At 61.7% G+C, this 222,859-nt stretch carries 216 protein-coding genes, 5 tRNA genes and 7 pseudogenes (1 of these 228 cut by a window edge); 122 read left to right on the forward strand and 106 right to left on the reverse strand.

What is annotated here, in order from left to right; all coding sequences use genetic code 11:
- Positions 1-22 precede the first annotated feature (22 nt).
- From infA to aat, 3 genes are all read right to left on the reverse strand, one after another.
- Complete coding sequence (infA, locus tag ACQ4N9_RS00005) at positions 23-241, reverse strand: translation initiation factor IF-1 (RefSeq protein ID WP_002553999.1); 219 nt, start codon at positions 239-241, stop codon at positions 23-25.
- A 103-nt stretch (positions 242-344) separates the two neighbouring features.
- Positions 345-1,052 carry an arginyltransferase gene (locus tag ACQ4N9_RS00010; protein ID WP_390967558.1) on the reverse strand — a complete coding sequence of 236 codons (708 nt, stop codon included), beginning with the start codon at positions 1,050-1,052 and terminating at the stop codon, positions 345-347.
- A gap of 57 nt (positions 1,053-1,109) precedes the next feature.
- Positions 1,110-1,790: a leucyl/phenylalanyl-tRNA--protein transferase gene (gene aat, locus ACQ4N9_RS00015; protein ID WP_390967559.1), complete on the reverse strand. Its 681-nt coding sequence runs from the start codon at positions 1,788-1,790 to the stop codon at positions 1,110-1,112.
- Between the two features lie 395 nt (positions 1,791-2,185).
- Here aat and ftsK point away from each other — a divergent pair, with 395 nt between their 5' ends.
- Genes ftsK through cysG form a run of 6 tightly spaced genes read left to right on the forward strand, consistent with a single transcriptional unit; the run spans position 2,186 to position 9,699 of the window.
- On the forward strand, positions 2,186-4,603 hold the full coding sequence (ftsK, locus tag ACQ4N9_RS00020; RefSeq protein WP_390967560.1) for a DNA translocase FtsK: 2,418 nt from the start codon (positions 2,186-2,188) through the stop codon (positions 4,601-4,603).
- A 59-nt stretch (positions 4,604-4,662) separates the two neighbouring features.
- Positions 4,663-5,286 carry an outer membrane lipoprotein chaperone LolA gene (gene lolA / locus ACQ4N9_RS00025; protein ID WP_110993203.1) on the forward strand — a complete coding sequence of 208 codons (624 nt, stop codon included), beginning with the start codon at positions 4,663-4,665 and terminating at the stop codon, positions 5,284-5,286.
- A 12-nt stretch (positions 5,287-5,298) separates the two neighbouring features.
- Positions 5,299-6,624, forward strand: coding sequence for a replication-associated recombination protein A (locus tag ACQ4N9_RS00030; RefSeq protein ID WP_110993204.1), 1,326 nt, complete (start codon positions 5,299-5,301; stop codon positions 6,622-6,624).
- Entirely contained in the window at positions 6,621-6,995 is a 375-nt protein-coding gene (gene crcB / locus ACQ4N9_RS00035) for a fluoride efflux transporter CrcB (RefSeq protein ID WP_110993205.1), read from the forward strand. The genes ACQ4N9_RS00030 and crcB overlap by 4 nt, the downstream gene beginning before the upstream one ends.
- A 30-nt stretch (positions 6,996-7,025) precedes the next feature.
- Positions 7,026-8,306, forward strand: a complete 1,281-nt coding sequence (serS, locus tag ACQ4N9_RS00040; protein ID WP_390967561.1) for a serine--tRNA ligase — start codon at positions 7,026-7,028, stop codon at positions 8,304-8,306.
- 1 nt (position 8,307) lies between these two features.
- Complete coding sequence (gene cysG, locus ACQ4N9_RS00045; RefSeq protein ID WP_390967562.1) at positions 8,308-9,699, forward strand: siroheme synthase CysG; 1,392 nt, start codon at positions 8,308-8,310, stop codon at positions 9,697-9,699.
- Positions 9,700-9,732: 33 nt separating this feature from the next.
- Here the strand turns inward: cysG and ACQ4N9_RS00050 are convergent, their stop codons facing one another.
- The 8 genes from ACQ4N9_RS00050 to ACQ4N9_RS00085 all read right to left on the reverse strand — a co-directional run bounded on the left by ACQ4N9_RS00050 (position 9,733) and on the right by ACQ4N9_RS00085 (position 15,495).
- Positions 9,733-10,692, reverse strand: a complete 960-nt coding sequence (locus ACQ4N9_RS00050) for a glutathione S-transferase family protein (RefSeq protein ID WP_390967563.1) — start codon at positions 10,690-10,692, stop codon at positions 9,733-9,735.
- Positions 10,693-10,788: 96 nt separating this feature from the next.
- Positions 10,789-11,790, reverse strand: a complete 1,002-nt coding sequence (locus tag ACQ4N9_RS00055) for a glycosyl transferase family protein (protein WP_390967564.1) — start codon at positions 11,788-11,790, stop codon at positions 10,789-10,791.
- On the reverse strand, positions 11,787-12,122 hold the full coding sequence (locus tag ACQ4N9_RS00060; RefSeq protein WP_125464648.1) for a TusE/DsrC/DsvC family sulfur relay protein: 336 nt from the start codon (positions 12,120-12,122) through the stop codon (positions 11,787-11,789). Before ACQ4N9_RS00060 ends, ACQ4N9_RS00055 begins: the two co-directional genes overlap by 4 nt.
- Complete coding sequence (gene tusB / locus ACQ4N9_RS00065) at positions 12,119-12,415, reverse strand: sulfurtransferase complex subunit TusB (protein WP_390967565.1); 297 nt, start codon at positions 12,413-12,415, stop codon at positions 12,119-12,121. Before tusB ends, ACQ4N9_RS00060 begins: the two co-directional genes overlap by 4 nt.
- Positions 12,415-12,774, reverse strand: a complete 360-nt coding sequence (tusC, locus tag ACQ4N9_RS00070) for a sulfurtransferase complex subunit TusC (RefSeq protein WP_110993212.1) — start codon at positions 12,772-12,774, stop codon at positions 12,415-12,417. The genes tusB and tusC overlap by 1 nt, the downstream gene beginning before the upstream one ends.
- A 1-nt stretch (position 12,775) precedes the next feature.
- Positions 12,776-13,168 (reverse strand): sulfurtransferase complex subunit TusD, encoded by a 393-nt coding sequence (tusD, locus tag ACQ4N9_RS00075; RefSeq protein WP_390967566.1) that lies wholly within the window; start codon positions 13,166-13,168, stop codon positions 12,776-12,778.
- A gap of 87 nt (positions 13,169-13,255) precedes the next feature.
- Positions 13,256-14,635, reverse strand: a complete 1,380-nt coding sequence (locus tag ACQ4N9_RS00080; protein WP_430931846.1) for a nucleobase:cation symporter-2 family protein — start codon at positions 14,633-14,635, stop codon at positions 13,256-13,258.
- 188 nt (positions 14,636-14,823) lie between these two features.
- A complete protein-coding gene (locus ACQ4N9_RS00085; RefSeq protein WP_390967568.1) occupies positions 14,824-15,495 on the reverse strand; it encodes a Bax inhibitor-1/YccA family protein in 672 nt (223 codons plus the stop codon).
- Between the two features lie 291 nt (positions 15,496-15,786).
- Here ACQ4N9_RS00085 and ACQ4N9_RS00090 point away from each other — a divergent pair.
- From ACQ4N9_RS00090 to ACQ4N9_RS00105, 4 genes are all read left to right on the forward strand, one after another.
- Positions 15,787-15,876, forward strand: a tRNA-Ser gene (locus ACQ4N9_RS00090).
- Between the two features lie 212 nt (positions 15,877-16,088).
- A complete protein-coding gene (locus ACQ4N9_RS00095; protein WP_430931848.1) occupies positions 16,089-17,510 on the forward strand; it encodes a site-specific integrase in 1,422 nt (473 codons plus the stop codon).
- Positions 17,507-20,905, forward strand: coding sequence for a hypothetical protein (locus ACQ4N9_RS00100; RefSeq protein ID WP_430931850.1), 3,399 nt, complete (start codon positions 17,507-17,509; stop codon positions 20,903-20,905). Before ACQ4N9_RS00095 ends, ACQ4N9_RS00100 begins: the two co-directional genes overlap by 4 nt.
- Before the next feature lie 17 nt (positions 20,906-20,922).
- Entirely contained in the window at positions 20,923-21,597 is a 675-nt protein-coding gene (locus ACQ4N9_RS00105; RefSeq protein WP_430931852.1) for a hypothetical protein, read from the forward strand.
- An 86-nt stretch (positions 21,598-21,683) separates the two neighbouring features.
- On the opposite strand, the gene ACQ4N9_RS00110 is transcribed toward ACQ4N9_RS00105, so the two are convergent.
- Positions 21,684-22,145, reverse strand: coding sequence for a helix-turn-helix domain-containing protein (locus ACQ4N9_RS00110; protein WP_430931854.1), 462 nt, complete (start codon positions 22,143-22,145; stop codon positions 21,684-21,686).
- 161 nt (positions 22,146-22,306) lie between these two features.
- Between ACQ4N9_RS00110 and ACQ4N9_RS00115 the strand changes: the two genes are divergently transcribed.
- The 5 genes from ACQ4N9_RS00115 (at position 22,307) to ACQ4N9_RS00135 (ending at position 24,966) form a co-directional block, all read left to right on the forward strand.
- Complete coding sequence (locus ACQ4N9_RS00115) at positions 22,307-22,702, forward strand: DUF6957 family protein (protein WP_430931856.1); 396 nt, start codon at positions 22,307-22,309, stop codon at positions 22,700-22,702.
- A gap of 40 nt (positions 22,703-22,742) precedes the next feature.
- Positions 22,743-23,213, forward strand: a complete 471-nt coding sequence (locus ACQ4N9_RS00120; RefSeq protein ID WP_430931858.1) for a hypothetical protein — start codon at positions 22,743-22,745, stop codon at positions 23,211-23,213.
- A 2-nt stretch (positions 23,214-23,215) separates the two neighbouring features.
- Positions 23,216-23,599 (forward strand): hypothetical protein, encoded by a 384-nt coding sequence (locus ACQ4N9_RS00125; protein WP_430931860.1) that lies wholly within the window; start codon positions 23,216-23,218, stop codon positions 23,597-23,599.
- Between the two features lie 81 nt (positions 23,600-23,680).
- On the forward strand, positions 23,681-24,247 hold the full coding sequence (locus tag ACQ4N9_RS00130) for a hypothetical protein (RefSeq protein WP_318866055.1): 567 nt from the start codon (positions 23,681-23,683) through the stop codon (positions 24,245-24,247).
- A 362-nt stretch (positions 24,248-24,609) separates the two neighbouring features.
- Positions 24,610-24,966 carry a histone-like nucleoid-structuring protein, MvaT/MvaU family gene (locus ACQ4N9_RS00135; protein WP_430931863.1) on the forward strand — a complete coding sequence of 119 codons (357 nt, stop codon included), beginning with the start codon at positions 24,610-24,612 and terminating at the stop codon, positions 24,964-24,966.
- Between the two features lie 275 nt (positions 24,967-25,241).
- Here the strand turns inward: ACQ4N9_RS00135 and ACQ4N9_RS00140 are convergent.
- A pseudogene (locus ACQ4N9_RS00140) lies at positions 25,242-25,517 on the reverse strand (VOC family protein); the annotation flags it as partial.
- Between the two features lie 137 nt (positions 25,518-25,654).
- Here ACQ4N9_RS00140 and ACQ4N9_RS00145 point away from each other — a divergent pair.
- Positions 25,655-26,581, forward strand: coding sequence for a DUF4238 domain-containing protein (locus ACQ4N9_RS00145; protein WP_430931865.1), 927 nt, complete (start codon positions 25,655-25,657; stop codon positions 26,579-26,581).
- Between the two features lie 265 nt (positions 26,582-26,846).
- Here ACQ4N9_RS00145 and ACQ4N9_RS00150 read toward each other — a convergent pair whose 3' ends face one another.
- Positions 26,847-27,665: a hypothetical protein gene (locus ACQ4N9_RS00150; RefSeq protein WP_430931867.1), complete on the reverse strand. Its 819-nt coding sequence runs from the start codon at positions 27,663-27,665 to the stop codon at positions 26,847-26,849.
- A gap of 439 nt (positions 27,666-28,104) precedes the next feature.
- Positions 28,105-28,878 carry a hypothetical protein gene (locus ACQ4N9_RS00155; protein WP_430931869.1) on the reverse strand — a complete coding sequence of 258 codons (774 nt, stop codon included), beginning with the start codon at positions 28,876-28,878 and terminating at the stop codon, positions 28,105-28,107.
- Between the two features lie 232 nt (positions 28,879-29,110).
- Here ACQ4N9_RS00155 and ACQ4N9_RS00160 point away from each other — a divergent pair, with 232 nt between their 5' ends.
- Positions 29,111-29,320 (forward strand): hypothetical protein, encoded by a 210-nt coding sequence (locus tag ACQ4N9_RS00160; protein WP_430931871.1) that lies wholly within the window; start codon positions 29,111-29,113, stop codon positions 29,318-29,320.
- A 26-nt stretch (positions 29,321-29,346) separates the two neighbouring features.
- Here ACQ4N9_RS00160 and ACQ4N9_RS00165 read toward each other — a convergent pair whose 3' ends face one another.
- Positions 29,347-29,652, reverse strand: coding sequence for a GNAT family N-acetyltransferase (locus ACQ4N9_RS00165; protein ID WP_430931873.1), 306 nt, complete (start codon positions 29,650-29,652; stop codon positions 29,347-29,349).
- 458 nt (positions 29,653-30,110) lie between these two features.
- Here ACQ4N9_RS00165 and ACQ4N9_RS00170 point away from each other — a divergent pair, with 458 nt between their 5' ends.
- Positions 30,111-30,365 carry a hypothetical protein gene (locus ACQ4N9_RS00170; protein ID WP_023128610.1) on the forward strand — a complete coding sequence of 85 codons (255 nt, stop codon included), beginning with the start codon at positions 30,111-30,113 and terminating at the stop codon, positions 30,363-30,365.
- A gap of 296 nt (positions 30,366-30,661) precedes the next feature.
- The gene (locus ACQ4N9_RS00175) at positions 30,662-30,958 is read left to right on the forward strand and encodes a hypothetical protein (RefSeq protein WP_319903169.1); all 297 of its coding nucleotides are present in this window, start codon (positions 30,662-30,664) and stop codon (positions 30,956-30,958) included.
- A gap of 129 nt (positions 30,959-31,087) precedes the next feature.
- Here the strand turns inward: ACQ4N9_RS00175 and ACQ4N9_RS00180 are convergent.
- A pseudogene (locus tag ACQ4N9_RS00180) lies at positions 31,088-31,177 on the reverse strand (histidine phosphatase family protein); the annotation flags it as partial.
- 502 nt (positions 31,178-31,679) lie between these two features.
- Between ACQ4N9_RS00180 and ACQ4N9_RS00185 the strand changes: the two are divergent.
- The 3 genes from ACQ4N9_RS00185 to ACQ4N9_RS00195 all read left to right on the forward strand — a co-directional run bounded on the left by ACQ4N9_RS00185 (position 31,680) and on the right by ACQ4N9_RS00195 (position 34,082).
- Entirely contained in the window at positions 31,680-32,405 is a 726-nt protein-coding gene (locus ACQ4N9_RS00185) for a caspase family protein (protein WP_430931876.1), read from the forward strand.
- Between the two features lies 1 nt (position 32,406).
- Entirely contained in the window at positions 32,407-33,171 is a 765-nt protein-coding gene (locus ACQ4N9_RS00190) for a hypothetical protein (protein ID WP_430931878.1), read from the forward strand.
- A gap of 683 nt (positions 33,172-33,854) precedes the next feature.
- Entirely contained in the window at positions 33,855-34,082 is a 228-nt protein-coding gene (locus ACQ4N9_RS00195) for a hypothetical protein (RefSeq protein ID WP_430931998.1), read from the forward strand.
- A 14-nt stretch (positions 34,083-34,096) separates the two neighbouring features.
- On the opposite strand, the gene ACQ4N9_RS00200 is transcribed toward ACQ4N9_RS00195, so the two are convergent.
- From ACQ4N9_RS00200 to ACQ4N9_RS00210, 3 genes are all read right to left on the reverse strand, one after another.
- Entirely contained in the window at positions 34,097-34,945 is an 849-nt protein-coding gene (locus ACQ4N9_RS00200) for a hypothetical protein (protein WP_430931880.1), read from the reverse strand.
- 1,385 nt (positions 34,946-36,330) lie between these two features.
- Positions 36,331-36,465 carry a type II toxin-antitoxin system Phd/YefM family antitoxin gene (locus ACQ4N9_RS00205; protein ID WP_430931882.1) on the reverse strand — a complete coding sequence of 45 codons (135 nt, stop codon included), beginning with the start codon at positions 36,463-36,465 and terminating at the stop codon, positions 36,331-36,333.
- Between the two features lie 70 nt (positions 36,466-36,535).
- Entirely contained in the window at positions 36,536-37,366 is an 831-nt protein-coding gene (locus ACQ4N9_RS00210; RefSeq protein WP_430931884.1) for a hypothetical protein, read from the reverse strand.
- A gap of 478 nt (positions 37,367-37,844) precedes the next feature.
- On the opposite strand from ACQ4N9_RS00210, the gene ACQ4N9_RS00215 reads away from it, so the two are divergent.
- A complete protein-coding gene (locus tag ACQ4N9_RS00215; protein ID WP_430931886.1) occupies positions 37,845-38,039 on the forward strand; it encodes a hypothetical protein in 195 nt (64 codons plus the stop codon).
- 265 nt (positions 38,040-38,304) lie between these two features.
- Here the strand turns inward: ACQ4N9_RS00215 and ACQ4N9_RS00220 are convergent, their stop codons facing one another.
- Both ACQ4N9_RS00220 and ACQ4N9_RS00225 read right to left on the reverse strand, forming a co-directional pair.
- A complete protein-coding gene (locus tag ACQ4N9_RS00220; RefSeq protein ID WP_430931888.1) occupies positions 38,305-38,997 on the reverse strand; it encodes an HNH endonuclease in 693 nt (230 codons plus the stop codon).
- Positions 38,981-39,895, reverse strand: a complete 915-nt coding sequence (locus ACQ4N9_RS00225) for an AAA family ATPase (RefSeq protein WP_430931890.1) — start codon at positions 39,893-39,895, stop codon at positions 38,981-38,983. Before ACQ4N9_RS00225 ends, ACQ4N9_RS00220 begins: the two co-directional genes overlap by 17 nt.
- Positions 39,896-40,648: 753 nt before the next feature.
- On the opposite strand from ACQ4N9_RS00225, the pseudogene ACQ4N9_RS00230 reads away from it, so the two are divergent.
- A pseudogene (locus tag ACQ4N9_RS00230) lies at positions 40,649-41,065 on the forward strand (DUF4113 domain-containing protein); the annotation flags it as partial.
- A gap of 28 nt (positions 41,066-41,093) precedes the next feature.
- Positions 41,094-41,582 carry a GIY-YIG nuclease family protein gene (locus ACQ4N9_RS00235; protein WP_430932000.1) on the forward strand — a complete coding sequence of 163 codons (489 nt, stop codon included), beginning with the start codon at positions 41,094-41,096 and terminating at the stop codon, positions 41,580-41,582.
- Positions 41,583-41,723: 141 nt separating this feature from the next.
- Here the strand turns inward: ACQ4N9_RS00235 and ACQ4N9_RS00240 are convergent, their stop codons facing one another.
- On the reverse strand, positions 41,724-42,341 hold the full coding sequence (locus ACQ4N9_RS00240; RefSeq protein WP_430931892.1) for a histidine phosphatase family protein: 618 nt from the start codon (positions 42,339-42,341) through the stop codon (positions 41,724-41,726).
- A gap of 87 nt (positions 42,342-42,428) precedes the next feature.
- Between ACQ4N9_RS00240 and ACQ4N9_RS00245 the strand changes: the two genes are divergently transcribed.
- Positions 42,429-42,638, forward strand: coding sequence for a hypothetical protein (locus tag ACQ4N9_RS00245; RefSeq protein WP_430931894.1), 210 nt, complete (start codon positions 42,429-42,431; stop codon positions 42,636-42,638).
- Between the two features lie 26 nt (positions 42,639-42,664).
- Here the strand turns inward: ACQ4N9_RS00245 and ACQ4N9_RS00250 are convergent, their stop codons facing one another.
- The gene (locus tag ACQ4N9_RS00250) at positions 42,665-43,120 is read right to left on the reverse strand and encodes a hypothetical protein (protein ID WP_430931896.1); all 456 of its coding nucleotides are present in this window, start codon (positions 43,118-43,120) and stop codon (positions 42,665-42,667) included.
- Positions 43,121-43,260: 140 nt separating this feature from the next.
- On the opposite strand from ACQ4N9_RS00250, the gene ACQ4N9_RS00255 reads away from it, so the two are divergent.
- Entirely contained in the window at positions 43,261-43,563 is a 303-nt protein-coding gene (locus ACQ4N9_RS00255; protein WP_430931898.1) for a nucleotidyltransferase family protein, read from the forward strand.
- Here the strand turns inward: ACQ4N9_RS00255 and ACQ4N9_RS00260 are convergent.
- Positions 43,553-44,002, reverse strand: a complete 450-nt coding sequence (locus ACQ4N9_RS00260) for a hypothetical protein (protein WP_430931900.1) — start codon at positions 44,000-44,002, stop codon at positions 43,553-43,555. The two genes, ACQ4N9_RS00255 and ACQ4N9_RS00260, sit on opposite strands and share 11 nt — an antisense overlap.
- Positions 44,003-44,017: 15 nt before the next feature.
- On the opposite strand from ACQ4N9_RS00260, the gene ACQ4N9_RS00265 reads away from it, so the two are divergent.
- The 3 genes from ACQ4N9_RS00265 to ACQ4N9_RS00275 are packed head-to-tail and all read left to right on the forward strand — an operon-like array spanning position 44,018 to position 45,021.
- On the forward strand, positions 44,018-44,383 hold the full coding sequence (locus ACQ4N9_RS00265) for a hypothetical protein (RefSeq protein ID WP_280060720.1): 366 nt from the start codon (positions 44,018-44,020) through the stop codon (positions 44,381-44,383).
- A gap of 33 nt (positions 44,384-44,416) precedes the next feature.
- Positions 44,417-44,815 carry a hypothetical protein gene (locus tag ACQ4N9_RS00270; RefSeq protein WP_430931902.1) on the forward strand — a complete coding sequence of 133 codons (399 nt, stop codon included), beginning with the start codon at positions 44,417-44,419 and terminating at the stop codon, positions 44,813-44,815.
- Positions 44,812-45,021, forward strand: a complete 210-nt coding sequence (locus ACQ4N9_RS00275; RefSeq protein ID WP_430932002.1) for a hypothetical protein — start codon at positions 44,812-44,814, stop codon at positions 45,019-45,021. The genes ACQ4N9_RS00270 and ACQ4N9_RS00275 overlap by 4 nt, the downstream gene beginning before the upstream one ends.
- 32 nt (positions 45,022-45,053) lie before the next feature.
- Here ACQ4N9_RS00275 and ACQ4N9_RS00280 read toward each other — a convergent pair whose 3' ends face one another.
- The 3 genes from ACQ4N9_RS00280 to ACQ4N9_RS00290 form a co-directional block, all read right to left on the reverse strand.
- Positions 45,054-45,920 carry a tyrosine-type recombinase/integrase gene (locus ACQ4N9_RS00280; protein ID WP_430931904.1) on the reverse strand — a complete coding sequence of 289 codons (867 nt, stop codon included), beginning with the start codon at positions 45,918-45,920 and terminating at the stop codon, positions 45,054-45,056.
- 455 nt (positions 45,921-46,375) lie between these two features.
- A complete protein-coding gene (locus ACQ4N9_RS00285; RefSeq protein ID WP_430931906.1) occupies positions 46,376-46,510 on the reverse strand; it encodes a type II toxin-antitoxin system Phd/YefM family antitoxin in 135 nt (44 codons plus the stop codon).
- Between the two features lie 746 nt (positions 46,511-47,256).
- Positions 47,257-49,671, reverse strand: coding sequence for a hypothetical protein (locus ACQ4N9_RS00290; protein WP_430931908.1), 2,415 nt, complete (start codon positions 49,669-49,671; stop codon positions 47,257-47,259).
- A 252-nt stretch (positions 49,672-49,923) separates the two neighbouring features.
- Between ACQ4N9_RS00290 and ACQ4N9_RS00295 the strand changes: the two genes are divergently transcribed.
- Entirely contained in the window at positions 49,924-50,082 is a 159-nt protein-coding gene (locus ACQ4N9_RS00295) for an LrgB family protein (RefSeq protein WP_430931910.1), read from the forward strand.
- Positions 50,083-50,302: 220 nt separating this feature from the next.
- Here ACQ4N9_RS00295 and ACQ4N9_RS00300 read toward each other — a convergent pair whose 3' ends face one another.
- From ACQ4N9_RS00300 to ACQ4N9_RS00310, 3 genes are all read right to left on the reverse strand, one after another.
- Complete coding sequence (locus tag ACQ4N9_RS00300) at positions 50,303-52,477, reverse strand: DEAD/DEAH box helicase (protein WP_430931912.1); 2,175 nt, start codon at positions 52,475-52,477, stop codon at positions 50,303-50,305.
- Complete coding sequence (locus ACQ4N9_RS00305; RefSeq protein ID WP_430931914.1) at positions 52,470-54,134, reverse strand: dsDNA nuclease domain-containing protein; 1,665 nt, start codon at positions 54,132-54,134, stop codon at positions 52,470-52,472. The genes ACQ4N9_RS00300 and ACQ4N9_RS00305 overlap by 8 nt, the downstream gene beginning before the upstream one ends.
- A 670-nt stretch (positions 54,135-54,804) precedes the next feature.
- Complete coding sequence (locus tag ACQ4N9_RS00310; RefSeq protein WP_430931916.1) at positions 54,805-55,173, reverse strand: hypothetical protein; 369 nt, start codon at positions 55,171-55,173, stop codon at positions 54,805-54,807.
- A 410-nt stretch (positions 55,174-55,583) separates the two neighbouring features.
- Here ACQ4N9_RS00310 and ACQ4N9_RS00315 point away from each other — a divergent pair, with 410 nt between their 5' ends.
- Both ACQ4N9_RS00315 and ACQ4N9_RS00320 read left to right on the forward strand, forming a co-directional pair.
- Positions 55,584-58,139, forward strand: a complete 2,556-nt coding sequence (locus tag ACQ4N9_RS00315; protein WP_430931918.1) for a UvrD-helicase domain-containing protein — start codon at positions 55,584-55,586, stop codon at positions 58,137-58,139.
- Between the two features lie 132 nt (positions 58,140-58,271).
- Positions 58,272-58,637, forward strand: a complete 366-nt coding sequence (locus ACQ4N9_RS00320; RefSeq protein ID WP_430931920.1) for a histone-like nucleoid-structuring protein, MvaT/MvaU family — start codon at positions 58,272-58,274, stop codon at positions 58,635-58,637.
- 433 nt (positions 58,638-59,070) lie between these two features.
- On the opposite strand, the gene ACQ4N9_RS00325 is transcribed toward ACQ4N9_RS00320, so the two are convergent.
- From ACQ4N9_RS00325 to ACQ4N9_RS00350, 6 genes are all read right to left on the reverse strand, one after another.
- The gene (locus tag ACQ4N9_RS00325; RefSeq protein ID WP_430931922.1) at positions 59,071-59,553 is read right to left on the reverse strand and encodes a GNAT family N-acetyltransferase; all 483 of its coding nucleotides are present in this window, start codon (positions 59,551-59,553) and stop codon (positions 59,071-59,073) included.
- 2,061 nt (positions 59,554-61,614) lie between these two features.
- Positions 61,615-62,436 (reverse strand): inositol monophosphatase family protein, encoded by an 822-nt coding sequence (locus ACQ4N9_RS00330; protein WP_430931924.1) that lies wholly within the window; start codon positions 62,434-62,436, stop codon positions 61,615-61,617.
- Between the two features lie 17 nt (positions 62,437-62,453).
- Positions 62,454-62,678, reverse strand: coding sequence for a hypothetical protein (locus ACQ4N9_RS00335; RefSeq protein ID WP_430931926.1), 225 nt, complete (start codon positions 62,676-62,678; stop codon positions 62,454-62,456).
- A gap of 92 nt (positions 62,679-62,770) precedes the next feature.
- Positions 62,771-63,388, reverse strand: a complete 618-nt coding sequence (locus tag ACQ4N9_RS00340; protein WP_430931928.1) for a hypothetical protein — start codon at positions 63,386-63,388, stop codon at positions 62,771-62,773.
- A gap of 1,132 nt (positions 63,389-64,520) precedes the next feature.
- Positions 64,521-64,721, reverse strand: coding sequence for a hypothetical protein (locus ACQ4N9_RS00345; RefSeq protein WP_390967569.1), 201 nt, complete (start codon positions 64,719-64,721; stop codon positions 64,521-64,523).
- Between the two features lie 94 nt (positions 64,722-64,815).
- Positions 64,816-65,001: a hypothetical protein gene (locus ACQ4N9_RS00350; RefSeq protein ID WP_110995562.1), complete on the reverse strand. Its 186-nt coding sequence runs from the start codon at positions 64,999-65,001 to the stop codon at positions 64,816-64,818.
- Between the two features lie 376 nt (positions 65,002-65,377).
- Here ACQ4N9_RS00350 and ACQ4N9_RS00355 point away from each other — a divergent pair, with 376 nt between their 5' ends.
- Complete coding sequence (locus ACQ4N9_RS00355; protein ID WP_390967570.1) at positions 65,378-65,734, forward strand: SH3 domain-containing protein; 357 nt, start codon at positions 65,378-65,380, stop codon at positions 65,732-65,734.
- Between the two features lie 464 nt (positions 65,735-66,198).
- A complete protein-coding gene (locus ACQ4N9_RS00360) occupies positions 66,199-66,393 on the forward strand; it encodes a hypothetical protein (protein ID WP_125464640.1) in 195 nt (64 codons plus the stop codon).
- Positions 66,394-66,529: 136 nt separating this feature from the next.
- Here ACQ4N9_RS00360 and ACQ4N9_RS00365 read toward each other — a convergent pair whose 3' ends face one another.
- The gene (locus tag ACQ4N9_RS00365; RefSeq protein ID WP_390967571.1) at positions 66,530-67,429 is read right to left on the reverse strand and encodes a LysR family transcriptional regulator; all 900 of its coding nucleotides are present in this window, start codon (positions 67,427-67,429) and stop codon (positions 66,530-66,532) included.
- Between the two features lie 100 nt (positions 67,430-67,529).
- On the opposite strand from ACQ4N9_RS00365, the gene ACQ4N9_RS00370 reads away from it, so the two are divergent.
- Positions 67,530-68,291 carry a sulfite exporter TauE/SafE family protein gene (locus ACQ4N9_RS00370; RefSeq protein ID WP_125464638.1) on the forward strand — a complete coding sequence of 254 codons (762 nt, stop codon included), beginning with the start codon at positions 67,530-67,532 and terminating at the stop codon, positions 68,289-68,291.
- A gap of 1 nt (position 68,292) precedes the next feature.
- On the opposite strand, the gene ACQ4N9_RS00375 is transcribed toward ACQ4N9_RS00370, so the two are convergent.
- The 4 genes from ACQ4N9_RS00375 to ACQ4N9_RS00390 form a co-directional block, all read right to left on the reverse strand.
- Positions 68,293-69,720: a GGDEF domain-containing protein gene (locus ACQ4N9_RS00375; RefSeq protein ID WP_390967572.1), complete on the reverse strand. Its 1,428-nt coding sequence runs from the start codon at positions 69,718-69,720 to the stop codon at positions 68,293-68,295.
- Positions 69,721-69,835: 115 nt separating this feature from the next.
- Positions 69,836-71,665: an SLC13 family permease gene (locus tag ACQ4N9_RS00380; RefSeq protein WP_390967573.1), complete on the reverse strand. Its 1,830-nt coding sequence runs from the start codon at positions 71,663-71,665 to the stop codon at positions 69,836-69,838.
- A gap of 167 nt (positions 71,666-71,832) precedes the next feature.
- The gene (locus tag ACQ4N9_RS00385) at positions 71,833-72,213 is read right to left on the reverse strand and encodes a glycine zipper domain-containing protein (RefSeq protein WP_110995555.1); all 381 of its coding nucleotides are present in this window, start codon (positions 72,211-72,213) and stop codon (positions 71,833-71,835) included.
- A 72-nt stretch (positions 72,214-72,285) separates the two neighbouring features.
- Positions 72,286-72,471, reverse strand: a complete 186-nt coding sequence (locus ACQ4N9_RS00390; protein WP_110995554.1) for a hypothetical protein — start codon at positions 72,469-72,471, stop codon at positions 72,286-72,288.
- A gap of 232 nt (positions 72,472-72,703) precedes the next feature.
- On the opposite strand from ACQ4N9_RS00390, the gene ACQ4N9_RS00395 reads away from it, so the two are divergent.
- The gene (locus ACQ4N9_RS00395) at positions 72,704-73,054 is read left to right on the forward strand and encodes a hypothetical protein (protein ID WP_110995553.1); all 351 of its coding nucleotides are present in this window, start codon (positions 72,704-72,706) and stop codon (positions 73,052-73,054) included.
- Between the two features lie 8 nt (positions 73,055-73,062).
- Here ACQ4N9_RS00395 and ACQ4N9_RS00400 read toward each other — a convergent pair whose 3' ends face one another.
- Positions 73,063-74,136 carry a PAS domain-containing protein gene (locus ACQ4N9_RS00400; RefSeq protein WP_390967574.1) on the reverse strand — a complete coding sequence of 358 codons (1,074 nt, stop codon included), beginning with the start codon at positions 74,134-74,136 and terminating at the stop codon, positions 73,063-73,065.
- A 137-nt stretch (positions 74,137-74,273) separates the two neighbouring features.
- Between ACQ4N9_RS00400 and ACQ4N9_RS00405 the strand changes: the two genes are divergently transcribed.
- A complete protein-coding gene (locus ACQ4N9_RS00405) occupies positions 74,274-75,095 on the forward strand; it encodes a class I SAM-dependent methyltransferase (RefSeq protein WP_390967575.1) in 822 nt (273 codons plus the stop codon).
- Positions 75,096-75,098: 3 nt separating this feature from the next.
- Here ACQ4N9_RS00405 and ACQ4N9_RS00410 read toward each other — a convergent pair whose 3' ends face one another.
- From ACQ4N9_RS00410 to ACQ4N9_RS00425, 4 genes are all read right to left on the reverse strand, one after another.
- Positions 75,099-75,866: an SDR family oxidoreductase gene (locus tag ACQ4N9_RS00410; protein WP_125859149.1), complete on the reverse strand. Its 768-nt coding sequence runs from the start codon at positions 75,864-75,866 to the stop codon at positions 75,099-75,101.
- A gap of 33 nt (positions 75,867-75,899) precedes the next feature.
- Positions 75,900-76,967, reverse strand: coding sequence for a phosphotransferase family protein (locus tag ACQ4N9_RS00415; RefSeq protein ID WP_390967576.1), 1,068 nt, complete (start codon positions 76,965-76,967; stop codon positions 75,900-75,902).
- Between the two features lie 188 nt (positions 76,968-77,155).
- Positions 77,156-77,473 carry an SCP2 sterol-binding domain-containing protein gene (locus ACQ4N9_RS00420; protein ID WP_390967577.1) on the reverse strand — a complete coding sequence of 106 codons (318 nt, stop codon included), beginning with the start codon at positions 77,471-77,473 and terminating at the stop codon, positions 77,156-77,158.
- A 54-nt stretch (positions 77,474-77,527) separates the two neighbouring features.
- The gene (locus tag ACQ4N9_RS00425) at positions 77,528-78,241 is read right to left on the reverse strand and encodes a histidine phosphatase family protein (RefSeq protein ID WP_390967578.1); all 714 of its coding nucleotides are present in this window, start codon (positions 78,239-78,241) and stop codon (positions 77,528-77,530) included.
- A gap of 198 nt (positions 78,242-78,439) precedes the next feature.
- Between ACQ4N9_RS00425 and sohB the strand changes: the two genes are divergently transcribed.
- Positions 78,440-79,459 (forward strand): protease SohB, encoded by a 1,020-nt coding sequence (sohB, locus tag ACQ4N9_RS00430; protein ID WP_390967626.1) that lies wholly within the window; start codon positions 78,440-78,442, stop codon positions 79,457-79,459.
- Between the two features lie 145 nt (positions 79,460-79,604).
- A tRNA-Cys gene (locus ACQ4N9_RS00435) sits at positions 79,605-79,678 on the forward strand.
- Positions 79,679-79,891: 213 nt separating this feature from the next.
- On the opposite strand, the gene ACQ4N9_RS00440 is transcribed toward ACQ4N9_RS00435, so the two are convergent.
- The gene (locus tag ACQ4N9_RS00440; protein WP_125464569.1) at positions 79,892-80,086 is read right to left on the reverse strand and encodes a hypothetical protein; all 195 of its coding nucleotides are present in this window, start codon (positions 80,084-80,086) and stop codon (positions 79,892-79,894) included.
- Positions 80,087-80,215: 129 nt separating this feature from the next.
- Entirely contained in the window at positions 80,216-80,617 is a 402-nt protein-coding gene (locus ACQ4N9_RS00445) for an RDD family protein (RefSeq protein WP_390967579.1), read from the reverse strand.
- A 741-nt stretch (positions 80,618-81,358) separates the two neighbouring features.
- Here ACQ4N9_RS00445 and ACQ4N9_RS00450 point away from each other — a divergent pair.
- Complete coding sequence (locus tag ACQ4N9_RS00450) at positions 81,359-81,715, forward strand: VOC family protein (protein WP_390967580.1); 357 nt, start codon at positions 81,359-81,361, stop codon at positions 81,713-81,715.
- Between the two features lie 127 nt (positions 81,716-81,842).
- On the opposite strand, the gene ACQ4N9_RS00455 is transcribed toward ACQ4N9_RS00450, so the two are convergent.
- Positions 81,843-81,968 (reverse strand): hypothetical protein, encoded by a 126-nt coding sequence (locus tag ACQ4N9_RS00455; RefSeq protein ID WP_390967581.1) that lies wholly within the window; start codon positions 81,966-81,968, stop codon positions 81,843-81,845.
- Between the two features lie 226 nt (positions 81,969-82,194).
- On the opposite strand from ACQ4N9_RS00455, the gene ACQ4N9_RS00460 reads away from it, so the two are divergent.
- Entirely contained in the window at positions 82,195-82,383 is a 189-nt protein-coding gene (locus ACQ4N9_RS00460) for a hypothetical protein (RefSeq protein ID WP_110995372.1), read from the forward strand.
- Between the two features lie 30 nt (positions 82,384-82,413).
- Here the strand turns inward: ACQ4N9_RS00460 and ACQ4N9_RS00465 are convergent, their stop codons facing one another.
- From ACQ4N9_RS00465 to ACQ4N9_RS00475, 3 genes are all read right to left on the reverse strand, one after another.
- Positions 82,414-82,827: a DoxX family protein gene (locus ACQ4N9_RS00465; RefSeq protein WP_390967582.1), complete on the reverse strand. Its 414-nt coding sequence runs from the start codon at positions 82,825-82,827 to the stop codon at positions 82,414-82,416.
- 105 nt (positions 82,828-82,932) lie between these two features.
- Positions 82,933-83,017 (reverse strand) — tRNA-Leu (locus tag ACQ4N9_RS00470).
- Between the two features lie 92 nt (positions 83,018-83,109).
- Positions 83,110-83,322: a hypothetical protein gene (locus ACQ4N9_RS00475; protein ID WP_390967583.1), complete on the reverse strand. Its 213-nt coding sequence runs from the start codon at positions 83,320-83,322 to the stop codon at positions 83,110-83,112.
- Between the two features lie 103 nt (positions 83,323-83,425).
- On the opposite strand from ACQ4N9_RS00475, the gene ACQ4N9_RS00480 reads away from it, so the two are divergent.
- From ACQ4N9_RS00480 to ACQ4N9_RS00495, 4 genes are all read left to right on the forward strand, one after another.
- The gene (locus ACQ4N9_RS00480; RefSeq protein ID WP_390967584.1) at positions 83,426-83,734 is read left to right on the forward strand and encodes a hypothetical protein; all 309 of its coding nucleotides are present in this window, start codon (positions 83,426-83,428) and stop codon (positions 83,732-83,734) included.
- Positions 83,735-83,796: 62 nt separating this feature from the next.
- Entirely contained in the window at positions 83,797-84,954 is a 1,158-nt protein-coding gene (locus ACQ4N9_RS00485; RefSeq protein WP_390967585.1) for a two-component system sensor histidine kinase NtrB, read from the forward strand.
- A 6-nt stretch (positions 84,955-84,960) separates the two neighbouring features.
- Entirely contained in the window at positions 84,961-86,406 is a 1,446-nt protein-coding gene (locus ACQ4N9_RS00490) for an ATPase domain-containing protein (protein ID WP_390967586.1), read from the forward strand.
- A 12-nt stretch (positions 86,407-86,418) separates the two neighbouring features.
- Positions 86,419-86,790 (forward strand): response regulator, encoded by a 372-nt coding sequence (locus ACQ4N9_RS00495; protein WP_390967587.1) that lies wholly within the window; start codon positions 86,419-86,421, stop codon positions 86,788-86,790.
- 71 nt (positions 86,791-86,861) lie between these two features.
- Here the strand turns inward: ACQ4N9_RS00495 and csrA are convergent, their stop codons facing one another.
- From csrA to ACQ4N9_RS00535, 8 genes are all read right to left on the reverse strand, one after another.
- Positions 86,862-87,059 (reverse strand): carbon storage regulator CsrA, encoded by a 198-nt coding sequence (gene csrA, locus ACQ4N9_RS00500; protein ID WP_110995367.1) that lies wholly within the window; start codon positions 87,057-87,059, stop codon positions 86,862-86,864.
- Positions 87,060-87,310: 251 nt separating this feature from the next.
- Positions 87,311-88,330: a DNA topoisomerase IB gene (locus ACQ4N9_RS00505; protein ID WP_390967588.1), complete on the reverse strand. Its 1,020-nt coding sequence runs from the start codon at positions 88,328-88,330 to the stop codon at positions 87,311-87,313.
- A gap of 56 nt (positions 88,331-88,386) precedes the next feature.
- Entirely contained in the window at positions 88,387-89,478 is a 1,092-nt protein-coding gene (modC, locus tag ACQ4N9_RS00510) for a molybdenum ABC transporter ATP-binding protein (protein WP_390967589.1), read from the reverse strand.
- A gap of 1 nt (position 89,479) precedes the next feature.
- Positions 89,480-90,160 carry a molybdate ABC transporter permease subunit gene (gene modB / locus ACQ4N9_RS00515; protein WP_125859135.1) on the reverse strand — a complete coding sequence of 227 codons (681 nt, stop codon included), beginning with the start codon at positions 90,158-90,160 and terminating at the stop codon, positions 89,480-89,482.
- Positions 90,160-90,918, reverse strand: a complete 759-nt coding sequence (modA, locus tag ACQ4N9_RS00520; RefSeq protein WP_347149636.1) for a molybdate ABC transporter substrate-binding protein — start codon at positions 90,916-90,918, stop codon at positions 90,160-90,162. The genes modB and modA overlap by 1 nt, the downstream gene beginning before the upstream one ends.
- Before the next feature lie 83 nt (positions 90,919-91,001).
- On the reverse strand, positions 91,002-92,087 hold the full coding sequence (locus ACQ4N9_RS00525) for an NAD(P)H-dependent flavin oxidoreductase (protein WP_390967590.1): 1,086 nt from the start codon (positions 92,085-92,087) through the stop codon (positions 91,002-91,004).
- A gap of 36 nt (positions 92,088-92,123) precedes the next feature.
- Positions 92,124-92,294 carry a hypothetical protein gene (locus tag ACQ4N9_RS00530; RefSeq protein WP_167409850.1) on the reverse strand — a complete coding sequence of 57 codons (171 nt, stop codon included), beginning with the start codon at positions 92,292-92,294 and terminating at the stop codon, positions 92,124-92,126.
- A gap of 7 nt (positions 92,295-92,301) precedes the next feature.
- Entirely contained in the window at positions 92,302-92,604 is a 303-nt protein-coding gene (locus ACQ4N9_RS00535; protein WP_046855131.1) for a DUF1883 domain-containing protein, read from the reverse strand.
- Between the two features lie 160 nt (positions 92,605-92,764).
- On the opposite strand from ACQ4N9_RS00535, the gene ACQ4N9_RS00540 reads away from it, so the two are divergent.
- The 3 genes from ACQ4N9_RS00540 to ACQ4N9_RS00550 all read left to right on the forward strand — a co-directional run bounded on the left by ACQ4N9_RS00540 (position 92,765) and on the right by ACQ4N9_RS00550 (position 94,844).
- Positions 92,765-93,124, forward strand: a complete 360-nt coding sequence (locus ACQ4N9_RS00540) for a hypothetical protein (protein ID WP_125464556.1) — start codon at positions 92,765-92,767, stop codon at positions 93,122-93,124.
- Between the two features lie 146 nt (positions 93,125-93,270).
- Entirely contained in the window at positions 93,271-93,933 is a 663-nt protein-coding gene (locus tag ACQ4N9_RS00545; RefSeq protein ID WP_390967591.1) for a c-type cytochrome, read from the forward strand.
- Positions 93,934-93,995: 62 nt separating this feature from the next.
- Positions 93,996-94,844, forward strand: a complete 849-nt coding sequence (locus tag ACQ4N9_RS00550) for a c-type cytochrome (RefSeq protein WP_371923709.1) — start codon at positions 93,996-93,998, stop codon at positions 94,842-94,844.
- A 76-nt stretch (positions 94,845-94,920) separates the two neighbouring features.
- Here the strand turns inward: ACQ4N9_RS00550 and ACQ4N9_RS00555 are convergent, their stop codons facing one another.
- The 3 genes from ACQ4N9_RS00555 to ACQ4N9_RS00565 form a co-directional block, all read right to left on the reverse strand.
- The gene (locus ACQ4N9_RS00555; RefSeq protein WP_430931945.1) at positions 94,921-96,477 is read right to left on the reverse strand and encodes a hypothetical protein; all 1,557 of its coding nucleotides are present in this window, start codon (positions 96,475-96,477) and stop codon (positions 94,921-94,923) included.
- A 124-nt stretch (positions 96,478-96,601) separates the two neighbouring features.
- Positions 96,602-97,096 carry a DUF934 domain-containing protein gene (locus tag ACQ4N9_RS00560; RefSeq protein WP_153787237.1) on the reverse strand — a complete coding sequence of 165 codons (495 nt, stop codon included), beginning with the start codon at positions 97,094-97,096 and terminating at the stop codon, positions 96,602-96,604.
- Positions 97,080-98,732, reverse strand: a complete 1,653-nt coding sequence (locus ACQ4N9_RS00565) for a nitrite/sulfite reductase (RefSeq protein WP_390967593.1) — start codon at positions 98,730-98,732, stop codon at positions 97,080-97,082. Before ACQ4N9_RS00565 ends, ACQ4N9_RS00560 begins: the two co-directional genes overlap by 17 nt.
- Before the next feature lie 216 nt (positions 98,733-98,948).
- Between ACQ4N9_RS00565 and ACQ4N9_RS00570 the strand changes: the two genes are divergently transcribed.
- Positions 98,949-100,025, forward strand: a complete 1,077-nt coding sequence (locus ACQ4N9_RS00570) for an ABC transporter substrate-binding protein (protein ID WP_390967594.1) — start codon at positions 98,949-98,951, stop codon at positions 100,023-100,025.
- A 331-nt stretch (positions 100,026-100,356) separates the two neighbouring features.
- Here ACQ4N9_RS00570 and ACQ4N9_RS00575 read toward each other — a convergent pair whose 3' ends face one another.
- Positions 100,357-100,575, reverse strand: coding sequence for a DUF2970 domain-containing protein (locus ACQ4N9_RS00575; protein ID WP_347149631.1), 219 nt, complete (start codon positions 100,573-100,575; stop codon positions 100,357-100,359).
- A 154-nt stretch (positions 100,576-100,729) separates the two neighbouring features.
- Positions 100,730-104,437: a methionine synthase gene (gene metH, locus ACQ4N9_RS00580; protein ID WP_390967595.1), complete on the reverse strand. Its 3,708-nt coding sequence runs from the start codon at positions 104,435-104,437 to the stop codon at positions 100,730-100,732.
- A gap of 175 nt (positions 104,438-104,612) precedes the next feature.
- Here metH and ACQ4N9_RS00585 point away from each other — a divergent pair, with 175 nt between their 5' ends.
- The 5 genes from ACQ4N9_RS00585 (at position 104,613) to ACQ4N9_RS00605 (ending at position 110,172) form a co-directional block, all read left to right on the forward strand.
- Positions 104,613-106,913, forward strand: coding sequence for a fatty acid cis/trans isomerase (locus ACQ4N9_RS00585; RefSeq protein WP_323828955.1), 2,301 nt, complete (start codon positions 104,613-104,615; stop codon positions 106,911-106,913).
- Positions 106,914-107,121: 208 nt separating this feature from the next.
- Entirely contained in the window at positions 107,122-108,156 is a 1,035-nt protein-coding gene (locus ACQ4N9_RS00590) for an acyltransferase family protein (RefSeq protein ID WP_258704586.1), read from the forward strand.
- A 57-nt stretch (positions 108,157-108,213) separates the two neighbouring features.
- Positions 108,214-108,798 carry a Fe-S biogenesis protein NfuA gene (gene nfuA, locus ACQ4N9_RS00595; protein WP_110996563.1) on the forward strand — a complete coding sequence of 195 codons (585 nt, stop codon included), beginning with the start codon at positions 108,214-108,216 and terminating at the stop codon, positions 108,796-108,798.
- Positions 108,799-109,080: 282 nt separating this feature from the next.
- Positions 109,081-109,689, forward strand: a complete 609-nt coding sequence (locus ACQ4N9_RS00600; RefSeq protein WP_390967596.1) for an SCO family protein — start codon at positions 109,081-109,083, stop codon at positions 109,687-109,689.
- A complete protein-coding gene (locus ACQ4N9_RS00605; RefSeq protein WP_110996176.1) occupies positions 109,690-110,172 on the forward strand; it encodes a copper chaperone PCu(A)C in 483 nt (160 codons plus the stop codon). It begins immediately after the preceding gene.
- A 67-nt stretch (positions 110,173-110,239) separates the two neighbouring features.
- Here the strand turns inward: ACQ4N9_RS00605 and ACQ4N9_RS00610 are convergent, their stop codons facing one another.
- From ACQ4N9_RS00610 to ACQ4N9_RS00645, 8 genes are all read right to left on the reverse strand, one after another.
- Positions 110,240-110,467, reverse strand: coding sequence for a hypothetical protein (locus ACQ4N9_RS00610; RefSeq protein WP_110996175.1), 228 nt, complete (start codon positions 110,465-110,467; stop codon positions 110,240-110,242).
- Positions 110,468-110,542: 75 nt separating this feature from the next.
- Positions 110,543-111,376, reverse strand: a complete 834-nt coding sequence (locus tag ACQ4N9_RS00615) for an AraC family transcriptional regulator (RefSeq protein WP_390967597.1) — start codon at positions 111,374-111,376, stop codon at positions 110,543-110,545.
- The gene (locus tag ACQ4N9_RS00620) at positions 111,373-111,687 is read right to left on the reverse strand and encodes an AzlD domain-containing protein (protein WP_125464545.1); all 315 of its coding nucleotides are present in this window, start codon (positions 111,685-111,687) and stop codon (positions 111,373-111,375) included. The genes ACQ4N9_RS00615 and ACQ4N9_RS00620 overlap by 4 nt, the downstream gene beginning before the upstream one ends.
- A complete protein-coding gene (locus ACQ4N9_RS00625) occupies positions 111,684-112,382 on the reverse strand; it encodes an AzlC family ABC transporter permease (RefSeq protein WP_125859123.1) in 699 nt (232 codons plus the stop codon). Before ACQ4N9_RS00625 ends, ACQ4N9_RS00620 begins: the two co-directional genes overlap by 4 nt.
- Before the next feature lie 90 nt (positions 112,383-112,472).
- A complete protein-coding gene (locus ACQ4N9_RS00630) occupies positions 112,473-113,192 on the reverse strand; it encodes a sel1 repeat family protein (protein WP_390967598.1) in 720 nt (239 codons plus the stop codon).
- Positions 113,193-113,284: 92 nt separating this feature from the next.
- Positions 113,285-114,376 (reverse strand): hypothetical protein, encoded by a 1,092-nt coding sequence (locus tag ACQ4N9_RS00635; RefSeq protein WP_390967599.1) that lies wholly within the window; start codon positions 114,374-114,376, stop codon positions 113,285-113,287.
- A 34-nt stretch (positions 114,377-114,410) separates the two neighbouring features.
- A complete protein-coding gene (locus tag ACQ4N9_RS00640) occupies positions 114,411-115,040 on the reverse strand; it encodes a LysE family translocator (protein ID WP_125464542.1) in 630 nt (209 codons plus the stop codon).
- 2 nt (positions 115,041-115,042) lie between these two features.
- Positions 115,043-115,819 (reverse strand): YqcI/YcgG family protein, encoded by a 777-nt coding sequence (locus tag ACQ4N9_RS00645; RefSeq protein WP_390967600.1) that lies wholly within the window; start codon positions 115,817-115,819, stop codon positions 115,043-115,045.
- A 170-nt stretch (positions 115,820-115,989) separates the two neighbouring features.
- Here ACQ4N9_RS00645 and ACQ4N9_RS00650 point away from each other — a divergent pair, with 170 nt between their 5' ends.
- Positions 115,990-116,910 carry a LysR substrate-binding domain-containing protein gene (locus ACQ4N9_RS00650; protein ID WP_390967601.1) on the forward strand — a complete coding sequence of 307 codons (921 nt, stop codon included), beginning with the start codon at positions 115,990-115,992 and terminating at the stop codon, positions 116,908-116,910.
- Here the strand turns inward: ACQ4N9_RS00650 and ACQ4N9_RS00655 are convergent.
- Positions 116,891-117,802: a LysR family transcriptional regulator gene (locus tag ACQ4N9_RS00655; protein ID WP_390967602.1), complete on the reverse strand. Its 912-nt coding sequence runs from the start codon at positions 117,800-117,802 to the stop codon at positions 116,891-116,893. The genes ACQ4N9_RS00650 and ACQ4N9_RS00655 overlap by 20 nt on opposite strands.
- A gap of 118 nt (positions 117,803-117,920) precedes the next feature.
- Here ACQ4N9_RS00655 and ACQ4N9_RS00660 point away from each other — a divergent pair, with 118 nt between their 5' ends.
- From ACQ4N9_RS00660 to ACQ4N9_RS00670, 3 genes are all read left to right on the forward strand, one after another.
- On the forward strand, positions 117,921-119,117 hold the full coding sequence (locus ACQ4N9_RS00660) for an MFS transporter (protein ID WP_390967628.1): 1,197 nt from the start codon (positions 117,921-117,923) through the stop codon (positions 119,115-119,117).
- A 55-nt stretch (positions 119,118-119,172) separates the two neighbouring features.
- Positions 119,173-121,533, forward strand: coding sequence for a DNA polymerase II (locus tag ACQ4N9_RS00665; protein ID WP_390967603.1), 2,361 nt, complete (start codon positions 119,173-119,175; stop codon positions 121,531-121,533).
- 76 nt (positions 121,534-121,609) lie between these two features.
- Positions 121,610-126,088: an NEL-type E3 ubiquitin ligase domain-containing protein gene (locus ACQ4N9_RS00670; protein WP_390967604.1), complete on the forward strand. Its 4,479-nt coding sequence runs from the start codon at positions 121,610-121,612 to the stop codon at positions 126,086-126,088.
- Positions 126,089-126,112: 24 nt separating this feature from the next.
- Here the strand turns inward: ACQ4N9_RS00670 and ACQ4N9_RS00675 are convergent, their stop codons facing one another.
- Positions 126,113-126,346, reverse strand: a complete 234-nt coding sequence (locus ACQ4N9_RS00675) for a hypothetical protein (RefSeq protein WP_390967605.1) — start codon at positions 126,344-126,346, stop codon at positions 126,113-126,115.
- Positions 126,347-126,510: 164 nt separating this feature from the next.
- Here ACQ4N9_RS00675 and ACQ4N9_RS00680 point away from each other — a divergent pair, with 164 nt between their 5' ends.
- The 4 genes and pseudogenes from ACQ4N9_RS00680 to ACQ4N9_RS00695 all read left to right on the forward strand — a co-directional run bounded on the left by ACQ4N9_RS00680 (position 126,511) and on the right by ACQ4N9_RS00695 (position 129,105).
- The gene (locus tag ACQ4N9_RS00680) at positions 126,511-127,074 is read left to right on the forward strand and encodes a DUF4174 domain-containing protein (RefSeq protein ID WP_390967606.1); all 564 of its coding nucleotides are present in this window, start codon (positions 126,511-126,513) and stop codon (positions 127,072-127,074) included.
- A 168-nt stretch (positions 127,075-127,242) separates the two neighbouring features.
- Positions 127,243-127,497 (forward strand): annotated as a pseudogene (locus ACQ4N9_RS00685) (HvfA family oxazolone/thioamide-modified RiPP metallophore); the annotation flags it as partial.
- Positions 127,498-127,577: 80 nt separating this feature from the next.
- The gene (locus tag ACQ4N9_RS00690; RefSeq protein WP_390967607.1) at positions 127,578-128,411 is read left to right on the forward strand and encodes an HvfB family MNIO-type RiPP peptide maturase; all 834 of its coding nucleotides are present in this window, start codon (positions 127,578-127,580) and stop codon (positions 128,409-128,411) included.
- Positions 128,404-129,105: an HvfC family RiPP maturation protein gene (locus tag ACQ4N9_RS00695; protein WP_390967608.1), complete on the forward strand. Its 702-nt coding sequence runs from the start codon at positions 128,404-128,406 to the stop codon at positions 129,103-129,105. Before ACQ4N9_RS00690 ends, ACQ4N9_RS00695 begins: the two co-directional genes overlap by 8 nt.
- 13 nt (positions 129,106-129,118) lie before the next feature.
- Here the strand turns inward: ACQ4N9_RS00695 and ACQ4N9_RS00700 are convergent, their stop codons facing one another.
- Positions 129,119-130,075, reverse strand: a complete 957-nt coding sequence (locus ACQ4N9_RS00700) for a DMT family transporter (protein ID WP_390967609.1) — start codon at positions 130,073-130,075, stop codon at positions 129,119-129,121.
- Positions 130,076-130,322: 247 nt separating this feature from the next.
- Here ACQ4N9_RS00700 and ACQ4N9_RS00705 point away from each other — a divergent pair, with 247 nt between their 5' ends.
- Positions 130,323-131,483 carry a GGDEF domain-containing protein gene (locus ACQ4N9_RS00705; RefSeq protein WP_390967610.1) on the forward strand — a complete coding sequence of 387 codons (1,161 nt, stop codon included), beginning with the start codon at positions 130,323-130,325 and terminating at the stop codon, positions 131,481-131,483.
- Between the two features lie 6 nt (positions 131,484-131,489).
- Here ACQ4N9_RS00705 and ACQ4N9_RS00710 read toward each other — a convergent pair whose 3' ends face one another.
- The gene (locus ACQ4N9_RS00710; protein WP_390967611.1) at positions 131,490-132,398 is read right to left on the reverse strand and encodes a LysR family transcriptional regulator; all 909 of its coding nucleotides are present in this window, start codon (positions 132,396-132,398) and stop codon (positions 131,490-131,492) included.
- Between the two features lie 285 nt (positions 132,399-132,683).
- On the opposite strand from ACQ4N9_RS00710, the pseudogene ACQ4N9_RS00715 reads away from it, so the two are divergent.
- The 5 genes and pseudogenes from ACQ4N9_RS00715 to ACQ4N9_RS00735 all read left to right on the forward strand — a co-directional run bounded on the left by ACQ4N9_RS00715 (position 132,684) and on the right by ACQ4N9_RS00735 (position 137,569).
- Positions 132,684-133,988, forward strand: a pseudogene (locus ACQ4N9_RS00715) (MFS transporter).
- Positions 133,989-134,015: 27 nt separating this feature from the next.
- Complete coding sequence (locus ACQ4N9_RS00720; protein ID WP_390967612.1) at positions 134,016-135,257, forward strand: Zn-dependent hydrolase; 1,242 nt, start codon at positions 134,016-134,018, stop codon at positions 135,255-135,257.
- On the forward strand, positions 135,257-136,279 hold the full coding sequence (locus ACQ4N9_RS00725; RefSeq protein ID WP_390967614.1) for a histone deacetylase family protein: 1,023 nt from the start codon (positions 135,257-135,259) through the stop codon (positions 136,277-136,279). The genes ACQ4N9_RS00720 and ACQ4N9_RS00725 overlap by 1 nt, the downstream gene beginning before the upstream one ends.
- Before the next feature lie 713 nt (positions 136,280-136,992).
- Positions 136,993-137,235 (forward strand): hypothetical protein, encoded by a 243-nt coding sequence (locus ACQ4N9_RS00730; RefSeq protein WP_390967616.1) that lies wholly within the window; start codon positions 136,993-136,995, stop codon positions 137,233-137,235.
- Between the two features lie 64 nt (positions 137,236-137,299).
- Positions 137,300-137,569, forward strand: a complete 270-nt coding sequence (locus ACQ4N9_RS00735; protein ID WP_125464527.1) for a DUF3077 domain-containing protein — start codon at positions 137,300-137,302, stop codon at positions 137,567-137,569.
- Positions 137,570-137,795: 226 nt separating this feature from the next.
- Here the strand turns inward: ACQ4N9_RS00735 and ACQ4N9_RS00740 are convergent, their stop codons facing one another.
- The gene (locus ACQ4N9_RS00740; RefSeq protein WP_110996152.1) at positions 137,796-139,220 is read right to left on the reverse strand and encodes a PLP-dependent aminotransferase family protein; all 1,425 of its coding nucleotides are present in this window, start codon (positions 139,218-139,220) and stop codon (positions 137,796-137,798) included.
- Positions 139,221-139,659: 439 nt separating this feature from the next.
- Here ACQ4N9_RS00740 and ACQ4N9_RS00745 point away from each other — a divergent pair, with 439 nt between their 5' ends.
- Entirely contained in the window at positions 139,660-141,069 is a 1,410-nt protein-coding gene (locus ACQ4N9_RS00745; protein WP_125464526.1) for an amino acid permease, read from the forward strand.
- A gap of 55 nt (positions 141,070-141,124) precedes the next feature.
- Here ACQ4N9_RS00745 and ACQ4N9_RS00750 read toward each other — a convergent pair whose 3' ends face one another.
- A complete protein-coding gene (locus ACQ4N9_RS00750; protein WP_323828997.1) occupies positions 141,125-141,574 on the reverse strand; it encodes a FecR domain-containing protein in 450 nt (149 codons plus the stop codon).
- A gap of 106 nt (positions 141,575-141,680) precedes the next feature.
- Here ACQ4N9_RS00750 and tam point away from each other — a divergent pair, with 106 nt between their 5' ends.
- Positions 141,681-142,457: a trans-aconitate 2-methyltransferase gene (gene tam, locus ACQ4N9_RS00755; protein WP_390967617.1), complete on the forward strand. Its 777-nt coding sequence runs from the start codon at positions 141,681-141,683 to the stop codon at positions 142,455-142,457.
- Here the strand turns inward: tam and ACQ4N9_RS00760 are convergent.
- The 3 genes from ACQ4N9_RS00760 to ACQ4N9_RS00770 form a co-directional block, all read right to left on the reverse strand.
- Positions 142,434-142,808 carry a DUF2784 domain-containing protein gene (locus ACQ4N9_RS00760; RefSeq protein WP_390967618.1) on the reverse strand — a complete coding sequence of 125 codons (375 nt, stop codon included), beginning with the start codon at positions 142,806-142,808 and terminating at the stop codon, positions 142,434-142,436. The genes tam and ACQ4N9_RS00760 overlap by 24 nt on opposite strands.
- 1,122 nt (positions 142,809-143,930) lie before the next feature.
- Positions 143,931-145,217, reverse strand: coding sequence for a Zn-dependent hydrolase (locus ACQ4N9_RS00765; RefSeq protein WP_390970709.1), 1,287 nt, complete (start codon positions 145,215-145,217; stop codon positions 143,931-143,933).
- A gap of 61 nt (positions 145,218-145,278) precedes the next feature.
- Positions 145,279-146,769 carry an NCS1 family nucleobase:cation symporter-1 gene (locus tag ACQ4N9_RS00770; RefSeq protein ID WP_125464521.1) on the reverse strand — a complete coding sequence of 497 codons (1,491 nt, stop codon included), beginning with the start codon at positions 146,767-146,769 and terminating at the stop codon, positions 145,279-145,281.
- A gap of 604 nt (positions 146,770-147,373) precedes the next feature.
- On the opposite strand from ACQ4N9_RS00770, the gene hydA reads away from it, so the two are divergent.
- From hydA to preA, 3 genes are all read left to right on the forward strand, one after another.
- Positions 147,374-148,813 carry a dihydropyrimidinase gene (gene hydA / locus ACQ4N9_RS00775; RefSeq protein WP_390970707.1) on the forward strand — a complete coding sequence of 480 codons (1,440 nt, stop codon included), beginning with the start codon at positions 147,374-147,376 and terminating at the stop codon, positions 148,811-148,813.
- 206 nt (positions 148,814-149,019) lie between these two features.
- Complete coding sequence (locus ACQ4N9_RS00780) at positions 149,020-150,387, forward strand: NAD(P)-dependent oxidoreductase (protein WP_390970705.1); 1,368 nt, start codon at positions 149,020-149,022, stop codon at positions 150,385-150,387.
- On the forward strand, positions 150,388-151,662 hold the full coding sequence (preA, locus tag ACQ4N9_RS00785; protein WP_390970702.1) for an NAD-dependent dihydropyrimidine dehydrogenase subunit PreA: 1,275 nt from the start codon (positions 150,388-150,390) through the stop codon (positions 151,660-151,662).
- A gap of 614 nt (positions 151,663-152,276) precedes the next feature.
- Here preA and ACQ4N9_RS00790 read toward each other — a convergent pair.
- Positions 152,277-152,861 carry a TetR/AcrR family transcriptional regulator gene (locus ACQ4N9_RS00790; RefSeq protein ID WP_390970700.1) on the reverse strand — a complete coding sequence of 195 codons (585 nt, stop codon included), beginning with the start codon at positions 152,859-152,861 and terminating at the stop codon, positions 152,277-152,279.
- A gap of 109 nt (positions 152,862-152,970) precedes the next feature.
- On the opposite strand from ACQ4N9_RS00790, the gene ACQ4N9_RS00795 reads away from it, so the two are divergent.
- Together ACQ4N9_RS00795 and ACQ4N9_RS00800 are read left to right on the forward strand one after the other, a co-directional pair.
- The gene (locus ACQ4N9_RS00795; RefSeq protein WP_390970699.1) at positions 152,971-154,056 is read left to right on the forward strand and encodes a sugar phosphate isomerase/epimerase family protein; all 1,086 of its coding nucleotides are present in this window, start codon (positions 152,971-152,973) and stop codon (positions 154,054-154,056) included.
- The gene (locus ACQ4N9_RS00800; protein ID WP_390970697.1) at positions 154,053-154,937 is read left to right on the forward strand and encodes an alpha/beta fold hydrolase; all 885 of its coding nucleotides are present in this window, start codon (positions 154,053-154,055) and stop codon (positions 154,935-154,937) included. Before ACQ4N9_RS00795 ends, ACQ4N9_RS00800 begins: the two co-directional genes overlap by 4 nt.
- Positions 154,938-154,958: 21 nt before the next feature.
- Here the strand turns inward: ACQ4N9_RS00800 and ACQ4N9_RS00805 are convergent, their stop codons facing one another.
- A complete protein-coding gene (locus ACQ4N9_RS00805) occupies positions 154,959-155,579 on the reverse strand; it encodes a TetR/AcrR family transcriptional regulator (protein ID WP_258704565.1) in 621 nt (206 codons plus the stop codon).
- Between the two features lie 113 nt (positions 155,580-155,692).
- Here ACQ4N9_RS00805 and ACQ4N9_RS00810 point away from each other — a divergent pair, with 113 nt between their 5' ends.
- Entirely contained in the window at positions 155,693-156,313 is a 621-nt protein-coding gene (locus ACQ4N9_RS00810; RefSeq protein ID WP_125859096.1) for a LysE family translocator, read from the forward strand.
- Positions 156,314-156,316: 3 nt separating this feature from the next.
- On the opposite strand, the gene ACQ4N9_RS00815 is transcribed toward ACQ4N9_RS00810, so the two are convergent.
- Positions 156,317-157,186 (reverse strand): AraC family transcriptional regulator, encoded by an 870-nt coding sequence (locus ACQ4N9_RS00815; protein ID WP_390970694.1) that lies wholly within the window; start codon positions 157,184-157,186, stop codon positions 156,317-156,319.
- Between the two features lie 396 nt (positions 157,187-157,582).
- Between ACQ4N9_RS00815 and ACQ4N9_RS00820 the strand changes: the two genes are divergently transcribed.
- From ACQ4N9_RS00820 to ACQ4N9_RS00850, 7 genes are all read left to right on the forward strand, one after another.
- Positions 157,583-158,965, forward strand: a complete 1,383-nt coding sequence (locus ACQ4N9_RS00820; RefSeq protein WP_390970692.1) for a DUF3300 domain-containing protein — start codon at positions 157,583-157,585, stop codon at positions 158,963-158,965.
- Positions 158,962-159,852: a DUF2950 domain-containing protein gene (locus ACQ4N9_RS00825; RefSeq protein ID WP_390970690.1), complete on the forward strand. Its 891-nt coding sequence runs from the start codon at positions 158,962-158,964 to the stop codon at positions 159,850-159,852. Before ACQ4N9_RS00820 ends, ACQ4N9_RS00825 begins: the two co-directional genes overlap by 4 nt.
- Positions 159,853-159,927: 75 nt before the next feature.
- A complete protein-coding gene (locus tag ACQ4N9_RS00830) occupies positions 159,928-161,715 on the forward strand; it encodes a monovalent cation:proton antiporter-2 (CPA2) family protein (RefSeq protein ID WP_390970688.1) in 1,788 nt (595 codons plus the stop codon).
- Positions 161,712-162,809: an AI-2E family transporter gene (locus ACQ4N9_RS00835; protein ID WP_390970686.1), complete on the forward strand. Its 1,098-nt coding sequence runs from the start codon at positions 161,712-161,714 to the stop codon at positions 162,807-162,809. Before ACQ4N9_RS00830 ends, ACQ4N9_RS00835 begins: the two co-directional genes overlap by 4 nt.
- 13 nt (positions 162,810-162,822) lie before the next feature.
- Complete coding sequence (locus tag ACQ4N9_RS00840) at positions 162,823-164,316, forward strand: efflux transporter outer membrane subunit (protein WP_390970684.1); 1,494 nt, start codon at positions 162,823-162,825, stop codon at positions 164,314-164,316.
- Positions 164,313-165,398, forward strand: coding sequence for an HlyD family secretion protein (locus ACQ4N9_RS00845; protein ID WP_390970682.1), 1,086 nt, complete (start codon positions 164,313-164,315; stop codon positions 165,396-165,398). The genes ACQ4N9_RS00840 and ACQ4N9_RS00845 overlap by 4 nt, the downstream gene beginning before the upstream one ends.
- Positions 165,388-166,395: a DUF2955 domain-containing protein gene (locus ACQ4N9_RS00850; RefSeq protein ID WP_390970680.1), complete on the forward strand. Its 1,008-nt coding sequence runs from the start codon at positions 165,388-165,390 to the stop codon at positions 166,393-166,395. The genes ACQ4N9_RS00845 and ACQ4N9_RS00850 overlap by 11 nt, the downstream gene beginning before the upstream one ends.
- A 26-nt stretch (positions 166,396-166,421) precedes the next feature.
- Here ACQ4N9_RS00850 and ACQ4N9_RS00855 read toward each other — a convergent pair whose 3' ends face one another.
- Entirely contained in the window at positions 166,422-166,661 is a 240-nt protein-coding gene (locus tag ACQ4N9_RS00855; protein ID WP_390970678.1) for a hypothetical protein, read from the reverse strand.
- 534 nt (positions 166,662-167,195) lie between these two features.
- A complete protein-coding gene (locus ACQ4N9_RS00860; RefSeq protein WP_110994725.1) occupies positions 167,196-167,897 on the reverse strand; it encodes a YoaK family protein in 702 nt (233 codons plus the stop codon).
- A 723-nt stretch (positions 167,898-168,620) separates the two neighbouring features.
- On the opposite strand from ACQ4N9_RS00860, the gene ACQ4N9_RS00865 reads away from it, so the two are divergent.
- A complete protein-coding gene (locus ACQ4N9_RS00865; protein ID WP_390970676.1) occupies positions 168,621-169,358 on the forward strand; it encodes an alpha/beta fold hydrolase in 738 nt (245 codons plus the stop codon).
- Positions 169,359-169,367: 9 nt separating this feature from the next.
- Here ACQ4N9_RS00865 and ACQ4N9_RS00870 read toward each other — a convergent pair whose 3' ends face one another.
- Positions 169,368-169,982, reverse strand: coding sequence for a dihydrofolate reductase family protein (locus ACQ4N9_RS00870; protein ID WP_390970674.1), 615 nt, complete (start codon positions 169,980-169,982; stop codon positions 169,368-169,370).
- 143 nt (positions 169,983-170,125) lie between these two features.
- Positions 170,126-171,628 (reverse strand): sodium/proton antiporter NhaB, encoded by a 1,503-nt coding sequence (gene nhaB / locus ACQ4N9_RS00875; protein WP_390970672.1) that lies wholly within the window; start codon positions 171,626-171,628, stop codon positions 170,126-170,128.
- A 150-nt stretch (positions 171,629-171,778) separates the two neighbouring features.
- On the opposite strand from nhaB, the gene ACQ4N9_RS00880 reads away from it, so the two are divergent.
- Entirely contained in the window at positions 171,779-172,591 is an 813-nt protein-coding gene (locus ACQ4N9_RS00880) for a crotonase/enoyl-CoA hydratase family protein (protein WP_390970670.1), read from the forward strand.
- A gap of 34 nt (positions 172,592-172,625) precedes the next feature.
- On the forward strand, positions 172,626-173,456 hold the full coding sequence (nudC, locus tag ACQ4N9_RS00885; RefSeq protein ID WP_390970668.1) for an NAD(+) diphosphatase: 831 nt from the start codon (positions 172,626-172,628) through the stop codon (positions 173,454-173,456).
- On the opposite strand, the gene ACQ4N9_RS00890 is transcribed toward nudC, so the two are convergent.
- The 4 genes from ACQ4N9_RS00890 to ACQ4N9_RS00905 all read right to left on the reverse strand — a co-directional run bounded on the left by ACQ4N9_RS00890 (position 173,424) and on the right by ACQ4N9_RS00905 (position 177,572).
- On the reverse strand, positions 173,424-174,203 hold the full coding sequence (locus tag ACQ4N9_RS00890; protein WP_110994729.1) for a TSUP family transporter: 780 nt from the start codon (positions 174,201-174,203) through the stop codon (positions 173,424-173,426). The genes nudC and ACQ4N9_RS00890 overlap by 33 nt on opposite strands.
- A gap of 163 nt (positions 174,204-174,366) precedes the next feature.
- Positions 174,367-175,719 (reverse strand): glutamine synthetase family protein, encoded by a 1,353-nt coding sequence (locus tag ACQ4N9_RS00895; RefSeq protein WP_390970666.1) that lies wholly within the window; start codon positions 175,717-175,719, stop codon positions 174,367-174,369.
- A gap of 10 nt (positions 175,720-175,729) precedes the next feature.
- A complete protein-coding gene (locus tag ACQ4N9_RS00900; protein WP_125859079.1) occupies positions 175,730-176,290 on the reverse strand; it encodes a helix-turn-helix domain-containing protein in 561 nt (186 codons plus the stop codon).
- The gene (locus ACQ4N9_RS00905; protein ID WP_390970664.1) at positions 176,283-177,572 is read right to left on the reverse strand and encodes an NAD(P)/FAD-dependent oxidoreductase; all 1,290 of its coding nucleotides are present in this window, start codon (positions 177,570-177,572) and stop codon (positions 176,283-176,285) included. The genes ACQ4N9_RS00900 and ACQ4N9_RS00905 overlap by 8 nt, the downstream gene beginning before the upstream one ends.
- 210 nt (positions 177,573-177,782) lie before the next feature.
- Between ACQ4N9_RS00905 and ACQ4N9_RS00910 the strand changes: the two genes are divergently transcribed.
- The 3 genes from ACQ4N9_RS00910 to ACQ4N9_RS00920 all read left to right on the forward strand — a co-directional run bounded on the left by ACQ4N9_RS00910 (position 177,783) and on the right by ACQ4N9_RS00920 (position 180,965).
- Positions 177,783-178,670: a LysR substrate-binding domain-containing protein gene (locus ACQ4N9_RS00910; protein WP_110994733.1), complete on the forward strand. Its 888-nt coding sequence runs from the start codon at positions 177,783-177,785 to the stop codon at positions 178,668-178,670.
- 94 nt (positions 178,671-178,764) lie between these two features.
- A complete protein-coding gene (gene aguA, locus ACQ4N9_RS00915) occupies positions 178,765-179,874 on the forward strand; it encodes an agmatine deiminase (protein WP_125464491.1) in 1,110 nt (369 codons plus the stop codon).
- A complete protein-coding gene (locus ACQ4N9_RS00920) occupies positions 179,874-180,965 on the forward strand; it encodes an extracellular solute-binding protein (RefSeq protein WP_125464490.1) in 1,092 nt (363 codons plus the stop codon). Before aguA ends, ACQ4N9_RS00920 begins: the two co-directional genes overlap by 1 nt.
- Positions 180,966-180,968: 3 nt before the next feature.
- Here the strand turns inward: ACQ4N9_RS00920 and ACQ4N9_RS00925 are convergent, their stop codons facing one another.
- Positions 180,969-181,148: a hypothetical protein gene (locus ACQ4N9_RS00925; protein WP_258642165.1), complete on the reverse strand. Its 180-nt coding sequence runs from the start codon at positions 181,146-181,148 to the stop codon at positions 180,969-180,971.
- Positions 181,149-181,302: 154 nt separating this feature from the next.
- Here ACQ4N9_RS00925 and ACQ4N9_RS00930 point away from each other — a divergent pair, with 154 nt between their 5' ends.
- Positions 181,303-182,046 (forward strand): peptidase C39 family protein, encoded by a 744-nt coding sequence (locus ACQ4N9_RS00930; protein WP_347150521.1) that lies wholly within the window; start codon positions 181,303-181,305, stop codon positions 182,044-182,046.
- A gap of 85 nt (positions 182,047-182,131) precedes the next feature.
- Here the strand turns inward: ACQ4N9_RS00930 and ACQ4N9_RS00935 are convergent, their stop codons facing one another.
- The gene (locus ACQ4N9_RS00935) at positions 182,132-183,415 is read right to left on the reverse strand and encodes an NAD(P)/FAD-dependent oxidoreductase (RefSeq protein ID WP_110994738.1); all 1,284 of its coding nucleotides are present in this window, start codon (positions 183,413-183,415) and stop codon (positions 182,132-182,134) included.
- Between the two features lie 202 nt (positions 183,416-183,617).
- On the opposite strand from ACQ4N9_RS00935, the gene ACQ4N9_RS00940 reads away from it, so the two are divergent.
- Positions 183,618-183,694 (forward strand) — tRNA-Val (locus tag ACQ4N9_RS00940).
- Positions 183,695-183,819: 125 nt separating this feature from the next.
- Here the strand turns inward: ACQ4N9_RS00940 and ACQ4N9_RS00945 are convergent.
- The 6 genes from ACQ4N9_RS00945 to ACQ4N9_RS00970 all read right to left on the reverse strand — a co-directional run bounded on the left by ACQ4N9_RS00945 (position 183,820) and on the right by ACQ4N9_RS00970 (position 188,916).
- The gene (locus ACQ4N9_RS00945) at positions 183,820-184,725 is read right to left on the reverse strand and encodes a MurR/RpiR family transcriptional regulator (protein WP_322360549.1); all 906 of its coding nucleotides are present in this window, start codon (positions 184,723-184,725) and stop codon (positions 183,820-183,822) included.
- 82 nt (positions 184,726-184,807) lie between these two features.
- Complete coding sequence (locus ACQ4N9_RS00950) at positions 184,808-185,572, reverse strand: ABC transporter ATP-binding protein (protein WP_390970660.1); 765 nt, start codon at positions 185,570-185,572, stop codon at positions 184,808-184,810.
- 19 nt (positions 185,573-185,591) lie between these two features.
- Positions 185,592-186,704: a succinylglutamate desuccinylase/aspartoacylase family protein gene (locus ACQ4N9_RS00955; RefSeq protein ID WP_390970658.1), complete on the reverse strand. Its 1,113-nt coding sequence runs from the start codon at positions 186,702-186,704 to the stop codon at positions 185,592-185,594.
- Positions 186,705-186,713: 9 nt separating this feature from the next.
- Positions 186,714-187,412 carry an ABC transporter permease gene (locus ACQ4N9_RS00960; RefSeq protein WP_110994742.1) on the reverse strand — a complete coding sequence of 233 codons (699 nt, stop codon included), beginning with the start codon at positions 187,410-187,412 and terminating at the stop codon, positions 186,714-186,716.
- A gap of 13 nt (positions 187,413-187,425) precedes the next feature.
- Entirely contained in the window at positions 187,426-188,115 is a 690-nt protein-coding gene (locus ACQ4N9_RS00965; RefSeq protein ID WP_390970655.1) for an ABC transporter permease, read from the reverse strand.
- A 24-nt stretch (positions 188,116-188,139) separates the two neighbouring features.
- Positions 188,140-188,916, reverse strand: a complete 777-nt coding sequence (locus tag ACQ4N9_RS00970) for an ABC transporter substrate-binding protein (RefSeq protein ID WP_390970653.1) — start codon at positions 188,914-188,916, stop codon at positions 188,140-188,142.
- Between the two features lie 350 nt (positions 188,917-189,266).
- On the opposite strand from ACQ4N9_RS00970, the gene ACQ4N9_RS00975 reads away from it, so the two are divergent.
- The 7 genes from ACQ4N9_RS00975 to ACQ4N9_RS01005 all read left to right on the forward strand — a co-directional run bounded on the left by ACQ4N9_RS00975 (position 189,267) and on the right by ACQ4N9_RS01005 (position 191,857).
- Complete coding sequence (locus tag ACQ4N9_RS00975) at positions 189,267-189,719, forward strand: HvfA family oxazolone/thioamide-modified RiPP metallophore (RefSeq protein WP_390970651.1); 453 nt, start codon at positions 189,267-189,269, stop codon at positions 189,717-189,719.
- A gap of 238 nt (positions 189,720-189,957) precedes the next feature.
- A tRNA-Val gene (locus ACQ4N9_RS00980) sits at positions 189,958-190,034 on the forward strand.
- A 246-nt stretch (positions 190,035-190,280) separates the two neighbouring features.
- Positions 190,281-190,484 (forward strand): hypothetical protein, encoded by a 204-nt coding sequence (locus ACQ4N9_RS00985; protein WP_390970649.1) that lies wholly within the window; start codon positions 190,281-190,283, stop codon positions 190,482-190,484.
- Between the two features lie 231 nt (positions 190,485-190,715).
- The gene (locus ACQ4N9_RS00990) at positions 190,716-191,117 is read left to right on the forward strand and encodes a PaaI family thioesterase (protein ID WP_390970647.1); all 402 of its coding nucleotides are present in this window, start codon (positions 190,716-190,718) and stop codon (positions 191,115-191,117) included.
- An 82-nt stretch (positions 191,118-191,199) separates the two neighbouring features.
- A complete protein-coding gene (locus tag ACQ4N9_RS00995; RefSeq protein WP_390970645.1) occupies positions 191,200-191,592 on the forward strand; it encodes a hypothetical protein in 393 nt (130 codons plus the stop codon).
- A complete protein-coding gene (locus ACQ4N9_RS01000; protein WP_390970643.1) occupies positions 191,568-191,693 on the forward strand; it encodes a hypothetical protein in 126 nt (41 codons plus the stop codon). Before ACQ4N9_RS00995 ends, ACQ4N9_RS01000 begins: the two co-directional genes overlap by 25 nt.
- Positions 191,690-191,857 carry a hypothetical protein gene (locus ACQ4N9_RS01005; protein WP_390970641.1) on the forward strand — a complete coding sequence of 56 codons (168 nt, stop codon included), beginning with the start codon at positions 191,690-191,692 and terminating at the stop codon, positions 191,855-191,857. The genes ACQ4N9_RS01000 and ACQ4N9_RS01005 overlap by 4 nt, the downstream gene beginning before the upstream one ends.
- Positions 191,858-191,937: 80 nt before the next feature.
- Here the strand turns inward: ACQ4N9_RS01005 and ACQ4N9_RS01010 are convergent, their stop codons facing one another.
- Positions 191,938-192,843, reverse strand: coding sequence for an AraC family transcriptional regulator (locus tag ACQ4N9_RS01010; protein ID WP_390970639.1), 906 nt, complete (start codon positions 192,841-192,843; stop codon positions 191,938-191,940).
- Positions 192,844-193,020: 177 nt separating this feature from the next.
- Between ACQ4N9_RS01010 and ACQ4N9_RS01015 the strand changes: the two genes are divergently transcribed.
- Together ACQ4N9_RS01015 and ACQ4N9_RS01020 are read left to right on the forward strand one after the other, a co-directional pair.
- Positions 193,021-194,073 carry an NAD(P)-dependent alcohol dehydrogenase gene (locus ACQ4N9_RS01015; RefSeq protein WP_390970637.1) on the forward strand — a complete coding sequence of 351 codons (1,053 nt, stop codon included), beginning with the start codon at positions 193,021-193,023 and terminating at the stop codon, positions 194,071-194,073.
- A 487-nt stretch (positions 194,074-194,560) separates the two neighbouring features.
- On the forward strand, positions 194,561-195,763 hold the full coding sequence (locus tag ACQ4N9_RS01020) for a sugar transporter (RefSeq protein WP_110994757.1): 1,203 nt from the start codon (positions 194,561-194,563) through the stop codon (positions 195,761-195,763).
- Here ACQ4N9_RS01020 and ACQ4N9_RS01025 read toward each other — a convergent pair.
- Complete coding sequence (locus ACQ4N9_RS01025) at positions 195,760-196,398, reverse strand: cupin domain-containing protein (protein ID WP_390970635.1); 639 nt, start codon at positions 196,396-196,398, stop codon at positions 195,760-195,762. The genes ACQ4N9_RS01020 and ACQ4N9_RS01025 overlap by 4 nt on opposite strands.
- A gap of 11 nt (positions 196,399-196,409) precedes the next feature.
- Positions 196,410-196,565: a hypothetical protein gene (locus ACQ4N9_RS01030; protein WP_153788526.1), complete on the reverse strand. Its 156-nt coding sequence runs from the start codon at positions 196,563-196,565 to the stop codon at positions 196,410-196,412.
- A gap of 157 nt (positions 196,566-196,722) precedes the next feature.
- On the opposite strand from ACQ4N9_RS01030, the gene ACQ4N9_RS01035 reads away from it, so the two are divergent.
- From ACQ4N9_RS01035 to ACQ4N9_RS01045, 3 genes are all read left to right on the forward strand, one after another.
- Positions 196,723-197,112, forward strand: coding sequence for a GFA family protein (locus ACQ4N9_RS01035; RefSeq protein WP_390970633.1), 390 nt, complete (start codon positions 196,723-196,725; stop codon positions 197,110-197,112).
- 36 nt (positions 197,113-197,148) lie between these two features.
- Complete coding sequence (locus ACQ4N9_RS01040) at positions 197,149-197,595, forward strand: bleomycin resistance protein (RefSeq protein ID WP_390970631.1); 447 nt, start codon at positions 197,149-197,151, stop codon at positions 197,593-197,595.
- A 201-nt stretch (positions 197,596-197,796) separates the two neighbouring features.
- Complete coding sequence (locus ACQ4N9_RS01045; RefSeq protein ID WP_125859008.1) at positions 197,797-198,198, forward strand: hypothetical protein; 402 nt, start codon at positions 197,797-197,799, stop codon at positions 198,196-198,198.
- Here the strand turns inward: ACQ4N9_RS01045 and ACQ4N9_RS01050 are convergent.
- Positions 198,195-198,812: a LysE family transporter gene (locus tag ACQ4N9_RS01050; RefSeq protein ID WP_390970715.1), complete on the reverse strand. Its 618-nt coding sequence runs from the start codon at positions 198,810-198,812 to the stop codon at positions 198,195-198,197. The genes ACQ4N9_RS01045 and ACQ4N9_RS01050 overlap by 4 nt on opposite strands.
- A 95-nt stretch (positions 198,813-198,907) precedes the next feature.
- Between ACQ4N9_RS01050 and ACQ4N9_RS01055 the strand changes: the two genes are divergently transcribed.
- The 18 genes and pseudogenes from ACQ4N9_RS01055 to ACQ4N9_RS01140 all read left to right on the forward strand — a co-directional run.
- Positions 198,908-199,156, forward strand: a complete 249-nt coding sequence (locus ACQ4N9_RS01055) for a helix-hairpin-helix domain-containing protein (protein ID WP_390970629.1) — start codon at positions 198,908-198,910, stop codon at positions 199,154-199,156.
- 81 nt (positions 199,157-199,237) lie between these two features.
- Positions 199,238-199,459: an MbtH family protein gene (locus ACQ4N9_RS01060; RefSeq protein ID WP_110994763.1), complete on the forward strand. Its 222-nt coding sequence runs from the start codon at positions 199,238-199,240 to the stop codon at positions 199,457-199,459.
- Positions 199,456-200,175, forward strand: coding sequence for a thioesterase II family protein (locus ACQ4N9_RS01065; RefSeq protein ID WP_125859007.1), 720 nt, complete (start codon positions 199,456-199,458; stop codon positions 200,173-200,175). Before ACQ4N9_RS01060 ends, ACQ4N9_RS01065 begins: the two co-directional genes overlap by 4 nt.
- Before the next feature lie 79 nt (positions 200,176-200,254).
- Positions 200,255-200,806, forward strand: coding sequence for a hydrolase (locus ACQ4N9_RS01070; RefSeq protein WP_323831720.1), 552 nt, complete (start codon positions 200,255-200,257; stop codon positions 200,804-200,806).
- Positions 200,807-201,154: 348 nt separating this feature from the next.
- Positions 201,155-205,447, forward strand: a pseudogene (locus ACQ4N9_RS01075) (RHS repeat-associated core domain-containing protein); the annotation flags it as partial.
- Positions 205,448-205,702: 255 nt separating this feature from the next.
- Positions 205,703-205,897: pseudogene (locus tag ACQ4N9_RS01080) on the forward strand (hypothetical protein); the annotation flags it as partial.
- On the forward strand, positions 205,876-206,391 hold the full coding sequence (locus ACQ4N9_RS01085; protein WP_390970626.1) for a DUF6714 family protein: 516 nt from the start codon (positions 205,876-205,878) through the stop codon (positions 206,389-206,391). The pseudogene ACQ4N9_RS01080 and the gene ACQ4N9_RS01085, both read left to right, overlap by 22 nt.
- 194 nt (positions 206,392-206,585) lie before the next feature.
- Positions 206,586-207,071 carry a DUF6714 family protein gene (locus tag ACQ4N9_RS01090; protein WP_390970624.1) on the forward strand — a complete coding sequence of 162 codons (486 nt, stop codon included), beginning with the start codon at positions 206,586-206,588 and terminating at the stop codon, positions 207,069-207,071.
- A 166-nt stretch (positions 207,072-207,237) separates the two neighbouring features.
- Positions 207,238-207,738: a DUF6714 family protein gene (locus tag ACQ4N9_RS01095; protein WP_390970622.1), complete on the forward strand. Its 501-nt coding sequence runs from the start codon at positions 207,238-207,240 to the stop codon at positions 207,736-207,738.
- Between the two features lie 412 nt (positions 207,739-208,150).
- Positions 208,151-208,660, forward strand: a complete 510-nt coding sequence (locus tag ACQ4N9_RS01100) for a DUF6714 family protein (protein WP_390970620.1) — start codon at positions 208,151-208,153, stop codon at positions 208,658-208,660.
- 225 nt (positions 208,661-208,885) lie between these two features.
- Positions 208,886-209,968 (forward strand): DUF1615 domain-containing protein, encoded by a 1,083-nt coding sequence (locus ACQ4N9_RS01105; RefSeq protein WP_390970618.1) that lies wholly within the window; start codon positions 208,886-208,888, stop codon positions 209,966-209,968.
- Between the two features lie 146 nt (positions 209,969-210,114).
- Entirely contained in the window at positions 210,115-215,964 is a 5,850-nt protein-coding gene (gene mnxG, locus ACQ4N9_RS01110; protein WP_430931987.1) for a manganese-oxidizing multicopper oxidase MnxG, read from the forward strand.
- Positions 215,965-216,643: 679 nt separating this feature from the next.
- On the forward strand, positions 216,644-218,623 hold the full coding sequence (locus ACQ4N9_RS01115; RefSeq protein WP_390970614.1) for a cytochrome D1 domain-containing protein: 1,980 nt from the start codon (positions 216,644-216,646) through the stop codon (positions 218,621-218,623).
- Positions 218,620-219,273 (forward strand): SCO family protein, encoded by a 654-nt coding sequence (locus ACQ4N9_RS01120; protein ID WP_390970612.1) that lies wholly within the window; start codon positions 218,620-218,622, stop codon positions 219,271-219,273. Before ACQ4N9_RS01115 ends, ACQ4N9_RS01120 begins: the two co-directional genes overlap by 4 nt.
- A complete protein-coding gene (locus ACQ4N9_RS01125; RefSeq protein WP_390970610.1) occupies positions 219,270-219,932 on the forward strand; it encodes an SCO family protein in 663 nt (220 codons plus the stop codon). Before ACQ4N9_RS01120 ends, ACQ4N9_RS01125 begins: the two co-directional genes overlap by 4 nt.
- Before the next feature lie 152 nt (positions 219,933-220,084).
- A complete protein-coding gene (locus tag ACQ4N9_RS01130; RefSeq protein ID WP_390970711.1) occupies positions 220,085-221,584 on the forward strand; it encodes an ABC transporter substrate-binding protein in 1,500 nt (499 codons plus the stop codon).
- A 12-nt stretch (positions 221,585-221,596) separates the two neighbouring features.
- Positions 221,597-222,238 carry a SurA N-terminal domain-containing protein gene (locus ACQ4N9_RS01135; protein WP_390970608.1) on the forward strand — a complete coding sequence of 214 codons (642 nt, stop codon included), beginning with the start codon at positions 221,597-221,599 and terminating at the stop codon, positions 222,236-222,238.
- A gap of 238 nt (positions 222,239-222,476) precedes the next feature.
- Positions 222,477-222,859 carry the 5' portion of a response regulator gene (locus ACQ4N9_RS01140; protein WP_390970606.1) on the forward strand. The gene runs 151 nt beyond the window's last position, so only the first 383 of its 534 coding nucleotides appear in the window; the start codon lies at positions 222,477-222,479; its stop codon lies beyond the right edge, outside the window.

Genomic DNA, 222,859 nt, shown 5'->3' on the forward strand with positions numbered 1-222,859 from the left:
CGGGCTTTTTTATGGCTGGAGCTTAGCGCGCACGGTAGGTGATGCGGCCCTTGCTCAGGTCGTACGGCGTCAGTTCGACGCGGACCTTGTCGCCAGTGAGAATACGGATGTAGTTCTTGCGCATCTTGCCAGAGATATGCGCGGTAACGACGTGCCCGTTTTCCAACTCCACGCGGAACATGGTGTTGGGCAGGGTGTCGACGACAGTGCCTTCCATTTCGAAGCTGTCTTCTTTCGACATGCAGTAAAGCCCTCGGTGTCCAGAGTTGGCCCGACGCGTAACTGCACCGGGCAAAAAAAGTGGCGTGGATTATGCCCGAAAATTGTATTTCAAGCCAATGCTTTCAGTTGAGGCTGACCCAGCGCTGGTTGATCAGCAGTTCGATGGGGCGGTACTGGGTCTTGTAGTTCATTTTCTTGCAGTTCTTGATCCAGTAGCCAAGGTAGACGGCATCGAGGTTTTGCCGCAGGGCTTCGCCGATCTGCCAGAGAATGGCATAGCGGCCGAGGCTGCGACGTTCTTGCTCGGGCTCGTAGAAGGTGTAGACCGCCGACAGGCCGTTGGGCAGCAGGTCGCAGACGGCGATGGCCAGCAGGCGGCCATCGAGGCGGAACTCGTAGAACCAGCAGAACGGCAGGTCGCGCACCAGGAAGGTGGCGAACTGGTCGCGACTTGGCGGGTACATGTCGCCATCGGCGTGGCGCTGCTCGATGTAGCGCCGGTAGAGGTCGAAATACTCTTCCTTGAACGCCGGGCGTGCGGCCGTGACGGTCAGGTCGGCGTTGCGCTTGAGGATGCGCCGTTGCTGGCGATTGGGGATGAAGCGTGCAGCGGGAATGCGCGCCGGCACGCAGGCATTGCAGTGCTGGCAATGCGGGCGATAGAGGTGGTCGCCGCTGCGGCGAAAGCCCATTTCCGACAGGTCGGCGTACACGTGCACGTCCATCGGCTGGCTCGGGTCGAGAAACAGCGTGGTGGCCTGTTCGTCCGGCAGGTAGCTGCAGGAGTGGGGTTGAGTGGCATAGAACTTCAACCGCGCCAGCTCTGTCATGATCAACCCCTTCGGTGAGACGTTGTTTCTAAGTGTAAGCCAGCTCCGGGAACTCGCCTAGCGAACCCAGGTGGCGTGATTGGGGGCATCGAGGTACCTGGCCAGGTGTTCGGCGAAGTTCGCCCGGCTGATGGCGCGGGCGCCCAGGCTATGCAGGTGGTTGGTCGGCATCTGGCAGTCGATCAGGGCGAAACCGGCCTCGCGCAAGTGCTCGACCAGGGCGACAAAGCCTACTTTCGAAGCGTTGTCGGCACGGCTGAACATCGATTCGCCGAAGAACAGCCGGCCCATGGCCAGCCCGTAGAGGCCGCCCACCAGCTCGCCATCCTGGCGCACTTCCACCGAGTGGGCGATGCCGCGCCGGTGCAGTTCGCAGTAGGCGGCACGCATGTTGTCGGTGATCCAGGTGCCGTCTGCGTAATCGCGTGGCGCGGCGCAGGCGGCAATTACGGCAGCGAAGTCAGTGTCGAAGCTGACCTGGTAGCGGCCCTGGCGGATCAGCTTGGCCAGCGAGCGCGAAACGTGCAGTTCGTCAGGGAACAGCACGGTGCGTGGATCGGGCGACCACCAGAGGATTGGCTGGCCATCCTGGTACCAGGGGAAGCAGCCGTGGCGATAGGCTGCGACCAGGCGCTCGGGGGTGAGGTCGCCGCCAGCGGCCAGCAGGCCGTTGGGCTCATGCAGGGCTTTTTGCAGGGGCGGGAAGGTCAGCGAGTCGCGGGTCAGCCAGGTGAGCATCGTCGTCCTGAACGGCGGGGGAGGGGAGGGTGACAAGCATGGCGTGTGAGCTTGGCAGGGTCAATTGGCGGGGACTGCTTCGCGGGTAAACCCGCTCCCACAGGCCATGGGTCGTCTGTGGGAGCGGGTTCACCCGCGAATGCGTCTGGTCAGATGGCCTATATTTCGGTTGCTTGGCACCATCCGGCGTCTTTGTTGTCATACCTGTGCAAAAACACAGCATAAGCCTTTGTCACAAAAGAAAATGCATGCTCAAATTGCAAGCAAATGAAAGTAGCCCCCGTTCACGCCCGAAACGGCGTGCCGCCATGGCGGCTGGCGGGCAGTAATGTTAAAAGTAGTGATTTGTTGGCCAGTCACCGGCCAAACACTATTCGCGCAGGAATAGACGCGTTTTGAAGAAATCCACCGCAACTCCAGCTCCCTTGCCTGTGCCCCTGTGGCGGCAACAGCTGCATTACCGCCTCAAGGAAGGTGCGTTGATCGCCGTCGGTGCCCTGTGCCTGTACCTGTGGATGGCGCTGCTCACCTACGACACCTCCGACCCAGGCTTCAGCCACACCAGCAACGCCGACCAGGTGGTGAACGCCGCTGGCCGTGCCGGTGCCTACTTCGCCGACATCCTGTTCATGGTGCTCGGCTACTTCGCCTACATTTTCCCGCTGCTGCTGGCGATCAAGACCTGGCAGATCTTCCGCGAGCGTCACCAGCCCTGGCAGTGGAGCGGCTGGCTGTTTTCCTGGCGGCTGATCGGCCTGGTGTTCCTGGTGCTGTCGGGCGCGGCGCTGGCGCATATCCATTTCCACCCCTCGGAGAGCCTGCCGTTCTCCGCCGGCGGGGCCCTGGGCGAAAGCCTTGGGGATCTGGCGCGCAACCTGCTCAACGTGCAGGGCAGCACGCTGATGTTCATTGCGCTGTTCCTGTTCGGCCTGACCGTGTTCACCGACTTGTCTTGGTTCAAGGTGATGGACGTCACCGGCAAGATCACCCTCGACCTGTTCGAGCTGGTGCAAGGTGCCGCCAACCGCTGGTGGGAGGCGCGCAACGAGCGCAAGCGCCTGGTGGCGCAGCTGCGTGAAGTGGACGAGCAGGTCGATGAAGTGGTTGCCCCGGTGGTGCCGGACAAACGCGAGCAGATCAAGGCCCGTGAGCGCATCATCGAGCGCGACGATGCCCTGACCAAGCATGTGGCCCAGCGCGAACAGCAGCCGGCCCCGGTGATCAACATGCCGCCACCGCAGGTCAAGGCGCCCGAGCCGAGCAAGCGGGTGATGAAGGAGAAACAGGCGCCGCTGTTCGTCGACAGCGCCGTGGAAGGCACGCTGCCTTCGATCTCCATCCTCGACCCGGCCGAGCAGAAGAAGATCGAGTACTCGCCGGAGTCCCTGGCTGGTGTCGGCCACTTGCTGGAAATCAAACTGAAAGAGTTCGGCGTCGAAGTCTCTGTCGATTCGATCCACCCGGGCCCGGTGATTACCCGTTACGAAATCCAGCCCGCCGCGGGCGTGAAAGTCAGCCGCATCGCCAACCTGGCCAAGGACCTGGCGCGTTCGCTGGCCGTGACCAGCGTGCGGGTGGTCGAAGTGATCCCCGGCAAGACCACCGTGGGTATCGAGATCCCCAACGAGAACCGCCAGATGGTGCGTTTCTCCGAAGTGCTGTCGTCGCCGCAGTTCGACGAGAACAAGTCGCCGGTCACCCTGGCCCTGGGCCACGATATTGGCGGCAAGCCGGTGATCACCGACCTGGCGAAGATGCCCCACCTGCTGGTGGCCGGTACCACCGGCTCCGGTAAGTCGGTGGGTGTGAACGCCATGATCCTGTCGATCCTGTTCAAGTCGGGCCCGGAAGACGCGCGATTGATCATGATCGACCCGAAAATGCTCGAACTGTCGATCTACGAAGGCATCCCGCATCTGCTGTGCCCGGTGGTCACCGACATGAAGGACGCCGCCAACGCCCTGCGCTGGAGCGTTGCCGAGATGGAGCGGCGCTACAAGCTGATGGCGGCCATGGGGGTGCGTAACCTGGCCGGCTTCAACCGCAAGATCAAGGACGCGCAAGAGGCCGGCGAGGTCATCCACGACCCGCTGTACCGTCGCGAGAGCATGGATGACGAACCGCCGACGCTGAAGACCCTGCCGACCATCGTGGTGGTGGTCGACGAATTCGCCGACATGATGATGATCGTCGGCAAGAAGGTTGAAGAACTGATCGCCCGTATCGCCCAGAAGGCCCGTGCCGCCGGTATCCACCTGATCCTGGCCACCCAGCGCCCCTCGGTGGACGTGATCACCGGCCTGATCAAGGCCAACATCCCGACCCGCATGGCGTTCCAGGTGTCGAGCAAGATCGACTCGCGGACCATCATCGACCAGGGTGGCGCCGAGCAGCTGCTGGGCCACGGTGACATGCTGTACATGCCGCCGGGCACCAGCCTGCCGATCCGTGTGCATGGCGCGTTCGTTTCCGACGACGAGGTGCATCGCACGGTCGAGGCGTGGAAGCTGCGCGGCGCGCCGGACTACAACGACGATATCCTCAATGGCGTCGAAGAGGCCGGCAGCGGCTTCGAAGGCGGGGGCGGTGGTGGCGACGGTGATGACCCGGAAGCCGACGCCCTCTACGACGAAGCCGTGCAGTTCGTGCTGGAAAGCCGCCGGGCATCGATTTCCGCGGTACAGCGCAAGCTGAAGATCGGTTACAACCGTGCCGCGCGAATGATCGAGTCGATGGAGATGGCCGGTGTGGTCACCCCCATGAACAGCAACGGCTCGCGGGAAGTGATTGCCCCGGGCGGCCCACGCGATTGAAGATCACCCTGCCGGGCACACGAAGTGCCCGGCCCACCCACTGTTCTACGAGGATTTCCATGCGCGCGATTCGCATGCTGTTGGTTTCTGCCCTGGCTGCGGGCACTCTGTCGGCCCATGCCGGCGAGCAGGATGTGCAGCGCCTGACCCAGTTGCTGGAGAAGTCGCAGACCATTGAAGCCAACTTTTCCCAGCTGACCCTTGCCGCCGATGGTGCCAACCTGCAGGAAACCTCCGGCAAGATGACCGTCAAGCGCCCGGGCCTGTTCTACTGGCACACCAATGCACCGCAGGAGCAGGTGGTGGTGTCCGACGGCAAGAACGTCACCCTGTGGGACCCGGACCTGGAGCAGGCCACCATCAAGAAGCTCGACGTGCGTCTGAACCAGACCCCGGCGCTGCTGCTGTCCGGTGACGTGTCGAAGATCAGCCAGAGCTTCGACATCACCTCCAAGGAGCAGGGCGAAGTCATGGACTTCACCCTCAAGCCCAAGACCAAGGACACTTTGTTCGATTCGCTGCGCGTGTCGTTCCGCAAGGGCCTGATCAATGACATGCAACTGATCGACAGTGTCGGCCAGCGCACCAATATCCTGTTCAATGGCGTCAAGGCCAACCAGGCGGTGCCGGACAGCACCTTCAAGTTCGACATCCCCAAAGGCGCGGACGTCATCAAGGAGTAAGCGGAGCCCGTGATGGACCTGTTTCGAAGCGAACCCGTCGCCCAGCCCCTGGCCGCCCGTCTGCGCCCGTCCAACCTGGACGAGTACGTTGGCCAGGAGCATCTGCTGGCGCGCGGCAAGCCGCTGCGCGAGGCGCTGGAGCAGGGTGCGCTGCATTCGATGATCTTCTGGGGGCCGCCCGGGGTGGGCAAGACCACCCTGGCGCGGCTGCTGGCGCAGTTCTGCGATGCGCACTTCGAAACGGTCTCGGCGGTGCTGGCCGGGGTGAAGGAGATTCGCCAGGCGGTCGAGGTGGCCAAGCAGCAGGCTGGCCAGTACGGCCGGCGCACCATCCTGTTCGTCGACGAGGTGCACCGCTTCAACAAGTCGCAACAGGACGCCTTCCTGCCCTATGTGGAGGACGGCACGCTGATCTTCATCGGCGCCACTACCGAGAACCCCTCGTTCGAACTGAACAACGCCTTGTTGTCGAGGGCGCGGGTGTATGTGCTCAAGAGCCTGGACGAAGCGGCGCTGCGCAAGCTGGTCGACCGTGCGCTGAGCGAAGAGCGCGGCCTGGGCAAGCGCAACCTGCGGGTAGGCGACGAAGCCTTCAAGATGCTCATGGCCGCCGCCGATGGTGATGGCCGGCGCATGCTCAACTTCCTCGAGAACGCCTCGGACCTGGCCGACGACGGCGGTGAAATTGGCGTCGAGCTGCTGCAAAGCCTGCTCGGTGACAGCCGTCGACGTTTCGACAAGGGCGGCGAGGCGTTCTACGACCAGATCTCGGCGCTGCACAAGTCGGTGCGTGGTTCCAACCCCGATGGCGCGCTGTACTGGTACGCGCGCATGCTCGACGGCGGCTGCGACCCGCTGTACATCGCCCGGCGCGTGGTGCGCATGGCCAGTGAAGACATCGGCAACGCCGACCCGCGTGCCCTGAGCCTGTGCCTGGCGGCCTGGGACGTGCAGGAGCGCCTGGGCAGCCCGGAAGGCGAGCTGGCGGTGGCCCAGGCCATCACCTACATCGCCTGCGCACCTAAGAGCAATGCGGTGTACATGGGCTTCAAGGCTGCCATGCGCGAAGCGGCCGAGCACGGTTCGCTGGAGGTGCCGCTGCACCTGCGCAATGCCCCGACCAAGCTGATGAAGCAGCTCGGCTACGGCGAGGAATACCGCTACGCCCACGACGAGCCGGATGCCTATGCCGCCGGTGAGGACTATTTCCCCGAGCAACTGGAACCGCGTCAGTACTACCAGCCGGTGCCACGTGGGCTGGAGCTGAAGATCGGCGAAAAGCTGCGTCACCTGGCCGAGCTCGACCGCACCAGCCCCCGGCAACGGAGAAAACCGTGATCGCACTTATCGCCGCCGTCAGTGCCGGCGGCATCGCTGGCACCCTGCTGCGTTTTGCCACCTCCAACTGGGTCGCTGCCAACTGGCCGAAGCATTTCTATCTCGGTACGCTGGCTGTCAACCTGGTAGGCTGCCTGCTGATCGGCCTGTTGTACGGCCTGTTCCTGCACAAACCCATGGTGCCGGTGGAACTGCGCGCTGGGCTGATCGTCGGCTTTCTCGGTGGCCTGACCACTTTTTCTTCTTTTTCCCTGGATACCGTGCGCCTGCTCGAAAGCGGGCAGGTTCCGCTGGCCTTGGGCTATACCGGTATTAGTGTGGTGGGCGGGCTGCTTGCGACCTGGGCCGGCCTTACCCTTACCCGATTCTGAACCAACACCTACCTATAACGAGAGAACGATATGCTCGATTCCAAACTGTTACGCGGCCAACTTCAGGAAGTGGCGGACCGCCTGGCCTCCCGTGGCTTCAGCCTGGATGTCGCGCGCATCGAATCACTGGAAGAGCGCCGCAAGGCGGTGCAGACCCGTACCGAGCAACTGCAGGCCGAGCGTAACGCCCGCTCCAAGTCCATCGGCCAGGCCAAGGCCAAGGGTGAGGACATCGCCCCGCTGATGGCAGACGTCGAGCGCATGGCCAACGAGCTGGCCGCCGGCAAGGTCGAGCTGGACGGCATCCAGGCGGAGCTCGACGGCATCCTGCTGACCATCCCCAACCTGCCGGACGCCAGCGTACCGGTCGGTGCCAGCGAAGACGACAACGTCGAAGTGCGCCGTTGGGGCACGCCGAAGGCGTTCGACTTCGAAATCAAGGACCACGTCGCCCTCGGCGAAGTCAGCGGTGGCCTGGACTTCGAGGCGGCGGCCAAGCTGTCCGGTGCCCGCTTCGCCGTGCTGCGTGGCCCGATTGCCCGCCTGCACCGCGCCCTGGCGCAGTTCATGATCAACCTGCACACCGGCGAGCATGGCTACCAAGAGCACTACACCCCGTACCTGGTCCAGGCCCCGGCCCTGCAGGGCACCGGCCAGCTGCCGAAGTTCGAGGAAGATCTGTTCAAGATCAGCCGCGAAGGCGAGGCCGATTTCTACCTGATCCCGACCGCCGAAGTGTCGCTGACCAACCTGGTGGCCGACCAGATCCTCGACGCCAAGCAACTGCCGCTCAAGCTGGTTGCCCACACCCCATGCTTCCGCAGCGAGGCCGGTGCGTCGGGCCGCGACACCCGCGGCATGATCCGTCAGCACCAGTTCGACAAGGTCGAGATGGTCCAGGTGGTCGAGCCGGCAAAATCCATGGAAGCCCTGGAAGGCCTGACCGCCAACGCCGAGCGTGTGCTGCAGCTGCTGGAGCTGCCGTATCGCGTGCTGGCGCTGTGCACCGGCGACATGGGCTTCGGCGCGGTGAAAACCTACGACCTGGAAGTGTGGGTCCCGAGCCAGGACAAGTACCGTGAAATCAGCTCCTGCTCCAACTGCGGTGACTTCCAGGCCCGCCGCATGCAGGCGCGCTGGCGCAACCCGGAAACCGGCAAGCCTGAGCTGGTGCACACCCTCAACGGTTCCGGCCTGGCAGTAGGCCGCACCCTGGTGGCCGTGCTGGAGAACTACCAGCAGGCCGACGGCTCGATCCGTGTGCCGGAAGTACTCAAGCCGTACATGGGCGGCGTCGAGGTCATTCGCTGAGATGGATTACCTGCCGCTGTTCCATAAGCTGCAGGGCGGCCAGGTACTGGTCGTCGGCGGTGGCGAGATCGCCCTGCGCAAGGCGCGCCTGCTGGCCGATGCCGGCGCCGCGCTGCGGGTGGTGGCGCCGGACGTAGACGGCCAGCTCGCCGCACTGGCCCGTGAGGGCGGTGGCGAGGTGCTGGTACGCGGCTATCAGCCGTCGGACCTGGACGGCTGCCGGCTGGTTATCGCGGCCACCGATGACCCCGGGCTCAATGCCCAGGTCTCGGCGGATGCGCAGGTGCGCAGCCTGCCGGTCAATGTGGTTGACGCGCCGGCCTTGTGCACGGTGATCTTCCCCGCCATCGTCGACCGCTCACCCCTGGTGGTGGCGGTCTCCAGCGGTGGTGACGCTCCGGTGCTGGCGCGGTTGATTCGCGCCAAGCTCGAGGCCTGGATCCCGTCCGCCTATGGCGAGCTGGCTGGCCTGGCCGCGCGTTTCCGGCACAAGGTCAAGGCCTTGTACCCTGATGTCAACCAGCGCCGCGGCTTTTGGGAGAACGTGTTCCAGGGGCCGATCGCCGAGCGCCAGCTGGCCGGGCAGGGTGCCGAGGCCGAACGCCTGTTGCAGGCGATGGTCGATGGCGCACCCGTGCAGCAGGGTGGCGAGGTGTATCTGGTCGGTGCCGGCCCGGGTGACCCGGACCTGCTGACCTTCCGCGCCTTGCGCCTGATGCAGCAGGCCGACGTGGTGCTGTACGACCGGCTGGTGGCTCCGGCCATCATCGAGATGTGCCGGCGCGATGCCGAGCGTATCTATGTCGGCAAGCGCCGCGCCGACCACAGTGTGCCGCAGGACCAGATCAACCGCCTGTTGGTCGACCTGGCCCGGCAGGGCAAGCGCGTGCTGCGGCTCAAGGGTGGTGATCCGTTCATCTTCGGCCGGGGTGGGGAAGAGATCGAGGAACTGGCTGAGCAGGGCATCCCGTTCCAGGTGGTGCCTGGCATCACCGCAGCCAGCGGTTGTTCCGCCTACGGCGGTATTCCGCTGACCCACCGCGACTATGCCCAGTCGGTGCGCTTCGTGACCGGCCACCTGAAAGATGGCACCAGCAACCTGCCCTGGCACGATCTGGTGGCGCCTGCGCAAACCCTGGTGTTCTACATGGGGCTGGTGGGGCTGCCGACCATCTGTGCCGAGTTGATTCGCCATGGCCGTGCGGCCAGTACCCCGGCAGCGCTGGTGCAGCAGGGGACCACACGCAACCAGCGGGTGTTCACCGGTACCTTAGCCGACTTGCCTGAACTGGTGGCCCGGCATGAAGTGCACGCGCCGACCCTGGTGATTGTCGGGGAGGTGGTGCAGTTGCGCGAGAAGCTGGCGTGGTTCGAAGGTTCGCAAAACAGCTGAAATCGTTGGGGCCGCTTTGCAGCCCCAGCTTTCTCAAGCCTGCCAGATCCCTTTGCCGATCAATCGCTCCCGGTCATGGGGCTGATTGAAGTCCTGCAGTGGCCCCTTGGGCACGATCCTGTTCGGGTTGATGGTCTTGTGGCTCATGTAGTAGTGCTTCTGGATATGTTCCATGTTCACCGTACCCGCCACCCCCGGCCACTGGTACAGCTCGCGCAGCCAGTTGGACAGGTTCGGGTAGTCGCTCAGGCGGCGCAGGTTGCACTTGAAATGGCCATGGTACACCGCATCGAAACGCACCAGCGTGGTGAACAGGCGTACGTCGGCTTCGGTCAGGTATTCACCGGCCAGGTAGCGCTGGCGAGCCAGTAGCCCTTCCAGATAGTCCAGCTCATTGAACACCTCGTCGAACGCCGTTTCGTAGGCCTCCTGCGTGGTGGCGAAACCTGCGCGGTAGACGCCGTTGTTCACTGCCGGGTAAATGCGCTCGTTGAGTGCATCGATAGTGCTGCGCAGCGGCGCTGGATAGAGGTCCAGAGTATTGCCGGTCAGCTCGTCGAATGCCGAGTTGAACAGGCGGATGATCTCGGCCGACTCATTGTTGACGATGCGTTTTTCCTGCTTGTCCCACAGCACAGGCACCGTCACGCGCCCGGTGTAGTGCGGGTCGTCTTGGGTGTAACGCTGGTGCAGGTACTGCAGGGCATCGAGGTGGTCGCCGCTGGAGCCTTCCTGCTGGTCGAAGGTCCAGCCATGCTCGCCCATCAGCCAACTGACCACCGACACGTCAATCAGCGGCTCCAGGCCTTTGATGGCGCGCACGATCAGGGTGCGGTGGGCCCAGGGGCAGGCGAGCGACACATACAGGTGGTAGCGGCCGGCTTCGGGGGCGGGCAGCGGGTTGCGTCGTTGCGAATTCTCGCGCTGGAAGGCGCCGTCCTTGCTGGTCTGGTACCACTGGTCATGCCAGCGACCATCGATCAAAAGGCCCATGCTGGAGCTCCTCGGAACAAAGTGTTTGTCGTTGGAGCTCAGTCTAGAGCAAAGCGTTCGAACGAATAGCGCAAAGAGTGGGGTTAACAGATCTGTTTATTTGATGTTTCCGCGGTCGGCCCAGTAGGCGCGGGCGGTACTGAACGCCAGCTCGCGGTGTTGGCCCAGGCCACGCAGGGCCAGGGCCATGGTCGCGACCACGGCCATTTCACCGTAGCTGTCTTCGGCTTCGCCGCGCCAGACGGCAAGCAGGTGCTCCGCTTGCAGGCTGGCGGGCTTCACGTGGCGCTGGGCGCTCAGGGCAGGCCACTCCTCGTCCCAGGCAGCGCCGGCCGAAGCGCCGTAGAGATGGCTGGTGACATCCGGGTTGATCTCGATCTCGCCACCGTCACCCTTGATCACCAGTACGTGGTCGCCCAGCAGTCGGCTGGCCTCGCGGTGCACGGCCTGGTAACCGGGGTGGAAGATGCTCTGCAGGCCGCAGCGCGCGGCGAGGGGGTTGAGTACCCGGGCCAGCGAGTGGATCGGTGAGCGCAGGCCGAGGGTGTTGCGCAGGTCGATCATGCGCTGCAACTGCGGCGCCCAGTCCTGCAGCGGGAAGAAGGCCAGCTGGCGATTGTCCAGCGTTTGCGCAACGCTTGCCCAGTCACGGCACAGCGGGATGTCCAGCAGGCCGAGCAGTTGTTCGGTGTACAGGCGCCCGGCGGTGTGGGCGCCGCCGCCATGCATCAGGATGCGTACGCCATTACCGGCCAGGCACTTGGCCGCCAGCAGGTACCAGGGCAGGTGGCGCTTCTTGCCGGCGTAGCTCGGCCAGTCCAGGTCGACGTTGATGCGTGGCGCCTGCAGGTGGGCGCGCAACGCCTCGGTGAAGCCCGCAAGCTCCTCGGCGCTTTCCTCCTTGTGCCGCAGCAGCATCAGGAAGGCGCCGAGCTGGGTGTCTTCGACCTTGCCCTCAAGCAGCAGGGTCATGGCTGCGCGGGCCTCCTCGCGGGTCAGGCCGCGGGCGCCGCGCTTGCCTTTGCCCAGGATGCGCACGAATTCGGCGAAAGGGTGTTCGGTCGGTGTTTCCAGGGTAAGCGGGCGAGGTGCGTTCATATGCAGTTGGTCGGCTTGGGCAGGCCCGCCAGCTTGGCGGCGAGTTTGGCGGGAGTGCCATTGAACAGGCGGTTGAGGTGCGGGCTGTTGCCCTTCTCCGTGCCCAGTTTGAGCGCGGTGTACTTGATCAGCGGGCGGGTGGCTGGCGACAGCTGGTACTCGGCGTAGAACTGGCGCAACAGCTCGAGGATTTCCCAGTGGTCGGTGGTCAGGGCGATGTCTTCACGGGCAGCCAGTGATTCGGCGACCTCGTGGGACCAGTCCTGCAGGTCGACCAGAAAGCCGTCTTTGTCCAGGGCGATGGCGCGATCGCCGACAGTCAGGGTGCTCATAGCCAGCTGTTGACCTTGTCGTAGTGCAGGGTGAGTTCGACGAAGGCCGGGTAGTCCACGGCCTTGGCCAGTGGGCTGGTGAGGGCGCGGGCTTGCAGGTCTTCGTCGAGGGCGTACAGGCGCTCTTCGAGGTTGGCGGCTTGCAGGGCGCGCAGGGGCTCGCTACCGGCTTTGAGCGCATAGGTGGCGTCGCCACACAGCAATATTGCGTCTTGTGGGCCGAGCAGGCGCAGGCAGCTGGCCAGGTGCTCGTCCGCGAAAGGCGAGTGGGCAATTACGTGCAGGGTCGTCATCAGAGGGTTACCACCTGGTCGAAACGGGCGATCAGCGCGGCCAGTGCGGCATCGTCGAGGACCTCGACGGGCAAGGCCAGCGTGGTGCTGTCCAGGCCGCGGCGGGCCAGGCTATGCGCACAGGCGAACAGCTCCTCGACGCCGAACATCGGCAGGGCCTGGAGGTTGGCGGCCAGGTTCTTCTGCTGCAGGGCGTCCGGGTGCTGATCTTGAGCCAGCTGGAACACCCCGTCGTCGAGGAACAGCATGCCCAGCGGCAGGTCGAAGGCACCGCCGGCCAGGGCGATATCCAGGGCTTCACGGGCGGACGGGCCACTCCACGGCGCCTGGCGGCTGATGATCAGAAGCGATTTGGCCATTTCAATCACCCCCAAAGCAGATCAGACGGTCGGCAACCTGCGCGGCCTCGTGCAATTGGCCCAGGCCGGACAGCTCCCAAGGTGCCGGCAGGTTCACGGCCGGGCGCTGGTAACGGTTGGCTTCTTCTTCATTGAGCACGCCCCTGCGCAGGGCTGCGGCAATGCAGACCACGGCGTCGAGCTGGTGCTCGCTGATGAACGTGCGCCATTGCTTGGCCACGTCGAGTTCATCCTGCGGCGCGACGATATTGGCCGAGGCGCTGTGCACGCCGTCCTGGTAGAAGAACAGCCGAGCAATTTCATGCCCGCCGGCCAGCGCCGCCTCGGCGAAGCGCAGGGCGCGACGCGAGGAGGGCGCATGCGCCGGGGAAAAGACCGCAATGGCGAATTTCATGGAAAACCCGTGTAAAGGAATGCGGCCATGATAAAGCAAAAAGCCCGCGCTGGTGGGCGCGGGCTCGGTCTGCAATGCCGTGATCGGTCAAGCCTGTTCCTTGCTCTCCGGCAGGAACCAGTTGAGCACCAAAGCGCAGATGCCCCCGGTGGCGACGCCTGACTCCAGCACGTTGCGCAGCGCCGCCGGCATGTGTGCGAGGAACTCCGGCACTTGAGCCACGCCAAGGCCCAGGGCCAGCGACACGGAAATGATCAGCAGCGCCCGGCGGTCGAGGCGGGTGCTGGCGAGGATGTTGATACCCGATGCGGCAACTGCACCGAACATCACCATGGCCGCGCCACCCAGGACCGGTTCCGGCACCGCCTGGATAACCCCGGCAACGCTGGGGAACAGGCCCAGCAGGACCAGCATGGCGGCGATCCAGATACCGATATGGCGGCTGGCGATGCCGGTCAGCTGGATGACGCCATTGTTCTGGGCGAAGATCGAGCTGGGGAAAGTGTTGAACACGCCGGCCAGCAGCGAGTTGGCGCCGTTGACCAACACCCCGCCCTTGATCCGCTGCATCCACACCGGGCCTTCGACCGGTTGGCGCGAGACCTTGCTGGTGGCGGTGACATCGCCGATGGCTTCCAGCGAGGTGACCAGGTAGATCACCAGCATCGGAATGAACAGCGCCCAGGAGAAGCTCACGCCAAAGTGCAGCGGCGTCGGCACCTGGAACACCGCGGCCTGGTGCATGCCGGTGAAGTCCAGGCGGCCCAGGTAGCCGGCCAGGGCATAGCCCACGGCCAGGGCGATGACGATGGCGCAGCTGCGCATCCACACCACCGGGATACGGTTGAGGATGACGATGATTGCCAGCACCACGCCCGACAGCAGCAGGTTTTCGCCGTTGGCGAAGGTGCCGTTGGCCATGGCGCCGAAACCGCCGCCCATGCTGATCAGGCCGACCTTGATCAGGGTCAGGCCGATCATCAGCACGACGATACCGGTGACCAGCGGGGTGATCAGGCGTTTGACGAAGGGCAGGATGCGCGAAACGCCCATCTCTACGAACGAACCGGCGATGACCACGCCAAAGATGGCCGCCATCACGCCTTCTACCGGCGTGCCCTGCTTGACCATCAGTGCGCCGCCCGCGATCAGCGGGCCAACGAAGTTGAAGCTGGTGCCCTGCACGATCAGCAAGCCGGCGCCGAACGGTCCAAAGCGCTTGCACTGCACAAAGGTGGCGATGCCGGAGATCACCAGCGACATGGACACGATCAGGTTGGTATCGCGAGGCGAGACCCCCAGCGCCTGGCAGATCAGCAGCCCTGGGGTAACGATCGGTACGATGATCGCCAGCAGGTGCTGCAGTGCCGCCAGCAGGCCGATCAACAGGCGAGGCTTGTCCTCAAGGCCCAGGACCAGTTCGTTGGCAGGCGCCGCCGCGCCTGGTCCGTGTTCGTGTGAACTCATGGGAAATGCTGCCCCGGAAGAAAAAAGGAGCGCATTCTACGGGCTGAATCCCGATAGGGGTAGAGGTTAGGAAGATAGCGTCACAATCGCGGATGAAGCTGACTTAAAGGTCAGTTTGTGCGGCCTTTTCATCGGTCACGAAAAAGCCCGCCGAAGCGGGCTTTTCCTGGCAACTCGACGGGTTTGAATCAGTCGTCGCGGCCCATGATGCCGAACAGCTGCAGCAGGCTGATGAACAGGTTGTAGATCGACACGTACAGGCTGATGGTCGCCATGATGTAGTTGCGCTCGCCGCCATGGATGATGGCGCTGGTCTGGAACAGGATGCAGACCGACGAGAACAGCACGAAGCCGGCGCTGATCGCCAGTTGCAGGCCGCTGATCTGGAAGAAGAAGCTGGCCAGTACGGCGCCCAGCAGGACGAAGAAGCCAGCGGTGATGAAACCACCGAGGAAGCTCATGTCCTTGCGGGTGATCAGTACGTAGGCAGACAGGCCACCGAAGACCAGTGCGGTCATGGCGAATGCCGAGCTGACGACTTCGGCGCCACCGCTCATGCCCAAGTAACGGTTGAGGATCGGGCCGAGGATGAAGCCCATGAAGCCGGTGAGGGCGAAGGTCGATACCAGGCCCCAGGCCGAATCACGCAGCTTGGCGGTGAGGAAGAACAGGCCGTAGAAGCCGATCAGCACGACGAACACGTTGGGATAGCGAAAGCCCATCTGCTGCGAGACGAAGGCCATGATGCCGCTGAAGGCGAGGGTAAGCGCCAGCAGGCTGTACGTGTTGCGCAGGACCTTGCTGATCTCCTGCTGCTCGACCTGCTGGCCGTGGTGGACGGCGTAATCCTGTTCGCGCATGGCGACACTCCTTTGGTGTGTACCCAGGCGTTGAAGCCTGGTGAATGAAACGTATGGTTGCTGGAGCATACCAGAGCTGCCGCAACCCGCGACACAGAGAGTTTGACAGCTTGTTACATTAAGGTATTATTGCCGCCGCAAAACCAGCTGGAAGCGTGGCCGAGTGGTTTAAGGCAACGGTCTTGAAAACCGTCGATGGGCAACTATCCTAGAGTTCTTATCTAAGGTTGCCGCCTGTTGCACCTTATGACCGATGCCCGCTTGTCAGTTCGCTCATCAGCAAGACGTTCAGGGAAATTGGCAGAGTGGTTGAATGCACCGGTCTTGAAAACCGGCGAACGTGAGAGCGTTCCCAGGGTTCGAATCCCTGGTTTCCCGCCATATATTCTTGAAAATCAAAGGCTTAGGTTTCGACCTAGGCCTTTTTTTTCGTCCCGATTTTTTACCCCTTCCTTCTACCAACCCCAGGATCCTTCAGCGTGCCAGATAGAATGCAACAAAATTGTTGTGTTTTAGTGCGTGCTGTTGCGCCTTTTGGTGATGTCGTGCATCATCCGCTCCCTTGATTGGGTGAGGTACAGGTGGGAGGGGGAATGGCACGCGGAACACGGATCAATCGTCACGTCCATGTGACTGAGTCGGTACGTAACGGAAAGTCGCATTTTGTGTTGCTTTCAGATGATGGGTTCCTGAGTAAGTTTTTTGATAACTGGTCATATCAGTTGTCTAGGTCTCACCCGTTCAATACAGTCAAAAGCTATGCACTCGATGTATGTATTCTCTTAAACTTCATTTTTGAATATTGCTCTCGATTACTTGGTATCACACCAGTGACTCTCTCGAACGCCCTTGAGTCGTTTGAGGAATATCTCGTGTTTGGAGTTAATAGCGATGAGCAAATTATTCGTGAGGTCGCTATTGCTTTAGGTGCGACGCCTGTTGGTGGCGCTACAGCCAGTAGATATATCGTTTCTGCTAATAAATTCATTGATGCAAGTGAAGAGTTTCGGCTTGGCATGCTTCAGTTGGAAAGCTTGGGTTATGTGCCTCATTCATATATTTCTGTCTTTCCGCAGGGCTTAACCTTTGAAGGGATGGCTCCAGGTAAAGTCAGGGCTGCCATCAGGCGTAACAGTTGGTTCGCCGGTTGTCTGGCAGGTGGCGCCAGAAGGTTGAAATGTAAGAATTTGAAGCCAAAGTCCAAGCCTAGTTTGGTTGCTGATACTGACGAGCACGGAGGCGATGGCGTTGCGTTTCCTCTCGATCTTGCGGTAAGTATGATCGAGGGCGCTTCCTGTACGCGTGATGCGCTTTTGTATAGTGGGGCAGCAGCATTTGGCCCTCGTATTGTGGAGTTGCTTACACTCACATTTGATGATGTGAAGTGTGCCCAGGGAAAAATTTATATTGTAGATCCGCAATCGAGACAGCGTGAATTGTCACAATGGTTGCCGGCTGACGAAGTGAAGAAGATTTCGCACAAGGCAAGAGCCACGCCTGAAACATATGGTATCGAGCCATTTGCATCTCATTTCTGGGTGCTGTACGCACAATATTATGAAGAAGTACAGGAATTTGAGCGTGCAAATCCATTTGCCCCACGTCATAAGTTTGTATTTCGCAAGCTTGAGGGAGGGGAACCTCTTGTTAATTCTTATCAATCTGTATATGAGCGATTTCGTGAGGAAGCCTATAAGGTAACTGGGCACTACTATACTCCCCATTCAATGCGTCATATGTACGGCTATTATCTAGTGAACTTTTGTCCTAATCCATCTGATCCTAAGAGGTTTGGGTTGCCTATTAGGACGGTGCAAAAGTTCATGGGGCATAGAGAGTTGAAGTCTACTATGAGGTATGCGCGGAAAGATGCGCGAATGCTTGAGGCAACTTTGAGCGCCCTTAATTCCCTGCGAATGGGGGCGGCGGGGTTTTCGGTGTCTGATGTGCGGTTCAAGCATGTCATGCAGTTGAAGAACGATATTAGTGAAATCTTGATGGTTGGTGATAAGTGATTAATACAACAGATGAACCAGTTTGGCTGATTCCGAGCAATCAAATTTGCTATGCGCTTAGAAGTGCGTGCTCTTTCGCTGCTGCTGCATACCGGCGGCACTATGTGCCAGGCGACAAAGAAACGATCTATTATAAAGTTGACAGGATCGTAAAGGAGGGAGATTTCAATTTCTCCCAGTGGGGTGTGAGGCGAGCCAACGCTCTTATTAAGTCGCTATTGAGTGGCCAGCGCGTGGACTGGACTGAGTTTGAAGAGTCCTGGCGTTATCCAAAGCTCTTCGATGCGGCGTTCGTGAACTATTGGCGCTTGGTGTGCTTGATACTCTGGGGTAGGGGGATTCTGCTGACCCCTGTATCACTGCAGATGCCAGTAAAAATCGATGCTGTGCTAGATAGTGTGTGTGAGCTTCTGAATGTCAAATCGCTTCTCATGATCAGGGGGCTTCACGCTGGATCCAAACTGAACTATGTGGAATATCCCTATAAGGATAATGGGCGCCGTGCATCATTCTGGTTACGTTTTTTACAGAATACGACTATTTATAATGATCAAGATTTTTCAGAGGCTGATATCAAATGCCTTTGCGATCATTCATATGGCCCGGGAATCCTGCCATTCAGATATCACGATACGCATGGGTTTCTAGAGCTAATCTACGGCAATAATGTTGAGGCTCTTGATTGCCTCAATAATATATATCCAAAAAATGTTCCAGAAGATCCTGTCAATGCTGAGGAAAAGAAAAGGCAGCGTAAGGAACGTGAACATATTCGAAATAAAGACAGGTACCGCAAAGCAGCAAGGGTCTCGGTTGCAGATGCTGTCCAGCAAGGGATATCAGATTGCGTAGATTATGCTTCCGGTAATAGTGATCGTAGTATCGAACATATTATTGAAAGTCATTTCGTTCCTATTCGCTACAAAAAGATTTTTGATGAAGGCTCATCTCTTTATCAAGGTTTGCCCACGGTTGTAGTTGATCTTTATAAGCTTTTCCTCAATCTATTTCGTAGTTATTTGATTTACAAAAACTATGAGGGGAAGGAAAGTAGTAGATATGCAGTTATGAATGTGGTGGCTAGTTATTTGCTGGTCTATCTGCCGGGTTTCTTTATGAGGAGAGATGGTGATCTTAAACACTATCCTCGCACGCTCAATGATTTCTCGTCGGTCTTGTTTGTTACCCGGGACAGCATTGCTGTGGAGGGCGTATTTAAATACGAGAAAGAACCTCCTATGACTTTGCTTTGGTATATGCAAAAGCATGCCGAGATCTGCCCGTATAAGCCCATGTCTCATTATGGGAAAGTAAAAATCTTGGAGTTGTGGCTGGAGTATATATCTTCCATTAGGATGCAGCTTCCATCCGCAGATCAGTTTACTGTCCATTTTGGCCCCGGTTGCTTCCCTAGAACTTCAAAATCCTATGGTACAGTAAAGAAGGCCTTGCCTAGGAAATACTTTGCAACTTTTGTGAGTATGCTCTATTCCATGGAGTATTTGGTGGCTCACTTGAATTATATGGCCGAGGGCAAGGTTCCTGGGCGGATTAATGGTGAGCTTGTTCAGCCCTCTCTTGATGATTTGAGGAGTGCCGAAGAATGGCAAGGGGTATGGGGTGTCAGAGGACGTCGGACGCGAGCGGTAAATTTAGAAGCGCTGAATTATACGCCGATATTTTATGATAATGGGGAGATTCGTAAGTTCGAATATATTCCTAGGTTTTACGATATTCGAGAGTATTGCATTTGGGAGATGGAGAATGGCAAGAGAACTGGAAAAACTATACTTGAAGAACGTGTTATCCCCAATGATGTGAGGCTTACTCAGGTCATGTGTGAAACTGGGTTTAGACAAAACCATACTATCTGGTTAGATGTCGAAAATTATGATCTAGGGGTTGATCGTAGCTGTACAAGCGCTCTTACATCTCTACAGGTGGCAACTGATAAGGCCCATGGTGCGTGGACTGCCATTGTGTCTCGGCATGTGGTAAGTGTTTTGGACAGGCAGCGCGATTGGTATCGTGAATGTGCTTCAGATTCTTATCAGAAGCCAGTTTGGTACAATCAAAAAACAAGGTCTAAATTTGGTGAGATCAAGCCGATTTTTCGGAGATTTAATGTCAAGGCGGGAAGTTGGAATAATTACAATAATTTCCCCGTCATGCTTTTGGCTCTGAAATATCATATCGAAAATACGATGCGTGATGCCGAGGATTATGAGCTTGTATCAATTGTCAGTGAGGATGGAGTTTTAGTAGACTTTGACGATTACAGCGACTATCCAGAGTCTGAGTTTCAGTGGAAAGATGTTTCTAGCACATTCACGCCACATGGGTTAAGGGCGGCATTTATTACTGATGCTCTGAATTTTCTGCCTCCGTCCATCGTTGGGCAATACATGACTGGGCAGACGGAAGAGCTAGTGCTTTACTATCAGATTGTTGATGGTGTTTACATGCCGAAGCATCAAAATATTCTGATAGATTATTTGAGTCGAAACCTTGATCAGTATTCGAAAGGGGATGCGCCTGAAATCGCCGAGAGGGTTTTCCAGCTAAGTGGTGAACTTGCCAAGCGAATTAAGCAGGATACTCCTGCCGCTGTTAAGCAGTTTGGTTTGATTAGTCTTCAGGGGACACGAGAGGGCAAGAATGGTTTGGATATCCTCTTGGCCAAGAATTTTACGGAACTTGCATACAATTCTACGCATATTTGCCCGTTTGGTAACAAGTGCCCTGTTGAGGTCGTGAAGGATTTCGGGTATCAGCAACCATGTGCCGTTTGCCCTTATGCTATCAGAGGGATAATGCACATACCTGCTATTAGTGCTGAGAAGGATAAATACAAAGAGCTGATTGTCTCAGTTGTCGAGAAAATTAAGCAGGTAGTCTCTCGGAACACAGGCTCCCAAGATGTGCAATTGATTGAAAATCTTAATGCTGAACACGATCATTATGCTCGTGAGGCATGCGCGCTCGAGGCAACTGAGCAGCAACTATATAAAATGCATCAGCGAGGGGATGTAGGCTCTTTTGTAGTTAAAGGCAAGGCTGAATTAGTCACGCACTTCGAGAAAGTAAAGGTTGCTGGCTCTGAAGGCATCATTAAGCGATTGGTAGATACTCTTGCTTGGCCCAATGTGACTAGCCCTACGCTTGATCTTGATTTTGCACATTTGCGCGCGAGGCTTTTGATGCATGATGGCAAGCTGGATGAATTGTTGAAAGTAACTGGAGGTACGCCCGCAAGCCAGCTTTCGGGGGTTGTGAAAAGCATGGTAGACTCTGGCGCTTTAGATGTGATGGATCTGGTGCGATTCGGGAGCGATCAAATAATCTTAAAACCACTCGAGAACGACCAGATGCTCATCTCCCGACCAGAGGGTTAACGTAGGTATGAGTATCCATGAGTAAGCGAAAAGATACCTTTAAAGATTACAGAGAGGGTATGGTTGAATCAAGATTGGCTTTAGTTAAAGCTGCCTTGGAACACCTTTCAAATGCTTACTACAATAATGTGACAAGACTTGCGAGGGATGTTGCGAGTTTTGTCACGGTTCTTGAGTCGACTGAAAATAACAACCTTCCTGATAAATATAAAAAAGCCGACCTGAAGCCAGTAAGTCATGTGACTATATTGCGTAATGATGAATATAGGCGGCTGCTGGATGAGTTTCTTCTTGGACTTAACCCTAAGGATGAAGGGGGGATTAAGCCATTTATCGATGTTGAGGCGTTGCTCATTAAGAATAAAGGGCTTGAAGCTCAAAACAGGTTGTTAAAGAATAAGCTTGTCAATGATCATGCTCAAGTTGAAAGGTTTGACGACGACATGGTGCGTCGAGGTCAGCAGCAGATAGATGACTTATTCTCTTCCCTGGAGCTTATGGTAACTGTTGTACAAAACATGCAGGCCGCGACCCAGGGTGTCTTCTATAGAGCTACCGCTGATAACGATCCGAAAGGTAAAGGGCCCGGTTTCTGGGGGCCTTACGGTTTGGTGGCCACAGCAGATGAGATGCTTGAGATAGAGAATATATCAAGGCGAATAGGAGAGTGGAGACAAAGCAAGGCTTTTTGACACTCAATCCTGGGCGCTAGTTAGTGGATATGCCTTGGCGCCCATTTCAATTCGAAGTAATTTCTCTGTAGGAGTCTGAGAGTTCGTTATTTGCTTAAAGATTGATTCCACAGCCGACGCAATGTCGCTTTGGGCAATCCGAGCTGTCGACCTGCTTCAGCTTGAGTAAGGCCTTGGGCCTTTAACTCGTGAACAGCCTTCCGTTTTCTTTCGGCTTCAATCATTGAGGTCGTCTTTCTAGGACGGAGCTCATCACTGAGTTCACTGTCCGCCAGATCAAGCTCCTCAAGTTCCGCCAAGCATTCTAAAAGGGCTTCACGTGCTGTGCACTTCTGATGGCAAGCAACCGCCAAAGTCAACAGGGACACCGGCTTCACGCCCAGTGCATTCGCTAACTCATAGCTCACGTCCACAGTGGCTGTGGTCTTAGCCGTCTCCAGCTGGCTCACGTGTGACTGGGCAACGTGTGTAGAGATATCGGCTTGGGTCAGGCCTTTCTGACTGCGAAGCAGCTGCAGCGCTGCCGCGAATGATGAACGCAGCGTCATCAACAATTTCCCAAAAAGTGATGGTATGCCGCGTTTGCGCAGGGTCGCACAAATCTATATATTGATATTGATGGCTCTGCTGGGCCTGATAGGTGATTTTTGGGTTGCAGCCGTGCCCGTCGCGCAGCCGGTGGCAACTGCTTAGCTAGAGCGAGAGGCGGATGGCGATTTCTGAAGCGGATGGGCTACTGGGGCAGGACGCGATCATTCTGCATGGCTCAGATTTGAGTCAGAAGGACGCCTTAGCTGCTGCACGTATTGGCTACGGCGGCAGGCCAGTGTGTGTGGTTGAGGACTGGGTCATCCTGAATGTGACCCTAACTGAGGCAGAGCAAGCCAGAGTCTACGAAGCGGGTTGTAAGCCGATGTTCCTGTTCGCTCACAAGGTCGTTTATGACGAGCGTCGTCGCTTCCAGCCAGGCAACTGGGTGAGGTCGTCCATGGGCACTTCCTTCGATGATGGATACGTGTTCGTAACCAGGAACACCGTGTACGTATTGCTCGGCCCTGGTTACCGCAGCACATCCTCTATCCAGGAAATTTTTTCTATTTATTGAGCAGTAGCCACGATTTCGCTCCGGCTGCTGAGGCAACTCTATGTTTCGTACACACGTAAATGAGATCGCAGGCGTCCCAGGGATGTTTGGAGATGGCCTGACGCACTGGCATGGTGTTTCTCGGGCACTGGCTAGTCACTGGTTTCACGTGAGCGTTAAGCGCTTTCACGATGGTCGCTTCGTCGCTTATGAAGAGATGGTTAACGACGAGCCTCGTCTGGTGGAACTGCTCGTGGCCCAGGACGAGGAGCTGGTGGTACAGGAAGTCCAGGTCGTCAGTCCTTCGTGGATGAACCAAGGTTCAGGCTGGAGGATGGAGAAGCTGACGTTGCTCTCTATGGGATACACCCAGGCTGGTGTGCCCACGTCTGTCCTTGAGGTCGAAGGTGGAGCGGTGTACGTCGATACACACGATCCCTGCTTCGATGTCGATTCTCTGACCGGATTGAAAGAGCTGTATAGGAGCCGTGTAGCAAGGGCGGATGCTGCAGAAGAGCCCCGGAGGGCGTAGGCATGACAGAGGACAACATGGTAGCGGTCGACTTTCACGTTAAGCGCTACTCGGACTTTGACCTACTACGGATCGCTCGAGCTGTAGGCCAAGGGTACGAAGGCGAGATCACCGCGTTTCTGGTGAACGTCCACATTCATCGGCTGAGCGCTGTTGGCGTCGTCTTCGGGCATGTGCGGCAAGGGCCTCATGGTCGTTTTGCCGATGGGCACCTGATCCAGACATCCGACATCATGAATGTCAGGAAGGAAGGCAAGTTCTGGGTGATCACGACCATGCACTCGCGGTACGTGGTGGCTACCTTCCGCCGTGATGGTGGGCGCCGGAGCTTGAGGGATTTTTGTCGCCTGGTTGGAGGCCACTTCCCCAATACACAGCTGCACTGATTTAGATCGAGCCTGCGCATGCCGAGGTGTGCTCAAGGCCTTCCCCTGCCTGTCATTCATGAATTGAGCAAGGAGCTGTAAGTGTTTATAAAGTTTGAATACCTGAAATTTGCTGGCTGCCTAGAGGATATTCGAGTTTTCGAGCATCTCTCGGGTTTCGTGCAAGTCATCATGAAAATCGACGGCGTGTTAATCCCCAACTGCAAGATCCCAATCCAGATCTATGAAGACCTGGAGCAAGGGTCTCATGTTGAGTTTTATGCTCTCGTGCAGAACTCAAAAAACAAGGTTAAAAATACCGCAATTGTCCTTGCAGCCAAGACTGCCAGCGGAAGGCTCCTGCGCGTGCCGAGTATGCGCTACAAAGTGCAGTTGCATTTTTGGGTGATTGCGGCGATGTGGGCTGCAATTGCATTTGTACTAAGCTGGATTGCCTTAGTCTTTGGGGCAGATTTCTTGATGGGTAGCCGCTCGATGTCGCTGCAGTGGGCTTTTATCAACTCGGGCGCCTCAGTCATAGGACTGCTGACAGGGGGATTCTTTGTGGGTTGCGGTATTTACCTATTTCACAAAACCTCAGTTCTCGATACGTGGAAGTCGATTGCACCCGCCCTATTAGTAGAGCGTTTCAGCAAGCTGCACCGCTGACTTCAGGGCGTGCCGCATTCGCGGACGGCTGTTGTGAACCAGGCCCCACATTCGTGTGGCCTTGCCCTGCGGGCTTCCATCCTCACGCCTTCAGCCATCCGTGGCCTGCGCGCTCCGCTTGCCGTTTGGTGTCAAACCCTTGTTTATAGGGGTTGTAACGTAGTTTTTGGAATGTAACATTGACGCTGTTACATTCCCGAAAATGCGTTACATCGCTAGTTTTTAGAGGGCGAGTCAGCTTCACTGAGCTACAGATTTTTGGACAAGCTCGACCTGAGATGACTAAGACTTTCCTCGGCAATTTCTGTAATCTGGCCCGATCATAGCTCCCCAAGGAACACCTCCCCAAGGAACACCTCCCCATGTCTCGTCTTGCCGAATTCCGCCGCCTTGAACTCCAGCTTGCTCAGCAGCTCGCAGAATTGGAAGCGATGAAAAATGAAGGTGCCATTCAGGCTGAAATGGAGTTTGAAAACAAACTCCGTGCCCTGCTTGGTGAGTACGGTTTCAGCCTTCGCGAGGTGATCAGCATTCTTGACCCTCAAGCTCGCGGTCGTGCTGCGGCTCCAGTTTCTCAGGCGAAAGCGACTCGTAAGCCACGTGAAGTGAAGACTTACAAGAACCCGCACAACGGCGAAGTGATCCAGACCAAGGGCGGCAACCATGCCATCCTCAAAACCTGGAAAGCCGAGCATGGCGCCGAGACCGTGGAGTCGTGACGTCAGTAATCTCCGCACCTTTAGCGGAATGGCTGCGATCCGCAGCCTAAGTGTCCGGCGACAAAACCTCTCTGAGGAAAAGACCTCTTTAACGACAACCTAAATCTCGTCGTGGAGAGCCGGAGACCCCGAGCAGTACCTTGTGAACCGCCCCTGTTGGCGGTTTTTTTTGACTGCCGATTCTGTTGTTGATACGGCGCTGTCCGCGCTGCCTATAGCTTGAAGGCGTGAAGAATACGAGGTGGCTCCTCCACGCCTGTCTGGCAGTTGTAAAATTAGCCAGCAACGGGTTCTGCAGGGCCTTTGAGCTCGATCTGATTGCCGTCAGGGTCGAAGCAATAGATCGATGGGCCATTGCCTTCCGCGCCGTAGCGAGTGACGGCATTTTCTGCGTGGATACCGTGGGCATGCATGTGGTCGAGGATCGCCTGTTCATTGAACGGCTCAACACGAAGGCAGAAGTGATCAACATTTCGTCCTTCCTTCCCCGCTGCGCCACCGCCGCTGGCGCTCAGTGGGCCCTTGATGTCCACCAGGTCAATCATCGAGCTATCGATGTCGCCTCCATGAATGGCTCCGGGCGATATAGATCAATCGTAAAGGGCACTATTCATCATGGCCAGTCGACTTTGTTGGGCGCGCGTGATATAGAGTTGGCTTTATTATTGATAATGTTGGGGGTGCAACTTTGAGTGGATCTAGACATCATCATTATCTTTCCCAATGTTACCTAAGGGGTTTCACTCAAGGCAGTGCCAAAAATTCTAAGCTCACAGTGCTGGACTTAAAAAGCAATACCAAGTTTGAAACAATTCCAAGAAACGTTGGCGGTATGCGCGATTTCAATCGTGTAGAAATTGCAGGCGTTGACCCTGAAATTGTTGAGAAAGCACAAGCCGATTTTGAGGGTGAAGTAGCAACGGCACTCAAGAAACTTGAGGCGACCTCTGATTTTTCTGGTGAGACGAAAAATGTCATTCTAGAGCTGATTGGCATGTTGGCAATTAAGTCTCCAGAGATGCGAAAGCATCTGGCCGAGCCGCAAGTGAAGATTGCAAAGCTAATGATGGCCATGAATTTGGAGTCGAAAGAAAGGTGGGAAGCTCAGGTTGCTGAATTTATAAAAAGCACAGGGGAGGATATTTCAGGTGGTGCAACTTACGAAGAGGTGAAAAGTGCATTCGAGCGGGGTGCACTTGAAGTGTCCGTGTCGAGAGAGCACCAGATACAGATGGAGCTGGCTGGGATGCGGGAAATAACAGAGCTTCTCCACCGGAGAAACTGGGTTTTATTAAAACCTGACGATGAGGCTGGTGAATTTATCACTACTGACAATCCTGTCAGTTTGACTTTCAATAAACCAGTGGCCTCTGCTTATGCCTCGCCCGGCTTTGGCTTGCCAGATACAATGGTTTATTTCCCGGTGTCAAAAAACTTGGCTCTAGTAGGTGAGTTTGGGGGGAGGGGTGGTGTGCAGGCAGCGAATAAATATTTGGTGGCAATGTTGAATAGCAAGGTGATTGCGAATAGCTATCAGCGAGTTATCGCGTCGAAATGTAATTTTAATTACATAGCAAAGGGCGGTGCGATGCAGCAGGGTAATGCGCTGTTATAAAATCCCCCCTAAGGTGTTGGCTACGGATGGTCTATTCTAAGCAATTCAGACAGTGGACAGTGTTGAGGTCATAGGCGTTTTGGACACCGTGAATGCACAGTGGAGATGCGGTGCCATGAAACTGGCCAGCATGCCTGTCGATCCATCTTGGGGTAGCCTTGCGGCTCGCGATCTGAGTCTCAATGAGCTCATTTGCGTGCGCTAGGGTTTTCAGTGGGTGAGCCTCTTCTCAAGCTCTTTGAATTGCTCACCGAGGCGCAGTCAGTTAATCAGGCGCTTTCAGGCTCGGCTCAGTGATCTCGTCAATATCTATCGACTCTGGCTGAGCTGTTTCAAAACTCCCAGGGGATATCCATTTATTTGCCTCTTCTAGGAACTCATAGAAGCAGTCTCGAAGGGAATCCCTATAATCAGTCATATTGCTGAAATAGCGTATAAAATTCTTGTGGCCTTGGTCTAGATTTGCTGTGTCGTCATAAAAAACTTGAGAAGGTCTGTAAACCTCACTTTCTGGATGTTTTTCGTACTCATCCACAAACAACCTGACCTTGTCGGTGATGACAAGCCATTGAAGTGCTTTATCGGGCCCAAGAGGAGCTGCGATAGCTAGGGTCTGCTGGAAGTCCGCGAATCGAGAGTGCGCGGTGAACAATGCACATTTCAATTTGGCGTAATCAGGCTGTTCCTTTACCTCCTCTAAGAATGCGTCGATCCTTTTCTTCGTCAGCACGTTCACATCTGCCTGCGTAATCGCCATTGTGTGAGCGAAAAAATGCCTTTTCTCGTAAGCCTGAATAACAGATGCGATCAATAAATTGAGTATACCTATAGCTTTTTGTTCGTTCTTATAGCGCGGCCAAAGGTCAATCAATAGGTAGAAAAAGTAGGCTGCTATGAGGCCTGTTAGTAAATCCCCAACAATGTCCTCAAAAGCGTCTGATCTGAGTGCAGCGATGAGGCGGGGCCAGTCTTTCATAGTCTCCGGTACGTCAAACTTGATTTTGACCACGAGCAACAGGGCAAAGGCAATCCAAGTACCACAAAACAACCAGAACTCCCTGCGATCCTTCAAGAAGCCGAACATTCTCATCTCCATCAAGAAGGGCGCCGCAGGGCCCATGTGCACTCAAAACCGACATCATACTGATGGTACAGCCTGATCAGCCAGCTCGCAGGATTACCAAGGCCGGCCAAGAAGGCGTAGAGCGCCTTTACCGTGAAGGCTTTCGATACAGCAGGCGGAGGTGATGCTTCTCGAACTGAGCCGGCGTGGGGAGATTACGGGAGATCTGTTCGCATCGGCTCAACCGATGGCCAGTGAGAAGCTCAGATTGTTTTAGACACTGTGAGCGTCCGCTGGGGACGAGGCACCATGCGCCTGGCGGTGTGCCGGTCGACCCTTCCTGGGCTTGCGGCGCGAGATGGTGAGCCAGAGCTAGACCACAAGAATGGAAGAGCTCTGCTGTCTACAGTAAATAGAGGGTGGGCACGCAGCGGCTCTAACGGAGCCGCAGTAGCTGTCACTATCCTCCCGTCACCCAAAGGTAGGTCTGCCAGAGACCAACCCCGATTCCCACAACGGTGGCGACAAGTGCAGCTCCTTTCGCGAACCGGGCTTCGAAGAGCCGGTCAAGGGCGACTCCGATGCCTTTGGACGCAGTTCGGAGCTTTCCTGTTACCATTTTTCGAACTGTGGAGTTCAGGAAGCCAATTTTCGACAAAGTCGAGTTATGCATCCGGATGAACTCTTTGTTCTCAAAGGCCTGAATCTCCTCTTTACCTTCTAGGAAATGTCGAGGAAGCCCACCATTCAGCTCCATCAGCGACTTCATTTTGGGGTGGCTGGCGTAGCCGGAACCATAACGGTCAGCTAGAAGGTCGTTCAGATTCAGCCGGCGCTCAACGGGGATCACTGGAGCGTCTCTGCCGCCCAAAGCTCGGTATCTGTGCTCTAGATGTTCGAAGCCGTAGGTCAGGTTTCGCATGTTCCAGTGGATCCAGATTTTGTCGCGACGGTCACGCACGAACCGGTAGAAGCCGGTCAGAAGCTCCAGCTCAATCGCATCAAAGCTAGCCATCACCTCGTCTCGCCCGATTCGCAGCTCCTCGGCTATAGAGTGCGTAGAGAAGCTGACTGCTTGACCGGTCGCATAGTGAGTGATGGCTATAGAAGTGATCCGAGGTGAGAGCCCCTCGTTGTCGTCGTATAGGCTTTGGCAAGAATAGTGAATGGTGAAAAAATTTTGAGGCGCATTTTTGACTTCCCGGATGAAGGCCCGGCTATCCGTAATGCTCATGTCTCTACCTACGCCAGTTCGGCACCGAAGTTCGCGACCGGTGATCATGAAGCTGTGCGGAGGTAACGGCAATAGCGTTGATGGCATGGCCGCAATTTTGGCAAGCGGGCTGTGCATATTCGCTTATCAGCCTAACGTTGTTGATGGACTATCCTTCCCTGGCTCACGTTGCTTGGATTGCGTAATGCTGGCATGGCATCGAGTGGGATAGCCATGGCAAAAGGGAGAGCTGGTGAAAAGAGATCTGAGCAAGATGCTGATGCCCGACCATCCGCTGTACACCGAGGCTGTGGAAGCGCTGAAGGTCTATCATCAGGCCGAGGCTGATGGAGTCGTGGGGATTGAGCTTGAGCGTCTGCGGTTGATGGCTGAGCATCGTTTTCAAGCCGTCACTGATTATCAGCTTCGAGCCCTTGGCGGGCCGGCAGAGAAAGGCCACTGAACCTCTGGCTGACCACATCTTACCTATCAGCTATTCAAGGCTTTCTGCACGTCGTCGACCGCACCGATCCAGTGACGGCCCTTGTCGCGTGGGCTGAATCCCAGCCTTTTGGCGAACGCTGATGCGTTGGTATTGGCGGACTCGATGGCCAGGTAGCGATAGCCGAATTGGGGAGCCAGTTCCACCAGACGCTGCACCAGCGCTCGACCATGCCCAACACGTTCCTTCGTGAAGCCGATCCGAGCCGGGACGAGGCACTCTCTTGGCCAGTAGTCATTTGGCTTCACAAACATGCGGATGTAAATGTCGAACTGCAGGCTCAGGGCCGACACGGTCGCGAAAGTTCGTCATATCGCGGGGCTCTGGTAGGGGACAAAACGGGAAAGTATTGCCAAATGTTACAGCCCGACGAGGCTGGAACCCGCATGTTTGAAGGGCTGTGCATCCATACAGCACGATTTTGGGATCCAACTAACAATTTGCGCACAAGTTATCCACAAGGGGGATACCTTGCATTGCCAAAATGACCCCATTATCTTGTATCTCGTTCCGCTAGAAACCCCACATCTTGTGTTTTTGGCGGGCACGCTGCGGATTCAGAAAGGCAGCGGGTATGCGTGCAAAGTTTGGTCGCCGAGCACGCATAACCGCCTTCCCTGAGCCAATGCGGACATTGGTGGGACGCGCATTAGAGAAAAACCGAGTCTGGCTGTCAACCATCCAGCCCGGTTTTCCGCTCAAGGGTTGCTCCTGCCTATTTGATCCAATATCGATACAGGAGCACATCATCGTGCCGAAAAATACGAAGCAAACCTCTTCCACTGTAGCCACCCTGGCTTCCGAAGTTCTTCGCAGCGGCAGCTCTTCTGCGATCCAGAAGGAGCTGGCCGGCTCGGCTATGTCGCAGGCATCCACTGGTAAGCAAACCAGTGCCGAAATGGAGACCAAAGCCAGCCGTGTTCTCGAAAGCGACAAATACAACGCCACGACTAAAGCGCTTGCAGGCTCGGTGCTTTCTCAATCGAACAAAGAGCGAGGCAACTGACATGGCCCAGTATTTCGTGAATCGGAACAAGCAAGCCAACGGCGACCATGAGGTGCATACCAGCTCTTGCATCTACCTGCCTGCTCCTCAAAACCGCCTCGACCTCGGTTACCACACAACCTGTGTGACCGCTGTGCGCCAGGCTCGGAACACTTACCCCCAGTCCAACGGCTGCAAAACCTGTTCTTCCGTGTGCCATACGCAGTAGTCGTGGCCTAGCTGAAGACCAAACCAGGTGCTGCCCGCTTCATGGCGGGCCCACCTACGACTGTCGAGCTCACCGGGGAGAAAATTCCATGAGCTATCTCGTTTACTGCACGTTTGATCTGAAGAATGCGTCCTCGAGAGATTATGAGAAGGCGTATGAGGATCTGAATGCGATTGGCCTAGCCAAGGTTGTTAAAGCAGATGCTGGCCAAAACGTGGTGATTCCAACGACTTCGACGATGGGCTTCTTCAACGGATCGGGAGCAGGTGCCGTGCGCGATTCGGTTTGCAGCTCTGTTCAAAAGGCGTTCGCCAATCGGGGGTTCACCTCCGAAATCTTCATTGTCGTGGGCGAGAATTGGGCCTGGGGTGGGGCCACTACTTAATGGTTCATGGCCCTACGGATGGGGCCGATGACCACAAAGAGGCATCCAATTTTCACAGAGCGTCAGACTCGACCCTGCTTTCTGTATCGGAGTGGGTCTTGGGGCTGGTTTTCTTTCGAGCAGCAACGGCAAGCGGGTGGTTATGCTCGCGTGATCCCGAGTGGGCTCGCCAGCGTTGGCGGCGCTCTCGCCGTGGCGTATCAACCTGACGTTCTTCATCGACTATCCTTCCCTGGCTCACGCTGCTTGGATTGCGCAATGCTGGCATGGCAGCAAGTGGGATAGATCAGTACAAATACTTGAGGAAGCCTGTCGTCTGGGCAGAACAGAGTTTGCTCCACGTTACTGTTAACGGCAGGCTAGAAGCCCTGCGGCTTCTCACCCGCGCTCCATCACACATCGCTTGGCTCAATAAAATGTGAGACCAGGTTCCGGACGTCCCTACTTCCTTGCCAACCCTGACCCCGTGGCAATCTTATGCTGGACGGAGATGCTCTGTGATTTCCCGAGCTCGCTCAGGTGAGACATGGGAAGTGGCAGTGCCTAGCTGACACCTATAGTCAGGTGATCCTATGGACAGAATGATGGCAGTTTAGTAGCTTTGGTCGCTTGATGATCCACCTCTCCGGCTGGTTTGGGTACACCCTCAGGGCATACCTTCTTCAACTCTTGTAGCGTTGAGGGCGCCCAATAGTATGAGATTTTTTTGATAGGTGATGGAATGCTGAGCAGGAAAGCTATTTTGATTGGGGCTCCTAGCGTAGAGACATATCTGCCAGGCGTTGTCCAAGATATTAAGGATATGAAGGCGTTTCTATGCTCTCCTATTGGTGGAGCTTGGCGAGAGGATGAAATAGTCACACTCGTCGACCAGTCCAAGGCCACGGTTACCAAATACCTCAACTCATGTGCGGATGTGGATTATGTCTTTATCCTCTGCGCAGGGCACGGAGAGCATCAGGTGCTCGGCACTAACGGTAGTACCGTAATTTATTTGACAGAAGAAGATACACTAAGCATCGACTCTATAAACTCTCGGGGCAAACGCCAGTTTGTGATTGCGGATGTATGTAGGCACGAACGAACGATAGCAATATCGGAGGTTCTTCTAAAGGCTGCCATGGAAAGTTACAGTGCGGAAGATAAATTTGATTATCGTGCTGCTTTCGACTCTGCGGTGATGAACTGCTCTGAAGGTAGGATTGTCGCTTATTCTTGTAGCGTGAATCAGTCCGCAGGTGAAGATGAAAAGGGTGGTGCATTTACTCAGGCTCTTATGGCTAGCCCAAATGCTTACCTACCTGAAGGAAGTCATGGTATTGTAAATGTTAAACAAGCATTCGATTGGGCTCACAGCCAACTTTCTAAGAAAAGCTCTGCTCAAACCCCCGTATTTAATGCCGGGCGCCGTCTGGACTATTATCCGTTCGCCGTGATAACAAAATAAAATGCCAGACTACGACGAAACCAAGTGGGGAGCAATGGATGTCAATTACTTAGTAGTCGAAACAGACGGCTACATTGTATTTGTTGATTCATCCAATACTCTGGACTGGAAGACTAGCGACGAGTACGACAAGGCTAACTCACATAGTCAGGCGGGGCGGCAAAAAACTCTATCTCAGATAGGAATATTAGAGTGTAAACCTAATGGCCACCTTCCGGATAAGTTCTCCTTGGATTTTAAAAGATTGCTAGGGGAAGCCCTTGCCTGTGCACTTGAGGGTGAGTTCGATACGGCTTCTGGAATACTCGCCAATGCAGAGGTTTATCTAAAAAATCGTAGTGAAGAGATAGCTCGCGAATGGTATTTGACAGAGGCAGGTAAGGCAGTCGCTGTCATTTTAACCATGGGCATCGCGATATGGATATTTAGAGATACGGCAAAATCTGTGATCGGTGCCATGCCTTTTCAGTTGATTTTGACAGCGGTTGCTGGGGCCATGGGTGCTTTACTGTCGATCATCATGCGCATGGGCGGCGAGAAGCTAGACTGTCATGTGGGAAAGAATATTCACGAACTTGAAAGCCGCTATCGGGTAGTAGCTGGCATGCTTTCAGCAGTATTTGTCTATCTTGCGGTTAAGTCTGGCCTAGCTTTCTCCTTCGCTGATAAAGGTGGTGCTGGCTTCTTGTTTATCGGTTTCTTATCAGGGCTCACCGAGCGTCTTGCACCAAGCATTTCCGCAAAAGTGACGGATACTGAAAAATAGTAAGTAATTGAATAGGCAATAGCCACCGGTTTTTCCCTCGACAACTCTAACCAGTGGGGATTTAGAGCTGCCTAACAGGAGCCGCCTTGGGCTCTGCACTATCTATCTATAAATATATCCGCGATCACGAACTCAAAGAGGCCCTCAGGATCTCTTCGACTCATTAGTCTTCGGTCTTCGGGCTTGCCCCGCTGGATAATTTTCAGGGGATGTTTTCTGTAGCAGGCCGGTATAGCAGACCAGCTTTTTGTCTTCAGCAGTCTCCCGCTGATGACGTTGCGACAGGGAGAAGTGATGTGACGATTGATCATCGACTGCAGAGCCTGGAGATCGCGAGGCGCAGTGCGCTGTGGGCACTTGCCGATCTAAAGCCTGGAGACGCTCGCGCTGAAAAGGTGCTGGCTGAACTCGACGAGGTTGAACAGGGCCTGCAGGGCGTCGTGAGCGTTGATCAACTCTCGGCCCAGGAACTCGTCGATGTTGTCACTACGAAGCTCCACAACGGCGTCCAGCTGATCGCTGAGGACAGCATCCCTGAACCGTGGCTGCAGCGCTTTCAAGCGGCGAGTGTTGGCTCTACCCGCCTGGCAGAGGGGCCCTATCTGCGCGACTTCGAGAAGTTCGTGGCCGTGTGGCATAAGGAGCTTGAGCACCTGAGTGCCCATCGCAGTAAGATGGTCGCGATGAAGAGAACGATCCTGGGCATGGCAGAGGCCGGCGAGCCGCTCTTGCAGCGGGCTCTCCAAGCCATCCGGGCCCATCAGCAGGCGGTGAATGAAGGGAGGTCAGCCGAGGAGATCGAAAGGCTCCGTCTCGAGGCTGATCACCTGTATCAAACCGTCATCGACTTCCAGTTGCACAAGGCTGGCACGCTTGGCGACCCACTCCACCAAAGAAAAGGACTGACCTAGGATCGAAGTAATCTTTATTGGCCTCGTGCTGTATTTACCGCAAGCTCGAGTTTTGCTGATGCAGCAATAGCTTGATCAACCATTGCTTTGCTCACCATCTCTTCTCCTCCATGCATAATTGCATGTCTTAAGGAGATAAGAGTTTTAATTTTTTTGGTAAGCTCTTGGTCTATAATTTTTTTGCGAGCTAAAGATTCTAAGATTTGAGAGTTTGGAGTTCTCTTGTCTTGTTGGTGGCGCCCTTGCTTGGTCGTCTTGTACGAGAGATCAATGCATTGGGATAGAGCATTCTCAATGCGAGAGTAGTTCTCAATAAATTTGTTGAAGTTACCCTGTTGGCCCTCACGAAAAGGGTCGATTTTCTTCTGGATTTTCTTGCTTGCTGACTTTATGTTTCCGGGTTGAACGATGTCAACGATAAAGAAAAATATGGCTAGGAAGGAAATTCCAAATAAACACTGTGCTGAGTTCATAAGTATAGTGAGGCGCTGGATGTCTTTGTCAGTCTCATAAGCTATAACCAATGAGGCGACACAGATTGTTGTCATTGCCAACGCTGTGATGAATGATAGCTGCTGAAAGTATCGGTTTTCTAGTTTTTCAATGGGTTCGGCGAGCGTTGGGTCATCTTTGGCCTCGCGAATGAACTCGCTGCGAAGGAATATATAGCCGGCGATTGTTAGGCCGTAGATTGCAGCAATTACTTGGGCGGAGGTCGAATACAAATACATGATTTGATTTTCGTTTAGCTGAACCCAGGCGTTGTCCAAGCCTTCAGTGCAAAAGTAGCGTAAGGATACTAGGAGAGTGAGTAGGAGTGTTCCGAAAATGACACGGTTCGGAATAGCGTGGGCCTTAAGCATTTCGCGTCCTTGAGCGTAGGCGTTTCATTTACGTATAAACATCTTGGGCTAGCCCAGGGGGGTAGCATCATGAGAGTAATGCCATTATGCCACTTTTGGCGGTGGAGGTATGCTGCCGCGCCCTGTGGCGTCGCAGCTGCATGATCATGAGCCGTGGGGTGGGCATCAGATGAAAAAGCACGCAGCTCAATTTCGTGTAGCTGCCGATCCACACCTCGATGAGAGGCTTTCTTGTGGCCTTTGCAGGCCTGGCTGCGGGGCTGAGTTACGTAGGCTCCTGATGTGCACCAAGGGGACTGGCGGGTAGGTGTGGTAGTCGGTTTCGGTTGAATGCCGAAGGCGAAGCAGCTACTCTCAGCCATTACGCCATCGAGGCTCGTTCGGGAGCCGGGCATGGCTGTAGAGGTGGCACTGGCAAATCCAATCGCACGCTCACTGGTCAGGAGTCAGGAGTGCTAAATGCTAAGCTGGGATGAGTTTGATAGAGAAGAAGGCGGAACTGTAGCCTCTACGATGAGGACTATGTCTTCGATAAGGCGTGGCGATCTTTACGCTAGCGCTATAAGGCGGACGCGGGATTCTATTTGGAGGAGATACAGGACTCAACACATACGTATTGGCGGTGATGACGTCGCTGTCGCGTACTGGGTCAGTAGAAGCATAGATCCATTTTCAGTACATGATATATTTGCGCTCCTGAAAGGTCAGGCTGATCGTTTCAAGTTTGAGTTGTGCATGGGCACACTCGATGCTTTCGCAAAAGTTGTAATTGCGCTATGGCTTCAATCCCTTCGTACAACCTTGACTACACCCTTCTCTGCTTATGATGCTGAACTGAGTGTTCGCAGGCATAGGCTTCGCATCTTCTCTTAATTAAGTTTTTTCACTCAAAAACTAAATTAAGAGGCTTTACATGCAAATCAATGTCCAAGGCCCGAGCGGCCCCGGTTCGGATAAATATCCGCCGCAGTCTATCCACATTACTGTCAATTTTGGGGCTCCCTGTCCCGCGCCGCCAGAAAAGTCAAAAGTCCAATGGCTTAAAGTTCTTGGAGTTGGCGCGACTGTTATTACAATCGCTACAAAGGTGTACGGGCTATTCGTTAAGTAAGTAGGTGGAACAGCATGCTCATTTGTGAAGCCTGGAGCAGTGCTGCTTAAGCTGATCTTCGGATACGAAAAACGTGCAAGCCTGGCCTCAAAGCTCAGCTTCTGAGGGCTCATCATTTATCAGGCCTTCGCTCAGGGTTCGGACAACGGAAAGTGTCTAGCCGAACCCTGACATTGCGCAATCCCTGGAGCCCTCGCCACGCCTGGCTCACAACGAGGAAGTCTCCTGGTTTTTTCGGATTTCTTAGCGGGTTTTTCCGCACACCGTGCGCATGTCACGGAACCTCAGGCGGCGCAAGCATGCAGGCGGGCTTACCATTCTTGGTGATCACGAACGAGTGCCCCTGCTGCAGGAGCTTCATAATCCTCTGGAAACGCCGTCTTGCCTGCGTTGCGCTAATCACCTGCATGCCGAAGCCCTCGCTCTCGCAGAACTGAGTTGAAAGTGGCCAACTCTTCAGCCGACCACCCCCAGTTCACTCACATTTCAGGATGGATGTCGTCGAAGAAGTTGACGTCCAGCTCGAACTCCAAGGTGCCGAAGCGGGCCAGCAGATCATCCCGCAAAGCTCCCTCGGCATACGACTCAACGTCCACAAAGTAGCTGTAGATCATCCCGTCATCAGAGGTGTTCGCGGTTACTTCGGCATCTGCCAGAAGCTCGGCATCCTCCTGGGATATCTGAAGCTCACTCGCCAGCGCTCGCGCCATGCTACTGCGGGGACGGTTCTCCTCTGCTTCAATGGCCTGCTGCTGCGCCATGTACTCCCATTCACCCCTGCGATCACGGTCTGCTTCCGTTTCGCTGCCGGTGATGGAAACACCATCTTCCCCGAGCGACCACTTGCCATCCCGCCGAATCAGATCAATTTCAGCTTGGAGGAAGAAAGCCGTGCCGTAGTAAACCCGATCAGGATCCTGCTTGCCTTGCCAGGTAATAGACATGTCCAACTTGAGTACGCCAGTCGCATCGTCATAGGCGGCTGACTCCACCTCGTATTCGCCGATAGCGAACTCGCTGGCGTTGGTCTCGGCCATGGGGTCGGAAAGCAGATCCTCCAGCTCTTGATCCAGCTCGGAGAACACATCGTTTTTGTGGAGGGCGTCCTTGAAGTCACGCACGCCAAAGGCGGCGAGCATCAGGCGAGGATCCGTGGGGTTTCGCCGGGCGACGACAACGAGCTCGTGGTACTCCTCGAACCCTGCCTGACGCGCAAGCGCTTCTTGGGCAGCAGAAAGCTTGATGTCGTATTCACGAGCAAGCTGCTTACATTGCGATTTGATGATGCTGAGAGGGGAAAAATCGGACATGGCAAAGTCTCCAAAATCAGTTGACGCTTTTGGTTACCGATTGCCTGTTCACCGGGCAGCGTCTGATTAGGGACATGCCGATGTAAAACGGAGGGTGAATCTACGATGGGCTATTGCTTCGCGAAACAGGCGCCAGGCGACCATCACCGCCTGGCCCGATCATAAATCAGCCAAACTGACTCCGCAACAGGCTGCAGAAAGGGCATCGCCAGGCTGGTTTGACGGGGAGTGCTATGAAGGATGTTTGGGTATCAGAAACGACCGCAAGCGGAGCGTGCCGGCTCACGATGGGCCAGAGGCGAGAAAATGGAAACCCAAAAGGGCCGGAACCTGGCAAAGCCAGGGTTCGGTAGTCGTGGACGGACGAGGCGGTGAGGGCGGGCTTCAACAAGAAGTATTTCCAGAACGTTTACTCCCTTTCTGCGGGTATGCCCATAGCTCGTACATCAGCTCTATGCAGATGGGGGAGGCGCAGTCGATGGATGATCAGCGGATGCTGGCCCTAGTAGCTTTGCAGACCTCCGTGCACGTTATGGCAAGAACGGTGCCGTTCTATGCGGAGCTGTTCCCAAGAGGCCGGGCTGTCTTGGAATCGGCGCCGGCAGAGGCTCAGAAGGTGGCCTACTTCTGGGGCTTCACGAGTGAAGATATGGATCACCTGTTTGACGAATGACAGGAGGTGAGGGCATGCCGCTTCGCGGCCAAGCTGTCGTAAACCGAGCCTCTGCGTTCCGCATCGTCTCGGCCCTTTCGGGCTGACATCCTTCATGCCTTCGGCATTCCTGGCGTGCGCGCTCCGCTTGTTATTTGTTTTTCTCTATGACGGCCTTAGCTCTATAATTTAAATCTACCCTAGGTGCGTTCATAATGGTATTCGTGTGGATTGATAAAAGCGAGCCACTGCTGGTTTTACACGCTGAACAATTACTATCTAAGCTCTAGGAAATAGAGTGCTTAATATTCATAAGAAAGTTTTTCAAAGCGGTATCGCTCTCATCAAGCTCGTCGATCCTTGAGTCGATTTGAATGGTTATGTCCTTGATGATTGGGTTGAGACTCGTAACAATTTCTATTAGCTCAAGGCGTTTAAATGCGAGTTTCTCATAGGTTGTTATTCCTTTGTCTGAGATTGGAGAGTAGCGTAGGTAGTGTAGTTTTTCTGTTGCAATATGGATAAATTTTATATGGGTGTCGTATTGGAAAGCATCGCTGTTGGGGTTTATTATAAGATGCGAAATGTTAGGAGTGTCTACGCTTGGGCTCTTCATGTAATTGCAGTCGATGCAGGCGTAGGTAAGGTTCTTCATGTTGAAGATGTATTTCGGGTTTTTGCTTTTCCCCCTAATGTGTTCAATGTGCCATGACATGCCATGCTGGCCCATTACTCGCTTGCAGTAGGCGCAGCGACCTGAGATTTTTTTCTTTAAAAGTTCTTTGACTTTGCTTTTTAAGGTGGTTAGTGAAGTGTGTTCGGAAGCTGTGATTTTGGTTTCTTTTTTCTTTGACTTTAAAGCGTCGTCTGGTCTGGAGAATACACTCCATGCCTGGCTCGCAGTTATGGTTTCATCGCTAATGCATTGTTCAAGTCTATTTAATACCCCCAGGGCTGTTGCATCAGCTAACTTTTTCATTTGCCTTCCTTGCATTTCGCAGTTGAATGAGCTCTAGGGCTTGATCTATCACATTCTGTTTGTCTGGCTGAAGGTTGTCGGTATCCCTTAGTTCTTTAAGTTCAACAACGCTGTTTTCGTTGGGTTTCGGTGAGGTTGCATCAAGTACGAGTTCCGCGATTCTGATATCAATTGCTTTTGAGTTGTATGTTGGGGTATGAAAATGCATCAGTGTTAGATCATCGCAGCTTCGAATTTGGTCGGCGTCAATGATCTCGAAATTCTTGTCAGCTGAGTCAATGTTTATTTTCTCATGTGCTCCTTTTAAAACAAATATCGTATCGGAGCGGCTGTTTCTCGCAGCCTCTGAAACCAGTACCGGTGAGTGAGTGGCTATAACTACATGGTAGTTTCTGTAAGCGGCAAGCATTTTTATAAGGTTTTTATGAAACTCCATTTGCCATTGCATGTGAAGGCTTATTTCCGGCTCGTCAATCAGGATCAGAGCGTGCCTAGAGGCTCGGCTAATGATTTTTAGTCCGAGCGATATAAGATTCCGCTCGCCAGAGCTTAGCTGTTCAAATTCGTGCTCGACTTCTTCATCTTTTAAATAAAGGGTGACGCTTGGACGGGTTTGCAAATAAGCTATCATTAGATTAGCTTCATCTGGGAGAAGTTTTCGAAAGTTTAGGCCGTTATTTAATATTTTAATTATTTTATTGCGATCTGATGTGTTGAATTTCTGGTTGAATTTATCTGGCTGGATTCTTCGACGGTCTATGGTGGATGCAAGGTTCTCTGAATTCAGATTCTCGGTGGCTCCAAGTTCGATATGGAATTTCTTTTCCAATGTTTTTTCGAGTTCAACGAGATGCTTGTAATGCCCCTGTGCTACTGACTCTAATACCAGAATTGCCATTTGCCTGCTTAAGGCAGATGAAAATATTGCGTTTCCCGAACTGCGCAGCCCTAGATATCGTCTAATTCGCCCATCTCCAAATGTGAATCTATCACTAGCGGCAGTTGTAATGCATAGTATTGATTTTATTATGCTGTTGGTGTTGTTTTCATAGTGATCGCAAATATCAGATAGTAGCCGGCTTTTGCCTGAGCCGTTATCTCCTATTATATACGATATCTTAGGATTCCGATTGTTTATTACGGATTTGTCTATGATGTTTGTCAGGTTTTTCAATAAGGTTGTCAATTGGGAGTTCCGGTGTTCTTTAGGGTTTTTTAGTTTGAAGTTTCAATGCCTTGCTGCGGTTTTTCGTGGCCAATTCCTACATTGCTGAATCAATGCGTTAGAGGGATAAAAATTAACCTATTATAGTTGCGCTCTCCTTAACGCGTAAGGTGAGGAGTCGCAGGTGACTAAGTGGCCGAAAGCGATCTCACTCTCACTGGTAGCCCGATAGTTGCTTTTCCTGATCCATTCCACGAGCTGATCCGAGAAGTTCTCTCTCTTAGAGGGATGAGCTTTTCCAATGCCTTCCAATGCAGAACCTTCCAAGTCAAGTCTCGTGGTGTGGCGAGATGCCATCGCTGGTAAAGGTATCTTGTCTCGCAAGATTGATCTACCGATGGGCGGGGACTGAAGTGATGTGTGCTCGCCGTTGAAAACGGCCAGGCTGGCGTGAACTGAGCCTGGCATCGGCTGAGTCTCGGCCCTAAGCGCGTTCGGGTCAGCATCCGTACCGGCATGTTCAATCCTGACGAGGCGAAGTATGTGAACGGCCTGCTCGTTGAACTGCCATACCCTACGGACGACACTCGTCTGCTCACCAAGGCTGCGCTGGAGGGGGGCGAGCGTGTTTATCGTGAAGGCTTCCGATACAGCAAGGCCGAAGTATTGCTGCTCGGCATGAGCCAGCGTGGGGAGATCACAGGTGACCTTTTTGCAGCGTCCCAGCCTGCGTCCAGCGAAAAACTCATGGGTGTCCTAGACACCGTGAATGCCCGGTGGGGACGCGGCACCATGAGGCTGGCCAGCGTGCCTGTCGATCCCTCTTGGGGCATGCGGCGGGAAATGATGAGCCAGAGCTTCACTACAAAGATGGACGAGCTTTGGACGGTCTACTGTAAGTAGCAGTACCGGTAGAGGGAGGGCGGGAACGATCTATTTCTTCATCGAGGACACGAACGAAAGCGTGAAAATTGGCCGAGCCAAGGACGTCGAGCAGCGGAGAAAAGCTCTTCAAACAGGCAATCCCAGAAAGCTCCATCTGCTGGGTTGGATTCACACAAAAAACGGCGCCGATGTATCTCTGGAGAAGTCCCTTCACAAGGAATATTCCCCTCATCGAGGCTCCGGTGAATGGTTCGACATAGACCCTGCGGACGTTTTGCCTATTTTAGCTCGGCACGGAATTGATGGCTTCGCAGGGCTCTCGGGCAAATCATTCGAGGTCATCGGCCATGACCAAGACGGTATCCCTGAGTATCACGGAGTGTGGGCGTGGGGAGATTTGGAGCATTACGAATGCTGCCCTTTCTGCGGAAGCTTTTGCGGCCTGCAGTATCAAGAGGCATCTTGCATGTACCACTGCCTGCAGTGCGATGCGTTTACGTCCCTCGAAGACCCTAACCATCAAGAAGAGGAGTGATGTAAATCGCCGGACAAAAGAAAGCCCGCTGCTAGGCGGGCAAGGTCTATCACACGTAGGGATAGCTGGAGTCTCGGGCATCGCATGTGAAAAGCGCGTAAAGATAAGGTCAGCAAAATACTGACGTTCGTAGTTGAGGTTTCAACGACCGAGAGCCCAGCCCCTTCCGTCCGTATGCCTGCTGAGCGAGAACCCCTGACAATTCGGGATATGATTCGCTACCTCGTACTGACGCCAGTCCTGCATTGCATCACCGTCGATCTCCTGCGGCTTTTTCTCGAGGAGCCAGCGCACGGTGTTGAGGTACTGGCCATGCGAAAACACCACGATCTCATTGGCCGAGTGTTCTGCGATTCGGTCAAGAAAATGCAGAGCTCTCGCCACAAGATCATGGAAGGACTCTGCTCCTACACCGTCCGAAAAGCCAGGATCTGATCTCTGCCAATAAGCATCGACCCAGCCTCGCCGCTGTGCGAGCGTCGTATCTACACAGCGTGCCGGCGCAAGGTAGGTGAATTCGTGAATCGGCCAAGTTTCGAAAGCAGCACCAGGATAGAGTGCCGTGGTAGCCAGTGCGGTTGCTTGGGCACGAAGGAACGGTGAGGCCAGAATGAGGCTTGGGGCGCTGGTGATCGACTGAGCGACGATACGGGCTTGCTCCAGGCCTTTTGCCGTCAGAGGAATGCTTGCGTGATCCCTAGTTGGCTCGCCAGCGTTGGCGGCGCTCTCACCATGACGTATCAGCCTGACGTTCTTCATGGACTATCCTTCCCTGGCTCACGTTGTTTGGATTGCGTAATGCTGGCATGGCATCGAGTGGGATAGCCATGGAGAAAGGGAAAGATCGTGAAACGAGATCTGAGCAAGGTGCTAATGCCCGACCATGCGATGTACACCGAGGCTGTGGAAGCGCTGAAGGTTTACCATCAGGCCCAGACTGATGGAGTGGTGGGAATTGAGCTGGAGCGCCTGCGGTTGATGGCCGAGCATCGTTTTCAAGCCGTCACTGATTATCAGCTTCGAGCCCTTGGTGGGCTGGCAGAGAAAGGTCATTGAGCCCCTGGCCGACCACGTTCTACCTATCAGCTGTTCAAGGCTTTCTGCACAGCATCAACCGCACCGATCCAGTGACGGCCATTGTCGCGTGGGCTGAAGCCCAGCCTTTCGGCGAACGCTGATGCATTGGCGTTGGCAGACTCGATGGCCAGGTAGCGATAGCCAAATTGGGGAGCCAGCTGCACCAGCGCTCGACCATGCCCAACGCGTTCCTTCGTGAAGCCGATCCGGGCCAAGACGAGACACTCCCTTGGCCAGTAGTCATTTGGCTTCACAAACTTGCGGATGTAGATGTCGAACTGGGTGCTCAGGGCTGACACGGTCGCGAAAGTTCGCCACACCCGCTGCTGGACATACCTGGGCTTGCACGTGAACCTTTCCAGGATGAACTCCGCCACATGAGGCTTGAGCTCCTCACAGCGCTCTTCGGCAAAGGCGCGCCATTCTTCGTCACTAGCCTCAGTCGGAGGAAGTGTGGGCATCGTTTTGACCTCGGTCGCTGGCTGGAAAAACGAGTGTAGATGCCTTTTAGGAGCTAGCTGCAGCGATTATCGACAAGCGCTTGCCAAGGTGAATCCGTCTGTACACTCAACCAGCGAGGCCGTGGATCATGGAGAAATGTATGAAGCCCTCTGACGCGATACGAGGCAAGGAAGGGGACATCCGGCACCTAATCGAGGCCTATGGCTTCATTGAGCCCAAGCTCTTCGGCTCTGCCGCTCGAGGCGATGATCACGAAGGGAGTGACCTCGATCTGCTTGCCACCATCCCTTCAGCAATGGCCGGCAAGATTTCCTTGTTCGACATCGCCGAGCTCGAAGACGAGCTTCAGGCCATGGTGGGCGTCCCGGTCGACTTCCACGTCTGCAACAACATGCCCGAGCACCTCAGGCAATCCATCGAGCGTGAGATGGTTACGTTGTAGCTGTGAACATGCTTGCGATGATCCTGGCGTCGAGCAGGGCGTGATGAGGCAGTTCTTCCCCATCGTTCGTCGTAGTCAGGGTCGTGGCATCAGTAGGGAAGTTTCTGACGTTCTTGGGCCATTTCCCATTGTCATAGGCGAGCTCGCAAAACAGCTCCCAGTCGTAGGCAGGTGCGTCTGTGACAATCTCGAGCTCTTCGTCGTAGGTAGCCAAGAACCGGAGGAGCGCCGACCTTGCCTTGAGGATCGGCATGGCGTACTCACCTCCCCAGAGTTGCGGCAGTACGATCTCCTTCACGAAATCACTGCAGTCCTCTTCTCGCCACGCGTCGACGACTTCCACGTAGAATTCCAGGCCATCCTCGGCGACTAACGCCAGGGAGATGAGCCTGGCCTGCTGGCTGAGTTCGGTGAATTCGCAGTCCAGAAAGAGTTTCACAGTCGAATATCCTCTATGCCTAGCAAACGCCTTTCCCTCGCGCAGGAGCGCCTGCTTTGGGAGATTGCCCTCGAACACTTTGGCCCTGAGTTACTGCTCGAGATCGTCGTGGAGCTGTGGGGCACTTTTGACTACCCGGAGCATGCCACGGTTGATCATCTGTCCACGGCTACGTTGGGCCACCAAGTGTTGAATATACTGAAAATTGCCCAAGGCAGAGTCGGAGCATTCGTACCGCTACGTGATGCAGTACCTGGCACTGTCACGCTGTACTCACGACACGCCAGTGATTTGGCCGATGGCCTCATGGCTCGACTGCCGATGAACCAGCTCACTCACAGGATGAAGGGAGACCGCATCGATGATGAAATGGGCATATGAGGTGATGCTGGTTACAAACCGAGGTACTGCGTGATGACCGGCGACCAGCTGCGCAAACTCGAAGTTGCGAAGCGCAGAGCCTTGTGGGCCCTTGCCGAGCTGACGCCTGGCGACCCCGCCGCTGTGAAGGTGTTGGTGGAGCTCGATGAGGTTGATCAGGCTCTCGAGGGCTTGGTGACGGGTCGTGACCTCTCGAGCCAGGAGCTCATGGCAGCCGTCAAAACTCAGTACCACAACGGAATTCGCCTAGTCGTTGATGACAGTATTCCAGAGCCATGGCGTCAGCGCTTTTGGGCAGCGAGCGTGGGATCCACTCGGCTGGCTGCGGGGGCGTACTTCCTCGACTTCGAGAAATTTGTTCTGGCCTGGCAGAGAGAGCTTGAGCACCTGAAAGCACACCGCTCCAACCGGCAGGATAGGTGCTCGAAGTGAAGAGAACGATTCTTGGAATGGCCGAGGCGGGAGAGCCGCTGCTGAGGCAAGCTCTCCAAGCGATCCGTGATCATCAACATGCCGTGAACGACGGGCAGCCAGCCGATGTGGTGGAGCGGCTCCGTATCGAGGCGGATCATCTTTATCAAACCGTCATCGACTACCAGCTGCACAAGGCCGGCACGCTTGGTGAGGCCTTGCACTGATCAACTAATCCGCGCAGGACGATGGTCGAGCCTTAGTCGCGCTGCAGCGGCAAGCGGGATCGGTCGATGTAGTTGAGCGTAGAGCGGATTGGAAAGTGGCCTGTCAATTCACTGATGCGAGCCAGCATGCCCACTTCGTAAGCCACAGTGGCTGTCCGAATGCCGTGAGCAGTCACAACCCCGTCTTCGATGCCTGCGCTCCGAGTCCAAGTGCGCAGCAGCTTGTTTAGTTCCTGTGCGGACATCGGGAGCGTCGAATCCTTGGTGGACGGGAACAGCAAATCACCCTCCGAAAGCTTTGTCGCCCAGGCGTACTTCTTGATCGCACCCTGGCAGCTACTCGGGAGTGGCGCATGCCCGAAGGTTTTGACCCTGGGATACGCCCCGACGCGGTTGAGGTAAATCGCCGAGCGATATTCCCCAGGTCGGACACCTGCTTGCATACAGGCGAACAATGCTTTGTCGCGCAGGCTGCCATAGGCGTTGGCTACTCGTCCAATCGCCTCGACGCTGGCTTTGGTGAGTCCTTGTCTCGCCGATGATGGACGCGCGGGCGTGCGGCGAAACGCAGTCAGCGAGTTGAGGGGGAGCGAACGTATCAGGCCCTGCAACTCCTCTTCGCTGGCGCTCACATCGCCATGGGCAAGGGCAGCTTGGAGGCCGGAGAGAATTACTTGCCTAGCGGTACTGTGCTCCATGGCCGTCACAGCCGGGGTGGCTGCTTGCGCCGTTTTCTCAAGGTCGTGGTAATTCTCATAGCCGAAGCCTTTCGCGAGAACATCTTGAGCAAACGCGAGCTGGATTCTCGTTGGCCCATGCAAGATTTTTCGTAGCTGCTTGGCCATGTACTTGAAGCCACGGTTTTGGATCAGGTCGTCTGGATGGACAGGAATGCGCATGCAAATCTCCGGTCGTCAAGGTGTCGGCTGCCCGCTGACTCGATGAGATGCGTGCGAGAGGAGAGGTTAGAGTGCCCTGTGGCTAAGCCTTCACGAGCCGACCGTTTGATCCAGGGGGGGAGATCAGGGGACGGCAAACCTACCATGCTCATTTTCAGGTTGTCTAGGCATGGCGTGGGCTTCAGTCGATACTAACGTGTAGGTCGACTTCGAGAGTTGATCGGATATGAACTTCGCTGCAGGCGGGAGGGCCAGAGGCGAGCAGATGGACACCTGCAGGGCGCAAAATCGGGCGCAGCCAGGGTTTGGTTCACGATAGCTGTGCACGCAGGGCCGAGCCAGCGGGTTTGCGGATTCAAGCAATCCCTGGAGACCATGTCACTCCTGGCTTACAGCGAGGAAGTCTCCTAGTTTTTTCGGATTTCTTTGCGGGTTTTCTGAGCACCGTGTGCATGTCACGGCGCCTCAGGTGGCACAAGCTTGCAGACCGGCTTTCCATTCCTGGTGATCACGAATGAATCTCCTTCTTGAAGGAGCCTCATGAGCCGCCTGAAGCGCCTTCTTGCCTGCGTTAAGCTGATCACCTGCATCTCGACCTCTTCTTGGATGGTGTGCTAATTCCAAACTTTAGAATGCCCTACAAAGGTATCTGAGGAACTCGAGAAAGGCGAGTATTACGAATTTTACTGGATAGTAAAAGTCAAGAAGTAAAGTTAAAAGTAAGGGCCTTGAGTATGCTGTTAAGCCTGCTGGCGGTGACGTCATAAATGTGTCGAGCCTGCGGCATACTCACAACTTGGCATCTGGGCCAGCGCGGCGATAATTTTCGCAGTGGCTTTTATTGTAGTTTGGGTCGCATTTTTCTTTGGTCAGGGCTCGATTGTCGATGGTTGTCATTATGGCTTGAATGGGTTCGCGGAATATACTGGGGATGTAGCGCGTTGCGCATTTACTCCTACCTGCTTAATTGCGGTGTTTTTTGTAGGGGTTGAAATTAATCTATTCTATAAACCAACGTACTTGAAACGTGGCAGTCGATTGCTCCTGCAAGGCTAGTAGAGCACTTCAGTAATCTGCATCGATAAGCTATTGCGGGCCGCTTCGCGGAAGGCTAGCGTGAACCAAATCCCGCCCAAGGCGGGTTTTGGCCCTGTCGGGCTTTCATCCTGCCACCTGCGCGCTCAGCTTGCTCGTGAATATCGTCTGTGTGGCCATCGAGAACTATCTTAGGGCAGTGCGGCTGCCGGTTATTTTGGTTTAATGAAACACTATAAATAGCCATGACAGCTATTGGTGTCATGGCTAGGTTAAAGCAAAAGTATCTGTAGATATCGACTCAAAGATTGTCCAGTGTTCTCATGTGCCGCCTTAGAGTCGCTCTCAATGACTCCTGTCCAGACAGAATATTTGTAGCGGGACAGAATATTTCGTCTTGGATAAGAAGGTAGTTTACGAACACTCCCGAGATTTTGCTCCAGTCGTCTCTGTCGAGTTTTCGGGCGGCAAAAAGTCCGCGCAAAGTAGCGAGGTGCTCGCCGGCCCGTATCGGCGTCGCAAGACCAACATGTTCAATGTAGGTAAGGTCATCGGAACCAAGCTCAATATGAATTAAACCTGATGGGCTAATTTTAATCTTGGTACTTTCATCCAGTACCTCGCTTGTTGGGTCATAAGCCTCAATCAGTCTGTAGGAAAATAATGCCTCTAGGTGCCTGATAATAACTTTTCTAGGGATGCCAATCGGCTCTAAATAAATGACTAGCTGATTGACTTCGATGAATTTTGCCTCCGCATCCTCGGATTGGAAATATTGCTGTTTTAGTGCCTGAAGAATGCTGAGTCTAGCAAGGGGGGTCGAGATATGATCTGAGTACGTATGATAGAGACTTAGGATGAAGTTATTGTCGTCTTGGGAGAATTGAGAATAGTCCCCCAAGAATACAGCCTTCTTTATCTTTTGGGGTGCTATCCTCAGTTTGTTAGCTTGAGACAGGTAAGTTTTTACTAGGTCGTCCACAGCGATGTGTGGGGATGTGAGCGTTCTTTTAGTAAGTTCAAGGCTGCGACGAATATCGTGGTTGCATAATGAGCTGATAAGGCGTGAAATGAAGTCCGTGTCAATGAAGATGCTTTCAATGCAAGCAACAAATGCATTCAGGTCTTGAACACTAACTCGAATTCCTTTTGTCAGGAAGTACTGATCTTGATTTGTGTTGATCGTGTGATCGATTTTCGACTGTAGGAAAATCGCCCTTTTTTGAAGGATTTCTTTAGTGGATGGTGTTGGAAGATAGAAGGCCTTATATTGATAGGATTGAAATGGGCCGTGCTTGGATAATTGCCAAATTGTCCTGTCTGTAATAGGGCAAATAATAAAGCAGCTCTTGATCGACCTGTACAGGGACTGAGCGTACTGGAAAACAGCTTCTTGAAATTCACGGGGAAAGTGGTCGGCGTTGTCAAAGATGAGGCATGGCATCAAACTACGGGCACCAACGGTATGCCACAGTAAATTTGATAGATATAAGCCTGTTTCTTTTAGTCTTTGCTCCTTGATAAAACTACCGAAATCTATTTTGAATTGATTTTTGTCAGTTTCATAAAGATGCTTCATCTCTCCCTGCGACCAACGCTTATATTCTCTCCAGTAGACGCCGCGAAGGTCATCGTATGTAGGCTCATCGGGGAATAGTAATGATTCGCAAAGTTCAGATAGCTTGGTGTCTAGCCACCGAGTTATGGAGCTCGTATCTCCAGGGGATAGCCGCAGGTCAACCTTGAGCACGAGGCATTTCGACCGTAAGGTACTTTCTAAAGTTAATTTAAAAAAGCGATCTATATAAGTTGACTTTCCGGCGCCTTTGTTCCCTATAATTAGAGCGAAGTCACCCTTTTCGCTGTCGACAGCATCTCGTATATCGGCTTGCAGGCCATGGTTTGTATCAATATATGAAATTCCATCTATGATGTTTTTGGCTATTCGCTGAAGACTAACATCAGTTTCACGACTTTCCTTGCTCTCGACGAAGCAGTTAATAAGCATTTCAGAGTCTTCGTCGCCAGACATTGAGGTAAAAAATTTCGTAAATACTTTTTCAATGTCTCTTGATATTTCAGATTTCCTCATGAATTGTGGGTTGTCAGTTCTGATGTTAAGCAGGTCTTCAGCCTGACTCACCGAGTTGCCTTCCTCTTCATTGAAATAGGTCTTGAAAACATCTTTTGAAATCGCTTCCGCTGAGAAAAGCTCGTAGAATTGAAGGAAGCTGCTCTGAATGGCCTCTAGGGAAGGAAAGACTGCAATCTTGTAGTCTGATTTTGAGCGCCCGTCTCCCCTGATGGCCCAGTGCCCAATCCACTCCGAGCCATTTGTTGCTGCGCAAAACTGCACGCCTGTGTCCAGGCAGTAGCCTTCAGCTTGTCTAAGTACAGGTGTAGCTGATTTAGAGCTGGGGCCGTTAAATTTGAAAAAATTTAGTGTGTCAGCTTTGGTATCAATCAAAGTCGCTGATGTTCGCTTAGCTTCTACTACTAACTTGTTTCGGCCACCTTGAAGGAGTAGGTAGTCAACTCTGCCTTCATCGAGATGTGGTTCAGTTCGGATTGACTCTCTGGGCCATCCCAAAACATCGACTAACATCTGGTCAATTAATTGAAAGCGAGCGTCTTGTTCTGTAATGATGGCACTAATATTTTCTTCAGCATGTTTTTTTAAACGTTGAAAGGCGACGTAAGCATCATCAGATCTCATCCTGCACCATTCCCTAGCAAAAATTCTTAGCTTTTTGGCAGACCAAGATTCAGCTTAGCTGGAAGCCGAGAAGTTGCTATGAGTGGAGGAGTTCTTGCTCTGGAGGGGCGAGAAGCGAGTGAGGCGCCAAGGCGGCGAGTCGAGTCCCCCATCCATCACCGTGCAGTAATACCCAGGGCCTCTGATCGAATTGCCTCCCTAAGGCGTTGGTAAGGTAGCTCATTCGGTACGGAACGGTGCCAGGCTCATTGGTTGATACCGCTGCGCACCCGACTTGCAAAAGGAGCCCCACTTGGCGCCGCAGCGCAAGGATTCGGTCTGAGCATTGCTCGAAGCTTTGGTCATGAGGAGGGGGCGGTAGTGAGCCTGACGATGGTGCTTTCATTCATGATTGCGAGGATTGTGGCTTGATTGCCCGATGCATTACGCAGTCCGTCTTTTTGATTCAGATCGTAGGATGCACGTGACTTCTACCAAGGTGACGAAAGGGCGCTGCTATCTCTCCGAGTTCCCCAATGAGGTCGAGGACACCTGGTAACTCACGATACCTACCAGGGGCCAAGCCTGCGGTTGAGTTGAGCTGACTGAAGATAAAGGGCGCCAAATGGCGCCCTTTGTTCATGTGGGCCTTCTACCGTTTTACTCGACCTAGAGCTCGATCAATGAAATGACGCTCTAGAAGCGTAAGGCGTTGAAGTCGATGTAGGTTTTCACGCAGGGTTCGAGAAGCGTCGTCAACGCTTGCCTCTTCTGCAAATGGAAAAAGTGTTCCAAGCTTATGAAGCAGTTGAACGGGGATTCCCATTTCTTCAAGCCCGGCCCATGCCGGGTGCAAGTGATAGTTTTCGAAAATACTGCGCAGATGCCCGTAAGATGCCCGGAAGTCTGTGCCCCTCTCTTCGAGCTTAAGATTGACGATATCTTCGAGTAGGGCCAGTGCTTTAGGTATCGAATGGCCAAATATTCGACTAGCGAAGTTCAGGGCATGGTTTATTTGCTCGGACAACGCCTCGCTTTCGGTACCGGATGGTATGCGGGATATTTGTTGTATAAGGTACTTTTCGTGGCTTGGCGCCATTAGGTAGGCAGAGACTCTAGCATTGATAACACTAATGTTATTGATGAGTCCCAGCTTTTTAAGCGAGCCAGAGCATACGCGATCAACGAAGCGAGATAGGAGGTTAGCAAATCCTGTCTTTGGGACGCCTGAGAATAGACAGCTTTGAAATTCGCTTTCATCGCAAATTTCTATGAAGCTAAATGCTGCTTCAATGGTCTCGAACTTGAATGATGCGTGTTTCCTCAGAAAATCTTTACCTGCCTTGCTGGCAGATGTTCCCGCCTCAAATCTTGATTGGGAAAAGTCAGTCAAGTGTTCTGGCTGAATGCCGGCGAGGAAGTTTAACGGCAGTTCTTCGGTTTGCTTGCCTAGAGGTATCTCTACCTCAAAACAGTCGCTTTGCTTGGGTAGATCTTCCATGCAAAAAACTTTGCCGACGAAATGCTCGCCCATCCGTCCCGCTCGGCCTTTGATGTTTCCGTGAGTGAAACGATCAATGCTAAAATTACCGGCCCGGTTGTCGTATATGAAAACGTTCTTGGCGACAGTATTTACACCTTCAATAATGGTTGAGGTGCAGATGAGAAACGGCAATTCGCCACGGTTGAATTTGTCAATCGTGTATTGTTGCATGGCCCTGGGAAGTCCGCCGTAGTGAAGGCCGATTCCATTTCGAAATGCTCGGGTGTACTCCCATTTAGGGTGGTAGTGCTGATCCAGCCACGCTAAATATTCATCTTCTACGGATTTTACATAGCCGGATTTTAATAGGAATTTAGCAACCTGTACCGCGCGCCCTGGTGATTTGCAGTAAATAATTGTAGGGCCATTAATCTGTTTAAGTGTTCTGGCTAATGCCTCGTTTTTCTCATCAACGCTATCAGGCTTGATGTTGAAGAACTCGACGTCAACTGCGACGGTGTTATAGTCGGTGGGGATGAAGGTGTAATTCAGGTTGGTCTTGGGCAGTCCGCTGACGCCATTGATAAACGGGCCTGTCATGAAGAACTGTTCGGAGCAACGTAGAAGCTTGCTTAGGGCTGAGTTGAGAGCAGGTACTCGCTCATCATCATCGTCAATCTCGCCGTCTTTCTTGCGTTTGAAAGCTAGCTTGTAGAATTCATCAAGTACAAATAAATCAATGTTCTCGAGGTCGTCTCGGTCATTTACACGCTCCTGTGTAAGAACGTAGAGGATCTTTTCCTGCCCTGAGCGCTGGGTTCCATGATGAACAATCTGAAATGTTTGGCCAAATCGTTCTTCAAGCCTGCGTCGAGTCTCGTCTACCAAGGCGACAGTAGGGAGAACTATAACGAGTTTATTAAATTTGCCTGACGCGATTAGGGAGTCCACGATGGCGCTTTTCCCCATGCTAGTGGGGGCGCTCAAGATCACATTGCGCTTTTCTAGGAGGAGTTCGTAGATTTTGTACTGCATGGAGTGAAAGACGATATCAGTCGAGATAGGCGTCTGATAGGCCTCAAGGACACACTCTTCCGCAAGCGATAGATCTTGGAATTGTGTTTTCAGATATGGATAGAGTCCCGATTTTCGCACTAAGTGCCGCAGTAAAGCATGTACAGCCGAGAACCGGCTTCGAGAGTCTAGAGCCCGGATAACAAGTTCTCGGCCTGAGCTCCTGTATTTGGGATTCGACAGAAGCTGATCAGCGGTTTTTAAATAGGCAAAAGCCGAGAAGCTCTGTTGTTGAAGGCTTTGCAGTGCGGATTCGTAGTTTTCAAGCACAAGCTTTCTCCAGTGCTTTTTTTACTTCGGATAGCAGTTTGTCTATGTCCGGCACAGGGTAGAGGTGGAGCTCGATCAACACCTCTCCGAATCCGCTGGTATTCAAGTCTGAAGAGAAATCGTCGAACAGTTTCTTGGTTTCTGTTAAAAGGTTCGGCTCGTACCCAGGTGTTTTGGGGTCGGTCAATAGGGCAGAGTTATAACCGAGGAAAACTATAAATCGATATCTGTTCAGGTGTGTGTCGAAGGCTTGGCTGGTCTCAAGAAGCTCATCGATATCGTGCTGGAGCAAGTAAGAGTCTTGTTTGATTTCAAGGATCTTGGATCGAGCTGAGTCTATATTGTCGGTAATATCTGAGTATAGGATGGTGCGAAGGCTCTGAAGACATTCAACTATGTCTGTGCCAGTGTAGAGATGACTAAATCCTACCCAAAGCTCATCACCCTCTGAGGCTCGAGGCACGATGTGAACGTTTTCGAGAACTTTTACTTCGAACGGCTTCTCGATGTACAACGAGGCGGGTATTGGCTGGCTCGTATGAAGGCTTCGGATGCAGGAGTGAAGTAAGACTTTGCCAAGAAAGTCACCAAGCTCGGCCATGGAGGCTTTTAGTCGAGATAACAGCGTTCGGTATCGGTCAGAAGTAGATATGCCATTGACGTCTGCGATTTCCTCAGGCATTAGCAGGATTTCATCAATCCACTTTATGACGCTTTCCGAAATGTAGCTATATCTGTAGTTATTAATGCTATAGTTCTGGTGCATTACTTTTCCGCACCGTGTGATACTCCCGCAGCTTGGCGTGTGGGTATGGAGGTGGTTGAGGATAGGTTGTAGTTTTTTGTTTGCGTATATCTTTGTTCTAGTGTGTGAGGACTTTTCGTGTATTAAAATTTCAGACTTGAACCAGTCGATGAGATTGTTTCGATGGTAGGTCTTGTCGTCTTCGCAGTAAACCTTTCTCGAGAGGGCGCTTTTCTTGGTTAGCGTATAAACGATGTCTCTCCAAATTGCCTCGGCGGCGGTGTCGGAACTCAGCGTTACCCCAACGACTTCTAGAGCAGCATTGCGGATATTTTTAATGCCCAGTAATTCGATTTCGCGTTCCGACGCATATACCTGCCACCAGGTGGAGTCTACCCAGTGGCCAACGTCATTTTTGGATGCTGCAACAAAGTTGGAGGTTCGCTGGTTGAGGTCATCGACTAACTCCTGCCTTCCTGGCCTGCCAGCTCGTGAGGCTGGTAATACTCGAAGGTACTCCAGAAGGCCGGTCGGGCGCTCTGCGGAGACGATTCGGAACTTGCACTTGTCAACTGGAGTGGTCGCTTGCTTCATCGACTTATGTACCATCGATGAATCAGGTATGCGTTTTTTTCGCGGTTTGCCTGTGGGCTTGCTCTTGGTCGAGGCGACAGCAGTGCTTGTAGAGTTTTCGGTGATCGTGGTCGGTGTCCACTTCTTTTCGGCAGCAGCTTTGACCTGGATGAACTCTGTGAAACCGTCCCAGACGACATCTACATCGTCAACGGTCTCGACACGTACTGCACGCATGTCCCTGTCCATGAGCATCTCAGTGGCGAGCCAGGCCGCGACGCAGTCCTGATAAAGGAAGCCGTACTTCGCTGCTACGCCTCCTGAGTCGGTAATTTCCATTGCACTCTTTATCCATGGCACTTTGCTATGCCAAGCCTATGAGATTGTGCGTTGCCAGTCTACGGTTCTCCCGGTCGCGTTAGCGGCTCGGAAGAGCCTTGCCAGACCAGTAGAGCTGAGAGGATTGGTGAATGCTCTGGAATTTCATCGACTTATGAGAGGGGCCATTCGCGAGCAGGCCAGGAGGCGAGGGATGGAGCGGGTTTACCGAGAGGGCTTCCGCTACAGCAAGGCAGAGGTGTTGCTGCTCGACCTCAGCCAGCCAAACGAGATAACCCGAGACCTGTACGCGGCGGCACAGCCAGTTGCGAGTAAGGAGCTGATGAGCGTGCTAGATGCTGTGAATGGCAGGCGGGGAGCAATTTGACTAGAGCGTGTTTCCATTGATGATGACTCGATACAGGTGGGTGGTAGCGCGGTAGCCTGCATCAACGGCCAGATCAGTTTGGGTTGGCAGTGTCTTACCGGTTTAGGCCAATTGCGGGTACATGGAACTGGCCCAACCACTGATTCTGAGAGTCGGGCCTGATTCAGTGTCAGTGCCGTCAAAGAGCCCTTGAGTTACGGGGCAGCAGAGGGCTGGCTGGGCGAACGCTCGTCTTGATGCCGCAAAGGTCTCCCCCGAGTGCATCAACTATCATCGAGGGGGTAACTGGTGACTCTTGGTTGCCTAGCCCGACAGCCCTCGAGTGATCCTGTTGATGTACAGGAAGCGCTCTGCCGAACCACGTGATCTCCAGGTTTCTACAGCCCGTTGGACAAGCCTCGTGGTTTCGCAAAAATTGAGCTGATGCTTGGTGGAATGCATGAATGTAGAGATCCACCATGGATTGCCCTCAACCATGATGCGAGGTTGATAGAAATAGATGGATGGGCCATGTCCGCGCCAGTTTTTCATCTTGGCTTCGGCCTGATTTCTCAGCTCTCCAGCCCTCTCATCCATGATGGAGTTCAAAATCACCACGTGGTGATCATTGAGTTCCTCAACGAAGTCTTCGACATCGAGGACTGTGTGGTTCAGTACAACTGCCTGATGCACCGTTTGTCCCTCCTGCTTCTAGTGGCATTCGAGCCATAGGCTTACCCATCCACACCTTGCTCGTCCAGCGTTCATCACGAACAAAGGATGGGGCCAACAATCTTGAGGCTGAGATCAGCTGCGGTGCCACTTTAATGCTCGGCACTATGGATCTTCTTCGCCACCTCAGCTTGCTGGTTGGGTATGGCACCGTGCTACCTTCCTTCGTAGTGCCCCAGCCCTAACAGCCTGAAGGCTGAATGATGATCGACTGACAGGGTGTATGACCGTTTCCGGTGCGCTGGGGTGATGAGCGCAGAACAGCAGGCGGCTTGCCGCCTGGGTGATAGGAAATCGTAAAAGGTTGGTACCAAGTGGGATCTCTACACGAATCAGGTAGTAAAGCATCTTCTCAGGGCAAGCAGAAACGCGTGCCATCGAATGAGCAACTGACTCCCCAAGATGGGACGTGGCAAAAAAAGGTGCACACCTTCGCCCAGTGGTTGCTAGAAATAATCAAGGCGCATGACACCAACTCATGGACGGCGGGTAAGGCAACGGGCTACGAGGCTGGCCACGCGGAAGGCAAGAAGCTAGGCCATGAGGAAGGTCGCGATGAAGGCCATCAGGAGGGACGTAAGCTAGGGTATGGACAGGGCCTCGCTGAAGGTCATGAGGATGGCTTCGCCGATGGCAGTGAAGCCGGACATAAATTGGGTTATGAGCAGGGCTATGAAGCTGGGAAGCTTGTACTGGAGCTGAAGCCAGGCATTCGACCTACGGATGTTGCGCCAGGTGTGGACACCAACCTGTTTGAGCACTTCGACTTCCCCATGTCGGCAGAGCTTGAGCAACGTATCCGCGCTGACATCAGAGAAAAGCTGCCAGCCCACCAACAGCCCACTGACCCTCAGTGGGAAATGATTCTGTCCAAAACCCCATCCACCTGCGTTGTTGCCGGCGCTGGTAGTGGTAAATCCACCACGATGGTCTTGCGGCTCCTTGTTCTGAAGCACTACCTGAAAGTGCCAGAGTCAAAAATCACCGTCGTGACGTTCACGCGTGACTCTCGATTCGACTTCATCTCCAAGGTGATCAAGGTGTTCACCAAGTGGGAAATTCCAATGGACGAAGAGAAGGGGAAATCCTTCGTTCGGACGTTCCACTCTCGCATTCTTGATTTCTTTAGGTGGTCGCCGCAGCTTCAGGGCGCCAAAGCATTTGAGTTCCTAAGCGAAGATGCTACCGACAAAGACGAAGAACCGGAGAACGTCCTGGACATCCGGCTCAACGTGCGGCAGCTGGATTTGATGGATCGGTGCTATCAGAACCTCTTCGAGACTGACAAACGGTTCCGAGAGCTGATCCTGGCCTTATTCGAACATGGTATCAGCGTAGGGGATCACTTAAATCCTGATGATCCAGAGAACGCCAAACGCATCTTTGCCATTAAGGCTTGCTCGGATCGGGATAAGGAAGCTTGCCAGACCGTGGAGGCGCTATGGCGGAAGGCCGGTCACTGGCCTCTACCAGGGATCACTGCAGAGCTTGAGCCGGTCACCCTATGCGGTAAGACATTCCATGCCCATGGTTATGCTGAAGACTTGAAAGCTTATGTAGTGCTCGGGCTTGACGCAAATGAGCCAACCACCATCAAAATCAAAGATGGGAGAAAGCAGGTCAGCCTTTCTCAAGCACTGCACATGCGTAGAATTTTCTTCCAGCTCTTCTTCTCGAAGAGAATCCTCTACTTCACCAGTTATGCTGACGCGTTACACTCGCTTGAGACCTTGCGAGGTAAAGTTTCAGGGGTGCCGAAGTTTAACTATCAGGTCGGAGGCGATATCAAGCCAGCACCGATCATGGCAGCGTTTCACAGTTGTGCCTCTTTCTTGGAGAACCTTGGGCTGGATGTGCCTTCAGCCACCAAGGGCATGAACTTCAAGAAAGGTGCTATAGAGGCAAAATTCTTCGAGGCACTTGGTGTTTTCTGGCCAGCATTTGAGGAGTTTCTCGCTGATCAGAGCACGCCAATATTCACCTTCAATAAGATGTTCGCGATGTTTAACGAGCATGCCGAGGAGAACTTCAAGGATATTCCGAGTGCCATATTGGAGGCCCAGATGGTCACTCTGGTGGACGAATTCCAGGATTGTGGTGCGAACACTATCAGTTGGTTGCGTGGCGTTCTAGGGGAGCTTCGGAAGCGTGGAATGAAATTTTATTCCCCGGAAGGCTTGGTTTTCCCATCTCTGATGGCAGTTGGAGATGATTGGCAGAGTATCTATGGGTGGAGAGGAAGCTCGCCAAAGTTCTTCCAGAATTTCAAGCAATACTTCCCATCGCCTAGAACGCTCGATATCAAGCTGCAGCAGAATTTCAGATCTCAGCAGATGGTCATTGATGCAGCTGAAAGCATCGTGACTCACACTCGAGGCATCCCTGGTAAGCACGGTGAAGCGGCGCATCCTGACGTGAAGGATTTGCATTATCCAGTCCAGCTCTGGGACACGGATGATGAGAAACTGGTCGAATTGGTTGAGCAGCATTACGAGCAGGGCCACGAGATCATGGTGCTGTCTCGATCAAGAAGCACGCTGAAGGAAGCGGATGAACTGGTTCGTCATCTGAAGTATCGAGCCAGGATGGATGAGCGTTCCGGGGACATTCGGCTCATGACCTACCATGGTTCTAAGGGCCTGGAGGCCGATGCCGTGTTCATGCTGGGAGACTGTGAGCAGCTAACGTCTTCGGATTGGCGTAACCAAGCGTATGCCTTGGCCAAGCTCGAGATGAATGGAGAAGCCAGGGCCTACGACTACGCACAAGGAGAGGAGGTGATGAGACTTGCGTATGTGGCTATCACCAGGGCAAAGCTCCATTGCTACTGGTTCTTGGACGAGTCGAAGGGCGGTGTAAAGAGCTTCCCGAGGGCGTCGGAGAAAATTGGCAAGGGCCAAGCCTACTTTAGCGATTTTCGGAAATAACTGAGTGTTGCCCCAGCTGCCGCCCTTTTTGTTACACACGTATGGCGAATAAGCGGGAGCTGGAGCAATCAAATGGCCTTCAAATGGTTTACGATGTAGACCTGTTTCCCATCACTTTTTTGAGGTTTACTTATGTCCCGTTTGGTTGAATTCCGTCAGCTCGAGCAGCAACTCGCTGCCCAGCTCGCTGAACTTGAAGCCCTAAAGGGTAGCTCCGAGCTGCAAAAAGAGATTGAGTTTGAGACCAAACTGCGCAATCTGCTCGCCGAATATGGCTGCAGCCTTCGGGATGTTGTTAACATCCTAGATCCGCAGGCTAGCCGTCGTACCGCTGCTCCAGTAGCAGCCGAAAAATCACCTCGTCGCGCACGCCAGGTGAAGCAGTACAAGAATCCACACAACGGTGAAATCATCGAAACCAAAGGTGGCAATCACAAGCTGCTGAAAGAGTGGAAGTCTCAATACGGCGCCGACGTGGTCGAGAGCTGGGTATCGTAATTCATCCAAACAACAGGGCTATACGCGTCATCCGACGCGCATAGCTTTCTTGCTTACACCTACTTACTCGGTGTTATCTGGAGTGCGGTAGATCTGCGTCCAGTATCGCTCAGGCTTGCTGGTAGGTGGCGCCTTTTCGTTATCCCGAATGGTGCAATAACGACCATAACGAGTGGACACAGTTTTGGTGTAAGGATTGAGCGAGACTTCCTGGAAACTCCCGCCATCTCGCCCGACCAAATGGCCGGGTGCTACATGAAGTGCCATGACTCCTCCGAAATAAGTCCATCTATACGGTGATGGCTTGTAGCCATCAGTCATAGGCTTGCACAAAAATATTGCACTGCCTAGATTGCTGTTTTCGCCTTCCCTGGCAAATGTATTTCGAATTGATTCGTGAGGTTTTACTGGCGCGCCGACAGCGCCTTGGCATTCAGGTAGTGCTCTCTTCCAGTGTTTTCTGAAGAGCATCGATAGAGGCGATCCAGTGCCGGCGTTGCTCGTAGGGCGTAAAATCTAACCGCTCAGCAAAAGCCGAAGCGTTCTCGTTGGCACACTCGATGGCCAGGTGGCGATAGCCAAGCAGTGGTGCCAGCTCGACAAGGCGCTCGACCAACGCACGGCCATGCCCAGCACGCCGCTGCATGAATCCGATGCGAGCGATGACAAGGCAGTCTCGGGGGCATATGGCATCAGGCTTTGCGAACAGTCGGAAGTAGAGGTCGAATTGCTTACTCAGCGCCGAGACGGTTCCGAACGTTCTCCAAACCCGCTGTTGCACGTACCTGGGCTGGTAACTGAAGCGCTCCAGGATGAACTGCCGGATATGGGGAATCAGCTGCTCGCAGCTAACTGCGGCGAAGGCTTTCCATTCTTCATCAATGGCATCGACAGCGGGAAGGGTGGGCGTTGTCATGATCCGCTCCGTGGAAGGAAGCCCAGAGTGTAGGCGGGAAGTCATGACATCAAAGCCGCTGCACCACCCACGACCTGCACATAGGGTCGGAGGTTGCCCCCAGGCGGTTACGGACTATCACTTGGAGCGCCAAGTGGGCCCACTCCCAGCGCTCATTGCCAGGAGCTGACATTCCCAGGGGCGGGGCGTCAATTGAGACACGGGAGGTGTCTCTCTCCCGTGCTTACAGAAAGGCCTAACAGTAAACAATCAAAACCATAGTGTGAACCAAGCGAATCAGTTCAATTGCTAGGGTTAACCACAAGTCCATGGTACTCATGATTTCTTCCTCATGTGATTCGCTCAGGCGCCGTTGTCAAACCATCGGGCAGGCCTACTCACTCCTCGATCTGGATCTATGCTACGGTGCGAATGTCGACATCGAACCGTTACCAGTGAAGCGTATGATCGTGCTGAGCTGTGACGATCCGGTAGACCAGCTGAGGCGGGGTGCAACCCTCCTCAGCTTCTTCCCTTAATCTCTTAGGGCACGTGTATTCTCCTTTCTCCAGGCCGCAAGGAACCCTCACCGGCATCCCAGAAGAAGGTGGCGGCTAGAAGGGTCTGTAACGATTCGCCGTATAATATCCGTCTGATTTTGCACGTCAACTGTGCGATGACAAACCAGCCTTGTCGATAAAGCAGCTCTTGTTAGTTGTGTTTTTAAACTTATTAGTTTGTTTGTAAAATCTCTGCAGGCCGCGTGGATCAAGGCTTGTGGGGTTTTTCGCGAGGCCCTGGCTGATGCGGTTTTGGGTGTTTTCTGTTTTTTCTTGCTCTTTGTTTTTTGGTCTTTAGGAATTATATGGTCGTCTTGAAAGGCGTGTGGAAACTATTACACTAACAGTGCTTGGTTTTTTTCGGGGATAAGCTTTAAATATAATGAAAATTTGGCGTTTGAAAGAAGAGAGTTAAATTCGTTTTTGATGGGGAAAATGCCCTGCAAGCCGCGCCACGCTTGGGGTTGAGCTATTTTTGGAGGCTCTGGATCGCTTGGTGTCATAGGTGAGCACGTTGTTGACTCGAATGGTGGTTCGCTGCGAGAATCGCCATCAAACCAGAAAAATCTGGTTTTGCCACCCCTAGGATTAGTCCGTCTTCTCTCTGCGAAAAGTCTTACACTTTCGCCGTCAAGCCCTCACAGCGAAAAAAAAATCGCTTTCGTGAAAAATCCGCGTCAAAGCAGCCTGGCTGCGGCCAAAAACGCGAGCTGGCCTGGTCTGCCAGAGCATTCTGAGGGCCGCTAACGTTGCTGCTAGCCCGTCTTTTGCGGTTGAGCCTTAGTCATGGATACCGACAAGCGGTGGAGAAACCGTTCTGTGAGGGGCCTAGGTAGCGCTCCTTCAGCGAAACACCAAGCCTTCCCAACTGGACATTCCCAGCGCTCGCAGCAGTCAAGCTGATCGCAGTCATTGAAATCGGTGATGCGCCATCCTTGAGTGTCGGCCACAAAATGGCCGGCAAACACCTCGTACCATCACTGGGCCACGGCCTTTCTTGTTTGGCTTCGGCCAAATCTCGCCTCTCGCAGAGCCTCTGATACCTCCCGTGCCGTGAGCGAGATCACACCCTGCTCGATCATCCCCTTCATCCTAAGGCCGTGGTGTACCTGGTGAGGTCGTTTTGCAGAGGGGTACAAATGTTCTCCATCCCCGAAACATGCCATTCCACCTCCGCCAGATCGTCCGAGTCTGTTTCCACGACACGCTGCGGATGGCTGTCATGAGGAGGGGAAGCTTGGCCGCACTCCCTGCAAACTGCGCTTGCGGTAGTATCTGCGCGGGTCGACACTCTTCAATCTTCATGGACTCCCCCAAGACAGAGGCTTGTCCAGGTATTCGGGGCGCCAATCAACAGACAGGGATTTCTTCGCCTGGTGGGTGAATGAGTGCTCTATGACTTCGAGCGGGTCGATCCGTCGAAAGCGCTTCCGCGCCTGGCTGAGACGGATGCTGAGGACTTCAAACTGTGTGCCAATCCAGCGGGAAGGAAAGGAGCGCGCCCGGGCATGAGCCGGGTCAATTAGTCAGCATCCTTTGCATAGACCTTGCTCCAATCTCGCCTCCAAAGCTCAGCACAGGCACTTGGCGCACCACCGAAACACCGATTGGACACTCGATGAATCCCAGCTTCGGTTTGATACCTAATGCCAGCCCCTTGTTCGTCGACCAGCACTCCTTTGGCGCCAATCAACAAAGCATGACCGGCCAAGACGTCGTGAGCAGAAACGGGATAGAGCGATACACCGCACACCCCATCTCCGGCTGCCACCCTCGCTAGCCTGTAGGCAATGGAAGGCATTGGATAGAAATCGCCAGGTGCACAGAGATCACCATTAGTCTTCGGTTTACTAGCGGCAGCGGAGCTGACCATCACAAGCTTTGATTCAGATAGCTGATGTTTGGATAGGTCTATCTTTACTGGCAATCCATTTCTCAGCAAATGACCCAGGCCGTGTGCCCATGCAACGCAGTCAGAGCCATCAGGTGTAACTGGTGCATAGACAACACCTAACACGGGCTCGTTGGCCCTCAGTAGTCCTACCGACACTGCAGAGCCCATGACACCTCTCAGGAAGTCGCTGGTGCCATCGTTAGGGTCTACCACCCAGCACAACGTATTGCCTGAGAGTTGATGCCCTGTTTCCTCGCCCCACCAGTCACAGGGGAGGATCTCCATGAGCTCAGCGCGGAGCTGCACTTCAATAATTTTATCCACTACAGCTTTGTCGCCAGAGCCCCTTGGCCCTCCTTGGCGGAAAAACTCTTGCGAGAGCAGTGCTCCGGCTTGCTCTACTGCAGCAATCACCTTCGAAAGGATCAACTGAAACTTAGTCGCCGTCATGATAGCTCCAGTTGGCATCAGCATTTGCGATAGAGCGGAGAGATGAACTTTCGGTACTCTTCACGACTTTTAAGAACTTGATCGCGTATTTCGTTTGGGTCAATGGAAATTCGCCCGCCAGGGTGGACGGTGAGGGTCTTTAGCTGATTAACGGCGCGGATAAACTCCCGCTCCTTTTCTATTTCATACTCAGACCTGTTATCAGGGAAGATCCAATCCCAAAGCCAATCGATGAAATTCATTAGGCTCTACCTAAAAATGAAGGAAAGCATAAATGGCAAACATGATGCTGGCCGGTGTTGAGTGGGGCAGTGAGTAGCCACCAGGTTGAAGCTTATGGATGTTTGCTGCGTCTCACTTTGAAAAATGTTGGAGAGCAGTTTCCGCAGTCGATAGGTGCAATTTCTTGGGTCTGAAATTCATCAGTGCGACATTGCCCAATTATGGCGTCAACGTATTTTTTTATCGTGCTAGGCGAAAGCTTACTTTGAGAACTCGGTTGTTCGGTGGTGGGGGCTCTGGACGATGTAGCCCACTGATGCCCAGTGGCAGTATCTTCAGTTTTCATCAATGCTTGCTCAGATGGTTTAAGGCCTAGAAACCCAAAAGAGTATCGATAAGTAGTCAGGTGTTTTAGTGACATTGTCTGGAGTTTTTCGATCAACTCACTGGTATTGAATTTCATGAGGCATTCTTTTTCTCTCAACTCAGAGTCGATGGATTTTTGGAACTGATCCGTTAAGGAGTTGAGTGAGGGTGGGCACTCATGCGTGATTGCTAAACTTTCCCTAATTTCACGAAGGCATGAATAGCCTAAGCACCGGCTTATTAAGTTCTGCGCTGCGGTAATGCTAATTGACTTGGATTCAGGCCAGTCGGTCTTTACTAATTCAGCCAAGAGAAAAACCCCCTTACCAGGCTCGATGTCTCGCGGATAGATCGGAACTTTCATCGCAGGTCTCCTGTTATTTCGGTAATCCGAAAGCAGTTGTATGGCGCGCCAGCCTTAGCCCGTTCAGAATTCGTATAGAATACGATGCAGATCTGTGCTGGTTATCTGGAGTAATGGATTGCTGACGTCCCCGAGTAGAGTGGCGCTGGATATGCACGTGAACTCCGGGTGGATGCTTGGTGATCACTTCGGTAGCAGAATTCCCACAAGCTTTATTGTGTGCTTGGGAGAGACTTACTTTGTCTTGGTGAAATATATAAATTATTTATCGAAGACATTTTTAATAAACTGAAGGTTGGCGTCGTTCTCGTGTTTCGTAAGAATACGAATTGCGCCCACCGAGAGAGGAGAGCAGTGAAGAGCGTATTCCTTAGCTATGGCCAATCTTGACTTGTGGTCAGTCGGTTGGCTCAGATGCTGTCTCTTTGGCTTTTTTGCATTCGTGCGTTTCATGGCCGGGCTCCAAGGTGGGAGCACCATTAAAATGGCTTTTTGTCGAAAGCGTCAAGTGCTTTGAGGAACTTCACGGGAGGCTATAAATATAAGAGTACGCTTAGAGTGTACTCTTATAATTTATGTGAGGCTGATTGATTGGCCGGGCATGCTTGTAGGGTATTGCCGCACACTGGGTACTTCTATCCTGCTGTCAATTTATCATTAAATAACGCCGCTCCTACCTCGCTTCTCCGAACAGTCGTGGGCTGCGTACAAATGTGTCATCGAGTGAGGAAGTGAAGGGGTTTGACGGTATTAGCTGATCGGTTTCCTGAAGGGGGGCGCTAATCGATTGGCGGGAGGTAGTACGTTGAGTACAGGGGAGTGGGGGGAGTCAAGGCAGCGGTGGCCAGGAGATTTCAGCTATCGGAGGTTACGTGATAAGGTGCAACGCATAAGGTGCAACGAGTTGCGTATTATGGGGCCGTAGGATATCGGAATGGAGTCTTCTGGGAGGGCCCGAATTCATTGGGGTTGACAATGGCGACGGGTGACGTCATCATTTTTTGGTAGGTAAGGGTAAGGGGTAGTACCTTAGATAAGGGTTCGAATCTCTACGCTTCCGCCACATTCAAAGCCCTGATTATTCAGGGCTTTTTGCGTTTTTGGGCATAGTCATCCCCGCCGAATTTCCCCATCAGGCACCCTGCCCGAACGTCGCATTCAAAAACCACAACTCCAGCACCGCAACCAGCACGCAGAAGGCCACGAAGCCACGCGTGAACACCCGGCGTGGCTTGTCGAAACTTGGCCAGTTGAGCAGTGCATCACAGAGGTTGCCGATGGCTTCGAAAATGCTGCCAATCGCGCTTAGTAAACTATCGAGTGCGTCGTGCACGTGTCGGATCTTCCTGGTGCCTGAGGGTGTGTGACATCCTGCTCGATCCTTAGGTTACCACCCTCAAGTCCAAACGCTCGCCCAGCCCCTGTATTCACTGCAACGTCGGTGATCTGAAGGGCGAGGCCATGTCAGCCAGCGTCAGTTCGATATGCGCGATCAACCCGGCGAGGTGATCTGCCTTTTCCAGTTGGCCGTCTGCCTTCAGCCGCACCAGTTCCTGGCGCAGGTTCAGCAGATGTTTTTGCAGGGAGAGGGCGGAGGTGTGGTACTGATCCATGTCGATCTCATATGAAGGGCCTCCTTGCCGTTGTTAGTGCCAACGAAGGTATCAGCTCATTCCGCGTGCCAATACTGATCATTCATACACGCTTCCTGAATTGGCGATAACTCGGCTACAGAACATTCAGATTGGTCCTACGAATAGATCAGGGCTTGATTTTTGGGTGTTCTCCAATGGTCGCGCCAGAAACCTTGGCATGGTTGGGCTTAAGCCCTACACGCAGTGTCGATAACGATCCTGGCGCCGTAGGACGTCTTCGAATGGGCCGAAACGATATGTTGCAATTGCCTTGCGCGGGAAGTTGCTGGCCCCGGCGCTCCCGATTTGGCGGTTTCTGCTAGCATCGACGCTTTTCACCGCCAGGGAGAGGCATGTGAAGTACGTCGTGATAGAGCACCACCGTAGCGAATACCCCACCCCCATCACCTTCGCCGGCGGCACATTGCTGGACATCGGTCAGCGCTACGAGGGCGAGGAGCCTTGGCAGGACTGGTACCTGTGCAGTTGCAGCGGGCAGGCGCCGGGCTGGGTACCGGCGCAGGTGATCGAGCGGATCGGCGTCGACCGGGGCAGGGCGGTGGAGGCTTATTGCGCCCATGAACTGGACATCGACCCGGGCCAGCAGGTCGAAGGCCTGCGGCCACTGAACGGCTGGCTGTGGTGCCGCAACTTGCGCAACGGTGAACTGGGCTGGCTACCGCAGGAGAAACTGCGCTTGCTGGGCTCCTGAATGGTCATCTGATCTGCTTTTTTTCCACGAACCTGAATCTGTAACCGTATCAGCGCCGAGCCGACAATACCTGCCAGGCCCGGCGCTTGCGAACCGGCAAACGCCGGGCCGGTTGCGCTGCTCTGCACCCGCATCGGCCGGCCCCGCTGTTCCGTCATCACACTGTAGAGGTTCCGATGGGCAAGCTTGCTCTGTTCCTGGGTGGTTTTCTGCTGCTGACTATCATGATCGGTTTGCTGGGTACCATTCCGCCAGGTTGAAAACCCGCGCTTCATCCCTCAGCCCGTCTGGCATCAAGGCGGGCTCGATTTTCTCCCTCCGGCTCTTGGCCATTTGCCGCAGTCGTCTAGACAGGCGGTAGCTGCAAGTCATTCTCAAGTGCAAGGTGCTCGTGTACTCTCCCGCCCCCGTAAAAAGGGCCCGGGAACACGGGCCGATCACTTGCCTTGGAGACAATACGCACTATGGAATGCAAGAAAGACACTGCAGCGATGCTGGAGTGGCGCAGTCGCTATCTCGCAGAGGGCATCCTGCATGAGGAGGACTACGATCAGGCGCTGCGCAGTGCCGAAGCGTTGGAGCATTCTGGAGTGATCAGTGCAAGTGAATGGATCGAAATGGTCAGGTTGGCCAATACGGCGTTGCTCAAGCTCAGATAAATCCTGCAAGCGTTGCTGAAACTGTCCACAAAAAACGTGGGTAGGTCTGTGGATAAAGTTCTCTGGGCCTTGTGGTCCGTGGCCTCTGTCAAATTGAGCAGAAAGTGAACAGCGTTTTCACCCTCTGTTTTTGTGCTCACGGACGCGCGGCGCGCAGGGCCTGCAGCAGCTCGCGTACCCGCGCCGGCACGTCGCCTGTCGGGTACAGCGCATGCATCTGCGGGTCCTGTCCGCTGCTGGAGGTCAGGTGGTAATCGGCGCAGACCCGCACCAGGCGCCCGGCACGCACCTCGGGTTCGGCCAGCCAGTCGGCCAGCCGGGCGATGCCGGCGCCGGCCAGGGTGCTTTGCAGCACCGCGACACCTGAACCCAGGCGCAACCGTGGTTGTGGCCGCAGGCTGGTGATATGCCCCTCGCGGCAGAAGTGCCAGGCCTTGAGGATGCGTGGCGCGGTGTGCAGGATCAGCGCGCGCCGCTCCAGATCCTCCAGCCCCTGGGGTGTGCCTTCGCGAGCCAGATACTGCGGGCTGGCATACAGGTGTCGGCGGTAGCTCCACAGCGGGTAGCCGATCAGCTCGCTTGACTGGGGGAATGCGCCCCGGATGACGAAGTCGAGCTTGCCCAGCAGCGGGTCGAGCGCCTGGTCGCTGAACTGCACATCGAGGGTCACCTGTGGATGACGCCTGGAGAACTCGGCCAGTACCTGCGGCAGTACCTGCTGGGCCAGCACCTCGGGTGCGGCCAGGCGGATCCAGCCCTGCGCGCTGCCCGCCAGCGCGGCCAGTTCGTCGGCGGCATCGCGTTGCACATCCAGCAAGCGCTCGGCGTGGGGCAGCAGGCGTTCGCCGGCTTCGGTGAGGGTCACGGTGCTGGCGCTGCGGTTGAACAACTTGGCACCGCTGTTATCTTCCAGCGCCTGCACCGCGCGGGTAACGGCGCTGGGGGAGCGGCCCAGGGCGCGGGCTGCACTGACGAAGCTGCGCTTGTGCGCAACGCTGACGAATGCTTGGATCTCACGCAGCATGTCCAGGGCCATGGGCTTTTCCTCGTTGCAGTTTTCGCAACGTGGCATTTCAACACAAGCGCGGCGCTTTGATTAGTCTGGCGGCCTGCTTATTGCCGCCTGGACTGCCGACATGATGGATATCGCCCTGCTTTCGCTGTTTGCCTTCGCCGCTGGCCTGATCGACGCCGCCGTGGGTGGCGGCGGGCTGATCCAGATCCCGGCCCTGTTCAACGTGTTGCCCACTGCACAGCCGGCCGCGCTGCTGGGTACCAACAAACTGGCGTCGGTCTGTGGCACCAGCTTTGCCGCGCGTTCGTTCATCCGCAAGGTGCAGCTGGACTGGGGGCTGATCGTGCCGGCGGCGCTGAGCGCCTTCGTCATGTCGTTCTGCGGCGCGGCCACGGTGTCGCTGGTGCCGGCCAGCGTGATGCGGCCGATGGTGCTGGCGATGATCGTGCTGATGGCCGTCTACACCTTCTGCAAGAAGGACTTCGGTACCTTGCACAAGCCCACCGTCATCGGCCGCAAGGAGCAATGCCTGGCGGTATTGATCGGTGGCGCCATCGGTTTCTACGACGGCCTGTTCGGGCCGGGTACCGGCAGTTTCCTGATCTTCCTGTTCATTCGCTTCTTCGCCCTCGACTTCCTGCATGCCTCGGCCTCGGCGAAGCTGGTGAACATTGCCACCAACCTGGCGGCACTGGTGTTCTTCATCCCTTCGGGCAATGTGCTGTGGGCGATTGCCCTGCCGATGGCGCTGTTCAACATCCTCGGCGCGCTGACGGGCACCTGGCTGGCGGTGCGCAAGGGGGCGGGGTTCGTGCGCGGGTTGTTCCTGATCCTGCTCTGTGTGCTGATTGCCAAGCTGAGCTGGGACCTGTTCAGCGGCTGAGTCAGCCCACTATCTGGCGCTGGGCCTCGGCCAGCTCGATACGGTTGCGGCCGTGGGCCTTGGCGCGGTACAGCGCCTGATCGGCGCTGGCCAGCAGCACGTCGAGGCTGGGCGCGGCAACGTCACTGCTGCAACCGGCGATGCCGATACTGACCGTGATCTGCAGGCGCTGCCCGGCCGGAGCCAACTGCAGGTCCTGGACGGCACGGCGCAGGCGTTCGGCAGTGAACCTGGCCAACTCCGGCGCCAGCCCCGGGACGACAATGGCGAACTCCTCGCCACCCAGGCGGGCGAACAGCTCGCCGTCATGCAACTGGTCCTGCAGGGTGTCGGCGAACTGGCGCAGTACCAGGTCACCCACTGCGTGGCCGTGGCGGTCATTGATGGTCTTGAAATGGTCGATGTCGAGCATCATCAGGGTCAACGGCAGGGCCGGAGCCTGCTGCTGTCGGCTGTCGAGCAGGCCGTTGGCGCGGCGGGTGAAGGCGCTGCGGGTGAGGGTGCCGGTGAGGTGGTCGATGGTGGCCTGGTGCGCCATGCGTGCCATCAGGCTGCGGTTGGCATTGCTCACGCAGGCCACCACCAGCGGGCCGAGCACCAGCATGGCGATGCCCAGGCGTGCCGACATCAAGGTAGTCACGCCCGGCTCGCTCTGCGGCACGCTGAAGTGCATGAGGTTCTGCGCCACGGCAACGATCAAGGTGCTGCCGGCAGTGAGGGTCAGCAACGAAACGAGAAAAGGTGAGTAGCTCAAGGCGCACCACAGCAGGGCGGCGATCGGGAAGGCAATCGCCCCTGGCCCGCCGAAGAAGATGCTCAATGCCAGCGAGGCCAGCAATACCAGCAGCGGGGCCAGGGAGATCGGCTGGCTGCCGCTGCGGGTGAAGGCACGGGGCGAGGGGGCAGTGAGCAGTACCGGCAGGACCAGCACGCTGGTGGAGAACTGCTCGCTGAACCAGGCCAGCCAGGTGGCGCGCAATGACTGCTCGAACCACGGCGCGGCCATGACGCAGGCCAGGCTGGCGGCCACCATGCCACCGACGGCGCAGGCGCCGAACAGGCACAGGGTGCCGTGGGGTGTGCGCAGGCGCCTGTGCACCCGTGGCAAGCGGGCCATCAGGTACCAGATGCTGAGGATGGCGCCAAGGTTGCACAGGTTGAACCACAGGGCCGGTTGCCAGGCGGAGCCGGTGACCAGGTCGGCAGCGACCATCCCCAGGTAGATCAGGCCGAAGCCGAGCACTGTGGCCTGGCGCGGGTTGCGCAGCAAGACCCCGGCCAGCACGGCGTTGACCGGCCAGAACAGCGACAGGGATTCGATCGGCCTGGCCAGGATCCCCGTAAGTGTCAGGGCGAGCGTCAAGCCGAACAGGATGGCCAATGGCAGCAGGCGCGACGGAGCTGGAGACACCATAAGCTCGACCGACAAGCGAGGACGGAATCCAGGAAAACGGCCGTAGGCACCTGGGGCAAATTCGCGTCAGTTTGTTTCAAGTCGCCAATTGATGTCAATTCGCCGGGAATTTCCTGAATACTCCGTCAGATTACAAGCCAAAAACCCACGGCACCATCAGCACGGTCACCAGCATCACCAGCAAGGTGAACGGCACCCCGACCTTGACGAAATCGGCGAAGCGATACTGCCCGGGGCCCAGCACTAGGGTGTTGACGGGCGACGACACCGGGGTCATGAATGCAGCCGATGCCGCGAGCGCGACCGTCATGGCGAACGGGTAGGGCGACATGCCCAGCTGTTGCGCGGTGCTGATGGCCACCGGCGCCATTAATACAGCCGTGGCGGTGTTGGAGATGAACAGGCCGATGACTGCGGTGACGGCGAACAGGCAGGCGAGGATCGCGCTTGGCCCGGCATCGCCGAGAAGGCTCACCAGGGCGCCCACCGCCAAATCGATGCCGCCGGTCTTTTGCAGCGCCAGGGCGAACGGCAGCATGCCGACGATCAGCACCAGGCTTTGCCAGTGGATGGCGCGATAGGCGCTGTTCATGTCGATGCAGCGCCCCGCGCCCATCAGCAGGCAGCCGATCAGCGCGGCGAGCACGTTGGGCACCAGGCCACTGACCATCAACCCGACCATCACCGCCAGACTCAGCAAGGCATAAGGCGCCCGGGCGCTTGCGGGGGCCACCTGGTCGATCTCGGCCGGCAGGCTCAGCACCAGGAAGTCGCGGGGCTTGGCCTGCAGCTGGCGCACCGCTTTCCACGGGCCGACTACCAGCAAGGTGTCGCCCAGGCGCAGCTTTTCTTCAACCAACTGCTCCTCGATGGCCAGCTGGTCGCGCCGCAGCCCCACCACGTTGAGGTCGTAGCGGGTGCGGAACGCAAGTTCGAGGATGCTCTTGCCGATCAGTTGCGAGCCTGGCGGCAGCGACACTTCCGCCATCCCCAGCTCCTGGGACTGGTCGATGAAATAGGCCGCCTTGAAGTGCAGCGGCTCCAGTTGCATGGTCTGGCACAGGCTGCGCAGGTCGTCGCGGTTGGCGAACAGGTCGAGCAGCAGGATATCGCCCTGCTGCAGCACGGTGCCCGAGTCGGCGGCGATCACCCGGGTGGTGAACTTGTGCTGGCGTTCGATGCCGACCACGTTGGCGCCATGCCGGGTGCGCAGTTCCAGTTCGCCCAGGGTATGGCCGATCAGTGGCGAGTGCGGGCGGATACGCAGGCGGCGTTCGCGACCGTTGAGTTTGTAGTCCAGCACCAGGTCGAGCAGGGTGCGGCGGGTTTCCACCCGGCCATCCTTGCGCACTTCGCCATTGAGCCAGTGGCGGGTCAGCAGCATGTAGCCGATGCCCAGTACCAGCACCACCAGGCCGAACGGGGTGAAGCTGAAAAAGCTGAAACCGCTTTGGCCGTGGCGCATCAGCTCGCTGTGCACGACCACGTTGGGTGGCGTGGCCACCAGGCTGAGCATGCCGCTGATCAGCCCGGCGAAGCTCAGCGGCATCATCAGCCGGCTGGGGGAGAGCTTCAGGCGCGCGGCAATGCTCAGCACCACCGGGATGAAAATCGCCACAACCCCGGTGGAACTCATCACCGAGCCCAGGCCGGCCACCGCCACCATCAGCAGCACCAGCAGGCGCGCCTCGCTGTTGCCGGCGCGCTCGCTCATCCATTCGCCGATGCGGTAGGCGATGCCGGTGCGTACCAGGCCTTCGCCGATCACGAAAAGTGCAGCGATCAGTACCACGTTGGGGTCACTGAAACCGGCCAGGGCCTGGTCCACGGTAAGGATGCCGGTGAGCGGCAGGATGAGGATCACCAGCAACGCAACCACGTCCATGCGTGGGCGGTTGATGATGAAAAGCACGACGACGATGGCCAGCAGGCCGAGGACCCAGAGCAGCTCTTGGTTCATGGGGAGGGGGTGTTCCTTCACACGAGGGCGCGAAAAGCGATGGTCCTAGTGTGGCAGCTTGACGCGAATGCGTCGTTGACGTGCTGCAATGTTTTGCCGGGCGAAACGATCGCGGGCGGTGCGGCCATGTAACAAGCCTGCACCGCCCGCGAGGGTGTCAGTGTCGATCAGTGACGGTGCTTGTGCTTGCGGTTGCTGTCACCCATGTGGTTGCCGATGGCGCCACCGGCTGCGCCGCCAAGGCCTGCGCCGATGGTCGAACCGTTGGAGCCGCCGAGCTTGCCGCCGATCAGCGAGCCGCCTGCCGAACCCAGGCCGCCACCAATGGCCGCCTCGGTGCGGTTGCCCTTGCGTGCGCCGACGGCGCTGCCGGCCGCGCCACCCAGGCCTGCGCCGATGGCGGCGCCGGTGCTGCCACCGATCTGTTTACCGACCACGTTACCCAAGGCGCCGCCCAGGCCGCCGCCGATGGCCGCGGTACCGTCACCGGCGAAAGCACCCTGGCAGAGCAGCAGGCCGAGGGCGAGGGAAGGCAGAGTCAGACGCATGTTGTGAACCTCAGAGGAGTCATCAGGGTGGGGGCCGCCTTGCGGGCGGCGAATCAAGGTTGGGAAGACGCTTCAGCGCTGGTAGCGGTCACGGTACTGGCGATCGTCGTCGTCATCGCGATCATGGCGGTGGTGATGGCGGTGGCCGCGATCACCGTCGCGCCAGCCATCATCATCGTCGTGGTAGTGGTGGCTGTAGCAGCCGCCAAGCAACAGCACGGCGGTGATCAGCGAAAGGCTTGCGAGGCGAGTCTTCAAGATATAGGTCCTTGATCGGTAAAGGTTTACCGGGTACTCGCTGAGACCTTGGTCGATCGATTTGGTTTCTTTACCCCGCAAAATATTGGTGCCCTGGCGATAGGCGGCATCCAGGGCAGGGCGGGAGGACGAAACGTCGTGCCCATGGCCGGCACTGAATCAGGTCGGGACAGACGCCGAACCCTGGTTTGCCGTGCTAGAGTCGCGTTCTTTTTTGTCCCGAGGATGGAACATGCGAGCGATTCTGCCGATGACTGTGGCGCTGCTGCTGGTGGGCTGTGCGTCGTCGACCATGGAGACAGCGCGTACCGGCGCGCCGACCGCACGCCTGGACTCGCACAAGACCCCGGATGTGGTCGCCCAGTGCATCCAGTTCAGCTGGCAGGAAGAGAAGACCTTTGGCGTGGATGCCAGCGGCTACCTTGAAGCGCGCAAGGCGGGCGGTTTCACCGTGTATACCCGCGAGGCGGAATCGTTCGTCGATGTCTACGCCCAGGCCGGCGGCACGCGGGTGGACTACTACGCCCAGCACAACGACGGCATGGCCCTGCAGCGCCGGGCGGCAGCGGCGACCTGCCTGTAAGGCTGCGCTCAGCGCAGCCGCGCCTCCAGCCCGGCAATATGCGCCTGCAAACGTTCATGCTCCTCGCGCTCGGCACCGATGTCCTCGAACACGCTGATCAGGTGCTCCGGCTGGCCATCGGCATGCCGCTGCAGCGAAGTGCGCGCGCGCACCCAGATAAAGCGGCCATCCTTGTGCCGCACGCGTTTTTCCACTTCATAGCGCTCGATTTCGCCGGCCAGCATGCGCCCTAGCAGCACGAGGTTGTCCGGCAGGTCGTCGGGGTGGGTCAACTGCTGGAAGGTCATGGCATACAGCTCGCCCTCGCTGTAGCCCAGCAATTCGCAGAGGCTGCCATTGACCCGTCGCCAGGTGCCATCCGGGTCGATATAGGCCAATGCCCCCCACGCCAGTTCGAAGATCGCGCGAAAGCGTTCCTCGCTCTGGCGCAGGTGTTCCTCGGCGACCTTGCGCTCGGTGTTGTCCATGCTGATGCCGACCATCTTCACCGGGCGCCCGACGCTGTCTTGCAGCACCGTCGCGCGCGAGGCGATCCAGCGCTGGCTGCCATCGGGGCGGGTGATGCGAAAATCACACTCGCAGCCAGTGCCTTGCGCGACCGCCTGGGCGTACATGCTCTGCATGTGGCGTGCGTCTTCGGCATGGATATGTGCCCAGAAATCCTCGTTGCGGCGTACCGGCCAGCCATACACCGCCTCGACGTTGGGCGAGTAGGTGACCTCGTCGCTGACCAGGTTCCACTCCCAGGTGACGATGCGCGCGCCTTCCTGGGCCAGCTTCATGCGCATTTCGCTCTCCATGATCTCGGCGGTGTAGCGCCGGCGCACATCGGTCATCGGCAGCTCGACCACCTCGGCCTGCTGCACGCTGTGCAGGGCTTCCTCGCCGTAACGCAGCCAGATCCAGTTGACCTTGAGAAAGTCCGCCAGCTTGCGCAGGTTGTCGTAGTCGATCTCGCCGCCGCGTGTCCATTTGTGCACCGCCGTGCGCGATATCCCCAGGGCCGTGCCAACCGCTTGCAGGGTCAGCTTGTGGTGTTCGAGCAGTTCCTTGAGGCGAAAGGCGAAGCTGTTTTCCGTCATGGGTGCTGGATCCTTGGGCGGGGCCGAAGGCCGCAGTATACCTGAGCTGTCAACCTCAGGTTGACGGGTGTTGCCGCGGCGGCGCAGGGGCGGTTAACGTGGCAGCTGACTCCATCAGGACAGGGATGTACTACCGCATGAGCCGATCACTGGAACTCAATCGCGCCAGTTGGGATGAGCGCGCGCCGCTGCACGCGGCCTCGAAGGATTATGAAGTCGAGACATTCGTCCGCGACCCCGGGCACCTGTCCGAGGTTGTGCGTTTCGACCTGCCGAGGCTGGGCGAGCTTCGCGGTTTGCGCGCGGTGCACCTGCAATGCCATATCGGTACCGATACCCTGTCGCTGGCTCGGCTGGGTGCCCAGGCCTGGGGCCTGGATTTCTCGGCGGCGTCGCTGGCGCAGGCGCGCAGTTTGGCCGGGCGCTGTGGCGCGAGCATCGAGTATGTGCAGGCGGACGTTTATCGTGCCGAGCAGGTGCTGCCGGCAGGTAGCTTCGATCTGGTCTACACCGGCATCGGCGCCTTGTGCTGGTTGCCTGATATCGAGCGCTGGGCGCGCACGGTGGCGGCCTTGCTCAAGCCGGGCGGACGCCTGTTCCTGCGCGATGGCCATCCGATGCTGATGGCCGTCAACGAGGACCATCAGGACCGGCTGCAACTGGACTACCCGTATTTCGAGCGTGAAGCGCCCACGGTGTGGCACAGCGACCAGACCTACGTGGACACCGACCAGGCGCTGGCCCAGACCGAGACCCACGAGTGGAACCACGGGCTGGGCGAGGTGATCAGCGCACTGCTGGGCAATGGCCTGCGGCTGACCGCCCTTGAGGAGCACCAGAGCATCCCCTGGGAGGCGTTGCCGGGGCAGATGGAAAGGGGCGCCGACGGTGAGTGGCGCCTGATCGAAGCCCCCTGGCGCCTGCCGCTGAGCTACACGCTGCAGGCGCTCAAGGGCTGAGCCTCAGGACAGGTAACCGCCATCGACATTGAGTGCGGTGCCGGTGGTGTAGCTGGACGCGCTGCTTGCCAGGTACAGCACGGCGCCGGCCATTTCGCTCGGGTCGGCCACGCGCTTGAGCGGGATGTGTTGCAGGGCGGCGTTGAGGATGCTGTCGTTCTTTACCAGTGCCGAGGCGAACTTGGTGTCGGTGAGGCCCGGCAGCAGGGCGTTGCAGCGGATACCGAAAGGTGCGCACTCCTTGGCGAACACCTTGGTCATGTTGATCACCGCCGCCTTGGTCACCGAGTAGATACCCTGGAACAGGCCGGGCGACACGCCGTTGATCGAGGCCACGTTGATGATGCTGCCGCCGCCGTGCTCGCGCATCAGCTTGCCGGCCTCTACCGACATGAAGAAGTAACCGCGGATGTTCACGTCGACGGTCTTCTGGAAGGCGCCCAGATCGGTGTCCAGCACATTGCAGAACTGTGGGTTGGTGGCGGCGTTGTTGACCAGGATATCGAGGCGGCCGAACTGTTCGCGGATCCCGGCGAACACCTGTTGGATCTGCTCCATCTCGCCAATGTGGCAGGCCACCGCGGTGGCCTTGCCGCCAGCGGCAATGATCGCCTCAGCCACCTGCTGGCAGCCGTCGAGCTTGCGGCTGGAGACGATCACATGGGCGCCCTGTTGGGCCAGCAGGTGGGCGATGGCTTCACCGATGCCGCGGCTGGCGCCGGAGACGAAGGCGATCTTGCCATCGAGGTCGAACAGCTGGGTCTTGGACATGCTTGTATTCCTTGTTGTCTGTCGCTGCCGGGTTTACAGGCGGGATTTGTCGATCAGTTGCAGGCTCATGTGCTCCAGCAGGCGGTTCATGTGGATGAACTGGGCGAAGCGTTTGTCCTGGGTCTGGCCGTGGAAGAAGCGGTAGTAGATCTGCTGCACGATGCCGGCCAGGCGGAACAGGCCATAGCAGTAATAGAAGTCGAAGTTGTCGAGCGTGATACCTGCGCGCTCGGCGTAGTAGTCGACGAACTGTTGGCGGGTCAGCATGCCCGGTGCGTTGCTGGGCTGGCGGCGCATCAGTTGCACCGGTGCCGGGTCGCTGGCCTCGATCCAGTAGGCCAGGCTGTTGCCCAGGTCCATCAGTGGGTCGCCAATGGTGGCCATCTCCCAGTCCAGCACGCCGATGATGCGCATGGGGTTGTTGCTGTCGAGGATGACGTTGTCGAAGCGGTAATCGTTGTGCACGATGCCTGGGCGCGGGTGGTCGGCCGGCATTTTTTCGCGCAGCCAGGCAATGACTTGCTCCCAGCGCGGCGCATCGGGCGTCAGGGCTTTTTCATAGCGGCTGGCCCAGCCTTCGATCTGGCGTTGTACATAGCCTTCCGGCTTGCCCAGGTCGGCTAGCCCGCAGGCGTTGTAGTCCACTTGGTGCAGTTCGACCAAACGGTCGATGAAGCTCTTGCACAGGGCTTCGGTGCGGGCAGAGTCAAGGTTCAGTTCGGTCGGGATATCCGAGCGCAGGATGATGCCGTTGACCCGCTCCATCACATAGAACTCACCGCCGATCAGCGATTCGTCGGTGCAGTGCACATAGGCTTTGGGGCAGTAAGGGAAGCCTTCGTTGAGCCGGTTGAGGATGCGGAACTCGCGGCCCATGTCATGGGCCGATTTGGCCTTGTGCCCGAACGGCGGGCGGCGCAGCACGAACTCCCGCTGCGGGTAGGTCAGCAGGTAGGTGAGGTTGGAGGCGCCACCAGGGAACTGGCTGATGGTCGGCAGGCCTTCAAGGCCGGGAATGTGATCCTTCAGAAAGGGATCGATGACGGCGGCATCGAGTTCTTCGCCGGGGCGGACCTGGGTGGACTGATCGGTGATCGTCATGCGACTTCCTTATGATCAATAGCAAGGACTATTGGCTAATCTAATTTCCCATGGTTGTTGGTACAAGCGTGCCAGACGCTTATTGGTCGGGGTGTTGCCGGGCGATCAATGGCCCTGATGCTGGGCAGGCAAAAAAAAACCGAAGCGCAAGGCGCTTCGGTTTTTTCATTCGCAGTTCGCGCTGCCGATCAGGCCGGGAACAGCTCGCTGAGCTTCATCGACAGCATCATGTCGCCTTCGACGCGCAGCTTGCCGCCCATGAAGGCCTGCATGCCATCGGTGTCACCGCTGACGATGCCCTTGAGGGTCTCGCTGTCCAGCACCAGGGTGCAGTTGGCGTCGGCGTTTTCGCCTTCCTGGATCTCGCAGGTGCCATCCTTGACGAGCAGCGCGTAGTGCTTGTCTTCGTCGGTGATGTTGAAGCCGAACACCAGGTCCAGGCCTTCAGCAGCGGCGGGGTTGAATTTCGCTTTCATTGCCTCGACGGCTTTTGCTACATCGCTCATGGTGTTTTCCTTATTAAGTGATATTCAAGTCCGCAGGGACAAAACAGGCCGGGTTCATCGGTAGGTGATGAGCTCCGGCGCCCTCAGCAGCTGCACGTGGGCTTGGCTGTTGAAGGAGGCCAGTGCCACGTCACGGCCACGGAACTTCAGGTGGCTGAGCGACGTGTTGATGATTTGCCAGTTCAGGGCGAACGCCTGAGCCGGTGTGATTGCGCAAGTCAGGTGGAGCAGGGCGGCAATGGTGCCACCCGAGGTGAACAGGGCGATGTTTTCACCGTTGGCAGCGCTGTCGAGCAACCGCTGCAGCCCGTCACCCACCCGGCCAGTGAAGGCCTGCCAGGTTTCCAGGTTGTCGTCGTGGGCATGCTCGCCCGCGTGCCAGCGCTCTACCATCAAGGCGAACAGGCGCTGGAACTCACTGCGGTTCTGCGCACCGTTGCGCAGTACGTGCAGCGCTTCGGGCTCATCGGCCAGCAGGCCAGGGAGCAGGGCGCGGATCACCCCGTCGGCATCGAATTCGTTGAAGGCCGGGTCGGTCTCGATGGCAGGGACCAGGCTGCCGTTGGCGTGCAAGGCTTGCAGTGCCAGGCGAGCGGTATCCTGTTGGCGGCGCAGGCTGCCGGCGACGCAACGATCCAGGCGCAGCCCGAGTTGGCCGAGGTGCTTGCCCAGCGCCAGGCTCTGACGCTCGCCTACGGCCGAGAGGACGTCGTAGTCGGCGGCACCGAAAGAGGCTTGGCCATGTCGGATCAGGTAGAGGTTGCCCACGAAGTTGTCCGGCCCGGTTGGAGGTTGCAGCGAGGTTAGGATGCCCTGCCAAGGCTGTCAACGAAAAAACATACAAGCGTTTGAAAAGGTCGTTTGAACTGTGTTGCCGGCGTTGTCGACGGCTGGCAGCAGCCCAGGCAGCCCGGTATGCTGCAAGCATTTCGTGCCTGTCTGGCGCTGGTCTATCAAGGAGTCAACGTGGAGTTTCTTGCCGAATACGCAAGCTTTCTCGCCAAAACCGCAACGCTGGTGATCGCCATCCTGATGGTGTTGTCGGCCATCGCCGGTCTGCGCGGCAAGGGGCGGCGCAAGCCGGGTGGGCAATTGCAGGTCACCCGCCTCAACGAATTCTATAAAGAGCTACGTGAGCGCCTGGAGTCGGGCCTGCTCGACAAAGGCGAACTCAAGGCGCTGCGCAAGCAACAGGCGAAGGACGAGAAGCAACAGAAGAAGAAAAAGCCCGAGCAGAAACGCCGGGTATTCGTTCTCGACTTTGATGGCGACATCAAGGCCTCGGCCACCGAAAGCCTGCGCAACGAGATTACCGCGCTGCTGACCTTGGCCACACCAAGTGACGAAGTGGTGCTACGCCTGGAAAGCGGCGGCGGCCTGGTGCACAGCTACGGCCTGGCAGCTTCGCAGCTGGCGCGCATTCGTGAAGCCGGCATTCCCTTGACCATCTGCATCGACAAGGTCGCCGCCAGCGGCGGCTACATGATGGCCTGCATCGGCGAGAAGATCGTCAGCGCACCCTTCGCCGTGCTCGGTTCGATCGGCGTGGTGGCGCAATTGCCCAATATCAACCGCTTGCTGAAGAAGCACGATATTGATTTCGAGGTGCTCACGGCTGGTGAATACAAGCGCACCCTGACGGTGTTCGGTGAGAACACCGAAAAGGGCCGGGAGAAGTTCCAGGAAGACCTCGACATCACCCATCAGCTGTTCAAGGATTTCGTTGCCCGCTACCGTCCGCAATTGCACATCGATGAGGTGGCGACCGGCGAAGTCTGGCTGGGCATTGCCGCTCTCAACCGCCGACTGGTCGATGAGCTTGGCACCAGTGACGAGTACCTGAGCCGCAGCGCCCGCGAGGCCAATGTATTCCACTTGCGTTTTGCCGAGCGCAAGAGCCTGCAGGAGCGTATTGGCGTGGCTGCCAGTGGCGCGATGGAGAACACGCTGGTAGGGCTGTGGAGCAAACTTGGGCGCCTTCGCTAACACCTTGAACACCTTGAAGATTTTTTTCTTGAAGGGGGTTGCAAGGTCAATCGATTGCCGACATAATGGCCTCCATCGAAACGCAGCTGAACTTGAAAAAGCCCAGCGGTTTCAAGGAGATAGCGAAAGCTGACTCCGACTTTGAGGCCGAGTAGCAAAGTGGTTATGCTCCGGATTGCAAATCCGTCTACGCCGGTTCGATTCCGACCTCGGCCTCCATATTCGAAAGCCCCGCAGATTAACGTCTGCGGGGTTTTTCTTTGTGGGTCGAAAAAGCCGATCATTTCCGCATAATTAGGCATCATTTCCGCATCAGCGCATTACTTGGTGGGGCTGACGGCGTCGACACGGCGGTAAACCCGCTCGCTGATTCCTTCTTTCGAGTGCCCTAAGTCATTCGCCCAGCCCCGTACAGGGCTTTTGATCTGGCGCTCACCCCTCACCGCGATGCTTCCAGGCGTGGTGCCTGCCCAGGTCACTGGCATGAAATGCCCGGGTGAGATGCGCCTTCTTCAGCTCCTCAACCCAGGCAATGGCCTCGGCGCGTTCTCGGGCGCGGATCGCATCAACAGCCTCCGCCCAGTGCTCCAGCGCCTCGGCAAACCTCCGCTTCTCATTCTCGGGCATCTCGGCACCCTTCGCGTGAGTGATTGGAAGGGGTAAGGGTAGACCAAATGGGAGTGATGCTTGGGGCGGTTGTCGGCAAGCGACGAACGAAAAGCCCGGCGCTGGGCCGGGCTTGGGTTGCATGCCATGTCAAAGGGTAGATGCCTGCATCGTTGCGCGGAGCAGAGCTAGATCCTTGGTCGGTATGACATAGGTTCTGGAGAGCATGTCGCCGACTCGTTGGCATCGTGCGGACTGCGCATAGATGAAGATCGTTATGATCCCTAGCGGAGCCTCGATGTGTCTGGTGAATCCTCGAATCAGGGCTTGTACAAGCGTAGGTGGGTCGCCTGCTCCGTTGATGACGGTCAACCCAAATACAAGCTTCCCCGGTGTCCTGCCTTTAAGAAGCCATTCCCATAGCGGATACAGGAATAGGTAGACAAAGACCAGTTCAAGCCCTGCGAACAACAGACGTTCTTGCTGGGTGAGCCACAGGCCGAGAAGAACAATTGTTCCGTAGTCGATGATGTACGCCCCTATGCGTTTCATCAGAAGGGACGTCCTTGAGACTTCCATCAGGTGCTCCGTGTTGTGGTAGATAGCGAATGAGCGGGGCCCAGGAGTTAACCGGCTTGGGGTTACTTGAAATTGCGCTCGTAGATCCGTTCGTAGCAACGGCGCGCTACAGTCGCGAAGTACACTGGTAAAAATGAGTGACGCAGGACCTGGCTTGGGCGTTCGTCATGAGTGAGGCATTTCGAGCATGCACGTGTTGAGGTGGGTCTTGCTGTATCGGCAGCGGCTGGCTGACGTTTATCCTTGAGTCGCGAGATTCTTGTGCTGTGGCGCTGCAAAGGTAGATTGCCCTCATCAACAAGAAGGGTGCCCGGAAATTGGAAACGGCCCAGGAATCGTGCCTTGCGGTAATTGCAGTCGCGCCGTTTCAGTTTTGTTTTGGAACTGAATACCTTGGCCTACCAAATAGGGAATGTGGCAATGGGCAAAAGATTGGGAAAGTTTAGAGCCTGGTTCACGCCCCGTCGGCGGCTCTGGACGGGAATAGGCACGTACGCACTAGTGATTGTGGTACCGATGCTCAGCCCGGGAACCAGCTTGAGTTTCCTGGTGGGGCCGGCGTGTATCATCTTTCTCAGTAGCTTCATGTACAGACCTGCCAGCAAGCGTTCCGGGTAATCTACGATAGGCTGGATTCTGGCAAGTCTGTGGTGCCCTGGCCCGAAGTGCGCCCCCGGTTGTGATAGATTCCCGCCATTAACAAGGAGGTGATACATGGCAACCAGAGGCAAGGATCATCAGATCGACAATATCGAATTCAATGTCAGCGATATTGACCGCAGCAAAGCGTTCTACGGTACGGTTTTCAACTGGCAGTTCGTGGACTACGGCCCGACCTATACCGAGTTTACGGATGGGCGATTGACCGGCGGTTTCACCACGGGTGAGCCCGTCAGGCCTGGTGGCCCGCTGGTGATCCTGTATGCGGATGATCTGGCCGAGACGCAACATCGGCTTGAGGCTGCAGGGGCAAAGATCAGCAGGGCTGTGTTCGCATTTCCGGGCGGCAAGAGGTTCCACTTCATCGATCCGGATGGTTACGAACTCGCGGTCTGGACTTCTGTGGATTGAAGCGACCAGGCGAAACAGCGAATAAAAGAAAACCCGCCATCTAGGCGGGTTAAACAGAACGTATCGAAGCAAGGCCAGTCTGCCGTCACAGATGTCAGAATTTTGTGAAGGCCCTGCAGGTCAGGTTTCAATAATCGTTACTGAATTTTTCATCAATCATGCGTCTTTCTATTGCGTAGCGCTTCGGGTCTATTGCGTCGGCGCGGCTCTTTTCTTCGATGGCGAGGCCATGCAATGCTGCGCCGATGGCCACGACTCTACTTTCGTCCTGTTCTGCGGTAGTCGTCGGAAGTGGCCAAGCGCATCAACATGGCTGGGCTCAGGCAAAAAAAGCCCGCCGGGGCTGGCGGGCTGGAACGTGCTTGAAGGGAGAGCCTTGAGGTTGCGCCTGGTCGGTTAAGTCAGGGTTAACTACCCGCTGCATTGACCGCTGGCGCCGAAGCGCCTATACAGGCGGCCTGTAGTGTGTGGAGTGTGTGATGTACGAAGAAGACGATTTGCCGGAGCCCGAGCACGACCATCTGCTTGACCACGAATTTCACGACAGCTTCGACCCTGAGGCGGATGCGCAGGGGGCGCTGGATGAAGTCGAGGAAGACGAGGAGCTGCAGGATGATTTCGATGACGAGGAGGATCACCCGGCCTGGCACGATGACTGCGACGATTGACGTCGCAGCAATCGCGTAGTGATCCGGCGGTCAGCGGCGGTCGAGCGAAAAGCGCCCGGGGCCGCTGACGGCCAGTGCCAGCAGGCCGCCAACGATGCTCAGGTTTTTCAGGAACTGAGTCATGTTTGCGCTGCGTTCAGGGTCGACCATGTTCCAGAACGGGTGGCCGAGCAGCGCGGTGCCCAGCACGAACAGGGCGAACAGCAGCGCCAGTGGCCGGGTATAGAAGCCGAGGATCAGCAGGATGCCAACCAGGAACTCCATGATCACCGCCACCCCGGCAGCCAGCATCGGGGCCGGTGCGCCGAGGGAGGTCATGTAGCCGACCGTGCCCTCGAAGCCGGTCAGCTTGCCCCAGCCCGCGAGTACGAACAGGATCATCAGGAAGATTCGGGCAAGCAGCAGAATGAAGTCGCGTTGGCCTTCGAGCAGTGCATAGCGCATGGCGGCGCTCCGATGGACGGGGACAGTTTCCACTCTAGCAGCTGCCAGGCGGAATTCCGCTGGGCATGAAAAAGGCGCCGCAAGGGCGCCTTCATCGAAAACAGATGGTGCGAGTGGCGGGACTCGAACCCGCAAGGCTCACGCCGACAGATTTTAAGTCTGCTGTGTATACCAATTCCACCACACTCGCACTGTGATCGCCGCGCCTCATTAATAGATGGCCTTGGCAATCAAGCGCGCTTTATAACCCATTGTTATAGAAGCGTCAACCAGCCTGCAGGTTCAGGGCGTGAGGGTGTGGGCAATATCGCGCAGTTCACAGGCAGAATCGCGCAAGTCGTGGACATGGTTGTCCATGGTCCGAGCATCTGTCTTATGGATTGAATGACGCAGATACAGGGCGTGCCCATCGAGTGCCTGGCACAGTGTCTCGAGTTCGGCAGCAGTGTGCAGCAGATCGTCCTGAAGAAGTTGCAGGCGTTGATTCGAGGGCATGTGGTGCGTCCTTGCAGGTAAGCGAGGTGCCACTATAGGCCAATTGACAGCAGGCTGTCATTACGCCACCTTTGCGCCATTGGATCCAAGTGAGTAAGCCGTGATGCCCCCGTTTTCCTCAGGCCAGGCCAGCGCAGCAGGGCGTGTTGTGCGCCCGAAGCTATTTTGGCGTGTGTTGTTGTTGCTGGTTTGCCTGCTGGCAGCCTTCCTCTTCGTCGGCCTGATGGGGTTGGGTAGCTATCTTGTGGTGCTTGGCCTGGATGAATTGCATTCAGCGTCTCAACGGCTCATGGCCTTGGGCGGCGGCGCGGTGATTCTGCTGGTCGGCCTGTGGCTGCTCAAAGTGGCTATGCCACGCAGGCTGGTGCCGACGATGCGTGAGCCTGAAGTTGACGGTCGTCGCATGGGGTAGGGTGCTTGCAGGACTTTTGACTACGCTCAGTATGTCCTTATCGCGGTGCTTGGGGAGTTCGCATGCCAGCAACGGACCGGCCCGCCCAGTCAGTGATGCCCGAAGCGCGCTATGAACAGCTGGTTCAGGCGGTGGTGGACTATGCCATCTACATGCTCGACCCAGATGGCCATGTGGTGTCGTGGAACGCCGGTGCCCAACGGATCAAGGGCTATCGCGCCGACGAGGTCATAGGCAAGCATTTCTCCCTGTTCTTCACCGCCGAAGATTGCGCCGAGGGCCGGCCCGAACGTCTGTTGCGCCAGGCCCTGGAGCAGGGCGTGGCACAGGATGAGGGCTGGCGTGTACGCAAGGATGGCACGCAATTCTGGGCCCTGGCCGCGCTGGACGTCATTCGCGACGAGCAGGGCCAGATCATCGGCCTGGCCAAGGTCACGCGCGACATCACTGATCGCCGGGACTCCGCGCTGCAACTGGACGCCATGCGCGCCCAGCTGTTCCAGGCACAGAAGCTCGAGGCCCTCGGCCAACTGACCGGCGGCTTGGCCCATGACTTCAACAACCTGCTGACCATCATCCTCAACTCGGCCCGCCTGGCCATCAAAAGCCAGGACCCCGTCCGCACCCGGCGTATGCTCGAGCACATTCTCGATGCCGGGCAGCGGGGCACCCAGTTGACCCAACAACTGCTCAGCTTTGCCCGCTATCGGCAACTGAGCGTCGCACGGATTTCGCCTGCCGAGGTGGCCGGGTCCATTCGCGCGCTGGCGGAACACGCGTTGCCTCCCGACATCGAACTGGTCGAGCAGATCCAGGCAGGGCTGCCTGCGATCGAAGTGGATGCCGGGCAGTTGCAGATGGTGCTGCTGAACATGATGTTCAATGCCCGGGATGCGATCGGCACGGCGGGACGGATTGACCTGGTGGTCGATAGTGTGGAGCTGGCCGGTGAAGTGGAGGGCTTGCAAGGCCGCTACCTGCGTTTCGACGTGCGGGACGACGGCGAAGGTATCGATCCGCAGGTGTTGCCACGTATCTTCGAGCCGTTTTTCACCACCAAACCCTTCGGCAAAGGCACCGGTCTTGGGCTCAGCCAGGCCTATGGGTTCGCCAGGCAGAGCAATGGCGCCATCCGCGTTGCCAGCCAGCCCGGCAAGGGGACCTGCATGAGCCTGTACCTGCCGGCATGCCCCAATGACCAACCGCAGACAGGCGAGTAAAACATCATGGTTGAACAGCTCAAGCGACTGGCCACCGGCATTGAAGGCCTCGATGCCCTGCTCAAGGGCGGGCTGGTGGTGGGGGCGTCCTATATCGTTCAGGGGCATCCGGGCTCGGGCAAGACCATCCTGGCCAACCAGCTTGCTTGCAACCATGTCCGCGAAGGCGGGCGCGTGCTGGTGGCCACGTTGCTCAGTGAGTCCCATGAACGGTTGTTCCAGTACCTGTCGACCCTGACGTTTTTCGATCAGAAGCTGGTGGGCGACAGCATTCAGTTCGTCAGTGCCTTCGACACCCTTGAACAGGATGGCCTCGACGCCGTGGTGCGGTTGCTGCGCCAGGAGATAGCCCGGCAGCAGGCCAGTCTGTTGATCGTCGATGGCCTGCTCAACGCCCGCTCACGGGCGGAAACCAGCCTCGACACCAAGAAGTTCGTTTCCGAATTGCAGGGGCATGCCGCTTTTGCCGGATGCACTGTCCTGTTGCTGACCAGCGCACGTCTGGAGGAGGGCAGTCCCGAGCACACCATGGTCGATGGCGTCATCGAACTGGGCGAGCACATGGTTGGCAGCACGGCGGTGCGTCATGTCCAACTGCGCAAGACCCGTGGCAGCGCCGCGTTGTCGGGGCGCCACGAATGTCTGATCAGCGAGGCAGGGTTGCAGGTCTTCCCGCGGCTGGAATCACTGTACAGCCACCCCAGCCAGCCTGGTGCGCAGGCGCTGAGCCGCGCCACTACCGGGGTGAGCGACCTGGATCGCATGCTCGGCGGCGGTTTGGCTGAAGGTTCCGTGAGCCTGCTGATGGGGCCGTCCGGGGTCGGCAAAAGTGCCTTGGGCATCGCGTTTCTGGCAGCGTCCGATGAGCACGCACCCGGGCTGCACTTCGGGTTCTACGAGACGCCCGCTCGCCTGCGTCTCAAGGCTCAAGCACTGGGCTTCGACATCGCCGGGCAGGAGCGCGACGGGGTCGTGCAACTCAGTTGGCAACCCACCACTGAGGGGCTGCTGGATGAGGTAGGCGCACGTTTGCTTGAGCAGGTGCAAGCGCTGGGCGCCAGGCGCGTGGTAATCGACAGCCTCGGCGCGTTCGGGCGCCTGGCACTGGAGCCAGGGCGCTTGAACGCGTTCTTCCGTGCCCTGACCGGTGAGCTGCGCGCGCGTGAGGTGACTGTCCTGCTCACGTGGGAGATGCGTGATATTTTCGGCGCCGAGATCACCGCCCCGGCACCGGACCTGTCGAGTATCGTCGACAATCTTGTGCTGATGCGCTTCGCCGAACTCGATGCCAAGCTGCACCGCGTGCTGTCGATCGTCAAAGTGCGCGACAGCGACCACGACCCAACGCTGCAGGCGCTGCACCTGGGGCCGCAGGGGATCACCCTCGGGCGGGCTTTCGATGGCGCAAGCGGCGTGCTCAGCGGCACAGCGGTCCCGCAGGGCGATCGCTGACGGGATGACGCCATGAACACCATCCTGATCGTCGATGACGAGTACCTGATTGCCGATATCCTCGGTTTTGCCCTGGAGGACGAAGGCTATCAGGTGGAAAAGGCCAGCAACGGGCGCAAAGCCTTGGAGGCCTTGAAAGGCGGGCATGAAGGCAGGCATGTGGAATTGGTGATCACCGATTACATGATGCCGGTCATGAATGGTGTGGAACTCGTGCGGGCCATCCGCACTGAGCTGGACCTGCCGCACCTGCCGGTCATTCTCATGAGCGGTGCGCAGGCCGACAAAAAACTGATCCGCCCCGAACTGTTCGCCGCGGTGTTCGACAAGCCATTCGACATGGACAGAATGATCGCCAAGGTGCGCGAACTGCTGGGCACCTGAGGTTCAGGGTGGGCGCCCCGCGTGGGCGGGCAATCGATCAGACGCGTCCGTGCGGCTTGATGCGTGGGTGATCAGTGTTTCTCGTCGCCTTTCTCCGGGGCAGGGCTGCCTGCCTGGATGCGTTTGTAAATCTCTTCACGGTGCACCTGGACATCCTTCGGCGCATCGATGCCGATCCTCACTTGCATCCCCTTGACTCCCAGAATGGTGACTTTGATGTCGTCGTTGATGACGATGCTTTCGCCGACCTTACGGGTGAGTATCAGCATGTAGTTCTCCTTGGTGATGTAAAAACCGCCGGGCCATTTACCACAACGGTGGGAGCTTTGTCCCTCTTCCTTTCCATTAAAGACGCTTTCGGCGGATAGTAATTCCTCCGTCAGACAATTTATGCCTGTCTCTAGTTGCAGGTGCTGGTGGGCATATGATGCTGGCCATCAGCGAAGGTGCTCGGTGGCAAGGATAGGGTGGTTGACGTCATATGGGAAATTTCCTTGTTTGATAAGTGAAATAGCCAAGCTCAATAATCGTTTGAGCCCAGTGCCTGCAAAAAAACCAGTAGCGCCGCTTCCTCGGGCTCCAAGCCCTTGCGCCGGCGCGCCCGCGGCAGCTGTGCCAGGCGCCCGAGCTGGAAATGCTCGAACAGCGCAGGGTGGATATAGCAGCGGCGGCAAACGGCCGGCGTATTGCCCAGGCGGTTGGCCACCTGGCGCACGGTTGCCGCCACCTGGCGCCGGGCTTCGCTGTCGGGCTCCCAGGCCAGTGGCCTTAGCAGGCTCAGGGCCAGGCTGCTGCCGGCCCAGGTGCGGTAGTCCTTGGCGGTGAAGTCGGCGCCGGTCAACTGCTGGAGGAACTGGTTCACCTCGGTCGAACCGATGCTGTGGCGTTGCCCACCTTCGTCCAGGTACTGGAACAGCGCCTGGCCAGGCAGTTCCATGCAGCGCTTGAGCAGCGCCGCCAGGCGTCGGTCTTGCAGCGTGACGTCGTGTTCGACACCGCGCTTGCCGCGGAACTGAAAGCGGATGGTGCTGCCCCGAACCTTTACGTGACGGCAGTTCAGCGTGGTCAGCCCGTAGGAGCGATTGTCGCGCAGGTACTGCCGGTTGCCGATGCGAATGAGCGTCGCGTCGAGCAGGCTGATCACCAGCGCCATCACTTTTTCCCGGTCCATCCCACGGCGAGCCAGGTGTTCGTCCAGCCGCTTGCGCAAGGCGGGCAGGGCTTCGGCGAAGGCCAGCAGGCGGCCGTACTTGTACTGGTCACGCTGCTCGCGCCATTGCTGATGGTAGCGGTACTGTTTACGCCCCCGGGCATCGCGGCCGGTGGCCTGCAAATGGCCCAGCGGGTCGGCGCAGATCCACACCTCGGTATAGGCTGGCGGGATCACCAGCGCCGCGATGCGCGCTAGGGTCGCGGCATCGCGCACCTGCCGGCCCAAGGCATCGAAGTAGAGGAATCGCTCGCCTCGCCGGCGCCGGCTCAACCCGGGCTGGTTATCGTCGACATAGTGCAGGGCGGCGGGTAGGGGGCAGTCGGGCATCGGTGCAGTCCATCGAGCGGTCATGCAGCAATGGACAACCGCCGCTGCGGCGTTGCTCAACCGAGCAGCGCCACCGACTTGATCTGCGCCCAAAGATGCTGGCCCGGCTGCACGCCGAGTTGCTCTGCCGAATAGCGAGTGATGCGCGCCAGCAGGGGGCTGCCGCTGGCGTCCAGGCTTACCATCACATGGGCCGGGTTGTCTGCCGCGTGGCAGTCGCGCACCTGCACCGGCAGGCGGTTGAGAATGCTCGAGGCGCCGTCGGCGCTCAGCGCCAGGCTTACATCGCGGGCCTGCACCTTGAGCCGCAGGGTGCTGCCCACATGCAAGTCAGGATGGGCGATGCGCAACAGCGGACCTTCGCCGCCGGGCAAGCGCAGGTCGAACAGCTCAAAGTGCGGGTCGTGGCCGACCACCACGCCTTCGAGTACCACGCCGGCATCCTCACCCTGGGCCAGCGACAGGTCCAGGCGGGCCAGGGTCTGGCCGATCGGGCCGCTGGCCAGGGCCTTGCCGTGCTCCAGCAGCACCAGGTGGTCGGCCAGGCGCGCGACTTCGTCCTGGGCATGGCTGACGTAGATCAGCGGGATATCCAGCTCGTCATGCAGGCGTTCCAGGTAGGGCAGGATTTCACGCTTGCGCGCACTGTCCAGGGCCGCCAGCGGCTCGTCCATCAGCAACAGCCGCGGGCTGCTGAGCAGTGCTCGGGCGATGCCGACACGTTGTGCCTCGCCGCCCGACAAGGTCGCAGGCTTGCGCTCGAGCAGATGGCCGATGCCCAACAGCTTGCATGCCTGCTCCAGCTTGATCTTGCGCTCACTGGGGGCGATGCGGCGCCAGCCGAACTCCAGGTTGCCGCGCACCGACAGGTGAGGGAACAAGCTGGCTTCCTGGAACACATAACCCACAGGGCGTTTGTGTGGGGCAAGGAAGTGCCCGCGCGCGCTGTCTTCCCAGACCTCGCCGTTGACTTCGATGTAGGCACTGGTGGCACGTTCCAGGCCCGCCAGGCAACGCAGGCACGAGGTCTTGCCCGAGCCGGAATGGCCAAACAGCGCGCTGATGCCACGCCCGGGCAGGCGCAGGTCGACATCCAGGGTGAAATCGTCGCGCGCAAGGGTGAGGCGCGCCTGTATCGAAGCACTCATTTCAGCTCCAGCCAGCCTTGCCACGCCGGCCGGCGTAAAGCATCAGCAGCACCAGGAAGGAGAACAGCAGCATGGCCCCGGCCAGCCAGTGGGCCTGGTCATAGGCCATGGCCTCGACGTGATCGAAGATCTGCACCGAGACCACGCGGGTCTTGTCGGGGATATTGCCACCGATCATCAGCACCACGCCGAACTCGCCCACGGTATGGGCGAAGCCGAGAATGCTGGCGGTGATGAAACCGGGGCGTGCCAGCGGCAGCACCACATGGACGAAGGTATCCCAGGGGCTGGCGCGCAGGGTCGCGGCCACCTCCAGCGGGCGCTGACCAATGGCGCTGAAGGCGTTTTGCAGAGGCTGGACCACGAACGGCATGGAATACACCACCGAGCCGATCACCAGCCCGGCGAAGCTGAACACCACGCTGCCCAGGCCCAGCGCCTGTGTGGCCTGGCCGATCCAGCCATGGGGGCCAAGCATCAGCAGCAGGTAGAAGCCGATCACCGTCGGTGGCAGCACCAGGGGCAGCGCCACCACCGCGCCAATCGGCCCGCGCAGCCAGGAGCGGGTGCGTGCCAGCCACCAGGCGATGGGCGTGCCCACCACCAGCAGGATGGCAGTGGTCAGGCTGGCCAGCTTGATGGTCAGCCAGATCGCACCCAGGTCACTGGCGTCGAGCGGCATCAGATTTCATAGCCGTAGGACTTGATCACGGCGGCTGCCTTCGGGCCCTTGAGGTAGTCGACCAGCGCCTTGGCCGCCGGGTTGTCCTTGCCTTTGTTCAGGATCACCGCATCCTGGCGGATCGGTTCGTGCATCGAGGCCGGGACGATCCAGGCCGAGCCGCTCTCGACCTTGCCGTCCTTGTAGATCTGCGACAGGGCGACGAAGCCCAGCTCGGCATTGCCGGTGGAGACGAACTGGAACGCCTGGGTGATGTTCTGGCCTTCGACGAGCTTGGCCTTGGTGGCCTCGGTCAGCTTGAGCTTGTCCAGCACCTGGGTGGCGGCCAGGCCATAAGGGGCGGTCTTGGGGTTGGCGATGGACAGGTGCTTGAAGTCGTTTTTCTTCAGCACTTCGCCCTTGCTGTCGACGTAGCCGGGTTTGGCCGACCACAGTGCCAGGGTGCCGATGGCGTAGGTGAAGCGCGAGCCGGCAACGGTCTCTTTTTCCTGCTCGAGCTTGGCCGGGGTGCTATCGTCGGCGGCGAGGAACACTTCGAACGGCGCGCCGTTCTTGATCTGGGCGTAGAACTGGCCGGTGGCGCCGTATGCGGCGACCAGCTTATGGCCGGTATCCTTCTCGAAATCCTTGGCGATGGCCTGGATGGGCGCTGTGAAGTTGGCTGCCACGGCAACCTGGACTTCATCGGCCCAGGCGCTGTTGAGGGAGAACAGGCTGGCCAGGGTAGCGGCGGCCAGGTGGGACAGGCGAATACGCATCGAGAAGGCTCCTAGGGACGGGTGTTTATCGTTATGGTGCGGACTATATAGCGATAAGCCATCCGTCGGGAAGAGCTACGCGGCTAAAAAATTGATCTACGGGTCAAGATTTTAAGCGCCCCGTTGGCAATTTCAAGCGTCAGCTCGCCCGCGTCGATGTGTTTACCCAAGCGCAGGGCCTGGCCTGACCAGAGGTTGCTGAAATCACTGTTGCCCTGTGGGTCGGTAATCGCCCGTAGCGGCATCAATGCGCCGCCTGCCAGGGGGAAATGCGGGGCTAGTGCGCTCATCGGCCCCAGCTCGCGCATGATGCGGTTGTTGATGCCGCGCGCAGGGCGCCCGGTGAACAGGTTGGTCAATGCGGTATCGCTGGCCGGGGCGTTGTCCAGTGCACGGCGATGCGCCGGCGAGACCTTGGCCTGTGGGCAGAACAGGTAGGCGGTGCCGATCTGCACTGCCGAGGCACCCAGGGCGAGGGCGGCGAGCAGGCCGCGGTGGTCGGCAATGCCACCGGCGGCGATCACCGGTACGCGCACGGCATCCGCCACCTGGGGCACCAGGGCGAAGGTGCCGATCTGGCTGGTGATATCGTCGCTGAGGAACATGCCACGGTGGCCGCCCGCTTCAAAGCCCATGGCGATGATCGCGTCGCAGCCGTGCTGTTCAAGCCAGATGGCTTCCTCGACCGTGGTGGCGCTGGACAGCACCTTGGCCCCGGTTGCCTTGACCCGTTGCAGCAGTTCGGCGGCGGGCAGGCCGAAATGGAAGCTGACCACCTCCGGGCGCATCGCCTCCACCAGTTGGCAGCTCTGCTCGTCGAACGGCGCACGGTTGGACACCGGCGTGGGCGCGTCGAAGTCGGCGCCGGTCTCGTCGTAGTAGGGCTTGAGCGCCTGCTTCCAGCGCGCGTCACGCTCGGGGTCCGGTGCTGGCGGCTGGTGGCAGAAGAAGTTGAGGTTGAGCGGGCCGCTGCACGCAGCGCGGAAGGCCTCGATTTCCCCTCGTAGCTGGTCGTGGGTCAGCATGGCGCAGGGCAGGGCGCCCAGGCCGCCGGCGTTGCCGACGGCAATGGCCATCGCCGAGCCGCTGGCGCCGGCCATGGGCGCCTGGAGGATGGGCACCTCGATGTTCAACAGGTCGAGGATGCGGCGGTCTGGCCAGGTGCTCATGGGCGACTCCTAGAGTGCGGCGGGATCGGGGCGGTTTTACAGGGCCTTGCTGACCTGAATGTCGCTGATCTTCTCGGCGTCGTCGCCGTGGATCTTGCGCAGGGCCTGCTGCGCCTGCTCCAGGGAGGCATCGGGCATCAGGGCGAAATCCCAGCGGCGTTCGCCGTCGAGCTTGTACTTGATCACATACTTGATGGTCTGGGTCATGCGGGCGTTATCCGAGTTTCGACGAGGAGCGGCGAATGATCTTGATCTTGTGCGTCAGAGTCGGCTTGCGGGTTACCGAGATCGGGCGCGTGGTCACGGTATCGATGGTGATGTTCCAGAAACCGGTGCTGGGCACGGTGATTTTTGCCGGGAACTTCTCGAAGTGGCCGCCGTGGTAAGTGTGTCGCCCGCCATTCTTGAAGCTGCGGAAGTTGGCGTCGTTCATCAGGCGGATGTTGCAGCGCTGGGAGCATTCGATGACGACGATGTCGTCCTCGTTCAGGTGCTCGCGCTGGTGTACGAATTTCATGGGGTGCTCCGCAAGGGTTGTTTCTGCAAAGGCGAAAGATACCACGATGTGGCGCTACACTTGCGTCCGGGCTCGAGCGGGCGGGAGATTTCTGCCAGATCGGGGAGCAATTGCGCCTGGCTGCGGTCAGAGGGTGACCTTTGCAATTGGAGTAGCGTAAATGAAATGGCTGGTAGCGGCGGTGGCGCTGGCACTGGGGGGCTGCGCAAGCGTGACGGAGCTGGAACAGTCCCACGAAACCATGGATGTAATGTCTGGCAAGACGCCCCGTGAATACGCCGATTGCGTCAAGCGCAAGCTGGCGGACAGTCGTGACCCGTTGGGTGAAGAAGTGCGCGGCGACGGCCTGCGCCTGATCGTGCCGCAAAAACTGTCGGCCAGCGCAGGGCCGGCGGCGCTGCTGGACATCGACAAGCGTGGCAGCGGCAGTGCGATCAAGGTTCACGAGCGTTTGAGCAATTTCCCCCTGCGCCTGGGGGATGTGCGCACGGCGGCGACCGAGTGCATCTCCGGTTCTTGATCCAGCGCAGTCATTGATCGATTAAAAGGCAGATTGCCCTTTTCCTTCCCGGTGACACGTTGTCGCATACCGGGGATAAGCCCTAGTATTTCTGGGCTTATGTCGTTTGAGCCTAAGCTTATAACAAGGAAATGGAGTCTTCCGTGATGATATCCCTGAGTCGTGTCGTGATCGGCGGTTGGCTGATCCTGGCCTGGCCCTCGGCGTATGCCGCCGACGGGCAACAGGTCTTCAATCAGGGCGGGCAGAACCCCGCCGCCATGGCCTGCCTGGGCTGCCATGGGCCGGATGGCAAAGGCATTGCCGCAGCCGGCTTCCCCCGCCTTGCTGGTTTGCCTGCCGGCTACCTGGCCAAGCAACTGCGGGATTTTCGCCAGGGCAGCCGCAAGCAGGCGGTGATGGAGCCGCTGGCCAAGGCGCTGAGTGACGCCGAAATCGACGCCGTCAGCACCTACCTGGCAGCGCTCCCGGCCGATGGCGCCGCCGAGCTGCGCCGCCAGCAGATTGCCGGCGATGCGGTATCCCGTTTGGCCCTGTATGGCGACTGGGGCCGGCAGATCCCTGGCTGCGTGCAGTGCCATGGGCCTGGCGGCAGCGGGGTCGGCGAACACTTCCCACCCCTGGCCGGGCAACCGGCCGGCTACCTGGTGGCCCAGCTCAACGCCTGGCGCGACGGCAGCCGCAGCAACGACCCCAACCAGTTGATGGTCAACGTGGCCAAGGCCATGACCGATGCCGAGGTCAAGGCGATAGCCGAGTATTTCGCCAGCGCAGCAAGCTCGTCGGCCAGCCAGGAGGTCAAGCCATGAAAACCATGATCCCCGCTGTGCTGTTGCTGGCCATGGGCAGTGCCCAGGCCGCGCCGATTGCCATGGAAGATCAATCGCAGCTCAAGGTGCCGGGCGTGCAGGCCGCGCCGCAGTTCGTGGCGCCCGCCGAAAGCGCCATCCCCGACAACGCCTTTGGCAAGATGGTCCGCCAAGGCCATGCATTGTTCGTCGATACCCGCCGCTTGATGCCCGACGCCGTGGGCAATGGCCTGAACTGCAGCAATTGCCACCTGGACCAGGGGCGCATGGCCCACTCGGCGCCGTTGTGGGGCGCCTATCCGATGTACCCGGCCTATCGCAAGAAAAACGACAAGGTCAACACCTTCGCCGAACGCATCCAGGGTTGTTTCCAGTTCAGCATGAATGGCAAGCCGCCGGCGGCCGACAGCCCGCAGATGACTGCGCTGAGTGTGTACGCCTACTGGCTTTCGACCCAGGCGCCGACCGGCGTCGAGATCGCCGGCCGTGGCTACCCCGACGTTGCGCAGCCCGCGGGCGGTTACGACTTCAAGCGTGGCCAGCAGGTGTACCGCGAGCAATGCGCGATCTGCCACGGTGACAACGGTGAAGGGCAGAAGGTCGCCGGGGAATACGTGATGCCGCCGTTGTGGGGCAAGGACTCGTACAACTGGGGGGCGGGCATGCACCGCATCAACACCGCGGCGTCGTTCATCAAGTACAACATGCCGCTGGGCAAGCCTGGCAGCCTGAGCGACCAGCAGGCCTGGGATGTGGCCGCGTGGATCAACCGCCACGAGCGGCCGCAGGATCCACGCTTGGTGGAGGGCTCGATCGAGAAGACGCGATTGAAGTTCCATGCCAACGACGGGGTCAACCTGTACGGGCAAAAGGTCGACGGTGTGCTGGTCGGGCAGGGCACCGGCGGCTGAGCGTGGCAGCGGCCCACGGCCATGACGCCGCGGGCCGCCCCGCAAAGGCGGCCAGGTGTGTTCCAGCAGTGCCGCGCTAGATTCGCGCTGGGTCCGTCTGCAGCAACCACAGCTGGCTGTTGCTTGCCAGTTGCTGGTCCAGGGTTGATTCAAGCCCCTCTACGCGGGCCTTTTCCTGCTTGAACAGCTGGTCGAGCAGCGCCATCAGGTCACGGGACTTGCTTGCCGAGCGCGGTGTGCTGATATCGGATTGCACGGCCCCATCGCGCATGGTCAGCACGCGCTTGGTGCTGCTTGCTTGTTGGCTTACCCCTGCCTCGGCCAGTTCGCCGTCGAGTATCGACAGCCGGCTGATGCTGCTGGCCTGTTCGCGCAGCACACGGTAGTGGTAGTCACCGCCAACAACGCCGTCGGTAAGCCGTGCCGAAGAGTCGAGGCTGCTGTGCCAGGCGGCGTCGAGGGTGGCCTGCTGCTGCTGTTGGCGAGTGACGTTGTTGCCCTTGCTCTGGGTCGAGGTGGACTGCGAGACCTGGTAGGCGAAGCGGTCCTCTTCATCCAGTCTTAGCGGGTTTGGTCGCGTGCTGGTCTGGCTGATCGAGGCGCTGAAGTCGGCCAGACCGCTGAGCAGCGAGCGGCTGAACGTGTGGTTTGGCATGCTGTGCCCGGCCGGGCGCGGGCTATTGTCGTCCACCTGGTTGAGTTGGCGGAAGGCGTCCTTGAACAGCGTCATCAAGTGCGCATCGCCCTTGCCGCGCTCCTGCGCAGCATCGAACTGGGCCAGGTAGTTGTTGAGCGCCGCCTGTCGCTGCGCCGTGCCACCAAGCAAGCTACCCCCCTGGGTGTCGAGGTTCAGTTGCAGGTCGCCGTTTGGCCCCTGCAGGCTGACACTGCGGGTGGTTTGATTCAGACGCAGATCGAAGGTCTGCTGCTCGCCGTCGACCAGATCGAGCCTGGCATTCATCTGCAGCCCGGTGAACAGGTTCTGATCGAGCTTGAGCATAGCGTCCAGCTTGAGGCGCGGCGGCTGCTGGTTCAGGCCGCTGATCACCGACTCGAAGCCATTGGCGAGGCTCGCCAGGCTCTTCAGTTCGGTGTCGCTGAGGGTGCCGTTCTGCACCTCGGCATCGACGGCCAGGCCTTTCTCGCTGCTGTAGAGGCCGAGGGTGACAGTTGCCCCGGAAGCGGTGGTCAGGTTCAAGGTCACGTGGTTGCTGGCGTACTTACGCAGCTCTGACTGCTGCTGGGCCAGCAGCACGGCGTCGGCTTGGCTGTTTGCGCCTGCCAGCAGCGCCGATTGGGACACGCGCTGGCCGCCGTTGGCGACCAGTTGTTCCATGAGGGTTGCGCCCAGGCCCCGGAAACTCCCGCTCAGCGTATTGCTCCTGAGGCTGCCCTGCATGTGCAGGCTGAGCGGGTCGGTGTTTTCCTGCTGCCAGAGGTAACGGCTTTGCGGTGTGCCCAGCGAGCCCCTGGCGGAGTATGTCTGGGCATCGGCAACGCGGGTATCCAGGCCGAGGTTGACCTGAGCGCTTGGGCTGTCGGCGGGGTGTGCGGTCTTGTGCAGGCTGACGGTCTGCTGGGGGGAGCTGCTGTAGGCGAGGGGGAGCCGCAGCGCGGCGCTGATCGGGTTCATGTCGCTGTCCTTGCGCGGGTATGGGTCTACCGATGATATCGGCATGCCATTGTCAAACCTGAGCGATATGTGCGAAACGAACCGGCCCGCCATAAGGCGGGCCGGTCGATGCAGCAGCTGACGATCAGCGGCGGCGGAACAGCGGCAGCGGCTCGTCGGTGGCGCCCTGGTAGGTCACCGAGAAGTCCTTCAGGCTCTGCAGTGCGTCTTCCGGGTCCTTGTCGGCACGGATGGCGAACGCATCGAAGCCACAGCGGGCCATGTAGAACAGCTGGTCGCGCAGCACGTCACCGATGGCGCGCAGTTCACCCTTGAACTTGTAACGGTCACGCAGCAGGCGCGCATTGGAATAGTTGCGCCCGTCGGTGAAGGCCGGGAAGTTCAGGGCGATGACCTGGAAGTGCTCGACGTCCGCGCCGATCTCTTCCGCTTCCTCGTCGCTGTCCAGCCAGATGCCCAGGCCGCCGTCGCGGGCCTTGAGCATGCTCGGATGGTCACGCCACAGTTGCAGCGGCACGATGTAGTCGTCGCAGTTGGTCAGCTCGTCGATCGAGACGTCCTTGGGCAGCAGGTGCCAGGTTTCGTCGACGATCTGGTTGTTCTTAATGATTCGCTGCATAGACGCGTTCCTTGAAGGGGTCGATGCCGATCCGCTGGTAGGTGTCGATGAAGCGCTCGTCTTCGGTGCGTTGCTCGACATACACGTTGATCAGCTTCTCGATCACGTCGGCCATGTCATCCTGGGCGAACGAAGGGCCGAGGATCTTGCCCAGGCTGGCGTCGCGCGCGGCGTTGCCGCCCAGCGAAACCTGGTAGAACTCCTCGCCTTTCTTGTCCACCCCGAGGATGCCGATGTGGCCGACGTGGTGGTGGCCGCAGGCGTTCATGCAGCCGGAGATGTTCAGGTCGAGCTCGCCGATGTCGAACAGGTAGTCCAGGTCGTCGAAGCGGCGCTGGATGGATTCGGCGATCGGGATCGACTTGGCGTTGGCCAGCGAGCAGAAATCACCGCCCGGGCAGCAGATGATGTCGGTCAGCAGGCCGATGTTCGGTGTGGCGAAGCCTTGCTCGCGCAGTTCCAGCCACAGGGCGTGCAACTGGCGCTGCTCGACGTCGGCGAGGATGATGTTCTGCTCGTGCGAGGTGCGCAGGTAGCCGAAGCTGTAGCGCTCGGCGAAGTCGGCGACGGCGTCCAGCTGCTTGTCGGTCAGGTCGCCCGGGGCGACGCCGGTGGGCTTGAGCGACAGGGTGACGGCGACGTAGCCCGGCTTCTTGTGCGCGCGGGTGTTGCGCGAACGCCAGCGGGCAAAGCCTGGGTGCTCGGCGTCCAGTGTGCTGTAGTCCTGGTTGTCGAGTGCCAGGTACTCAGGGTCGATAAAGTGGCGCGCCACGCGCTGCACTTCGGCCTCGGTCAGGGTGGTGTCGCCACCGCGCAGGTGGGCCATTTCGGCCTCGACCTTCTCGGCGAACACTTCCGGGGTGAGGGCTTTGACCAGGATCTTGATCCGCGCCTTGTACTTGTTGTCACGGCGGCCGTAACGGTTGTACACGCGCAGGATGGCGTCCAGGTAGCTGAGCAGCTCCTGCCACGGCAGGAACTCGTTGATGAACGCGCCGATCACCGGGGTACGGCCCAGGCCGCCGCCCACCAGCACGCGGAAGCCCAGCTCGCCGGCAGCGTTGCGCACCGGCTCAAGGCCGATGTCGTGCACTTCGATGGCGGCGCGGTCGTCGCTCGAACCGTTGACGGCAATCTTGAACTTGCGCGGCAGGTAGGCGAATTCCGGGTGGAAGGTGGTCCACTGGCGGACGATCTCGCACCATGGGCGCGGGTCCACCAGTTCGTCTGCGGCGACACCGGCGAACTGGTCGGTGGTGACGTTGCGCAGGCAGTTGCCGCTGGTCTGGATCGCGTGCATCTGCACGGTGGCCAGCTCAGCCAGGATGTCCGGGATGTCTTCCAGCGCCGGCCAGTTGTACTGCACGTTCTGGCGGGTGCTGATATGCGCGTAGCCCTTGTCGTAGTCGCGGGCGATCTTCGCCAGCATACGGGCCTGCGTCGCGTTCAGCTGGCCATAGGGCACGGCGACGCGCAGCATCGGGGCGAAGCGTTGGACATAGAGCCCGTTCTGCAGGCGCAGCGGGCGGAATTCTTCTTCGCTCAGCTCACCGGCCAGGTAGCGGCGGGTCTGATCACGGAACTGCTTGACGCGGTCCTCGATGATCCGCTGATCGTACTCGTCGTATACGTACATAAAAGTCCTGTCTCAGGCTGCATGCAGCTAATCGCGCGCACGGCCGCGCACTCCGGAGCGGAGCGGGGGAACGATAGCAGAGTGGGTTTATGCGCTAAAGTGATGTTTTTGCATATGAAAAGAACCATTTGGACTAAGTGAGACTGACTGCCATTTGCCCGCTCTACACCGCGCTACGCGTATACTCCGCTGTTTGCTCCCCAGGGATGTAACCGCATGCTCAAGGCCTTGTGCCAGGGCCTGTGCCTGAGCCTGCCACTGGTGGCGGGCGCACAGGCCGCTTCGGTGGTATTTCTCAACCCAGGCTTGTCCAACGAGACGTTCTGGGTCGATTACTCACGCTTCATGCAGGCCGCCGCCACGGACCTGGGCATGCAACTGCGCGTGCAGTACAGCGAACGCCGGGCCGACCTCGCCCTGACCCAGGCCCGCGCCGTGCTGCAGGGGCCGGAACGCCCGGATTACCTGGTGCTGGTCAACGAACAGTACGTCGCCCCCGAGATCATTCGCCTGTCCCGCGGCACCGGGGTCAAGCTGTTCCTGGTCAACAACGGCCTGACGGACAGCCAGGCGCGCAGCATCCAGGCCCAGCCCGACAAGTACCCCGAAGTGCTCGGCACCCTGACCAACAACGATGAAGCGGCCGGCTACCAGATGCTCAAGGCGATGGTGGCGAAACTGCCGCCCTCGTCTGAGCCGGTCGACCTGCTGGCCTTTGCCGGGGTCAAGACCACCCCGGCCTCGCAACTGCGCGAGCAGGGCATGCGCCGCGCGCTGGCAGACTTCCCGCAGGTGCGCCTGCGCCAGGTGGTGTATGGCGGCTGGAACCGCCAGCGCGCCTTCGAACAGGCGCAGGTGCTGCTGGAGCGCTATCCGCAGACCCGGCTGGTGTGGTCGGCCAACGATGAAATGGCCTTCGGTGCCATGCAGGCCTTCGAGCAGGCGGGCAAGGTGCCGGGGCGCGATGCCGTGTTCAGTGCGGTGAACAGCTCGCCGGAAGCCCTGCGCGCATTGATCGACGGGCGCCTGGGGGTGTTGATGGGCGGCCATTTCACCCTGGGCGGCTGGGCCATGGTCATGCTGCACGACGATGCCATGGGCCTGGCGGTGAATCGCGACGGATTGCGCGAGCACCAGGTGCCAATCTTGCAACTGATCGACCCGGCCAAGGCCCGGCGCTGGCTGCAGTTGCTGGAGCAAGGTGGCCACGGCGTCGACTTTCATCACTACAGCGCCGAAGGGCGGCCGGCCAGCTACCGCTACCCGTTTCTCACGTCGCCCGTCGACTATTGAAAGTCCCTGCTTGAGCGAAGGACATTGCTGGACTTAACTGCTGCTTGTGAAGTGCATTCCCATAACCACTACAAGAGGCAATGCAATGGGAAACTCAACCAAGGTCCGCAAAGCTGACAGCAGTGTCGACGCCTGGGCGATCCTGTGCCTGATCGTGCTGGTGGTGGTCACCGCCGTGTATTGGGTCAGCCACCAGTAACGGGCCGCCATAAACCGTGAAACAAACCTGAACCGCCCGCGGAGTGGATATCCGCGGGCGGTTTGCGTTCAGCATCCATTTCATCGTGACCTGATGGCTTGCGCGCCGCTCCTACAGGGATTGCATGTGTGTCTAGCGCGCAGTCAGATGCATCGCCAGCTGCACCAGCCCGATCAGCACGAAGATGAAGACCAGGGTGAACACGGTGCCCATCACGATGAAGTGGCTGGCCTTGCCGTAGGTGAAGTCGCGGGCGCGGTTCTTGCCGCTTTGCACGCCGAAGGCGGCGGCGAGGATGCTCTGCAGCATCTGCCAGAAGGTGGGTGGTTTGCCTTGGCTGGAATCGTCCATGGTTGGCTCCTTGGGTCAGAGGCAATCAGGGACAGTGTAGGTGAATGTTCCGAGCCTATCGCCGGCAAGCCGGCTCCCACAGGATTTGCAAGGCACTCAGGCCAAGCGCTGTCCTTGTGGGAGCCGGCTTGCCGGCGATGGGGCCGTCGCAGCCTTAGCTGTCGTAACCCAGGTTCGGCGCCAGCCAGCGCTCGCTCACGCTCAGGTCCTGGCCCTTGCGCTCGCTGTATTGCTCAACCTGGTCCTTGTCCACCTTGCCCACGGCGAAGTACTGCGCTTGCGGATGGGCGAAGTACCAGCCGCTGACCGCCGCCGCCGGGAACATGGCGAAGTGCTCGGTGAGGAACACCCCGCTCGGGCCGGTTTCGCCGATGGCGCTGCCATCGAGCAGGCGGAACAGGGTTTCCTTCTCGGTGTGGTCCGGGCAAGCCGGGTAGCCAGGGGCAGGGCGGATACCGCTGTACTGCTCCTTGATCAGCGCTTCGTTGTCCAGGTGCTCGTCCTTGGCATAACCCCAGTGCTCTTTACGCACCTGCTCGTGCAGCCATTCGGCGCAGGCCTCGGCCAGGCGGTCGGCCAGGGCCTTGACCATGATCGAGCTGTAGTCGTCGCCCTTGTCCTGGTAGGCCTTGGCGACTTCCTCGGCACCGATGCCGGCGGTGGTGATGAAGCCACCCACGTAGTCGGTCACGCCACTGTCCTTCGGCGCGACGAAGTCGGCCAACGACCAGTTCGGCTTGCCGTCAGGCTTGATGGTCTGCTGGCGCAGGTGATGCAGGGTGGCCAGCGGTTTGCCGTCTTCGCCATACACCTCGATGTCGTCATGCTTGACCTGGTTGGCCGGCCAGAAGCCGAACACCGCGCGGGCACTGATCAGCTTTTCGTCGATGAGCTTGTCGAGCATCTCGCGGGCGTCCTGGTACAGCGAGGTGGCCGCCTCGCCGACGACTTCGTCGGTGAGGATGCGCGGGAACTTGCCGGCCAGGTCCCAGGAGATGAAGAACGGCGTCCAGTCGATGTACTCGGCCAGGGTGCGCAGATCGATGTTGTCCAGTACCTTCACGCCGGTGAAGGACGGCACCGCGGCCTGGTAGCCGGCCCAATCGTATTGCGGCTTGGCGGCGATGGCCTGGGCATAGCTCAGGCGCTCGGTGCGGGCGCTGCGGTTGGCGGTGCGCTCGCGCACCTCGACGTATTCGGCGCGGGTCTTCTCGACGAAGCCGGCCTTGAGCTCCTTGGACAGCAGCTGGGTGGCCACGCCCACCGCGCGCGAGGCGTCGGTGACGTAGACCACGGCATCGTTCGAGTACTTGGGCTCGATCTTCACCGCGGTGTGGGCCTTGGAGGTGGTGGCGCCACCGATCATCAACGGCAGGTGGAAGTCCTGGCGCTGCATCTCGCGGGCTACGTGGACCATCTCGTCCAGCGACGGGGTAATCAGGCCGGACAGGCCGATGATGTCGCACTTCTGCTCGCGGGCGGTCTGCAGGATCTTCTCGGCCGGCACCATCACGCCCAGGTCGACGATGTCGTAGCCGTTGCAACCCAGTACCACGCCCACGATGTTCTTGCCGATGTCATGCACGTCGCCTTTGACCGTGGCCATGAGGATCTTGCCCTTGGCTTCGGGCTTGTCGCCTTTCTCCGCTTCGATGAACGGGATCAGGTGGGCCACGGCCTGCTTCATCACCCGGGCCGATTTCACCACCTGGGGCAGGAACATCTTGCCGGCGCCGAACAGGTCGCCGACCACGTTCATGCCGCTCATCAGCGGGCCTTCGATCACCTCGATCGGGCGCGCGCATTGCTGGCGGCACTCCTCGGTGTCTTCAACGATGTGCGCGGTGATGCCCTTGACCAGGGCGTGTTCCAGGCGCTTGTCGACCGGCAGCGAGCGCCAGGCTTCGTTCTCGACTTCCTTGGTGGCGCCGCCGCCTTTGTAGTCGTCGGCGATGGCCAGCAGGGCGTCGGTGCCTTCGGGGGTGCGGTTGAGCACCACGTCCTCGACCTTCTCGCGCAGCGCGGCGGGGATTTCGTCGTAGATTTCCAGCTGGCCGGCGTTGACGATACCCATGGTCAGGCCGTTCTGGATGGCGTGATACAGGAACACCGAGTGGATCGCCTCGCGCACCGGGTTGTTGCCACGGAACGAGAACGACACGTTGGACACCCCGCCCGAGGTCAGGGCGTAGGGCAGGTGGTCGCGGATATAGGCACACGCCTCGATGAAGTCGACGGCGTAGTTGTTGTGCTCCTCGATGCCGGTGGCGACGGCGAAGATGTTCGGGTCGAAGATGATGTCTTCCGGCGGGAAGCCCACTTCATTGACCAGGATGTCGTAGCTGCGCTGGCAGATCTCTTTCTTGCGCGCGGCGGTGTCGGCCTGGCCGACTTCGTCGAAGGCCATCACCACCACGGCGGCGCCGTAGCGCTTGCACAGGCGGGCGTGGTGCTTGAACTGCTCGACGCCTTCCTTCATCGAGATCGAGTTGACGATGCCCTTGCCCTGGATGCACTTGAGGCCCGCCTCGATCACCTCCCACTTGGAGGAGTCGATCATGATCGGCACGCGGGAGATGTCCGGCTCGCCGGCGATCAGGTTGAGGAAGCGGACCATGGCGGCCTGGGAGTCGAGCATCCCTTCGTCCATGTTGATGTCGATCACCTGGGCGCCGGCCTCGACCTGCTGCAGGGCGACCTCAAGCGCTTCGGTGTAGTTCTCTTCACGGATCAGCCGGGCGAACTTGGCGGAACCGGTGATGTTGGTGCGCTCGCCGACGTTGACGAACAGCGACTGGCGATCGATGGTGAACGGCTCCAGGCCCGACAGGCGGCAAGCCTTGGGGATGTCCGGGATTTCACGCGGTTTGTACTTGGCCACGGCCTCGGCGATGGCCTGGATGTGCGGCGGGGTGGTGCCGCAGCAGCCGCCGATGATGTTGAGGAAGCCGCTGGCGGCGAACTCCTCGACCACTGCCGCCATTTCGGCCGGGGTTTCATCGTATTCGCCGAAGGCGTTCGGCAGGCCGGCGTTGGGGTGCGCCGAAACGAAGGTGCCGGCCTTGCCCGACAGCTCTTCCAGGTACGGGCGCAGATCCTTGGCGCCCAGGGCACAGTTCAGGCCGATGGAGATCGGCTTGGCGTGGCGCACCGAGTTCCAGAACGCTTCGGTGGTCTGCCCGGACAGGGTGCGGCCGGAGGCATCGGTGATGGTGCCGGAGATCATGATCGGCAGTTCGACAGCGTCTTCCTCGAACACCTGCTGCACGGCGAAGATCGCCGCCTTGGCGTTGAGGGTGTCGAAGATGGTTTCGATCAGGATCAGGTCGGCGCCGCCCTCGATCAGGCCACGGGTGGCCTCGATGTAGTTCACCACCAGTTCGTCGAAGGTGACGTTGCGATAGCCCGGGTCGTTGACGTCGGGGGAAATCGAGCAGGTGCGGCTGGTCGGGCCGAGCACGCCGGCGACGAAGCGCGGCTTGTCCGGGGTTTCCAGGGTTTTCGCGTCGGCCACCTGGCGGGCGATGCGCGCGCCTTCAACGTTGAGCTCGTACACCAGCGCTTCCATGCCGTAGTCGGCCTGGGAAATTTGCGTGGCGTTGAAGGTGTTGGTTTCGAGGATGTCGGCGCCGGCGTCCAGGTAGGCTTTCTCGATCGCCGCGATCACATCGGGGCGGCTGAGCAGCAGCAGGTCGTTGTTGCCCTTCACGTCGCTTGGCCAATCGGCGAAGCGCGTGCCACGATAGTCGTGTTCCTCGAGGCGGTAACTCTGGATCATAGTACCCATGCCGCCGTCGAGGATCAGGATGCGCTCTTTGAGTGCTTTCTGGAGTGCTTGGTAACGAGCGCTGCGGTCGGACATAGGACTACCTGGTCGGGCGAATATCAGAAGGTGCCGAATAATAACAAAGCTGCATGGATTTTAGGCGCTCTGCCCATTTGCATGAATTTCGCTCATGTTTATGTGGTGCGCCGCCCACACCTCAGGACCCGCCAGGCACATCGTGATGGCTTCAAGTAACCAGGACATTCGGCACATGCTGTTTCGCATTCTTGCCAGCGCCTTCGCACTGCTGATCAGTGGCGCGGCGTTCGCGCAGGCCCCGCAATCCAGCCCGGCGGTTTCATACACCCGGGACATTCAACCGATCTTCACCGAGAAGTGCGTGGCCTGCCACGCCTGCAACGATGCTGCCTGCCAGCTCAACCTGGGCAGTGCCGAAGGCGCCGAGCGCGGCGCCTCCAAGGTGCCGGTCTATCAGGGCGAGCGCAGCAAGGCGGTGCCCACCACCCGGCTGTTCTATGACGCCCGTGACGAGGCCGGCTGGCGCAAGCAGGGCTTCTATTCGGTGCTGGACAAGCAGGGCAGCCAGGCCGCGCTGATGGCACGCATGCTCGAGCTGGGCCACAAGACCCCGCTCACGCCCAACGCCAAGCTGCCCGAAGAGATCGTGCTGGGGCTCAACCGCAACAACATGTGCCCCATGCCCCACGAGTTCGACGCCTACGCCGGCGCCCACCCCAAGGAGGGCATGCCGTTGGCGGTGACCGGCCTGACCGACCAGGAGTACCAGACCCTGCAGCGCTGGCTGGCGGCCGGTGCCCCGGTGGAGAAGACCCCGATCCAGCCAAGTGCCGTCGAAGCGCAGCAGATCGCCGACTGGGAAGAGTTGCTCAACCGCCCGGGTTCGACCGAAGCGCTGGTCGGCCGCTGGCTGTACGAGCACCTGTTCCTCGCCCACATCTATTTCAAGGGCGGCGAGCAGGGCCACTTCTTCCAGTGGGTACGCTCGCGCACGCCCAGCGGCCAGCCGGTCGACCTGATCGCCACCCGCCGCCCCAACGACCCGCCCGGCACCGACTTCTACTACCGGCTGATCCCGGTGCAGGGTGTGATCGTGCACAAGACCCACATCACCTACCCGATGGGCCCGCAGAAGCTCAAGCGGGTCAAGCAGCTGTTCTACAGCGGCGACTGGCACGCCGATGCGCTGCCCGGTTACGGCCCGCGCCACCGCGCCAACCCGTTCGAAACCTTCGAGGCGATCCCGGCGGTGGCGCGCTACCAGTTCATGCTGGATAACGCCGAATATTTCGTGCGTACCTTCATCCGTGGCCCGGTGTGCCGTGGGCAGATCGCCACCGACGTGATCCGTGACAACTTCTGGGCGCTGTTCCAGGAACCGGCCCACGACCTCTACATCACCGATGCGCGCTACCGTGGCGAGGCCACGCCGTTGCTGGCCATGCCGGGCCAGATCGACGACGTGGGCAGCGTGTTGAGCCTGTGGCACGCCTATCGCGACAAGCGCAACGACTACGAGGCGCTGCGCCGCGAGGCCTATGCCGAGCAGCCCGCGCCGAGCTGGTCGACCCTGTGGGCGGGTAACGACAATGCCCTGCTGAGCATCTTCCGCCACTTCGACAGCGCCTCGGTCACCAAGGGCCTGATCGGCGATGTGCCGTTGACCATGTGGCTGTTCGACTACCCGCTGTTCGAGCGCACCTATTACCAGCTGGCGGTGAACTTCGACGTGTTCGGCAACGTCTCGCACCAGTTGCAGACCCGCCTGTACTTCGACCTGATCCGCAACGGCGCCGAGGTCAATTTCCTGCGCCTGATGCCGGCCAACAAGCGCGGCGAGATCCTCGGCGACTGGTACCAGAACAGCGGCAAGGTGAAGATGTGGATGGACTACACCGACATCGACACCGACACCCCCAGTGCCCTCAAGCTCGACAAGCACGACCCCAAGCGCGATTTCGGTCTCAAGTTGCTGCAGCGCACCGGCAGCCTGAATGCCGCGCCCGACCCGATCAACCGCTGTCAGGGGGCCTTCTGCTCGCGGCCACAGATGAGCGAGGAGTTCCGTGATGTCGAGCAGTCGCTCAGCCGTCTGGTCTCGCGCCCGGCTGCCGGCCTGAAGGTGATCGGCCAGTTGCCCGAGGCGACGATGCTGCGTATCGAAGGGCAGGGCGGCCAGCGCCAGGTCTACAGCCTGCTGCGCAACCGCGCCCACAGCAATGTGGCCTTCCTGCTTGGCGAGGCGTACCGCTACCAGCCTGGGCTGGACACCCTCACGCTGTACCCCGGCGTGCTCAGCAGCTATCCCAACTTCATCTTCAATGTGCCGGCCAAGGATGTACCGGAGTTTGTCGAAGACCTGGAGGCCGCCCGTGACGACACGGCGAAGTTCGAGCGGGTGGTCATGCGCTGGGGCGTACGCCGCAGCCATCCCGAGTTCTGGCGCTACTTCCATGACCTGAGCCGCTACCTGCAGGAGACCGATCCGGTGGAAGAGGGCGTGCTGGACATGAACCGCTACGAGAACCTCTGATCGGTCAGCCGGGACATTCGCGGCATCCTGCGGTCGGAGTGGGTGAACAGGCTTTGGGGCTGCCTTGCAGCCCTTCGCGGGTAAACCCGCTCCCACAGGGATAGTGCAGACCTTGGGTTCAGCACAGTACCTGTGGGAGCGGGTTTACCCGCGAACGAGCGCAACGCGCTCGCGAAGGCCTCAATGCACCGGCAATCGCAGGTATTTCATGCTGTATTCGCTTCAAGCTCTGCGCGCATTCGCCGCCTGGGTGGTGGTTTGCCACCACTTCCGGCAGATCTTCTTCGACTTCCACGCCAGCGGCCCGATCGGCCAACTGCTCGCCGAGCGCGGTGCGGTGGGGGTGGATATCTTCTTCGTGATCAGCGGGCTGGTGATCTACCTGTCCACCCGCGACAAGGACATCGCCCCCGGCCAGTTCCTGCTCAACCGCGCCTTGCGCATCGTCCCGGCCTACTGGTTCTACACCCTGTTGATGGCCGTATTGATGCTGATCGCCAGCCGCTGGATGCCGCACCAGGTATTCGAGTGGCAGCACCTTTTGTTGTCGCTGCTGTTCATCCCGGCCGAGAACCCCGGTGGCTATGGCCTGTACCCCACGCTCAACGTCGGCTGGACGCTGAACTTCGAGATGTTCTTCTACCTGCTGTTCGGCCTGGCCTTCCTGGTGCGCCAGCGCCATCACCTGTTGCTGGTGACGGCGGCGCTGTTGCTGGTCAGCGAAGTGCTCGGCCGCCTGGGTGTGCTCAGCCGTTTCTACAACAACGACATCGTCTACGAATTCCTGCTGGGCATCGGCCTGGGGGTGCTGTACCGGCGCGGGCTGATCCGCGAGGGGCTATGGCTGCCATTGGGGCTGCTGGCGCTGGCGGGCTTCGCGCTCTATCACCTGGACGCCTCGCAGCGCCTGTTGCACTGGGGCCTGCCCAGCGCGCTGGTGGTACTGGCGTTCATTGCCCTGGAGCCGTACTTCAAAGGCAACCGGCTGCTCAAGATGCTGGGCGACTGCTCCTATTCGGTGTACCTGATCCATGTGCTGGTGCTTTACGCCGGCTTGTTCGCCAGCCAGCGGCTGCGCCTGAACCCGTACCTGGTATTCGCCCTGTGCGTGCCGTCAATCGGACTAATGTCGTGGTTCAGCTATCACTGGCTGGAACGTGGCCTGTATGGGCGGCTCAAGGCCTGGTTGGCGGCTCCCGCGGCCGCGGAACCCGCGCTGGCGCTATCCCGAGTCAAATACTAGGACTTTGTTCGGGGCACGGGTTGGCGTACACTGCCGGCAAGTCTGTGAGGAACTTCCATGAGCGCTATAACTATTACCGACGCCGCCCATGATTACCTGGCCGATCTGCTCTCCAAGCAGAACACGCCGGGGATCGGCATCCGTATTTTCATCACCCAGCCGGGCACCCAGTACGCCGAAACCTGCATCGCCTACTGCAAGCCAGGCGAAGAAAAGCCCGACGACGAGCCGGTGGGCCTGAAGAGCTTCACCGCTTACCTGGACGCCGTCAGCGTGCCGTTTCTCGAAGACGCGCTGGTCGACTACGCCACCGACCGCATGGGCGGCCAGCTGACCATCAAGGCCCCTAACGCCAAGGTGCCGATGGTCAACGAAGACAGCCCGATCAACGAGCGGATCAACTACTACCTGCAGACCGAGATCAACCCGGGCCTGGCCAGCCACGGCGGCGCCGTGAGCCTGGTCGACGTGGTCGATGACGGCATTGCCGTGCTGCAGTTCGGCGGTGGTTGCCAGGGTTGCGGCCAGGCCGACGTGACGCTCAAGGAAGGCATCGAGCGCACCCTGCTCGAGCGCATTCCGGAGCTCAAGGGCGTGCGTGACGTGACTGACCACAGCCAGAAAGAAAACGCCTACTACTAAGGTGTTTCTTCCTATCGCGGGGCAAGCCCGCTCCCACGCACACAAACCTGCGTGGGAGCGGGCTTGCCCCGCGATGCTTTTAGACGATGCCTGCCTTGATCCCTAGCAACAAACTGTTACGGATTCAACCCCTGCGACAACCGGTCGCGCCCCGTATTCAAAGGGCTGCAGCCCGATCCACCCCGGGTCGGGTGGATGGCCAGGGGGTGGCATGACAGAATGCCCCGGTTTTCTGGCCGGCCCATCCCAAGGGCCGGCACCTTCCCTGTAAAGGATGGTTCCATGACTGATCTGTTGACCCGGCGCGCGGTAGTCGCCGGGATGGGCGTACTGGGGCTTGGCCTGTTGGCGGGTTGCAACCCGGCCCGTGGCCTGGACTTCAAGTACGGCAAGAACATGAGCAACGAGATCCTCGGGCGCAAATTCAAGCTCAAGGACACCCAGGGCAACGAACGCTCCCTGTCGAGCTTCTACGGCAGCATGCCGATGATCTTCTTCGGCTTCACCCAGTGCCCGGCGGTCTGCCCGACTGCGCTGGCGCGCGTGGCGCAGATCCGCAAGTTGCTCCGCGGCCGTGACCTCGAGCTGTTCCAGCCAGTGCTCATCACCCTGGACCCGGAACGCGACACCCCCGAAGTGCTCGATGCCTACGTCAAGGCGTTCGACCCTTCGATCATCGCCCTGACCGGCACCCCCGAGGAAATCGCCGAAGTGGCTCGGGAGTTCAAGGTGTTCTACGAAAAAGTCCCGGTCGGCGACACCTATACCGTCTCTCACTCGTCCACCAGCTACGTCTACGATACCCGTGGCACCCTGCGCCTGAGCCTCGGCCATTCCCTCAATGCCAAGGAATGCACCGAAGACCTGCTCACCCTGATGGAGATTTGCTGAATGTCGATGCAACCGATCAAACGCACCCTGGCTGCCCTGGCTCTGTTCGGCCTGGCCCTGCCGGCCTTCGCCCAGACCACCGTGAGCGACGCCTGGGTGCGCGCCAGTGTGCCGCACCAGCAATCCACCGGTGCCTTCATGACCCTCACCGCCAGCAGCGACAGCAAACTGGTAAGCGTGGCATCGCCCGTAGCCAAGACCGTGCAGGTGCACGAAATGACCATGAATGGCGACGTGATGGGCATGCGTGAGGTCAAGGCGGTCGAACTGCCGGCCGGCAAGCCGGTCACCCTCGACCCGAATGGCTTGCACGTGATGTTGATGGGCCTTAACCAGCAGGTAAAGGACGGTGAGCAGGTGCCACTGACCCTGACCATCGAAGATGCCAAGGGCGCCAAGGAAACCCTGCAGGTGCAGGCAACGGTGCGCCCGCTCACTGCCGAGGCGGGCGGCGGGCATGATCACATGCACATGAAGCACTGATCCAGTTGGGGCCGCTTATGCGGCCCTCACTTTTTCAGCCAGGTGTACAGTCTCCCGCGATGTGCGTTCAGCTACGAAAGCGCGGCAGCGGGCGTTCGATACTCAGTGACGTCAGCGTCTTGCGCACCTGCGCTTCGTCGGCTTCCAAGGCCTTGAGGCTTGCGCGGATCTTGCCGGCGGCGGGCACGTCGCCCTGGCGATCGATCCAGTCGGCGATTTCCTTGCAGGCGCTGCTCAAGTTGGCCTGGCGCTGGGTCATCAGCGACAGCAGATTGGTGATTTCACGTTCGGACATGGCGGGATCCTCCGTTCAGCCCCTTGAGTGTAGCAGTGGCCTGCCAGGCTGCCTGGGGTGGATTGCCGCACGCTGTCAGGGGGTAAGGCAGGCCTGGCGGTAAGCGCCTGGGGTGACGCCATAGGCCTGTTTGAACTGTCGGCTGAAGTGGCTCTGGTCGGCAAAACCCAGGTTGAAGGCGACTTCCAGGGCCGGCAGGCCGCTGCGCAGCAATTCCCGGGCGCGGGTCAGGCGGCGCTGCTTGAGCCAGGCATGGGGTGGCAGGCCGGTGGCCTGGCGAAATACCCGGGCGAAGTGGAAGGGCGAGAGGTTCACCGCCGCCGCCAGGGTTTCCAGCGACGGCGGGTCGGCCAGCTGGCTTTCCAGCAACTCGCGGGCGCGGGCTACCGCCAATGGCTCATGGCCGGGGGCGGCGGGCTCGGCGCAATGGCCATGGCGCTGCACCAGCGCCAATACCGCCTGGCGCCAGGCAGTCTGTTGTTCGAGGGCGCTGGCACCGGCCTCCGAACGCTGGTTCAGCTGGCTGAAAGCCGCGGCCAGTGCCGGGTCCTGGATGACGCTGGCCTTGAACAGCGGCATGCCGTGGCGGCCCAGTTCCAGCTCGTCGAGCACCCCGGTGACCCGTGCGCATTCGGGGTAGAACCCACGGTAGCGCCAACCGGCCTCGTGGGCGGTGGCACCGGTGTGCAACTCGTCGGGGTTGATCAACACCATGCTGCCCACCGGCGCCAGGTGCTCGCTGCCACGGTGCCAGAAGCGCTGGGCGCCAGACTCGATCACCGTGAACACGTAGCCCTCGTGCACATGCGGGGCGAAGCGCTGCTGGAAGTAGCGGGCGTGCAGCATCTCGACGTCGCCCAGCGCCGGTGCTTGCCACAGGTGGGTCTGTTCGCGTTGGGGCGTGGTCATGCCAGCCAGCTGCGCAGCAGGAAGAAGATCAGCATGCTCGCCAGCATGCTCAGCAATACGCTGCGGGTCAACAGCACCAGGGTGATGGCCACCAGCGCGCCGAGCAGGTAGGGGTTGAGCGGGTTCAGATCGAGCTGGTGGCCAGGCAGGAAGATGATCGGCCCGCAGATGGCGGTGAGCATGCCGGGCACGGCAAAACCGAGGAACTGCCGGGCGTTGGAGCTCAACCGCAAGGGCAGGCGCGGTTCCAGAAAGGCATAACGGTTGAGGAATACCACCGCCCCCATGGCGAAGATCAGCAGCCAGATCATGGGCGGCCTCCGGAGAATTTCTGACAGATGAAGCCCGCGGCCATGCCCAGCAGGCCGGCCGCCACCAACGCGGTTTCCCAGTGCCAGAAGCTGAACAGCACCGAGCAGAACAGCGACACCGCCACGCACACCACCGTGGGCAGGTTGCGCACCAGCGGCGCGATCAGCGCGACAAAGGTGGCGACAATGGAGAAGTCCAGGCCCAGCTGATCCAGGTGCGGGATGTTCTGGCCGAGGATGATGCCGGCCAGGGTGAACAGGTTCCACGCCACGTAGAAGGTCAGGCCCACCCCCAGGGCGTACCAGCGGTTGAACTGCTGCTGGTCGTGGTGGCTGGTCAGGGCGAAGAACTCATCGGTGAGCAGGAACCCCAACCCCAGTCGCCAGCGCGTCGGCAACCCCGACAGCACGGGCCGCATCGACAGCCCGTAAAGCAGGTGTTGTGAGGTCAGCAGCAGCGTGGTGAGCAGGATCGAGAACAGGTTGGCGCCGCCCTTGAGCATGCCGATCGCCACCAGTTGTGCGGCACCGGCGAAGACAATGGCCGATAACCCCTGGCCTTGCCAGGCACTGAGGTTGGCTTCGATGGCCATGGAACCGGCAAGCAGCCCCCAGGGGGCGACGGCCAGTGACAGCGGCAGGATGGCGATGGCGCCATGGACGAATGCCTGGCGGGCTAAGGTGGGGTTGGGCATGGGGCACGACAACGAATCGACAGGGTGGGCCAGCATGCCAGAGGTGTCGCCCGCTGGCTTGAACGTTCTTGCTGGTTTGCCGCCAAGGGCTCAGCGATTGCTCAAGTGCTGTTGCGCCGTCGCGCAGCCGTTGATTTCCACCGCCTTCTGTAGCAAAGCCTGGCGCCGCACGGGGTCGAGGTCACTGAGCAGGCGCAAGACTTCGGCCTGGTAGTCGCGCTGGCGCCCCCACTGCAACGCCAGGCCCTGTGGCCGGCTGCGGCTGCAGGTCAGGCGGGTGGCCGGCTGCGGGTAGTAGGGCGCATACAGGGTGGCCATGCGGGGGATCGACTCCAGCGCCTCGCGGTAGGCAGGGCTGCTGTTGTAGGGCCGACACCAACGGGCAATGGCCAGTGCAGGCGGGGCAAAACCTTGCTTGAGGCTGGCTTCCAGCAGGGGACAGGCAGCGTCCGGAATCTGCGTAGTCGGCAGGAAGGTGATGTAGTACAGCGCCAGGCGGTACTGCGCGACCGGGTGATCGAGCGCCACTGATTTCTTCAACAGCGCCACTGCCGTGGGCAGGGTGCGGGCCATGGCCTGGCCCTGGCGGCTCAGTTCGGGGTCGCTTGCAGCGGTACGCAACGGGCTGGCGCTGTCGTCTGCCACGTCCGCCTGTTCCAGTAACGGCAAGGCCTGGCGGTAGAGCAGGTCAGCATGCGGGTCGATGCTCACCTCCAGCGCCTGGGCAGCGAACGTCGTCAGCAGCAGCGGCAGACAGGCCGCACGCAGGGCGCTAAGCCCCAGGCGCGGGTAGACGGCTTGAATGGTCATGGCAGGTGCGGGAGTGCCTCAGGCAAATCAGGTGCGACGACAGCGTATTCTAGCCATCCTCGTCCGCTCGCCGGAAGTCCGGGAAACCCCTATCAGCCCTGCTTGGCCGGCGGCACCCTGCGTTGCGCGTGTTTTTCCTGGGCCAGGCCCAGCTTGGCGGTGATCACCTTGGCCAGGGCATTGTTGCCTTGATCGTTGAAGTGCAGGCGATCGACGAACAGGTCTTCGGCAAAAGCCGGTGAGCTGCTGAGCATGCAGTTCATGTCGTAGCAAGGGACCGGCTCGGCCTGGCTTCTGATGCGTCGAAAGAACGCCGAATGCAGCTGGCGGTCGTAACTGTCACCGAGCAGGCGATCGAAGTTCGTCGGTTGCTTCACCAGCCCGGCCAGCATCGATTGTTCGCCGGCGGGCAGCGTCTCGCGGCACCAGGGCAGCAGCGGCTGGAGGATGAAGGTCAGGCTGGTATGGTCGTCTGCCAGCAGCCGTTCCCATTGGCGCAAGGTGCGGCCGATGCTGTCGGCGGCGCGGGCCAGGCGTTTGTCCGCGGGCGACAAGGCATCGAGCGTCGGCCACTGCGGCGCCTGGCGAGGTGCAACGGCATGCCGCAGCAGCTGCCACCATGATGCGTGGTGCGCCGGCACGGTGTCCTGCACCCCCTCGTTGAAGCGATTGAGAAACGCCAGGTGGGCCTGCGAGCTCTGCGGGTCATGGGCAGCGGCGAGTATCTCGACCAATGCCTCCTGGGCGAGGGTGTTCAACCCGCTCAGTACCACCACATGGCCGAGCTGGCCAAAGCGGTGCTGATGGGTGAGGAACAGCAGCAACTCCTGGGTGGCGTTGAGCCCGCAGCCGGCCAGGCTTAGCCAGGTCTCGCCAGTCAGCAGCGACAGATTGGACGCCACCGTATGTTCATCGGAGCTGGCACCGACCCCCAGCGCGGTAGAGCCCCCCACCAGCAGGTTGATGCGCCCAGCGCCTGCGCACTCGGCCACCGAGAAGCGCTTGCCGGCGCGATGGCTGTAGCGCATCCCCTGTGCGTCGGTGTTGATGGTGCTGGAGCGATAGCCCTGTTCGTGCACGTACAGTGTCTGCGGTGCGCGGCGGCTGCCCAGCTGCAGGAAGCGCTGATAGCTGTCTTGCAACGGCTGCGCAACACCTGTCGTGGGCCTGGCGATCAGGGTCATGGACGCTCCTTGGCGGCGTGCCGCACGGCAGGGCTCAGGCCGCCAGGGCCTTGAGGTTGTAGGCCAGGCCCACGCCGGCGATCAGTAGCAGGGCAACCCCCGAAGCCAGGCTGATCAGGCGGTTGCTGCGCTGCGAGGCGATCTTGCCGATGGCGAAGATGTACAGGCTGAGCACGGCGAAGTCGATGGCGATCCACAGCAGTGACAGCACCACCATGCTTTTGCCGAACGACTCGGTGATCTGGATGAACTGCGGGAAGAACGAGATGAAGAAGATGATGTCCTTGGGATTGGAGATGCCGACCATGAACCCCTGCAGCAGACCGCCGCGGGTGGCCGCTGGCGCTTCGGCTGCGGCCTGCTGTGCTGGTGGGGCCTGCAGGGCTTCGCGCAGGGTGCCCACAGCGATATAGCCGATGAACAGGCAGCCCAGCAGGCTCATGCCGTTGAGCCAGGTTTTGTCGATGGCTGCGCTGGTCATGATGATCCAGGCCGCGACACCGATCAGCACCAGTGAGGCCCAGTTGGTGCCGATGGCGGTGAACAGGGCCTTGCGCGAGCCGGCGGCGGCGGCGGTGTTGACGATCAACGCCACCACCGGGCCAGGTGTGGCGATCAGCAGCAGGACGGTGAGGGCGTAGGTGGCGGTGAGTGCGGTATTCACGTTCAGTTCTCGATCAAAGGGTCAGGTGTTGCGGGGGCATGGAATGGGCAGCGGGCCGGGTTCAGCGAGCCGGGCTCCTGCAGTTGGTACTGTTGCCATTCGAAGTTGTCGTGCTGGCCGAAGAAGCCCAGCGAGGCCGGCATCAGGCCATCGTTGTAGTGCTGCACCCGCTCGCGGATGCGTGCGCGGATCCGCTGGCCGCTGGCGGTGCTGGCACTGGCCACCTCGTCGAAACTTTCCCGCGGGTTGATCACCCAGGCAATGTGTCGGCCCAGGTTGCGGCTTTTCATCAGGCGGTGGGCAGGGAAGTTCATGTTGATGAACAGCGGCATGCCGGCGAAGCAGAACGACCACTGATTATCGTGCGGGTCTTGTGGCACCTCGTGTGGCCAGGGCTGGGGATCACGGCTGTGCACCTGTCGCAGTACGTCCCAGGCCAGGGCCTGCTGGTGTTGCAGCGAGGTGTCGGCGGCGGTTTGCAGGAACACCAGCAACGGGTTGCCGATGCGCTGCTTGAGCGGTATGGGCTCGATGGTGGCGATGTAGTCGGCAAGGCCCCGGGCGATGTCGTCGGCCAGTTGCTCTGCACGGGCGAAGAGGATGTGGCAGGTGCGCGCATTGACCGCCTTGCGCCCGAACAGGCAAGGGAAGTCAGGGTTGGCGAGGGTTTCCTTGAAGTGTTCTATGGCCTTGTGTGTCCAGTGGTGTGGGTTCTGAACATGTTCATCGGCCAGCTCCAGCGCATCCAGGCGGTAGCAATTTCCATAACCCGTAAACATGATTTCCCCAGGTAGTCGCAAATCGGCAGTTAAGGTGGTTTTACCGGCATATCCATACGGTTAACCGCTCTATATTTGTTGTTTCCGGCATTTTCCGAGAAGGGTCACAGGTTGTAAAACGCCTGGAACTATGACCAACTATTAGTCTCGCTCATGCTCTGGAAGCCTCTATGTCGGAACGGATTCAGGCCCTGCACGCCCTGCGTGCCTTCGAAGTCGCCTCGCGCTATGGCTCCTTCACCCGCGCCGCCCAGGAGCTGGCGCTGACCCAGGGCGCGGTCAGCCATCACATCAAGACACTCGAAGCCTTGTTCGGCTGCGACCTGTTCGAGCGGCGCGGCCCCAAGCTGCGCCTGACCGAGCATGGCCGGCTGCTGGCCGAGGAACTCAAGGTCGGCTTCAAGATCATCGAAAACGCCTGTGCCTTGCTGCGCCAGGACCGCTACGGCCTGCGCCTGAAGGCGCCGTCCACGCTGACGGTGCGCTGGCTGCTGCGCGCGCTGGACGGTTTCAAGAAGGTCGACAACAGCTGCGCGGTGCAGCTGTCGAGCGTGTGGATGGACATCGACGCCGTGGACTTCTACTCCGAGCCTTACGACTGCGCCATCCTGCTTGGCAACGGGCGTTTCCCGGCAGATATCGAGAGCCTGAAGCTGTTCGATGAATGGCTGATCCCGGTCTGCCACCCCGACTACCTGCCCGGGCCCGCCCCGGACCTGGCCGTGCTCGAAGGCTGCGAGCTGCTTCACCCTTCACCGGACCGGCGCGACTGGCGGCGCTGGCTGGCGCGGGTGGATGCGCCGCACATCAGCATCGACCAGGGCCAGGTGTTCGATACCCTCGACCAGGGCATCTCGGCGGCCCAGCAGGGCCTGGGCATATCGGTGGTCGACCTGGTGCTGGCCAGCGCCGACCTGGCCGCCGGCAACCTGGTCACGCCCTTCCCGCAGGCAGTCGCGACCGGCGACGGTTATTACATGACCTGGCTCAAATCCAGCCCCAAGGCCCGGCAGATGCACAAGCTGCGCGACTACCTGCTGGCCCGGGTGCCGGCCCTGGCGCACAAGGACATCAGTTACCTGTACGGCTGAGCCCGTTGCCGGGGAACACCCGTTCGAGCATGAAGTCGATGAACACCCGCAATCGCGGCGGCACCTGCCGCCCCGACGGCCACAGCAGGTAGAAGCTGCCGCGCCGTTCGATGAAGTCGTCGAGCACGCTCACCAGGCTGCCGCTGGCCAGCGCGGCGCGCACGCTGAAATCAGGCAGGCAGGTAATGCCGCGGTGGTTGAGGGCAAAGCAGATGCGCGTCTCGACGTGGTTGCAGACCATCGAGATGGGAATCTCATAGTCCTGCTCGGGGTGTTCGCGGCGCAGCGGCCAGGTTTCCAGCTTGCCACTGCTGGGGAAGCGGTAGTGCAGGCAGCGGTGGCCGGCCAGCTCGCGCGGGTGCTCGGGCAGGCCATGCTCGCGCAGGTAGTCGGGGGAGGCCACCAGGCGGTGCTGGAAATGGCCGAGGAACTTGGCGTTCAGGCGCGAATCCAGCGGTTGGCCACCGCGCATCACTACGTCAAAACCCTCGCCGATGATGTCGACCATGCGGTCGCTGAAGTCCAGGTCCAGCTCGATGTCCGGGTAGCGCGCCATGAACTCGGCCAGTGCCGGCATCACCAGCCCGGTCACCTGCGGCAGGCTTACCCGCAGCCGCCCGCGTGGGGCGCCATTGGCCTGCGACAGTTCCTGCTCGGTGGCTTCGATCTCGGCGAGGATGCGCCGGCTGCGCTCGAGAAACAGCGCGCCCTCGGCGGTCAGGGTGATGCTGCGGGTGCTGCGGTGGAACAACCGCACGCCCAGGCGGCCCTCCAGGCGCGCCACGCGTTTGCCCACCGCCGAGGCACTGATGCCCAGCGACTGGCCGGCAGCGACGAAGCTGCGGGTTTCGGCAACCCGGTTGAAAACCACGAAACCGCTGAGGCTGTCCATGTCGTGCTCCGATTGCGGACGTTGATGTCCTGGGTGAGCGGAATTCTACCCATCTTTTTCCGCAGTGCCTCGGCGCCGCAAGATGCCTGCCTTGATCATTGCCCAGGACGACACCCCCATGAACCCTGCCTTCACCGCCGTAGCGGCGCCCGCCAGCGCCACGCGCCTGCCCTTGAGCGGGCTGCTGGCCCTGGCCCTGACCGGCTTTATCGCCATCCTCAGCGAAACCCTGCCCGCCGGTCTGCTCGACCAGGTCGCCAACGGCATGCACATCAGCCAGGCCATGGCCGGGCAATGGGTCACCGCCTACGCGCTGGGTTCGTTGCTCACCGCCATCCCGCTGGTCACCCTGACCCAAGGCTGGCGGCGGCGCCGGGCGCTGCTGCTGGCCATCGCCGGTTTCATCCTGTTCAACGGCCTGACCGCGCTGTCCAGCGACAATCAGCTGACCTTGCTGCTGCGCTTTCTCACCGGCGCCGCCGCCGGCCTGGCCTGGGGCCTGATCGCCGGGCATGCGCGGCGCATGGTGGCACCGGCACAACAAGGCAAGGCGATGGCGCTGGCCATGCTCGGCCAGCCCATCGCCTTGTCGCTGGGCTTGCCCATCGGCACCTGGCTGGGCGCCTGGCTAGGGTGGCGCGCCGCCTTCGTGGTGGTCACCCTGGCGGCCTTGCTGCTGGTGGCCTGGGTGCTGCGCGCGGTGCCGGACTTCCCCGGCCAGTCCGCCGGCAAGCGCCCGGCCGCGCTGGGCGTGCTGCGTACCCCAGGGGTGGCGCGGGTGCTGCTGGTGATCCTGGCGTGGATCCTCGGCCACAACATCCTCTACACCTACATCGTGCCGCTGCTGGCGGCGGCCGGCATGGGCGCCGATGTCGGCCAGGTGCTGATGACCTTCGGCCTGGCTTCGCTGGCGGGCATCGCCCTGGTCGGGCTCGGCGTCGACCGCCATCTGCGCGGCCTGGTGCTGCTGTGCCTGGCCGGTTTCGCCGTGGCCACGTTGGCCCTGGGGCACACCCAGGGTTCGGCCTGGCTGGTGCATGCCAGCGTGGCCTTGTGGGGGCTGACCTATGGCGGCGCCCCGACCCTGCTGCAGACCGCCTGCGCCGACGCGGCGGGCGAGGGCGGCGATGTGGCGCAGTCGATGTTGGTGACGGTGTGGAACACTGCGATCGCCCTGGGCGGGATTATTGGCGGGCTGCTGTTGACCGGGCCCGGGGTCGGCTCGTTCGGTGGCGTGGTGCTGGCGCTCACCGGGCTGGCCTGGCTGCTGGTGTTTGCCGGGCGCCGCGCCGGATTCGTCGCTGGCGCACGCTGATCGGCCGCTGCAGGGTGTAGAATCGCCCTCCAGCAAACCAAGCAAGGACCACGCAGTGCAGCGCCAACAGGGCTTTGTCCTCACCCGCCATTGGCACGACACGCCCGAAGGCACCTGTGTCGAGTTCTGGCTGGCCACCGACCAGGGCCCACGCCACTTGCGCCTGGCGCCGCAACCGTCGGTGGCGTTCATCCCCGTCGCCCAGGCCGAGCATGCCCGGCTGCTGCTGGCCGGTGAGCAGGGGGTCGAGCTCAAGCCGCTGCAACTGCGCGACTTCGACCAGCGCCCGGTGCTGGGCCTGTACTGCCGTCAGCACCGTCAACTGATCGCCCTCGACAAGCGCCTGCGCGCTGCCGGCATCGAGGTGTTCGAAGCCGATATCCGTCCGCCCGAGCGCTATCTGATGGAGCGCTTCATCACCGCCCCGGTGCGTTTCGATGGCCGGCCGGATGCCAACGGCACGCTGATCGACGCCCAGCTCAAGCCCGACCCCGACTACCGCCCGCCGCTGCGCCTGGTCTCCCTCGACATCGAGACCAGCGAGCGTGGCGAGCTGTACAGCATCGGCCTGGAAGGCTGCGGCCAGCGCACGGTGTACATGCTGGGCCCGGCCAATGGCGATGCCAGCCAGGTGGATTTCGACCTGCACTACTGCGACGACCACGCCGGGCTGATCCACTGTCTCAACCAGTGGCTGGCGCGCCACGACCCCGACGCGATCATCGGCTGGAACCTGGTGCAGTTCGACCTGCGCTTGCTGCACGAACACGCCAAGCGGCTGAACGTGCCGCTGTGCCTGGGCCGTGACGGCGCGCCGCTGCACCTGCGCGAGCATGGCAGCCGCAGCCACTTTTTCGCCGAAGCACCGGGGCGGCTGCTGATCGATGGCATCGAGGCGCTGCGTTCAGCCACCTGGAGTTTCCCCTCGTTCAGCCTGGAGAGCGTGGCCCAGCAGTTGCTCGGCGAGGGCAAGGCCATCAGCACCCCCTACCAGCGCATGGACGAGATCAACCGCCAGTTCGCCGAGGACAAGCCGGCACTGGCCCGCTACAACCTCAAGGACTGTGAACTGGTCACGCGGATCTTCGCCCACACCCGGCTGCTCGACTTCCTGCTGGAACGCGCCAGCGTCACCGGCCTGCCGGTGGACCGCAGTGGCGGCTCGGTGGCTGCGTTCTGTCATCTGTATATTCCGCCCATGCACCGCCTGGGTTTTGTCGCGCCCAACCTGGGCAGCCGCCCCGACGAAGCCAGCCCTGGCGGCTTCGTCATGGACTCGCGCCCGGGGCTGTACGACTCGGTACTGGTGCTCGACTACAAGAGCCTGTACCCGTCGATCATCCGCACCTTCCTGATCGACCCGGTGGGCCTGGTTGAAGGCCTGCGCCAGCCGGACGACGCGCACTCGGTCGAGGGTTTCCGGGGCGGGCGCTTCTCGCGCAGCGAGCACTGCCTGCCGGCCATCGTCGAGCGCGTGTGGCAAGGGCGCGAGGCCGCCAAGCGCGACGGCAATGCGCCGTTGTCCCAGGCGCTGAAGATCATCATGAACGCCTTCTACGGCGTGCTCGGTTCCAGTGGTTGCCGGTTCTTCGACCCGCGCCTGGCCTCGTCGATCACCATGCGCGGCCACCAGATCATGCGCCAGACCCGGGCACTGGTGGAGGCGCGGGGCTACGACGTGATTTACGGCGACACCGACTCCACCTTCGTCTGGCTCAAGGGCGCCCATGGCGAGGAGGCCGCGGCGCGCATCGGCCGTGCGCTGGTGGCCGAGGTCAATCAATGGTGGCGCCAGCACCTGGGCGAAACCATGGGGCTGAACAGCGCCTTGGAACTGCAGTTCGAAACCCATTACCGGCGCTTCCTGATGCCTACCATCCGCGGCACCGAAGAGGGCAGCAAGAAGCGCTACGCCGGCCTGGTACAGCGCCAGGATGGCAGCGAGGACGTGGTCTACAAGGGCCTGGAGTCGGTGCGCACCGATTGGTCGCCCCTGGCCCGGCAGTTCCAGCAAACGCTTTACGGGCGGGTGTTCCGTGGCCAGCCGTATCGCGACTACGTGCGTGAAACCGTGCAGCGCCTGCTGGCGGGCGAGGATGACGAACTGCTGGTGTACCGCAAGCGCCTGCGCCGGCCCTTGGCCGACTACCAGCGCAACGTGCCGCCCCATGTGCGCGCCGCGCGCCTGGCCGATGAATACAACGCCCGGCTGGGGCGTCCCAAGCAGTACCAGAACGGCGGCTGGATCAGCTACCTGATCACCACCTCAGGCCCCGAACCGCTGGAGAACCGCCAGTCCCCCATCGACCACCAGCACTACCTGAGTCGTCAGTTGCAGCCGGTGGCCGACGCCATCCTGCCGTTCGTGGGCGATGACTTCGCGGCGCTGACCGGCCAGCAACTGCCGCTGTTCTGACGGTACATATCCACCTCATGCCTGCGCGCCCGCATCCCTAACCTGCCTGCCTTCATTCAATCAGGGAGGGCGGGCGATGACGCCAGCACACGACAAGACCATTGCCGAGCAGTTCCAGGACCGGCTGATCGGCAACGCGCTACCGGCATGGCTGCGGGCTGCCACACCCGAGCAGATCGACGTGCTGCGCCAGGCCATGGCGGCCAGCCTGCAGGCGCGCGAGCAGTGCGCTGAGCTGATGGGCAAGCTGCAAGGCATCGAGGCATTCTGCAGGCCCTTGCTGCGTCAGGCGCTCAAGGACCAGTTGGACGGTCTGGATGATGAGCGCATCGCCTTTCGAACGGGGCACAAAGAGCCGGTGGTCACTTCGCAACCGATCGGCTGGCCAGTGAGCCAGGCCGTGTACTCGAATATTTCGCTGCTTGAGGCGGCCTTGCGTAACTTCACCGCGGACGAAGCGCAAGGCCAGCAACTGGCTGGCAACCGCCTGGTCGATACAGTCGCCAATCGGCCTGGCCTGCCCAGTGCCGGCCGCTTCGCCGGGTTCTGCCGGACGCTCGACCTTGGCGGCCAGTACCAGCGGCACCTGGCCAGCGTCCTGCAGCCACCCGGCGAGGCGGGGCGGCAGGTGCGTGAACTGTTGGCCGGGCATCAGCGTCAGGCCCTGCGGGTGGAGGCGCACATCGCCAGGCTCAAGGGCGAGCTGGACAGCCAGGAGCAGCAGTTGCTGATCGACCTGTGTGCCGACGAGCCCGTGCTGCAGTTGCGTGGCGACCCCGTGCGGGCCCGACGCCTCAAGTTACTGGGCAGCACCCTGGAGCAGATCATCGTGCTGGATGTGCGCGATGAAAGCTGGAGTCCGCTGTACACCTCGTCGCGGCGGGTCATCGTATTCATCCCCGGCGATCCGCTGGCGCCGCTGCGGGCCTACCCGACCCTGCGCCAATTTGCCAACGACCTGGGCAAGCGCCTGCGCACGGCGCCTTACCAGCGTTTCTTCAGCCGCTTCGTGCGCCGGCGTGACAGCCAGGCATTCTTCTCGGCGGTCGTGGAGGGTTATGCGGGGCTGTCCGAGCTGGCCAATATCGACCTGCAAGAACATATGGCGGACTGGCCAGCGCCGCTGTTCGACAACCTGGCCAACACGCTGGTGGCCCAGATCAAGGACGACGCGGCGCAGATCGCCACCCCGGTGGCACAACTGGATCGTGCGGTGCAGCGCGAGCATGACCAGTGCCTGGCCAGCGAGGGCTGGGCGTTGCTCAACCTGGCCGGGCTGTTCGTGCCTGGAGTGGGGCTGGCCCTGCTCGGTGTGGCCGCTTGGCAGCTGTTGGGCGATGTCTTTCACGGCTTCGAGGCCTGGCATGAAGGCGATCGCAGCGCGGCGCTCGACCATCTTTTCCGGGTCGCCGGCGACCTTGTGCTGGTGGCGGCTACCGGTGCCGGGGTGGCGGCAGCCCGGGCCGTCTGGACGCGGGCGGCGTTGGTGGACGAAGGGGTCTCGCACACCCTGGCCGATGGCACGGTGCGACTGTGCAGCGCGGACCTGACCACGTACACCAGCGAGGCACTCCCGGCACTGGCACAACGCGATCGAACTGGCCTGCGGCACCTGGGCAACCGCAGCTGGGTCGAGCTGGATCAACGCTACTACCCCGTCGAGCAGCACGATGGCGGTTGGCGCCTGGCCCCGCGTGACGGCCGTGCCCCGCTGTTGCTGGGCAATGGTGTCGGCGCCTGGCGCCTGTGGTCGGAACAGCCCGGCGAATGGGCCGACGAGATGCACCTGTTCAGGCGCCTGGGGTTGACCGGCTATGCACTGGAAGATGAGGACATCGCGCAAATCCTGCTGGCCACCGACACCCATGCCGATCACCTGCGAGCGGTGCATGTGCAGGGGGTGGCAGCCGACCCGTTGCTGCTCGACTGCACCCGGCGCACCACGCTGGACGTGCGCATCCGCACATTGGTCCGGCAGTTGCGCAGTGGCCAACCGGCAACCGACGCCACGGTCCTGGCCCATGCTCAGGCTCTGCCTGGCGCGCAGGGCCTGTCCGATCAGGCGCTGGCCGAGCGGGTATGGGATGACCGTCGGGCCTTGTTCGAGCGCCTGGAGGCGGCGACCCAGGACAGCGAGACGCCGCCGGCCGCCTTGTTGCGCCGCGACTTCCCGGGCCTGCCCAGCACCGTAGCCCAGGGCCTGGTCGATGGCGCGAACGTAGCCGAGCGTCAGCGTATGGAGGCGGGCGGGCGTGTGCCGCTGGCGCTGGCCGAGGCGGCGCGGCGCGAAGTGCGGCGCGCCCGCGTGGCACGGGTTTACCAGGGGTTCTACCTGGATGTGCCGCAAACCCTGGACCTGGCCCGGGTCGCCCTGGGACTGTGCGAGCACCTGCCCGGCGCCGTGCCAGGCCAGGGGTGGGGGCTTTACCAAGGTTCGCTGTCGGCGTCCCCGTCGTGGGAGGTGGCGCCGGCGCCGCAGGCGCGCCGGCTCGAGCTGTTGCATGCCGCACGAGGCTTCCAGCTGTTCGATGGGCAGGGCAAAGCGTTGACCCAGGCGCCGGGGGATCTGTTCGAGGCGCTGGCGGCCGGCTTCACCGATGAGCAGCGTGATGCACTGGGTGTGGCCGAGCCCTTCGGTCACAACCTGCGGGTGATACTGGGCAGGCTCGCCGCCACGGACCGTACGCGGGTCGAGGGCCTGCTTGGGCAGGCCGGCCCGGTTGGCTGGTTCCGCCCGCCTCGGCGGCTGGCCGACGGGCGTCTGGGCTATCCCCTGAGCGGGCGCGGCGCAGGCCAGGGGCGACCGCGGGCGTTGTACGCCATGGTCCGCGCTGTGTATCCGCTTTTCGAGGACCTGGAAATCGAGCAGTGGGCGCTGCGTCTGCGTAGGGCGGGGCAGCAGATAGAGGTGCAATTGGCGCACCTGGCCAGCGAGCTGTCGGCGTTGCGGGCGACGTTGCGTGACTGGGCCGGTTTCGCCAGCGATGCGTCCGAGCGCCGTGAGCGCAGTCATTTTGCCGAGGCGCTGATACGTGGCTGGCAGCGCATGGGGGCACGGATCTTCGGTAGCACTTTCGAAGTGTCCGGCTACCGCCTGAACCTGCTGGGCATCAGCCTGGACGCTTTGCCCGAGTTGCCCGAGAGCATCAGTTTCGCCCATGTGCGCGAACTGTCGTTTCGTGGCATGGGCCTGCGCAGTGTGTCCCGTGGTTTCTTGCGGGCGTTCCCCGGTGTGCGGGTGCTGGAGCTGAGCGGCAACCGTCTGGAGCGCCTGCCGGAAGGCCTGGAAACGCTTAGCGAGCTGGCTGAGCTGGACCTGTACGACAACCGCATCGCCCTCGACTCGACGCAGGTACACGCGTTGGAACGCTGCACCCACCTGCAATACCTGAACCTGTCGCACAACCCGCTGGGGCGGACCTTCTCGGTGCGCCGGTTGAACCGCTTGCGTAATCTCAACCTGCGTGCGGCGCAATTGCCAGGTGTGCCGTCGGCCTTGCTGGGGCGACTGGAGCTGGTAGTTGCCGACCTGCGCGAGAACCACATCAGCACCTTGCCTGAGCGCTTCTTCCAGACGCCCATATGGATCAGCAGCACGATCCTGCTGGAGGGCAACCCGCTGGATGAGGAGACCTCACTGCGTGTCGAGCTGTACCTGCGTGCCCAACTGGGCGCGAGCGGCGAGGCCGGAGCCATGACGGCATCCTCGCGCCAGGGTTGGCTGCAGGCCCTGGGCGATGCCGCCAGGGCCGAGCATGCCGCAGACTGGGATGCACTGGAGGCCGAGGAAGGCTCAGGTGACTTTTTCGGTTTGCTCGGGCGCCTGCAGGGCACCAGTGATTATCGTCAGCGCCCCGCCGCGCTGGCCGAGCGGGTGTTCAGCATGCTCGAAGCCGCGCGCATTCACGGCGATCTGCGCCAGGCCCTGTTCGAGCAGGCAGCCCAGACCTTGACTTGCCAGGACAGCGTCGCCTTGAGTTTCAGCAACCTGGAACTGCGCATGCTGGTGTGGAAGGCCTGCGCCGAGGCTGGCGCCGGGGGCGAACAGGCGGCCCTGCTGCACCTGGGCAAACAGCTGTGGCGGCTGGAGCAGGTGGAGCGAATCGCCCTGGAAGACATTCAGGCGCGCGGGGCTGCGGGGCGGGATGTCGATCAGATCGAAGTGGTGCTGGCTTATCGCATTGGCTTGCGCGAGGCGCTTGACCTTCCTGCGCAACCCGGTGACATGACCTTCGCCGAGATCGCCAATATCGATACGGCGCAGCTCGACCTGGCCCAGGCGCAGGTGCTGGCGGCCGAGAACACTGAGGACCTTGCCAGGGCGCTGGTAGACCGCGAGTTCTGGCAGCTGTGGCTGGAGCGCGTGCAGGGTGAGCGGCTGGCGGCGCTCGACGAGCCCTATCAAGAGCGCCTGGCCAGCCTGATGGACGGGGCGGGTGCCGAGGGGGAACTGGTGACCCAGGTGAACAGCGTGCGTGACCAGCGTCAGGCGGCGCGGCGGGCCCTGATGCTGGAGCTGACCGAGCAGGCCATGCGTGCGCAAGGCGCCGGCTGACCAGGCGCGGGGGAGGGCGGCGGCTCAGCCGCTGCTGGCGTTGAGCCTGCTGCCGCCGACGAAAATACCCATCCCTTGCAGGAACCCAAGCCTGAACAGGGTGATCAGAGCAACCAGCCAGATCGAGCCCAGGGCAACCTGCAGGACGATGCTGCTAACGCTGATGACAAACGCTTTCAGGGGCGTATTCCTTACTGAATGTGAACAAGCGATGCCTGCCTCGAGGCGCGCGCCTGCTATCACAATGCCTCCAGCCATTGGCCCGCGGGCGGTTGGACTATGCTCAGGGTGTCGCACCCCATTACCACTCAGACATCGCAAGTTACTTTTGCCCGCGTTGTCCGCCGGGTTCGGTGGTTTAGGCTCGCATGTCGGATCTTTCGCCAGGATCTGTAGTCATGAGAATTAACAAGGAGATGCCCATGCTCGTCAGGTCACTGACCCTCGCCACCCTGTTCGCCTTTGCCGTCCCCGCATTGGCCGCCGACAGCGATGCCCCCCTGGCCAAGGAGCAGGGCAAAGCGCGGCCGCTGGTGGTGATTGCGCCCAGCAGCGCCGACCCGACCTTGCGCGGCCTCAACGAGGCCTTGAAAGACCCGGCCGTGCAGGCCGGTTTCAAGGAGCGTGGGCTGGTGCTGTACAGCGTCGCCCAGATGATGGGTAAACGTGAGGACAAGAACCTCGAGCAGCAGACCACCATGGCCCTGATTCGCGAGCTGCAGCTCGGCGCCAGCAAGGGCACCAAGGTGATCCTGGTGGGCAAGGATGGCGAACGCCACGTACTCAAGGATGATGACAGCGGTGAAAAAATCGACCCGCAGGTGATCTTCAAGGCTGTCGACGAACTGCCGGCCAGTGAAAAGGCGGTCACCGCGCCGGAGCCGGTGGCGGTGGCGCCGGCCGAACCCAAGGCCAAGGACAGCAAGCCCGCCAAGCCCGCCAAACCGGCCAAGCCTGCCGAACCGCCCAAGCCTCTGGACGACTGACCGCTCTGCCACGGCCTTCTGCGCCAGCAGGGGGCCTTTCCTGTATCACTGTGTATCTGCGCCTCATCACGACCGACTGGCATACAAAACGCCGCTCATCGCGATACACCCACGACACACCGCGCCGTTTCAATGGCTCCACTTTCCAACCACAAGTGGAGCGACACCATGAAATCGACCCCCAAGACCCTCAGCCTGCTCGGCGCCACCCTGCTCGGTGGCCTGGTTCTGGGCAACAGTGCGTTTGCCGTTGAACCCTTGAGCCAGGGCTACCAGCTGGCAGCGGCCAAGGCCGCCGGTGAAGGCAAATGCGGCGAGGGCAAATGTGGCGGCAGCGGCAAGGCCAGCCAGGCCGAAGGCAAATGTGGTGCCGACGCGAAGGCCGACAAGGCAGAGGGCAAGTGCGGCGAAGGCAAGTGCGGCGCCGAAGGCAAAGGTAAAGCCTGATCCCCTTGCTGTAGCGTGGCGCCTTGGGCGCCGCGCGCTTTTCTGGAGGCTGACCCATGAATGCGCAACCTTTGCACACAGGCCTCGGCCTGCGTCGCGGCCTGCTGCCCGAGTTACTGGCGATGCCGGCCGGCGCGGTCGATTTTCTCGAATGCGCCCCGGAGAACTGGATCGGGGTCGGCGGTGTTTACGGTCAAGGCCTGGCGCAGCTGGCCGAGCGCTTCGCCATTGCCTGCCACGGCCTGTCATTGTCGCTGGGCGGCACCGCGCCACTGGACGTCGCCTTTCTCGCCCGCACCCGGCAGTTCCTCGACCGTCATCAGGTGCGCCTGTACAGCGAGCACCTGAGCTACTGCAGCGACGACGGCCATCTCTACGACCTGATGCCGATCCCGTTCACCGACGAGGCCGTGCGACAGGTGGCGGCACGTATCCGCCAGGCCCAGGACCTGCTGGGCCGGCGCATTGCGGTCGAGAACATCAGCTATTACGCCGCCCCCTACCAGGCCATGAGTGAACTGCAGTTCATCCGCGCGGTACTCGACGAGGCCGATTGCGACCTGCTGCTGGACGTCAACAACGTCTTCGTCAATGCCTGCAACCACCGCTATGACGCCCAGGCGTTCCTCGCCGGCATCCCCCGCGAGCGGGTAGTGGGCATGCATGTGGCGGGGCATTACGACGAGGCCCCGGACCTTAAGGTCGATACCCATGGCGCACCGGTCAAGGCGGATGTCTGGGCCTTGTTCGCCAGCGCCTGCCAGCGTTTCGGCGCCCACCCCACGGTGCTCGAGCGCGACTTCAACTACCCGCCGCTGGCCGAGCTGCTGGCCGAGACGGCGCACATCCGCGCCCTGCAACAGCGCCACGGAGCACCCTGCCATGCCTGAAACCCTGCGCGAGCAACAGTTCACCCTGGCCCGGCACCTGCGCGACCCGGCCGCCAACCCGCCACCGCCGGGTATCGAGGCGCGGCGCCTGAAGGTCTATCGCGAGCTGTTCTACGGCGCTATCGAAAGCCTGCTGGCCGGCAGTTTCCCGGTGTTGCGGCAAACCCTCGGTGAGCAACGCTGGCATGCCCGGGTACACGACTTCTACGCCAACTACCGCAGTCAGACGCCGTTGTTCACCGAAATCGCCGAGGCGTTCATCGATTACCTGCAAGGCATCGACCTCGATACGCCCTGGCAACTGGAACTGGCGCATTACGAATGGGTCGAGGCGCAGCTGTACCTGAGCGATGCGCAAGACCCGCCCCATCACCCCGACGGTGATCTGCTGGCCGGCGAGCCGTTGCTGTCCTGTGTGGCCCGCGTGTTGGCCTATCGTTGGCCGGTGGAGCGCATCGGCCCGGACTTCCAGCCGAGCGAAGCGCCCGAGGCACCGACCTTGCTGCTGGTGTACCGCGATATCGACCTGCAGGTTCGCTTCGCCCGCCTGGCGCCATTGGCCTGGCAGTTGCTGGTTGGTTTGCCTGGCACTGGAAGGCAACGTCTACGTGCACTGGGCAAGGATGAAGCGGATGGCCTGGCGCTGCTGGAGCAGTTGCGCGGGCAGGGTGTCATCGTCGGGACCAGGCTTTGAGGCTGCAGCCGACCTACACCTCGGCCTGCTTGCCCGGCGTTACGGCCTCGGTTTTTTTCGCAGGCTTCAAGCGCGACACCGCGAACAACACCACGGCCAGCCCGATCACCTGGTACAGCGAAATCGCCTCGCCCAGGATCGCCCAAGACGCCAGCACCGTCAGTACCGGCCCCAGGTTGCCCACTGCCGCAGTGTGAGTCGGCCCCAGGCGCTGGATCGCCAAGGCCACCCAGTAGATTGGCAGCACCGTGGAAAACAGCGCCATCATTGCCGCATTCCCCCATACCGCCCCAGGCAGCTCGAACAGTGGCGCCACCTCGGCCACCGACAGGTAATGGGCCAGCACCATCAGCGACGAGGCTGTGCCACACAACCCGGCCAGGCGCATCGAGCCCATGCGTTTGAGCATCGCCCCGGTGCCGGCGTAATACAGCGCATAGGTCACCGCGCTGGCGAACACCCACACCGCGCCAAGCACCACCTGGCCGCCCACCCCCGTGACGCTGATGTCGTGGACAAAGGCGACGCCCAGCCCCAGGTAGCACAGGCCCATGGCCGCCAGGGTGCGCAGGGTGGGGCGCTCGCGTTGGGCAACGGCCTGGATCAGCAGCACCAGGGTTGGGTAGGTGAACAGGATCAGCCGCTCCAACCCGGCGCTGATGTACTGCAAGCCGTAGAAGTCGAAAAGGCTCGCCAGGTAATAACCGAACAGCCCGAGCAGCGCCACGCGCAGCCCGTCCCCAGGCGTGAGCGCGCTACCGCCTTGCTTGCGACTGAACCACACAAGCCAGGCGAACAACGGCAAGGACATGGCCATGCGCAGCGCCAGCAGGCTGATCGCATCCACGGGCCCTGCGGCGTAGGCGAGCTTGACGAAGATTGCCTTGAAGCTGAAACCCAGCGCCGCGAGCGCGGCGTAGAGGCTGCCATTGGCAAGGGCACGGTGGAGCGGGGCGGGCAGGCGGGGCATGGCGGGTCCGTGGCGAAATGAGTACTGGCCAACGATGTGCCGGCCGACAAGCGTTTCGACCATAACCTGTCGGACTCCACAAATCACCCAACGCCGCACTTAGCACAGCGAGCCAGTCTGCTGCGACCTGCGTTCGCATGCATGAATCGGATGAGTGCCATCATTTGAATGGCAACCCTCCTGCGAAAACCCCTACGAACGCATACAATCCTTCCTTTAGAAACGTAAGACACAGGCTACCCCGTTCATGGCGTTCGACGCTTCCACCATCCTCACGCTCACCATCGCCCTTGCGGCTGCCGCCGCCCTGTACCTGGCGGTGGAGTGGAGCAGCGTGCGCGAGTCTTCGCTGCTGTGCTGGAGCGCCAGCTTCGCCATCATCAGCGTCGGTTCTTCCCTGGCCCTGCTGCGCAGCAGCGGCTACCTGTTCATCGGCGTGTGGTTTGCCAACGGCATGTTGATCAGCGCCCATTGGCTGTTCCTGCTGGGTGTGTCGCGTTTCACCGAAACGCGCCTGTCGCGGGCCTGGTACCTGATCATCCCGGCCTGGCTGGCCATGTTGCTGTTGCCGGACTGGCCGCAGTGGTCGAAGACCTTGCTGGTGGTCCAGTCAAGCATGATCGCGCTGCTCACCCTGCAGGCCAGCTGGCTGCTGCGTCCCCATGGCAAATCGTTCAGCGTCGGCGCGGTGCAGCTGCGTTACATCCTGCTGTTCCACGGCCTGTTCTACCTGGCCAAGACCCTGCCGGCACTGCTGCCGGGCACGCTGATCGACCTCAGTGCCTTCCGTGGCCAGATCATCCAGGTCTCCTTGGTGGAAGGCGCGATGGCGATCATGCTGATCGCCCTGTCGATGACCGGCACCGTGCGCTACCGCCGCGAAGAGCGCATCGAGCGCCTGGCCGCGCGCGACCCGCTGACCGCGCTGTACAACCGCCGTGCCCTGGAAGTGCGGGCGCCGGCCCTGTTCAAGGACGTCGCGCCCGAGCGCCCCGGCGCCTTGCTGCTGATCGACATCGATCACTTCAAACTGGTCAACGACCTGCACGGGCATGGCGCCGGCGACCGCCTGTTGATCGCCCTCAGCGAGATGATCCGCGCGCTGTTGCCGGAACGGTCGATTGCCGCACGCCTGGGCGGCGACGAGTTCGTGATCCTGCTGGCCGATGCGTCACGGGGACGTATCGAGGCACTGGCCGAGGCCTTGCGCCAGCAGTTCCAGCACACCGCCGCGCACGCCTGCGCTACCCCCGAAGCGGTGACCCTGAGCATCGGTGCCCACCTGTTCGACCGCCCGCCGGCCAGCCTGGCGGCACTGATCGAGCAGGGCGACCGGTTGCTGTATGCGTCCAAGCGAGCCGGGCGCAACAGCTTGCAGTTGATGGATGGATCGCGCAGCGCTGTCTGACCAGGCTCAGATCAGGCCATTTTGCAGTGCCTCGATGAAGGCGCTCTCTGCGCGGCTCAGCCGCTGCTCGCGGTTCCACAGCAGGTGAATATCCACATCGCCGATCCCCTCCAGCGGCGGTAGCTTCCACAAAAGCCCCGCCGCGACATCCGGCGCCACCACATGCTCGGGCAGGCAGCCGATGCCAAAACCGGCGATCACCAGGCGCCGCACTTCCTCCAGGCTCGGCGATGAAGCAACGATGCGCCCTGCAAAGCCCTGCTGGTCACGGAAGATGGTCAGCGGCGAAAGCATCCCGCCGATCTGGTCGCTGGTGAAGCTGACGAAATTCTCCCGCTGCAGGTCGCTCTGGTGCTGGCCGAACAGGGCATGGTGCTTGCCGCAGAAGAACGCGTAGCGCTGGCGCAGAAACAGGCGCTGCTCCAGGCGCGGCTGTGGCCGGCGGTTGAGGCTGAGCCCGGCGGTGGCGGTTTTTTCCTGCAGCGCCGCGACGATGTCCGAGCTGCGCATCACGTCGATTTCCAGCTCCACCCGCGGGTGCTGGCGGTGGAAGTCGGCCAGGCAGTCATCGAGGCGTTCGCTGACGACACGGCTGATCATCAGCAGGCGCACCTTGCCCACCAGTTCGTCCGCCGGTTGCTCCAGCAGGCCGCCGATCTGCGACATCTGCCCGTACACCTCACCGGCCAGTTCGAACAATTGCTCGCCCACCTCGGTGAGCACGAAGCGCGGCCCACGGCGGGCGATGAGCTGGCGCCCGAGTTGCTCTTCCAGGCGCTTGAGCGCCTGGCTTACTGCCGGTTGCGTCAGGTGCAGGCGGGCGGCGGCGCGGCTGATCGACAGCTCCTGGCCGATTACTCGGAAGGTACGCAGCAGGTTCCAGTCGAGTCGGTCGTTGAGCAGGCGGTCGGGCATGTCGGGCTCTTTATAAGCAGGGTTAATAATGCGAATAATAAATAGAAAATTGACTAATCATAGGGGCGAGCCGAAAAATCGCAGTCATTGAAGCGCAGGCCTGCCAGTTCGGCGTCGCTTGCTTCGCGGGTAAACCCGCTCCCACAGGGTAGGCGCAAGACCTGTGGGAGCGGGTTCACCCGCGAAGCAGCCAACTCGATCCTTCAGGTCCGCACTGCGACGCGCCACAAGAGCGCAAACCGTGTCCCCAACTCCTGCCAGAACAACAAACAAAGGAGCCACCCCATGAAGCCCGCCGCTTCGCCCCAACCCCGCCGCGCCGCCGCCGCCGCGTTCATCGGCACCATGATCGAGTGGTACGACTTCTACATCTATGCCACTGCCGCCGCCCTGGTGTTCGGTGCCTTGTTCTTCCCCTCCGACAACAGCCTGTTCAGCACCATGGCCGCCTTCGGCACCTTCGCCGTGGGCTTTTTTGCCCGGCCTTTGGGCGGCATCGTATTCGGCCATGTGGGCGACCGCATCGGCCGCAAGAAATCCCTGGTGATCACCCTGGTGATGATGGGCGTGGTCACCGTGTGCATCGGCCTGCTGCCGACCTACGCGCAGATTGGCGCCACCGCGCCGGTGCTGCTGATCCTGCTGCGGGTGGTCCAGGGCATCGCCGTGGGTGGCGAGTGGGGCGGGGCGGTGCTGATGGCCGGCGAGCATGCGCCCAAGGGCCGGCGCAACTTCTTCGCCTCGTTCGCCCAGCTGGGCAGCCCGGCCGGCCTGATCCTCTCGCTGCTGGCCTTCGGCGTGGTCACCCGCCTGCCGGAAGAGGAGCTGATGAGCTGGGGCTGGCGCGTGCCGTTCCTGGCCAGCGCGGCCCTGTTGCTGGTGGGCCTGGCGATTCGCCTGGGGGTCAACGAGTCGCCCGAGTTCCTCGCCAGCCGCGAGCAGGCGCTCAAGGCGCAGCGCAAGGAGCAGGCGCCAGTGCTGGAGGTGCTGCGCACCGCCTGGCGCCCACTGCTGCTGTGCATCGGCGCCAACACCCTGGGCATCGCCGGGGTCTATTTCACCAATACCTTCATGATCAGCTACACCACCCAGCAACTGCACCTGGAGCGCTCGCTGATCCTCGAATGCCTGTTCTTCGTGGCGGTCATCCAGTTCTGCGTGCAGCCGCTGGCTGCATGGCTGTCGGAGAAGCTCGGCGCCACGCGCTTCCTGGCCCTGGTGGCGCTGCTGGCGATGGCCTCGCCGTACCCGATGTTCGTGCTGGTCGGCAGCGGCCAGGCCTCGCTGATCGTGCTCGGCATCGCCCTGGCGGCGGCGTGCATGGCCTCGTTCTACGCGGTGATCGCCGGCTAAGTCAGTGGCATGTTTGAAACCCGCGTGCGCTACACCGCGATCTCCCTGGCCTATCAGGTGTGCGGCGCCATCGCCGGAGGCCTGACCCCGCTGATCGGCGCCTGGCTGGCCCACAGTTTCACCGGCCAGTGGTGGCCGATGGCGCTGTTCTACAGCCTGATCGCCTGTATTTCCCTGGTCTGCGTGCTGGCCCTTGCGCGCCAGTACAGCCGTAGCCAGCAGCTCGAACTGGCCTGATTCCCTGATTTGTCTGGAGTACCTGCAATGTTGAAAAGCAACGGCGAACGCCTGTGGGCGAGCCTGATGGCCATGGCCGAAGTCGGCGCCACCGCCCGTGGCGGCAGTTGCCGCCTGGCTTTGAGCGACGAGGACAAGGCCGGTCGCGAACTGTTCGGCCACTGGTGCCGCGAGGCCGGGCTGAGCCTGAGCGTGGACGCCATCGGCAACCTGTTCGCCCGTCGCGAGGGCGTTGAGGTGGATGCTGCGCCGGTGATGATGGGCAGCCACCTCGACACCCAGCCCGAGGGCGGTCGCTTCGACGGTGTCTATGGCGTGCTGGCCGGGCTGGAGGTGGTGCGCCGCCTCAATGACCTCGGCATCCGCACCCGCAAGCCGCTGGAGATCGCGGTGTGGACCAACGAAGAGGGCGCCCGCTTCACCCCGGCCATGTTCGGCTCGGCGGTGTTCACCGGCAGCCTCGACCTGCAGCAGGCCCTGGCGATCCGCGATGCCGACGGCATCAGCGTGGCCGATGAACTGGCGCGCACCGGTTACGCGGGCCAGCGCCCGCTGGGTGGCAAGGTGGACGCCTATTTCGAGGCCCATATCGAGCAGGGCCCGATCCTCGAGGACAACGCCAAGGCGATCGGCGTGGTCAGCGGCGGCCAGGCCATACGCTGGCTCGACGTGACCGTGGAAGGCATGGCCGCCCATGCCGGAACCACGCCGATGGCGCTGCGCAAGGACGCCCTGTACGGCGTGGCGCGGATGATCCAGGCCGTCGAGCAACTGGCCAGCGACTTTGCCCCCGAGGGCCTGACCACCGTGGGCGAGCTGGACATCGCCAAATCCTCGCGCAATACCATCCCCGGCCGGGTGCGTTTCACCCTCGACCTGCGTCATCACCGCGACGAGGCCATCGAAGCCATGGAGCGCAATATCGGCTTGCAGTTGCAGGCCATTGCCCGTCAGCGCGGCCTCAAGGTCACGGTCGAACGCCATTGGGTCAGCCCGGCCACGCCGTTCGACGCCGACTGCGTGGCGGCGGTGCAGCAAGCCGTGGACGGGCTGGGCTACAGCCAGCAAGCCATCGTCAGCGGCGCCGGCCACGACGCTATCCTGCTGGCGCGCTACTGCCCGACGGCGATGGTGTTCATCCCCTGCGTCGGCGGCCTGAGCCACAACGAGGCCGAGGACGTGCTGCCCGAGGACGCCCGCCAGGGTGTCGACGTACTGCTCAATGCCGCGCTGGCCCGTGCCGGCCAGGTTGCCGAAGGAGACGCCTGATGCGCTGCTATTTCCACCCCGAACAGCTGCTGCACCACCCGCGCAGCTACTACTCCCGCGGTGCCATGCGCACCCCGCAGGAAGTCCCCGAGCGCGCCCAGCGCCTGCTGCAGGCCGCCAAGGGCCTGGGCTTCGACATCCGCCAGCCTGACGACGCAGGTCTTGCGCCACTTAAGGCTGTGCACGGCGAGGCGTACCTGCGCTTTCTCGAAGAAGCCCATGCACGCTGGAAGGAAGTGCCCGAGGACTGGGGCGACGAAGTCATGTCCAACATCTTCGTCCGCGAACCCAACGCCCTGCGCGGCATCCTCGCCAAGGCCGGGCGCTACCTGGCCGATGGCAGCTGCCCGGTGGGCGAGCACACCTGGCGCTCGGCCTATTGGTCGGCGCAGAGTGCCGTTGCCGGGGCCAGGGCGATACTCGACGGCGAACCCGCTGCCTACGCGCTGTGCCGCCCGCCGGGGCACCATGCCCGCTTCGATGCCGCGGGCGGCTTCTGCTACCTCAACAACGCCGCTGTCGCCGCCCAGGCGCTGCGCAGCCGTTACAGCCGGGTAGCGATCCTCGACACCGACATGCACCACGGCCAGGGCATCCAGGAGATCTTCTACGACCGCAGTGATGTGCTGTATGTCTCGGTGCATGGCGACCCGACCAATTTCTACCCGGGCGTCGCCGGTTTCGAGGACGAGCGCGGCAGCGGCGCGGGGGAGGGGTACAACCTCAACCTGCCCATGGCCCACGGTGCCAGTGAGGATGATTTCATGGGCCGGCTGGAGGTGGCGCTGGATGCGGTGAAGGACTTTGGTGCCGAAGTGCTGGTGTTGTCGCTGGGGTTCGATATCTATGAGTTGGACCCGCAGAGCAAGGTGGCGGTGACTACCGAAGGCTTTGCTCGTTTGGGTGAGCAGATTCGTGGGTTGCGTTTGCCGTGTCTGATCGTGCAGGAGGGCGGGTATCACCTGGAGAGCCTGGAGGCGAATGCGCGGGCGTTTTTTGCGGCGAAGGAAGACTGGCGCTAGTGGCAACTGATTGACCCCATGGCCTGTCTTGGAATCGCATGTGGGCCACCAGGTGCCAGGCGACAGATTTGCAGCGCTCTTGAGATCGAGCGCCGCCCGCGCGGCGCATCGCTGGCAAGCCAGCTCCCACAGTCTGTTTCGGGCCAGTTATGCCTGTGAAGGTACCGCTGCCCGCCTTGGTGCATGTCTCAAGTCATGTGAGGCGCCAGTGGTGCCCACCTCAATACCGCGTCGTACCAACAAGGCGGACAGTGATGAAGTCACAGGAGTGACTGGCCCGAAACAGATGTGGGAGCTGGCTTGCCAGCGATGCGCCGCGCGGGCGGCGCTCGATCTCAAGGGCGCTGCAAATCTGTCGCCTGGCACCTTGCCGCCCCATGCAATCTGCAGCCAGACCCTTGCCAGCCCCAGCCAATCAATCAGATTTCACACCTTCCCTGTAGTCCATTTCCCAAAGATAATGCCCGCGCACTTTTTCCGTTGCGGTGGCAATTTCCGCCTACTAGTCTCGCCGGGTCGCTGCACATCAGCGACATGGCTTTGACAGGCCGCTACGGGGTGATCGCATGGCTAGTCCTTCAACGGCGGCTGTGCGTAGGGCACGCTCGCGTGCGCCGGTTACTGATCAACTCCGCCGGTCTGTCAACCTACGTACAGCTGTCACCACCTGTTTGACAGCAGGTTGGTGGTAGCCCGACCCAAGGAGTAGATCAATGCTTAAAATTGTCCCCGACCCACCCCATCCCCACGCCTTCCTCGAAGACACCCTGGTCCAGATCAGCGAACACCTGCACTGCGCCCTGGCCGTCGCCCATCAATCCATCCTGCTCTGTACCAAGTCCCCCGGCTCGATGCTGATGCTGGCCGCCGTGCACGAGATGGAAACGCTGTGCTCGCTGCTGGAATCGGCACTGGCGCAGGTGCAACGGGCGGCGCTGCCGCAGCCCTTGCATTGAGGCCGAGCCCGTTCGCCAGCGAACGGGCCGCCACACCCAACGCAATGACTTCGAGGATTACGGTATGACCACGGACAACCCAACACCTCCCACCACCGCCGGTAAGACCCGCTTCTGCCAGGGGCAAGACAGCCCCCAGCCGCTGTTTCGCATCGAACCGGGCATACCCTGCGATCACGCCCGCGAACAGGCCTCTGAACTGCTGGACTGCGTGCGCCACCTGACCCTGCTCGGGGTCATGGAGGAAGACCCGCGCATGGTCTGGGCGGCGTATTACCTGAGCGCCATGGCCAAGGCGTTGCTCGATGACGCCGAGCTGGGTTTGGCGCATTGATTCGGTAATAGGGGCCGCTGAGCGGCCCATCGCCGGCAAGGTGTTCGCCGGAATCTTTGCAGCGCCTATAAGATCGAGCGCCGCCCGCGCGGCGCTTCGCGGGTAAACCCGCTCCCACATCTGTTGCAACGTGCCGAACCTGTGAGGCCATGGTTGCCAGCCTTGGTGCATGGCTTGCGTCTGGTGGGGCGGCAGAAGCGCTACCGGCGATGAAAGCGAGGCGGGTTCAAACCCCGCCTCGGCGCACATGCTTGACCAACACCTTCTCCAGCAACTCCCACATCGCCGGGTCGGTGCTGAACGCCACATTGAAACGCATCCACCCAGTGGCCTTGGCATCGACCATGAACAATTGCCCAGGGCCGAGCATGATGCCTTTCTCCAAGGCATCATCCAGCAACGCCGCGCTGTCCGGGATCGCCGGATGGCGGGTCCAGATATACATCCCTTCGTCCGACTCGATGAACAGCTCGAACCCTAGCCGATGCAGGTGCCGGCCCACCTCCTGGTGCGCTTCGGCCAGGCGCTGGCGCAGGCGCTTGAGGTGCTTGCGCCAGCGGCCGTCGATGATCGCGGCGTACACCACGCGCTCCATCACCTGGGAGGTGGTCAGCCCCGAACGCATCTTCAAATGCAGCAACTGCTGCATCAGTTCGGGGTTGGCCAGCAGGTAGCCGACGCGCACGTTGGGCGAGATGCTCTTCGAATAACTACCGACGTACACCACCTGCTGCAGGTGGTCGAGGCTGGCCAGGCAGGGCAGCGGGTCGGTGATCATGTCGGCGTACAGGTTGTTTTCCACAAGGCGGAAGCCGTGGCGGCTGGCCAGTTGCAGCAGGCGGTGCAACTGGGCCAGCGGGGTGCGCGAGCAGGTCGGGCTGTGCAGGTGCGGCTGGGTGAAGAAGGCGGTGGGCTGGTGGTGCGCCAGCAGCCGCTCAAGGTGGTCGAGGTCATAGCCGGCCGGGGTGCGGGGCACGCCCACCAGCGTTGCGCCCTGGGTGCGCAGGATGCTCATCAGGTTGGGGTAGCCGGGGTCGTCCACCAGCACCACGTCGCCGGGGCGCACCAGGGTGCGCACGGCAAGGTCCAGGGCCTGGCTGGCGCCGTGGGTGAGCATCAGTTGCGCCGGATTGGCGACGATCGACAGTTCCTGCTGCAGGTTCTGCGCGGTCAAGGCGCGCAGCTCCGGCAGGCCCATCGGGTCGCCGTAACCGGACAGTTCCAGCGGACTGCCGGCCACCTGGCGCATGCCGCGGCGCAGGCCTTCCTCGTACATCCAGTCGTTGGGCAGCCAGCCGCAGCCGGGCTTGAAGGGCAGTTGGCGGGTCTCGAAGATCTGCTGCAGGTACCACTCGGAATTGAACGTCGGACGGGTGCTGTCCGTTTCGATGTTGGCTTTATCCACCAGCTCGTTCGCCGCACGATTGACGAAGAAGCCCGCATTGCCCTTGCTCACCAACAGGCCCTGGGCCACCAGGCGGTCGTAGGCCTCGACCACGGTGAAGGTGCTCACCGAGTAGGTAGCGGCAAAGGCACGGATGGACGGCACCTTCGCCCCCGGCTTGAGCGCCTGGCTGTCGATCAGCGCGCGCAGCCCGTCGATGATCTGATTGACCAGCGGGGTGGAAGAGTCCGGGTGTAGCTGGAGCATTCGGGGTGCCTTCGGGGGTGCGTAACGCCAAGCGCCGGCCGGGAATTCGGGGTGTATTGCATCGGCGGCCTGTACAGTGCAGTACAGATTTCGCACCGCTGTGCATGGCTCAAAGTGTTCGACATTTTTACATTACGTGTCAGAAATCGCCAACACAGCACGAACCAGCGTCATGAATAATCATAAATTCGCTGCTTTACCGTCGGGGTTCGCCTCGCACCTTCTTTCTGCCTGGCCGGCCGCCTTTGGTTCGGACCCAGCATGGTTCAGTTCGTTCAGAGGGCAACCTCTGGCCGCGTAAGCAGGCCGCCACGGATGGCCTGCGTGTGCTCGCGCACACCTCCCTGCCCGCATTTGCACTGATGTACAGGTGAGACCGATAACCATCGGGGTTTCACAGTTTTTCCTTGGATAAAAAGAAGCACGGGGTAAATAACTGATGGACGCAACATCCACATCCACCACCGCGAACGACGGGCACGAGAGCAAGCTCAGTGCCTCGCTCAAGTCGCGCCACCTGACGATGATGTCCATCGCCGGGGTGATCGGCGGCGCACTGTTCGTCGGTTCCGGCAGTGTCATCCACAGCGCCGGCCCGGCAGCCGTCCTGGCCTACCTTGCCGGCGGCATCCTGGTGGTGCTGATCATGCGCATGCTCGGTGAAATGGCGACTTCCTCGCCTGACACCGGCTCGTTCTCCACCTATGCCGACCGTGCCATCGGCCGCTGGGCCGGCTTCACCATCGGCTGGCTGTACTGGTGGTACTGGGTGATCCTGATGGCCTGGGAAGCCTACGTGGCGGGCAAGATCCTGCACGGCTTCTTCCCCGACGTGAGCGTCAACGTGTTCGTGCTGGCCACGACCTTGCTGCTGATCACCGTCAACTTCTTCAACGTCAAGCACTACGGCGAGTTCGAGTTCTGGTTCGCGCTGATCAAGGTGGTGGCGATCGTCTGCTTCCTGGTGGTGTGCACCGCGGCGGTGATGAACGTCTGGCAGTTCGGTGAAGTGCGTGGCATCAGCCACCTGACCGCCGAAGGCTTCATGCCCAACGGCATCACCACGGTGATCGGAGCGTTGCTGGGGGTGATGTTCGCCTTCCTGGGCGCCGAGATCGTCACCATCGCCGCCTCCGAAGCGAAGGATCCGGCCACCCAGATCGTCAAGGCCACCAACTCGGTGGTGTGGCGCGTGTGCCTGTTCTACGTTGGCTCGATCTTCCTGATCGTCTGCCTGGTGCCGTGGAACGATCCGCAGCTTGGCGTCTCCGGCTATGGCGCTTACCGTCGTACCCTGGAGCTGCTGGGTGTGCCGTACGCTGAACTGCTGATGAACTTCGTGGTGCTGACCTCGGTGAGCAGCTGCCTGATCTCCGGCCACTACACCGCTTCGCGCATGCTGTTCTCCCTGGCCCAGCGTGGCGACGCGCCGCGCCTGTTCAAGTTCACCCGCACCGGCACCGGCGTACCGGTGAACGCGATCATCGGTTCGTGCCTGGTGGCGGTGTTCTGCGCACTGATCAACTTCAGCGACACCCTGCGCCCGAAAGACGTGCTGGAAACCCTGATGAACACCACCGGCATGATCGCCTTGCTGGTGTACCTGGTGATCGCCTTCTCGCAGCTGCGCATGCGCCGCAAGCTGATTGCCGAAGGCAAGGAAGTGCGCCTGAAGATGTGGCTGTTCCCTTGGCTGACCTACCTGGTCATCGCCTTCATCATCGCCGCTCTGGTAACCATGGCCTTCATGCCTGACTACCAGATCCTGGTGATCTCCACCGGCATCGCTGCCGCCGTGGTGGTGGCCATGGGCGTGGTGCACCAGATCCGTAGCGCCAAGCGCGCGTAAGCGCCGAGCGTTGCACAAGACGGCCGGGCCCTTTGCGGGGTCCGGCCGTTTTCGTTCAGTGCACCGGGCCTGCCTGGTCGAAGCGCAGCGCCTGGTTGGGGCCAAGGCGCACATGCTGCCCGCCGCTGTCGAGCTCGGCGCTGCCGGCTTGCAGTTCGACGTCGGATTGCCCGCCCTTGCGCACCAGCGCCAATTGCCCGTCCCGGGTGGCCAGGGTGCCGTGCTCGGTGACCAGCAGGAAGGGCCGCGGGTCGTCATCGGCCACCTCGACGTAGAGCCCGCCTTGCAGCAGTGTCAGGCGCCGTTGCTGGGTGTCGTATTCCACGTCCACCGCGCTGTCGGGCTGCAGCACCAGCAGGCTGCCGTCCTCCAGGTGGCGGGTCAGTTGCTGGCTGGCGGTGGTGCGCAGGTCGGCCAGGTCGAAGCCTTGGCTCATCCACGGCGAACCAAGCAGGGCGGAGGCGGCGACCAGTGCGAGCAAGATCAGGGGCAGGGTGGTTTTCATCGATGTGCGCATGCAGGGACAGACTTGCAGCATAGTCATTCGGTTCCGGCGCTCCACTGGGCGAATGGCTTATGCTGCACACATCCGCCACGCAAGGAGCCACACAATGGCCTGGTCCGCCACCCAGTACTCGCTGTTCGAAGCCGAACGTACCCGCGCCGTGCGCGACTTGCTCGCCGCCGTGCCGCCACGCCCGGTGCGCCATGCCACCGACCTGGGCTGCGGCCCGGGCAACTCCACCGAAGTGCTGTTGCAGCGCCACCCCGATGCGCAGGTGACCGCGCTGGACAGCGACCCCGACATGGTCGACAAGGCCAGGCAGCGGCCGCGCCTGAGCATCCCGCGGGTGCGCTGCGAGATCGCCGATATCGGCGGCTGGGCGGCCCCCGAGCCCCAGGACCTGATCCTCGCCAACGCCTCGCTGCAGTGGGTGCCCGATCACGCCAGCCTGTACCCGCACCTGGTTCGCCAGCTCAGCGAGGGCGGCAGCCTGGCGGTGCAGACCCCGGATAACCTCGACGAACCCGCGCACCGGCAGTTGCGCGACATTGCCAGCCAGGGGCCGTGGGCCGACAAGTTCGCCGACTTCAGTTTGCCGCCGCGGCACAGTGCGGCGTTCTACTACGACCTGCTCAGCCCGCTGTGCGCGCGGGTGGATGTGTGGCGCACCACCTATCATCACCCGCTGCCCGGTGGTGCCGAGGCGGTGGTGGAGTGGTTCAAGGGGTCGGCGCTACGGCCTTATCTGGCGCGATTGGACGAAGGGGAGCAGGCGGATTTCCTGCAGCTGTACCTGCAGGCGATGCAGCGCGATTACCCGCCGGCCACTGACGGCAAGGTGCTGCTGCCGTTCCCGCGGTTATTCGTGGTGGCGACGCGTTAGGCGCCAGAGCACGTAGCCGTAGATGCCGAGGTTGAGCAGCAACACGACGGTGCCTAGCCAAAGCTGGATCTGTGGGGTGAGCCCGGCGGGGTAGATCAGGGGCCAGATGTAATGTTCGACGAAACCGCCTTGGTAGCCGGCGCTGCCGGCGGCGGCGCGCAGGTGGTTTTCCCAGTCGGTCAGTGGGCACTGCAGGTGCAGGCCCTCCACGGCCAGGCCCCAGGCGAGGGCGGGGAGGTGGAGGATCAGGGCTTTGCGGCGCCAGAGCACCAGCAGGCCGCCGAGCAGGACCAGGAGGATGAAGGTCAAATGGAGCAGGACCAGGGTGTCGGCGGCCAGGCGGTAGATCATGGGGTGGGGGCTCGGGGGGAGGGGGTTCAGCATAAATCAGATGTGTGTCTGGGAGGGTGCTGTTTTTAAGGTGGGTGCGGTTTAAGTTGCTAGTTTCTTAGCCTCTTAGCCTCTTAGCCTCTTAGTTTCTTGGTTTTTGGCTGGATATTCTGTTGTGTTGGTTTTGATAGTTGTATGTGCATTCATTTGTGATGTCGACGCGTAGTCACCTTTCCGCCCTTACGGCGGGTTACTTTTTTTCTTGGAAAAAAGTAACCAAAAACCGCTCGCTCCATTCATACGGCCCTCCGCTGCGCTCCGGGTCCCTTCGCTCCGGCGTCCTCCGGGCCCGCGCGGCCTCCGACTTGCTACGCAAGTCTACATCTCGCGCCTTCGGCTAACGCCGAAGGGTGCTGCGCACCAGGGCCCTCCAGACGCCTACGCTCAGCCTCCTGAAGTCGCGAAGTTAGGGGCGGCGCCTGGGCTGGCGTTAGCTGTCGCTAGTTGGATTGGCTGGGAACTCAGGATTGCAATCGCTGGCAAGCCAGCTCCCACAGGTTAGTGCGAACTTGCAAACTTGTGCTGTACCTGTGGGAGCCGGCTTGCCGGCGATAGGGCCCGAATAAACAACACATAAACAACAGCCAAATCTAGATAGCCGCATTACTGCTCTTGATCTGCTCTTGATCTGCTCTTGATCTGCTCTTGATCTGCTCTTGATCTGCTCTTGATCTGCTCTTGATCTGCTCTTGATCTGTTTTTGCTTTTGCTTCTAAGCGCGCAATAGTCCAGGCAACACAAATTGCGACTTCAGGAGGCCGAGTGGAGGTGACTGTAGGGCCCTGGTGCGCAGCACCCTTCGGCGTAAGCCGAAGGCGCGAGATGTAGACTTGCGCAGCAAGTCGTAGGCCGCGCGGGCCCGGAAGGCACCGGAGCGAGGGGACCCCGAAGCGCAGCGTAGGGGCCGTATGATGGGAGCAGGCGGCTTTGCCTACTTTGGCCAAGACCAAAGTAGGCCGCCGTAAGGGCGGAAAGGTGACTAAAAGTCGCCATCGCCGCTGAATGCGCATACATCTATCAAAACCAACACTTTGAAAGCCGAAGCCGAAGCCGAAGCCGAAGCCGAAGCCGAAGCCGAAGCCCTCAAGCCGCCAACCGCCCCCCCGCAATCGCCTCCGAAGCTGCCAGCATCGCCCGCAACAACACCGCACACCCCGCCGCCAAATCCCCAGGCGTAGCATTCTCGATCTCGTTATGGCTGATCCCCCCCTCACACGGCACGAAGATCATCCCCGCCGGCCCCAGCTCCGCAAGGAAAATCGCGTCATGCCCGGCCCCACTGACAATATCCATGTGCGCCAACCCCAGCGCCGCCGCCGAATGACGCACGGCATCAACACAGACAGGGTCGAAATACAGGGCCGGGAAGTCGGCAGTCGGCGTCAGCTCATAGCTCAGCCCATGCTTCGCCGTGGTCGCCTCGATCACCCCGCCCACCTCGGCGATCATCGCGTCCAACTGCTCGCCCTCCAGGTGACGGAAGTCCAGGGTCATGCGCACTTCACCGGGGATCACGTTGCGCGACCCCGGGTAGGCCTGCAGGCAGCCGACCGTGCCACAGGCATGGGGCTGGTGGGCGAGGGCGGTGCGGTTGACCGCCTCGACCACCGCGACGGCGCCGACCAGGGCGTCCTTGCGCAGGTGCATCGGGGTGGGGCCGGCGTGGGCCTCGACGCCGCGCAAGGTCAGGTCGAACCACTTCTGCCCGAGCGCGCCGAGCACCACGCCGATGGTCTTGGCCTGGTCCTCGAGGATCGGCCCCTGCTCGATATGCGCTTCAAAATATGCCCCCACCGGGTGCCCGAGCACCGCGCGCGGGCCGGCATAGCCGATGGCGTTCAGCGCCTCGCCAACGCTGACGCCCTGGGCATCGCGCTTGGCCAGGGTCTCTTCCAGGGTGAACTTACCGGCGAACACCCCCGAGCCCATCATGCACGGGGCGAAGCGCGAGCCTTCCTCGTTGGTCCACACCACCACCTCCAGCGGCGCTTCGGTCTCCACGCCCAGGTCGTTGAGGGTGCGGATCACCTCAAGCCCAGCCATCACCCCGAAGCAACCGTCGAACTTGCCGCCGGTGGGTTGCGTGTCGATATGGCTGCCGGTCATCACCGGTGGCAGTTTGGGGTTGCGCCCCGGGCGACGGGCGAAGATATTGCCGACCCCGTCGACCGTCACCGTGCATCCCGCGGCTTCGCACCATTGCACGAACAGGTCGCGGGCCTGGCGGTCGAGGTCGGTCAGCGCCAGGCGGCACACACCGCCTTTCTGGGTGGCGCCGAGGCGGGCGAGGTCCATCAGCGATTGCCACAGGCGTGCGCTGTCGATGTGGTGCTTGCTTGATTGCAGGACTTCCTTGGCGAGGGTAGTCATGGGTGTCTCCTCAGGCTTTTTTTGTCGGGCTGTTGCGGTCCCATCGCAGGGAGCGGTGCGTTCAGGGCAACGGCTTGGCCAGCCGCGCCGGCCCGCGCACCGCCACGCCGCCCAGGGCGTAGTAGAGCCCGCCACCCAGCAACGAACCGGTGAACCAGCCGTAATCGTAGAACCAGCTGAAACTGCTGTTGCCGATAGCCATCACGGTCAGCGCCACCGGCACGCCGAAGGCGGCGAAACCGGCCCAGTTCCACGCCGGGTACACGTCGTCGCGGTACAGCCCGGCCAGGTCCAGTTGTTGGCGCCGCACCAGGAAGTAATCCACCACCATGATCCCGGCGATCGGCCCGAGCAGGCTGGAGTAGCCCAGCAGCCAGTTGGAATACACGCTCTCAAGGCTCAGGTCGGAGACGATCCAGCCGAGCTTCTTGAGCAGCTCGTGGCCCATCAGCGCCAAGCCGATGAAGCCGGTCAGCCACACCGCGCGGCTGCGCCCGATCAGGCGTGGGGCGATGTTCTGGAAGTCGTTGGTGGGCGAGACGATGTTGGCCGCCGTGTTGGTCGACAGCGTGGCGATGATGATCAGCGCCATGGCCAGCGCCACCCAGCCCGGGCTCTGGATATGGCCGATCAGGCTGACCGGGTCGGACACCGTCTGGCCCACCAGCGAGGCCGAGGCCGCGGTCATGATCACCCCCAGCGAGGCGAACAGGAACATGGTCAGCGGCAGGCCGAAGATCTGCCCGAGTATCTGGTCCTTCTGGCTTTTCGCGTAGCGGCTGAAGTCGGGGATGTTCAGCGACAGGGTGGCCCAGAAGCCGACCATGGCGGTGAGCCCGGCGCAAAAATAGCTGACCACGCTGGCGCCTTCGGGGCGTTTGGGCGGTTGTGCCAGCAACTCGGTCATGGACATGTGCGGCATCGCCCACAACAGCAGGCCGATGCCCACCGCCACCAGCAGCGGCGCCGACAGGGTTTCCAGCCATTTGATCGACTCGGCGCCACGCAGCACCACCCACAGGTTCAGCGCCCAGAACAGCATGAAGCCGATCACTTCGCCGGTGCCGCCCAGCGCCTTCCACTCGGGGAACAGCGAGCCGAGAAACAGGTGGATGGCCAGCCCACCGAACATTGTCTGGATACCGAACCAGCCACAGGCCACCACTGCGCGGATCAGGCAGGGCACGTTGGAGCCGAAGATGCCGAACGACGAGCGCAGCAGCACCGGGAAGGGGATGCCGTACTTGGTGCCGGGGAAGGCGTTGAGGGTGAGCGGGATCAGCACGATCAGGTTGGCCAACAGGATCGCCAGCAGCGCCTCGCCCACACTCAGGCCAAAGTAGGCGGTGAGCACGCCGCCGAGGGTGTAGGTGGGCACGCAGATGGACATGCCCACCCACAGCGCGGTGATGTGCCACTTGTTCCAGGTGCGTTGATGCACTTTGGTGGGGGCGATGTCGTGGTTGTAACGGGGGCTGTCGAGCACGTCGCTGCCAGCGTCGAGTTCGAACAGGCCATGCTGCTCGACCACTTGTGATCTGCTTTGTTGCATGGGGCCTTCTCCAGGGGTTTTTTCTTGTTGTTTGCTCATCGGGCTAATGCGATGGCCGGAGTACACACACCACCAGTACTGCACCTGCGGTCCGGCCATGGCGGTTGTGGCCGGGGTTACAACAACCGTGCCGGGTTGGCCTTGGCCGTTCCCGGTGATCGCTGCTGACCGCAGGTAACTTACTGACTTGCAAAAGCATTCCTGATTGCGCCTGGAACGTGCGAATAACTTTGACGCCGACACCGGCCAACACACCGTGATTCAAAGCGGTGCGGCCCGGCATATCCGCTGCGCTGCCTGCGCCTGCCCAGCCGTTTTTAAACAGCTGAATTTGCGTAGAAAATCTTGACCAAATTTGCATCCTGTCAAGTGCGTCAAAATGGTGAAGGGCTGTTCCGTTTTGGTGATTCGTGCAATTAATTCATATAAATCAATAAGATAAAATTTTGAGTATTTGCATATATTTTTTCTTGATGAATGTCAGAACCGCAACTAGCCTCGATTCTTGTCAGGCCTGACAGGATTGACCGAAACCCGCAGGCACTGGCCCATGAAAATTCCAAGAACCGGCCAGCAAGACCGGTCAGCCTGCGAGGAAGACGGCATGTCCCTGTTGATCCGTGGCGCCACCGTGGTTACCCATGAAGAAAGCTACCGCGCCGATGTGTTGTGTGCCGACGGCGTGATCCGCGCCATCGGTGAAAACCTCGAAGCACCCACCGATTGCCAGGTGCTCGACGGCAGCGGTCAGTACCTGATGCCCGGCGGCATCGACCCGCACACCCATATGCAATTGCCGTTCATGGGCACCGTGGCCAGCGAGGACTTTTTCAGCGGCACCGCCGCGGGCCTGGCCGGCGGCACCACCTCGATCATCGATTTCGTCATCCCCAACCCGCAGCAGTCGCTGCTCGAAGCCTTCCACACCTGGCGTGGCTGGGCGCAGAAGAGTGCGTCCGACTACGGCTTCCACGTCGCCATCACCTGGTGGAGCGAGCAGGTCGCCGAAGAAATGGGTGAGCTGGTGAGCCAGCATGGGGTCAACAGCTTCAAGCACTTCATGGCCTACAAGAACGCGATCATGGCCGCCGACGACACCCTGGTGGCCAGCTTCGAGCGCTGCCTGCAACTGGGCGCGGTACCCACCGTGCATGCCGAAAACGGCGAGCTGGTCTATCACCTGCAGCGCAAGCTGCTGGCACAAGGGCTGACCGGGCCCGAGGCGCACCCGCTGTCGCGCCCCTCGCAGGTTGAAGGGGAGGCCGCCAGCCGCGCCATCCGCATTGCCGAAACCCTCGGCACGCCGCTGTACCTGGTGCACGTGTCCAGCCGCGAGGCGCTCGACGAGATCACCTATGCCCGGGCCAAGGGCCAGCCGGTGTACGGCGAGGTGCTGCCCGGCCACCTGCTGCTGGACGACAGCGTTTACCGCGACCCGGACTGGGCCACCGCCGCCGGCTACGTGATGAGCCCGCCGTTCCGCCCGCGCGAGCACCAGGACGCACTGTGGGGGGGCCTGCAGTCAGGCAACCTGCACACCACCGCCACCGACCACTGCTGCTTCTGCGCCGAGCAGAAGGCCATGGGCCGCGACGACTTCAGCCGTATCCCCAATGGCACGGCAGGCATCGAGGACCGCATGGCGGTGCTGTGGGATGCCGGGGTCAACAGCGGGCGCTTGTCGATGCACGAGTTCGTCGCGTTGACCTCCACCAACACCGCGAAGATCTTCAACCTGTTCCCGCGCAAGGGCGCCATCCGCGTCGGCGCCGACGCCGACCTGGTGCTGTGGGACCCGCAGGGCACGCGCACCATCAGCGCCCAGACCCACCACCAGCGCGTCGACTTCAACATCTTCGAAGGCCGCACCGTGCGCGGCATCCCCAGCCACACCATCAGCCAGGGCAATGTGCTGTGGGCCGACGGCGACCTGCGCGCCGAACCGGGGGCAGGGCGCTATGTGGAACGCCCGGCGTACCCGTCGGTATTCGAAGTGCTGGAGCGGCGCGCCGAGCGGCAGAAGCCAACGCCGGTTCAGCGTTGAAGTAGTTGGGGCTGCTGCGCAGCCCTATCGCCGGCAAGCCGGCTCCCACAGACGGACCGCAGACCCTTTGGGAGCCGGCTTGCCGGCGATAGGGGCGCAAGGCCCCCCCCGATAACAACCCAGATACCCCTGTTGACTGCCACCCCCAAAACGGAAGCGGCCCCTGACCACTGCCGCCTCCAATAAAAACGAGAGAGGCTACAACCGTGATCGACGCCCTGAACCACTTGCCGCGCCCCCGGGCCGGCGCCGACCAGCTGGCCGAGGCCTTCAGCGACCTTGCGCCCCCGCTCACCGCCCGCCAGGCCGCCGTCGAAAGCGCACGCTGCCTGTACTGCTACGACGCGCCGTGCGTCAACGCCTGCCCCAGCGAAATCGACATCCCCTCGTTCATCCACCGCATCAGTGACGAGAACCTGCAAGGCGCTGCTGAGCGTATCCTTTCGGCCAACATCCTCGGCGGCAGTTGCGCCCGGGTGTGCCCCACCGAGATCCTCTGCCAGCAGGCCTGTGTGCGCAACAACGCCCAGGAATGTGCGCCGGTGCTGATCGGCCAGTTACAGCGCTACGCCCTGGACAACGCGCACTTCACCGCTCACCCGTTCCAGCGCGCGCCGGCCACCGGCAAACGCATCGCCGTGGTGGGTGCCGGCCCTGCCGGGCTGTCCTGCGCCCATCGCCTGGCCATGCACGGCCACGACGTGGTGATCTTCGAAGCGCGAGAGAAAGCCGGCGGCCTCAACGAATACGGCATCGCCCGCTACAAGCTGGTGGACGACTACGCCCAGCGCGAAGTGGAGTTTCTGCTGGGCATCGGTGGCATCGAGATCCGCCACGGCCAACGGCTGGGCAGCAACCTGTCGTTGACCGAGCTGCACGGCCAGTACCATGCCGTGTTCCTCGGCCTGGGGCTGGATGCCGTGCGTCAGCTGGGCCTGGCGGATGAAGAAGCCCCCGGCCTGCTGGCCGCCACCGATTACATCCGCGAACTGCGCCAGACCGACAACCTCAGCCAACTGCCGTTGGCCGACCGCTGCCTGGTGATCGGCGCCGGCAACACCGCCATCGACATGGCGGTGCAGATGAGCCGCCTGGGCGCGCGCGACGTCAACCTGGTGTACCGCCGGGGCGAGGCCGACATGAGCGCCACCGGCCATGAACAGGAAATCGCCAAGCACAATCAGGTGCGCCTGCACACCTGGGCACGGCCGGATGCCGTGCTGCTGGATGACTCAGGCCGGGTGCGCGGCATGCGCTTCGCGCAGACGCAGCTGGTCGATGGCCGACTCGGCGACACCGGCGAGACCTTCGAGCTGGCCGCCGACGCGATCTTCAAGGCCATCGGCCAACGTTTCGACGACGCCAGCCTCAGCGACCCGTTGGCCGCGCAATTGGCCCGCGACGGCGAGCGCATACGCGTCGATGGGCACCTGCAGACCAGCCTGCCGGGCATCTATGCCGGCGGCGACTGCACCGCCCTGGGTCAGGACCTCACCGTCCAGGCCGTGCAGCATGGCAAGCTGGCCGCCGAAGCCATCCATGCCCAACTCATGCTCAACGTGGAGGCTGCATAAATGGCCGACTTGTCCATCGTGTTCGCCGGCATCAAGGCGCCCAACCCCTTCTGGCTGGCCTCGGCGCCACCCACCGACAAGGCCTACAACGTGGTCCGCGCCTTCGAGGCGGGCTGGGGCGGGGTGGTGTGGAAGACCTTGGGCGAGGACCCGGCAGCGGTCAACGTGTCGTCGCGCTACTCGGCGCACTACGGCGCCAACCGCGTGGTGCAGGGCATCAACAACATCGAGCTGATCACCGACCGTTCGCTGGAGATCAACCTGCGTGAAATCACCCAGGTGAAGAAGGACTGGCCCGACCGGGCGCTGGTGGTGTCGCTGATGGTGCCGTGCGTCGAGGAATCCTGGAAATTCATCCTGCCGCTGGTGGAGGCCACCGGCGCTGACGGCATCGAGCTCAACTTCGGCTGCCCCCACGGCATGCCCGAACGCGGCATGGGCGCTGCGGTCGGCCAGGTGCCCGAGTACGTCGAGCAGGTCACCCGTTGGTGCAAGCTCCATTGCTCGCTGCCGGTGATCGTCAAGCTCACTCCCAACATCACCGACATTCGCCAGGCGGCGCGGGCGGCCCACCGTGGCGGGGCGGACGCGGTGTCGCTGATCAACACCATCAACTCGATCACCAGCGTCGACCTCGACCGCATGGTGGCCCACCCGATCGTTGGCGATCAGAGTACTCACGGTGGCTATTGCGGTTCGGCGGTCAAACCGATCGCCCTGAACATGGTCGCCGAGATCGCCCGCGACCCCGAGACCCGGGGCCTGCCGATCTGCGGTATCGGCGGCATCGGCAACTGGCGCGATGCTGCTGAATTCATGGCCCTGGGCAGTGGCGCGGTACAGGTGTGCACGGCGGCGATGCTGCATGGTTTTCGCATCGTCGAGGACATGCAGGACGGCCTGGCGCGCTGGATGGACCAGCATGGCCACCGCAACCTGGACGCTTTCCGTGGCCAGGCGGTGGGGCATACCACTGACTGGAAGTACCTGGACATCAACTACAAGTCGGTGGCGCATATCGACCAGGCCGCCTGCATCGGCTGCGGGCGCTGCCACATCGCCTGCGAAGATACCTCGCACCAGGCCATCGCCAGCACGCTCAAGGCCGACGGCACCCATGCCTACAGCGTGATCGAGGAAGAGTGCGTGGGCTGCAACCTGTGCCAGATCACCTGCCCGGTGGAAAGCTGCATCGACATGCAGGCGCAGGACACCGGCAAACCGTACATGAACTGGACCCAGGATCCGCGCAATCCCTACCGTGAGGTGGGTTGAACCGGGGCTTTCACATGTCTGACGCCATGCACCAAGGCTGGCAGCGGTACCCTCACAGGCATAATTGGCCCGAAACAGATGTGGGAGCTGGCTTGCCAGCGATGCGCCGCGCGGGCGGCGCTCGGTCTTGAGAGCGCTTCACCTCTATCGCCCTGCGCCTGGTAGTCCACATGCGATTCCAAGACAGGCCCTTGGGCGTCACACCGCTGGGCCTGGGTGATCAGGATTGGGTAATGGCCACCAGGTGCCTGCCGGTGTTTTTGCAGCGCCTATGAGATCGAGCGCCGCCCGCGCGGCGCATCGCTGGCAAGCCAGCTCCCACATTTGTTTCGGGCCAGTCTTTCCTGTGCCATCACCTGGTCCGCCTTGTTGGTACGACGCGGTTTTGGCGTGGTCGCTAACGCTGCATCACATGACTCAAGACATGCACCAAGGCGGGCAGCGGTACTTTCACAGGACTCATTGGCCCGAAACAGATGTGGGAGCGGGCTTGTCCCGCGATGCGCCGCGCGGGCGGCGCTCGATCTTGAGAGCGCTGCACCTCTATCGCCCTGCACCTGTTGGCCCACATACGATCCCAAGGCAGGCGCTGGGTGTCACTGCTCGAAGCAGGCCTATCGCGACAGCAATGCCAAGGCGCTGTGGCAGGCACTGCGCAGGGCCGCCGCGGGTACGCCATCACGTGCCTGCACCGAGATGCCATGGAGAAATGTGGCGTAGAAATGCCCCAGGGCCTGGACATCGGTGTCGGCCGGTAACTGGCCCTGCTCACGGGCAAGGCTTAGCCGGGCAATGATCGATTCGCTGCGCTGGCGACGGTGATCCGCCAACCACTGCTGCACCGCGACGTTGTCCGGTGCAACGCCGCTGGCCGCGCTTACCACCAGGCATCCCTTGGGCTCGTCGGCACGGGTATAGGTAGCGATGGCATCCTCGAGCATCTGCTCCAGCGCCTGGTGAATGTCCGGCAGGGCCAGGGCACGGTCGGCAAAACCGCCTTCGGCCGATTCGTACAGCGCCACGGCCTCTTCGAACAGTTGCTGCTTGCTGCCGAAGGCCGCGTAGATCCGCGCCGAGGCGATACCCAGCCCGGCGACCAGCGCCGCCATCGAGGTGCCTTCGTAACCGTGCTCCCAGAACAGCCGCAGCGCCTTGCGCAGTGCCTGTTGCTTGTCGAATTCCCGAGGTCGTCCTGCCATAGCCTGTCTGTCCGAATGCGCCAAACGGGCATTCTAGCCAATTCGCGATTGACGGGCAGCGTCGTTCGCGCCTATTGTTTGTCGATCAACAAACAATAGGATGGAATCGATGAAGACCCTCAAAGGCCCAAGCCTGCACCTGGCGCAGTTCAGCAGTGGCACCCCGCCGTTCGATTCGTTGGACAGCATCGCCGGTTGGGCCGCGCAGTTGGGTTTCAAGGCCCTGCAGGTCCCGGCCTGGGATGCTCGCCTGTTCGATGTGGCCCTGGCCGCGCAGAGCACGGAGTACTGCGACGAGATCAAGGGGCAGCTGGCCGAGCACGGCCTGCAGATCAGCGAGCTGACCACGCATATGTTCGGCCAGCTGGTCGCGGTACACCCGGCCTATGACCCCCTGTGCGACGCGTTCGCGCCTGCTTCGCTGGCGGGGCGACCGGCGGCCCGCACCGACTGGGCCATCGAACGGATGAAGCTGGCAGCGCGCGCCAGCCGCAATCTGGGCCTGGGCGACATGGGTACGTTTTCCGGTGCCTTGGCCTGGCCTTATCTGTTCCCTTTCCCGCAGCGCCCGCAAGGCCTGGTGGAGGCTGCCTTCGAAGAGCTGGCGCGGCGCTGGCGGCCGATTCTCGACGTCTGCGACGAGCAGGGCGTGAACCTGTGCTTCGAGATCCACCCGGCCGAGGACCTGCACGACGGCACCAGCTTCGAGCGCTTCCATGCCCTGGTGGGCGAGCACGAGCGCTGCCGTATCCTTTTCGACCCCAGCCATTTCGTGCTCCAGCAGCTCGACTACCTGGCCTATCTGGACCTGTACCACCCGTTCATCCGCATGTTCCACGTCAAGGATGCCGAGTTCAATCCGAGCGGCCGGCAGGGCGTGTATGGCGGCTACAGCGACTGGGCCGAGCGCGCCGGTCGCTTCCGCTCGCTGGGCGATGGGCAGGTCGACTTCAAGGCGATCTTTTCCAAGCTGGCGCAGTACGACTTCGATGGCTGGGCCACCCTTGAGTGGGAGTGCTGCCTCAAGGACCAGGAGGTCGGGGCCCGGGAGGGCGTCGAGTTCATCGACCGACACATCATCCAGGTCACCGGGCAGGTCTTCGACGACTTTGCCGGTGCACCGCTCGACCCTGGGCAGATCCAGCGCATGTTGGGGCTTGCAGCGGCTGGCAACGCAGCGGGAGCACGGGCATGAATGCAGTCAGCGCAACCCGGGACGACGCGTTCGCCCATGTCTATGTGCAGGTGGAGGGGCTGCGCATCCATTGCGCCGTGGCCGGGGAGGGCGAGCCCGTGCTGCTGGTGCCTGGCTGGCCGCAGACCTGGTATGCCTGGCGCCATGTGCTGCCTGCGCTGGCCGCGCAAGGCTTCAAGGCCATTGCCGTCGACCCGCCCGGCCTGGGTGACTCGGACCGGCCCGAGCAGGGCTACGACACAGGCAACGTCGCCCGCCTGTTGCATGCGCTCATGGCGCAGTTGGGGCATGAGCGCTATCACCTGGTCGGTCATGATGTGGGCATGTGGGTGGCGTACGCCCTGGCCAGCGATCAGCCGCAGGCGGTACGCTCGCTGGCGGTGGCCGAGGCGGTGATACCAGGGTTGGCGGCGGCGCCGCCGATCTTCGTCGATCCGCAGGAGAACATCTTCCTCTGGCACTTCCTGTTCAACCAGGTCCGCGACCTGCCGGAGTTCCTGATTGCCGGGCGTGAGGAGGGTTACTTGAATTTCATGTTCGATCGCTGGGCCATCCAGCGCCATGCCGTGGCATCCGATGTCTATATTCGCGCCTATTCGTCACCTGGAGGCATGCGCGGTGGGTTTGCCTACTACCGGGCGATTCCTGAAACCATCCGGCAGAACCGCGAGCGTGCTGCCCGCCCGTTGCGCATGCCGGTGTTGGCGATCGGCGCCGAGCACGCCACTGGCGATGCGCCGTTGCAGACCCTGCAGGGGCATGCGCAGACGGTGCATGGCGTGATCCTGCCAGGCTGCGGGCATTTCGTGATGGAGGAGGCGCCAGACTTGTTCAACGAACACCTGCTGGCATTCCTGCAAGGCCCGGCGGCCAGTCGCTGAGCAAGGCCCCTGTTGCGGTGCTCAGGGCTCCAGCCCGATACCGCGCAGGATGACGCTGGTCACCGTCTGTACCGCGCTTTCGAAGGCCAGGTCGGACAGCGGTTCGCCGCGGTTGAGCAGCGTCACCTGGTAACCGAAATCCGCATAATGCTGGGTCGCCGCCCAGATCATGTACAGCAGCGCCGAAGGCTCCACCGGCAGGATCCGTCGATCTTCCACCCAGCCACGGATCTTGGCTTGCTTGAGCTGCGCCCAGGGCACCAGGGTGTCGTCCAGGGTCGGGCCGAGCACCGGCGCGCCGTGCAGGATTTCTTCGGCCCAGAGCTTCGAGCCCAGCGGCCGTGAGCGCGAATGGCCCATCTTGGCGCGGATGTAGCTGGTCAGCACCACGCGTGGGTCGTCGAAGCGCTCGAAACACAGCGCGTCCTGCTTCCACACATCCAGCAGGTCCTGCAGTACCGCGCGGTACAGCTCGTCCTTGGTGCTGAAGTAGTAGTGCAGGTTGGAGCGCGGCAGCTGCGCCTGCTCGGCGATGTCGCCCATCGAGGTGGCGCCGTAGCCTTTGGCGGCGAACACCTGCTCGGCGGCCTGGAGGATCTTGTCGATGTTGCGCCGACGGATCTCGATCTTGTGGTTGGCCATGGGCTGTCCGTGGTGACCTGAACAGGGCAAGGCTAACAGCTTTGCAAGGCGTGTGGTGAAGGCTTCGCGGCCATCTGTTAACGTGCGCGCATTGCCCTGCCGAGTCCCGCGCCATGCCCTTCGCCGACAACCTGATCGCCTTCACCCTGGCCGCCACCTTGCTGACCCTGACGCCCGGCCTGGACACCGCGCTGATCCTGCGCACTGCCGCCGTGGAAAGCCGCCAGCAGGCACTGCGCGCCGCGCTGGGCATCAATGCCGGCTGCCTGCTGTGGGGCGCGGCGGTGGCCTTCGGCCTGGGCGCGCTGATTGCGGTATCGGAGCTGGCCTACAACCTGCTCAAGTACTGCGGCGCCGCCTACCTGGCCTGGCTTGGGGTGAACATGCTGCTGCGCCCGCGCCAGTCGATGGCCCCGGCTGGCGAGCAGGCGCCCCCCACCGGCAACTGGTTCGTCAAGGGCATGCTGGGCAACCTGCTCAACCCCAAGGTCGGCATCTTTTATGTGTCCTTCCTGCCCCAGTTCATTCCCCAGGGCCAGCCGCTGGTGGCCTGGACGTTCGGCCTGGTGGGTATCCATGTGCTGCTGGGGTTGCTGTGGGCGACCGGCCTGATCGCCGCCACCCGGCCACTGGCCGAGGTGCTGCGCCGCGAACGGGTGATCCGCTGGATGGACCGCTGCACCGGCCTGGTGTTCGTGCTGTTCGCGGCGCGGCTGGCGTTGAGCCGGCGCTAGGTCCTAGACCAGCGGCAGGTAGATGTCGGTCTGCCACTGCGCCTGCGGCGTCTGCGGGTACACGCTCAGGTAGTGGAAGAACAGCGGGTGGTCGCGCAGCTCTTCGCCGCTGGCCGGCAGCCAGTCACGGTAGAGCGGGTAGATGGTCTCGCCGATATGGTCCGGTGAGCCCACATGCCGCACCACGGCGCAGCGCCCGCCGGGGATGACCTGCGTTCGCACACCGAATGGATTGGCGGCCACTTCGGCATCGACCTCGCCGCAGATGGCGAAGCGAAAGTCCTCTGGTGCGGTGGTGTCGGGATTGTTGTAGGGAATGCCGAAGGTGCGCCGGGTGGCCACCGGCGACTCATTGCCATGGGTGCGCCATTGGATGAAACGGCCCACGGTAGCCGGCAGTTGCGCGGGTGGGCCAAGGTGTTCCAGGGCGGCCACCCGGGTTTGCGTGAAATCGACGATACGGACTTGCATGCTGATGCTCCTGGCAAAGTGGGGAATGCGAAATGCCGTGTTCCAGGCGCGCCAGTCCGGCGCCCGGCGAAAGGCGCTCGGCGACAGTGCGAAATCACGTCGGAAGGCACGGGCGAATGCCTCCGGGCTGTCGAAGCCGGCATCCAGCGCCACCTGCAGCACCGCCAGCGCCGGGTCGGCGGCCAGCGCGTGGCCGGCACGGCGCAGGCGCATCAGTTGCACGTAGCGCGCCACCGGCACACCGATATAGGCACTGAACTGGCGGTGAAAGTGGTGCACCGAGAAGTTCGCCACCTGGCTAAGGCGCTCCAGCGACAGGTCGCCGTCGAGGTTGCCCTCGATATGTGCGAGCACGGCGGCGAAGCGTTGGTCGTAGGGGCGGCTGGGCGAGGGGCGGGACATCGGTGAAGGCTCCTGGGGTTACGGGCAGGCACAGGATGCGGCAGGCGGCGCGGGGTACGCCTAGCCGGGTTTGCTCAGGTGGCGCTGACGCGCCACAAGTATGGGTGAGCCTACGATCCCGCCGGTGAGGACGGGCCCGGACTATTGAGCAGGGCGAGCAATGCGCGATTGGCCTGGGTGTCGATGCTCGCACCAGACGTCCAGGCTGTGACCGGCATGTTTGCCAGGATCACGGATAGCCCGCCAGGCCAAGCAGCCCGCCTTTTAACATCGCATCCCTCTGCTACCCTTGCCACTCAGCACCGAAGCTGAAATCAGTCGCTGGCAGTTCAAGCGTTCACCTCCCGGGCTTCGACTTACCCATTTCGTGCGGTATGACCCACCAGGGAGGTGCGAATGCGCACTCGATTTTCCTGCGTCCTGGCCGTAGTGCTGGCGTTGCATAGCGCCCCTACGCTCGCCGAGACGGCGGCCCCCGGCCCGGCGGCGCCCGAGCCCGCCGCTACCAAGCAGGCGGTGTTCACCCAGGAGCAGCTGGACCAGATGCTCGCGCCTATCGCCCTGTACCCCGACCCGCTGCTGGCGCAGGTGCTGATGGCCAGCACCTACCCGGGCGAGGTTGCCGAAGCGGTCAACTGGTCGAAGGCTCACCCGGACGCCAAGGGCGATGACGCGGTCAAGCAGGTGGCCAGCCAGCCCTGGGACCCCAGCGTGCAGGCGCTGGTGGCCTTCCCTCAGGTGCTCGCCACGCTGGGCCAGGACCCGGTCTGGGTGCAGCGCCTGGGCGATGCGTTCCTGGCCCAGCCGGACGACCTGATGAACGGCGTACAGCGCCTGCGCCAGCAGGCCAAGGCCGCCGGCAACCTGCAGAGCAACCAGTACCAGAACGTCACCGTGCAGGCCGCGCCGGCCAGCCAGAGCGCCCCGGCCAGCAATCAGACCATCATCATCCAGCCCGCCGACCCGCAGACGGTCTATGTGCCCACTTACAACCCCACGACTACCTACGGCACCTGGGCCTACCCGGCCTCGCCGCCGGTCTACTATCCGCCGCCGCCGGCCTATTACCCGGGCCAGGCGCTGGTTGCCGGGTTGGCCTTCGGCACCGGGGTGGCGATCGTCGCCTCGCTGTGGGGCGACTGCGACTGGAACAACCATGACGTAGACATCGACGTGAATCGCTACAACAGCATCAACCGCAATAACCAGATCAACAACATCAGCAACAACAAGTGGCAGCACAACCCCGTGCACCGCGACGGCGTGCCGTACCGCGATGCCCGCAACCGCGAGCAATACGGCCGCCAGCTGGACGGCGCGCGCGACCGCGCCGCCTACCGTGGCGACGATGCCCAGCGTGCAAGGGCGCGGCAGAACGCGCTCAGTTCGATGGACCGCCACGGCATCGAGCGGCCCGCCAGCAACAATGTGCAGGCCCGCGAGCGCATGCGTGAGGCACAGACCGAGCGCAACAACAATCCGCGCCTGGCCGAACGCCGGCAGGACGTGCCACGCGCCAACCAGGGCGGGCAGCTCAACCAGCGCCGCCAGAACGAAGGACAGGCCCGTCAGCAGGTGGCGCAACGCCAGAACACCGGTCGCGCCCGCAACAATGCCTTCGATGGCGTGCGCTCGCCGTCGAGCAGCAGCGCCCAGGCCAGCCGCGGGCGCACCAGCCAGGCCTTCGCCCAGCGCGGCAGCGCGCCGCGCGCCAGCGGGCAGCAGGTTTCCCGCCCGAGCTTTTCCGGCGGGGGTCAACGGGGAGGAGGCCGCCGATGAGCGTGCGCATCTTGAGTGCCTGGTGGCTGGCCGCCAGCCTGGCCTGGCCCAGCCTGGCGACGGCCCAGGAAGTGTTCGCCACCCCGCAGGCGGCCGTCGACGCCTTCGTTGCCGCGCTGGGTACCCAGCCACCTGACGAAGCACGTTTCGGCAAGCTGCTCGGCGAGGACTGGCGCACCTACATACCGCGTGGCGGGGTACAACACCGCGACGTCGAGACCTTCCTCGAGCAGTACCGCGCCGAACACCGCATCGAACATACCGGCGAGCGTGGCGCGGTGCTGGCGGTGGGGCACGAGGGCTGGACCCTGCCGATCCCCCTGGCCAAGGGCGCCGAAGGCTGGCGCTTCGACCTCAAGGCAGGCAGCGCCGAGATCCGTGCCCGGCGCATCGGCCGCAACGAACTGGCGGCGCTGCAATCGATGCTGGCCTACCACGACGCGCAGATGGAGTACGCCAGCCAGGACCGCAACGGCAACGGCGCACTGGAGTACGCACGCAAGATCTTCAGCACGCCCGGCGAGCACGATGGCCTGTACTGGGCCGACGAAAGCGATGGCCAGATCAGCCCGCTGGGCCCGTTGTTTGGCCAGGAGGAAGCCGGCGACGACTGGCATGGCTACCACTTCCGCATCCTCGACGCCCAAGGGCCATCGGCCCCCGGTGGCGCCTACGACTACCTGATCGGCGACCGCATGATCCGCGGCTTCGCCCTGGTCGCCTGGCCGGCCCGTTACGACGACAGCGGGGTGATGAGCTTCATGATCAGCCACGACGGCGAAGTGTTCGAAAAGGACTTGGGGCCCGACAGCGAAAAAGTGGCCCGGGCGATGAAAGCGTTCGACCCGGACAGCAGTTGGACGGCGGTGGCGGTGCAGGGCAAGTAGTGGGCTCCCGGTAAGGGTGATCATCCAGCCCGCATCGCTGGCAAACCGGGTTTTGGGGTTCAGGGGAGGGCACACATGCCAAATGACGGCAGCCTGTTGCAGGCGACGGTGGTTTTCCTGCTGGCGGTGGTGCTCCTGGTACCACTGGCCCAGCGCCTGAAACTGGGGGCGGTGCCGGGCTACCTGCTGGCTGGCATTCTCATCGGCCCGTCGGTGATGGGGCTGATCGACAACCCGCACAACGTCGCACGGCTGTCGGAGATGGGCGTGGTGATGCTGTTGTTCGTCATCGGCCTGGAACTCTCGCCACGGCGCTTGTGGACCATGCGTCGGGCACTGTTCGGCATCGGTTCGTTGCAGGTGGGGCTGACCGCGCTGGTGCTCGGGCTGCTGGCCTGGCTGCTGTTCGGCCAGGCCCCGGCCACCGCCGTGGTGCTGGGCCTGGGCTTGGCGCTGTCGTCCACCGCCTTCGGCCTGCAAGTGCTGGCCGAGCGCAAGGAGCTGGGCAAGCCCCATGGCCGCCTCGCGGTGGCCATTCTGCTGTTCCAGGACATCGCGGCCATCCCCCTGATCGCCGTGGTGCCATTGCTCGGTGGCGGCGTCGGGACCGCCGACGAAGGCACCTGGCCGCTGCTGGCGGTGCTGTTGGGTATCGGGGTGGTGGTGATCGCCGGGCGCTACCTGCTGCGCCCGGTGTTCCGCTGGACGGTGGGCAGTGGCCTGCATGAGCTGTCGACCGCCACCGCGCTGCTGCTGGTGCTGGGGACGGCCTGGCTGATGGAGCATGTCGGCGTGTCGATGGCGTTGGGCGCGTTCCTCGCCGGGGTGCTGGTGGCCGAGTCGGAGTTCCGCCACGAGCTGGAGTCGCAGATCGAGCCGCTCAAGGGCCTGTTGCTGGGGTTGTTCTTCGTGGGTGTGGGCATGACCGCCGACCTGCGCCTGCTGGCCGGCATGCCGCTGCAGGTGCTGGGGCTGACCCTGCTGCTGGTGGCGCTCAAGCTGCCGCTGCTGTGGGGCATCAGTCGCCTTTTCGGCGGCCTCGACCGACCCCAGGCGCTATGCCTGGCGGTAGTGCTGGCGTCCGGGGGCGAGTTCGCCTTCGTGGTGTTCAAGCTCGGCTTGCAGCACCAGGTGCTGGAGCAGCGGGTGCACGACCTGCTGGTGCTGGCCATCACCCTGTCGATGGCCCTGGTACCGCTGGTGATGATGGCCCTGGCCCGGCAGTTGCGCCCCGCCGATCAGGCCGACCTGACGCAGGAACCGCCGCAACTGGAAGACGTCCCGCAGGTGGTGATCGCCGGCTTCGGCCGCCTGGGGCGTGCCATCGGGCGCATGCTGCATGCCGAAGGCATTCGCGTGGTGGCCCTGGACGCCACGGCTGAAGCCCTCGCGCGCAAGGCCCGGCCACGCGGCGATGGCCCCACGGTGTTCTACGGCGACCCATCGCGCTCGGAAATCCTGCGCGCGGCGAAGGTCGATCAGGCCGCGCTGGTGATCGTCGCCGCAGACGACGCGCAGAGTAACCAGAAGACCGTCGACGTGCTCGTGCACCTGTACCCCAAGGCCCAGGTGATCGCCGCCGCACGCAATCACCGCGACGTGCTGCGCCTGCTCGACCTGGGGGTCAACCCGGTGCGCGAGACCTTCCATTCCAGCCTCGAGATGGCCCGTCGCGCCTTCATTGCGCTGGGCCGCAGCGAGGCGCAGGCGGCCGCCTGGGTGCAGCGTTATCAGCAGCAGGAGGCGCACTGGCTGCTCGAGCAGCATCGCCAGGGCACGGCGCTGGATGAGGATGGACCACCCGCCACCGACCGAGCCGAACCCCCTGCCGCCACCGTGATTCGACCAGGAGATGAAGGATGATGCCGAGTTTCAAGCTGGACAGCGAACTGTCGCGCGGGATGCTCGATGTGTTGATCAAGGCCGGGCTGGTGGCGGCGCTGGTGCTGTTCGCCTACCGGGTGTTCCAGCCGTTCCTCGACCTGATGCTCTGGGCGGTGATCCTGGCGGTCACTCTGTACCCGCTGCATGGCCGGATCAAACGCCTGACCGGGATGCGCGAAGGCTATGCCGCGACCCTGGTGGTGGTGTTGCTGCTGCTGGTGCTGCTGGTGCCGATCTACCTGGTGGTGGCGTCGATCATCGAGTCGATAGACAGCCTGACGAACCTGGTCAAGAGCGGCGCCTGGCAAGTACCCCCACCCCCGGACTCGGTGGCCGGCTGGCCGCTGATCGGGCCGCGGCTGCACGACGTCTGGCTGGCGGCGTCGCAGAGCCTGAGCAGCGTGCTTGCCAACCAGACGTCCAACCTCAAGAGCGCCGCCCTCGCGGTGCTGGGTGCCGCCGCCAGCGCGGGTGGGGCGTTGCTGATGTTCATCGGCGCGATCATCATCGGCGGGGTGATCATGGCCTTCGGCGAGAGCGGCCAGCGCGCGGCGCTGCGCATTGCCATGCGCGTGTCCGGCGAGGAGCGCGGCAAGCCCATCGCCAGGTTGTGCACGTCGACCATCCGCGCGGTGGCCCAGGGGGTGATCGGCATCGCCTTCATCCAGATGCTGCTGATCGGCGTCGGTTTCGTGGTCAAGGGGGTGCCGGCCGCCGGCATGCTGGCGATCGTCATCCTCATACTGGGCATCGCCCAGGCCCCGGCGACGCTGGTCACCCTGCCGGTGATCGGCTACGTGTTCTACAGCGAGGGCTTCAGCCTGGTGACCATCGTGTTCGCCGTGTACACCTTCGTCGCCGGCCTGGCCGACAACGTGCTCAAGCCGCTGCTGCTGGGCCGTGGGGTGGACGTGCCGATGCCGGTAGTGCTGATCGGCGCCCTGGGCGGGATGGTGGTGCAGGGCATCATCGGCCTGTTCCTCGGCCCGGTGATCCTGGCGGTGACCTACAACCTGTTCTGGCAGTGGGTGGACCAGCAGGTACCCGCCCGGCCCGACGAGCCGGCGGTGTGAGCGGGGGCCTGCCATGCCCGGGTCAGTAAGTCGTTGTGCCTTGAGCCTGCTGGCGCTGCTGGCAGGCTGTACCCAGGTCGGGCCGGACTTCAGCCCGCCGCAGGATCCTTGGCTGGACCGCTGGAGCACACCCTTGCTGAGCCAGGCCACCGCCCCTGGGGGCGACCTGCGCCAGTGGTGGCAACTGTTCGCCGACCCCACCCTCGACGCATTGATCGCCGAAGCCGAGGCGCACAACACCAACCTGCAAGTGGCCGGCCTGCGTATCGCCGAGGCCCGAGCGCAGCTGGCCATCGTGCAGACCGGGCGCTACCCGCAGTTGCAGCAGTTGCGCGCGCAGAGCCTGTACCTCAAGCAGGATCAGTCCGGCACCTCGACCGCGCGCGACTCGGTGTTCTGGCAGTCGAGCCTGGGTTTCGACATCGCCTGGGAGATCGACTTCTGGGGGCGCTTCAGCCGCGCCGTCGAGTCGGCCGACGCGGTGTACTTCGCCTCCCAGGCCAACTACACGGATGCCCTGGTGCTGCTGCGCGCGCAGGTGGCCGACAGCTACTTCGCCCTGCGCACCACCGAGGCGCGGCTGGACATCGCCCGGGACAACGCGCGGCGCCAGGCACGCAGCCTCGAAATCACCGAGCGGCTGTTCCGCCATGGCGAGAACGACGAACTCGACTGGCAGCAGGCACGTACCCAGCTGCTGGCCACCGAGGCCACCATTCCGGAGTTCGAGAATCAGCTCAATGCCTTGCGCAACGTGCTCTGCTCGCTGCTGGGCCGCCCCCCGGGCCTGCTGCCGGAGCTGGACGCCCGGCACGCTCAGTTGCCGCTGCCGGACCGCGCCGTGTTGCAGGCCGTGCCGGCCGAGCTGCTGCGCCGGCGCCCGGACATCCGCGCCGCCGAGCAGGCCGTGGCGGCGCAGTCGGCGCTGGTGGGGGTGGCCGAGGCCGACCTGTACCCACAGTTGAGCCTGCTCGGCAGCATCGGCTGGAGCCTGGCTTCGGCCAGCCATGTGCCTGACAGTTTCGACATCGCTGCCGGCCCTGGGCTGATCTGGAACCCGTTCGACTATGGGCGGCGCAAGAATGCCGTGCGTGTCGAGGACGCCCGCCTGCAGCAGCTGATCACCCTTTACCACCAGCAGGTGCGCGAGGCGGCGCGCGAGGCGGACGACGCCGCCAGCGCCCTGGTGCGGGCGTTGCAGAGCGCGGCCATCCGCGACCGCGCCTCGGCGGCGGCGAGCCGCTCGCTGGACCTGGCCAGCGCGCAGTATCGCGAGGGCTTCGCTGACTTTCAGCGGGTGCTCGACGCCCAGCAACTGCTGTTGCAGCAACAGGATGGCTACCTGGTCAGCCGCGGCAATGCGGTGGGCAGCCTGGTGGCGCTGTACAAGGCGCTCGGCGGTGGCTGGGAGCGCCGTGTGCCGACCATCGACGCGCCGACCCGGCGGCAGATGGAACAACGCACCGATTGGGGCGACCTGCTCGATGAACAAGGTGACGCGCAATGACTGACACAACCACGCCAGCCCCCGACCGCAGCCTGCGCTGGGTCCTGCTGCTGATCGTCATGAGCCTGGCCTGGTACCTGCTCGCCGACCGCTTCACCCCCTACACCCAGCAGGCTCGCCTGCAAGCCTACGTGGTGCCGGTGAGCGCCGAGGTGGCCGGGCAGGTGCGGCGGGTGGCGGTGGGCAACAACCAGGAGGTGCGCCGCGGCGAGCTGCTGTTCGAGCTGGACCCGGAGCAGTACCGCATCGCCCTGAGCCGGGCCCAGGCCGACTACGATGCGGCGCGACGCCAGGTCGGCGCCCACACCGCCGGCATCGATTCGGCCCAGGCCTCGCTGGCCGCGGCCCAGGCCAACGAGCGCAAGGCGCGCCAGGACGCCGAGCGCCTGCGGCGCCTGTACGAGGAGGACCAGGGCACGGTGTCGGTGCGCCGCCTCGAAGGCGCCCAGGCCACCTACGAACAGGCGCGCAGCCAAGTGGCCGCGGCCCGCGCCGAAGTCGAGCGGGCCAGGGAGCAGGAAGGTGGCAGCGATGACGACAACGCCCAGTTGCGCGGTGCCGCCGCCAACCTGGAAAAGGCCCGGCTCGACCTGGCGCGCACCCAGGTGCGCGCCGACTCCGACGGGCGTATCACCGACCTCAAGGTGGACGTGGGGCATTACGTGGGGGCCGGCAGCCCGCTGATGACCCTGGTCGCCACCCACGACCTGTGGATCAGCGCCGACATGACCGAGAACAACCTCGGCCGCCTGCGCAGCGGCACACCCGTGCTGGTGGTGCTCGACAGCCTGCCGGGCGAGGTGCTGCACGGGCGCATCCGCAGCATCGGCCAGGGGGTCAGCAGCGGCCAGGCGCCGCCGCCGGGGCAACTGCCGACGGTGCAGAACAGCCGCGAGTGGCTGCGCTCGGCGCAACGCTTCCCGGTGATCGTCGGGCTCGACCCGGACCAGCAGGTGGACACCACGCAACTGCGCGTCGGCGGCCAAGCCGAGGTGATGGCGCTGCCCGGGGAGGGCAACCCGCTGAACCTGCTCGGGCGGCTGTTCATGTGGTGCATGAGTTGGCTGTCGTATGCCTATTGAACTACGCCGCCGCCGCGCGCTGCGCCTGGCCTGGGGCGCGGCCATGAGCCTGGCGGCGAGTTTCGGCATCGGCTTGCCGGTGCCGGTACTGGCACCCGTGCTGTGCGTGCTGCTGCTGGCGATGCGCAACACCGCGCTATCGCTGCGCATGGCCCCGGTGCTGGCGCTGTTGGTGCTGCTCAGCTGCGGCAGCGGCCTGTTGCTGATCCCGCTGCTGCGCCACGCGCCGCTGAGCGGCGTGCTGCTGGTGGCGGTCGGCCTGCTGCTGGTGTTCCGCTGGGCGCTGCGCGGGGGCAACGGTTTGCTGGCCAACCTGCTGGTCATCGGCCTGACCATGATCGCCGCCGCCGGTACCAGCGATTTCACCCTGGCACTGTCGGTGGTCGAGGCAATGGCCAAGGGCATGTTGCTGGCGGTGCTGTGCACCCTGGTGGCCCACTGGCTGTTCCCGGAGCCGGCCGATGCGCCCGCCGCACCGGTCACACCACGCCTCGACCCGCGCGAGGCCGGCTGGATCGCCTTGCGTGCCACGCTGATCGTGATGCCGGCGTTCTTGCTCGCACTGATTGCCCCGGACCGTTTCATGCCACTGATCATGAAGTCGGTGAGCCTGGGCCAGCAGGCTGGCGAGACCGACGCGCGCCAGGCGGCCCGCGAGCTGGTGGGCTCGACCTTGCTGGCCGGGGTGCTGGCGATTCTGGTGTGGGGCGCGTTGAGCCTGTTCGTGCACCTGTGGATGTTCTTTCTCTGGGTGCTGCTGGCCGCACTGTGGCAGGCGCGGCGCCTGCAACGGCTGGTGGCGAGCCGGCATGCTCCGGCGTTCTGGGTCAGCTGCCTGACCACCATGCTGATCCTGCTTGGCCAGTCGGTGCAGGACAGTGTCGCCGGGCAGGACGTGTACCGGGCGTTCGCCGTGCGTCTGGCGCTGTTCCTGCTGGTATCGCTGTATGCCAGCGCCATGCTGGTGTGGATCGACCGGCGCCGGGTTGCGCTGTAGGCGCTACTCGACGGTGGTCAGCGGTGTTAACCGCGTGTCGAGGTGGGGCGGGTGGCCGTTTCAGTCACCACTTGCTGCTGGTCCGCACGCAGCACGGCAAGCCTGCGTTGTTCGTATTGCTCCTGGCTGAGCCCTTGGCGTTGTAACGCTTCGAGCTGCAACTGGCGCGTTTCGTCGGTGCTGAAGGGGCGCAGTTCGGGGTGGTTGGCGCAACCGCTCAATACGGCGATGGCCAAGGCGGCGAGCAACAGGCGGGGGGTGTTCATCGGGCGCTTTCCATGATCGGTGGATCGATGGAGCGAGCATAGGGCGCACGCCCGATGAGGAGAAATTGCCGCGCTCGATAGTGACTATCGAGCGCGGCAACAGGCGGTCAGAACTTGTAGTTCACGCTGGCTTCGAGGGTACGCGGCGCGCCTGATTGGATGAGGGCCACCAGGTGTCTGGCGGTGTTTTTGCAGGGCCTATGAGATCGAGCGCCGCCCGCGCGGCGCTTCGCGGGTAAACCCGCTCCCACATTCTGTTTCGGGCCAGTCCCTCCTGTGCCATTACCTGGTCCGCCTTGTTGGCACGACGCGGTAGTGAGGTGGGCGCCACCGGCGCATCACCTGACTTAAGACATGCACCAAGGCGGGCAGCGGTACCCTCACAGGCGTAATTGGCCCGAAATAGATGTGGGAGCGGGTTTACCCGCGAAGCGCCGCGCGGGCGGCGCTCGATCTTGAGAGCGCTGCAGATCTATCGCCATGCACCTGGTGCCCCACATACGATCCCAAGGCATGCCGCCCCCGGCTATCCCCTCAACGCGGCATGTACCCCAACTGCCACGCCCGCGGAATAAAGCGGCTCACCAAGGCCAGCACGCAGGCCAGGCCACAGCTTGCAAACAACGCCATCAACCCCAGCCGTTGCTCCAGCCAGGCGCCGATGGCCGCCCCCAGCAGCATCCCGCTCCAGGGCACCAGCTGCACCCGCCAGCCATGCCGCCGCTCGCCCAGCAACCAGCGCCCCAGCCCGCGGCCAAACCGCGATAGCGCGCCGGTGACATAGGTCAGGCCGATCGGCAGGCCATTCACCTGTTCGACCACGGCATTGAGCATGCCCATGGCCAGGATCGCCGCGACCAGCGCCGGGAAGCTCGTCGCCAGCGGCCAGGCGGCGGCAAAGGCAAGCAGGCCGGCGACCACCAGCAACAAGGGTGAGGCTCGCCGGCGAAAGTGCCGGGCCAGCAGCACCCCCAGGGCATTGCCCAGCACGAAACTGAAGATCGCCAGGGCCAGGCGCAGCACCAACGCCAGGTCGGCCTGGCTGATCGCCACCGCCAGGCGTGTGGTATTGCCGCTCATGAACGAGACGAAATCACCCAGCGCCAGCAGGCCGATGGCGTCGGTCATGCCCGCCAGCACCGACAGCCCGGCCACCAGCCCCAGGCCGACGCGGCCGCGCAGCACTTGCAGCCTGGCGCGGCGGGCACTGTGCAGGGAAGAGGCGGTGGGCAGCATGAGGGTATGTCTCCGGCAGTGGGGCCCCGATCTTATACCGGCGCCAAGGCCTTGCGCATGGGCACGCAGGGGAGTTCCAGGCCGCTCGATTTCATAGGCGCTGGAAAAAACCGGCAGGCACCTGGTGGCCCTCACCCAGTATCCCGCCTTGCACCTGGTGGCCATTACCCAATCCTGATTACCCGGGGTCGGCGGTGTGCCGCCCAAGGGCCTGTCTTGGGATCGCATGTGGGCCACCAGGTGAAGGGCGACAGATTTGCAGCGCTCTCAAGATCGAGCGCCGCCCGCGCGGCGCATCGCTGGCAAGCCAGCTCCCACATTTGTTTCGGGCCAATTATGCCTGTGAAGGTACCACTGCCCGCCTTAGTGCATGCCTCAAGTCAGGTGAGGCGCCAGTGGTGCCCACCTCAATACCGAGTCGAACCAACAAGGCGGACAGCGATGAAACAACAGGAGTAACTGGCCCGAAACAGATGTGGGAGCTGGCTTGCCAGCGATGCGCCGCGCGGGCGGCGCTCGATCTTAAGAGCGCTGCAAACCTGTCGACATGCGCCTGGTCGCGCTCAAACGATCCCAAGGCAGGCACGGATGTAGACGGTACGCGGCTATTGCAATGGCGCCAAGGCAAACCGTGCAGTGTGCCTGTGCATTCGGCCGCTGCTGGCGATCCCCGGGCGGCAAGGCCATGCTGCGGGCTCCCCACGGCTGGCCGCGAGGCATGCGATGCAAAAGGAAACGCCGGTAGTCCTGATCAACGGCCTGATTGGCTGCCTGGATCATCCCGCACTTCACGACACCCTGCCTAACCAGGTGATCGCCCCCGACCTGCTTGGCTATGGCACCTTGCAGGACACCGCGCCGAAACTGATCGATATTGCCGCCCAGGTCGAGCACCTGCACCGCCAATTGCAGGCGCGCAACGTGGCGCGGGCGCATCTGGTCGGGCATTCGGTGGGCGGGGTGGTGGCGCTGATGTTCGCCCACCGCTACCCGCAACAGGTGGCCAGCGTGACCAGTGTCGAAGGCAACTTCACCTTGCACGATGCGTTCTGGTCGGCAGCGGTGGCGCGCATGGACCGCGAAGCGGTCGAACAGCTGCTGGCAAGCTATCGGGCTGATCCCGGCGCGTGGCTGGCGCGGGCCGGGGTCGGGCCCGATGCGCGGCGGCTGGCCCTGGCACAGCGCTGGCTGGCCCATCAGCCGGCCGCCACGTTGCAGGCCATGGCCGCTTCGGTGGTCGCGGTCACTGGCGCGGCCCGCTACCCGCAACAGCTGCAGGCGGTGTTTGCGGCAACGCCGGTGCACCTGCTGGCCGGCGAGCACTCACGCGCTGGCTGGGACGTGCCCCACTGGGCCGAGCGGGCGGCGGCAAGCTTTACCGAGCTTGCGGGGGTGGGCCACCTGATGATGCTCGAAGACCCGCAAGGCTTTGCCAGTGCCATCGCCCGCCTGCTCGGCTGAGGGCCACCCTCAGAACGAGCCGGTGTGGACTTCGCCGCTGCGCACGTAATGGGCGAGCAGCACGCCCTTGGGGGTGGTGGCCGATTCCACCAGTTCGAAGGCAGCCGCTTGCGCATCCTCACCGAACAGCCGCTTGCCATGGCCGAGCAGCAGCGGGTGGATCAGCAGCCTCAGCTCATCCACCAGGCCTGCGGCCAGTAGCTGGCGCACCAGTTCGCCGCTGCCCTGGGTCAGGAGCACGTCGCCGTCCTGTTGCTTGAGCGCGCGAACCGCGCCGGTCACATCCGCGCCCAAACCATGGCTGTTGTACCAGTGGAGTGAGCCGGGATGGTGGGTGGCAACGTGCTTGGGCACGCGATTGAACAGGTCGGCCAGCGAGCGATCGTCCGCTTGATGCTCAACGTGCGGCCAGTACCCGGCGAAGATGTCGTAGGTGCGCCGTCCCAATAGCAGCTCGAACGGCTGGCTGAACAGCGTCTGCATGGCCTGGCCGAAGGCTTCGTCGGCCAGCGGCGGGATCCAGCCGCCGTGGGTGAAGCCGCCGCTTTCGTCTTCCTGTGGGCCGCCGGGGGCTTGCATGACGCCGTCGAGGGTGATGAAGGCGGCGACGATAAGCTTGCGCATGGGGTGTTCCTCTTCAGGTTGCTGTTCGAGGGGTAGTCGAACGGGGCTGGCTGAAATCGACAGGAACGAAACAACATGGGCGACGCGTTTGCAGGTTCAATCGCCGGCAGGCCGGCGATTGCGCTGGTGCGGGCGGGCCTGGTCTACAGCCAGTACGTCACCGCCCACCAGCCCAGCCCACCCATGACCACGGTGTAGGGCAGCGCCATCCACACCATGCGCCCGTAGGACAGGCGAATCAGCGGCGCGATCGCTGAAGTCAGCAGGAACAAGAATGCCGCCTGCCCATTGGGCGTCGCCACGCTGGGCAGGTTGGTGCCGGTATTGATCGCCACTGCCAGGGTCTCGAAGTGCTCGCGGCTCATGGCGCCGCTGACGAACGCCTGCTTGACCTCGGTGATGTAGATGGTGGCGACGAACACGTTGTCGCTGATGGCCGAGAGCAGGCCGTTGGCCAGGTACAGCATGCCCGGCTGCTGCTCGGTCGGTAGCGCCAGCACCCAGGCGATCAGCGGGTTGAACAGCTGCTGCTGGTGGATCACCGCCACCACCGCGAAGAACACCACCAGCAGCGCGGTGAACGGCATGGCGTCCTGGAACGCGCGGCCCAGGCGGTGCTCGTCGGTGATGCCGGTGAACGCAGTGATCAGCACGATCACCAGCAGGCCGATCAACCCCACCTCGGCGATGTGCAGGCCCAGGCAGACGATCAGGATTAGCGCCGCCAGCCCTTGCACCACCAGGGCGATGCGTTGCGCCGGGGTGCGTGCGGCGTCGTCTTCGGCGGCGTAGGCGGCCAGTACCTGGCGCACGCGCTCGGGCATCAGGGTGCCGTAGCCGAACAGGCGCAGCTTCTCCAGCAGCACGCAGGTGACCAGGCCTGCGGCCAGTACCGGCATCGACACCGGCGCGACCTTGAAGAAGAAGTCGGCGAAGTGCCAGCCCATCTCATGGCCGATCAGCAGGTTCTGCGGCTCGCCCACCAGGGTGCACACGCCGCCCAGCGCGGTGCCCACCGCGCCATGCATCAGCAGGCTGCGCAGGAAGGCGCGGAACTGGTCGAGGTCGTCGCGGTGCAGCTGTTCGACCTGGTGATCGCTGTCCAGTGCCGACTCCTCGCGGGGGTTGGTGCCGGAGGCGACCCGGTGGTAGACCGCGTAGAAACCCACGGCGGCGCTGATGATCACCGCGGTCACGGTCAGCGCGTCGAGGAACGCCGAAAGGAACGCCGACAGCACGCAGAACAGCAGGGCCAGCACGGCCTTGCTGCGCACCCCCAGCAGAATCCTGGAGAACAGGTACAGCAGCAGCTCTTTCATGAAGTGGATGCCGGCGACCATGAACATCAGCAGCAGGATCACCGGAAAGTTGTGCTGCAGCTCTTCATACAGCGCTTCGGGCGTGGCCATGCGCAGCAGCAGCGCTTCGACCAGCAACAGGCCGCCGGGCATCAGCGGGTAGCACTTGAGCGCCATGCCCAGGGTGAAAATGAACTGCAGCACCAGCGCCCACCCCGTGACCACCGGGCCGAGGGTTGCCAGCAGCAGCGGGTTGAGCAGCAGGAACAGGCAGATGACCGCCTTGTACCAGCGCGGCGACTGGCCCAGGAAACTGTGGGCGAGGGCGCTGGGCAGGGATTGCGACATGAATTTGTATCCTTTTGATTCAGCAGTGGCGCACGGTGCCGGATCGGGCCCCGCGGTGCAAGGCGTGCAGTCCCGCTTTTGGCACAAGTGCGGCCTTGTGGGTGCGCTAAGATCCTGCGCGTGAACCCTTTCCCCACAGGAGTGCCGTCCGTGACCGAATACACCGCATTCAAGGTTGAACTGACCGACAACATTGCCCATGTGCAGATCAACCGCCCGGACAAGATCAACGCGATGAATGCCGCCTTCTGGGAGGAGATCGTCGACATCTTCCAGTGGATCGACGATACCGACGCGGTGCGCGTCGTGGTGATCAGCGGCGCCGGCAAGCATTTCTCCTCGGGCATCGACCTGATGATGCTGGCCTCGCTGGCCGGCCAGCTGGGCAAGGACGTCGGCCGCAACGCCCGCCTGCTGCGCCGCACCATCCTGCGCCTGCAAAGCTCGTTCAACGCCGTGGACAACTGCCGCAAGCCGGTGCTGGCGGCGATCCAGGGTTATTGCATCGGGGGCGCCATCGACCTGGTCTCGGCCTGCGACATGCGCTACTGCGCCAGCGATGCACAGTTCTCGATCAAGGAAATCGACATGGGCATGGCCGCCGATGTCGGCACCCTGCAACGTTTGCCGCGTATCATCGGCGACGGCATCATGCGCGAGCTGGCCTTTACCGGGCGGATGGTCGATGCCGAAGAGGCGCTGCGCATCGGCCTGGTCAACCGGGTTTATGCCGACCAGGCGGCATTGCTCGACGGAGTCTTTGCCATCGCCCGCGAGATTGCCGCAAAATCGCCGATCGCGGTGGCCGGCACCAAGGAGCTGATCAGCTACATGCGTGACCATCGCGTCGACGATGGCCTGGAGTACATTGCCACCTGGAACGCCGCCATGTTGCAGTCCGAAGACCTGCGCGTGGCGGTGGCCGCCCACATGAGCAAACAGCAACCGACGTTCGCCGACTGACCCCGTTGGCGGGCGCCTTCAAGGGACCGCAACGATGTCAGCACGCTGGACAACCGCAGTACTCGACCCGCAGATCACCGGGGGGCTGGCCGTCGCCCGCAGCCCGGAAGGGTTCCTGGTGGACGCCAACGGCGCGCTGTTCCCCCGCGACTGGCTCAAGCGTCAGGCACTGGACGTGCTGTGCGAGCACGGCATCGGCCACTTCGACGGCCAGCCGGTGTTCCTGCTTGAACTGCGCAGCGCCGGCGAGGTGCCTGGCTGCACCTGGCAGGGCCTGCGCCGGTTCATGCTCGAAGGCGACTTCGACACCTACAAGGTGCTGGGCTACGCCGCGCAGATCGGCACCTGGGCCCGCGAACACCGTTTCTGCGGCAGTTGCGGCCAGGCGATGGCGCAGATCCACTGGGAGCGGGCGATGTACTGCCAGCCCTGCGACCTGCGCAGCTACCCGCGCATTTCACCGAGCATGATCGTGCTGGTCACCCGTGGCGACGAGGTGCTGCTGGCGCGTTCACCGCGTTTCGTGACGGGCGTTTACAGCACCCTGGCCGGTTTTGCCGAGCCGGGCGAGTCGGCCGAGGACTGCCTGGTGCGCGAGGTGCGTGAAGAGGTGGCGGTGGAAGTGAAGAACATCCAGTACGTCGGCAGCCAATGCTGGCCGTTCCCGCACTCGATGATGCTGGGTTTCCATGCCGAGTACGCCGGTGGCGAGATCGTCATGCAGCCGGACGAGATCGAGGATGCGCAGTGGTTCAATGTGCATGAGCTGCCGCCGCTGCCGGCCGGGCGTTCCATCGCCCGCTACCTGATCGACCTGTATGTGGCGCGGCGCTTAGGCCTGGCCGAACCAGTGCTGCCACGCTAGGCGTACGGTCAACGCCAGCACCACGGCGATGAACACCGGGCGGATGAACTTGCTGCCGCCGCTGATCGCCGTGCGTGCGCCGAAGAACGCGCCGACCATCACCGACAGGCCCATGCACAGGCCGACGATGTAGTCCACCTGCCCGGAAATGATGAACACCGTCAGCGCCGCGATGTTGCTGACGAAGTTCATGCTGCGTGCCACGCCGCTGGCGCGGACCAGGTCGATGGGGTAGAGCAGCAGCGTGCTGACGGTCCAGAACGCGCCAGTGCCGGGGCCGGCGACGCCGTCGTAGAAGCCCAGGGTGAAGCCCTGGGGGAACTGCCATTTCTTCTTGATCGGCGCATCGGCGTCCAGCGGCGCCTTGGGCGTGCCGCCGAACAGCAGGTAGACGCCGCAGGCGAAGACGATCACCGGCAGCATCTTGTTCAGCCATTCGGCCGGCATGTAATGCGCCACCACCGCACCCAGCAGCGCGCCTGCCAGGGTGCCGGCTATCGCCTGGCGCCACTGCGCCGGGTGGAACAGCTTGCGCCGGTAGTAGGTGATGCTGGCCGTGGCCGCGCCGAAGGTGGAACTGAGCTTGTTGGTGCCCAGCACCAGGTGCGGTGGCATGCCGGCGGTGAGCAGCGCCGGGGTGGTCAGCAGGCCGCCGCCACCGGCGATGGCATCGATGAAACCGGCGACGAAGGCGACCAGGGCGAGGATCAGTAGGGTTAGCGGTTCTACGGTGAGTTCGAAGGGCATGGGGGTCGGCAGGCTGGAAGGCAGGGGGTGCGGCAAACTGCCGCGCTAGAGGGGTGACATGGTAAGCCGCCAAGTATGTGTTGTCAGCACTTACGCCATCGCGGGGCAAGCCCGCTCCCACAGGTGCAGGGCCTGTGGGAGCGGGCTTGCCCCGCGATTGTTTTTACAGGAACCAGCGATACTCCCGCGCACTGACCTCTTGCATGAACGCCAGATGGTCTTGGCGTTTGTTCTCGCAATACACCATCACGAACTCCGCCCCCAGCCCTTCATTCACCGCCGGGTGCCCGCGCATGGCTGCCACCGCGCCGAGCATGTCCTTGGGGAAATCGATGCCGCTGCTGCGGTCGTCGTTCAGCGGCGCAATCGGCTCTTGCCCTGCATCGAGGCCGTGCTCCATACCGCACAGGATTGCCGCCAGCACCAGGTACGGGTTGGCATCCGCCCCCGCCAGGCGATGCTCGATACGCAGGTTGCGTGGGTCCGACTCGGGGATGCGGATGCACGCGTCACGGTCTTCGAAGCCCCAGCTGGCGCGGCTGGCGGCATTGACCATGGCGCCGTAGCGGCGGAACGCGTTGTGGTTGGCGGCAAAGATCGGCATGCAGTGCGGCAGCAGCTCCAGGCAGCCGGCCACGGCGTGGCGCAAGGGGCGTTGCTCGTTGGCCGCGAGCAGGTTGTTGCCTTGCGGGTCGTAAAGACTGACGTGCACATGCATGCCACTGCCCGGCGCCTGCAGGTACGGCTTGCTCATGAACGAGGCGCGCAGCCCGTGCTTGAGTGCCACGCCGCGGGTGCTGCGGCAGAACAGCGCCGCCCAGTCGGCGGCGCGCAGGCCGTCGTCGCAGTGGCCGAAGTTGATCTCGAACTGGCCAGGGCCCAGCTCGGCGGTGATGACGTTGGCGTCCACCCCTTGGGCGTTGGCGGTCTCGACCATGTCGCGCAGCACGTCGGAGAAACGCGAGAGGCGCTCGATATGCATGTTCGGCTGGTCGTCGGCGTCGGTGCTGAACGGGTCGTGGGGGAACTGCGGCAGGCCTTCCTTGAGCGCCCGGTCGAACAGGTAGAACTCCAGCTCGAACGCCACCACCGGGCGGATGCCGCGACGCTCCAGGCGCTGCAGCACGCGGGCGAGCACTTCGCGCGGTTCGAATTCGATGGGCGCGGCGGTGCCGTCGGAGGTGATCAGCATCTGCCCCAGCGGCTCGCGCTCCCAGCTCACCGGCTTTAGGGTGCCGGGCACCAGGCGCCGTGGGGCGTCGGGGTCGCCGTCGTTGAAGCAGTAGTCGCCAATCGGGAACAGCCCGCCTTGCACGCCCAGCAGTACGCAGTTCTGCGGCAGCTTCAGCGGGCTGCCGGCGGCGACCTTTTCCAGCATGTCGATGGGGTAGCGCTTGCCGTAGAAGTGCCCGGGGATGTCCAGGCTGATCAGGTCGACGTAGCGCACCTGCGGGTGTTGGGCGCGGAAGGCGCGGACTTCGCTGAGCAGGTCGGGCATTGTTTTTGTAGTTGTCATGGTCATGCTCTTAACGGAAGACCCAGAGGACCCGGGTCGGCTCGGTGGTGAGGTTGGCGTAGCGGAACTGGCTGTGCGGCGGCAGCTGGAAGCTGTCGTTGGGGTACAGGGTGACGGCCTCGGCAACGCCTTCGAGCCACAGCGTCAGCTCGCCTTCGAGGACGAAGCCGCCCTGTTCCGAGCTGTCGTCCAGGTGCCCATCGCCACTGCTGGCGCCGGGCGCCAGGTGGCTTTCGAGCATGGCGAAGCGGCCATTGAGGGTGGGCGAGACCAGCACGTCGGTGACGCCGGCGGCGTAATACAGGGTGCGCCGTTCGCCGGGGCGGGTGACCCAGTCGATCTCCCGCGGCGGCACGGCCTGGTAGAAGTAGGTGGTCGGCACCTGCAGGGCTTCGCTGATGGCGGTGAGGTCGGCCACGGTCGGGCGCGACAGGCCGCGCTCCACTTGCGAGAGGAAGCCCAGCGAGCGGTTGACCCGACCGGCCAGCTCGTCCAGCGTCAGGCCACGGTGCTTGCGCAGGTCGCGCACCAGCCGCGCCAGGGCTTGGCTGTCGTCGGTCAACTCAGACATGGTCGCGCATCCTGTACCAGGCCTTGGCCGCGGCCTCCAGTGGCGCAGCCAGGAGGTCGCCGCCGGGGAAGCGGCCGTTGTCGATGCCCTGGTACAGCGCCAGCAGATCGTCGTCGCCGAGGATCGCGTCGCTGACCGCCCGCGCCCCGGCCAGGGTCGGCAGCACACCGTGCCCGGAGAAGCCTTGCAGCCAGTAGCGCTGGCCTTGGCGACCGATGTCCGGGGTGCGCTGGATGCTGCAGTCGATATGGCCGCCCCAGGCATGTTCGATGGCCACCCCGCGCAGTTGCGGGAACACCCGTTCCAGGTAGGGGCGGGTGGCTGCGGCGACATCCTTGGGGATGCCGCCCAGGTAGGTGCAGCCACCGCCGAACAGCAGGCGGTGGTCGGGGGTGAGGCGGAAGTAGTCGGGGACGAACTGGTTGTCGATCACGCAGCTGTTGCGCGGCAGCAGCGAGGCGGCGAAGTCGGCGTCCAGCGGCGCGGTGGCCACCTGGTAGGAGCCCACCGGCAGCAGGCGCCGCGCCAGGTTGCGGTCGAGGCGGTCGATGTAGGCGTTGCAGGCCAGCACCAGCACACTGCTGCGCACTTCGCCCTTGTCGGTGCGGGCGACGAAGCCTTCGGCCGTTTCCTGATAATCGAGCACCTGGCTCTGTTCGAAGATGCGCCCGCCGGCCTGTTCAATCGTGGCGGCCAGGCCCTGGGCCAGTTTCAGCGGGTTGAGGTGGGCGCCGTTGGGGTCCAGCAGGGCGGCCTGGTAGCGTGGGCTGTCGATCCACTCGGGCAACTCGTCGCGGCTGATCAGGCGCAGGCAGTCGTAGCCGAATTTCTGTGCCGCGTCGCGTTGCGCTTCCTCCAGCAGCTTTACCCGCCTGGGCAGCACCGCAGTCCACAGGCTGCCGAGGCGGTAGTCGATGTCGAAGCCGTGGCGCGCCGGCAACTCGCCCATCTCGCGGGAGGCCCAGCACATGCTGTCCCACAGGCGCCGACTGCGCTCCAGGCCCAGGGCCTTTTCCAGCGGTGGCATGTCGCAGGACCAGCCCGGCAGGGCCTGGCCGCCATTGCGCCCGGAGGCGGCCCAGGCGACGCGGCTGGCTTCGAGCAGGGTTACGCGTTTGCCGGCCAGGGCCAGGCGCAGGGCAGTGTGCAGGCCGCTGAAACCGGCGCCGATGATGAGGATATCGGTGTCGTGCTGGCCTTGCAGGGTAGGGCGCAGGGGGATGGCGCTGGGGTAGGTCTGGGCGTAGTAGCTGGCGACGTGCTGGGCGGATTGCTTGAACATGCCGGTGCCTCGTGAAATTTGTTTTGATTATTTTCATGAAAAAATAGCAGATAAATTTCATTGCGCCAGCGGGACGGTGTTGACGATATGATCCAGGGACCGCGTTGCGGTCCTTTCGTGGTACAGAGGAATGCGTACTCCTGTAGGAGCGGCCTTGTGCCGCGAAAGGGCTGCGCAGCAGCCCCAATGACAAATACAAGGCTTACGCCCATGCGCCGCCTACCCTCGCTAACCGCCCTGCGCACCTTCGAATGCGCCGCCCGCCATGGCCACTTCGGCCGCGCCGCCGCCGAGCTGTGCGTCACCGACAGCGCCGTCAGCCACCAGATCCGCCAACTGGAAGAACAACTCGGCGTCGCCCTGTTCGAGCGGGTCGGCCGTCAGGTGCGCCCGAGCGCCGAGGCCGAGCGCCTGCTGCACCACCTGCAGCAAGCCTTCGAACTGATCGGCAAGGCCTGCGACGAACTGCGCGACCCGGCCTCGCAGGCCGTGCTGCGGGTGGCGGTAACGGCGGAGCTGGCGCAGAAGTGGCTGGTGGCGAGGCTGGCCGACTTCAGCAGCCGCTACCCGCACATCACCCTGCACCTGCACGACCAGCCGATCGACGCCGGCGCCCCGGCGCTGGACGTCGACCTGGCCATCACCTACGGCACCAGCACCCTGGATGCCAGCACCCACTTCGTGCGGCCCTTGCCGCTGCTGCAGTTCTTCCCGGTGTGCAGCCCGGGCCTGTTCAACCAGGGCGGGCTCAAGCGCCCGCGCGACCTGGTGCGCCATTGCCTGTTGCACGACGATCAGGATGGCCGTACCTGGACCACCTGGCTGGCCACCCACGCCGAAGACGCCTTGCCCACCCGGCAGCTGTATTTCCCCCACGCCGCCCTGGCGCTGGAGGCGGCGTTGCTGGGGCAGGGCGTGGCCATGGGCGATAACCTCACCTGCCAGGCCGACCTGCAAAGTGGCCGCCTGGTGCGCCCGTTCAGCGCCAGCGTCACCGCCCAGGGGCAGTACGCGCTGGTGTGCGAGCGCCTGCGCCTGGAGCGCGGCGCAGTGGCGCAATTCATCGAATGGTTCATCGAACAGCTGGGCGATAGTTGAATTCAATTCAGCTATCGCTGAGTTTTCATCGTTGGAAGGCAAAAGCGCCGCGGCGTAGCGTGCAGTCATCACTCACCGATACCGAGGTTGACCCATGGCACGTTCGCTCACCACCACCCCCAAGGCCGATGGTTTCCGCTTGCCCGGCGAATTCGAAGCCAAGGCCGGCTGCTGGCTCGGTTGGCCGGAGCGCCCGGATGTGTGGCGCAATGGCGGCAAACCGGCACAGAAAGTCTGGGTCGAGATCGTCACCGCCATCGCCAGCAGCGAGCCGGTGACGGTCTGTGCCTCCGCCGCCCAGTACGCCAACGCCCGCAACCTGCTGCCGGCCCATGTGCGGGTGGTGGAGATGACGTGCAACGACACCTGGTTTCGCGACAGCGGGCCGTGCTTCGTGGTCAACGATCAAAGCGGCGAGGTGCGCGGCGTGGACTTCGAGTTTAATGCCTACGGCGGCCTCGACGGCGGCCTCTATTACCCTTGGGACAAGGATGACCAGATCGCCCGCAAGATCCTCGAGATCGAAAACCTCGACCGCTACCGCGCGCCTTTGATCGCCGAGCTGGGCGGTATCCAGAGCGACGGTGAAGGCAGCCTGCTGACCACCGAGCAGTGCCTGCTCAACCGCAACCGTAACGCCCACCTGGGCAAAGACGAGGTGACCCGCCGGCTGCAGGACTACCTCGGCGCCGAGCAGGTGATCTGGCTGCCGCGCGGGTGCAAGTTCGACGAAACCGACGGCCATGTCGACGACCTGGCCTGCTTCGTGCGCCCAGGCGAAGTGGTGCTGCAATGGACCGACAACCGCGACGACCCGCAGTGGGAGATCTACCAGGAGGCCTATGACATCCTGCGCAGCACCCGCGACAGCCGTGGCCGCGCGCTCAAGGTGCACAAGCTGCCGCAGCCCGAAGTGCTGCGCTGGACGGCTGAAGAGGCGGCGGGCCTGGACCATGTCGAGGGCACCCATGTGCGCCAGGCGGGCACGCAGATCTGCGCTTCCTACATCAACTACTACGCCGGCAACTCGGCGATCGTCGTGCCGCTGTTCGGCGACCGCAACGACAGCATCGCCCAGGCCACCCTGGCCGAGCTGTTCCCCGGCCACCGCATCATCGGCATCGACAACAGCCGCGAGATCCTGCTCGGTGGCGGCAACGTCGCCTGCATCACCATGCCGCAATACGCCGGGGGCCGCCGCTGATGAACCGCCTGGCCCTCGCACTCGCCTTGGGCTGCATGGTGTCGGCGGCCACGGCCGCCGATGCCGACAAGCCCACGGTCAATTTGTACATCTGGGGCGAGTACCTGGCCCCGGACACCTTGGCCAACTTCGAGAAGGAAACCGGCATCCGCGTGGTGGCCGACCATTTCGATTCGCTGGAAACCGCCGAGACCAAGCTGCTCACCGGCGGCAGCGGCTACGACCTGGTGCTTAGCGCCGGCCAGCACCTGAGCCGGGCCATCGCCAGCGGCGCGCTGCAGCCGCTGGACAAGTCGCGCTTGCCGCACCTGCAAGGGGTAGGGGAGGCGTTTCTCGAACACATGGCGGTGTTCGACCCAGGCAACCGTTACGCCGGCACCTACGCCTGGGGCACCACCGGCGTGGGTTTCCAGCAGCAGGCGGTGGCCGCGCGGCTGGCCGACGCGCCCAAGGACAGCTGGGCGATGCTGTTCGACCCGCAGGTGGTGGCGAAATTCGCCGATTGCGGGGTCAGCCTGCTCAACGATCCCAACGAAGTGTTCGCCGCAGTGATGCGCTACATGGGCCTGGACATCAACCAGCAGCGGCTGGAGGACCTCCGGGCCGCCGAGGCGCAGCTGCGCAAGGTGCGCCCGTACATCCGCTATTTTGATAACGACCGCAACATCAATGACCTGGCCAATGGCGAGACCTGCGTGGCGATGTCGTGGAACGGTAACGTGGCCATTGCCCAGGCCCAGGCGCAGCAGGCCGGCAAACCGTTCGGCCTGGACTACAGCATCCCCCGCGAGGGCACGTTGATCTGGCTCGATGCCTTGGTGGTGCCCAAGGACGCACCGCATCCGCAAGCGGCCTGGGCCTTGATGGACTACCTGATGCGCCCGGAGGTGATTGCGCCGATCACCGATACCATCCACTACGCCAACGCCATCACGGCGGCCGACAATCTGGTGGATGCGCAGATCCGCAATGCCCCGGGTACTTACCCGCCGGCTGCGGTTCGGGCGCGGCTGTACAGCAAGAACGACAACGACAAGGCGTTCAACCGGGAGCTGACCCGGGCGTTCAGTCGTTTGAAGAGCGGCACCTGAACCTCAGTGCGCCCCCGCATGCCGCCGTGCACGGCGTGTTTGCTGGGGTTTGGCCAGGGGCGGCGTGGGCAGGTGATGGGGATGGGAGTGCCGCCGCACGATGCGCAGCACGCCCCAGAGCATGGCCGCCGCAACGCTGAGCCACATGCCGACCAACATGAGGATTGCCATGGACAGGGTCATGATTGCCTCCTTCTTCGTGACGGGCACTGCGTCATCCCGGACACAGTTGATAGTCTAGCCCGGCGCTTGTGACGTTCCATTGACCGAAGGTCTAGTGCTTGGGCCGTTTGGTTCCAAGCACGGCCCGGGCTATACCCGGGCGCGGTGGCGGCCTATGATCGGTGGCCATGGCCGGGCGGCATCCGCCTGGCGTCGGAACAAGCGAGTGCCCATGTTGCAAGACCTTCCCAAGTCCCGGGGTTCGAGCCCCCGTCGTCTGCTTGCCGCCTGCCTGGTGGCCGCTGCCTTGGCCGGCTGCGCCAGCACACCCCCGGCGGCGCTCAAGAGCCTGCCGCAGCGGGTCGAGATCAGCAGCGTGCCGTTCTACCGTGGCAATGCCAACCACAGCGGATCGATGGCCTTGGCGGCGGTGCTGTCGGCCAAGGGCGCGCCGATCACCCCGGGCTTGCTGGACAAGCCGCTGGGCCTGCCTGGGGCCGCCGAGTCGCTGGACAGCGCGATCCCCAAGGTAGCGCGTGAATACGGCATGCTCGTGTACCCGCTGGACAAGCGGCTTGACGCCTTGCTGGCGCAAGTGGCCGCCGGTTACCCGGTGCTGCTGCGTTTTCAGGAAGGTTCGGCCTTGTGGAGTGAGCCACGCTACGCCGTGCTGATCGGTTATGACCGCTACAAGCAGCGGGTATTGCTGCGCGCAGGCATGCACCGGCGGCAGTTGATGAGCTTCGACAGTTTCGAGTCGGCGTGGGCCAAGGAGGGCAGTTGGGCGGTGCTGGTGCAGTCGCCTCGGCAGTTGCCGGCCCAGGTGGATCGCCAGCGCTGGTTGCAGGCGGCGGATGAGCTTGCGCGCTCGGGCCAGGAGATTGCGGCGAAGCAGGCGGTCAATAGCCTGGGACATTGAGGGGAAAAATCGCGGGGCAAGCCCGCTCCCACGTTGATGGCGTGGGAGCGGGCTTGCCCCGCGATAGTTTGGTGCTTTTGGCCTGTCAGAAGCCCAGACGGTCACGCAGGCTGTAGTACCAGGCCCCGAGGGCGCTGAACGGCACGCGCAGCATCTGGCCACCCGGGAACGGGTAGTGCGGCAGGCCGGCGAACGCATCGAAGCGCTCGGCCTGGCCGCGCAGGGCCTCGGCCAGCACCTTGCCCGCCAGGTGGGTGTAGGTCACGCCGTGGCCCGAGCAGCCTTGCGAGTAGTAGATGTTGTCGCCAATGCGACCCACCTGCGGCAGGCGCGACAGGGTCAGCAGGAAGTTGCCGGTCCAGGCGAAGTCGATCTTCACGTCCTTGAGCTGCGGGAAGGCCTTGAGCATTTTCGGGCGGATGATCGCCTCGATGTTGGCCGGGTCGCGCGCGCCGTACACCACGCCGCCGCCGAAGATCAGGCGCTTGTCGCCGGTCAGGCGATAGTAGTCGAGCAGGTAGTTGCAGTCCTCGACGCAGTAGTCCTGCGGCAGCAGGGTGCGGGCCAGTTCCTCGCCCAGCGGCTCGGTGGTGATCACCTGAGTGCCGCACGGCATGGACTTGGCGGCCAGTTCCGGCACCAGGTTGCCCAGGTAGGCGTTGCCGGCGACGATGATGAACTTGGCGCGGACCTTGCCCTGCGGGGTGTGCACCACCGGGTTGGCGCCACGCTCGATGCGGATGGCCGGGGTTTGCTCATAGATGATGCCGCCCAGCGACTCGACCGCCGCGGCTTCGCCCAGGGCCAGGTTGAGCGGGTGGATATGGCCGCCGCTCATGTCGAGCATGCCGCCGACATAGCTGTCGCAGGCGACCACTTCACGGATGCGCTTCTGGTCCATCAGTTCCAGCTGGGTGTGGCCGAAGCGTTCCCACAGGCGTTTTTGCGATTCCAGGTGGCCCATCTGCTTGCTGGTCAGCGCGGCGAACACGCCGCCGTCCTTCAGGTCGCACTGGATGTTGTACTTGGCCACGCGCTCACGGATGATGCGCCCGCCCTCGAAGGCCATCTTGCCCAGCAGTTGTGCTTCTTTAGGGCCGACGGTGCGTTCGATCACGTCGATGTCGCGGCTGTAGCTGTTGACGATCTGGCCGCCGTTGCGGCCCGAAGCGCCGAAACCGACCTTGGCGGCCTCGACGATGCTCACCTTGAAGCCGTTCTCCAGCAGGAACAGGGCGCTGGACAGGCCGGTGTAGCCGGCACCGATGATGCACACATCGGTTTCCACCTCACCCTGCAGCGCCGGACGTGGCGGCACCGGGTTAGCCGAGGCGGCGTAGTAGGACTGGGGGTAGGGGGTAGTGGCCATGCTCGAGGAACCTCGTGTTTTATATTTTTAACGAATGTACCGATGCTATCAATAATAATAAACACCCGCTAGTCGTCCGGTGAAAATCCTTTACGCCGACCCTGCCGCTATCCTTTTTCAAATATTTTTAAGATTCAGTAGCTTAGCGTGAAAAAAAGCGTTGACAGCGATTTTGTAACGCGTAGAATGCGCCCCACACGACAGGCGCATAGCTCAGTTGGTTAGAGCACCACCTTGACATGGTGGGGGTCGTTGGTTCGAGTCCAATTGTGCCTACCAAACAAAAGCCCCGGGTTACCGGGCATCGAAAAGGGCGATCCGAGAGGGTCGCCCTTTTTGTTTGTACAAGATTCTTGCCTCTGCACTTCGGCACGGGAACGGCGGCTCCCGCGCCAGCCCCGAAGTTAACCCCTGCTGCCTTTACCGCCAGGCACATGCAGATAGGCCATCACGCTCTCGGTCAGTTCGGTCGCCAGCTTCACCGCCTCCTTGTTGCGTGCCATGACTCCAGCCACCAACCCTTCGATCAACGCCAGCACGGCGATGTTGGAGCTGGTCAGCACCGGATGGTCGGCGGGCGCGAACAGCACATGGTGGGCAATGGCGGTCAGCGGCGAGGCCGGTGAGTCGGTGATCGCCAGTACCGTGGCGTTGCGCTCGCGGGCATAGCGCGACAGTTGCAGCGTGTCCTGGGAATAGCGCGGCAGAGCGATCGCCAGCAGCACGTCCTGCTCGTCGATCACCGCCAGCCTGTAGGCTGCGTTCTCGTTGCCACCTTCCATGCTGATGGCCAGGGCGTCGTTGCAGAACGGCACCAGCGTCGAGGCTGCCAGGCTGGCCAGGTAGGCGCTGTTGCCAAACCCCAGCACATAGACCTTGCGTGCCGCGAGCAGGCGCTTGACGAAGGTTTCGAAGGTGTCGGCCTGGTTGTTGCTGGCGGTGGTCGCCAGGTTGCTGCTGGCGCTCTGGATCTGCTCGTGCAGGCCAAAGTCGCCATCGGGGCGTTGGGCCAGCTCGTTGCGCAGCTTGTCCACCGGCGAGACCATCTGCTGCAGGGTGGTCACCAGCTCTGCTTTCATGCCGCTGTAGCCGCCCAGGTCCAGGGCCTTGGCCAGGCGATTGACCGCCGCCGGCGAGGTCGCGGTGGCCTGGGCCATCTCTTCGATGGTCAGGGTCGCGGCCTTCAAGGGATGACGCAGGATATAGTCGGCGACCTTGCGCAGCGAAGGCGGCAGCTCGGCCAGGCTTTCCGACAGTTTGCGCATGACCGGCGAGGCATACACGGTGGTGTTCTTCGAATGGCTCGGCATCCGGCGCGAAGCTCCCTGAAAAGTTGGGCCGTAGTGTATCCCAAGGCGCCCCGCGGCGGACGGCCGCAGAGCGCCGGGGGGCTTACTTGAGGCTGCCGGCAAGGAACTGGCGCAGGCGCTCGGACTGCGGCCGTGCCAGCACTTCGCGCGGGGCGCCGCGTTCCTCGGCAAGGCCTTGGTGGAGGAACAGCAACTGGTTCGACACCTCGCGGGCAAAGCCCATCTCGTGGGTGACCACGACCATGGTGCGGCCCTCCTGGGCCAGGTCCTGCATCACCTTGAGCACTTCGCCCACCAGCTCCGGATCGAGCGCCGACGTGGGCTCGTCGAACAGCATCACCTCGGGCTCCATGGCCAGTGCCCGGGCGATAGCCACCCGTTGCTGTTCGCCACCGGACATGTGCGTCGGGTAAGCGTCGCGCCGGTGGCTGACGCCCACCTTGTTCAGGTAGTGCTCGGCCTTTTCACGCGCTTCCTTGCGGTTGATGCCCAGCACCTGCACCGGCGCCTCCATCACGTTGTCCAGTGCGCTCATGTGCGACCACAGGTTGAAATGCTGGAAGACCATGCTCAGCCGTGAACGCAGGCGCTGCAATTGCCGTGGATCGGCCGCCCGCAGCCCGCCACGCGGGCATTCGCGCAACTTGAGTTGCTCGCCGTTGACCACGATCTGCCCGGCATTGGGTTGTTCTAGCAGGTTGATGCAGCGCAGGAAGGTGCTCTTGCCCGAGCCGCTGGAGCCAATGATGCTGATCACGTCGCCGGCGTTGGCCGTAAGCGACACGCCCTTGAGTACCTGGTGGCTGCCGTAGCTTTTATGCAGGTCCTGAATGTGCAGTTTGTTCATCGGTCGGTACTCGTAGGTATCAGTCGCTGAGCAAGCGACCCTGGCGGATGGGGGTATTGCCGGCGACCTTGGCCAACCACAGGCCCGGTTGGGCAAAGCGCAGGCGTTCGCGGGCGTAGAGAATGCCGTCGGTGCTGGCCCGGACCACGCTGTGGCGATCACTGAGCGGGTCGATGACTTCGAACAGCGGGTCGCCGACCCGCACCTGTGCCCCCAAGGGTTGCAGGTAGCTGACCACGCCGGGGTGCTCGGCGTAGGCGTACTGGGCGCCAGCGAATGGCGTGGCCTGGCAGCCAAGCGCCGGTGCGCTCGGCCAGTGGCCGCTGATCAGGCCTTGCTCGGCCAGGTAGCCGAGGATCTGCTCGGCGCTGGCCTGGCACTGCTCGCGGCCGGTGTCGGCCATGCCCCGCAGCTCGATGGTGGTGGCCACACAGGCCAGGGGGATCTGGGCCTGGGGGAAGTGTGCGCGCAGTTGCAACCACGGCGCCGCACAGGCTTCATCGAACGCGTCGCCGCCGGCACCTTCGGCCAGCAGCACCGCTTCGGCGCCCAGGCGCGCGGCCAGCGAGCGCAGCTGCGGCCAGTGCTGTGGCATGGCGTAGAGCAGCATCACCGATTCGAAATCGCAGTGCAGGTCGAGCACCAGGTCGGCGTCGCAGGCGTGGCGCAAGAGCAGGCGGCGCAAGCCGTCCAGCTCCGACTGCGGCGGCGGCAGGGCGTCGATGAGCTCGACCATGGCCTGGCGAATCGTTGCCATGTTGCTGGCCTCGTCGTCGCCCAGGCGCCCCTCCAGGTGCGCGGCCAGCGCCTGGGTCAGTGCCGGGAAGTCGCGGTTGAAATTCTTGCCGCTGTTGAATTCGAAACGGCCCTGATGGGTGGCCTGGAACATCTGGCCGATGCCGATCGGATTGGCCAGGGGCACCAGTTCGATGGTCCCGCTGAGCCGGCCTTGGGCCTCGAGCTCGAGCAGGCGCCGCTTGAGCTCGACGGCAACGCGCATGCCCGGCAGTTCGTCGGCGTGCAGCGCAGCCTGGATGTAGGCCTTGCGCGGCCCGCTGCCAAAACGCAACACGCGCAGGCTCCGCTGGGTGCCGCAGGCGCTCCAGGGCAAGGTATGGTCAATGTGCTGCATGCAGGCTCCTTAGTGCTTGCGTGGGGCCAGGTAGGCCAGCCAGTGGCGCTCGGCCAGTTTGAACAGGCGCACCAGCAGGAAGGTCAGGGCCAGGTAGATGAGCCCGGCGGTGATGAACGCCTCGAAGGGCAGGTAGTAGCGCGCGTTGAAGGTTTTTGCAGCGCCCGTGATGTCCACCAAAGTGACGATCGAGGCCAGGCTGGTGGTCTGCAGCATCATCAGCACCTCGTTGCTGTACTGCGGCAGAGCCCGGCGCAAGGCCGAGGGCAGCAGGATGCGCCGGTACAGGGTCAGGGGTGACATGCCCATGGCGCGGGCCGCTTCCAGCTCGCCGCGCGGGGTTGCCCGCAGGCTGCCGGCCAGCAGTTCGGCGCTGTAGGCACTGGTGTTGAGGGCGAACGCCAGGCAGGTGCAGAAGGTTGCGCTGGACAGGTACGGCCACAGCGGGCTTTGGCGCACGGCTTCGAACTGGGCCAGGCCGTAATAGATGAGGAACAGCTGCACCAGCATCGGCGTGCCGCGGATCACGTAGGTGTAAAGCCAGGCGGGGTAGCGCAGCAGGCACCTGCGCGAAACCCGCATCAGCCCCAGGGGGATTGCCAGCGCCAGGCCGCAGGCCAATGAAATCAGCAGCACCTTAAGGGTCAGGGCAATGCCGTTCAGGTACAGCGGCAGGTTCTGCCAGATCAGTTGGTAGTCGAGCATCATCGCAGCGGCTCCCTTACAGCTCGGCGGCTTTGTAGCCGACCGAGTAACGTTGTCCCACACCGCGCAGCAGCACCAGCGACACACTGGTCAGCAGCAGGTACAGCGCCGCCACGGCGAGGAAAAAGGTGAATGGCTGGTGGGTGGCGTCGGCCGCGTTCTTGGCCTTGAACATCATGTCCTGCAGGCCGATCACCGAGATCAGCGCGGTGGACTTGGTCAGCACCAGCCAGTTGTTGGTGAACCCCGGCAGCGCCAGGCGCACCATCTGCGGCAGGCTGATCCGCCAGAACACCTGCAGGCCGCTCATGCCGTATGCCGCGCCGGCCTCGGCCTGGCCCTTGGGGATGGCCAGGAAGGCACCGCGGAAGGTTTCCGACAGGTACGCGCCGAAAATGAAGCCCATGGTGCAGACGCCGGCGATGAAGGGGTTGATGTCGATGTACTGTGAGTAACCCAAGGCCAGCGCCAGGCGGTTGACCAGGTCCTGGCCGCCGTAGAACACCAGCAGGATCAGCACCAGGTCAGGGATGCCGCGCACCACCGTGGTGTAGACCTCGCCCAGCGCCGCCAGCCACTTGAGGGGGGACAGCCGGCAGGCGGCGCCGAACAGGCCCAGGCCGATGGCCACTGCCATGGCCAGCAGGGCCAGTTGGATGCTCAGCCAGGCACCCTCGAGAATGCTCGATCCATAGCCGTGAAGCATGATGAAAACCCTCGCAAGCCAGCGTTACTGGCCGTAGATATCGAACGGGAAGTACTTGCTCTGCACCTGCTGGTAGGTGCCGTTGGCGCGGATCGCGGCGATGGCGGCGTTGAGGCGCGCCAGGTTGGCGGTGTCGCCTTTGCGCACGGCGATACCGGCGCCACGGCCGAAGTACTGGGGGTCGCTGATGTCCGGCCCGACCAGGGCAAAGCCTTGGCCGGCGGGGGTCTTTATAAAGCTCTCCTCGGTGTTGACGATGTCGGCGAGGGTGGCATCCAGGCGCCCGGACACCAGGTCGAGGAAGGCTTCGTTCTGCGAGGCGTAGCGCACCACTTCGACGCCCGCAGGCTCCAGTTGCTCGGTGGCGAAACGGTCATAGGTGGAGGCGCGCTGCACACCCACCTTGCGGCCCTTCAGGTCCACGGCAGGTACGTTGAGCTGGCTGCCGGCCTTCATCGCGAACTTGCCCGGCGTGTGGTAGTAGCGGTCGGTGAAATCGACCGACTTGAGGCGGTCTTCGGTGATCGACATGGATGACAGCACGGCGTCGATCTTGCGCACCTTCAGCGACGGAATCATCCCGTCGAACTCCTGGATCACCCACTGGCACTTGACCTGCATCTGCGCGCACAGGGCATTGCCGATGTCGTAGTCGAAGCCGGCAAGCTCGCCTTCGGGCGTGCGGTAGGAGAAGGGCGGGTAGGCCGCCTCGATGCCGATCCGCAGGCTTGCTTCATCGGCGTGGGCGAGGGCGCTGCAGGCACTGAAGGCCAGTGCGCCAAGAAGTCCGGTCTTGTTCATTTTATCGACTCCGGTGGGTGGGCAATGCCGCCCGGCGCTGCATGGGCGAGGGGGTGGCGGAATTGAAATTGACACAAATAATTTCACAAATCAATACAGTGAAAATAAACATATCAAAAAGGCGATGCCCGGTTCACCCTGGCGGCCGAGCGGGCACCGGTGCCCATCCCGACCCGAGGCTGTATCTCTTTGTATCCGCCCCCGGCCTTTGCAACCTCGCTTACAAATACCGCTACCGATGGATACGCCCCGGATACACGCCTGGGGCCAAATGCGTCAGCCCGAACGAAAAGCCTGCCGGCGATGTTCCGGGCCCTTCTGGCACAACCCAACTGCTATCGGAGCAACCCATGTCCAACACCAAGACTCGTATCGGCCTGCTCACCATCGCCCTGGTGGGCGGTATCAATCTCACTGCCTCCGCCTTCGCCGTGGAGGCGCTGCCCCAGGGCTACCAGGTCGCGGCCGCCGGCAAGGCCGCGGAAGGCAAGTGCGGCGAGGGTAAATGCGGCGCTGGCGCAGCCCAGGCCAAGGGCGCCCAGACGGAAGGCAAGTGCGGTGAAGGCAAGTGCGGCGATGCCTCCTTCGCCCGTACCGACACCGACCACGATGGCCGTGTCTCACGGGCTGAGCTGCTGGCGGCGGCGCCCAAGGCCAATGCCGAGTTTGATGCCATCGACGCCAACCACGACGGCTACCTGTCGGAAGGCGAGGTGTACCAGTTCCGCAAGGGCCAGTTCGACGCCAACGGCAAGCCATTCCCGGCCGACCTCTACAGCAAGCTGAGCCAGGCCAAAAACTGAATCTCGGCACTGCCCAAGGCACGGCGCCGGGCACCTGGCCCGGCCAAGTCCTTCGCTCGGTTTTTCCGATGCGCCGATCATGGAACGCCTGAGTTTCGACCGGGCCATGGTCAGCGGTCAGTTGGCGTGAGCGGCGGGTGTTGCTGGCCGATCTGGCTTGTCTCGCAAAGTTTTTGATTTTTTTGAAAAAAACGCTTTACAGGTAGGCCTTCGATCACTAATATGCGCCCCACACGACAGGCACATAGCTCAGTTGGTTAGAGCACCACCTTGACATGGTGGGGGTCGTTGGTTCGAGTCCAATTGTGCCTACCAAACAAAGCCCCGGTTTACCGGGCATCAAAAAAGGCGACCCGCAAGGGTCGCCTTTTTTGTTTTGGCCATTTGCCATGGCTTCCTTGGGCATCCGCGCCCAGGCACACGGAAAATTATCTGACATGAAAATTTGACAAGGCCCCGTCCTTGGCTATTTTCAGCCGAGCGCCTGAATATCAAGGAAGATAAAAATAAGCGTCATCAGGATCAACGGACGATCGATCCACTATACGGATACCCTGCAAGGTGAACTACGCGTTGACCGATGCCCTGGCGCAAACCGTGGCGGGCTTCATCCTCGGTGACGACCCGGCGTTGGCCGCGCCGTGGATCAGCAAGTGGAAAACCCTCGACACCACCACCCTGGCCCTGAACTTCAAGGCCCTCGCCGAACGCGATGACCTGCTGCCCCAATTGACTCGCCTGCATCAACCGGCCCTGGTGATCTGAGGCGATGCGGACCGCGCCATCAGCCAGGACAATGCCCTGCAACTCAAGGCGGGGCTGGCCCACAGCCAGTTCTCCAGCGTCGCCGGTGCCGCACATGCGGTGAACATGACCCACGCCGAGCGCGTCAACGCCGATATCCGCAGGTTCCTGTCCGACGCCGTGACCTAGGGCGAACGCCACATTCGTCCTTCGATGACCTGACTCTAATTACAAAAGCAGCAGGACGTTGATATGGATATCCCCGAGGGTTTCAAACCGTTGTTTCGCAGCAGCCCGTTCCTTGACCTGCTGGGCCCGTTCCATTACCGCGAAAGCCACGACGGCTTTACCGTGGGCATTCGTGTGCAGGAAAAACATGCCAATGCGCGCGGCCTGGCCCATGGCGGCCTGTTCATGGCCCTGGCCGACATTGCCCTGGGCTACAACGCTGCGTTTTCCAAGGACCCGCCCTTGAAACTGGTGACCACCAGCCTGACCGCCGATTTCGCCGGCTCCGCCAAGGTCGGCGACTGGTTGGAGGCGACGGTCGACATCCAGAAAACCGGCAGCCGCCTGGTTTTCGCCAACAGCTATATCAAGGTCGGCGAGGAGCGTGTGGTCCGCGCCAGCGCCTCGTTCCTGGTGGCTGGCTGACCGTACCACCGGCGGCCGGCTGAGCGCCGGCCGCCGCCCCCCAAAAAAAGTGCCATTCATCCTGAATCATGGAGTGATCGACATGGACAGTGCCGCGCGCGCGCCGGAAAACCTTTCCGGGGTCGAAGACCGACCCGAACGCAAGGACACCAAACGCAAAGCCATCAGCAGCCCGTATTTTCATCGGCTGCAACGCAAGCATTTCCTGCTGTTCGACGTGTTGCTCATCCTCGGCGTGGTCCTGGCGATCGCGCTGGCCTTCATTCACCCGGTCAGTGCCGTGGACATCGGCTTGTTCATCACCTTCTGGGCTTTGACGGGCATCGGTATCAGCGTCGGCTACCACTGCTATTTCACCCACTGCTCGTTCAAGGCCAAGCCGATGGTCGGCGCCGTGCTGACTGTGCTCGGCTCGATGGCGGGCAGGGCGCACTGCTGTCCTGGGTCGCCATGCACCGGCGGCACCATGAGCTGAGCGACCAGCCTGGCGACCCGCACTCGCCAAACCTGCATGACCCGGGCGTGGTGGCGGGCATCAAGGGCCTGGTGCACTCGCACTTCACCTGGGCGAAGTGATCTCGATTATTCGCCAGGCGGTGGTCAGCCACAACGACATCACCCCCCACGACATCGTGCTGCTGATGCCCGGCAAGCTGCTCAACACCAGCAGCGGCAAGGCCATGCGCAGCGCCATGCTTACCCAGTACCTGGATCAGACTCTCGAGCGGTTGTGGGGTTAGCAGCGCTTCTCAGGCCAACGACAAGCGCGGGCGTGAAGCCAGGCCCGTGTTTCATCGATTGCATCAAGTGACCGCAGGCCTCACACCGGCAGGCTTGTATACGGCTGCTCTTCCCCTGGGCTGCGGGCGAACTCGCGCTTGTACTCGCGGCTGAACTGCGAGGTGCTCTGGTAGCCGACCCGGTGCGCCGCCTGGGCCACGCCCAGGCCTTCGCCGATCAGCATCTGCTGGGCCTTGAGCAGGCGCAGGCGCTTGAGGTACTGCATCGGTGCCAGGTCGGTGCTGCGCTTGAAGTGCTCATGGAAGGTCGACACGCTCATGTTGGCCCGGCTGGCCAGCTCCTCCACGCTCAGGGCTTGGGCGTAATGCTCGCGCAGGAAGGCCAGGGCGGCGCCGATGCGGGCGAAGTGCCCCTGCTGTTCGACCAGTGCCCGCAACACCCCGGCCTGTGGCCCGCGCAAGGCGCAATAGAGCACCTCGCGCACCCGTGCCGGGCCCAGCACCTTGGCGTCCAGTGGGTCCTGCAGGCACTGCAGCAGGCGTTCGACGCTGTCGCGCATGGCCGCGTCCAACGCCGCCGAGCTCATCGACTGCGGGGTTTGCACCTGCACCGGCGCATCCGGTGCCAGGTTCATGCTTTGCACCAGTTCCCCCAACTGTGCCCGGTCGATGTCCACCGCTACACCCAGCAGCGGCGCGTCCGAGGTGGCGAAGGTTTCGCACATGAAGGGGACCGACAGCGCCTGGATCAGGTAATGCCCGGCCCCGTATTCCAGGGTGCGCGGGCCCAGGCGCGCCAGTTTGCTGCCCTGGGCCAGGATGATCAGGCTGGGCTCGTAGATCTGCGGGCTGCTGGCCACGTAGTGGTCCCAGGTCAGCACCTTTACCTGAGGCAGCGTGGTTGGGACGAAGCCTGGGCGCGTGGCGAGGCCGCGGATCAATGAGCAGAGCGTGGCGTTGGCATCCACATGGCGGGTGAGGTGCATGGTCAACCTGGGCAGAGAATCGGACAGTGGCATCTTCGCAGAATCGCAGTTCAGCGCCAGAGGCGGCCTGGCGATTCCGGAGAATCAGGCATGCATGCCGGAGAATCGGCGATGGGCGAGGGCGGTTTGGGCGCCCAGAATGCGCCGCCTGAATCGTTTCACTCTTCGAGGTTCCCCATGTACAACGCCATCGGCTACGCCGCCCAGACCCCTAGCAGCCCCCTGGCTCCCATGACCTTCCAGCGCCGCAGCCCGCGCGCCGATGACGTTGCCATCGAAATCCTCTACTGCGGCGTGTGCCACTCCGACATTCACCAGGCGCGCAACGAGTGGGGCATTGCCGTGTACCCGCTGATGCCGGGCCACGAGATCGTTGGCCGGGTCACTGCGGTGGGCGAAAAAGTCAGCCGCTATCAGGTCGGCGACCTGGTCGGCGTGGGCTGCATGGTCGATTCCTGCCGCCACTGCGAGGCCTGCCGCCAGGACGTCGAGCAGTACTGCCTGCAAGGCCCGACCATGACCTACGCCACCCCCGATCGTGTGGACGGCAGCAACACCATGGGCGGCTACTCCAACAGCATCGTGGTCAGCGAACACTTCGTGCTGCGCATTCCCCGGGGCCTGGACCTGGCCAGCGCAGCGCCGATTCTGTGCGCCGGCATTACCACCTACTCGCCACTCAAGCACCATGGCGTCGGCCCCGGCCACAAGGTCGGTGTGCTGGGCATGGGCGGCCTGGGCCACATGGGCATCAAGTTCGCCAAGGCGCTGGGCGCCGAAGTGACCCTGTTCACCCGCTCGGCGAGCAAGGCCGAAGAAGCCCGCCGCCAGGGCGCCGACCATGTGATCGTCTCCACCGATGCCGAGCAGATGCGCGCCGCTGCCGGGCGTTTCGATTTCCTGCTCGACACCATTCCGGTGCAGCATGACCTCAACCCTTACCTGGAAACCCTGGCGTTTGGTGGCGTGCACATTCTGGTCGGGCTGATCGAGCCGGTCGATCCGCCGGTGCATGCCGCCAACCTGGTGATGAAGCGCCGGGTGCTGGCCGGTTCGTTGATTGGCGGGATCGCCGAAACCCAGGAGGTGCTTGAGTTCTGTGCCGAGCACGGGATCAGCTGTGATATCGAGATGCTTGATATCCGCAACATCAACCAGGCTTATGAGCGGATGATCGTTGGGGATGTGAAGTATCGGTTTGTGATCGACATGGCGACTTTGCAGGGCTGAAGGCTTGCCTGGCTTGGGGTTGCATGAGGGCGACCAGGTGCATGGCGACAGATGTGCAGCGCCCTCAAGATCGAGCGCCGCCCGCGCGGCGCATCGCTGGCAAGCCAGCTCCCACATCTGTTTCGGGCCAGTCACTCCTGTGATTTCACCACTGTCCGCCTTGTTGGTTCGACTCGGTGTTGAAGTGGGCACCACTGGCGCCTCGCCCGACTTGAGACATGCACCAAGGCGGGCAGCGGTACTTCCACAGACATAACTGGCCCGAAACAGATGTGGGAGCTGGCTTGCCAGCGATGCGCCGCGCGGGCGGCGCTCGATCTCATAGGCGCTGCAAAATTACCGGCGAACATCTGTTCGGTTGTGACACCCGGCCTCGATGCGTACCATGCCTGGCATCCTTCCAATAACAACACGTGCGTCAACGGCCCCGACCCCCGGCCGCCGGCGCGCGCCCTGTTGCCTTGCCCGCGGAGAAACACCCCTTCACATGAATGGCCCCGTACCTACCACAATGCCGCCCACCGCCGGCACCGGCAGCTGGCTGAGCGTCATCGCCCTGGCGCTGGCGGCGTTCATCTTCAACACCACCGAGTTCGTCCCGGTGGCGCTGCTCAGCGACATCGGCCGCAGCTTTGACATGACCACCGCGCAGGTCGGCCTGATGCTGACCATCTACGCCTGGGTGGTGGCGCTGGCCTCGCTGCCGATGATGCTGATGACCCGCAACATCGAGCGCCGCCGCCTGCTGTTGCTGGTGTTCCTGGTGTTCATCGTCAGCCATGTGCTGTCGTGGCAGGCGCAAAGCTTCGCCATGCTGCTGGTCAGCCGCATCGGCATCGCCCTGGCCCACGCGGTGTTCTGGGCGATCACCGCGTCGCTGGCGGTGCGGGTGGCGCCGCCGGGGCAACAGGCCAAGGCGCTCGGGCTGCTGGCCACCGGCACCACCCTGGCCATGGTCATGGGTATTCCGCTGGGGCGGGTGGTGGGTGAGGCGCTGGGCTGGCGGGTGACCTTCCTGGGCATCGCCGGGGTGGCGCTGGCGACCATGCTCTGCCTGATGAAATCGCTGCCGCTGCTGCCCAGCCAGAACTCGGGCTCGCTGCGCAGCCTGCCGATCCTGTTCAAGCGCCCGGCGCTGGTGATCACCTATGTGCTGGTGACGCTGGTGATCACCGCGCAGTTCACGGCCTATAGCTACATCGAACCCTTCGCCCTGCACGTGGCGCAGATCGGCGGCGAGCGCACCACGCTGCTGCTGTTGCTGTTCGGTGGCGCGGGCGTGTTCGGTTCGCTGCTGTTCAGCCGCTACAGCGATCGCTTCCCCCATGGCTTCCTGGTCGGTTCGATCGGTGCGCTGGCGGCGTGCCTGCTGTTGCTGTTGCCGCTGTCGGGCAACTTCTACCTGTTCGCTGGCCTGAGCATGGTCTGGGGCATCGCGATCCTCAGCTTCAGCCTGTCGCTGCAATCCAAGACCCTCAAGCTCGCCTCGGACGCCACCGATGTGGCCATGGCGCTGTTCTCGGGCATCTACAACATCGGCATCGGCGGTGGTGCGCTGCTGGGCAGTATCGTCAGCAGCCAGACGGGTGTGGCGAATATCGGCATGGTTGGCGGGGGCGTGGCGGTGGTCGGGCTGCTGCTGGCTGCGGCCAGCACCCGGCGCTTCCGTGAGGCGCTGGGCGGGGCCTAGCCCCCCAGGTTCAGCGCGGCCTCTTTCAGCCAGACCCGCGCGCCCTGGCTGCCGGCCTTGAGTTCGATGGCCTGCCCCGCCGGCAGGCGCATCCAGCTCCAGGTCGGCAGGCTGCCCGCCGTGCCGTGCAACTGGCCGGCCAGTACCATCAGCTCCAGCCCACGGCCACTGTCCCAGCGGCAGGTATCAGCGGGCTGCAGCACCTCCAGCCAGACCCGTTCATGGTCATTTTCAAACAGCGTCCCGCCCTGCGCGGGTAACTGCATCACCAGCGCCTGGCGATCCTGCGGATGGAACTGACGCAGGCGCACGAAGATCACACAGCCTTCGCTGGCGCCCGGGGTATGGGCGCTGCCCGGTGGGTTGCGCACGTAGCTGCCCACCGGGTAGCGACCGTGCTCATCCTCGAACACCCCTTCCAACACCACGAACTCCTCGCCGGCACCGTGCACATGGGCACTGAAACGGCTGCCCGGCGCATAGCGCACCAGCGAGGTGGCCCGCGCCTGCTCGCCGCCGACCCGGTACAGCATGCGCCGCTCGACGCCGGGCAGTGGGCTGGGCAGCCACGGCAATGCGGCGCCGTGCACGGTCACGGGGCGGGACAGGTCGGCGTTCAGTTGCAGGTCGTGCATGCTGGCTCCCGTCAGCGCAGGAAGGGGTTGCGCAGACGCACCCAGACGATCGCCGGCAGGGCCATCAGCAACCATTTGAGGTAGCGGTTCACGTCGTACTGTTCGCAGGCCACGCCGATGACGGTGCACACCACCACCACCGCGAGGAACTCGATCATCTTGTGCATCGGTTGCTTTCCATCATTGGCACAAAGGAGGGCGCGCACTTTACCAGTTGGCAGGCCAGCTTAGCGCCGTTGCATTTCGCCGTAACATTTTCACGCTTTACAGTTGAGCATGCCCAGCTACCGTCCTGGCATTTTCATCAGCCAAGGACGCGCCCCCATGCCTACTCACAACGGCGGCTGCCTGTGCGGCCGTATCCGCTTCAGTGCTCGCGGGACGCCGCGGTTTCCCCACACCTGCTCCTGCCATATGTGCCAGCGCCACTCCGGCAGCCTTACCCTGTGCTGGGTGGAGTTCGACAAAGCCGACGTGTCGTGGACCGGGGAGGGCGGGGCGCCGAGCCTGTATCGCTCATCCGAAGGCTCCAGCCGCGCCTTCTGCCCGACCTGCGGCAGCTCCCTCGGCGCCATCGACGATGCGCCCACGGTGGCCTTGCTGCTGGGCTGTTTTGACGCGAAAGGGGCCGATGCCTTTAGGCCGACCGCGCATTCGTTCAGCACCTCGCGACCGCGTTGGTGGACGCCCGGCGCTCGCACTGACACCCTGTGAGCGGCTAGCCCAACCAACACGTCATGGAAGATCGCAATGCTCAAGCGCAACAGCCTGGTCCCCGAACTGATCGTCAGCGACCTCGAGGCCAGCCTCGGTTTCTGGGTTTCACTGCTGGGTTTCGACATCGCCTATCAGCGCCCGGAACAGCGTTTCGCCTACCTGGACCTGAACGGCTCGCAGGTCATGCTCGAACAGCTCGATCCCGATGACAACTGGCTTACCGGCCCGATGGAAAAACCCCTGGGGCGGGGCATGCACCTGCAGATCGACGTAGTGGCGGTCGAGCCGCTGATCGAACGTCTTGAGCAGCAACGCTGGCCCCTGTTCAGGCCCTGCGAGGAGGTGTGGTACCGGGTGGGCGAGGCTGAAGTGGGTCTGCGCCAGGTCCTGGTGCAGGACCCCGACGGCTACCTGATCAGGCTGGCACAGTGGCTGGGTGAAAGGCCCGTTCAAGTGACGTCGTGCTGTTCCCTTGAGTGACTGGGGCCGCCTTGCGGCCCTTCGCGGGCAAGCCCGTTCCCACAGGATGTGCGCATTGCTTGAATCATGCGCTGTACCTGTGGGAGCGGGCTTGCCCGCGAAGGGCTGCAACGCAGCCCCCAGTTGACGCGATGCCAGTGCCTGGCTTGCCGAGGTTGTGCGGCCTGCGGCCAACCGCATGAAAGACGCTATCCTTGCCCCATGACCAACCAACCTCCACTACGCCACCCATGCCCACCAGGCGCCTGTGACTGCGGCCGCGAGCAGCTGCTCGACGGCCCGGCCGAAGGGCGGCGCATCCTGCTGCTTACCCGCGAGGAAGAAAAGCGTCTGGTCGAACGCCTGGAAAACCTCAAGGACCTCGACGACCTCCACCATCTACAAGGGCGCCTGTACCAGAACCTCGGCATCCGCGTGCACATCGCCCCCGGCTACAACGAGGTACGCACCATGCGCGGCATCGTCATCGAGCTTGAGGCGCTGCCCGGCCTGTGCCGCAAGACCCGCCAGGCGATCCCCGCCGCCATCCGCCGTGGCCTGGAGCGCAATCCGCAGGTGGCGTATCGCCTGCTGGATGCCCATGACCTGCTGGGTGGTGCCTAGCGCATCGCCGCCAGCTTGATCCCGAACCCTACCAGGCAGGCACCCGCCAACCGCTCCAGCAGGTTGCTGACCCGCGGGCTGGCACGCATGCGCTCGGCCAGGTGGTGGGTGAGCAGCACGGCTACCAGGCCGTAGAGCAGGGTCAGCGCTGCGACGGTCACCGCCATGAAGCTGAAGGTCAACATGCCCTGGTGTTTCACCGGGTCGATGAACAGTGGGAAGAACGCCATGTAGAACATGATCGCCTTGGGGTTGAGCAGGGTGATCATCATGGTCTGGCGCAGGTAGCGCCCGCCGGCCATGCCGCTGTCGCGCGGCGCCGCGCCGGGCTTGCTCAGCACCATGCGCAAACCGAGCCAGGCCAGGTAGGCGGCGCCGGCCCACTGCACCACGTGAAAGGCTGCCGGGTATGCGGCCAGCAAGGTGGCCACGCCCGCCACCGCCAGCCACATCAGCACCTGGTCACCGAGGATCACCCCGAAGGTGGCGGCCAGCCCGCCCTTGATGCCGCCCTTGCCGGTGGCGGTAATCAGGGCGAAGTTACCGGGGCCGGGGATCGCCAGCAGGATCAGGAACGCAATCACGAAAGCGCCGTAGTCGGTCACGCCGAGCATGGGGGAGTTCTCCAGGTGCGGGGTTGGCGGGCAGAAGACGATATATGCCATCATCCACGGCGCTTGCAAAGCCGCAACATCACAAGGAGGTGAAGATGGCGTTTTCAACCGATGAACGTGAGCAACTGCTGGCGGTCAAGGGCGTCGGCCCGACCGTGCTGCAGCGCCTGGAGCAGCTCGGCTACAGCTCGCTGGCCCAGCTGGCCCAGGCCGACGCCCGGCAGATTGTCGAAGCCGCCGCCAGCCTGGTCGGCTCCAGTTGCTGGAAGAACAGCCCTCAGGCCCGTAGCGCGATCCAGGCTGCCATTGCCCAGGCCAAGTCATCGACCGGTGTACCCGGCTAATTTTCCCCAGCGGCTTTTCGTTTCTTTGAGAGCCACGCTGCGCCCCGCGCATTCGGCCCTCATCATCCAAGGAGACAGGCAATGACTTCCGTTTTCGACCGCGACGACATCGTGTTCCAGGTAGTGATCAACCACGAAGAGCAATATTCCATCTGGCCCGACTACAAGGCCATCCCCAATGGCTGGCGCGCGGCCGGCAAAAGCGGCCTGAAGCAGGACTGCCTGGCCTGGATCGACGAAGTCTGGACCGACATGCGCCCGCTGAGCCTGCGCCAGCAGATGGCCGCAGCCGCTGCGCAGTGAGCACCGTGAACCTGCTGTGCCTGCCGTACTCCGGGGCCAGCGCCATGGTCTACAGCCGCTGGCGGCGCAAGCTGCCGGCCTGGCTGCAGGTGCGCCCGGTGGAGCTGCCGGGCCGCGGCGCGCGGCTGGGCGAGGCGCTGCACACCGACATGCAGGCCCTGGCCCGGCAACTGGCCAGCGAACAACGCCTGGCGGCCAACGCCCCCTACGCCTTGCTCGGGCACAGCCTGGGGGCGCTGGTGGCCTTCGAGCTGGCCCACGAGCTGCAGGCACTGGGCTGCCCGCCACCCTTGGCACTGTTCGCCTGCGGCACGGCGGCCCCGACCCGGCGCGAGGACTATGACGGCGCGAACTGGCGCGAGCCGAAGAGCGACGAAGCGCTGCTGGCCGAGTTGCGCAAGCTGGGCGGCACGCCCGAGGAAGTGCTGGCCAACGAAGAGCTGATGAGCCTGACGTTGCCGGTGGTGCGCGCCGACTTCCTGCTGTGCGGCCGCTATGCCTACCGTCAGCGGGCGCCGTTGCACTGCCCGCTGCATGTGCTCGGCGGCGACACTGACCGTGCTAACGCCGAACAGCTCCAGGCCTGGCGCCGCGAGTCCCAGGGCGAGTTCAGCCTCGAGATGTTCCCCGGCGGGCACTTCTTCATCCACGAACATGAAGACCGTGTGCTGGGTGCGCTTACCGGTGCGCTCGAGCCGTTGCGGCTCACCGCCTGATTGACGTCACCCCTTGCCTGGGCGAGGCTTGTCGCCTGTGTGGCGTCACGGCCACGGTTTCCCAGGCAAGGGGCTGACAATGCTGATCGATTCAACACGCGCCACGCTGCTGGTGGTCGACATCCAGGAAAAACTCATCGGCGCCATGAGCGACCCCGCAGGCACCGAGGCCCGGGCGCGCTGGTTGCTGGCAGCGACCGCCGACCTGGAGCTGCCTACGGTCATTTCCGAGCAGTACCCAAAAGGCCTTGGCCACACCCTCGAATCCCTCAAGGCGGCTGCGCCAAGCGCCGTCATCGTCGAGAAGACCCACTTTTCCTGCGTCGCCGCCGACTGCCTGCCGGCCAGCCTGCTGGGCCGTGAGCAGGTGATCGTGTGCGGCATGGAAACCCACGTCTGCGTGCTGCAGACCGTGCTCGGCCTGCTCGCCCTGGGCAAACAGGTGTTCGTGGTCGAGGACGCCTGCGACAGCCGTACCGCCGCCAGCAAGGCCGCAGGCCTGGCACGCATGCGCGCCGCCGGGGCACAGATCGTCACCCGCGAGATGGTGCTGTTCGAACTGATGGGCAGCGCCAGCCACCCGCTGTTTCGCCATATCAGCAAGACCTACCTGGTGGGTGAACAGCCCTGACGGTTGGCCTCGCTAAGACGCGCCAGCAGCCCACCGGCATAGCCCTCGTTGCAGGCGTTGTCGGTGGCGGCTGTTTGTCTGCTGATGATGCTTGTGAGAATTCCACTACAGCTAAATGGGAAAGCGCCCTCATTCCGTCGGGGTGGTTCCTGACTCCTTCAAGTGCCAGCGCCTGAGTATCGTCTCTCGCCACGATTCAGGCTGACTGATGGCTGGCCCAACTGAGTAATCCGTTGCGTGCCCGGCGCGCCGGGCACCATGGCTGCGGCCTGGTATGCAACTTGTCTGTGCTGCGCAATCGATCTGCCTGGATGCCCTCGATGATCAGGTACCAGAAGCAGCGATTCCATGCCCGGAAGGTCTTCCGACACACTTGTGAAACCCTGCGCCTTGCAGGTGGCGATTACCCCTCTCGCCGAAATCCAGGCCCAGGACGTCGGCCGTGGCGCCGCAGTGTTCGATGCCTGGCTACGGGAAGTCAGTGCCGGCCATGCCACCCTCGAGCGCCTCAAGGCCGTCGCCGGCAATGTGCCAGTGGCGGGCAACAGCATCGCCCTGATCGAAGTACTGAGCGCTATCACGACCCTGGCCCGCAGCCAGGTACCCGACCCGCTCGACTGCGCCACCTTTGCCCTCAACCTGATCGGCCTGGTCACCTCGCCCGCTGGTGAGGCGCCGGCGCGCATGAGCTTGCGGCCGATGCTGTTGTTCGTGCGCCAGGAGGGTAAACAGGTGCTTGACGATGCGTCGGTCGAACTGCTGGCCGGCCACCTCAACGCCGATATCGTCGGCAGCCTTGATAATTTCGTCAGCCAGGCCGCTGGCAAACTCAAGGGCATCCTGGCCGAGGCCGCCACGCTCGGCGAGCGGATCATCCTCGACATTGCCAGCGGCCTGGCCACCCTGGCCGAAGGCGCCAGCTCAAAACACGCCCGCCCGGCATCCACCCCAAGCAGCGCGCTGATGCACAACCCGCTGGCCACACTCGACAACTACCTGGCCGGTGCCTTCAGCGCCTACAAACACTCTGGCAAGGGTATGACCAGTGTCGGCCTTCCGTTCAGCGCAGCGGCCAAAACCGAACTGCTCACCCGCAGCGCGCACCTGCGCACCTTGGCTTCACTGATACGCGGCATGATCCTCAAGCTGGGCGACGCTGGCAGCCCCGGTTCCATCGAGGCCCTGAGTCAGATCCTGGCCAGCAGCGTCAAGCAGTGGCGCCAGCGTAATCCCCAGGTGGTGGCAGCCAACATCAAGCCCGGCGGCACCAGCAAGGCTCGCCACCATCTGGCCGAAGGCAAGCTGGAAACCCAAAAAGAGCAGGCGCCCGTGTCCCAGGCCGCCAACCCATGCAAGAACGGCGCCCCGGCCAACACCTGCAACAGCATCAACTTCGCCCTGGGCAGCGAGACCTTGCAGCACACCGACTTCAGCCTGCCCGGCCCGTTCCCGATCACCTGGACCCGCACCTACCACTCGCGCCTGGCCGCCCTCGACAGCGGCAGCTTCGGCGCCCGCTGGATCACCGCCTTCACCACCTGCATCGATGTGCAGGACGATGGCCTGCTGCTGCACGATATCGACGGCCGCAGCCACGCCTACCCGCTGCCCAAGGTCGGCAAAACCCATTACGACGCGGTCGAGTACCGTGGCCTGACCCGCACCACCGACACCCAGCTCATCCTCTCGCGTGGGCAGGAGCGCCACGAGACCTACGAGCGCGTTGGCGATCGCTTCCACCTGGTGCATATCGTCATGCGCAACGGCGTCGGCGCGATGCTGCACTACGAGCACAACCACAACGGCCGCCCGGTGCTGTCGGACATCAACACCTACGCCGACAACGACCCGTCCAAAGTCCACCTGCAACTGGGCACCTTGCTCGATGAGCACGGCCATATCCAGGGCCTGTGGCAGGTGGTCGACGGCAAGCCGCTACGCCAGCTGTGCGCCTACCACTACGACGACCAGGGCGACCTGATCGCCGCCCAGGACGAGCATGGCGCCGCCTGGCGCTACCAGTACCAGCACCACCTGATTACCCGTTACACCGACCGCACCGAGCGCGGCCTCAACCTGGAATGGGACGGCAGTGGCCCGCACGCCCGGGCGATCCGCGAATGGGCCGACGACGGCAGCTTCGAAACCCGCCTGGCGTGGGACGCGCACATCCGCCTGACCACCGTGACCGACGCCCACGGCGGCCAGACCCGCCACTACTACGACGCCGAGGGCTACACCTACCGCATCCAGCACGCTGACGAGCGCTCCGAGTGGCTGTTCCGCGACGCCCGCAAGAACGTGGTGCGCCACCTGCACGCCGACGGCAGCCAGGATCGCTACACCTACGATGAGCGCAGCAACCGCCTGCAGCACATCCGCGCCGACCATAGCGTCGTCCACTACGCCTACGACGACAAGGACCAACTGATCAAGATCAGCGATGCCGAAGGCGGCCTGTGGCTGCGCGACTACGACGATGCCGGCAACCTGGTCGAAACGGTCGACCCGCTGGGCAACAAGACCGAGTTCGCCTACACCTCAACCGGGCAGCTCAAGGCGGTCAAGGACGCCAACGGCAACGAGAAGAAGCTGGCGTATAACGACGCCGGGCAACTGCTCGAATACACCGACTGCTCCGGCAAGACCAGCCAGTGGGCCTACGACGAGCTGGGGCGCTTGGTGCAGGCCAGCAATGCGCTGGGGGAGAAGACTCAGTTCGCGTAGGAGGCCGGTCAGTTCGCCGGGATTACCCATCCCGACACGAGCGAAGAACGCTTCCACTATGATGCCGAAGGCCGCCTGCTGGCGCATGTCGATGCCCTCGACCGCTGCACCACCTGGGCGTACAGCGCTGCAGGCCTGTTGACCGAACGCATCGACGCCAACGAGCACACCCTGCGCTACCGCTGGGACAAGCTTGGCCGCTTGATCGGGCTGGAAAACGAGAACGCGAGCAAGACCACTTTCCTCTACGACCCGGTGGGCCGCCTGTTGCAAGAGACCGGCTTCGATGGTCTGGTCACCTGTTACCAGTACGACCCGTACAGCGGTCGCCTCGCCTCGACCCAGGTTGGCCAGCGCCATATCGAATTGACCTTCGACCCTATGGGTCGATTGAGTGAGCGTACGGCCCGCCTGGGCAACCAGAGCCAGAGCGAAACCTTCGCCTACGACGGCAACGGCCAGCTGATCCAGGCCGTCAACGCCGCCAGCAAGCTGCAATGGTTCTTCGATGACGCCGGCAACCTAAGCCGCGAGCACCAGTACTATCTGGCCACCGGCACGCCGATGGTTGCGGTGTGGCAGCACGAGTACGACGCGCTCAACCAGCGCACCGCGACGATCCGACCGGACGGCCACAAGGTCGGTTGGCTGACCTATGGCAGCGGCCATCTGCTCGGCATGACCCTCGACCAGCACGAGATGCTGGCCTACGAGCGCGATGACCTGCACCGCGAGGTGGTGCGGCATCAGGGCAACAAACTGATGCAGGCCCAGGCCTGGGACCCCGCCGGGCGTTTGCAGGAACAGCTGCTGGGCAGCCATGACGGCCAGTCCACGCTGCTCAAGCGTCAGTACCGCTACGATGCTGCCGGCCAGTTGACCAATATCCACGACAGCCGTCGTGGCCAGCTGGCGTACCAGTACGATCCCCTTGGGCGCCTGCTGCAGGCCACCAGCCGCTTGGGCGTGGAAACCTTCGCCTTCGACCCGGCCGGCAACCTGCTGGACCAGCAGACCCAGGAACTGAACCGCCCGCTGGAAGCCGACCCACGCCGTAACAACCTGCTGCGCGAGTACGCCGGGAGCCACTACAAATACGACGAACGCGGCAACCTGATCCACCGCCTGCACAACGATGCCCACGCGCACTTCACCTGGGACCTGTTCGACCGACTGGCCAGCTACAACGACGACAAGCTCAAGGCCGACTACAGCTACGACGCCTTGGGCCGACGCCTGCATAAATATTCGGTGGCGCATTTCTGGGATCGCCCCGAGGCGGGCACCGGCTGGAACCAGCTGCAGCGGGCCAAACGCCAACGTGAGCTCGATTGCGGCTTCACCCTGTTTGGCTGGGACGGCGACACGCTGGCCTGGGAAAGCTCACCACCTCTCGATGAAGGCGACACCGGCCGCACGGTGCATTACCTGTATGAACCGGAAAGCTTCGTGCCGGTTGCCCAGGCCCTGCGTAAAAGCCCGATCCGCCTGCACAAGCAACCGGACTGGAGCCAGCGCGAGTACGACTTCGATCAGGATCCGCTGTGGCATACCGAGGTGAAACCGCAGCCGTTCGACGCGATTGCTTGGTACCACTGCGATCACCTCGGCACACCGATGGAGCTGACCGATGAGCAGGGCAATGTCGCCTGGGCCGGGCAGTACAAGGCGTGGGGCGAGGTGCGTGAAGAGCGCTCGGCGTGGGCCAAGCAGCACGGCCTGGGCAACCCAATTCGTTTCCAGGGGCAGTACCACGACCATGAGACCGGGCTGCACTACAACCGCTTCCGGTATTGTGATCCGATAACTGGGCGCTATGTTTCAAGGGACCCCTCGGGTTTGAGGGGTGGACTTAATACTTATAGTTACGCTTCCGGGAACCCGTTGCGTTATATCGACCCTTTGGGATTGAATCCGGTTGTTGGATGTGCAGCAGGTTCTTGGGCCGGACCAGTCGGGTGTGGTGCAGGAGCATTGATAGGGACGCTTGCAGGTGCTGTTGCGGTCGGGGCAGTTCTTAGCACTTCTGGAGACACCGCCAAGTCAGAGGATGCAGACCGTGACCTGATTGGGCGCAAAATCAGCCCGTTGAGTATGGATATGCCACCGCCAGGAAACTGTCAGCCTGGAGAGCATAGAAAACTGCAAGATGAGGTAAACGCTTCGTGTAAAGGAGGCAAGCGGAGTTGCAGGTCGGTTACTGATCCTGTTCTGGCGTCAGAGTTGCGAGAGGTCAATTTGCAGTGCGCGATGGCCCGTGAGGCTGTCAATAATCGTTGTTTCGCCGGTGGTGATGCGACACATAGAGAGCAAGCTATCAGGGCATGGGAGGGAGTAGCAGTATGCGAGTCCAAGATACGTTAAATGCAAGACAGGGAAGTATCCGAAAAATGGTTGAGGCAGCTTTCAAGAAAGAGAATCCACCTGACGCAAGTGAAATTATATCCTCATTACATTTGGAGCCTTTACAAATCAAGGGTTACTTTGCCGGCAAAAGATGGTGGGATATTACTTTGCAAGGGCTTTTTGATGATTATATAGGTGATTCGTCTGCTTGCCTGACATTTATGACTTCAGCTGGTGTTGAATACTACCTGCCAGCCTACCTGCTGATGGCAGCTGAGCATTATTATGATGGAGGCATTGTTACGGAAGACTTTGCTTATGGGTTAAGGAGGTCGATAATGAGAGATGACTTATATCGTATGAGCCTTTATGGCACTGAAAAAAAGAAAGCAATTGTTGAGGTTTTGGTTTTTCTTTGGAAGGAGTACGGTGACGAGGAGGCGTTGGAAGCGATGAGGGCGATTGCTGTGTGCTGGGGGGATGAATATATAAACTCGGGTGGACAAGAATAAGTAAGCTCCTACAAAGCCTAGCTCAGATTTTCAGCGGTATTTCTGAAGCACCACACTAGTGTAAGAAACAAGATGAACATTGGGATGCCCTGGCGCCAGCCCCGGTGGGACGCCGAGCATACGCCGAAACAATTGCAGCGCGGTGACTTGGGATATCGTAATGAATCAATTAAGGCGTGGGAGGCGGCAGCTAGATGCGAGAGCATAATTCACTAAGTGATGCGCAATTAGAGGTCCGCTTTGATGTGGAGCATGCTTTCGGTAAGAAAAGCCCACCAAGGTCTGACGAGATAATCAATACTGAATTTATTGAGCCTATAAGAATCAGGGGTTTTTTTAATGGTAGGGCTTGGTGGGATATTACACTCGAGATTCTGTGCTCTGACTATTCTGGGGACGGCTCAGCATGTCTTTCGTTTATGTCACCAAAAGGCAGAAATTATTATCTCCCGCTGTATTTGTTACTTGCTGTAGAGCGCTATTATGAGGGTGATGTTGTGACCTTGGATTTTGCTTCAAGGTTGCTTATGTATGCTAAGGATGATCATTACTATAAAATCTCCACCTTGAGTGACGATGAGAAGAGAGCGGTTGCAAAAGTGCTGCGATTTCTGGCGTCTGAATATGATGATGAAGATGCGCAAGAGGCCTTGAATTATATGTGGGCGGATTGTTTGTAAAAGGTCTATGCACTGAAGCGAATATCTATAGGCCAGTTACCTGCTGGGCATCATGCTTGATCATCACGAAATGTTGGCCTACGAACGCGATAACCTGCACCGCAAAATCGTCCCCCACCAGGGGTAATCAGCTGAGACAGACCCAGAAGCCTGAGAAGGGGTCAATATGCGAGAAGAAGATTCGCTGAACTCGAGAAAGAAAGCGATCAGGAATATGATTGAAGCTGCCTTTGGAAGGGAAGATGCGCCTAATGCAAGTAGTATAGTGGATTCCGTGTGCCCCGAGCCGTTACAGATCCGAGAGTATTTTTCGGGAAGGAGTTGGTGGACTCTTACTTTAAAGGGCTTCCATGATGACTATGTTGGGGATCCATCTGCCTGCCTGACCTTCATGACTCCCGTTGGTATGAAATACTACCTTCCGGCGTACCTAGTGATGGCTGTTGAAAACTACTATGATGGTGATGTTTTGACGTTGGAGTTATCGTCGAGGATGCGTAGTTATATTTTTGAAGACTCCATGTATGAATTGAGCTCTTTAAGTTGTGGTAAAAAGAAGGCTGTGGCGAAAGCGATGAGTTTCATCTGGCAAGAATACGCAGATGATGAGGCTAGGGAGGCTTTGGATATTATGGGGCGATGCTGGGGGGCGGAATTTAGCTGTTGATATATTAGGCGCTGTGCGTGCGGAGTACAGGTCGTGCGCAATTTGCATTAGTGTTGGCTGTTTTGCTGCAGGAGTTTATCGAATGCTAAGCCTCGTTAAAGGCCAGGCATAGAGCCCAATGTAAGCTTAAATTTATAGTGGTGTCACGCTGATTGGCCGGAATGGCAACGCGTTTGCCTGGGAGAGCTCCCCGCCACGCGATGATGATACTGGCAGTACAATGCACTACTTAAATCTGCTAGGCAGCTTTTTGTCGATGGCTCAAGCCGTGCGCAATGGTCCGGTTCACTTATACAAACAACAGGCCGCTGTATCGTGATATTAACTTGTAATGTGCGCTGACTCGCGAAGCCTTCAATGATCGATACTTCGCTGGCGGGGACGAAACTCATCGAAATGAAGCGATTGCGGCATGGAATGGAGTAGCATTGTGCGAGAAAAAGATTCGTTGATATCTAAGCAGGATAATATTCGGGCCGAAGTTGAAAAAGCCTTTAAGAAAGAGGGCGGGCCGGACCCCAGTCAGATAGTCGTATCCCTCCTTCCGGAACCTCTGCAGATTAGGGACTTTTTTTCAGGTAAGAAATGGTGGGATCTTACCCTGGAGGGGTTTTATGATGACTACGTAGGGGACTCGTCGGCGTGCCTTACTTTTATGACGCCTGTTGGTATTGATTACTATCTTCCGGCGTATTTACTAATGGCGACCGAGCGATACGAGGAAGGTGATGTTTTGACGCAGTCCCTGGCTTATAGATTAAGCTTGTACATCAGCAAGGATGCTACATATAGACTAAGCCTTTTGAGTGTTGAGAAGCAAAAAGCGATAGCAAGCGTCTTGCAGTTTTTGTGGGATGAGTACGAAGATGAAGGCGCGGCAGAAGCGATTGAGATTTTTTGGGGGAGATTTCTTGAGAACTAAATAATGACCATCTGCAACGAGAAGTCGTGCGCCCCCAAGGCAACAAGTTCATGCAGATGCAGCGCTGAGGCAGGCTAGGTGTTGATTTTCTTTTGATGGTGCGGGTCGTGAGGCCAAGGGCGAAAGCTGAGTGCAACACCTGAGCTCAGTATTTCTCTAGCTCCCTTCTTTTGGGGTTTGCAATAAGCCTATGCTTGCCAGCCACAGAACGGGAGAACATGACCGATGACAAAACGGTTGCTACTGATGAGCGCAGCTTGCCTGGTACTGCTCCAAGGCTGCGCCGGGCGCCCGGAGCAGGCCGCTGAAAGCGACCCGGCCAAGGTCCGTGCCCAGCTGCTGCGCCTGCTGCCGGCGCAGCTCAAGGACCGTCAGGGCTGGGCCGAGGACATCCAGGTGGCGTTCCAGGCCCAGGCTATCGCGCCGAGCAAGACCAACCTGTGCGCCGTGCTGGCGGTGACCGAGCAGGAGTCCACTTTCAACGCCGACCCGCAGGTGCCCAACCTGGGCCGTATCGCCCGTGAGGAAATCGACCGCCGCGCCGTGCGCCTGCATATCCCCAAGCTGCTGGTCGACGGTGCGCTGCAGACTACCTCCAGCAACGGCAAGACCTACCAGCAGCGGCTGCTCGCCGTGCGCAGCGAAAAACAGCTCAGCGCCCTGTATGACGAAGTGATCGGCCGGCTGCCCCTCGGGCGGACCCTGCTCGACGGCCTCAACCCGGTGCACACCGGTGGGCCGATGCAGGTCAGCATCGACTTTGCCGAGCAGCATGCCAAAGGCTACCCCTACGCCTATCAAGGCACGATTCGCCAGGAAGTGTTCAGCAGGCGCGGCGGCATGTACTTCGGCATCGCCCACCTGCTGGGTTACCCCACCCACTACGAGCGCCCGCTGTACCGCTTCGCCGACTTCAACGCCGGCTGGTACGCCAGCCGCAACGCGGCGTTCCAGGCGGCGTTGGGCCGCGCCAGCGTGACCACCCTGGCACTGGACGGCGACCTGATCGCTCCCGGTGCGATCCTGCCCGGCAAGACCGAGCAGGCGGCGCGCAAGCTGGGGCCGAAACTCGGGCTGCGCAACCCGCAGATCCGCGCGCAGCTGGAGCAGGAGGGTAGCCTGGAGCTTGAAGAAACCGAGCTGTACCAAGGCGTGTTCCGGCTGGCCGAAGCCAAGGCAGGCAAGCCGTTGCCGCGCGCGGTGCTGCCGGGGATCGAGCTGAAAAGCCCGAAGATCACCCGCAAGCTGACCACGGCCTGGTTCGCTGGCCGGGTGGACGAGCGCTACCAGCGTTGCATGCAGCGCTGATGCCCCCGATTAAGGGCCTCAATTGGGGGATCTTCCCCGATTGCTAACCACTGCAAATCTCAAGTTATTGAAATAAAAAGAGAATTTTAGTGGCATGAGCCTTGCTCACCTCCCCGCAGAGTCCTTGCGCCCCACGGAGGTGACCCATGACGACCCCTCGCAAAGGCCCCGCCCTGACCACCTTGATACTGGCCCTGCTGGGCTGGCAGGAAAGCGGCGAAGCGGCCGTGCAATGCCAGCGCACCCTGACTGCCAATGTGGTGGCCCTCGACCAGCCGCTGATGTACAACCGCCTCGGCGCGCAGAATGCCAACGGCATGCTGTTCGCCCTGCGCCAGGATGTGGTGGACGAGCACCTGGTGCCGCTGAGCAAAGGCGGCGCGGCCGTCCCCGGCAAGGTCACCCTGCGCCCGGACAAACGCCCGCGGCCGATCGTGCTACGGGTGGCTGCCGGTGACTGCCTGACGGTCAACCTGACCAACCTGCTGGCCTACCAGGCCAACCCCAACAAGCACGGCATCGAACCCGAGGAGCCCGAAGGCGAGGAGGGTGAAGAGGTCGAGTTGCCGGAAGCTGAAGGCGGGGAGCACTTCATCGCCGACGAGCAGGTCAGCGACCGCCACGTCGGCTTCCAGGTCAACGGCATGCAGGCGGTCACCAGCATCGCCGACATCGCCGCCAACACCGGGCGCAATGGCAACTTCCTGGTCGCCCCGGGGGGCACCCGCAGCTACACCCTGTACGCCGAGCGCGAAGGCGCCTTCGCCGTCACTAGCCAGGGCGCCACCTTCGGCGGCCAGGGCGGTGCCGGCAACGTCGCCAACGGTTTGTTTGGCCAAGTGGCGGTAGTGCCCAAAGGTGGGCGCACCTACCGCAACACCCTCACCGAAGAAGAAATGCGCCTGGCTACCACCGGCCGCACCGCCACTGGCCAGCCGGTGATTAACTACGAAGCACGCTATCCCCAGCAGGAACCCTGGATCGCCGAAGGCAAGGCCGGCAAGCCGATCATCGCCATGGTCGACGGCAACGAGATCCTCAACAGCGAGACCGACGCCATCGTCATGGGCCCCAACCCCGACGGCAGCTTCCCCAAGAACACCTACCCGCTGGAAAGCGTCGGCAAGCGCAACCCGGCGCTGCCCAACCGCCTGGAAGCGTTCCGCGACTTCGCCGCGCAGTTCGCCGACGAAGTGGCCGGCACCCAGGCCTTCCCCGGCTACTGGGCGGACCCGGTGATGGGCCATGTGCTGGAGCCGACCCGCGACTCGTTCATGATCAACTACGGCTCCGGCGGCATGGGCGCCGAGGTGGTGGCCAACCGGCTCGGCGTAGGGCCGATGCATGACTGCCTGTCGTGCGCCTACGAGGAGTTCTTCCTCAGTGCCCATACGGTCGGCGATATCGGCACCCTGGTGGACATCCCGGCCAACGTCGGCCTGGAACGCATCCGCCCGGGCGAAGTACCGCCGGCCAGCGTCACCGGGGTCAAGGCCACCATGGCCTTGTACCCGGCTGAGCCGGCCAACGTGCACCACAGCTACATCGGTGACTTCACCAAGTTCCGCAACACCCACAACGGCCACGAGCAGCACATCTTCCACCTCCACGGGCACCAGTGGCTGTTCAACCCCAACGACGACAACTCCGACTACATCGACGCCCAGGGCATCGGCCCGGGCGTGGGCTACACCTACGAAATCGCCAACGGCGGTTCGGGCAACCGCAACCGGGTCGCGGGCGATGCCATCTACCACTGCCACTTCTACCCGCACTTCGCCCAGGGCATGTGGGCCATGTGGCGGGTGCACGATGTGTTCGAGCCCGGTACCCGGCTCGAGGTCAGCGGCGAGGGCGAGAACGGCTTCCACAGCACACCGTTCGCCCTGCGCAGCGGCAAGCCGGCCAATGGCGCGCGGGCCTTGCCCGACGGTGAGATCATCGCCGGCACGCCGATCCCGGCCATCGTGCCGCTGCCGGGCAAGGCCATGGCGCCGATGCCGGGCAAGGTCACCGTGGTGCCCAAGCTCGGCGAGACGCAGGTAGCCCAGCATGACGACGATGACCAGGAGGAGGGCGACGACGATCATTCGAATCAGCCTGCTACCCCCCGCGCCGTGGGCTCCCTGGCCCTGGTCGATCGCAGCGAAAGCAACCGCAACGCCGACGGCAGCCTGAAAAACCCCGGCTATCCGTTCTGGATCGGCGGCATGGAAAGCAGCGTCGGCCAGCGCCCGCCAACCCCGCCGCTGGACATGCTCGACCCGACCCTGGCGCGCCAGCTCAAGGACAGCGGCAAGGCACTGTGGGCCAACCTCGACGCCAACCAGGTCGATGGCTGGGACGGTGGCCTCGGTCGCCACGCCCTGGACGGCGTGTCTGCCGGTGGCGAGGCGGTCACCACCACCACCCGGCTGGACTTCTCCAAGGTGCTGCACAAGGCCAAGCCGATCTACCTGCCCGAAGAGGGCACCGAGGTGGAACAGGCGGCCATGCAGTTCCACGCCAAGGCCGAACACCCAAGCTTCGCCCTGGTCCCCGGCGGCGCGCCGGTGGCCAAGGCGTTTCGCACCAACGGCGCCTTGCCCACCGCCGGCGCGCCGTTCTACGAGCCCTGCATGGATGACCGTGGCAAGCGCCTGACCCAGTCGTCCGGGGTGGGCGAGTTCAACAGTGGCGAGACCCTGACCGGCATGAGCTTCCGCGGCTCGTCCGCCTTTACCGCCGACCGGCCACGCATCTACAAGGCCGCCAACATCCAGTTCGACGCGGTGTACAACAAGGTCGGCTACCACTTCCCGCAGGCGCGCATCCTCGCCCTGTGGGAGGACGCTTGGCCTGTGATCACCAAGCAGCGCCCGCCGGAGCCGCTGGTGATGCGCATGAACACCTTCGACTGCACCCAGTACGTGCACACCAACCTGATCCCGTCGTTCTATGAAATGGACGACTACCAGGTGCGCACCCCCACCGACGTGATCGGCCAGCACATCCACCTGCCCAAGTGGGACCTGACCGCCGCCGACGGCTCGGCCAACGGCTGGAACTACGAGGACGGCATCCTCTCGCCCGGCAGCGTGGTCGAGCGCGTGCAGGCTATCCGCAGCTTCAACAACTGCACCGAGGGCGATGCCCGCGAAGGCACCGCCGCCTGCCCGAAAGCCAAGCAGCACCCGTTCTTCGGCCGCTTCGGCCGGGCCGACTGGCTGGGTGCGCGCACCGCCATGCAACGCTGGTTCGCCGACCCTCTGGTCAACGTGCATAACGTCGACCGTGGCCTGGGCACCATCTTCACCCACGACCACCTTGGCCCATCGACCCACCAGCAGCTTGGGCTGTACGCCACCGTGCTGGCGGAGCCTGCCGGGTCTACCTGGTACCACGCCGAAACCGGCGAGCAGCTGTACAACCCGGCGACTCGCCAGGACGGCGGGCCGACCTCGTGGCAGGCGGTGATCCAGACCGGCGACCACGACGGCGACGGCAAGAACGACAGCTACCGCGAGTTCTTCCTCGAATACAGCGACTTCCAGCACGCCTATGAAGCCGGTGTGTACGTGGGCGCCGGCCCCAACGGCATCCCCGACGGGCAGAGCTACCCGGCCACCGCCGACAGCTTCCGCTACGCCATCAACCCACCGGTGCGCCAGGCCGCCTCCAACCTGCTGGAGTCGGTGGTCGAGTCCCGTGGCGGGCTGAACCCCGGTTGCCCAAGCCGGCCGTGCCCGCAGGCGATCTCGGTGGATGACCCCGGCATGTTCGTCGTCAACTACCGCAACGAGCCCCTGGCCCTGCGCGTGTTCGACCCGAACAAGGTCGGCCCGGACGGCAAGCGCGGCATGCAGGCCGACGGCCTCGGCGGCGACCTGGCCTACGCCCTGCAGTCGCGCACCGACCGCGCCATCCCGGCGATGAACCTGGCGCCCTCGGCGATCACCCAGGCGGTTGGCCCCACCGGCGGCACCACGCAGTTCCCGCCGCACATCAACAAGGCCGGCAGCGAGCCGGGCGACCCGTTCACGCCGATGCTGCGCACCTACAGCGGCGACAACGTGCGCCTGCGCCTGCATGCCGGCGGCCATGAAGAGGAGCACAACGTCACCCTGCACGGCGTGAAGTGGCTGCAGAACGGCTCAGGCTTCGGCAACAGTTCCAACTCCGGGTGGAAGTCGTCGCAGATGATCGGCATCTCCGAGCAGATGGGCTTCATGGCGCCGGTGTCGATGATCTCCAGCTCCGCCGCCACCAACGGTGACTACCTGTACTCGATGGACGCTGCTCTGGAAGGCTACTGGAACGGTATCTGGGGCGTGATGCGCAACTACACGGCCCAGCGCGCCGACCTGTTCGCGCTGCCCAACAACCCGCAGCCGGTGGCCATGCGCAACACCGTCAACTTCGACGGCGTCTGCCCGAAAACCACGGCCAACGCCAATGGCGTGGGTACCCGGCCGACGGTCAAGCGCAGCTACGAGATCGCCGCGGCCCTGGCCAACGACATCCTCGAGAACCGCCACGGCGTGAGCATCAACGACCCGGCCGGCATCGGCCAGCATGTCGGCGGCGCGCTCAAGGCCAACGGCGGCACCCTGGTGTTCAACAGCCGCCGTACCAGCATCCCGCTGGTCAGCGGGGTCGACCCTGAGGATGGCGAGCCCTTCACCATCGGCGGCCACAGCGCGCCGCTGCACGACCCGACCGCGGTGCTGTACGTGCGCAAGGCCGACCTCGACCCGGGCACCGGCAAGCTCAAGGCCGGGGTGCCGGTGGAGCCGCTGGTGCTGCGGGCCAACGCCGGCGACTGCATCAGCATCACCCTGGAGAACCGCCTGCCGCTGGTGATGCCTGATCTGCCGAGCACCGCCGTGATGCAGAACGTGGTCAAGCGCGACCGCTTCGACGGTGAAGGCTCCACCGCCTTCAACAACAACCTGATGCGCCCCTCCAGCCACGTGGGCCTGCACGCCCAACTGCTGGCCTACGACATCACCAAGTCCGACGGCGCCAACGTCGGCGCCAACCCGGTGCAGACCGTACCGCCCCGGGCCGGCAACAGTGGTGCCTACCCGAGCCGGGTGTACCAGTACTACGCCGGGCACCTGGAGCGCGAAGGCAAACCCACCCTGCAGCTGGGGCGCACGGTGGACAACATCAACACCACCGCCATCGAGTTCGGCGGCCTCAACCTGGCCCCGGCGGACTTCATCAAGCAGCCGCAGAAGGGCCTGGTCGGAGCCATGAGCATCCTGCCGCAGACCGCCACCTGGACCGAGGACGCGGCCAGCCGCGCCCAGGCCACGGTCAAGGTCAGCGGCCAGCCCGACTACCGCGACTTCGTCACGGTGTGGCAGCGTTCGCTGAACATGCGCTGGGCCGACGGCCGCCCGGTGGAGGGCATCGCCACCGAAGGCAACGGCGTGCCGGGGGATCCGAAGGACAACGGCAACATGGCCATGAACTACAAGACCGAGCCGCTGTGGTTGCGCTTCGGCCTGGCGCCGGACGCGCCGTTCGGTCATGCCGACGGCCTGGGCTTCGCCGACGTGCCCAACGCGCACATGGCCTACAGCAATGCCCTGGTTGGCGGCGATCCGCAGACCCCGGTGCTGTACGCCAAGCCTGGGCAGCCGCTGCGCAAGCATGTGCTGATGCCCAGCGGTGGCAGCCGCGGTATTACCTACCAGCTTGATGGGCACCTGTGGCCGCTGCACAACTACCAGGCCGAGAAGAGCGATATCGACGGCTACCCCATGGGCTTGCCGGGCATTGGTTCGGTGCGCTTCGGCTACAACCCCATGGCGATGTATATCGGCGCGCAGGAGAGCGTGCTGCCGGCGGCGCACTTCAGCTTCATGCTGTCCAGCGCCGGGGGCGGGAATGCGGTGCCGGGGGATTACCTGTTCCGCGACTATGCGGCGTACGGGAACATGTCGGGGTTGTGGGGGATCTTGCGGGTGACCGATGAGCCACCGCCGGCGACGGCACCGGCGCAGTAGGGGGAGAGGTGTTGGAGGGCCGCCGCGGGGGATCGCGGCGGTCTTTTGTTTTTTTGGGGGGGCAGGGGGCATGGCGGGAGATTGGGTGAGGGCCACCAGGTGGCTGCCGAAGTTTTTGCAGCGCCTATGAGATCGAGCGCCGCCCGCGCGGCGCATCGCTGGCAAGCCAGCTCCCACAGTTTGTTTCGGGCCAGTTATTCCTGTGAAAGTACCGGCGCCTGCCTTGGCGCATGCCTCGAGTCATGTGGGGCGGCGGCAACTCCCACGCTGAAAGCGCGTCGTACCAACAAGGCGGACAGTGATGAACTTTCAGGAGTAACTGGCCCGAAACAGATGTGGGAGCTGGCTTGCCAGCGATGCGCCGCGCGGGCGGCGCTCGATCTTGAGAGCGCTGCAGATCTGTCGCCCTGCATCTGTTAGCCCTCATGCGATTTCAAGACAGGCCCTTGGGCGTCACACCGCCGGCCCCGGCTTCGGGGAATCGTCTTGGGGGAACCTCCCCAACCCTCTCGGGTTGTTATTCCAACTAACTGATAAATAACAATATTATTCCTGGCATAGCGCTTGCTACAGCCTCCGCAGACCCTTGTCTTCCCTGGAGGTGCAGCATGGTTATCCCGCTTTCTGTCATAGCCCCGTGCGTGCACGCCTGCCTCTTGGTCGACAAGGGTACCTGCCCATGAACCGCAAACTGCGCCCCGCCTACATGGGGCTTGTGCTGGGCTGGGCGCTGATCGGCCTGGGCGTCGCCTACGAAAAACTCTGGTGCGACCCGCGCGAGCTGCTGCAGGAGCCCGCCGACCCGCAAGCCCTGCACCGCCTCAGCCGCGACGGGGTGACAGTGGAGTTCGAGGCGCGGCCATTGGCCGGCGCCCAGTTGCGCGAAGGCGACTTCGCCAGTATCCGCTTCAAGGTCAGCGACCAGGCCAGCGGCCAACCGCTGTCGGGGATGGCCCCGGGGGCCTGGTTGGACCCGGCGCAGTCGGCGCCGGTGGGCGACCGTGACAGCAGCTGCAAGGCGCGGGTGGCGCTGTTCCTCAAGAGCAGCATCGGCGCCCGGCCATTGCTGGACCTCAACAGCTACTTCCTGCTGGTGCTGAACAAGGACGCCAGCCTCACGGTGATCGACCCGACGGTGTCGGTGGGCGGGGTGACCAGCACCCTGGCGCGCATCGATTTGCCGGGCCGGCCCATGGACTGGGTCGCCACCCGCGACGACCGCCAGGTGTTCGTGTCCATGCCCGAGCGCAACCAGGTGGCCTTGATCGACACCGAAACCTTCCGCCGCGTGGCCACCCTCGATGCCGGCGAACAGCCCCTGCGCGTGGCCCTGCAGCCAGACCAGCGCCTGCTGTGGGTGGGCAACAACAGCAGCGACCCGGGCAAGGGCGGGGTGACAGTGATCGACGTGCCCAGCCGCACCATGCTCAAGACCTTCATCACCGGCTCCGGCCACCACGAGATCGCCTTCAGCGCCGACTCGCGCTTTGCCTTCGTCAGCAACCGCGACGGCGGCACCCTGAGCGTGATCGACACCGCGGCCATGCGCCTGGTGCAAACCCTCAAGGTGGGCTCGCACCCGCTGTCGGTGGCCTACTCGGCGCTGTCCCAGGCGGTGTACGTGGTCGATGGCCAGGAGGGCACGGTGCGGGTGATCGACGCCCGCAGCCACCATGTGCGCCACACGGTCCAGGCCGAACCGGGGCTGGGGCCGATGCGGTTCAGCAGCGACGGACGTTTTGGCGTGGTGCTCAACACCCTGGAGAACCAGGCGCTGGTGATCGACGCCAGCAACGACCAACTGATCCACCGCATCCCGGTGGCCGCCGAGCCCTACCAGCTGACTTTCACCAAGGGCTATGCCTACGTGCGCGGCCTGGCCTCGCCGAAAGTCAGCATGATCAACCTGGCCAGCCTCGGCCAGGGCCGCACGCCGATCGTCCAGGGTTTCGAGGCCGGCCCCGCGGCGCCGCGCCAGGCTGGCGACCTGCCGCTGGCCCAGGGGGTGAGCGTGTCGCGCGACGACAATTCGGTGTTCGTGGTCAACCCGGTGGACAACACCACCTACTTCTATGCCGAAGGCATGAACGCGCCGATGTCGGGCTACAACAACCGCGGCCACCAGGCCCGCGCGGCTATCGTCATCGACCGCAGCCTGCGCGAGGTGGCGCCGGGGGTGTACGGCTCCACGGTCAAGCTGCCGGCGGCCGGCACCTTCGATGTGGCCTTCCTGCTCAACCAGCCGCAGATCATCCACTGCTTCAGCACCGACGTGGCGGCCTTGCCGGACGCCGGCTTGCGCAAGGTGGTGCATGCCGAGTTCCTCGGCACCGAACAGCCCTTGCTGCAGCACAGCCCGTTCGTGGCCCAGGTGCGCATCCTCGGCGAGGACGGCAAGCCACGCCCGGGCCTGCGCGACCTGAGCTTGCGCTACTTCCTTGCGCCGTCGTCGCTGCCGCGCAGCCTGCCGCTGACCGAGGTGGGCGAGGGCGTCTACCAGGCCTCGCTGGAGCTGGCCGAAGCCGGCGCCTGGTACCTGCATGTGCAGTCGCCCAGCCTGGGGCGCAAGTTTGCCGAAGACAACTACACCAGCCTGCGCGTGCTGCCGGCCGCCACGGCGCCTACCGCTTCCCAAGGGGAACCCAGGAGTCTGCGATGAACCCTGTCGATGCCGGAAAACTGTTTGCCCTGAGCCTGCTGCTGGCCAGCAACCTGGCCCTGGCCCACGCCGGCCATGATCACAGCGACGCGCCCCAGGCACCGCCCGCCGCCCACCAGGAAAAAGCCAGCGTGCGCTTTGCCGATGTCGCGCTGCTGGACCAGAACGGCATGCCGGTGCGCCTGGAAAAGGATCTGGTGGGCGATCACCTGGTGGTGATGGGCTTCATCTACACCAGCTGCACCACGGTGTGCCCGGTGGTCTCGTCGATCATGGGCAAGGTCCAGCAGCAGTTGGGTGGGCGGGTGGGAGAGGAAATCCGCCTGGTGTCGATCAGCGTCGACCCCCAGCGCGACGACGCCAAACGCCTGGCCGACTATGCCAAGGCGTTCCAGCGCGGCCCGGGCTGGAGCTGGCTGACCGGGTCACCCTACGCCATCACCGAGACGCTCAAGGGGCTGGGTAGTTTCAGCGCCAACCTCAGCGAGCACCCGCCACTGATCCTGGTGGGTGACGGGCGCAGCGGGCATTGGACGCGCTTCTACGGCTTCACCGACCCCAACGTGCTGATCACCGAGGTCAATCGCCTGAGCGCGCGGCGGGTACATGCCAAGAGCACGGCGATCGCCGGCAAAGAGGTGCAGCCATGAGCAGCCTGAGCACACGCCGCGCCAGCATGCGCGGCTTCGACTGGGTGGTGCTGGGGGCCTGCCTGTGGATCCTCGCTTCGGTGGCGCTCGCCCACGAGGGCCATGCGCCAGCGCCGGCGCCGCAGCCGGCACCGCAGGCCATGGTGAGCGGTGGCGGCACCCGTGATGCGCAGACCTGGTTCACCGACACCGTGCTCAAGGATCAGAACGGCCGCGAGCTGCGCTTCTACAGCGATGTGTTGAAGGACAAGGTGGTGATGCTCAACGTGATCTTCACCCACTGCAACGACGCCTGCCCGCTGATCACCCGCAAGCTACGGGAAGTGCGCGAGGCCATGGGGCCCGAGTTGGCGGGGCAGGTGACCTTCGTTTCGGTCAGCAGCGACCCGCTCAACGACACCCCGCAAGTGCTCAAGGCGTTTGCCGAGAAGCAGGGAGTGGACGGGCCGAACTGGCTGTTTCTCACCGGTGACAAGGCCAACGTCGACCTGGTGCTGGGGCGCCTGGGGCAGTTTTTGCCCAGCCCCGAGCAGCACTCCACGCAGTTGATTGCCGGTGACGTGGCCGGCAAGCGCTGGAGCAAGATCCGCCCCGACGCACCGCCCGCCGCCATTGCCCAGCGCATGCAGCTGCTGGCCCAACCGCTGGCGGGGCGGTGAACGTCATGTCCGGCGCAGGGGCGCTCTACTTGCGCTGGCTTTGCTGGCCCTATCGCTGGCAAGCCAGCTCCCACAGGTATCAGGCCCCCCCTGTGGGAGCTGGCTTGCCAGCGATAGGGCCGGAACAGGTGAAGCAAGTCTCTGCGCGAATCATGGGGCTGGCACTGTGGATGGCCCTGTGCTCCCCAGCCCTGGCCCTGGACCTCAGCGCACACGAACAAGCCGGCAAACGCCTGTACCGCGAAGGCGTCTCCAGCAGCGACGCCCAACTGCAGGCCCGGGTCGGGGCCAGCGACATCAACGTGCCGGCCAGCGTGCTGCCCTGCGCCAGTTGCCACGGCAACGATGGCCGTGGCCGCGCCGAGGGTGGCGTGCGCCCGCCCAGCCTGGACTGGCAGCGCCTGGCCCTGGCGCAGGGCGAGCGCGAAACCAACAGCCGGCGTTACCCGGCCTACAGCGACGCCAGCCTGGCGCGGGTGATCCGCACCGGCATCGACCCGGCCGGCAATCGCCTGGACCCGGCCATGCCGCGCTTCGAGCTGAGCCTGGCCGACCAGCGCAACCTCACCGCGTACCTCAAGCGCCTGGCCGATGAACGCGACCCGGGCGTGGAGGAGGGCGTGCTGCGCCTGGGCACCCTGCTGCCCCAGAGCGGGCCCTTGGCCGAGGCCGGGCGGGTGGTGCAGGCGGTGCTGGAAGATGGCATCGCGCAGCTCAACCAGCAGGGCGGCCTGCATGGCCGGCGCCTGCAATTGATAACGGCCGACCCCGGCTTTGACGCAGCGGGCACTGCCAGGGCGCTGGACACACTGCTGGTACAAGAGCGGGTGTTCGCCCTGATCGCACCGCTGGCGCCCTGGCTCGACAGCCGCGCGCTGGCGCAGGCCGGCGTGCCGCTGATCGGCGCCACCCCACGCGATGGCGGCAGCGCGCAGGTATTCGACCCGTTGCCCGGCCTGCCCGAGCAGTTGCTCAGCGTGGCGCTGCATGCCCGCGAGGCCCTGGGCCTGGCGCCCGATGCGCTGCAGGTGGTGTATGCCGGCGACGATCAGGCCGCTGCCGCCGCGGCCCTGCATCAACGCCTGAGCCAGCTGGGCATGCAGCCACCGCCGGTACAGGCCTTCGATGGCCAGGCGGTGACGGGCGAGGGCATCCTCTACCTTGGCCGCGCCCAGGGCTTCAGTGAATTGGCCGCCGCGCTGCAGGCCCAAGGCCGCCAGCCCTATCTGCTGGCCGCCTCGGCCCAGGTCGCCGGCAGCTTGCCGGGCCTGCCGGCGCAATGGTCGCAACGGCTGTTGCTGGCCTATCCCTTCGTCCCCGGCGACTGGACCGCCGAGGGCCGCGCCGCCTTGGCTGCTGTGCAGCAACGCCAGGGCCTGGATGCGCGCCAAGCCGCGTTGCAGGTCAACACGCTGTGCGCCTGGCGGCTGCTGGTCGAAGCGCTCAGGCAGGTGGGCCGTGATGCCAGCCGCGAGCAACTGGTCAACGCCCTGGAGCAACTGCATGGCGTGAACACCGGCCTGACCCCGGCATTGGGTTTCGGCCCGGGGCGGCGCCAGGGCCTGGCCGGTGCCCATGTGGTGGCGGTAAGCCTGCCGGGCCCAGGCTTCAAAGAAGTGGCGGCGTACCGCGCCGTACCCGACACCCCTTGAACGGAGGTTGCCATGCGCGTGCTGATGATGTGGCTGCTGTTGCTGCTGGCCTCGACCAGCCAGGCCGATGCGCCGGCGGCGCGGGTCAATGGCGTGGAGATCGGAGTGTTGCGCCTGGAGCGTTATTTCAGCGAGTACCTGGTCGCCCAGGGCCGGGCGGTGACCAGCATCCGCAACCCCAACCTGTACCAGCGCCTGCGCGAGCAGGCGCTGGACGAGTTGATCGACAAAGAACTGCTGTGGCAGGAAGCGGGGCGCCTGGGTATCGTCATCGACGACCAGCAGGTCGACGCGCACATTGCCGGGCTGCAGGCGGCATTCGGCAGCCCGGCGCTGTTCGAGCGGCGCCTGCAGGAGGCCGGCTTCGATCGCCCAGGCTTCGCTGACTACACTCGACATGAACTGGCCGCCCAGCTGGCGTTCGCCCAGCTGACCGCGGTCGAGGAACCCACAGCTGCCGAAGTCGCGGCCTTCCACCAGGCCAATCGGCACAAGCTGCAAGGAATGCAGAACCAAAGTGATAATACGTCTGTCTTACCCGAACAAGGCCAACGCCTGGCCAGGGACGCGCTCGTCGCGCAATTGCAGGCCCAGGCGCGGCAATCGGTGCGCCAACGTTTGCGCGAATCCGCTACAGTGGAGCGCCCCGACTGAGGCCGTGACGGGCAATTCCCCACTAGTGGGGGAACCCCGCAAGGCAAAGTGCCATCAGCGTCCCCGGTTGTGGGGAAGCGCCTGCACGCACGCCCCAACCACGTAAAAGATATTCAACAAAATCAATGCTTTATTAGATTCGCGCAACAGCCCTTCATGCCTGGCACGAAGCCTGCTCAAGCCTCTACAAGGCCGCACTTCGCAGACCGGGAAACCGGGCAGTTCATGGGAGTGGACCTTGGTGAACAGAGTATTGGTAGTCGATGACGAACAGACCCTTGCGCAGAACCTGCAGGCGTATTTGCAGGCGCAAGGCCTGGAGGTCCATCTCGCCCACGACGGTACCAGTGGTATCGAACAGGCCGAGAAGCTGGCGCCGGATGTGATTGTGCTGGATTACCGCTTGCCCGACATGGAGGGGTTTCAGGTTCTGCAGACCGTGCGCAGCCACAGGCAATGCCACTTCGTGTTGATCACCGCCCACCCCACCGTCGAGGTGCGTGAGCGGGCCGCCGAACTGGGAGTGAGCCATGTGCTGTTCAAGCCGTTCCCGCTGATGGAACTGGCCCGCGCGATCTTCGACCTGATGGGCATCGAGCGCCAGCGCAGGGCCACGGATTC

This window comes from Pseudomonas sp. ES1 (genome assembly GCF_050586605.1).
Taxonomy (GTDB): Bacteria; Pseudomonadota; Gammaproteobacteria; order Pseudomonadales; family Pseudomonadaceae; genus Aquipseudomonas; species Aquipseudomonas sichuanensis.

Coding starts and splice junctions, on each gene's coding strand:
- ACQ4N9_RS00610 (WP_110996175.1), bottom strand. CDS start 110,467: ATGTCCGAACGTGAAATCACCAATCTGCTGTCGCTGATGACCCAGCGC.
- ACQ4N9_RS00835 (WP_390970686.1), top strand. CDS start 161,712: ATGATGCCGAGTTTCAAGCTGGACAGCGAACTGTCGCGCGGGATGCTC.
- ACQ4N9_RS00010 (WP_390967558.1), bottom strand. CDS start 1,052: ATGACAGAGCTGGCGCGGTTGAAGTTCTATGCCACTCAACCCCACTCC.
- ACQ4N9_RS00870 (WP_390970674.1), bottom strand. CDS start 169,982: ATGCGCAAGCTTATCGTCGCCGCCTTCATCACCCTCGACGGCGTCATG.
- ACQ4N9_RS00155 (WP_430931869.1), bottom strand. CDS start 28,878: ATGAGCATTACGGATAGCCGGGCCTTCATCCGGGAAGTCAAAAATGCG.
- ACQ4N9_RS00825 (WP_390970690.1), top strand. CDS start 158,962: ATGAGCGTGCGCATCTTGAGTGCCTGGTGGCTGGCCGCCAGCCTGGCC.
- ACQ4N9_RS00445 (WP_390967579.1), bottom strand. CDS start 80,617: ATGAAACGCATAGGGGCGTACATCATCGACTACGGAACAATTGTTCTT.
- ACQ4N9_RS00705 (WP_390967610.1), top strand. CDS start 130,323: ATGGCGTTCGACGCTTCCACCATCCTCACGCTCACCATCGCCCTTGCG.
- ACQ4N9_RS01105 (WP_390970618.1), top strand. CDS start 208,886: ATGACAAAACGGTTGCTACTGATGAGCGCAGCTTGCCTGGTACTGCTC.
- ACQ4N9_RS00760 (WP_390967618.1), bottom strand. CDS start 142,808: ATGATCTACCGCCTGGCCGCCGACACCCTGGTCCTGCTCCATTTGACC.
- ACQ4N9_RS00675 (WP_390967605.1), bottom strand. CDS start 126,346: ATGGCTGGAGGCATTGTGATAGCAGGCGCGCGCCTCGAGGCAGGCATC.
- lolA (WP_110993203.1), top strand. CDS start 4,663: ATGCGCGCGATTCGCATGCTGTTGGTTTCTGCCCTGGCTGCGGGCACT.
- ACQ4N9_RS00565 (WP_390967593.1), bottom strand. CDS start 98,732: ATGTACGTATACGACGAGTACGATCAGCGGATCATCGAGGACCGCGTC.
- ACQ4N9_RS00450 (WP_390967580.1), top strand. CDS start 81,359: ATGGCAACCAGAGGCAAGGATCATCAGATCGACAATATCGAATTCAAT.
- ACQ4N9_RS00725 (WP_390967614.1), top strand. CDS start 135,257: ATGCGCTGCTATTTCCACCCCGAACAGCTGCTGCACCACCCGCGCAGC.
- ACQ4N9_RS01010 (WP_390970639.1), bottom strand. CDS start 192,843: ATGCACCTCACCCGCCATGTGGATGCCAACGCCACGCTCTGCTCATTG.
- ACQ4N9_RS00400 (WP_390967574.1), bottom strand. CDS start 74,136: ATGACGGAAAACAGCTTCGCCTTTCGCCTCAAGGAACTGCTCGAACAC.
- ACQ4N9_RS00535 (WP_046855131.1), bottom strand. CDS start 92,604: ATGAAATTCGTACACCAGCGCGAGCACCTGAACGAGGACGACATCGTC.
- nfuA (WP_110996563.1), top strand. CDS start 108,214: ATGAGCGCTATAACTATTACCGACGCCGCCCATGATTACCTGGCCGAT.
- infA (WP_002553999.1), bottom strand. CDS start 241: ATGTCGAAAGAAGACAGCTTCGAAATGGAAGGCACTGTCGTCGACACC.
- ACQ4N9_RS00350 (WP_110995562.1), bottom strand. CDS start 65,001: ATGGATCAGTACCACACCTCCGCCCTCTCCCTGCAAAAACATCTGCTG.
- ACQ4N9_RS00830 (WP_390970688.1), top strand. CDS start 159,928: ATGCCAAATGACGGCAGCCTGTTGCAGGCGACGGTGGTTTTCCTGCTG.
- ACQ4N9_RS00395 (WP_110995553.1), top strand. CDS start 72,704: ATGCGAGCGATTCTGCCGATGACTGTGGCGCTGCTGCTGGTGGGCTGT.
- ACQ4N9_RS00630 (WP_390967598.1), bottom strand. CDS start 113,192: ATGACCATTCAAGCCGTCTACCCGCGCCTGGGGCTTAGCGCCCTGCGT.
- ACQ4N9_RS00330 (WP_430931924.1), bottom strand. CDS start 62,436: ATGACGGCGACTAAGTTTCAGTTGATCCTTTCGAAGGTGATTGCTGCA.
- ACQ4N9_RS00840 (WP_390970684.1), top strand. CDS start 162,823: ATGCCCGGGTCAGTAAGTCGTTGTGCCTTGAGCCTGCTGGCGCTGCTG.
- ACQ4N9_RS00465 (WP_390967582.1), bottom strand. CDS start 82,827: ATGCGCTATGCACTGCTCGAAGGCCAACGCGACTTCATTCTGCTGCTT.
- ACQ4N9_RS00110 (WP_430931854.1), bottom strand. CDS start 22,145: ATGACGCTGCGTTCATCATTCGCGGCAGCGCTGCAGCTGCTTCGCAGT.
- ACQ4N9_RS00765 (WP_390970709.1), bottom strand. CDS start 145,217: ATGACTACCCTCGCCAAGGAAGTCCTGCAATCAAGCAAGCACCACATC.
- ACQ4N9_RS00950 (WP_390970660.1), bottom strand. CDS start 185,572: ATGAACAAACTGCACATTCAGGACCTGCATAAAAGCTACGGCAGCCAC.
- ACQ4N9_RS00655 (WP_390967602.1), bottom strand. CDS start 117,802: ATGGACAGCCTCAGCGGTTTCGTGGTTTTCAACCGGGTTGCCGAAACC.
- csrA (WP_110995367.1), bottom strand. CDS start 87,059: ATGCTGATACTCACCCGTAAGGTCGGCGAAAGCATCGTCATCAACGAC.
- ACQ4N9_RS00475 (WP_390967583.1), bottom strand. CDS start 83,322: ATGCCCTCGAATCAACGCCTGCAACTTCTTCAGGACGATCTGCTGCAC.
- ACQ4N9_RS00810 (WP_125859096.1), top strand. CDS start 155,693: ATGCCCTTCGCCGACAACCTGATCGCCTTCACCCTGGCCGCCACCTTG.
- nhaB (WP_390970672.1), bottom strand. CDS start 171,628: ATGTCGCAATCCCTGCCCAGCGCCCTCGCCCACAGTTTCCTGGGCCAG.
- ACQ4N9_RS00790 (WP_390970700.1), bottom strand. CDS start 152,861: ATGGCAGGACGACCTCGGGAATTCGACAAGCAACAGGCACTGCGCAAG.
- ACQ4N9_RS00860 (WP_110994725.1), bottom strand. CDS start 167,897: ATGCTGCCCACCGCCTCTTCCCTGCACAGTGCCCGCCGCGCCAGGCTG.
- ACQ4N9_RS01100 (WP_390970620.1), top strand. CDS start 208,151: ATGGAATGGAGTAGCATTGTGCGAGAAAAAGATTCGTTGATATCTAAG.
- ACQ4N9_RS00185 (WP_430931876.1), top strand. CDS start 31,680: ATGCTGAGCAGGAAAGCTATTTTGATTGGGGCTCCTAGCGTAGAGACA.
- ACQ4N9_RS01060 (WP_110994763.1), top strand. CDS start 199,238: ATGACTTCCGTTTTCGACCGCGACGACATCGTGTTCCAGGTAGTGATC.
- serS (WP_390967561.1), top strand. CDS start 7,026: ATGCTCGATTCCAAACTGTTACGCGGCCAACTTCAGGAAGTGGCGGAC.
- tusD (WP_390967566.1), bottom strand. CDS start 13,168: ATGAAATTCGCCATTGCGGTCTTTTCCCCGGCGCATGCGCCCTCCTCG.
- ACQ4N9_RS00495 (WP_390967587.1), top strand. CDS start 86,419: ATGAACACCATCCTGATCGTCGATGACGAGTACCTGATTGCCGATATC.
- cysG (WP_390967562.1), top strand. CDS start 8,308: ATGGATTACCTGCCGCTGTTCCATAAGCTGCAGGGCGGCCAGGTACTG.
- ACQ4N9_RS00935 (WP_110994738.1), bottom strand. CDS start 183,415: ATGGCCACTACCCCCTACCCCCAGTCCTACTACGCCGCCTCGGCTAAC.
- ACQ4N9_RS01035 (WP_390970633.1), top strand. CDS start 196,723: ATGCCTACTCACAACGGCGGCTGCCTGTGCGGCCGTATCCGCTTCAGT.
- ACQ4N9_RS00590 (WP_258704586.1), top strand. CDS start 107,122: ATGCTGTATTCGCTTCAAGCTCTGCGCGCATTCGCCGCCTGGGTGGTG.
- ACQ4N9_RS00420 (WP_390967577.1), bottom strand. CDS start 77,473: ATGAGCGATGTAGCAAAAGCCGTCGAGGCAATGAAAGCGAAATTCAAC.
- ACQ4N9_RS00605 (WP_110996176.1), top strand. CDS start 109,690: ATGTCGATGCAACCGATCAAACGCACCCTGGCTGCCCTGGCTCTGTTC.
- ACQ4N9_RS01055 (WP_390970629.1), top strand. CDS start 198,908: ATGGCGTTTTCAACCGATGAACGTGAGCAACTGCTGGCGGTCAAGGGC.
- ACQ4N9_RS00600 (WP_390967596.1), top strand. CDS start 109,081: ATGACTGATCTGTTGACCCGGCGCGCGGTAGTCGCCGGGATGGGCGTA.
- ACQ4N9_RS00850 (WP_390970680.1), top strand. CDS start 165,388: ATGCCTATTGAACTACGCCGCCGCCGCGCGCTGCGCCTGGCCTGGGGC.
- ACQ4N9_RS00680 (WP_390967606.1), top strand. CDS start 126,511: ATGCTCGTCAGGTCACTGACCCTCGCCACCCTGTTCGCCTTTGCCGTC.
- ACQ4N9_RS01070 (WP_323831720.1), top strand. CDS start 200,255: ATGCTGATCGATTCAACACGCGCCACGCTGCTGGTGGTCGACATCCAG.
- ACQ4N9_RS00205 (WP_430931882.1), bottom strand. CDS start 36,465: ATGCAGGTGATTAGCGCAACGCAGGCAAGACGGCGTTTCCAGAGGATT.
- hydA (WP_390970707.1), top strand. CDS start 147,374: ATGTCCCTGTTGATCCGTGGCGCCACCGTGGTTACCCATGAAGAAAGC.
- ACQ4N9_RS00255 (WP_430931898.1), top strand. CDS start 43,261: ATGAAGCCCTCTGACGCGATACGAGGCAAGGAAGGGGACATCCGGCAC.
- ACQ4N9_RS00965 (WP_390970655.1), bottom strand. CDS start 188,115: ATGCTTCACGGCTATGGATCGAGCATTCTCGAGGGTGCCTGGCTGAGC.
- ACQ4N9_RS00920 (WP_125464490.1), top strand. CDS start 179,874: ATGAACCGCCTGGCCCTCGCACTCGCCTTGGGCTGCATGGTGTCGGCG.
- ACQ4N9_RS00650 (WP_390967601.1), top strand. CDS start 115,990: ATGTCGGAACGGATTCAGGCCCTGCACGCCCTGCGTGCCTTCGAAGTC.
- ACQ4N9_RS01120 (WP_390970612.1), top strand. CDS start 218,620: ATGAACCCTGTCGATGCCGGAAAACTGTTTGCCCTGAGCCTGCTGCTG.
- ACQ4N9_RS00490 (WP_390967586.1), top strand. CDS start 84,961: ATGGTTGAACAGCTCAAGCGACTGGCCACCGGCATTGAAGGCCTCGAT.
- ACQ4N9_RS00700 (WP_390967609.1), bottom strand. CDS start 130,075: ATGCCCCGCCTGCCCGCCCCGCTCCACCGTGCCCTTGCCAATGGCAGC.
- ACQ4N9_RS00440 (WP_125464569.1), bottom strand. CDS start 80,086: ATGCCCGAGAATGAGAAGCGGAGGTTTGCCGAGGCGCTGGAGCACTGG.
- ACQ4N9_RS00340 (WP_430931928.1), bottom strand. CDS start 63,388: ATGAAAGTTCCGATCTATCCGCGAGACATCGAGCCTGGTAAGGGGGTT.
- ACQ4N9_RS00575 (WP_347149631.1), bottom strand. CDS start 100,575: ATGGACGATTCCAGCCAAGGCAAACCACCCACCTTCTGGCAGATGCTG.
- ACQ4N9_RS00855 (WP_390970678.1), bottom strand. CDS start 166,661: ATGAACACCCCCCGCCTGTTGCTCGCCGCCTTGGCCATCGCCGTATTG.
- ACQ4N9_RS01095 (WP_390970622.1), top strand. CDS start 207,238: ATGCGAGAAGAAGATTCGCTGAACTCGAGAAAGAAAGCGATCAGGAAT.
- ACQ4N9_RS00660 (WP_390967628.1), top strand. CDS start 117,921: ATGAACCCTGCCTTCACCGCCGTAGCGGCGCCCGCCAGCGCCACGCGC.
- ACQ4N9_RS00080 (WP_430931846.1), bottom strand. CDS start 14,635: ATGAGTTCACACGAACACGGACCAGGCGCGGCGGCGCCTGCCAACGAA.
- ACQ4N9_RS00410 (WP_125859149.1), bottom strand. CDS start 75,866: ATGTCCAAGACCCAGCTGTTCGACCTCGATGGCAAGATCGCCTTCGTC.
- ACQ4N9_RS00615 (WP_390967597.1), bottom strand. CDS start 111,376: ATGACCACGCCCCAACGCGAACAGACCCACCTGTGGCAAGCACCGGCG.
- ACQ4N9_RS00115 (WP_430931856.1), top strand. CDS start 22,307: ATGGCGATTTCTGAAGCGGATGGGCTACTGGGGCAGGACGCGATCATT.
- ACQ4N9_RS00645 (WP_390967600.1), bottom strand. CDS start 115,819: ATGTTTACGGGTTATGGAAATTGCTACCGCCTGGATGCGCTGGAGCTG.
- ACQ4N9_RS00910 (WP_110994733.1), top strand. CDS start 177,783: ATGCGCCGCCTACCCTCGCTAACCGCCCTGCGCACCTTCGAATGCGCC.
- ACQ4N9_RS00200 (WP_430931880.1), bottom strand. CDS start 34,945: ATGCTTAAGGCCCACGCTATTCCGAACCGTGTCATTTTCGGAACACTC.
- ACQ4N9_RS00990 (WP_390970647.1), top strand. CDS start 190,716: ATGGATATCCCCGAGGGTTTCAAACCGTTGTTTCGCAGCAGCCCGTTC.
- ACQ4N9_RS00845 (WP_390970682.1), top strand. CDS start 164,313: ATGACTGACACAACCACGCCAGCCCCCGACCGCAGCCTGCGCTGGGTC.
- ACQ4N9_RS00555 (WP_430931945.1), bottom strand. CDS start 96,477: ATGAACCCGATCAGCGCCGCGCTGCGGCTCCCCCTCGCCTACAGCAGC.
- ACQ4N9_RS01030 (WP_153788526.1), bottom strand. CDS start 196,565: ATGCACAAGATGATCGAGTTCCTCGCGGTGGTGGTGGTGTGCACCGTC.
- ACQ4N9_RS01050 (WP_390970715.1), bottom strand. CDS start 198,812: ATGCTCGGCGTGACCGACTACGGCGCTTTCGTGATTGCGTTCCTGATC.
- ACQ4N9_RS00815 (WP_390970694.1), bottom strand. CDS start 157,186: ATGTCCCGCCCCTCGCCCAGCCGCCCCTACGACCAACGCTTCGCCGCC.
- ACQ4N9_RS00190 (WP_430931878.1), top strand. CDS start 32,407: ATGCCAGACTACGACGAAACCAAGTGGGGAGCAATGGATGTCAATTAC.
- ACQ4N9_RS00890 (WP_110994729.1), bottom strand. CDS start 174,203: ATGCCCTTCGAACTCACCGTAGAACCGCTAACCCTACTGATCCTCGCC.
- ACQ4N9_RS00740 (WP_110996152.1), bottom strand. CDS start 139,220: ATGCTCCAGCTACACCCGGACTCTTCCACCCCGCTGGTCAATCAGATC.
- ACQ4N9_RS00220 (WP_430931888.1), bottom strand. CDS start 38,997: ATGAAAAAGTTAGCTGATGCAACAGCCCTGGGGGTATTAAATAGACTT.
- ACQ4N9_RS00105 (WP_430931852.1), top strand. CDS start 20,923: ATGAGTAAGCGAAAAGATACCTTTAAAGATTACAGAGAGGGTATGGTT.
- ACQ4N9_RS00270 (WP_430931902.1), top strand. CDS start 44,417: ATGACCGGCGACCAGCTGCGCAAACTCGAAGTTGCGAAGCGCAGAGCC.
- ACQ4N9_RS00620 (WP_125464545.1), bottom strand. CDS start 111,687: ATGATCTGGCTGCTGATCTTCGCCATGGGGGCGGTGGTATTCCTCAAC.
- ACQ4N9_RS00770 (WP_125464521.1), bottom strand. CDS start 146,769: ATGCAACAAAGCAGATCACAAGTGGTCGAGCAGCATGGCCTGTTCGAA.
- ACQ4N9_RS00385 (WP_110995555.1), bottom strand. CDS start 72,213: ATGCGTCTGACTCTGCCTTCCCTCGCCCTCGGCCTGCTGCTCTGCCAG.
- mnxG (WP_430931987.1), top strand. CDS start 210,115: ATGACGACCCCTCGCAAAGGCCCCGCCCTGACCACCTTGATACTGGCC.
- ACQ4N9_RS00720 (WP_390967612.1), top strand. CDS start 134,016: ATGTTGAAAAGCAACGGCGAACGCCTGTGGGCGAGCCTGATGGCCATG.
- ACQ4N9_RS00820 (WP_390970692.1), top strand. CDS start 157,583: ATGCGCACTCGATTTTCCTGCGTCCTGGCCGTAGTGCTGGCGTTGCAT.
- ACQ4N9_RS00265 (WP_280060720.1), top strand. CDS start 44,018: ATGCCTAGCAAACGCCTTTCCCTCGCGCAGGAGCGCCTGCTTTGGGAG.
- ACQ4N9_RS00975 (WP_390970651.1), top strand. CDS start 189,267: ATGTCCAACACCAAGACTCGTATCGGCCTGCTCACCATCGCCCTGGTG.
- aat (WP_390967559.1), bottom strand. CDS start 1,790: ATGCTCACCTGGCTGACCCGCGACTCGCTGACCTTCCCGCCCCTGCAA.
- ACQ4N9_RS00925 (WP_258642165.1), bottom strand. CDS start 181,148: ATGACCCTGTCCATGGCAATCCTCATGTTGGTCGGCATGTGGCTCAGC.
- ACQ4N9_RS00735 (WP_125464527.1), top strand. CDS start 137,300: ATGACCACGGACAACCCAACACCTCCCACCACCGCCGGTAAGACCCGC.
- ACQ4N9_RS00545 (WP_390967591.1), top strand. CDS start 93,271: ATGATATCCCTGAGTCGTGTCGTGATCGGCGGTTGGCTGATCCTGGCC.
- ACQ4N9_RS00120 (WP_430931858.1), top strand. CDS start 22,743: ATGTTTCGTACACACGTAAATGAGATCGCAGGCGTCCCAGGGATGTTT.
- ACQ4N9_RS00290 (WP_430931908.1), bottom strand. CDS start 49,671: ATGAGATCTGATGATGCTTACGTCGCCTTTCAACGTTTAAAAAAACAT.
- ACQ4N9_RS00055 (WP_390967564.1), bottom strand. CDS start 11,790: ATGAACGCACCTCGCCCGCTTACCCTGGAAACACCGACCGAACACCCT.
- ACQ4N9_RS00085 (WP_390967568.1), bottom strand. CDS start 15,495: ATGCGCGAACAGGATTACGCCGTCCACCACGGCCAGCAGGTCGAGCAG.
- ACQ4N9_RS00525 (WP_390967590.1), bottom strand. CDS start 92,087: ATGAGCACCTGGCCAGACCGCCGCATCCTCGACCTGTTGAACATCGAG.
- ACQ4N9_RS00945 (WP_322360549.1), bottom strand. CDS start 184,725: ATGCCGAGCCATTCGAAGAACACCACCGTGTATGCCTCGCCGGTCATG.
- ACQ4N9_RS00135 (WP_430931863.1), top strand. CDS start 24,610: ATGTCTCGTCTTGCCGAATTCCGCCGCCTTGAACTCCAGCTTGCTCAG.
- ACQ4N9_RS00240 (WP_430931892.1), bottom strand. CDS start 42,341: ATGAAGAACGTCAGGCTGATACGTCATGGTGAGAGCGCCGCCAACGCT.
- ACQ4N9_RS00550 (WP_371923709.1), top strand. CDS start 93,996: ATGGAAGATCAATCGCAGCTCAAGGTGCCGGGCGTGCAGGCCGCGCCG.
- tam (WP_390967617.1), top strand. CDS start 141,681: ATGGCCTGGTCCGCCACCCAGTACTCGCTGTTCGAAGCCGAACGTACC.
- tusC (WP_110993212.1), bottom strand. CDS start 12,774: ATGGCCAAATCGCTTCTGATCATCAGCCGCCAGGCGCCGTGGAGTGGC.
- ACQ4N9_RS00625 (WP_125859123.1), bottom strand. CDS start 112,382: ATGCCCAACCCCACCTTAGCCCGCCAGGCATTCGTCCATGGCGCCATC.
- ACQ4N9_RS00215 (WP_430931886.1), top strand. CDS start 37,845: ATGGATGATCAGCGGATGCTGGCCCTAGTAGCTTTGCAGACCTCCGTG.
- ACQ4N9_RS01025 (WP_390970635.1), bottom strand. CDS start 196,398: ATGCACGACCTGCAACTGAACGCCGACCTGTCCCGCCCCGTGACCGTG.
- ACQ4N9_RS00750 (WP_323828997.1), bottom strand. CDS start 141,574: ATGAAAACCACCCTGCCCCTGATCTTGCTCGCACTGGTCGCCGCCTCC.
- ACQ4N9_RS00365 (WP_390967571.1), bottom strand. CDS start 67,429: ATGGCCCTGGACATGCTGCGTGAGATCCAAGCATTCGTCAGCGTTGCG.
- ACQ4N9_RS00320 (WP_430931920.1), top strand. CDS start 58,272: ATGTCCCGTTTGGTTGAATTCCGTCAGCTCGAGCAGCAACTCGCTGCC.
- ACQ4N9_RS00305 (WP_430931914.1), bottom strand. CDS start 54,134: ATGGAAATTACCGACTCAGGAGGCGTAGCAGCGAAGTACGGCTTCCTT.
- ACQ4N9_RS01135 (WP_390970608.1), top strand. CDS start 221,597: ATGCGCGTGCTGATGATGTGGCTGCTGTTGCTGCTGGCCTCGACCAGC.
- modB (WP_125859135.1), bottom strand. CDS start 90,160: ATGCCGCTCGACGCCAGTGACCTGGGTGCGATCTGGCTGACCATCAAG.
- ACQ4N9_RS00730 (WP_390967616.1), top strand. CDS start 136,993: ATGCTTAAAATTGTCCCCGACCCACCCCATCCCCACGCCTTCCTCGAA.
- ACQ4N9_RS00540 (WP_125464556.1), top strand. CDS start 92,765: ATGAAATGGCTGGTAGCGGCGGTGGCGCTGGCACTGGGGGGCTGCGCA.
- ACQ4N9_RS00560 (WP_153787237.1), bottom strand. CDS start 97,096: ATGCAGCGAATCATTAAGAACAACCAGATCGTCGACGAAACCTGGCAC.
- ACQ4N9_RS00800 (WP_390970697.1), top strand. CDS start 154,053: ATGAATGCAGTCAGCGCAACCCGGGACGACGCGTTCGCCCATGTCTAT.
- ACQ4N9_RS00930 (WP_347150521.1), top strand. CDS start 181,303: ATGATCGGTGGCCATGGCCGGGCGGCATCCGCCTGGCGTCGGAACAAG.
- ACQ4N9_RS01015 (WP_390970637.1), top strand. CDS start 193,021: ATGTACAACGCCATCGGCTACGCCGCCCAGACCCCTAGCAGCCCCCTG.
- ACQ4N9_RS00250 (WP_430931896.1), bottom strand. CDS start 43,120: ATGCCCACACTTCCTCCGACTGAGGCTAGTGACGAAGAATGGCGCGCC.
- ACQ4N9_RS00195 (WP_430931998.1), top strand. CDS start 33,855: ATGAAGAGAACGATCCTGGGCATGGCAGAGGCCGGCGAGCCGCTCTTG.
- ACQ4N9_RS00370 (WP_125464638.1), top strand. CDS start 67,530: ATGATGGATATCGCCCTGCTTTCGCTGTTTGCCTTCGCCGCTGGCCTG.
- ACQ4N9_RS00095 (WP_430931848.1), top strand. CDS start 16,089: ATGGCACGCGGAACACGGATCAATCGTCACGTCCATGTGACTGAGTCG.
- ACQ4N9_RS00060 (WP_125464648.1), bottom strand. CDS start 12,122: ATGAGCACCCTGACTGTCGGCGATCGCGCCATCGCCCTGGACAAAGAC.
- ACQ4N9_RS00670 (WP_390967604.1), top strand. CDS start 121,610: ATGACGCCAGCACACGACAAGACCATTGCCGAGCAGTTCCAGGACCGG.
- ACQ4N9_RS00745 (WP_125464526.1), top strand. CDS start 139,660: ATGGACGCAACATCCACATCCACCACCGCGAACGACGGGCACGAGAGC.
- ACQ4N9_RS00225 (WP_430931890.1), bottom strand. CDS start 39,895: ATGGCAATTCTGGTATTAGAGTCAGTAGCACAGGGGCATTACAAGCAT.
- ACQ4N9_RS00380 (WP_390967573.1), bottom strand. CDS start 71,665: ATGAACCAAGAGCTGCTCTGGGTCCTCGGCCTGCTGGCCATCGTCGTC.
- ACQ4N9_RS01115 (WP_390970614.1), top strand. CDS start 216,644: ATGAACCGCAAACTGCGCCCCGCCTACATGGGGCTTGTGCTGGGCTGG.
- ACQ4N9_RS01045 (WP_125859008.1), top strand. CDS start 197,797: ATGACCAACCAACCTCCACTACGCCACCCATGCCCACCAGGCGCCTGT.
- ACQ4N9_RS00530 (WP_167409850.1), bottom strand. CDS start 92,294: ATGACCCAGACCATCAAGTATGTGATCAAGTACAAGCTCGACGGCGAA.
- ACQ4N9_RS00970 (WP_390970653.1), bottom strand. CDS start 188,916: ATGAACAAGACCGGACTTCTTGGCGCACTGGCCTTCAGTGCCTGCAGC.
- ACQ4N9_RS00460 (WP_110995372.1), top strand. CDS start 82,195: ATGTACGAAGAAGACGATTTGCCGGAGCCCGAGCACGACCATCTGCTT.
- ACQ4N9_RS00955 (WP_390970658.1), bottom strand. CDS start 186,704: ATGCAGCACATTGACCATACCTTGCCCTGGAGCGCCTGCGGCACCCAG.
- ACQ4N9_RS00030 (WP_110993204.1), top strand. CDS start 5,299: ATGGACCTGTTTCGAAGCGAACCCGTCGCCCAGCCCCTGGCCGCCCGT.
- ACQ4N9_RS00690 (WP_390967607.1), top strand. CDS start 127,578: ATGAATGCGCAACCTTTGCACACAGGCCTCGGCCTGCGTCGCGGCCTG.
- ACQ4N9_RS00210 (WP_430931884.1), bottom strand. CDS start 37,366: ATGTCCGATTTTTCCCCTCTCAGCATCATCAAATCGCAATGTAAGCAG.
- ACQ4N9_RS00415 (WP_390967576.1), bottom strand. CDS start 76,967: ATGACGATCACCGATCAGTCCACCCAGGTCCGCCCCGGCGAAGAACTC.
- ACQ4N9_RS00285 (WP_430931906.1), bottom strand. CDS start 46,510: ATGCAGGTGATCAGCTTAACGCAGGCAAGAAGGCGCTTCAGGCGGCTC.
- ACQ4N9_RS00960 (WP_110994742.1), bottom strand. CDS start 187,412: ATGATGCTCGACTACCAACTGATCTGGCAGAACCTGCCGCTGTACCTG.
- ACQ4N9_RS00795 (WP_390970699.1), top strand. CDS start 152,971: ATGAAGACCCTCAAAGGCCCAAGCCTGCACCTGGCGCAGTTCAGCAGT.
- nudC (WP_390970668.1), top strand. CDS start 172,626: ATGTCAGCACGCTGGACAACCGCAGTACTCGACCCGCAGATCACCGGG.
- ACQ4N9_RS00865 (WP_390970676.1), top strand. CDS start 168,621: ATGCAAAAGGAAACGCCGGTAGTCCTGATCAACGGCCTGATTGGCTGC.
- ACQ4N9_RS00050 (WP_390967563.1), bottom strand. CDS start 10,692: ATGGGCCTTTTGATCGATGGTCGCTGGCATGACCAGTGGTACCAGACC.
- ACQ4N9_RS00325 (WP_430931922.1), bottom strand. CDS start 59,553: ATGACAACGCCCACCCTTCCCGCTGTCGATGCCATTGATGAAGAATGG.
- modC (WP_390967589.1), bottom strand. CDS start 89,478: ATGAGTGCTTCGATACAGGCGCGCCTCACCCTTGCGCGCGACGATTTC.
- ACQ4N9_RS01085 (WP_390970626.1), top strand. CDS start 205,876: ATGCGAGTCCAAGATACGTTAAATGCAAGACAGGGAAGTATCCGAAAA.
- ACQ4N9_RS00905 (WP_390970664.1), bottom strand. CDS start 177,572: ATGTTCAAGCAATCCGCCCAGCACGTCGCCAGCTACTACGCCCAGACC.
- ACQ4N9_RS00895 (WP_390970666.1), bottom strand. CDS start 175,719: ATGACAACTACAAAAACAATGCCCGACCTGCTCAGCGAAGTCCGCGCC.
- ACQ4N9_RS00125 (WP_430931860.1), top strand. CDS start 23,216: ATGACAGAGGACAACATGGTAGCGGTCGACTTTCACGTTAAGCGCTAC.
- ACQ4N9_RS00805 (WP_258704565.1), bottom strand. CDS start 155,579: ATGGCCAACCACAAGATCGAGATCCGTCGGCGCAACATCGACAAGATC.
- ACQ4N9_RS00280 (WP_430931904.1), bottom strand. CDS start 45,920: ATGCGCATTCCTGTCCATCCAGACGACCTGATCCAAAACCGTGGCTTC.
- ACQ4N9_RS01125 (WP_390970610.1), top strand. CDS start 219,270: ATGAGCAGCCTGAGCACACGCCGCGCCAGCATGCGCGGCTTCGACTGG.
- modA (WP_347149636.1), bottom strand. CDS start 90,918: ATGCGTATTCGCCTGTCCCACCTGGCCGCCGCTACCCTGGCCAGCCTG.
- ACQ4N9_RS00480 (WP_390967584.1), top strand. CDS start 83,426: ATGCCCCCGTTTTCCTCAGGCCAGGCCAGCGCAGCAGGGCGTGTTGTG.
- ACQ4N9_RS00485 (WP_390967585.1), top strand. CDS start 83,797: ATGCCAGCAACGGACCGGCCCGCCCAGTCAGTGATGCCCGAAGCGCGC.
- ACQ4N9_RS00995 (WP_390970645.1), top strand. CDS start 191,200: ATGGACAGTGCCGCGCGCGCGCCGGAAAACCTTTCCGGGGTCGAAGAC.
- metH (WP_390967595.1), bottom strand. CDS start 104,437: ATGTCCGACCGCAGCGCTCGTTACCAAGCACTCCAGAAAGCACTCAAA.
- ACQ4N9_RS00175 (WP_319903169.1), top strand. CDS start 30,662: ATGAGCTATCTCGTTTACTGCACGTTTGATCTGAAGAATGCGTCCTCG.
- ACQ4N9_RS00900 (WP_125859079.1), bottom strand. CDS start 176,290: ATGTCTGAGTTGACCGACGACAGCCAAGCCCTGGCGCGGCTGGTGCGC.
- ACQ4N9_RS01020 (WP_110994757.1), top strand. CDS start 194,561: ATGAATGGCCCCGTACCTACCACAATGCCGCCCACCGCCGGCACCGGC.
- aguA (WP_125464491.1), top strand. CDS start 178,765: ATGGCACGTTCGCTCACCACCACCCCCAAGGCCGATGGTTTCCGCTTG.
- ACQ4N9_RS01090 (WP_390970624.1), top strand. CDS start 206,586: ATGCGAGAGCATAATTCACTAAGTGATGCGCAATTAGAGGTCCGCTTT.
- ACQ4N9_RS00635 (WP_390967599.1), bottom strand. CDS start 114,376: ATGACCCTGATCGCCAGGCCCACGACAGGTGTTGCGCAGCCGTTGCAA.
- ACQ4N9_RS00695 (WP_390967608.1), top strand. CDS start 128,404: ATGCCTGAAACCCTGCGCGAGCAACAGTTCACCCTGGCCCGGCACCTG.
- ACQ4N9_RS01130 (WP_390970711.1), top strand. CDS start 220,085: ATGGGGCTGGCACTGTGGATGGCCCTGTGCTCCCCAGCCCTGGCCCTG.
- ACQ4N9_RS00150 (WP_430931867.1), bottom strand. CDS start 27,665: ATGTTCGGCTTCTTGAAGGATCGCAGGGAGTTCTGGTTGTTTTGTGGT.
- ACQ4N9_RS01040 (WP_390970631.1), top strand. CDS start 197,149: ATGCTCAAGCGCAACAGCCTGGTCCCCGAACTGATCGTCAGCGACCTC.
- ACQ4N9_RS00360 (WP_125464640.1), top strand. CDS start 66,199: ATGGAATGCAAGAAAGACACTGCAGCGATGCTGGAGTGGCGCAGTCGC.
- ACQ4N9_RS00585 (WP_323828955.1), top strand. CDS start 104,613: ATGCTGTTTCGCATTCTTGCCAGCGCCTTCGCACTGCTGATCAGTGGC.
- ACQ4N9_RS00405 (WP_390967575.1), top strand. CDS start 74,274: ATGAGCCGATCACTGGAACTCAATCGCGCCAGTTGGGATGAGCGCGCG.
- ACQ4N9_RS00710 (WP_390967611.1), bottom strand. CDS start 132,398: ATGCCCGACCGCCTGCTCAACGACCGACTCGACTGGAACCTGCTGCGT.
- ACQ4N9_RS00570 (WP_390967594.1), top strand. CDS start 98,949: ATGCTCAAGGCCTTGTGCCAGGGCCTGTGCCTGAGCCTGCCACTGGTG.
- ACQ4N9_RS01000 (WP_390970643.1), top strand. CDS start 191,568: ATGCACCGGCGGCACCATGAGCTGAGCGACCAGCCTGGCGACCCGCAC.
- preA (WP_390970702.1), top strand. CDS start 150,388: ATGGCCGACTTGTCCATCGTGTTCGCCGGCATCAAGGCGCCCAACCCC.
- ACQ4N9_RS00335 (WP_430931926.1), bottom strand. CDS start 62,678: ATGAATTTCATCGATTGGCTTTGGGATTGGATCTTCCCTGATAACAGG.
- ACQ4N9_RS00505 (WP_390967588.1), bottom strand. CDS start 88,330: ATGCCCGACTGCCCCCTACCCGCCGCCCTGCACTATGTCGACGATAAC.
- tusB (WP_390967565.1), bottom strand. CDS start 12,415: ATGACGACCCTGCACGTAATTGCCCACTCGCCTTTCGCGGACGAGCAC.